General features: G+C 71.4%; 211 protein-coding genes, 2 tRNA genes and 1 pseudogene (1 of these 214 only partly in view). 92 read left to right on the forward strand and 122 right to left on the reverse strand.

Annotated elements, in window-relative coordinates; all coding sequences use genetic code 11:
* Positions 1-314 precede the first annotated feature (314 nt).
* Positions 315-1,592: a CdaR family transcriptional regulator gene (locus tag MUY14_RS27635; RefSeq protein ID WP_247013334.1), complete on the reverse strand. Its 1,278-nt coding sequence runs from the start codon at positions 1,590-1,592 to the stop codon at positions 315-317.
* A 306-nt stretch (positions 1,593-1,898) separates the two neighbouring features.
* Between MUY14_RS27635 and MUY14_RS27640 the strand changes: the two genes are divergently transcribed.
* Together MUY14_RS27640 and MUY14_RS27645 are read left to right on the forward strand one after the other, a co-directional pair.
* The gene (locus tag MUY14_RS27640; protein WP_247013336.1) at positions 1,899-2,594 is read left to right on the forward strand and encodes a hypothetical protein; all 696 of its coding nucleotides are present in this window, start codon (positions 1,899-1,901) and stop codon (positions 2,592-2,594) included.
* Positions 2,591-2,950, forward strand: a complete 360-nt coding sequence (locus MUY14_RS27645) for a GntR family transcriptional regulator (RefSeq protein WP_247013338.1) — start codon at positions 2,591-2,593, stop codon at positions 2,948-2,950. Before MUY14_RS27640 ends, MUY14_RS27645 begins: the two co-directional genes overlap by 4 nt.
* Before the next feature lie 24 nt (positions 2,951-2,974).
* Here MUY14_RS27645 and MUY14_RS27650 read toward each other — a convergent pair whose 3' ends face one another.
* The 5 genes from MUY14_RS27650 to MUY14_RS27670 all read right to left on the reverse strand — a co-directional run bounded on the left by MUY14_RS27650 (position 2,975) and on the right by MUY14_RS27670 (position 12,093).
* Positions 2,975-3,766 carry an arginase family protein gene (locus tag MUY14_RS27650; protein ID WP_247013339.1) on the reverse strand — a complete coding sequence of 264 codons (792 nt, stop codon included), beginning with the start codon at positions 3,764-3,766 and terminating at the stop codon, positions 2,975-2,977.
* Positions 3,763-7,140, reverse strand: a complete 3,378-nt coding sequence (locus MUY14_RS27655; protein WP_247013341.1) for a pyruvate carboxylase — start codon at positions 7,138-7,140, stop codon at positions 3,763-3,765. The genes MUY14_RS27650 and MUY14_RS27655 overlap by 4 nt, the downstream gene beginning before the upstream one ends.
* A gap of 133 nt (positions 7,141-7,273) precedes the next feature.
* Positions 7,274-8,170 carry a S8 family peptidase gene (locus MUY14_RS27660; RefSeq protein ID WP_247025266.1) on the reverse strand — a complete coding sequence of 299 codons (897 nt, stop codon included), beginning with the start codon at positions 8,168-8,170 and terminating at the stop codon, positions 7,274-7,276.
* 43 nt (positions 8,171-8,213) lie between these two features.
* Positions 8,214-10,898, reverse strand: a complete 2,685-nt coding sequence (locus tag MUY14_RS27665) for a caspase, EACC1-associated type (protein ID WP_247013343.1) — start codon at positions 10,896-10,898, stop codon at positions 8,214-8,216.
* A gap of 55 nt (positions 10,899-10,953) precedes the next feature.
* Entirely contained in the window at positions 10,954-12,093 is a 1,140-nt protein-coding gene (locus MUY14_RS27670; protein ID WP_247013345.1) for an erythromycin esterase family protein, read from the reverse strand.
* Positions 12,094-12,124: 31 nt separating this feature from the next.
* Here MUY14_RS27670 and MUY14_RS27675 point away from each other — a divergent pair, with 31 nt between their 5' ends.
* Positions 12,125-12,736, forward strand: a complete 612-nt coding sequence (locus tag MUY14_RS27675; RefSeq protein ID WP_247013347.1) for a TetR/AcrR family transcriptional regulator — start codon at positions 12,125-12,127, stop codon at positions 12,734-12,736.
* 4 nt (positions 12,737-12,740) lie between these two features.
* Here the strand turns inward: MUY14_RS27675 and recG are convergent, their stop codons facing one another.
* Positions 12,741-14,894: an ATP-dependent DNA helicase RecG gene (gene recG, locus MUY14_RS27680; RefSeq protein ID WP_247013349.1), complete on the reverse strand. Its 2,154-nt coding sequence runs from the start codon at positions 14,892-14,894 to the stop codon at positions 12,741-12,743.
* A 4-nt stretch (positions 14,895-14,898) separates the two neighbouring features.
* Complete coding sequence (locus tag MUY14_RS27685) at positions 14,899-16,476, reverse strand: DAK2 domain-containing protein (protein ID WP_247013351.1); 1,578 nt, start codon at positions 16,474-16,476, stop codon at positions 14,899-14,901.
* Positions 16,477-16,610: 134 nt separating this feature from the next.
* Here MUY14_RS27685 and rpmB point away from each other — a divergent pair, with 134 nt between their 5' ends.
* Entirely contained in the window at positions 16,611-16,802 is a 192-nt protein-coding gene (gene rpmB, locus MUY14_RS27690; protein WP_003091970.1) for a 50S ribosomal protein L28, read from the forward strand.
* 49 nt (positions 16,803-16,851) lie between these two features.
* On the opposite strand, the gene MUY14_RS27695 is transcribed toward rpmB, so the two are convergent.
* From MUY14_RS27695 to MUY14_RS27705, 3 genes are all read right to left on the reverse strand, one after another.
* Entirely contained in the window at positions 16,852-17,622 is a 771-nt protein-coding gene (locus tag MUY14_RS27695) for an alpha/beta fold hydrolase (protein WP_247013353.1), read from the reverse strand.
* Positions 17,623-17,683: 61 nt separating this feature from the next.
* Entirely contained in the window at positions 17,684-18,361 is a 678-nt protein-coding gene (locus tag MUY14_RS27700) for a uracil-DNA glycosylase (RefSeq protein ID WP_247013355.1), read from the reverse strand.
* A 30-nt stretch (positions 18,362-18,391) separates the two neighbouring features.
* Positions 18,392-18,922, reverse strand: a complete 531-nt coding sequence (locus MUY14_RS27705; RefSeq protein WP_247013357.1) for a gamma carbonic anhydrase family protein — start codon at positions 18,920-18,922, stop codon at positions 18,392-18,394.
* A gap of 91 nt (positions 18,923-19,013) precedes the next feature.
* Here MUY14_RS27705 and MUY14_RS27710 point away from each other — a divergent pair, with 91 nt between their 5' ends.
* Positions 19,014-20,168, forward strand: coding sequence for a glycoside hydrolase family 27 protein (locus MUY14_RS27710; protein ID WP_247013360.1), 1,155 nt, complete (start codon positions 19,014-19,016; stop codon positions 20,166-20,168).
* Here the strand turns inward: MUY14_RS27710 and MUY14_RS27715 are convergent.
* Together MUY14_RS27715 and MUY14_RS27720 are read right to left on the reverse strand one after the other, a co-directional pair.
* Complete coding sequence (locus MUY14_RS27715; RefSeq protein WP_247013362.1) at positions 20,155-20,634, reverse strand: GNAT family N-acetyltransferase; 480 nt, start codon at positions 20,632-20,634, stop codon at positions 20,155-20,157. The two genes, MUY14_RS27710 and MUY14_RS27715, sit on opposite strands and share 14 nt — an antisense overlap.
* Before the next feature lie 16 nt (positions 20,635-20,650).
* Complete coding sequence (locus MUY14_RS27720; RefSeq protein WP_247013364.1) at positions 20,651-21,607, reverse strand: thiamine-phosphate kinase; 957 nt, start codon at positions 21,605-21,607, stop codon at positions 20,651-20,653.
* Positions 21,608-21,732: 125 nt separating this feature from the next.
* Here MUY14_RS27720 and MUY14_RS27725 point away from each other — a divergent pair, with 125 nt between their 5' ends.
* Positions 21,733-21,966 carry an Lrp/AsnC family transcriptional regulator gene (locus tag MUY14_RS27725; RefSeq protein WP_247013365.1) on the forward strand — a complete coding sequence of 78 codons (234 nt, stop codon included), beginning with the start codon at positions 21,733-21,735 and terminating at the stop codon, positions 21,964-21,966.
* Positions 21,967-22,033: 67 nt separating this feature from the next.
* Positions 22,034-22,570 (forward strand): DUF3515 domain-containing protein, encoded by a 537-nt coding sequence (locus MUY14_RS27730; RefSeq protein ID WP_247013367.1) that lies wholly within the window; start codon positions 22,034-22,036, stop codon positions 22,568-22,570.
* Here the strand turns inward: MUY14_RS27730 and MUY14_RS27735 are convergent.
* Positions 22,567-23,661, reverse strand: coding sequence for a D-alanine--D-alanine ligase family protein (locus MUY14_RS27735; RefSeq protein ID WP_247013369.1), 1,095 nt, complete (start codon positions 23,659-23,661; stop codon positions 22,567-22,569). The genes MUY14_RS27730 and MUY14_RS27735 overlap by 4 nt on opposite strands.
* Positions 23,662-24,188: 527 nt before the next feature.
* Positions 24,189-25,559: a PLP-dependent aminotransferase family protein gene (locus MUY14_RS27740; RefSeq protein WP_247013371.1), complete on the reverse strand. Its 1,371-nt coding sequence runs from the start codon at positions 25,557-25,559 to the stop codon at positions 24,189-24,191.
* A gap of 80 nt (positions 25,560-25,639) precedes the next feature.
* Between MUY14_RS27740 and MUY14_RS27745 the strand changes: the two genes are divergently transcribed.
* Positions 25,640-26,281 carry a pyridoxamine 5'-phosphate oxidase family protein gene (locus MUY14_RS27745; protein WP_247013373.1) on the forward strand — a complete coding sequence of 214 codons (642 nt, stop codon included), beginning with the start codon at positions 25,640-25,642 and terminating at the stop codon, positions 26,279-26,281.
* Positions 26,282-26,352: 71 nt separating this feature from the next.
* Complete coding sequence (locus tag MUY14_RS27750; RefSeq protein ID WP_247013375.1) at positions 26,353-26,946, forward strand: dihydrofolate reductase family protein; 594 nt, start codon at positions 26,353-26,355, stop codon at positions 26,944-26,946.
* On the opposite strand, the gene MUY14_RS27755 is transcribed toward MUY14_RS27750, so the two are convergent.
* Positions 26,912-28,345 carry a cell wall metabolism sensor histidine kinase WalK gene (locus MUY14_RS27755; RefSeq protein ID WP_247013377.1) on the reverse strand — a complete coding sequence of 478 codons (1,434 nt, stop codon included), beginning with the start codon at positions 28,343-28,345 and terminating at the stop codon, positions 26,912-26,914. The genes MUY14_RS27750 and MUY14_RS27755 overlap by 35 nt on opposite strands.
* Positions 28,342-29,052 carry a response regulator transcription factor gene (locus tag MUY14_RS27760; RefSeq protein ID WP_247013379.1) on the reverse strand — a complete coding sequence of 237 codons (711 nt, stop codon included), beginning with the start codon at positions 29,050-29,052 and terminating at the stop codon, positions 28,342-28,344. Before MUY14_RS27760 ends, MUY14_RS27755 begins: the two co-directional genes overlap by 4 nt.
* 147 nt (positions 29,053-29,199) lie before the next feature.
* Here MUY14_RS27760 and MUY14_RS27765 point away from each other — a divergent pair, with 147 nt between their 5' ends.
* From MUY14_RS27765 to MUY14_RS27790, 6 genes are all read left to right on the forward strand, one after another.
* Positions 29,200-30,546, forward strand: coding sequence for a ferric reductase-like transmembrane domain-containing protein (locus MUY14_RS27765; protein ID WP_247025268.1), 1,347 nt, complete (start codon positions 29,200-29,202; stop codon positions 30,544-30,546).
* A gap of 13 nt (positions 30,547-30,559) precedes the next feature.
* Positions 30,560-31,003: an FMN-binding protein gene (locus MUY14_RS27770; RefSeq protein WP_247013381.1), complete on the forward strand. Its 444-nt coding sequence runs from the start codon at positions 30,560-30,562 to the stop codon at positions 31,001-31,003.
* Positions 31,000-31,740, forward strand: a complete 741-nt coding sequence (locus MUY14_RS27775) for an FAD:protein FMN transferase (RefSeq protein WP_247013383.1) — start codon at positions 31,000-31,002, stop codon at positions 31,738-31,740. The genes MUY14_RS27770 and MUY14_RS27775 overlap by 4 nt, the downstream gene beginning before the upstream one ends.
* A gap of 63 nt (positions 31,741-31,803) precedes the next feature.
* The gene (locus MUY14_RS27780; protein ID WP_247013386.1) at positions 31,804-32,184 is read left to right on the forward strand and encodes a VOC family protein; all 381 of its coding nucleotides are present in this window, start codon (positions 31,804-31,806) and stop codon (positions 32,182-32,184) included.
* Positions 32,181-33,002 (forward strand): bifunctional 2-polyprenyl-6-hydroxyphenol methylase/3-demethylubiquinol 3-O-methyltransferase UbiG, encoded by an 822-nt coding sequence (locus tag MUY14_RS27785; RefSeq protein WP_247013388.1) that lies wholly within the window; start codon positions 32,181-32,183, stop codon positions 33,000-33,002. The genes MUY14_RS27780 and MUY14_RS27785 overlap by 4 nt, the downstream gene beginning before the upstream one ends.
* Before the next feature lie 13 nt (positions 33,003-33,015).
* Complete coding sequence (locus tag MUY14_RS27790; protein WP_247013390.1) at positions 33,016-33,990, forward strand: asparaginase; 975 nt, start codon at positions 33,016-33,018, stop codon at positions 33,988-33,990.
* A gap of 5 nt (positions 33,991-33,995) precedes the next feature.
* Here the strand turns inward: MUY14_RS27790 and MUY14_RS27795 are convergent, their stop codons facing one another.
* The 3 genes from MUY14_RS27795 to MUY14_RS27805 all read right to left on the reverse strand — a co-directional run bounded on the left by MUY14_RS27795 (position 33,996) and on the right by MUY14_RS27805 (position 36,374).
* Positions 33,996-34,475: a cysteine dioxygenase family protein gene (locus tag MUY14_RS27795; RefSeq protein ID WP_247013392.1), complete on the reverse strand. Its 480-nt coding sequence runs from the start codon at positions 34,473-34,475 to the stop codon at positions 33,996-33,998.
* Positions 34,476-34,653: 178 nt separating this feature from the next.
* Positions 34,654-35,670 carry an NAD(P)H-dependent glycerol-3-phosphate dehydrogenase gene (locus tag MUY14_RS27800; RefSeq protein WP_247013394.1) on the reverse strand — a complete coding sequence of 339 codons (1,017 nt, stop codon included), beginning with the start codon at positions 35,668-35,670 and terminating at the stop codon, positions 34,654-34,656.
* Positions 35,670-36,374 carry a 1-acyl-sn-glycerol-3-phosphate acyltransferase gene (locus MUY14_RS27805; RefSeq protein ID WP_247013396.1) on the reverse strand — a complete coding sequence of 235 codons (705 nt, stop codon included), beginning with the start codon at positions 36,372-36,374 and terminating at the stop codon, positions 35,670-35,672. The genes MUY14_RS27800 and MUY14_RS27805 overlap by 1 nt, the downstream gene beginning before the upstream one ends.
* A 404-nt stretch (positions 36,375-36,778) precedes the next feature.
* Here MUY14_RS27805 and cofC point away from each other — a divergent pair, with 404 nt between their 5' ends.
* From cofC to MUY14_RS27820, 3 genes are read left to right on the forward strand one after another with little or no spacing between them, the layout of a single operon-like run.
* Complete coding sequence (gene cofC, locus MUY14_RS27810) at positions 36,779-37,399, forward strand: 2-phospho-L-lactate guanylyltransferase (RefSeq protein WP_247013400.1); 621 nt, start codon at positions 36,779-36,781, stop codon at positions 37,397-37,399.
* A 55-nt stretch (positions 37,400-37,454) separates the two neighbouring features.
* Entirely contained in the window at positions 37,455-39,821 is a 2,367-nt protein-coding gene (locus MUY14_RS27815) for an RNA degradosome polyphosphate kinase (RefSeq protein WP_247013402.1), read from the forward strand.
* Positions 39,818-40,771, forward strand: a complete 954-nt coding sequence (locus MUY14_RS27820; RefSeq protein ID WP_247013404.1) for an NUDIX hydrolase — start codon at positions 39,818-39,820, stop codon at positions 40,769-40,771. The genes MUY14_RS27815 and MUY14_RS27820 overlap by 4 nt, the downstream gene beginning before the upstream one ends.
* A gap of 77 nt (positions 40,772-40,848) precedes the next feature.
* Here MUY14_RS27820 and MUY14_RS27825 read toward each other — a convergent pair whose 3' ends face one another.
* From MUY14_RS27825 to leuC, 4 genes are all read right to left on the reverse strand, one after another.
* Positions 40,849-43,641, reverse strand: a complete 2,793-nt coding sequence (locus MUY14_RS27825) for a BTAD domain-containing putative transcriptional regulator (protein WP_247013407.1) — start codon at positions 43,639-43,641, stop codon at positions 40,849-40,851.
* A gap of 1,335 nt (positions 43,642-44,976) precedes the next feature.
* Positions 44,977-45,684 carry an HU family DNA-binding protein gene (locus tag MUY14_RS27830; RefSeq protein ID WP_247013409.1) on the reverse strand — a complete coding sequence of 236 codons (708 nt, stop codon included), beginning with the start codon at positions 45,682-45,684 and terminating at the stop codon, positions 44,977-44,979.
* A gap of 227 nt (positions 45,685-45,911) precedes the next feature.
* Positions 45,912-46,514 carry a 3-isopropylmalate dehydratase small subunit gene (leuD, locus tag MUY14_RS27835; protein ID WP_247013411.1) on the reverse strand — a complete coding sequence of 201 codons (603 nt, stop codon included), beginning with the start codon at positions 46,512-46,514 and terminating at the stop codon, positions 45,912-45,914.
* Positions 46,515-46,535: 21 nt separating this feature from the next.
* Positions 46,536-47,969, reverse strand: coding sequence for a 3-isopropylmalate dehydratase large subunit (gene leuC, locus MUY14_RS27840; RefSeq protein ID WP_247013413.1), 1,434 nt, complete (start codon positions 47,967-47,969; stop codon positions 46,536-46,538).
* Between the two features lie 143 nt (positions 47,970-48,112).
* Here leuC and MUY14_RS27845 point away from each other — a divergent pair, with 143 nt between their 5' ends.
* The 3 genes from MUY14_RS27845 (at position 48,113) to MUY14_RS27855 (ending at position 49,821) form a co-directional block, all read left to right on the forward strand.
* Entirely contained in the window at positions 48,113-48,814 is a 702-nt protein-coding gene (locus tag MUY14_RS27845; RefSeq protein WP_163046815.1) for an IclR family transcriptional regulator, read from the forward strand.
* A gap of 128 nt (positions 48,815-48,942) precedes the next feature.
* On the forward strand, positions 48,943-49,188 hold the full coding sequence (locus MUY14_RS27850) for a hypothetical protein (RefSeq protein ID WP_396126593.1): 246 nt from the start codon (positions 48,943-48,945) through the stop codon (positions 49,186-49,188).
* Positions 49,189-49,245: 57 nt separating this feature from the next.
* The gene (locus MUY14_RS27855; protein WP_247013417.1) at positions 49,246-49,821 is read left to right on the forward strand and encodes a hypothetical protein; all 576 of its coding nucleotides are present in this window, start codon (positions 49,246-49,248) and stop codon (positions 49,819-49,821) included.
* Here the strand turns inward: MUY14_RS27855 and MUY14_RS27860 are convergent.
* Positions 49,818-50,339, reverse strand: a complete 522-nt coding sequence (locus MUY14_RS27860; protein ID WP_247013419.1) for a hypothetical protein — start codon at positions 50,337-50,339, stop codon at positions 49,818-49,820. The genes MUY14_RS27855 and MUY14_RS27860 overlap by 4 nt on opposite strands.
* Positions 50,340-50,346: 7 nt before the next feature.
* Positions 50,347-52,401, reverse strand: coding sequence for a glycoside hydrolase family 3 C-terminal domain-containing protein (locus tag MUY14_RS27865; protein ID WP_247013421.1), 2,055 nt, complete (start codon positions 52,399-52,401; stop codon positions 50,347-50,349).
* 130 nt (positions 52,402-52,531) lie between these two features.
* Here MUY14_RS27865 and MUY14_RS27870 point away from each other — a divergent pair, with 130 nt between their 5' ends.
* Positions 52,532-53,017: a hypothetical protein gene (locus MUY14_RS27870; protein ID WP_247013426.1), complete on the forward strand. Its 486-nt coding sequence runs from the start codon at positions 52,532-52,534 to the stop codon at positions 53,015-53,017.
* Between the two features lie 64 nt (positions 53,018-53,081).
* Here the strand turns inward: MUY14_RS27870 and MUY14_RS27875 are convergent, their stop codons facing one another.
* The 4 genes from MUY14_RS27875 to MUY14_RS27890 are packed head-to-tail and all read right to left on the reverse strand — an operon-like array spanning position 53,082 to position 60,391.
* Entirely contained in the window at positions 53,082-54,053 is a 972-nt protein-coding gene (locus MUY14_RS27875) for a hypothetical protein (RefSeq protein WP_247013428.1), read from the reverse strand.
* A complete protein-coding gene (locus MUY14_RS27880) occupies positions 54,050-57,451 on the reverse strand; it encodes an AAA family ATPase (RefSeq protein ID WP_247013430.1) in 3,402 nt (1,133 codons plus the stop codon). The genes MUY14_RS27875 and MUY14_RS27880 overlap by 4 nt, the downstream gene beginning before the upstream one ends.
* Position 57,452: 1 nt before the next feature.
* Positions 57,453-58,613, reverse strand: coding sequence for an exonuclease SbcCD subunit D (locus tag MUY14_RS27885; RefSeq protein WP_247013432.1), 1,161 nt, complete (start codon positions 58,611-58,613; stop codon positions 57,453-57,455).
* Between the two features lie 35 nt (positions 58,614-58,648).
* Complete coding sequence (locus MUY14_RS27890; RefSeq protein ID WP_247013433.1) at positions 58,649-60,391, reverse strand: ATP-binding protein; 1,743 nt, start codon at positions 60,389-60,391, stop codon at positions 58,649-58,651.
* 638 nt (positions 60,392-61,029) lie between these two features.
* Here MUY14_RS27890 and MUY14_RS27895 point away from each other — a divergent pair.
* The 3 genes from MUY14_RS27895 to MUY14_RS27905 all read left to right on the forward strand — a co-directional run bounded on the left by MUY14_RS27895 (position 61,030) and on the right by MUY14_RS27905 (position 62,578).
* Entirely contained in the window at positions 61,030-61,692 is a 663-nt protein-coding gene (locus MUY14_RS27895) for an HU family DNA-binding protein (RefSeq protein ID WP_247013435.1), read from the forward strand.
* Between the two features lie 163 nt (positions 61,693-61,855).
* Positions 61,856-62,023: a hypothetical protein gene (locus MUY14_RS27900; protein WP_247013437.1), complete on the forward strand. Its 168-nt coding sequence runs from the start codon at positions 61,856-61,858 to the stop codon at positions 62,021-62,023.
* 141 nt (positions 62,024-62,164) lie between these two features.
* Entirely contained in the window at positions 62,165-62,578 is a 414-nt protein-coding gene (locus MUY14_RS27905) for an Lsr2 family protein (protein WP_247013439.1), read from the forward strand.
* A gap of 172 nt (positions 62,579-62,750) precedes the next feature.
* Here MUY14_RS27905 and MUY14_RS27910 read toward each other — a convergent pair whose 3' ends face one another.
* Complete coding sequence (locus MUY14_RS27910; protein WP_247013441.1) at positions 62,751-63,881, reverse strand: iron-containing alcohol dehydrogenase family protein; 1,131 nt, start codon at positions 63,879-63,881, stop codon at positions 62,751-62,753.
* Positions 63,882-63,989: 108 nt separating this feature from the next.
* A complete protein-coding gene (locus MUY14_RS27915) occupies positions 63,990-65,099 on the reverse strand; it encodes a mandelate racemase/muconate lactonizing enzyme family protein (RefSeq protein WP_247013443.1) in 1,110 nt (369 codons plus the stop codon).
* Positions 65,100-65,282: 183 nt separating this feature from the next.
* Here MUY14_RS27915 and MUY14_RS27920 point away from each other — a divergent pair, with 183 nt between their 5' ends.
* The 4 genes from MUY14_RS27920 to MUY14_RS27935 all read left to right on the forward strand — a co-directional run bounded on the left by MUY14_RS27920 (position 65,283) and on the right by MUY14_RS27935 (position 70,042).
* A complete protein-coding gene (locus MUY14_RS27920; RefSeq protein WP_247013445.1) occupies positions 65,283-66,062 on the forward strand; it encodes an IclR family transcriptional regulator in 780 nt (259 codons plus the stop codon).
* Positions 66,063-66,321: 259 nt separating this feature from the next.
* Entirely contained in the window at positions 66,322-67,071 is a 750-nt protein-coding gene (locus MUY14_RS27925) for an alpha/beta fold hydrolase (protein WP_247013447.1), read from the forward strand.
* 188 nt (positions 67,072-67,259) lie between these two features.
* The gene (locus tag MUY14_RS27930) at positions 67,260-69,167 is read left to right on the forward strand and encodes an FAD-dependent oxidoreductase (RefSeq protein WP_247013449.1); all 1,908 of its coding nucleotides are present in this window, start codon (positions 67,260-67,262) and stop codon (positions 69,165-69,167) included.
* Positions 69,164-70,042 carry a patatin-like phospholipase family protein gene (locus MUY14_RS27935; RefSeq protein ID WP_281506186.1) on the forward strand — a complete coding sequence of 293 codons (879 nt, stop codon included), beginning with the start codon at positions 69,164-69,166 and terminating at the stop codon, positions 70,040-70,042. Before MUY14_RS27930 ends, MUY14_RS27935 begins: the two co-directional genes overlap by 4 nt.
* Before the next feature lies 1 nt (position 70,043).
* Here the strand turns inward: MUY14_RS27935 and MUY14_RS27940 are convergent, their stop codons facing one another.
* Together MUY14_RS27940 and MUY14_RS27945 are read right to left on the reverse strand one after the other, a co-directional pair.
* The gene (locus MUY14_RS27940; protein WP_247013453.1) at positions 70,044-71,252 is read right to left on the reverse strand and encodes an FAD-dependent oxidoreductase; all 1,209 of its coding nucleotides are present in this window, start codon (positions 71,250-71,252) and stop codon (positions 70,044-70,046) included.
* 557 nt (positions 71,253-71,809) lie between these two features.
* Complete coding sequence (locus MUY14_RS27945) at positions 71,810-71,962, reverse strand: hypothetical protein (protein ID WP_247013455.1); 153 nt, start codon at positions 71,960-71,962, stop codon at positions 71,810-71,812.
* 95 nt (positions 71,963-72,057) lie between these two features.
* Between MUY14_RS27945 and MUY14_RS27950 the strand changes: the two genes are divergently transcribed.
* A complete protein-coding gene (locus MUY14_RS27950) occupies positions 72,058-72,672 on the forward strand; it encodes an RNA polymerase sigma factor (protein ID WP_247013457.1) in 615 nt (204 codons plus the stop codon).
* 516 nt (positions 72,673-73,188) lie between these two features.
* On the opposite strand, the gene MUY14_RS27955 is transcribed toward MUY14_RS27950, so the two are convergent.
* The 3 genes from MUY14_RS27955 to MUY14_RS27965 all read right to left on the reverse strand — a co-directional run bounded on the left by MUY14_RS27955 (position 73,189) and on the right by MUY14_RS27965 (position 74,312).
* Positions 73,189-73,264 (reverse strand) — tRNA-Glu (locus MUY14_RS27955).
* Positions 73,265-73,363: 99 nt separating this feature from the next.
* Positions 73,364-73,435: transfer RNA gene (locus MUY14_RS27960), tRNA-Gln, on the reverse strand.
* Between the two features lie 49 nt (positions 73,436-73,484).
* A complete protein-coding gene (locus MUY14_RS27965; protein ID WP_247013459.1) occupies positions 73,485-74,312 on the reverse strand; it encodes an HAD family hydrolase in 828 nt (275 codons plus the stop codon).
* Between the two features lie 399 nt (positions 74,313-74,711).
* Here MUY14_RS27965 and MUY14_RS27970 point away from each other — a divergent pair, with 399 nt between their 5' ends.
* Complete coding sequence (locus MUY14_RS27970; protein WP_247013461.1) at positions 74,712-75,950, forward strand: FAD-dependent oxidoreductase; 1,239 nt, start codon at positions 74,712-74,714, stop codon at positions 75,948-75,950.
* A 15-nt stretch (positions 75,951-75,965) separates the two neighbouring features.
* Here the strand turns inward: MUY14_RS27970 and MUY14_RS27975 are convergent, their stop codons facing one another.
* The 6 genes from MUY14_RS27975 to MUY14_RS28000 all read right to left on the reverse strand — a co-directional run bounded on the left by MUY14_RS27975 (position 75,966) and on the right by MUY14_RS28000 (position 86,494).
* Positions 75,966-76,736, reverse strand: coding sequence for a fumarylacetoacetate hydrolase family protein (locus MUY14_RS27975; RefSeq protein WP_247013462.1), 771 nt, complete (start codon positions 76,734-76,736; stop codon positions 75,966-75,968).
* A 9-nt stretch (positions 76,737-76,745) separates the two neighbouring features.
* A complete protein-coding gene (cimA, locus tag MUY14_RS27980) occupies positions 76,746-78,434 on the reverse strand; it encodes a citramalate synthase (protein ID WP_247013464.1) in 1,689 nt (562 codons plus the stop codon).
* Between the two features lie 910 nt (positions 78,435-79,344).
* Positions 79,345-80,385, reverse strand: coding sequence for a 3-isopropylmalate dehydrogenase (locus MUY14_RS27985; protein WP_247013466.1), 1,041 nt, complete (start codon positions 80,383-80,385; stop codon positions 79,345-79,347).
* 228 nt (positions 80,386-80,613) lie between these two features.
* Complete coding sequence (locus MUY14_RS27990) at positions 80,614-83,976, reverse strand: S8 family serine peptidase (protein WP_247013468.1); 3,363 nt, start codon at positions 83,974-83,976, stop codon at positions 80,614-80,616.
* A 230-nt stretch (positions 83,977-84,206) separates the two neighbouring features.
* Complete coding sequence (gene serA / locus MUY14_RS27995) at positions 84,207-85,805, reverse strand: phosphoglycerate dehydrogenase (protein WP_247013470.1); 1,599 nt, start codon at positions 85,803-85,805, stop codon at positions 84,207-84,209.
* 125 nt (positions 85,806-85,930) lie between these two features.
* The gene (locus tag MUY14_RS28000) at positions 85,931-86,494 is read right to left on the reverse strand and encodes a TetR/AcrR family transcriptional regulator (protein ID WP_247013471.1); all 564 of its coding nucleotides are present in this window, start codon (positions 86,492-86,494) and stop codon (positions 85,931-85,933) included.
* Between the two features lie 90 nt (positions 86,495-86,584).
* On the opposite strand from MUY14_RS28000, the gene MUY14_RS28005 reads away from it, so the two are divergent.
* The 4 genes from MUY14_RS28005 (at position 86,585) to MUY14_RS28020 (ending at position 90,697) form a co-directional block, all read left to right on the forward strand.
* Positions 86,585-87,484 (forward strand): TIGR03620 family F420-dependent LLM class oxidoreductase, encoded by a 900-nt coding sequence (locus tag MUY14_RS28005; RefSeq protein WP_247013473.1) that lies wholly within the window; start codon positions 86,585-86,587, stop codon positions 87,482-87,484.
* Positions 87,481-88,293 (forward strand): TIGR03620 family F420-dependent LLM class oxidoreductase, encoded by an 813-nt coding sequence (locus MUY14_RS28010; protein ID WP_247013475.1) that lies wholly within the window; start codon positions 87,481-87,483, stop codon positions 88,291-88,293. Before MUY14_RS28005 ends, MUY14_RS28010 begins: the two co-directional genes overlap by 4 nt.
* 147 nt (positions 88,294-88,440) lie before the next feature.
* On the forward strand, positions 88,441-89,757 hold the full coding sequence (locus MUY14_RS28015; protein ID WP_247013477.1) for an ankyrin repeat domain-containing protein: 1,317 nt from the start codon (positions 88,441-88,443) through the stop codon (positions 89,755-89,757).
* Positions 89,758-89,827: 70 nt separating this feature from the next.
* Complete coding sequence (locus MUY14_RS28020) at positions 89,828-90,697, forward strand: nuclear transport factor 2 family protein (RefSeq protein WP_247013479.1); 870 nt, start codon at positions 89,828-89,830, stop codon at positions 90,695-90,697.
* On the opposite strand, the gene MUY14_RS28025 is transcribed toward MUY14_RS28020, so the two are convergent.
* From MUY14_RS28025 to MUY14_RS28040, 4 genes are all read right to left on the reverse strand, one after another.
* Positions 90,694-90,951: a DUF397 domain-containing protein gene (locus MUY14_RS28025; protein ID WP_247013481.1), complete on the reverse strand. Its 258-nt coding sequence runs from the start codon at positions 90,949-90,951 to the stop codon at positions 90,694-90,696. The two genes, MUY14_RS28020 and MUY14_RS28025, sit on opposite strands and share 4 nt — an antisense overlap.
* 74 nt (positions 90,952-91,025) lie before the next feature.
* Positions 91,026-92,039, reverse strand: a complete 1,014-nt coding sequence (gene ilvC, locus MUY14_RS28030; protein ID WP_247013483.1) for a ketol-acid reductoisomerase — start codon at positions 92,037-92,039, stop codon at positions 91,026-91,028.
* A gap of 33 nt (positions 92,040-92,072) precedes the next feature.
* Complete coding sequence (gene ilvN, locus MUY14_RS28035) at positions 92,073-92,579, reverse strand: acetolactate synthase small subunit (protein WP_003080760.1); 507 nt, start codon at positions 92,577-92,579, stop codon at positions 92,073-92,075.
* A gap of 2 nt (positions 92,580-92,581) precedes the next feature.
* Positions 92,582-94,474: an acetolactate synthase large subunit gene (locus MUY14_RS28040; RefSeq protein WP_247013486.1), complete on the reverse strand. Its 1,893-nt coding sequence runs from the start codon at positions 94,472-94,474 to the stop codon at positions 92,582-92,584.
* A 336-nt stretch (positions 94,475-94,810) separates the two neighbouring features.
* Between MUY14_RS28040 and MUY14_RS28045 the strand changes: the two genes are divergently transcribed.
* From MUY14_RS28045 to MUY14_RS28055, 3 genes are all read left to right on the forward strand, one after another.
* On the forward strand, positions 94,811-95,242 hold the full coding sequence (locus MUY14_RS28045; RefSeq protein WP_247013488.1) for a PH domain-containing protein: 432 nt from the start codon (positions 94,811-94,813) through the stop codon (positions 95,240-95,242).
* Between the two features lie 196 nt (positions 95,243-95,438).
* The gene (gene ilvD / locus MUY14_RS28050) at positions 95,439-97,283 is read left to right on the forward strand and encodes a dihydroxy-acid dehydratase (protein ID WP_247013490.1); all 1,845 of its coding nucleotides are present in this window, start codon (positions 95,439-95,441) and stop codon (positions 97,281-97,283) included.
* Positions 97,284-97,468: 185 nt separating this feature from the next.
* A complete protein-coding gene (locus MUY14_RS28055; RefSeq protein WP_247013492.1) occupies positions 97,469-97,711 on the forward strand; it encodes a hypothetical protein in 243 nt (80 codons plus the stop codon).
* Here the strand turns inward: MUY14_RS28055 and MUY14_RS28060 are convergent.
* A complete protein-coding gene (locus MUY14_RS28060) occupies positions 97,692-98,267 on the reverse strand; it encodes a DoxX family membrane protein (RefSeq protein ID WP_247013495.1) in 576 nt (191 codons plus the stop codon). The two genes, MUY14_RS28055 and MUY14_RS28060, sit on opposite strands and share 20 nt — an antisense overlap.
* Positions 98,268-98,312: 45 nt before the next feature.
* Positions 98,313-99,221, reverse strand: coding sequence for a 2-hydroxyacid dehydrogenase (locus tag MUY14_RS28065; RefSeq protein WP_247013496.1), 909 nt, complete (start codon positions 99,219-99,221; stop codon positions 98,313-98,315).
* Between the two features lie 64 nt (positions 99,222-99,285).
* Here MUY14_RS28065 and MUY14_RS28070 point away from each other — a divergent pair, with 64 nt between their 5' ends.
* Entirely contained in the window at positions 99,286-100,494 is a 1,209-nt protein-coding gene (locus tag MUY14_RS28070; protein WP_247013498.1) for a sorbosone dehydrogenase family protein, read from the forward strand.
* A gap of 296 nt (positions 100,495-100,790) precedes the next feature.
* Here the strand turns inward: MUY14_RS28070 and MUY14_RS28075 are convergent, their stop codons facing one another.
* The 8 genes from MUY14_RS28075 to gatC form a co-directional block, all read right to left on the reverse strand.
* Positions 100,791-101,933: a Gfo/Idh/MocA family protein gene (locus MUY14_RS28075; RefSeq protein ID WP_247013500.1), complete on the reverse strand. Its 1,143-nt coding sequence runs from the start codon at positions 101,931-101,933 to the stop codon at positions 100,791-100,793.
* Positions 101,933-102,646 (reverse strand): cupin domain-containing protein, encoded by a 714-nt coding sequence (locus MUY14_RS28080; RefSeq protein ID WP_247013502.1) that lies wholly within the window; start codon positions 102,644-102,646, stop codon positions 101,933-101,935. The genes MUY14_RS28075 and MUY14_RS28080 overlap by 1 nt, the downstream gene beginning before the upstream one ends.
* The gene (locus MUY14_RS28085; RefSeq protein ID WP_247013504.1) at positions 102,643-103,563 is read right to left on the reverse strand and encodes a PmoA family protein; all 921 of its coding nucleotides are present in this window, start codon (positions 103,561-103,563) and stop codon (positions 102,643-102,645) included. Before MUY14_RS28085 ends, MUY14_RS28080 begins: the two co-directional genes overlap by 4 nt.
* Positions 103,560-104,639: a Gfo/Idh/MocA family protein gene (locus tag MUY14_RS28090; protein ID WP_247013506.1), complete on the reverse strand. Its 1,080-nt coding sequence runs from the start codon at positions 104,637-104,639 to the stop codon at positions 103,560-103,562. The genes MUY14_RS28085 and MUY14_RS28090 overlap by 4 nt, the downstream gene beginning before the upstream one ends.
* 299 nt (positions 104,640-104,938) lie before the next feature.
* Positions 104,939-105,475 carry a hypothetical protein gene (locus tag MUY14_RS28095; RefSeq protein ID WP_247013508.1) on the reverse strand — a complete coding sequence of 179 codons (537 nt, stop codon included), beginning with the start codon at positions 105,473-105,475 and terminating at the stop codon, positions 104,939-104,941.
* A gap of 7 nt (positions 105,476-105,482) precedes the next feature.
* Positions 105,483-106,988 carry an Asp-tRNA(Asn)/Glu-tRNA(Gln) amidotransferase subunit GatB gene (gene gatB / locus MUY14_RS28100; RefSeq protein WP_247013510.1) on the reverse strand — a complete coding sequence of 502 codons (1,506 nt, stop codon included), beginning with the start codon at positions 106,986-106,988 and terminating at the stop codon, positions 105,483-105,485.
* Positions 106,985-108,502 carry an Asp-tRNA(Asn)/Glu-tRNA(Gln) amidotransferase subunit GatA gene (gene gatA / locus MUY14_RS28105; RefSeq protein WP_247013512.1) on the reverse strand — a complete coding sequence of 506 codons (1,518 nt, stop codon included), beginning with the start codon at positions 108,500-108,502 and terminating at the stop codon, positions 106,985-106,987. The genes gatB and gatA overlap by 4 nt, the downstream gene beginning before the upstream one ends.
* The gene (gene gatC / locus MUY14_RS28110) at positions 108,499-108,798 is read right to left on the reverse strand and encodes an Asp-tRNA(Asn)/Glu-tRNA(Gln) amidotransferase subunit GatC (protein ID WP_247013514.1); all 300 of its coding nucleotides are present in this window, start codon (positions 108,796-108,798) and stop codon (positions 108,499-108,501) included. Before gatC ends, gatA begins: the two co-directional genes overlap by 4 nt.
* A 236-nt stretch (positions 108,799-109,034) precedes the next feature.
* Here gatC and MUY14_RS28115 point away from each other — a divergent pair, with 236 nt between their 5' ends.
* Positions 109,035-109,688, forward strand: a complete 654-nt coding sequence (locus MUY14_RS28115) for an amino acid-binding protein (RefSeq protein ID WP_247013516.1) — start codon at positions 109,035-109,037, stop codon at positions 109,686-109,688.
* A gap of 66 nt (positions 109,689-109,754) precedes the next feature.
* Here the strand turns inward: MUY14_RS28115 and MUY14_RS28120 are convergent, their stop codons facing one another.
* From MUY14_RS28120 to MUY14_RS28135, 4 genes are all read right to left on the reverse strand, one after another.
* Positions 109,755-110,249, reverse strand: coding sequence for a GNAT family N-acetyltransferase (locus MUY14_RS28120; protein ID WP_247013518.1), 495 nt, complete (start codon positions 110,247-110,249; stop codon positions 109,755-109,757).
* Positions 110,242-112,425: an NAD-dependent DNA ligase LigA gene (gene ligA / locus MUY14_RS28125; RefSeq protein WP_247013520.1), complete on the reverse strand. Its 2,184-nt coding sequence runs from the start codon at positions 112,423-112,425 to the stop codon at positions 110,242-110,244. Before ligA ends, MUY14_RS28120 begins: the two co-directional genes overlap by 8 nt.
* 11 nt (positions 112,426-112,436) lie before the next feature.
* The gene (locus tag MUY14_RS28130) at positions 112,437-113,141 is read right to left on the reverse strand and encodes a hypothetical protein (RefSeq protein WP_247013522.1); all 705 of its coding nucleotides are present in this window, start codon (positions 113,139-113,141) and stop codon (positions 112,437-112,439) included.
* A 77-nt stretch (positions 113,142-113,218) separates the two neighbouring features.
* A complete protein-coding gene (locus MUY14_RS28135) occupies positions 113,219-114,256 on the reverse strand; it encodes a methionine synthase (RefSeq protein ID WP_247013524.1) in 1,038 nt (345 codons plus the stop codon).
* A gap of 134 nt (positions 114,257-114,390) precedes the next feature.
* On the opposite strand from MUY14_RS28135, the gene MUY14_RS28140 reads away from it, so the two are divergent.
* From MUY14_RS28140 to MUY14_RS28160, 5 genes are all read left to right on the forward strand, one after another.
* Positions 114,391-115,218, forward strand: coding sequence for a phospholipid scramblase-related protein (locus tag MUY14_RS28140; protein WP_247013545.1), 828 nt, complete (start codon positions 114,391-114,393; stop codon positions 115,216-115,218).
* 105 nt (positions 115,219-115,323) lie between these two features.
* The gene (locus MUY14_RS28145; protein ID WP_247013547.1) at positions 115,324-116,367 is read left to right on the forward strand and encodes an MBL fold metallo-hydrolase; all 1,044 of its coding nucleotides are present in this window, start codon (positions 115,324-115,326) and stop codon (positions 116,365-116,367) included.
* A 79-nt stretch (positions 116,368-116,446) separates the two neighbouring features.
* The gene (locus tag MUY14_RS28150) at positions 116,447-116,848 is read left to right on the forward strand and encodes a GNAT family N-acetyltransferase (protein WP_247013549.1); all 402 of its coding nucleotides are present in this window, start codon (positions 116,447-116,449) and stop codon (positions 116,846-116,848) included.
* A 10-nt stretch (positions 116,849-116,858) separates the two neighbouring features.
* Entirely contained in the window at positions 116,859-117,311 is a 453-nt protein-coding gene (locus tag MUY14_RS28155; protein ID WP_247013551.1) for a GNAT family N-acetyltransferase, read from the forward strand.
* 216 nt (positions 117,312-117,527) lie between these two features.
* The gene (locus tag MUY14_RS28160; protein WP_396126594.1) at positions 117,528-118,802 is read left to right on the forward strand and encodes a DUF222 domain-containing protein; all 1,275 of its coding nucleotides are present in this window, start codon (positions 117,528-117,530) and stop codon (positions 118,800-118,802) included.
* 7 nt (positions 118,803-118,809) lie between these two features.
* Here the strand turns inward: MUY14_RS28160 and mnmA are convergent, their stop codons facing one another.
* The 4 genes from mnmA to MUY14_RS28180 form a co-directional block, all read right to left on the reverse strand.
* Positions 118,810-119,901, reverse strand: a complete 1,092-nt coding sequence (gene mnmA / locus MUY14_RS28165; RefSeq protein ID WP_247013554.1) for a tRNA 2-thiouridine(34) synthase MnmA — start codon at positions 119,899-119,901, stop codon at positions 118,810-118,812.
* 4 nt (positions 119,902-119,905) lie between these two features.
* Positions 119,906-121,102, reverse strand: coding sequence for a cysteine desulfurase family protein (locus MUY14_RS28170; RefSeq protein ID WP_247013556.1), 1,197 nt, complete (start codon positions 121,100-121,102; stop codon positions 119,906-119,908).
* A gap of 64 nt (positions 121,103-121,166) precedes the next feature.
* Positions 121,167-122,531 (reverse strand): MFS transporter, encoded by a 1,365-nt coding sequence (locus tag MUY14_RS28175; protein ID WP_247013559.1) that lies wholly within the window; start codon positions 122,529-122,531, stop codon positions 121,167-121,169.
* A 34-nt stretch (positions 122,532-122,565) separates the two neighbouring features.
* A complete protein-coding gene (locus tag MUY14_RS28180; protein ID WP_247013561.1) occupies positions 122,566-123,849 on the reverse strand; it encodes a LuxR C-terminal-related transcriptional regulator in 1,284 nt (427 codons plus the stop codon).
* Between the two features lie 150 nt (positions 123,850-123,999).
* Here MUY14_RS28180 and MUY14_RS28185 point away from each other — a divergent pair, with 150 nt between their 5' ends.
* Positions 124,000-124,902, forward strand: a complete 903-nt coding sequence (locus tag MUY14_RS28185) for an NADP-dependent oxidoreductase (protein ID WP_247013563.1) — start codon at positions 124,000-124,002, stop codon at positions 124,900-124,902.
* Between the two features lie 50 nt (positions 124,903-124,952).
* Here the strand turns inward: MUY14_RS28185 and MUY14_RS28190 are convergent, their stop codons facing one another.
* The 4 genes from MUY14_RS28190 to MUY14_RS28205 all read right to left on the reverse strand — a co-directional run bounded on the left by MUY14_RS28190 (position 124,953) and on the right by MUY14_RS28205 (position 128,550).
* A complete protein-coding gene (locus tag MUY14_RS28190; RefSeq protein ID WP_247013565.1) occupies positions 124,953-125,837 on the reverse strand; it encodes a 1-acyl-sn-glycerol-3-phosphate acyltransferase in 885 nt (294 codons plus the stop codon).
* Complete coding sequence (locus MUY14_RS28195; protein WP_247013568.1) at positions 125,834-126,616, reverse strand: GNAT family N-acetyltransferase; 783 nt, start codon at positions 126,614-126,616, stop codon at positions 125,834-125,836. The genes MUY14_RS28190 and MUY14_RS28195 overlap by 4 nt, the downstream gene beginning before the upstream one ends.
* Positions 126,617-126,776: 160 nt before the next feature.
* Positions 126,777-127,736, reverse strand: coding sequence for an electron transfer flavoprotein subunit alpha/FixB family protein (locus MUY14_RS28200; RefSeq protein ID WP_247013570.1), 960 nt, complete (start codon positions 127,734-127,736; stop codon positions 126,777-126,779).
* Positions 127,737-127,764: 28 nt separating this feature from the next.
* Positions 127,765-128,550, reverse strand: a complete 786-nt coding sequence (locus MUY14_RS28205) for an electron transfer flavoprotein subunit beta/FixA family protein (RefSeq protein WP_247013572.1) — start codon at positions 128,548-128,550, stop codon at positions 127,765-127,767.
* 242 nt (positions 128,551-128,792) lie between these two features.
* Between MUY14_RS28205 and MUY14_RS28210 the strand changes: the two genes are divergently transcribed.
* A complete protein-coding gene (locus tag MUY14_RS28210) occupies positions 128,793-129,638 on the forward strand; it encodes a DegV family protein (protein ID WP_247013574.1) in 846 nt (281 codons plus the stop codon).
* On the opposite strand, the gene MUY14_RS28215 is transcribed toward MUY14_RS28210, so the two are convergent.
* Positions 129,616-130,041, reverse strand: a complete 426-nt coding sequence (locus MUY14_RS28215; RefSeq protein WP_247013576.1) for a hypothetical protein — start codon at positions 130,039-130,041, stop codon at positions 129,616-129,618. The genes MUY14_RS28210 and MUY14_RS28215 overlap by 23 nt on opposite strands.
* Before the next feature lie 53 nt (positions 130,042-130,094).
* Here MUY14_RS28215 and MUY14_RS28220 point away from each other — a divergent pair, with 53 nt between their 5' ends.
* Genes MUY14_RS28220 through MUY14_RS28230 form a run of 3 tightly spaced genes read left to right on the forward strand, consistent with a single transcriptional unit; the run spans position 130,095 to position 132,868 of the window.
* The gene (locus MUY14_RS28220) at positions 130,095-130,868 is read left to right on the forward strand and encodes a class I SAM-dependent methyltransferase (protein ID WP_247013578.1); all 774 of its coding nucleotides are present in this window, start codon (positions 130,095-130,097) and stop codon (positions 130,866-130,868) included.
* On the forward strand, positions 130,865-132,370 hold the full coding sequence (locus tag MUY14_RS28225) for a glycoside hydrolase family 57 protein (protein WP_247013580.1): 1,506 nt from the start codon (positions 130,865-130,867) through the stop codon (positions 132,368-132,370). The genes MUY14_RS28220 and MUY14_RS28225 overlap by 4 nt, the downstream gene beginning before the upstream one ends.
* Before the next feature lie 9 nt (positions 132,371-132,379).
* Positions 132,380-132,868: a glutathione peroxidase gene (locus tag MUY14_RS28230; protein ID WP_247013582.1), complete on the forward strand. Its 489-nt coding sequence runs from the start codon at positions 132,380-132,382 to the stop codon at positions 132,866-132,868.
* A 190-nt stretch (positions 132,869-133,058) separates the two neighbouring features.
* Here the strand turns inward: MUY14_RS28230 and MUY14_RS28235 are convergent, their stop codons facing one another.
* The gene (locus tag MUY14_RS28235) at positions 133,059-134,288 is read right to left on the reverse strand and encodes a YbiU family protein (protein ID WP_247013584.1); all 1,230 of its coding nucleotides are present in this window, start codon (positions 134,286-134,288) and stop codon (positions 133,059-133,061) included.
* Between the two features lie 86 nt (positions 134,289-134,374).
* On the opposite strand from MUY14_RS28235, the gene MUY14_RS28240 reads away from it, so the two are divergent.
* On the forward strand, positions 134,375-135,490 hold the full coding sequence (locus MUY14_RS28240) for an ROK family transcriptional regulator (RefSeq protein ID WP_247013586.1): 1,116 nt from the start codon (positions 134,375-134,377) through the stop codon (positions 135,488-135,490).
* 82 nt (positions 135,491-135,572) lie between these two features.
* Here MUY14_RS28240 and MUY14_RS28245 read toward each other — a convergent pair whose 3' ends face one another.
* Positions 135,573-137,336 carry a glycoside hydrolase family 2 protein gene (locus tag MUY14_RS28245; RefSeq protein WP_247013588.1) on the reverse strand — a complete coding sequence of 588 codons (1,764 nt, stop codon included), beginning with the start codon at positions 137,334-137,336 and terminating at the stop codon, positions 135,573-135,575.
* Positions 137,337-137,447: 111 nt separating this feature from the next.
* Here MUY14_RS28245 and MUY14_RS28250 point away from each other — a divergent pair, with 111 nt between their 5' ends.
* Positions 137,448-138,725 (forward strand): glycosyltransferase family 4 protein, encoded by a 1,278-nt coding sequence (locus tag MUY14_RS28250; RefSeq protein WP_247013591.1) that lies wholly within the window; start codon positions 137,448-137,450, stop codon positions 138,723-138,725.
* Between the two features lie 12 nt (positions 138,726-138,737).
* Here the strand turns inward: MUY14_RS28250 and MUY14_RS47000 are convergent, their stop codons facing one another.
* The 3 genes from MUY14_RS47000 to MUY14_RS28260 all read right to left on the reverse strand — a co-directional run bounded on the left by MUY14_RS47000 (position 138,738) and on the right by MUY14_RS28260 (position 140,277).
* A complete protein-coding gene (locus tag MUY14_RS47000) occupies positions 138,738-138,866 on the reverse strand; it encodes a hypothetical protein (protein WP_281506188.1) in 129 nt (42 codons plus the stop codon).
* Between the two features lie 117 nt (positions 138,867-138,983).
* Positions 138,984-139,763 carry a trans-aconitate 2-methyltransferase gene (locus tag MUY14_RS28255; protein WP_247013593.1) on the reverse strand — a complete coding sequence of 260 codons (780 nt, stop codon included), beginning with the start codon at positions 139,761-139,763 and terminating at the stop codon, positions 138,984-138,986.
* Positions 139,764-139,818: 55 nt separating this feature from the next.
* Positions 139,819-140,277, reverse strand: coding sequence for a nuclear transport factor 2 family protein (locus MUY14_RS28260; protein WP_247013595.1), 459 nt, complete (start codon positions 140,275-140,277; stop codon positions 139,819-139,821).
* A 90-nt stretch (positions 140,278-140,367) separates the two neighbouring features.
* On the opposite strand from MUY14_RS28260, the gene MUY14_RS28265 reads away from it, so the two are divergent.
* Positions 140,368-140,901: a TetR/AcrR family transcriptional regulator gene (locus MUY14_RS28265; protein ID WP_247013597.1), complete on the forward strand. Its 534-nt coding sequence runs from the start codon at positions 140,368-140,370 to the stop codon at positions 140,899-140,901.
* Here the strand turns inward: MUY14_RS28265 and MUY14_RS28270 are convergent.
* Together MUY14_RS28270 and MUY14_RS28275 are read right to left on the reverse strand one after the other, a co-directional pair.
* Positions 140,892-141,752 carry a hypothetical protein gene (locus MUY14_RS28270; protein WP_247013599.1) on the reverse strand — a complete coding sequence of 287 codons (861 nt, stop codon included), beginning with the start codon at positions 141,750-141,752 and terminating at the stop codon, positions 140,892-140,894. The two genes, MUY14_RS28265 and MUY14_RS28270, sit on opposite strands and share 10 nt — an antisense overlap.
* Positions 141,753-141,762: 10 nt before the next feature.
* On the reverse strand, positions 141,763-142,254 hold the full coding sequence (locus MUY14_RS28275; RefSeq protein ID WP_247013601.1) for a SigE family RNA polymerase sigma factor: 492 nt from the start codon (positions 142,252-142,254) through the stop codon (positions 141,763-141,765).
* Positions 142,255-142,395: 141 nt separating this feature from the next.
* Here MUY14_RS28275 and MUY14_RS28280 point away from each other — a divergent pair, with 141 nt between their 5' ends.
* A complete protein-coding gene (locus MUY14_RS28280) occupies positions 142,396-145,974 on the forward strand; it encodes a S8 family serine peptidase (RefSeq protein ID WP_247013603.1) in 3,579 nt (1,192 codons plus the stop codon).
* 114 nt (positions 145,975-146,088) lie between these two features.
* Here MUY14_RS28280 and aceB read toward each other — a convergent pair whose 3' ends face one another.
* Together aceB and aceA are read right to left on the reverse strand one after the other, a co-directional pair.
* Positions 146,089-147,696: a malate synthase A gene (aceB, locus tag MUY14_RS28285; RefSeq protein ID WP_247013605.1), complete on the reverse strand. Its 1,608-nt coding sequence runs from the start codon at positions 147,694-147,696 to the stop codon at positions 146,089-146,091.
* Positions 147,697-147,788: 92 nt separating this feature from the next.
* The gene (aceA, locus tag MUY14_RS28290; RefSeq protein WP_247013608.1) at positions 147,789-149,069 is read right to left on the reverse strand and encodes an isocitrate lyase; all 1,281 of its coding nucleotides are present in this window, start codon (positions 149,067-149,069) and stop codon (positions 147,789-147,791) included.
* A gap of 228 nt (positions 149,070-149,297) precedes the next feature.
* Between aceA and MUY14_RS28295 the strand changes: the two genes are divergently transcribed.
* A complete protein-coding gene (locus tag MUY14_RS28295) occupies positions 149,298-150,722 on the forward strand; it encodes a short-chain fatty acyl-CoA regulator family protein (protein WP_247013610.1) in 1,425 nt (474 codons plus the stop codon).
* Between the two features lie 7 nt (positions 150,723-150,729).
* Here the strand turns inward: MUY14_RS28295 and MUY14_RS47005 are convergent, their stop codons facing one another.
* From MUY14_RS47005 to MUY14_RS28315, 4 genes are read right to left on the reverse strand one after another with little or no spacing between them, the layout of a single operon-like run.
* Positions 150,730-152,004: a sodium:proton antiporter gene (locus MUY14_RS47005; RefSeq protein ID WP_281506189.1), complete on the reverse strand. Its 1,275-nt coding sequence runs from the start codon at positions 152,002-152,004 to the stop codon at positions 150,730-150,732.
* Positions 152,005-152,015: 11 nt separating this feature from the next.
* Positions 152,016-152,399 (reverse strand): cation:proton antiporter, encoded by a 384-nt coding sequence (locus MUY14_RS47010; protein ID WP_281506190.1) that lies wholly within the window; start codon positions 152,397-152,399, stop codon positions 152,016-152,018.
* 49 nt (positions 152,400-152,448) lie between these two features.
* A complete protein-coding gene (locus tag MUY14_RS28310) occupies positions 152,449-153,423 on the reverse strand; it encodes a hypothetical protein (protein WP_247013612.1) in 975 nt (324 codons plus the stop codon).
* A complete protein-coding gene (locus MUY14_RS28315; protein WP_247013614.1) occupies positions 153,420-153,908 on the reverse strand; it encodes a SigE family RNA polymerase sigma factor in 489 nt (162 codons plus the stop codon). The genes MUY14_RS28310 and MUY14_RS28315 overlap by 4 nt, the downstream gene beginning before the upstream one ends.
* An 88-nt stretch (positions 153,909-153,996) precedes the next feature.
* Here MUY14_RS28315 and ilvA point away from each other — a divergent pair, with 88 nt between their 5' ends.
* The gene (ilvA, locus tag MUY14_RS28320) at positions 153,997-155,253 is read left to right on the forward strand and encodes a threonine ammonia-lyase IlvA (protein ID WP_247013616.1); all 1,257 of its coding nucleotides are present in this window, start codon (positions 153,997-153,999) and stop codon (positions 155,251-155,253) included.
* A 21-nt stretch (positions 155,254-155,274) separates the two neighbouring features.
* Positions 155,275-155,844, forward strand: coding sequence for an NADAR family protein (locus tag MUY14_RS28325; protein WP_247013618.1), 570 nt, complete (start codon positions 155,275-155,277; stop codon positions 155,842-155,844).
* Between the two features lies 1 nt (position 155,845).
* On the opposite strand, the gene MUY14_RS28330 is transcribed toward MUY14_RS28325, so the two are convergent.
* Both MUY14_RS28330 and MUY14_RS28335 read right to left on the reverse strand, forming a co-directional pair.
* Positions 155,846-157,276 (reverse strand): alpha/beta fold hydrolase, encoded by a 1,431-nt coding sequence (locus tag MUY14_RS28330; RefSeq protein WP_247013620.1) that lies wholly within the window; start codon positions 157,274-157,276, stop codon positions 155,846-155,848.
* Between the two features lie 438 nt (positions 157,277-157,714).
* Positions 157,715-158,419: a FadR/GntR family transcriptional regulator gene (locus MUY14_RS28335; RefSeq protein WP_247013622.1), complete on the reverse strand. Its 705-nt coding sequence runs from the start codon at positions 158,417-158,419 to the stop codon at positions 157,715-157,717.
* Positions 158,420-158,494: 75 nt separating this feature from the next.
* On the opposite strand from MUY14_RS28335, the gene MUY14_RS28340 reads away from it, so the two are divergent.
* Positions 158,495-159,370 carry a carbon-nitrogen hydrolase family protein gene (locus MUY14_RS28340; protein WP_247013625.1) on the forward strand — a complete coding sequence of 292 codons (876 nt, stop codon included), beginning with the start codon at positions 158,495-158,497 and terminating at the stop codon, positions 159,368-159,370.
* On the forward strand, positions 159,367-160,692 hold the full coding sequence (locus MUY14_RS28345; RefSeq protein WP_247013627.1) for an APC family permease: 1,326 nt from the start codon (positions 159,367-159,369) through the stop codon (positions 160,690-160,692). The genes MUY14_RS28340 and MUY14_RS28345 overlap by 4 nt, the downstream gene beginning before the upstream one ends.
* A 1-nt stretch (position 160,693) precedes the next feature.
* On the opposite strand, the gene MUY14_RS28350 is transcribed toward MUY14_RS28345, so the two are convergent.
* Entirely contained in the window at positions 160,694-161,071 is a 378-nt protein-coding gene (locus MUY14_RS28350; protein WP_247013629.1) for a hypothetical protein, read from the reverse strand.
* A gap of 44 nt (positions 161,072-161,115) precedes the next feature.
* Positions 161,116-161,868, reverse strand: a complete 753-nt coding sequence (locus MUY14_RS28355; RefSeq protein WP_247013631.1) for an acyltransferase — start codon at positions 161,866-161,868, stop codon at positions 161,116-161,118.
* A 53-nt stretch (positions 161,869-161,921) separates the two neighbouring features.
* Between MUY14_RS28355 and MUY14_RS28360 the strand changes: the two genes are divergently transcribed.
* From MUY14_RS28360 to MUY14_RS28370, 3 genes are read left to right on the forward strand one after another with little or no spacing between them, the layout of a single operon-like run.
* Positions 161,922-162,884, forward strand: a complete 963-nt coding sequence (locus tag MUY14_RS28360; protein ID WP_247013633.1) for a nucleoside hydrolase — start codon at positions 161,922-161,924, stop codon at positions 162,882-162,884.
* A 17-nt stretch (positions 162,885-162,901) separates the two neighbouring features.
* Positions 162,902-164,020, forward strand: a complete 1,119-nt coding sequence (locus MUY14_RS28365) for a bifunctional lysozyme/C40 family peptidase (RefSeq protein ID WP_247025272.1) — start codon at positions 162,902-162,904, stop codon at positions 164,018-164,020.
* A 12-nt stretch (positions 164,021-164,032) separates the two neighbouring features.
* Complete coding sequence (locus tag MUY14_RS28370; protein ID WP_247013635.1) at positions 164,033-164,875, forward strand: alpha/beta fold hydrolase; 843 nt, start codon at positions 164,033-164,035, stop codon at positions 164,873-164,875.
* A 113-nt stretch (positions 164,876-164,988) separates the two neighbouring features.
* Here the strand turns inward: MUY14_RS28370 and MUY14_RS28375 are convergent, their stop codons facing one another.
* Positions 164,989-165,354 (reverse strand): VOC family protein, encoded by a 366-nt coding sequence (locus tag MUY14_RS28375; protein WP_247013637.1) that lies wholly within the window; start codon positions 165,352-165,354, stop codon positions 164,989-164,991.
* Between the two features lie 59 nt (positions 165,355-165,413).
* Here MUY14_RS28375 and MUY14_RS28380 point away from each other — a divergent pair, with 59 nt between their 5' ends.
* Positions 165,414-166,043, forward strand: coding sequence for a winged helix-turn-helix transcriptional regulator (locus MUY14_RS28380; protein ID WP_247013639.1), 630 nt, complete (start codon positions 165,414-165,416; stop codon positions 166,041-166,043).
* On the opposite strand, the gene MUY14_RS28385 is transcribed toward MUY14_RS28380, so the two are convergent.
* A complete protein-coding gene (locus MUY14_RS28385) occupies positions 166,020-167,177 on the reverse strand; it encodes an MFS transporter (protein ID WP_247013641.1) in 1,158 nt (385 codons plus the stop codon). The two genes, MUY14_RS28380 and MUY14_RS28385, sit on opposite strands and share 24 nt — an antisense overlap.
* A 40-nt stretch (positions 167,178-167,217) precedes the next feature.
* On the opposite strand from MUY14_RS28385, the gene MUY14_RS28390 reads away from it, so the two are divergent.
* Genes MUY14_RS28390 through MUY14_RS28400 form a run of 3 tightly spaced genes read left to right on the forward strand, consistent with a single transcriptional unit; the run spans position 167,218 to position 169,696 of the window.
* The gene (locus MUY14_RS28390; RefSeq protein WP_247013643.1) at positions 167,218-167,646 is read left to right on the forward strand and encodes a MarR family winged helix-turn-helix transcriptional regulator; all 429 of its coding nucleotides are present in this window, start codon (positions 167,218-167,220) and stop codon (positions 167,644-167,646) included.
* 41 nt (positions 167,647-167,687) lie between these two features.
* Positions 167,688-168,260, forward strand: a complete 573-nt coding sequence (locus tag MUY14_RS28395) for a PadR family transcriptional regulator (RefSeq protein ID WP_247013645.1) — start codon at positions 167,688-167,690, stop codon at positions 168,258-168,260.
* A gap of 11 nt (positions 168,261-168,271) precedes the next feature.
* The gene (locus tag MUY14_RS28400) at positions 168,272-169,696 is read left to right on the forward strand and encodes an FAD-dependent monooxygenase (RefSeq protein WP_247013647.1); all 1,425 of its coding nucleotides are present in this window, start codon (positions 168,272-168,274) and stop codon (positions 169,694-169,696) included.
* An 8-nt stretch (positions 169,697-169,704) separates the two neighbouring features.
* Here MUY14_RS28400 and MUY14_RS28405 read toward each other — a convergent pair whose 3' ends face one another.
* Both MUY14_RS28405 and MUY14_RS28410 read right to left on the reverse strand, forming a co-directional pair.
* Complete coding sequence (locus MUY14_RS28405; protein ID WP_247013649.1) at positions 169,705-170,223, reverse strand: GNAT family N-acetyltransferase; 519 nt, start codon at positions 170,221-170,223, stop codon at positions 169,705-169,707.
* Positions 170,224-170,232: 9 nt separating this feature from the next.
* A complete protein-coding gene (locus MUY14_RS28410; RefSeq protein ID WP_247025273.1) occupies positions 170,233-171,162 on the reverse strand; it encodes a TetR/AcrR family transcriptional regulator C-terminal domain-containing protein in 930 nt (309 codons plus the stop codon).
* Between the two features lie 110 nt (positions 171,163-171,272).
* Between MUY14_RS28410 and MUY14_RS28415 the strand changes: the two genes are divergently transcribed.
* Positions 171,273-171,983, forward strand: a complete 711-nt coding sequence (locus tag MUY14_RS28415) for a DUF2306 domain-containing protein (protein ID WP_247013651.1) — start codon at positions 171,273-171,275, stop codon at positions 171,981-171,983.
* A 281-nt stretch (positions 171,984-172,264) separates the two neighbouring features.
* Here the strand turns inward: MUY14_RS28415 and MUY14_RS28420 are convergent, their stop codons facing one another.
* The 7 genes from MUY14_RS28420 to MUY14_RS28450 form a co-directional block, all read right to left on the reverse strand.
* Positions 172,265-173,107, reverse strand: coding sequence for a LysR family transcriptional regulator (locus tag MUY14_RS28420; protein WP_247025275.1), 843 nt, complete (start codon positions 173,105-173,107; stop codon positions 172,265-172,267).
* Between the two features lies 1 nt (position 173,108).
* Positions 173,109-173,489: a DUF427 domain-containing protein gene (locus tag MUY14_RS28425; RefSeq protein WP_247013653.1), complete on the reverse strand. Its 381-nt coding sequence runs from the start codon at positions 173,487-173,489 to the stop codon at positions 173,109-173,111.
* A 62-nt stretch (positions 173,490-173,551) separates the two neighbouring features.
* Positions 173,552-174,316, reverse strand: a complete 765-nt coding sequence (locus tag MUY14_RS28430) for an HAD family acid phosphatase (RefSeq protein ID WP_247013655.1) — start codon at positions 174,314-174,316, stop codon at positions 173,552-173,554.
* 37 nt (positions 174,317-174,353) lie between these two features.
* Positions 174,354-175,520 carry a THUMP-like domain-containing protein gene (locus tag MUY14_RS28435; protein WP_247013656.1) on the reverse strand — a complete coding sequence of 389 codons (1,167 nt, stop codon included), beginning with the start codon at positions 175,518-175,520 and terminating at the stop codon, positions 174,354-174,356.
* Between the two features lies 1 nt (position 175,521).
* Positions 175,522-176,487: a class I SAM-dependent methyltransferase gene (locus tag MUY14_RS28440; protein ID WP_247013658.1), complete on the reverse strand. Its 966-nt coding sequence runs from the start codon at positions 176,485-176,487 to the stop codon at positions 175,522-175,524.
* 4 nt (positions 176,488-176,491) lie between these two features.
* Positions 176,492-177,271, reverse strand: a complete 780-nt coding sequence (locus MUY14_RS28445) for an enoyl-CoA hydratase/isomerase family protein (protein WP_247013660.1) — start codon at positions 177,269-177,271, stop codon at positions 176,492-176,494.
* 55 nt (positions 177,272-177,326) lie between these two features.
* Entirely contained in the window at positions 177,327-178,148 is an 822-nt protein-coding gene (locus MUY14_RS28450; RefSeq protein WP_247013662.1) for an ABC transporter ATP-binding protein, read from the reverse strand.
* 341 nt (positions 178,149-178,489) lie between these two features.
* On the opposite strand from MUY14_RS28450, the gene MUY14_RS28455 reads away from it, so the two are divergent.
* Together MUY14_RS28455 and MUY14_RS28460 are read left to right on the forward strand one after the other, a co-directional pair.
* Positions 178,490-179,035: a cysteine dioxygenase family protein gene (locus MUY14_RS28455; protein ID WP_247013664.1), complete on the forward strand. Its 546-nt coding sequence runs from the start codon at positions 178,490-178,492 to the stop codon at positions 179,033-179,035.
* Positions 179,032-179,427, forward strand: coding sequence for a rhodanese-like domain-containing protein (locus MUY14_RS28460; protein ID WP_247013665.1), 396 nt, complete (start codon positions 179,032-179,034; stop codon positions 179,425-179,427). Before MUY14_RS28455 ends, MUY14_RS28460 begins: the two co-directional genes overlap by 4 nt.
* On the opposite strand, the gene MUY14_RS28465 is transcribed toward MUY14_RS28460, so the two are convergent.
* The 4 genes from MUY14_RS28465 to MUY14_RS28480 form a co-directional block, all read right to left on the reverse strand.
* Positions 179,424-180,410, reverse strand: coding sequence for an LLM class F420-dependent oxidoreductase (locus MUY14_RS28465; protein WP_247013668.1), 987 nt, complete (start codon positions 180,408-180,410; stop codon positions 179,424-179,426). The genes MUY14_RS28460 and MUY14_RS28465 overlap by 4 nt on opposite strands.
* 63 nt (positions 180,411-180,473) lie before the next feature.
* A complete protein-coding gene (locus tag MUY14_RS28470; protein WP_247013670.1) occupies positions 180,474-181,070 on the reverse strand; it encodes a putative T7SS-secreted protein in 597 nt (198 codons plus the stop codon).
* 19 nt (positions 181,071-181,089) lie between these two features.
* A complete protein-coding gene (locus MUY14_RS28475; protein WP_247013672.1) occupies positions 181,090-181,395 on the reverse strand; it encodes a hypothetical protein in 306 nt (101 codons plus the stop codon).
* Positions 181,396-181,412: 17 nt separating this feature from the next.
* Complete coding sequence (locus MUY14_RS28480; protein WP_247013674.1) at positions 181,413-182,240, reverse strand: hypothetical protein; 828 nt, start codon at positions 182,238-182,240, stop codon at positions 181,413-181,415.
* 337 nt (positions 182,241-182,577) lie between these two features.
* On the opposite strand from MUY14_RS28480, the gene MUY14_RS28485 reads away from it, so the two are divergent.
* Positions 182,578-182,814 (forward strand): hypothetical protein, encoded by a 237-nt coding sequence (locus MUY14_RS28485; protein WP_247013676.1) that lies wholly within the window; start codon positions 182,578-182,580, stop codon positions 182,812-182,814.
* A 1-nt stretch (position 182,815) separates the two neighbouring features.
* On the opposite strand, the gene glgP is transcribed toward MUY14_RS28485, so the two are convergent.
* On the reverse strand, positions 182,816-185,344 hold the full coding sequence (gene glgP / locus MUY14_RS28490) for an alpha-glucan family phosphorylase (protein ID WP_247013678.1): 2,529 nt from the start codon (positions 185,342-185,344) through the stop codon (positions 182,816-182,818).
* Between the two features lie 131 nt (positions 185,345-185,475).
* Here glgP and MUY14_RS28495 point away from each other — a divergent pair, with 131 nt between their 5' ends.
* The gene (locus MUY14_RS28495; RefSeq protein ID WP_247013680.1) at positions 185,476-186,909 is read left to right on the forward strand and encodes a neutral zinc metallopeptidase; all 1,434 of its coding nucleotides are present in this window, start codon (positions 185,476-185,478) and stop codon (positions 186,907-186,909) included.
* Positions 186,910-187,154: 245 nt separating this feature from the next.
* Here MUY14_RS28495 and MUY14_RS28500 read toward each other — a convergent pair whose 3' ends face one another.
* Complete coding sequence (locus MUY14_RS28500; protein ID WP_247013682.1) at positions 187,155-188,129, reverse strand: tetratricopeptide repeat protein; 975 nt, start codon at positions 188,127-188,129, stop codon at positions 187,155-187,157.
* Positions 188,130-188,223: 94 nt separating this feature from the next.
* On the opposite strand from MUY14_RS28500, the gene MUY14_RS28505 reads away from it, so the two are divergent.
* Positions 188,224-188,631, forward strand: a complete 408-nt coding sequence (locus MUY14_RS28505) for a hypothetical protein (protein ID WP_247013684.1) — start codon at positions 188,224-188,226, stop codon at positions 188,629-188,631.
* Here MUY14_RS28505 and MUY14_RS28510 read toward each other — a convergent pair.
* Positions 188,628-188,933 carry a thiamine-binding protein gene (locus MUY14_RS28510; RefSeq protein ID WP_247013686.1) on the reverse strand — a complete coding sequence of 102 codons (306 nt, stop codon included), beginning with the start codon at positions 188,931-188,933 and terminating at the stop codon, positions 188,628-188,630. The two genes, MUY14_RS28505 and MUY14_RS28510, sit on opposite strands and share 4 nt — an antisense overlap.
* Positions 188,934-189,011: 78 nt before the next feature.
* Between MUY14_RS28510 and MUY14_RS28515 the strand changes: the two genes are divergently transcribed.
* On the forward strand, positions 189,012-189,512 hold the full coding sequence (locus MUY14_RS28515; RefSeq protein WP_247013688.1) for a MarR family winged helix-turn-helix transcriptional regulator: 501 nt from the start codon (positions 189,012-189,014) through the stop codon (positions 189,510-189,512).
* Between the two features lie 48 nt (positions 189,513-189,560).
* On the opposite strand, the gene MUY14_RS28520 is transcribed toward MUY14_RS28515, so the two are convergent.
* The 3 genes from MUY14_RS28520 to MUY14_RS28530 all read right to left on the reverse strand — a co-directional run bounded on the left by MUY14_RS28520 (position 189,561) and on the right by MUY14_RS28530 (position 195,835).
* On the reverse strand, positions 189,561-189,926 hold the full coding sequence (locus MUY14_RS28520) for a DUF3817 domain-containing protein (protein ID WP_086673082.1): 366 nt from the start codon (positions 189,924-189,926) through the stop codon (positions 189,561-189,563).
* Between the two features lie 229 nt (positions 189,927-190,155).
* On the reverse strand, positions 190,156-192,543 hold the full coding sequence (locus MUY14_RS28525; RefSeq protein ID WP_247013690.1) for a GH92 family glycosyl hydrolase: 2,388 nt from the start codon (positions 192,541-192,543) through the stop codon (positions 190,156-190,158).
* 67 nt (positions 192,544-192,610) lie between these two features.
* Complete coding sequence (locus tag MUY14_RS28530; protein ID WP_247013692.1) at positions 192,611-195,835, reverse strand: GH92 family glycosyl hydrolase; 3,225 nt, start codon at positions 195,833-195,835, stop codon at positions 192,611-192,613.
* Between the two features lie 304 nt (positions 195,836-196,139).
* Between MUY14_RS28530 and MUY14_RS28535 the strand changes: the two genes are divergently transcribed.
* From MUY14_RS28535 to MUY14_RS28590, 12 genes are all read left to right on the forward strand, one after another.
* On the forward strand, positions 196,140-197,123 hold the full coding sequence (locus MUY14_RS28535; RefSeq protein WP_247013694.1) for a LacI family DNA-binding transcriptional regulator: 984 nt from the start codon (positions 196,140-196,142) through the stop codon (positions 197,121-197,123).
* The gene (locus tag MUY14_RS28540; protein ID WP_247013696.1) at positions 197,120-198,157 is read left to right on the forward strand and encodes a class I mannose-6-phosphate isomerase; all 1,038 of its coding nucleotides are present in this window, start codon (positions 197,120-197,122) and stop codon (positions 198,155-198,157) included. The genes MUY14_RS28535 and MUY14_RS28540 overlap by 4 nt, the downstream gene beginning before the upstream one ends.
* The gene (locus MUY14_RS28545) at positions 198,154-198,918 is read left to right on the forward strand and encodes an ATP-binding cassette domain-containing protein (RefSeq protein WP_247013698.1); all 765 of its coding nucleotides are present in this window, start codon (positions 198,154-198,156) and stop codon (positions 198,916-198,918) included. The genes MUY14_RS28540 and MUY14_RS28545 overlap by 4 nt, the downstream gene beginning before the upstream one ends.
* Positions 198,915-199,958 carry an ABC transporter permease gene (locus MUY14_RS28550; RefSeq protein ID WP_247013700.1) on the forward strand — a complete coding sequence of 348 codons (1,044 nt, stop codon included), beginning with the start codon at positions 198,915-198,917 and terminating at the stop codon, positions 199,956-199,958. Before MUY14_RS28545 ends, MUY14_RS28550 begins: the two co-directional genes overlap by 4 nt.
* A 30-nt stretch (positions 199,959-199,988) precedes the next feature.
* Positions 199,989-200,984, forward strand: a complete 996-nt coding sequence (locus MUY14_RS28555) for an ABC transporter substrate-binding protein (RefSeq protein ID WP_247013702.1) — start codon at positions 199,989-199,991, stop codon at positions 200,982-200,984.
* 199 nt (positions 200,985-201,183) lie between these two features.
* Complete coding sequence (locus tag MUY14_RS28560; protein ID WP_247013704.1) at positions 201,184-201,897, forward strand: hypothetical protein; 714 nt, start codon at positions 201,184-201,186, stop codon at positions 201,895-201,897.
* A 45-nt stretch (positions 201,898-201,942) separates the two neighbouring features.
* Positions 201,943-202,995, forward strand: coding sequence for a sensor histidine kinase (locus tag MUY14_RS28565; RefSeq protein ID WP_247013706.1), 1,053 nt, complete (start codon positions 201,943-201,945; stop codon positions 202,993-202,995).
* Positions 202,992-203,747, forward strand: a complete 756-nt coding sequence (locus tag MUY14_RS28570; RefSeq protein ID WP_247013708.1) for a LytTR family DNA-binding domain-containing protein — start codon at positions 202,992-202,994, stop codon at positions 203,745-203,747. Before MUY14_RS28565 ends, MUY14_RS28570 begins: the two co-directional genes overlap by 4 nt.
* Before the next feature lie 37 nt (positions 203,748-203,784).
* The gene (locus MUY14_RS28575) at positions 203,785-204,135 is read left to right on the forward strand and encodes a hypothetical protein (RefSeq protein ID WP_247013710.1); all 351 of its coding nucleotides are present in this window, start codon (positions 203,785-203,787) and stop codon (positions 204,133-204,135) included.
* Between the two features lie 100 nt (positions 204,136-204,235).
* A complete protein-coding gene (locus MUY14_RS28580) occupies positions 204,236-205,960 on the forward strand; it encodes a cation acetate symporter (RefSeq protein ID WP_247013711.1) in 1,725 nt (574 codons plus the stop codon).
* 73 nt (positions 205,961-206,033) lie between these two features.
* The gene (locus tag MUY14_RS28585) at positions 206,034-206,381 is read left to right on the forward strand and encodes a DUF485 domain-containing protein (RefSeq protein WP_247013713.1); all 348 of its coding nucleotides are present in this window, start codon (positions 206,034-206,036) and stop codon (positions 206,379-206,381) included.
* On the forward strand, positions 206,378-207,988 hold the full coding sequence (locus MUY14_RS28590; protein ID WP_247013715.1) for a cation acetate symporter: 1,611 nt from the start codon (positions 206,378-206,380) through the stop codon (positions 207,986-207,988). Before MUY14_RS28585 ends, MUY14_RS28590 begins: the two co-directional genes overlap by 4 nt.
* Positions 207,989-208,045: 57 nt before the next feature.
* Here the strand turns inward: MUY14_RS28590 and MUY14_RS28595 are convergent, their stop codons facing one another.
* Positions 208,046-208,783 (reverse strand): isocitrate lyase/phosphoenolpyruvate mutase family protein, encoded by a 738-nt coding sequence (locus MUY14_RS28595; RefSeq protein ID WP_247013717.1) that lies wholly within the window; start codon positions 208,781-208,783, stop codon positions 208,046-208,048.
* Positions 208,780-209,241: a carboxymuconolactone decarboxylase family protein gene (locus tag MUY14_RS28600; protein WP_247013719.1), complete on the reverse strand. Its 462-nt coding sequence runs from the start codon at positions 209,239-209,241 to the stop codon at positions 208,780-208,782. The genes MUY14_RS28595 and MUY14_RS28600 overlap by 4 nt, the downstream gene beginning before the upstream one ends.
* A gap of 46 nt (positions 209,242-209,287) precedes the next feature.
* Here MUY14_RS28600 and MUY14_RS28605 point away from each other — a divergent pair, with 46 nt between their 5' ends.
* Positions 209,288-210,682, forward strand: a complete 1,395-nt coding sequence (locus tag MUY14_RS28605; RefSeq protein WP_247013721.1) for a PLP-dependent aminotransferase family protein — start codon at positions 209,288-209,290, stop codon at positions 210,680-210,682.
* A gap of 58 nt (positions 210,683-210,740) precedes the next feature.
* On the opposite strand, the gene MUY14_RS28610 is transcribed toward MUY14_RS28605, so the two are convergent.
* Together MUY14_RS28610 and MUY14_RS28620 are read right to left on the reverse strand one after the other, a co-directional pair.
* Complete coding sequence (locus MUY14_RS28610; RefSeq protein ID WP_247013723.1) at positions 210,741-211,466, reverse strand: peptidylprolyl isomerase; 726 nt, start codon at positions 211,464-211,466, stop codon at positions 210,741-210,743.
* 234 nt (positions 211,467-211,700) lie between these two features.
* Positions 211,701-213,254: pseudogene (locus MUY14_RS28620) on the reverse strand (MFS transporter).
* Positions 213,255-213,375: 121 nt separating this feature from the next.
* Between MUY14_RS28620 and MUY14_RS28625 the strand changes: the two are divergent.
* Positions 213,376-214,047, forward strand: coding sequence for a TetR/AcrR family transcriptional regulator (locus MUY14_RS28625; protein ID WP_247013724.1), 672 nt, complete (start codon positions 213,376-213,378; stop codon positions 214,045-214,047).
* Here MUY14_RS28625 and meaB read toward each other — a convergent pair.
* Positions 214,044-215,009 (reverse strand): methylmalonyl Co-A mutase-associated GTPase MeaB, encoded by a 966-nt coding sequence (gene meaB / locus MUY14_RS28630; protein ID WP_247013725.1) that lies wholly within the window; start codon positions 215,007-215,009, stop codon positions 214,044-214,046. The genes MUY14_RS28625 and meaB overlap by 4 nt on opposite strands.
* Positions 215,010-216,197, reverse strand: a complete 1,188-nt coding sequence (locus MUY14_RS28635) for an acetyl-CoA C-acetyltransferase (protein WP_247013726.1) — start codon at positions 216,195-216,197, stop codon at positions 215,010-215,012.
* Between the two features lie 137 nt (positions 216,198-216,334).
* On the opposite strand from MUY14_RS28635, the gene mce reads away from it, so the two are divergent.
* Complete coding sequence (mce, locus tag MUY14_RS28640) at positions 216,335-216,790, forward strand: methylmalonyl-CoA epimerase (RefSeq protein ID WP_247013727.1); 456 nt, start codon at positions 216,335-216,337, stop codon at positions 216,788-216,790.
* Positions 216,791-217,485: 695 nt separating this feature from the next.
* Here the strand turns inward: mce and MUY14_RS28645 are convergent.
* Complete coding sequence (locus MUY14_RS28645; RefSeq protein ID WP_247013728.1) at positions 217,486-218,058, reverse strand: TetR/AcrR family transcriptional regulator; 573 nt, start codon at positions 218,056-218,058, stop codon at positions 217,486-217,488.
* Between the two features lie 19 nt (positions 218,059-218,077).
* On the reverse strand, positions 218,078-218,446 hold the full coding sequence (locus tag MUY14_RS28650) for an SPW repeat protein (protein ID WP_247013729.1): 369 nt from the start codon (positions 218,444-218,446) through the stop codon (positions 218,078-218,080).
* A 205-nt stretch (positions 218,447-218,651) separates the two neighbouring features.
* Between MUY14_RS28650 and ccrA the strand changes: the two genes are divergently transcribed.
* From ccrA to MUY14_RS28670, 4 genes are all read left to right on the forward strand, one after another.
* Positions 218,652-219,992: a crotonyl-CoA carboxylase/reductase gene (gene ccrA / locus MUY14_RS28655; RefSeq protein WP_247013730.1), complete on the forward strand. Its 1,341-nt coding sequence runs from the start codon at positions 218,652-218,654 to the stop codon at positions 219,990-219,992.
* A 164-nt stretch (positions 219,993-220,156) separates the two neighbouring features.
* On the forward strand, positions 220,157-221,359 hold the full coding sequence (locus MUY14_RS28660) for a chromosome segregation protein (protein WP_396126870.1): 1,203 nt from the start codon (positions 220,157-220,159) through the stop codon (positions 221,357-221,359).
* A gap of 93 nt (positions 221,360-221,452) precedes the next feature.
* Positions 221,453-221,905, forward strand: a complete 453-nt coding sequence (locus MUY14_RS28665; RefSeq protein ID WP_247013732.1) for a universal stress protein — start codon at positions 221,453-221,455, stop codon at positions 221,903-221,905.
* Positions 221,906-221,908: 3 nt separating this feature from the next.
* Positions 221,909-223,048 carry an adenylate/guanylate cyclase domain-containing protein gene (locus tag MUY14_RS28670; protein ID WP_247013733.1) on the forward strand — a complete coding sequence of 380 codons (1,140 nt, stop codon included), beginning with the start codon at positions 221,909-221,911 and terminating at the stop codon, positions 223,046-223,048.
* A gap of 373 nt (positions 223,049-223,421) precedes the next feature.
* On the opposite strand, the gene paaE is transcribed toward MUY14_RS28670, so the two are convergent.
* From paaE to paaZ, 6 genes are all read right to left on the reverse strand, one after another.
* Entirely contained in the window at positions 223,422-224,471 is a 1,050-nt protein-coding gene (gene paaE / locus MUY14_RS28675; protein WP_247013734.1) for a 1,2-phenylacetyl-CoA epoxidase subunit PaaE, read from the reverse strand.
* Between the two features lies 1 nt (position 224,472).
* Positions 224,473-224,961, reverse strand: coding sequence for a 1,2-phenylacetyl-CoA epoxidase subunit PaaD (gene paaD / locus MUY14_RS28680; protein ID WP_247013735.1), 489 nt, complete (start codon positions 224,959-224,961; stop codon positions 224,473-224,475).
* Positions 224,955-225,812, reverse strand: coding sequence for a 1,2-phenylacetyl-CoA epoxidase subunit PaaC (paaC, locus tag MUY14_RS28685; RefSeq protein ID WP_247013736.1), 858 nt, complete (start codon positions 225,810-225,812; stop codon positions 224,955-224,957). The genes paaD and paaC overlap by 7 nt, the downstream gene beginning before the upstream one ends.
* On the reverse strand, positions 225,809-226,093 hold the full coding sequence (paaB, locus tag MUY14_RS28690) for a 1,2-phenylacetyl-CoA epoxidase subunit PaaB (protein ID WP_247025279.1): 285 nt from the start codon (positions 226,091-226,093) through the stop codon (positions 225,809-225,811). The genes paaC and paaB overlap by 4 nt, the downstream gene beginning before the upstream one ends.
* Positions 226,094-226,161: 68 nt before the next feature.
* Entirely contained in the window at positions 226,162-227,094 is a 933-nt protein-coding gene (gene paaA, locus MUY14_RS28695) for a 1,2-phenylacetyl-CoA epoxidase subunit PaaA (protein ID WP_247013737.1), read from the reverse strand.
* On the reverse strand, positions 227,091-227,226 hold the 3' end of the coding sequence (gene paaZ, locus MUY14_RS28700; RefSeq protein ID WP_247013738.1) for a phenylacetic acid degradation bifunctional protein PaaZ. Its footprint extends 1,895 nt past the window's final position; only the last 136 of its 2,031 coding nucleotides appear in the window; its start codon lies off the right edge, out of view — the gene reads right to left on this strand; the stop codon is at positions 227,091-227,093. The genes paaA and paaZ overlap by 4 nt, the downstream gene beginning before the upstream one ends.

Below are 227,226 nucleotides of genomic sequence, written 5' to 3' on the forward strand. Positions count from 1 at the left end.
ACGCTGCCCCTGGCCGTCGCGACGGCCGCCGTCCTGGCCTGGTTCACCGGTCCGGTGGCAGCGGGACCCTCGTGATCACCGCGACGAACACCCTCCCCGCCACCGCGAATGTCGGCGTCGTGATCCCGCAGGTGTTCTGGGACCCGCTCAACCGGGCCTTCTGCTTCCGGGCACCGGCCCGGCGGCGTTCACCGCGGGCTCGCCGGGGTCCGCTACGCCCCCCAAGCCACGCCGTTCTCACTTGCGATCGAGCTTCACCGCCAACCCGGTGCAGAACCGCTGCTTCAGCCCCACCGTGGTGGTGACGAGACCACTCAGTTGGGCGTCCACTGTGGACGCCCGGCCCCGGTGCGCGGCGACGGCAGCAGGTCGCTCACCGGGTACCGCAGCGGGAGCGGGGCCGCGCCCGCGCGCAACGCCAGCTCCATCTCGAAGCGGGCCGCCGGGTCGCGGAGGCTGTCGCCGAACGTCGCCTGGAGCTGGCGCATCCGGTAGCGGACCGTCTGGGGGTGGACGCCGAGGCGTTCCGCGATCTCCACCACGTTGCCCTGGCTGTCCAGCCACGCCCGCAGCGTCTCCAGGAGGCGCTCCTGCTGCTTGCCCGTCATGTCCGCCAGCGGCGCGAACAACCGGTGCCGCAGCGTGCCGACCAGGCCGGCGTCGGAGTTGACCAGCAGCGTCGCCAGGTGCTCTTCCGCGCGCAGCACCGGCCGCGGGGCCAGCACGCCGCGTTCGGTCAGCTGGAGCGCGTTCCGGGCCCACCGCAGGGAATCCGCCACCGACGTGAGCGGGACGCACGGTCCGATCGAGAGGCGGCAGTCCGGCAGGGCCACCTGCAGGGCCGCCAGGCGCGGGGCGCTCAGCTCGCCCGGCACCACCAGTTTCGGGTCCGCGGTGTCGAGTTCGGCGAGGACGTCCGCGTCCAGCCCGGCGTGGCGGCGGGCCGGGGCGACGCCGCCCGCGGGGCAGACCGCCACCGGGGTCGCGTCGGCCGGGACCGGCCAGCCGATCAGCTGGGCCAGCTCGGCGATCGCCTTGGGCGACGCGGGCGGGGTCTCGAGGATCAGGTGGAGCAGCTTGCGGCGCCACGTTTCCAGCGCACCCGCCGTGCGCGCCTTCGCCTCCAGGTAGCCGTCGAGCGCGACGGAGGCGAGTTCGTCCATGAACGCCAGCATCGCGTCGGCCAGCTGGGACATCACCGCCGACGAGAGCCCGCTTCGCCGTCCCACGCGCATGATCCGCCGCCACGACACGCGCGCGCCGACCCGGTACGCCGACTGCAGCGTGTCGAGGCTGCGGCCCTCGCGCATTTCGTTCTGCCCCAGCCGGTGGTGCACCTCGTGGGACTGCTCCTTCGACACCGTCGGATCGGCGATCTGCGCGACGAACAACGTGATCGCGTACTCGACGCCGGCGCGGATCGACTTGCCGTAGGGCCCGTCGAGCGGGCGGGCGTAGGCGGGGATGGTCGCGCGGATCTCGTCGACGATCTCCGCGGCGAGGCTGCCCAGCTCCGGGCGCAGGATGTCCGCGAGCTTGCGGGGCAGTGCGGCCGGTGGCGCAGCGTGTTCGAATCCGCGCTCCACCGTCATCGCAGCTCCTTCGCTCCGCCCCCGGACTCCGGCGCGCGCACGCGCGACCGGGTACCCCGCACCTGAAGCGGGGTGACAACGGACACATCGAAAAACTAACGCCGAACGTGTCACTCGAATGAGAGGAAACCGATTTCTTGTCATTTTTGTGACAAGTTCACGAGACCTGCCTGCGAAACGCTGACAAGTACCCCGCCGACTGCACCTTCACGTGCATACGAACGGCCGTACCCGCGACGGGCGGCTCGCGCTGCGGCCACCCGGCGTGCTTGTATCGTGTGGTTGATACAAGCGAGGAGGTTCGGCATGCCGTGGGACAACGTGCTGGCGGTCGCGCTCTTGGGCGGGCTGATCGGGCTGGCGATCCTGATCGTGCTCTGGCCGGGCGAGAAGCACGGCAAGCGCTTGCTCGAACGCTGGGGCGTCCCCGGCCCGGACGCCGAGGAGGTCGCGCTGGCCGTCCGGTACCTGAAACGGCGCCGGCTCTGGTACCCGTGGCTCTTCCTGGCGCTGCCGCCGCTGTTCGACGACACGACGACGGGCTCGCTCGTGGCCACGCTGCTGCTCGGCGGCCTGATCGCCGAGCTGCTGGCCCAGCGGCCCGCCCGCGGCCCGCGGCGGGAAGCCGACCTGGCCCCGCGCACGCTGACGGCGATCGCCCCGGCCTGGGTGCTCGTGCTCGGCGCGCTGGCGGCCGCCGGGTCGGTCGTGCACCTCGCCGTGACGGCCCAGTGGAAGTTCCTCGCGCTCGCGGTGGGCACGGTGGTGCTCTGCGCGGCGATCACGGCGCTGGCCGTCCGCCGTCCGTCGGCCGGCGCGGCGCGGGCCGACCTGGCGCTGCGCTGCCGCAGCGCGCGGGTGGCGATCGGACTGGGCATCGGCGGGGTGACGGCGCTCGGCTGGCCGGGCGGCGACCTGGCGTCGTTCCTGGTGGTCGTGGCGGGCCTGGCCGCGTTCCTGGCGGTGACGGCCCCGCTGAAACGGCTCCCGGCGGCGGCGTGAAGATCGTCGTCGACACCGAAAACGGGCTGGCTCCCTGGCGGCAGGTGCACGACCAGGTGGTCCACGCGGTGACGACGGGGGCGCTGGCGGAGGGCACGCGGCTGCCGCCGATCCGCCAGCTGGCGCGGGACCTCGGGCTGGCGTCGGGCACGGTGGCGCGCGCGTACCGCGAGCTGGAGGCGGCGGGCTGGGTGACGACGGCCCGCGCCCGCGGCACGGTGGTCACCGTCCCGCCCGGCCGCCCGGCCCCGGCGGAGCTGCTCCTCGCCGCGGCCACGGCGTACCTGACCCAGGCCCGCGACCTCGGCGCCGACCTGGACACCGCGATCAACGCCCTCCGCGCGGCCTGGTCGTGAGTGTTCAGGGCGGTCAGGACCGCTCTAAACACTCACGAGAAGGCGACCCACCGCGGCCAGGACGGGCTCCAGCACCTCGACCTCGCGAGGCGTGCCCACGCACTCCGTGATCCCGGCGCCGACGATCTCGTACCCGGCCAGCGCGTCGAGCTCGGAGACCAGGCGGCCGATCGTCCAGCCGTCCGGCTCCGGGTGGTTGAGACCGGGGAACTCCGCCGGATCGAGCACATCCAGGTCCACGTGGACGTACAGCTTCTCCACGCCCGTCAACGCCGCCACCGAAGTGACGGCGAGACCACGGGAGACCGCCGCGCGCTCCTCCGGGTCGAACACCCGCGTCCCCAGCAAAGCGACGCTGCCCGGCGCCAAAGCCGGGTCGGCCGCGAACTCGGCGTCGCCCTCACCGAACAGCGAGCGCAGCACCATTCCGTGGAACGCGCCCGACGGGGACGTCGAAGCCGTGTTCAGGTCCGGGTGGGCGTCGAACCACGCGACGCCGAGGCCCGGCCCGTGCCGGAACCGCGCGACGCCGATCGGGACCAGCTCGGCCCCGCAGTCGCCGCCGATCGTCAGCACCGGGCCGCCCGGGGCTTCCAGTGCGGCCAGCTGGGCCGCGCGGTTCGGGCCCGTCAGCTCCGCGCGGGACGCGATCCCCCGGTCCACTTCGGACACTTCACGCGTCTGCCGGACGTGGTGGACGGGCCGGCCGAGCACGTGCCCGGCCAGCTCCGCCAGTGCCAGGCAGCCGTCCGGCAGCTCCGCGGAACGCGGTCCCACCGCGCCTTGGCGCTGCGGGACCGCGTTGATCAGCGTCATTCCAGGACGAGCAGGAGATCGCCGCCCTCGACCTGCTGGACGGAGTTGATCGCCAGCCGGCCCACCTTGCCGCCCGCGGACGCGGTGATCGACGCCTCCATCTTCATGGCCTCGATCGTCGCGACCGTGGCACCGGCCTCGACCGTGTCGCCCTCGGAAACCTGCAGCGTGACCACGCCGGCGAACGGCGCCGCGACCTGCTTCGGGTTGCCCTTCTCCGCCTTCTCGGTCGCCGGGATGTCCGAGGCGATCGAGCGGTCGCGGATCTGGATCGGCCGCAGCTGGCCGTTCAGCGTCGACATCACCGTGCGGACACCGCGCTCGTCGGCCTCGCCGATCGCTTCCAGCTCGATGAGCAGCCGGACGCCCGGCTCGAGGTCGACCGGGTACTCCTCGCCCGGGCGCAGGCCGTAGAAGAAGTCCTTGCTGGGCAGCACGGACGTGTCGCCGTAGGCCTCGCGGTGCGCCTCGAACTCCTTCGTCGGGCCGGGGAACAGCAGCCGGTTGAGCGTCCGGCGGGGCTGCTCGGCCAGCGCCGTGCGGTCCTCTTCGGACAGTTCGGCGACCGGCTTCGCCGCCGCGCGGCCTTCGAGGGCCTTGGTGCGGAACGGTTCCGGCCAGCCACCGGGCGGGTCGCCCAGCTCGCCGCGCAGGAAGCCGATCACCGAGTCGGGGATGTCGAACTTGTTCGGCTCCGCCTCGAAGTCGGCCGGCGAGACGCCCGCGCCGACCAGGTGCAGCGCGAGGTCGCCGACGACCTTGGACGACGGCGTCACCTTCACCAGGTGCCCGAGGATCTTGTCGGCGGCGGCGTACATCGCCTCGATGTCCTCGAACCGGTCGCCCAGGCCCAGCGCGATGGCCTGCGTGCGCAGGTTCGACAGCTGCCCGCCGGGGATCTCGTGGTCGTAGACGCGCCCGGTCGGCGAAGCCAGCCCGGCCTCGAACGGTGCGTAGATCTTGCGCACGCTCTCCCAGTACGGCTCCAGGTCCCCGATCGCCCGCAGGTCCAGCCCGGTGGTCCGGGCCGAGTGGTCGGTGGCCGCCACGATCGACGACAGCGACGGCTGCGACGTCGTGCCCGCCATCGACGACACCGCGCCGTCGACGGCGTCCGCGCCCGCGTTGATCGCCGCGAGGTAGGTGGCCAGCTGGCCGCCCGCGGTGTCGTGGGTGTGGATGTGCACCGGCAGGTCGAACTCCTTGCGCAGCGCGGTGACCAGCTTGGTCGCCGCGGGCGCGCGCAGCAGCCCGGCCATGTCCTTGATCGCCAGGACGTGCGCCCCGGCGCCGACGATCTGCTCGGCCAGCTTCAGGTAGTAGTCGAGCGTGTAGAGCTTCTCGCCCGGGTCGGACAGGTCCGAGGTGTAGCAGAGCGCCACCTCGGCGACCGCGGACCCGGTCTCGCGCACGGCTTCGATCGCCGGGCGCATCTGCTCGACGTCGTTGAGCGCGTCGAAGATCCGGAAGATGTCGATGCCGGTCTTCGTCGCTTCCCGGACGAACGCGGTGGTCACCTCGGTCGGGTACGGCGTGTACCCGACGGTGTTGCGCCCGCGCAGCAGCATCTGGAGGCAGATGTTCGGCACGGCTTCCCGCAGTGCGGCGAGGCGCTCCCACGGGTCCTCGGCGAGGAACCGCAGCGCGACGTCGTAGGTCGCGCCGCCCCAGCACTCCAGCGAAAGCAGCTCCGGCAACGTGTTCGCGACGACCGGTGCCACGGCGAGGAGGTCCTTCGACCGGACGCGGGTGGCGAGCAGCGACTGGTGCGCGTCGCGGAACGTCGTGTCGGTGACGCCGATGTGCGGCGACTTCCGCAGCCACTCCGCGAACCCGCCCGGGCCCAGCTCGACGAGCTTCTGCTTCGACCCCGGGGCCGGCTGGGCGTCCTTCGGCAGCTTCGGCAGCTTGACCGTGGCGTCCGGCGTCTTCGGGCGCTCGCCGTGCGGCTTGTTGACCGTCTGGTCGGCCAGGTAGGTCAGCAGCCGCGTGCCGCGGTCGGCGGACTGGCGCGCGGTGAGCAGCTCCGGGCGTTCCTCGATGAACGACGTCGTGACGCGCCCGGCGCGGAAGTCGTCGTCGTCCAGGACCGCCTGCAGGAACGGGATGTTCGTGGCGACACCGCGGATCCGGAACTCGGCGACGGCGCGGCGCGCGCGCCCGACGGCGGTCTTGAAGTCGCGGCCGCGGCAGGTGAGCTTCACCAGCAGCGAGTCGAAGTGGGCGCTGATCTCGGTGCCGGAGAAGGCGGTGCCGCCGTCGAGCCGGATGCCCGAGCCGCCCGGCGAGCGGTAGGCGGAGATCATCCCGGTGTCCGGGCGGAAGCCGTTGGCCGGGTCTTCGGTGGTGATGCGGCACTGCAGGGCGGCGCCGCGCAGGTAGATCTTGTCCTGGGAGAGGCCCAGGTCGTCCAGGGTCTCGCCGGACGCGATCCGCAGCTGCGACTGCACGAGGTCGACGTCGGTGACCTCTTCGGTGACCGTGTGCTCGACCTGGATGCGCGGGTTCATCTCGATGAAGACGTGGTTGCCCTGCTTGTCGAGCAGGAACTCGACGGTGCCGGCGTTGCGGTAGCCGATCTGCTTCGCGAACTTGACGGCGTCCGCGCAGATGCGGTCACGCAGCTCCGGGTCGAGGTTCGGCGCCGGGGCCAGCTCGACCACCTTCTGGTGGCGCCGCTGCACCGAGCAGTCGCGCTCGTAGAGGTGGATGATGTTGCCCGCGCCGTCGGCAAGGATCTGCACCTCGATGTGCCGCGGCTCGACCACGGCCTTCTCCAGGAAGACGGTCGGGTCGCCGAAGGCGGACTCGGCCTCGCGCGCGGCGGCCTCGATGGACTCGCGCAGCACGGCGGGGTCCTCGACGCGGCGCATGCCGCGCCCGCCACCGCCGGCGACGGCCTTGACGAACACCGGGAAGCCCAGCTCCTCGGCCGCGGCGACCAGCGCGTCGACGTCGCTCGACGGCTCGGACGACCCGAGCACGGGCACGCCGGCCTCGCGCGCGGCCTTGACCGCGCGGGCCTTGTTCCCGGTCAGTTCGAGGATCTCGGCGCTCGGCCCGACGAAGGTGATGCCCGCTTCTTCGCACGCGCGCGCGAGGTCGGGGTTCTCCGAGAGGAAGCCGTAACCGGGGTAGACGGCGTCGGCGCCGGCCTTCTTGGCCGCGGCGACGATCTCGTCGACCGAGAGGTAGGCGCGCACGGGGTGCCCGGGTTCGCCGATCTCGTACGCCTCGTCGGCCTTCAGCCGGTGCAGCGAGTTGCGGTCTTCGTGCGGAAACACGGCGACCGTCCCCGCGCCCAGTTCGTAGCCGGCGCGGAACGCTCGGATCGCGATCTCCCCGCGGTTGGCCACCAGCACCTTGCGGAACATTGCCCGGTCCTTCCCGTATGGATCGGTAAGTCAACGCACGTTACCCGGTTCTTCCCGCTCTGCGGGAGTTCCATACCAGGTGATGGACATCATGCGCGTGGAAGATTCGCCGGGCCGCCGGTGGGGCAGCTTCTCAGGTTCCCGGCGGCGCGTAAAGGAGCCGGTTGGCGGTGCCGTCCGGGACGCCCTTGAGGACGTCCGTCGTCGCGGCCTGAACAAGCGCTTGGTCCACCTGCGCGGGGCCCGTTTCCGGGTGCTGGGCGCGGTAGAGCGCGGCCACGCCGGCGGCGAACGCGGCCGCCATCGACGTCCCCGATTCGGGTCCGGCGCCGGTGCCGCCGGCGATCGGACCGGGAATGTCGACGCCCGGGGCGTACAGGTCGACGTCCTGGCCGAAGTTGGACGCCTTGTCGGGGTGGTCCTGGGCGTCGGTCGCCCCGACGGTGAGCGCCTCGGCGACGCGGCCCGGGGAGAACCCGCTCGCGTCGGCCGTCTCGCTGCCCGCCGGGACGGCGACCGGCACGACCGCGGCGAGCCGCTTCACCGCGGCGTCGAGCTGGTCGTTCGGCACCCCGCCGATCCCGAGGACGGCGACGGCGGGCTGCTGGGCGTTCTGCGCGACCCAGTCGAGGCCGGCGATGATGGCGTCGGTGGCGCCGCCGCCGTCCTTGTCGAGCACGCGCACGGGGACGATCTGCGCGCCCTTCGCGACGCCGTGGTCCTTGCCGGCGGCGATCCCGGCGAGACGGGTGCCGTGGCCGTTGGTGTCGGTGGTGTCGGAGCCGCCGTTGAGGAAGTCCCGCCCGGGCGCGACGCGGCCCTGGAAGTCGGGGTGGTTCGCGTCGACGCCGCTGTCGATCACGTAGATCGTGACGCCCGAGGCGTCGGTCGCGTAGTGGTAGGCGTGGTCGAGGCCGGTGCGCTGGTCGATCCGGTCCAGCCCCCAGCCGGGCGGGTCGGGCTGCACCCCACCGGCCCCACCGGCCGCGGCCGGCCCGGCGAGCACGGTGGCCACGGCCGCGAGAAGCATCTTCATGATCGTCGTGGTACCCCGGCGGTGCGGGGGCGACAACTCAGGGCTGTCCCTCGATCGGCTGATTCCGCCGGGCCAGGACCACGGTGTCGACGACGAGCAGCAGGATCGCGCTCGAGGCGATCACCTGCCCGGCGACGGTCGAGTGGCCGGCGACGGCCACGAAGGTGGGCACCAGGACACCCGCGAGCCCGGCGGTCCCGGTGGCGAGCACGGCCCACCCGCTCCGCAGGGAGATCGCGACGGCGGGGATCAGGACGGCGAGGATGGCGCCGACCAGGAAGTAGGCGGCGGCGCGCCCGGCCTCGCTGTCACTGTGCCGTGAGAGCTCCCCCAGCTGCGTGAGCCAGGCGGCGGCGAGGAGGACCCCGAGCCCGACCGCGGCCCAGTCCGGCCGGCCGCGTGCCCGTCCGGCGTCTTTCCGCAGGATCACCGCCGCGCAGACCGCGGCGATCGTCCAGGCGACGTGCGCGAGGAGCAGGAAGGTGTAGCCGGCCCCGAGTTCGGCGTCGCTGTCGGCGGTGTAGGTGATGGCGTCGCCGAGGAAGCGGAGGAGCCCGAAGAGGCCGGCGAGCCCGGTCCCGAGCAGGAGAGCGGGGCCGGTGCGGGTTCTGGTGCGCGGCGCGAGGGCCAGGATCCCGGCGAGAGTGGCGCAGGCGGCGACGATCCCGACGTAGGTCTCCATGCCGGGCCGGAAGTAGGTGAGGGGTTCGCCGTACCGGTAGTGGAGGCCGAGCCCGACGACGGCGAAGACGGCCCCGGTGATGGCGGCGATCCCGGCGAACCCCCCGACCGGATCGACGGCCCCGGCTGCGGCTGCGGCTGTCTGCCCGGGCGGGGTCGCGAGCTTCGCCGCTTCGGCTGCCGCCGCCGGCGCTGGTTCCGGAGCCTGCTTGGCCTCGACCGCTGGTTCCGGCAGGTTCGCCGCTTTCGGAGCCGGCTTCGCTGCCACAGCCGGCGCCGTTTCCGGCGAGGTGGCCGGCTTCGCCGCTTCGGCTGCTTCGGTCTCGCGTCCGGGTCCGGCGCCGACCTCCGGCGTGGCTTCCGGCTCGGGAACGCGTCCCCATGTGGCGTTGGTTGCGTCCAACGCACCCAATGTGGCGTTCGGTGCGTCAGACGCACCGAACGCCACGTTGGGGCGCTTGGTGGCCTCCGCCGCGGCCGTGGGTACCGGCGCGGCTGGTGATGCGGGCGGGAGTGCGGGCTCCGATGCGGCCTGCCGTGCGGCCGCGGGGCCGGGTGCGGAACCCGCTGCGGGGCCGGACGTGATGTCGGGTGCTGCGGGGCCGGGCGCGAGGTCGGGTGCCGGGCCAGGCGCGGGGTTCGGAACGGGCGTGGGTGCCGACGCAACCTGTGGCGTGGGCGCCGGTGCGGGGACGGGTTCGGAACCCCCTGCGGTACCCGGCGCCGGGTCAGGCGCGGGGTTCGTAGCGCGCGTGGGTTCGGGAGCGGGGGTGTAAGCGGGTGCAGGCGTGGGAGCGGGGGCGGGCTCAGGGGCGGGGATCGCGTCGATCTCCACCTCCACCACCACGTCGCCGGTCGGGCCGGTCACCACCAGCTTGCCCCGGCGCGTTCCCTTCTCCCCCGCCGTCGCCATCAGGTTTGCGCCGCCGTCGACCTCCGTCACCGCTATCCACGGGTGGGACGGCTCGAAGCGCACCTCCCGCGCCACCGGTGGGCCCAACGCCCGCACGGTCGCCGTACCCGGCTCTCCCGCCGGGGCCGAAAGGTGGATCGCCGGCGAGTCCACCCGCACCGCCACGTCACCCAGCGCGTCCGAAGCCGCCGCTGCGATGTGCTCGATGTCCGTCGATGCCATCACCTTCAGCGCCTCGAACGCGCCCATCGCCACCGGCAGGTTGTCGCTCGACAGGCGGCGCCGCAACTCCGCCACCGCGCCCAGTCTGGTGAACGGGTTCTCCGCCGTGATCGCCGCCGACAGGTCCGCCGGGATCGGGGACGGCTTGATCCGGCGGCGTCTGCTCTTCGCCAGGTACAGCTCGCCCTGCATCTCGATGTCGCGGCTGGGCGTCTGCTTCGGGTTGCGCTCGCGGACGCGGTCGAACAGGTACTCGTACAGCTCGCCCAGCGCGATCCAGCCGTCCTCGTCGCGGTCGGCCTCGCCCGTGCGCAACCCCTCCACCAGCGCCGACGTGAAAACCGACGGTCGCGCGGGCTGGCCTTCCGCCAGGTGGGCGCCCTCGAAGGCGTACTCGATCGAGTTCGACGCCGTGATCACCGCCCGGCCGCGGCCGCCGCGGAAGCTGTCCAGCACGTTCGCGTCGCCCGACGAACGGACCGCCACGCCCTGGCCGAACGCGCCGCCGTAACAACAGTCCAGCAGCAGGACGATGCTGCGCGAGCGGCTCTGGCTGACGCACTGCTGGACGAACTGCGCGGGCACCGCCGTCGAGCGCAGGCGGTCCGGGCGGGTGTTGCGGGCCGCGAAGTACAGGCCGCCCGAGTCGTCTTTCAAGCCGTGGCAGGAAAAGTGCAGCAGCAGGACGTCGTCCGGGCGGCCCTCCGCGCACAGGTCCTCGATCTCCGCCTGGACCACGTGCGCGGTTTCGTTGCGGACCACCTGGACGTCGAAGTCGCTGATGGCCCGGTCGGCCAGCACCCCGGCGAGGGCGTCGGCGTCCGCCGCGGGTGAGCCCAGCCGCTGCAAACCCGCGTTGTCGTATTCGCCGTTCGCGACGATGAGCGCGCGCCTCCGCCCCGCCATACCGAACAGGGAACGCCTGCCGCACCCGTTGCGGCAAGCAGCCGAACGGGCACACCTATTCGGCGCCGGACCGGAAAATCGTTTCCTGCCCTTTCAGGCAGACGACGGCGTCGAACGCGGCCGCCACGTCGACCGGCACGGAAGCGTGCGCGTGGCGGATGCCCGAACCCGCCGGCCGCGCGACCACGCACGGCGCCCGGTCCGCCAGCACCGCTTCGACGCTGCCTTCCGCGGGCTCGCCCATTTCCTGCTCGAACATCCGGAACCCGAGCGGCGCGGTTTCCTCGGGCGCCAACCCGGTCGTCGTTCCGGAAACGGCCGTGATCGCCAGCGCGAAATAGCGGTCGCCCAGTTCCCCGGCGAGGTGGGTGCCCGCCGACGGCGCCGTCATGCCGGGCATCGGCGAGAACGGCACGCGCTGGAGGTGTCCGTTGTGGAGCATCAGGACGATCTTCTCGCCCGGGTGCAGCCGCCGCAGCAGCCGCACCGTGGCCGCCATGTAGGTGTCCCGCGACGAACTCTGCGGTTCGGGCGCCCGGCCCGCCATCAGCGCGTCCAGCTCACGCAGGTAGAGGTCCACGCGCAACGCGCCCTCGGCGTGGTGCACGGCGACTTCGTCGTAGCCGAGCGCCACCGCGTGTCCACAAAGGACGGTAAGGGCCGCGGTCGCCGCGTCCCGGGCCTCGACGCTCATCTCCTTGTACCGCGCGGGAGCGATCGCGCTGCTGACCGACGCGTACGGTTCGCACGCCGCCAGCGCCGTGTCCACAAGGGACACGTTGGCCGGGTCCACCCGCAGGACGTGCTCGCGGAGCGCGTTCAGCGCGGGCACCGGCGACCCCGCGGAACCCGGGACGTCCAGCCCGGCGAACCGCACCCCGCGGCCGCGCAGCCAGGTCAGCATCGCGTGCACTTCCGCCGAATCACCCAGGCCGAAGGTGAAGCCCGCACGCGCGACATCGGCGACGTCGCCGGGCCCGCCCCGCAGCCACGAGTCGACCAGGTGCCCTTCCGGAAAGCCGCCCTCGAACCCGAGCACGGTGAACCCGCGCTCCTCGACGAGGTGGCGCAGCAGGCGGTCGCGCAGCGCCCCGAACTCCCGGATGTGATGGTTGTTCTCACCGATCGCGACGACCTCGGCGTCACCGATCAGGTCGGCGACGGACGCGACGGCGACGGACTCGGTTTCTGGCATACTGGGCACACTAACGCAACAGGAGTAGCAGTTGGCAACCGAGATTTCCGGCACGCGCCGACCGGGCGGCCGCACCGAGCGGACCCGCCTCGCCGCGCTGAACGCCACCCTGGAACTGCTCGGGGAACGCGGGTACGCCGAGCTGACCGTCGAGGCGGTCGCCGAGCGCTCCGGCGTGCACAAGACGACGCTGTACCGCCGGTGGGAGTCCGCCGAAGGCCTGGTCGCGGCGGCCCTGCTGATGGGCACCGAGCAGCCGTGGACCGCGCCGGACACCGGTTCGCTCGAGGGCGACCTGCGCGAGGTCAACCTGGAGCTCGTCCACTACTTCACCTCGCCGGGCGAGCGCGAGCTCCCGACCGCGTCGATCTCGGCCGCGTTCCTCTCCCCGCGCGCCGCGGACGCCCTGCGCGAGTTCTACGTCGACCGCCACGCCCGCTCCGCCCCCATCGTCGAGCGCGCCGTCGAGCGCGGAGAAGTCCCGGCCGGCACCGACCCGGTCGAGGTCGTGCGCGTGGCCTGCGGGCCGGTCTTCTACCGCCTGTTCGTCTCCCGGGAAGGCGTGACACCGCGGGACGCCGGAGTGGCGGCCGCCGCGGCCGCAGCCGCCGCGAAAGCCGGGGTGTTCACGAAGACAGACTGACCCGTCAGCTCTTCTCCAGGTACTCCGCCCGGTCGACGTCGACGACGTCGTCGACCATCTGGGCCAGGCCGCGGTACTTCTTCAGCTCCGGGTCCTGCTCCACGATCTCCTGCGCGCTCTGCCGGGACGCCGCGATGACGTCCTCGTCGCGCAGCAGCGACAGCAGCTTGAGCGTGGACCGCTTCCCCGACTGCGCCGCGCCGAGGATGTCGCCTTCGCGCCGCAGTTCCAGGTCCAGCCGGGACAGCTCGAAGCCGTCGGTGGTGGACTCGACCGCCGCCAGCCGTTCGCGGGTCGCCGTGCCGTCGAGGGCCTCGGTGACCAGCAGGCACAGCCCCGGCACGCTGCCCCGGCCGACGCGGCCGCGCAGCTGGTGCAGCTGGCTGACGCCGAAGCGGTCGGCGTCCATGATCACCATCGCCGTGGCGTTCGGCACGTTCACGCCGACCTCGATGACGGTGGTCGCCACGAGAACGTCCAGCTTCGCCGCCGAGAACGCGCGCATCACCGCGTCCTTGTCGTCCGGGGGCATCCGGCCGTGCAGCACGCCGATCTTCAGGCCCTGCAGCGGACCGTGCTCCAGCTCGGGAGCGACTTCGAGGACCGCGAGCGGCGGCCGCTTGTCGCTCTTGTCCGACGGCGGCTCGTCGCCGATCCGCGGGCAGACGACGTAGGCCTGGTGCCCCTTGCCGACCTCTTCGCGCACGCGCTGCCAGATCCGCTCGAACCAGGCGGGCTTCTCGGCGACCGGCACGACCGTGGTGGCGATCGGCGAGCGCCCGACCGGCATCTCGCGCAGCGCGGAGACCTCCAGGTCGCCGTACACGGTCATCGCGACCGTGCGCGGGATCGGCGTCGCCGTCATGACGAGCACGTGCGGGCTGGTGTCGCCGGCGCCGCGGGTGCGCAGCGCGTCACGCTGCTCGACGCCGAAGCGGTGCTGCTCGTCGACGACGGCGAGGCCGAGGTCGGCGAACTCGACGTGGTCCTGGATCAGCGCGTGCGTACCGACGACGATCCCGGCTTCGCCGCTGACGATCTCCAGCAGCGACTTCTTGCGTTCCTTCGCCCCCATCGACCCGGTGAGCAGCGTCACGCGCGTGGCGTTCTCCGCCGCGCCCAGCTCGCCGGCCTGCCCGAGGTCGCCGAGCATCTCCCGCAGCGACCGCGCGTGCTGCGCGGCCAGGACCTCGGTCGGCGCCAGCATCGCGGTCTGCCGCCCGTTGTCGACGACCTGCAGCATCGCCCGCAGCGCCACGACCGTCTTGCCGGAGCCGACCTCGCCCTGCAGCAGCCGGTTCATCGGGTGCTCGGTCGCGAGGTCCGCGGCGATCTCGTCGCCGATCCCCCGCTGGCCCGCGGTCAGGTCGAAGGGCAGCCGCTTGTCGAAGGCGTCCATCAGGCCGCCGCTGACGTGCGGGTTCGCCTTCGCCGGGCGCGAGATCGCCGAGTGGCGCCGCTGCGCGAAGATCAGCTGGACGGCCATGGCCTCGTCCCACTTCAGCCGCTTCTTCGACGCCTCCAGGTGCGCCCAGTTCTCCGGGCGGTGGATGCCGCGCAGCGCGTTCTCGAGGTCGGCGAGGCGGTGCAGCCGCCGAAGGTCCGCGGGCATCGGGTCGTCGTCGACCTCGAGGACGTCGAGCACCTGCCGCACGCACTTGGCGATCGACCACGTCGGCATCCCTTGCGCCGCCGGGTATACCGGGATGATCGCGGCGAGGAAGTTGTCCATCGCCTCGGCTTCGCGCTCGGCGTCGAACAGCTCGTACTCGGGGTTGGTCAGCTGCAGGGTGTCGCGGAAGGCGGACACCTTGCCGGCGAACAGGCCGGTCTTGCCGGGGACGAGGTCCTTCTCCCGCCAGGCCTGGTTGAAGAAGGCGCAGGTGAGCCGGCGCTTCCCGTCGGTGATCACCATGTCGAGGATGGTGCCGTTGCGCGCCTTCATCCGGCGCTTGCTCACCTTTTCGACGCGCGCCAGCACGGTGGCGTGCTCGCCGAGCTCCAGCCCGGCGATGTCGGTGAGCTCGCCGCGCTCGGCGTAGCGACGGGGGTAGTGGCGCAGCAGGTCGCTGACCGTCTCGATGTCCAACGACGTGGCGAGCGCCTTCGCCGTCTTGGCGCCCAGCAGCAACGGCAGCTTGTCGCGCAGTCCGGCCATCTCGCTATTCGACTCCCATCAGCAGCACCGTGCCCACCTGGCCGCTGGCGTAGCTGGTCAGCTCCACCTCGGGGTGCTCCACCCGCAGCTGCTCCGCGAGCTCCCCGGCCACCCCGGGCGGCGCGGCGGCCCCGCTCAGCACCGTCACCAGCTCGCCGCCGAGCGCCAGCATGCGGTTCAGCACGTTCATCGCGGCGGCGACCAGGTTCGTCTCCGACGCGGGCGCCGGCTCGATCAGGACCACCTCGTCGTCGACCAGGCCCACGACGTCACCGGACTGGGCCCGGCCCACCCAGGTTAGCGACTCCTCCTGGGCGATCCGCAGTTCGCCACGCCTGGTCGCGGCGGCGGCTTCGGCCATCGCGACGACGTCGTCGTTGGTGCGGCGGCCGGCGTCGTGCACGGCCAGGGCGGCCAGCACCTGCACCGGCGACACGCACGGGATGACCACGACGTCCCGGTCGGCGGCCATCGCGTGCCCGGCCGCGGTGTCGACCGCCGCGGTCAGCGCGACGCTGCCCGGCAGCACCGTCACGTGCCGCCCGGCGGCCTCGTTGAGCAGGCTGATCACGTCCTCGACGCTCGGCGTCCGCCCCTCCGGCACGGCGAGCACCGGGATGCTTTCGGCGCGCAGCAGCTCGGCCAGCTCCCCGCCGTGGACGACGGCGACGACCGTGCGGTCGATCCCGCCGCCGGGTTCGATCGGCGTCGGCGTGAGCAGCGGCTCGACCCGGATCCGGCGCGGGCGGCCGAGGGCCAGGCCGGCCTCGATGGCGCCCCCGATGTCGGCGCAGTGGACGTGCACGGCGTGGCTGCCCGAGCCGTCGCCGGCCACCGTGACGCTGTCGCCGAGGCCGCTGAGCTCCTTGCGCAGGGTCGGCAGGCTCGCCTCGTCGACGCTGTCGAGCAGGTACATGACCTCCCACGCGTAGACCTCGCTGTGCGGGGCGGCGTGGACTTCGAGGGCGTGCTCCTGCTCGACGGGCGCGCCGGTGAGCACCCCGACCAGGGCGTCGAGCACCGCCACGAGCCCGCGGGCACCGGCGTCGACGACCCCGGCCCTGGCCAGCGCGGGCAGCTGCTCGGGTGTCTTCTCCAGGGCGTACGCGGCCTCTTTCGCGGCTTTCGCGGCGATTTCCGCCAGGGGGCTCGTGTCGCCGCGCACGGCGAGCGCGACGGCGTGCAGCACGGTGAGGATGGTCCCGGCGACCGGGCGGCTGACGGCGCCGGTGGCGACCTCGTCGGCGTGGCCCAGCGCCTCCGCCAGCCACGCGCCGTCCAGCTCCCCCTCGGCGCGGTCCGCGAGGCCGCGCACGACCTGGGACAGGATCACGCCGGAGTTGCCCTTGGCGGCGGCCACCGCGCCCCGCGCGAGGGTCTTCAGCGCTTCGGCGGCGTCCGCCGGCTGCGTGGCGGCCAGTTCTCCGGCCGCGCCGGTCATCGTGAAGAGCATGTTGGAGCCGGTGTCGGAGTCGGCGACGGGGTAGACGTTGATCCCGTCGATGGCCGGGCGCAGGGTCGCCAGGCTGTGCACACAACCCGCAGCCCAGGCCGACACCGCCGCCGCGTCCAGCACCCGCACCCCGTAACCTCCTGACCGGTCTCCGGGCAGCGTATCGACCCGGTGCCGGGGGCCGCGAAAGCAGTAGTTACTATGGTCGAGTTGCCCAGTGCATCTGGGCTCATCTCTATGACCCAGATCCAAAGGAGTTCGACGTGGCTGCCGTGTGCGACGTCTGTGGCAAGGGACCCGGCTTCGGCAAGTCGGTCTCGCACTCCCACCGCCGTACCAACCGCCGGTGGAACCCGAACATCCAGACCGTCCACGCCAAGGTGGGTGTGTCCCAGCGCAAGCGCTTGAACGTGTGCACCTCGTGCATCAAGGCGGGCAAGGTCGTTCGCGGCTGAGGCGAGAAGAGTTTGGGTGGCGGGTGCTCCTCGGAGCACCCGCCATTTTTTATTTCAGGAAGTCCGTCAGCAGCGGCTTGAGCGTCTCCGGGTACTGGAGCACGCCGTGGTCCTGCCCCGCCAGGGTTTCGTGCCGCGCCCCCGGCACCGCCTCGGCGGCCACGCGCGCGCCCGCCTGGAGCCCCTCGGGGCTCGCGCCGCCGCCGATCACCAGCGCCGGGACCGCGATCTTCGCCAGGTGGTCCAGCCGCGGGCGGGCGCCCGGGCCGCAGATCGTCAGGTCGTACGGGAGCGTGTGCGCCAGGCCGGTGAACCAGCCCCACACCGGGGCCTGCTTCATCCCTTCGACCATCTCTTCCGGCGTGCCCGCCACCATCAGGAACGTCTTCACGGCGCCGTCGCGGTCACCCGCCGCGAGCTGGGCCCGCACCTGCCCGAGGACGTCGCCCCGGTCCTGGTCCGGGGTCGCGTACGGCGGTTCGTAGGCCACCAGCCGGTCGATGCCGATGCCCGCCGCGGCCGCCTCCAGGGCGAGGACCGCGCCCGACGAGTGGCCGAACACCGACGCCGTCCCGCCGGCGTGGGCGATCAGCGCCGCGATGTCCTCGATCTCCCGCTCGACCGCGTAGTCCGGCGAGTCGCCGGAGTCGCCGCGCCCGCGCCGGTCGTAGGCGATCGTCGTGAAGTCCGCGGCCAGGACTTCCGCCAGGCCCGCGACGGTCGTGCGGTCGTTGAACGCGCCGCCCACGAGGATCACCGGCGCGCCGGAACCGCGCTGCTCGAAGAAGATCGGCGTGCCGTCGGCCGAAGTGACGTTCATGGTGCCCTCCAAGGTCCGTTTCCCCTTGGTCGGAGCCGACACTCCGATCCGGACACCGAACCTACGGGAGTTTCCAGTCGACCGGGGCCGCGCCCTGCTTCTCCAGCATTTCGTTCGCGCGGCTGAACGGCCGCGACCCGAAGAAGCCGTTGTGCGCCGAGAGCGGGCTGGGGTGCGCCGACTCGATGCACGGGACCTCGCCCAGCAGCGGGCGCAGGTTGCGGGCGTTGCGGCCCCAGAGGATCGCGACCATCGGCTCCGACCGGGCCGCGAGGGCCTTGATCGCCTGCTCGGTGACCTCTTCCCAGCCCTTGCCCTGGTGCGAGTTCGACTTGCCGGGCTGCACGGTCAGCGCCCTGTTGAGCAGCAGCACGCCCTGGTCGGCCCACGGCGTCAGGTCGCCGTTGGCCGGCAGCGGGTGGCCGAGGTCGTCGGCGTACTCCTTGTAGATGTTGACCAGGCTCTTCGGGATCGGCCGGACGTCCGGCGCCACCGAGAAGCTCAGGCCGACGGCGTGCCCGGGCGTCGGGTACGGGTCCTGGCCCACGATGAGCACGCGCACGTCGTGGAACGGCTGCTTGAACGCCCGCAGCACGTGTTCACCTGCCGGCAGGTACGTCCGGCCCGCGGCGATCTCCGCGCGGAGGAACTCCCCCATCGCGGCGACCTGCGGCGCCACCGGTTCCAGGGCCTCGGCCCAGCCTGCCTCGACGATGTCCTGCAGCGGTCGTGCGGTCACGGCGCGCAAGCCTACCGGGCGTGGGCGAGGTCACCCGAGCGGGTCGAGCCGCCGCAGCTCGGTCCGGAACCGCTGCCCGCGCCCGACGTAGGAATCCACCACCATGGCGATGCTCTCCGGGCCGAACGACTTGTTCTCCCGCACCTTCGCGGGCACGCCGAGCGCGATCTCCCCGGTCTTGACGTACGAGCCGTACGAGAGCACCGCGCCCGCGCCGACCATGCCGCCGTCCTCGATCACCGAGCCGTTGAGCACCACCGAACCGGACGCGATCAGGCAGCCGGTGCCGATCGTCGCGCCCTCGACGTGCACCGCGTGCCCGATCGCCGACGACGGCCCGAGGATCGTCGGGTGCCGCTCGGTGCAGTGCAGGACGCAGCCGTCCTGGACGTTCGAGCGCTCGCCGATCTCGATGTAGCCGTGGTCTCCGCGCAGCACGGTCTGCGGCCAGACGGACGCGAACGCGCCGATCCGGACGTCGCCGATCACCGTGGCGTCCGGGTGGACGTAGGCGTCGGGGTGGATCGTCGGCTCGAGCGAACCGAGTGCGTAGATCGGCATGCCGCCTCCGGTGACTGCGGTTTCACGTGCCGTGCGATTGGATCACGGCATCGCCTCGAACCGGAACGCCAGTACCGGGAGCACGGCCCTCGTGCTCCTCCTCATCGTGCTGACCTGGCTGCTCAGCCTGACCGCCCCGCCGCCATCGCGGGCGAACGACCTGGCCGCCACGCCGCCGATGGGCTGGAACAGCTGGAACCAGGTCCGCTGCTACGACCTCACCGAGGACGTCGTCAAGCGGGCGGCCGACGCCCTCGCCGACACCGGTCTGCGTGACGCGGGTTACCAGTACGTCGTCGTAGACGACTGCTGGCAGGCCCCCGCCCGGGCCGCGGACGGCTCGCTGCAGGCGGATCCGAAGCGGTTCCCGCACGGCATCGCCGAGCTCGCCGACTACGTGCACTCGCGCGGCCTGTTCTTCGGCATCTACGCGGTGCCCGGCAGCCGGACGTGCGCGATGGCCAACGACGCCTACCCCGCGTCCGGCATCGGCTCGCTCGGCCACGAACGCCAGGACGCCGAGACGTTCGACCGCTGGGGCGTCGACTACCTCAAGTACGACTGGTGCAACGCCGACACCGTCGACGGCCTCGACCGGAAGGCCGCGTTCGCGAAGATGCGCGACGAGCTCGCCGCGCTGCCCCGCCCGATCGTCTACGCGATCTCCGAATACGGCGTCTCGAGCCCGTGGACCTGGGCGCGGCCGGTGGCGAACCTCTGGCGCACGACCGACGACCTCGTCCCGACCTGGGACTCGGTGCTCGCGACGATCGACCAGCAGGCCGGCGTCGCCGTCCACAGCGGCGCTCCCGGCGGCTGGAACGACCCGGACATGCTGCAGGTCGGCAACGGCACGCTGACCGCCGACGAGTCCCGCGCGCACTTCAGCGTCTGGGCCGTGCTGAACGCGCCGCTGTTCGCCGGCACCGACCCGGCGAAGCTGGGTGACGCGGATCTCACGACGCTCGCCAACCCCGAGGCGATCGCCGTCGACCAGGACTTCGCGGGCGGACAGGGACGGCGGCTCGACGCGGGCCCCGGCTACCAGGTGTGGGGAAAACCGTTGACCGGCGGCGGTTTCGCGGTGGTGCTGCTCAACACCGGCAGCACCACCGCGACCGTCTCCGCGTCGATCCCCGGCTCGTGGACCGTCCGGGACGTGTGGGCGCACCAAGAGGTCGGCACCGGCGTCTCGGCGTCCCTGCGGCCGCACGCGGCGGCCCTGCTGAAGCTCACTCCGAGGTGAGGTCCTTGCCGAAGCAGCGGCTTTCCGGCTCGTTCTTGTAGACGCCGAAGTTCGGGATCTCGGCGTAGCCGGACGACGTGTAGAGCGCGATGGCCTCGGGCTGCTTGGTGCCGGTCTCCAGGACCGCGCGCTTGCGGCCGCACAGCGCCGCCGTGCGTTCCAGCTCGGACAGGATCATCCGCGCGAACCCGCGGCCGCGGGCGGAATCGGCGACGTACATCCGCTTGAACTCGGCGTCGCCGTCCCGGAAGTCCGGCGCGGGGCCGTCGTGGGCGCGCCACGCACCGCACGCGACGGCTTCCCCGCCCTGGTAGCCGATGAGGAACAGGCCCTCCGGCGGGTCGAAGTCCGCCGGGCTCATCGGGGTGGCGTCCTCACTGCCGTAGCGCTCGACGTACACCTGCTGCACCGCGGCCATGAGCTTGGCCGCGTCGGGGTGGTCGTAGGGGACCGGAACGATTCTCACGCTTCCCGAGCCTAGATCAGCGCCAGTGCGTCCAGCCCGCTTCTCGCGAAAACGGTTTCCCGTCCACGGTGATCCCGGAGTCGGCCATCGTGACGACGCCGATCGTGCGCCAGCCCTCGGGCAGCTCGGCGAAGGGCGGGAACGTGGCCACGAGGGCGTGGTCCTCCCCGCCGGTCAGCACCCAGTCCAGGGGGTCCGCGCCCAGCGCGGCGCCGACTTCGGTGAGCCGCGCGGGGACGTCGAGGTCGGCGGTGCGGACGTCGATGCCGACGCCGGAGGCCTCACCGATGTGGGCCAGGTCGGCGAGGAGGCCGTCGGAGACGTCGATCATCGCGGTGGCCCCGGCGAGCGCGGCGCGCGGACCGGCCTCGTACGGCGGTTCCGGGCAGCGCTGGGCGTTGACGACGCCGACCGGGGAGCGGAACCCGCGCCCGAGCACGGCCAGCCCGGCGGCGGCCCAGCCGAGCCGCCCGCAGACCGCGAGGAGGTCGCCGGGCCGGGCGCCCGAGCGCGTCACCGGTTCGCGGTCGCCCAGGTCGCCGAGCGCGGTGACGCTGATCACGAGCTGGTCGGCGCGCACCATGTCGCCGCCGGAAACGCCGACGCCGGCGCGCTCGGCCTCGGCCCACATGCCGTCGGCGAGGCCGGTGACGACCTCGCGGGGGGTGTCGGGCGGGCAGGCGATCCCGACCAGGACGGTGGTCGGCGTGGCGCCCATGGCGGCGATGTCGGCCAGGTTGACCGCGACGGCCTTGCGCCCGACGTGCTCGGGCGGCGACCAGTCGAGCCGGAAGTGCACGCCCTGCACGAGCACGTCGGTGCTGGCGACCACGCGGCCGTCGGGCGCGGCGACGACGGCGGCGTCGTCACCCGGGCCGAGCAGCGTGCCCGGCGGCTGGCGCCGTCCTTCGGTGACGGCGCGGATGAGCGCGAACTCCCCGGTCTCGGCGACCGTTCCGTCGTTCGGTGACACCGGTCACCTCTGCTTTCTCTACCGGGACAAAGAGTCGATCACCGATAGTCGGATGCCCTATGTTTTTCGATGAGCTGGCGATACGTTCCTACCTGAGCTGACCGATCCCGACGAAAGGGCGCGCCGTGGTCCACGCATACATCCTCATCCAGACCGAGGTCGGCAAGGCAGCCGCGGTGGCGGCCGAGATCTCGAGCATCCCGGGCGTGACCAGCTCGGAGGATGTCACCGGACCGTACGACGTCATCGTCCGGGCGACCGCCGACAGTGTCGACCAGCTGGGCCAGCTCGTGGTCGCGAAGGTGCAGAACGTGGAAGGCATCACGCGGACGCTGACCTGCCCGGTCGTGCACCTCTGAGCAGTGCGGCCCCTGGGGGGACGACCCCCCGGACCCCCCGAAAAGACTTCGGTGGTGTAGTGGTCCGGTGCCTGATTCCGACACCGGAGCCCCTCCCCGCGTGGTGCTCGTCACCGCGACCGCGCTCGCCGTGGCCCTGGCGGTCGCCGTCGCCGTCTTCGCGCTGACCCAGCGCTCCTCCTCGGACACCGCGGGACCGCTGCCCTTGGTCCCGGTGCCGGCGCCCTTCGCGGGTTCACCCGGCTGCACGACGCTGCTGGGCGCGGTGCCGACGGAACTGACGTCCAACGGGGCTTCTCTGAAGGTGCGCGCCTTGGCCGACCCGGCCCCGCCGGCGACGGTCGCGTGGGGCACGGACGACCCGCTGGTGCTGCGCTGCGGCCTGAACCGGCCCCCGGAGCTGACCCCGACGGCGGCGCTGCGGCTGGTGAACAAGGTGCAGTGGCTGCAGGTGCCGGGCGAAGGCGCGTCGACGTGGTACGTCGTGGACCGCGAGGTCTACGCGGCGCTCACGGTGCCGGACAGCGCCGGGACCGGGCCGTTGCAGCAGATCTCGGACACGGTGGCCGCGAAGCTCGCGCCGCAGCCGCTGCGGTTCTCCTAGCGCAGACCCGTCCCGCGGGCGATCGCGGTGTCGACGAGGGTGCTCAGCAGCGTCGGGTAGTCCACGCCGGTGACCTCCCACATCTTCGGGTAGGCGGACTTCGTCGTGAAGCCGGGCATGGTGTTGACCTCGTTGATGGTCAGCTCGCCGTCTTCGCCGACGAAGAAGTCGACGCGGGCCAGGCCCTGGCAGTCGAGCGCCTTGAAGGCTTCCACGGCCATGGCGCGGAGCTTTTCGGTGAGGGCGTCGTCGAGCTTGGCCGGGATGTCCAGCTCGGCGTCGTCCCCGAGGTACTTGGTTTCGAAGTCGTACCAAGCGTTTTCGTCTTCGGACAGCACGCGGATCTCGGCGGGCAGCGACGCCTCGACGCGGCCGTCCGGGAATTCCAGCACGCCGCATTCGACCTCGCGGCCCACGACGGCGGCCTCCACGAGCACCTTCGGATCGGTGGCGCGGGCCAGCTCGATGGCGGCGTCGAGGTCGTCCCACGCGGTCACCCGGCTGATCCCGACCGACGACCCGGCGCGCGACGGCTTGACGAAGACGGGCAGGCCGAGCCTGCTCTTGGCCTGCTCGTCCAAAGTGGACTGGTCACGGCGGAGCGCGGTGTAGGTCCCGACCGGAAGCCCTTCGGCGGCAAGGAGTTTCTTCGCCGTCTCCTTGTCCATGGCGGCCGCACTGGCGAGGACGCCGGGCCCGACGTACGGGATGCCGGCGAGTTCGAGGAGGCCCTGGATGGTGCCGTCCTCGCCGAAGGCGCCGTGCAGCACCGGGAAGACGACGTCCACTTGGGAAAGGAGCTCGCTTTCCCGCCCGGCCTCGACGGCGACGAGCCCCTGGCTGGAGGGGTCACCGGCGAGGACGAGGCCCTTGCCGTCGTCGACGGAGGGGAGTTCCCGGCCGCGGATGGCGAGCTGCGCGGAGTCGCCGGTGCCGAGCACCCAGCGGCCTTCGCGGGTGATCCCGACCGGCACGGCCTCGAACCGCGCGGGGTCCAGGTGGCCCAGCACACTGCCCGCGGACAGGCAGGAAATGGTGTGCTCGCTGCTGCGCCCACCGAACACGACGGCCACCCGGATCTTCTCGCTCATGGTGAGCCACCGTACCCGGTGACCTCGCGGAACAGCCCAGCCCCGTGCGACGGGCGGCGGCCGGTGAGCGGCGAACGCAACCGGCGAGGGGCGTGGCACGTCCGGAACGTCGAGGCACCGCTGGGCCTGCCGGCTCCCGGCTCCGGCTCGCGACGGCGCGCCGGGCACCAGCCGGTGCCGGCACGAGCCTCAGCGCAGCAAGGACACCAGCGCCGGCAGCGCGGCGACTCCTGGTTCCCGGCGGCACGGCGGGCGCCAGCCGGTGCCGCGAAGTCTTGAACGAGTCATTCAGGACCTCCCACGTCCGGGCTCCGGCAAAGTCGGATCGGCCGCCCCAGGTCCGGCGGCCCGTACTGTCATGAAAGACCCTTTCACCTCGCCGGACGCGGTGAAAGGGTCTTTCATGACGTCCGGCTTCGGGAATCATGGCCGGGTGCCCTGGCCTGTCCGGCGACTTTGCCGGAGCCCCGACCTCCCCGTCCTGAATGACTCATTCAAGACTTCTGGACCGGGCAGCGGCACGCTCCTCAGCGCAGCAAGGACACCAGCGTCGGCAAAGCGGCCGCCAGCGCGTCCCGCGAACACCCCGCGTACCCGATCGCCACGCCGTGCGCGGACGGCGTGTCCGCGAAGTGCCGCGCCAGTCCGTCCAGCCGGATCCCGCGCCGCTCGGCCGAAGCGATCACGCCGGCTTCCACCGCGGCCGAGGAGAACGGCACCACCAGGTGCGCGCCCGCGTCGTCGCCGCGGACCGGGATGTCCGCCGCCGCCAGCGCGCCCGCCAGCAACGTCCGCCGCTCGGCCATCTCCCGGCGCAGCTTCCGCAGGTGCCGCCCCAGATCGCCGTTGCGGGCGAACTCGTACAACACCCGCTGCCCCGCCGGCGACGGCCGCGTTCCGGTCAGGTCCCGGTACGCCAGCACCGCCGACGTGATCGCCTCCGGCGCCACCATCCACCCGGCGCCCAGCGTCGGCGTGAGGATCTTCGACGTCGTCCCCAGGTGCACCACGACGTCCGGGGCCAGCGCCGCCAGCATCGGCAGCGGGGCGACGTCGAAGCGCAGTTCGCCGTCGTAGTCGTCCTCGATGACCAGCATCCCGGCCGACCTGGCCAGCTCCACCAGCGACACCCGCCGCGCCGCGCTCAGCCGGCTGCCCATCGGGTACTGGTGCGCCGGCGAGCAGTACACCGCCCGCGCGCCCGGCGGGATCGCGTCCGGGCGCAGGCCCTCCTCGTCCACCGGCACTCCCACGACCCGCATGCCCGCGCGGCGGAACGCCTGCACCGCGCGCTGGTAGCCGGGTTCTTCGACGGCGACGACGTCCCCGCGTTCCAGCACCGCCGCGGCCAGCTCGACCACCGCCGCCGTCGTGCCGCCGGTCGCGAGCACCGAGCCCGCGGCGAGACCGCGGTGGCGCAGCAGGTGTTCCGACACCGCCGCGCGGTACTCGGGCAGGCCCGCGCGGTGGGCGCGGCTCAGCGGCTCGGGGTCGGCCGCCGCCCGCCAGGCGCGGCGCCAGGCCGCGCGGTCGAGGCCCTCCGCCCACGGCGTGCCGGGGCCCAGGTCGAGCAGCGAAGGCGTCACGGCCTCGGGCGCCGGGACGGCGGGCGCCGGCACCTGCGAAGCCGAAAACGACGGCGGCGTCGTCACGTACGTCCCGGACCCGTGCCGCCCGGCGATCCAGCCCTCGGCGTGCAGCTGCTCGTACGCCGCCGACGTCACGGTGCGGCTGACGCCGAGCCGGCCGGCCAGCGCCCGCGTCGACGGGAGCCGGTCACCGCCGCGGAGGTGACCGGAAGCGGCGGCCTCGCGCAGCGCGTCGGCCAGCTGGACGGCCAGCGGCGTGACGGCGGCGCGGTCGAGGCTGACCGGGAGCGCGGTGTCGGCGTGGGACACGGGACCTCCTCGAGTGGACTTCCCAAGTGTACGAGAAGTGGACGTTTTCCGATGCCACTGCGCCGGGAGACGCTGATCGCATGCTTTCCCCCACCCCCCGCACCACGCTCGGCCGGAAGAAGCACCGCGCGGCGACCGACCGTTCGGCGCTGCACGCGGTCCTCGACGAAGGGCTCATCTGCCACCTCGGCGTCGTCCGCGACGGCGTCCCACTGGTCCTCCCGACCGGCTACGGCCGCGACGGCGACACGCTCTACCTGCACGGATCGACCGGCGCGGCCAGCCTCCGCACGGCGTCGCGGGACCTCGAGGTGTGCGTCACGGTGACGCTCCTGGACGGGATCGTGTACTCGCGCTCGGTGAACAACCACTCGATGAACTACCGCAGCGCGGTCATCCTCGGGCAGGCGAAGCCGGTCGAGGAGGCCGAAGCGAAGATGCACGGCCTGAAGGTGCTCACCGACCACCTGGCGCCGGGCTCGTGGGACCACGCGCGCGAGGTCAACGCGAAGGAGTTCGCCGCGGTGAGCGTGCTCGCCCTCGACCTCACCGAGGCGTCGGTGAAGATGCGCGCGGAGGGCCCGGGCGACGAGCCGGAGGACGTCGAGGCGGACGCGGCGTGGGCCGGGGTGCTGCCGGTGCGGACCGTGTTCGGGGCGCCGGAGCCGTCCGAGGACCTCTCCCCCGGCTGGGCGGTGCCGGAGCACGTCGCCGGCCGCTGAGCGGGTGTCGATCCGCGCGGGTGCCGTTCGTGTAGCGGGTGGCAGCTCCCCCGCAGCGGAAGGACACGGAAATGCGCGCGCTCGGCGTCACCATGAACGTCACCCTCGACGGCGTCGTCCAGGGCCCCGGAAGGCCCGGCGAGGATACCCGCGGCGGCTTCCGCCACGGCGGCTGGGGCACCCGGTACCAGGATCACGTCCTGGCCGAAGAGATGGGCCGCGGCATGAGCCGGGCCGGCGACATGCTCTTCGGCCGCCGGACGTGGGAGGACTTCACGGCGGCGTGGAGCGGGCGCGAGGACGGCAACCCGTTCACCACGCACCTGAACGCCGTCACCAAGTACGTCGCCTCGGCCACCCTCGACGACGCGGGCGCGTGGCAGAACTCGGTGCTGCTGCGCGGGGACGCGACGCGGACCGTCGCCGAGCTGAAGGCCGGTCCCGGCGCCGATCTCTCGGTCGTCGGGAGCGCGTCGCTCGTGCGGGCGCTGCACGCGGCCGGCCTGGTCGACCGCTACACGCTGCTGATCCACCCACTGACGCTGGGCACCGGCGCGCGGCTCTTCGACGAAGCCGCGCCGCTCACCGAGTTCACGCTCACCCGCAGCGTCACGACCACCAAGGGCGTGCTCATCGCCCACTACGACCGGCGAGCGGCAGCCTGACCGTGAACTCCGTGCGGCCCGGCTCCGAAGCGACCGAAACCGTGCCGCCGTGGGCCGTCACCAGGGACTGGACCACCGAAAGCCCCAGGCCGGTGCCGCCGTTGCCGCGGGTGCGGGAGTCGTCCACGCGGAAGAAGCGGTCGAAGATCCGCTCCTGGTCGGCCGGCGCGATCCCCGGCCCGGCGTCGGTGACCGCCACGACGGCCTCGCCGGGGGAAGAGCTCACCGAGACGTGCACCGGCGTCCCCGGCGGGGTGTGCACGGCGGCGTTGGCCAGCAGGTTGTCGAGCACCTGCCGCAGCCGCAGCGGGTCCGCGGAAACGAAAGCCGGTGCGAGCGAAGAAGAAACCGGGTGGTCCGGCCGGCCGGCGGCGAACGCGTCCGCCGCGTCGCCGGCCAGCTCGGCCAGGTCGACGCGCTCGGGCCGCAACGGCGTCTCGGCCGCTCGCGCGTCGAGGCGGGCCAGCAGCAGGAGGTCGTCGACGAGCACCGTCATCCGCGCGGTCTCCTCGCGGATCTTGGCCAGGTGCGCCTCCCGTTCCGCCGGCTCGTTCGCCGCCGCGTAGCGGAAGAGGTCCGCGTAACCGCGGATCGACGTCAGCGGCGTGCGCAGCTCGTGCGACGCGTCCGCGACGAACCGGCGCAGGCGCTCGTTCGCCTCGGTCTTCGCCGCCAGCGACGTGTCGATGTGCGCCAGCATCACGTTGAACGCCGTCCGCAGCTCGTCGACCTCCGCGCCGCCGCCGGTGCCCGACGCGCGCGCCGGCAGGGCCGGGCTCGCCGTGAGGTCGTGGGACGCGATGTCGTGCGCAGTCCCGGCCATATCGGCCAGCGGGCGCAGGCCGCGGCGCAGCACCAGCCGTCCGACGACCACCAGGACGCCGAGGGCGAGCGAAAACGCGGCCACCTCGACCCAGATCAGCTGCTGCACGGTGCCGTCGAGGTCCTTCTGCGGGGCGGCCGAGAGCAGCACCGAGCCGTTGTCGACCGGGCAGGCGCGCACCCGGTACGGGCCGTCGTCGGACAGGAAGATGTTACGGGTGACGTCGCCGTTCACCGCTTCGGCGGCGATCTTCGCCAGCTGCTTGGCGTTGCCCGGCAGCCGGCCGCCGGGCTCGGGTGTCGCGACGCCGTCGCGCACCTTGTACAGCGCCGAATACCAGGAGTACACCGACTGCGGCGAGCCGTGCGTCTCGCGCAGCAGCGGCAGCTGGGTGTTCTGGCTCTTCGACAGCTGCTCGTCGAGCCGCCGGTCGAGGTAGCCGTGCATGATCCCGACCATCGTGACGCCGACGGCCGCGAACACGACCAGCGCGAGCGCCCCGAGGCCGAGTGTGATCCGGGTGCCCAGCCGCGTGCGCTGCCAGGCCCTGTACCACTTCGCGAAGAAGCGCTTCACCGGTTGGCCTGGCGCACGACGTACCCGACGCCGCGCACGGTGTGGATCAGCGGTTCGCCCCCGCCCGCGTCGACCTTGCGCCGCAGGTGCGAGATGACCAGTTCGACCACATTGGACCGGCCGCCGAAGTCGTACTCCCAGACGTGGTCGAGGATCTGCGCCTTGGTGAGCACCGACGGCGACCGGCGCATGAGGTAGCGCAGCAGTTCGTACTCGGTCGGGGTCAGCTCGGCGGCGCGCTCGCCGCGGCGGACCTCGCGGCTGTCCTCGTCCAGCGTGAGGTCCCCGACCCGCAGCACCGCGCCGCGCGCGGCGGACTGCGCACCGCCGTGGCTGCGCCGCAGCACCGCCCGCAGCCGCGCCATCAGCTCCTCGACGGAAAACGGTTTCACGAGGTAGTCGTCACCTCCGCGGGTGAGCCCGGCGATCCGGTCGGCCGTCGCGTCCTTGGCCGTGAGGAACACCACGGGGACCGCGTTGCCGTTCTCGCGCAGGCGGTCGAGCACGGTGAAGCCGTCGAGGTCGGGCAGCATCAGGTCGAGCACGACGATGTCCGGGGCGAACGCCGCCGCCTCGGTCAGCGCGGCCTTGCCGGACCCCGCCGTGACCGCCTGCCAGCCCTCGTACCGGGCGACGGTGGCGACGAGGTCGGCGATGTGCGGCTCGTCGTCGACGACGAGCAGGCGCACGGTCTCGGAGGTCTGCACCTCCCCATCTTCTCCCGGCGCGCGCGGAGCGGGCGAGCCGTGGCGCGGGCCGACAGGAATCCGACAGGCCGCACCCAGCCGCGCCACAGGCTGCGTGGCGAGGCTGGCCCTCGTGAACCGAAACCGAAGGGGATCCGTGTGACCACCATGACGCAGACCGCCGAGGCCGCGCGCCCGGCGATCCGCCCCCGGATCGCCGCGAAATCCGGCCTCTTCACCTTCCTGGGCGCCAACGTGGCGGCCGTCACCGCGCTGTTCGCGCAGGCCGGCCTGTCGCAGAACGTGCTCATCAGCATCGGGCGGCTCGCCGGGATGTACGGCGCGCTGGCGATGGCCTTCCAGCTGCTGCTCGTGGCCCGGCTGCCCTGGCTGGACCGGCGGATCGGGATGGACCGGCTCACCACCTGGCACCGCTGGACCGGCTTCACGATCCTGTGGACCCTGCTCGCGCACCTGGTGTTCATCGCCTTCGGCTACGCGGAGGTGTCCGACAAGGGCGTCGTCGACGAGCTGGTCGAGATGGCGAACACCCTCGAAGGCATCCTGCGCGCGCTGGTCGCGTTCGCCGTGATCCTGATCGTGGGCGCGGCCTCGGCGAAGTTCGCGCGCAAGCGGCTGGCCTACGAGACCTGGCACTTCATCCACCTCTACACCTACGCCGCGGTGCTGCTGGCGTTCACCCACCAGATCGCGCTGGGCCAGTCGTTCGCCGGTTCCGAGCAGGCGAAGGCGTACTGGTGGACGCTCTGGCTGGGCGCGGGCGCCGCGGTGCTCGCCGGGCGCGTCGTGCTCCCGCTGTGGCGCAACGTGCGCCACCAGCTGCGGGTCACCGCGGTGGTTTCCGAGGCCCCGGACGTCGTTTCGGTGTACATGACCGGCAAGCACCTGGACAAGATGCCGGCGCGGGCGGGCCAGTTCTTCCTGTGGCGGTTCCTCACGAAGGACCGCTGGTGGCAGGCCAATCCCTTCTCGCTGTCCGCCGCGCCCGACGGCCGCACGCTGCGGCTGACCGCGAAGGCGCTCGGCGGTTCCAGTGCGTCGCTGCGGAACCTGCGCGTCGGGACGCGGGTGTTCGCCGAAGGCCCGTACGGCGCCTTCACGACCATCCACCAGCGGCGGCCCAACGCGCTGCTCGTCGCCGGCGGCGTCGGCATCACGCCGATCCGCGCGCTGCTGGAGGACATCGACGGGCACGTCGTCGTGCTGTACCGGGTCCGCAACCAGGCCGACGCGGTGCTGCTGCCGGAGCTGAACGGGCTGGCCAAGGCCCGGGGCGCCGACATCAGCGTCCTCACCGGACCGGACCAGGCGGTCGGCCCGCGCGGGGCGATGCTCGGACCGGCGAACCTGCACATGATGGTGCCGGACGTGCACGACCGGGACGTGTTCGTCTGCGGCCCGCCGGGGATGACGGCGGCCGTGCTGCGCAGCCTGCGCGAGCTGAAGGTGCCGAAGACCCAGGTCCACGCCGAACGCTTCAGCCTCGCGGCCTAGGGGGATTTCCACCATGAAGAAGACCATTTTCGTCGTCGCGCTCTCGATCGCCGGGTTCATCTCGGTCTGGCGGTTCGAGCCGGGGCCGGTGCACAACACCGCCGCCGTCGTGCAGGCGCCGCCCAGCACGAGCGCCCCCGCCCCCTCGGCGGCACCGTCGACCGCACCCTCCACTTCGGACAGTTCGAACGCGACGGTGACGACGCAGGGCTCGGCCGAGTCCAGCACCTACGGGACCGTGCAGGTGCAGGTGACGTTCACCGGTTCGCGGCTCACCGCGATCACGCTGTTGCAGGCGCCGAACGAAGGCCGCGCGCTCACCGCGTTGCCGCGGCTGCAGGACGAGGCGATGCAGGCGCAGAGCGCGGACATCGACACGATCACCGGCGCGACCGAGACGAGCGAGTCGTACAAGACGTCGCTGCAGGCCGCGATCGACGCGCGGGGGAACAGATGACCACCCGCGTCGAACAGGTGATGGGCCTGCCGATCTCGCTCGACCTGCGCGACGACGGGGATTTCGCCGAGGCCGTCGGCGACGTCTTCGGCTGGTTCCACGACGTCGACGCCCGGTTCAGCCCGTTCAAGGCGGACAGCGAAGTCAGCCGGTACGACCGCGGCGAGCTCGCGGCCGCCGAACTGAGCGACGACCTCCTGGAGGTCCTGGAACTCTGCGCGTACTACGAGCAGCTTTCCGGCGGTGCGTTCCGCGCGCGGCTGCCCGGGCGCGGCCTCGACCCGTGCGCGGTGGTGAAGGGCTGGGCGGTGCAGCGCGCCGCCGACATGCTGAAAGCCGAAGGCGCGACGACGTTCTGCCTCAACGCGGGCGGCGACGTCGTCACCGCGGGCGAGCCGGAGCCGGGCCGCCCGTGGCGCGTCGGCGTCCGCCACCCCGAGCAGCCGCTGGCGGTGTGCGCGGTGCTGGAGTCGCGCAACGGCGCGATCGCGACGTCGGCGGCGTACGAACGCGGCTCCCACATCGTCGACGGCCGCTCGGGAACGCCCGCGACGGGACTGATGAGCGTCACGGTCGTGGCGTCCGACCTGGTCACCGCGGACGCGCTGGCCACGGCGGCGTTCGCGATGGGCGAGGAGGGCATCACGTGGGCGGCCGACCGGCCGGACTGCGAGATCCTCATCGTCGACGACAGCCGCCGCGTCCACCGGACGGCGGGGCTCTCGCTGGCGTCTTAAATCGGTTCGCCCCGGCGCTCCGGCTGAGCCAGACTCGGCGGCACCCGTCTGCCGAGGAGTGCCATGCCTTCGTCCGTCCTGCACGTGTCCGTCGACTGCGCCGATCCGTACCGGCTCTGCCAGTTCTGGAGCGAGGTCACCGGAAAGCCGGTCCCCGAGGAGGACCAGCCCGGCGACGACGAGTGCGGCATCGCGCTCGAGGGCGGCATCGACCTGCTGTTCCTGCGGGTCCCCGAGCCGAAGACGGTGAAGAACCGGCTCCACGTCTGCCTGCAACCGGACGTCGCCCGCGACGACGAGGTCGAGCGCATCCTCGGCCTGGGCGCGACGCTGGTCGACGACCTCCGCAAGCCCGACGGCACCGGCTGGGCGGTGCTCGCCGACCCCGAAGGCAACGAGTTCTGCGTCCTGCGCAGCGCGGCCGAGCGCGCGGCGACGTCGTGACGGACTCGTTCGCCGTCAACAAGGCCAACTGGGACGAGCGCGCGCAGCTGCACGCGGCTTCGCCGGACTACAACTTCGCCGGCTTCGCCGCGGATCCCGCGTACCTGAGCGCCGTCGTGCGGTTCGACCGGCCGCGCCTCGGCGACATCGGCGGCCTGCGCACGGTGCACCTGCAGTGCCACATCGGCACGGACACGGTGTCGCTCGCGCGGCTCGGCGCTCGGGTGACCGGCTTGGACTTCTCGGGCGCGGCGCTGGCGGAAGCACGGAAGCTGGCCGAGGCGGCGGGCGCGGCGATCGACTTCCACGAAGCCGACGTCCACGACGCCGTCGAAGTGCTGGGCGCCGGCGAGTTCGACCTGGTCTACACCGGGATCGGGGCGCTGTGCTGGCTGCCGTCGGCGGCACGCTGGGCGTCGGTGGTCGCCGGCCTGCTGCGCCCGGGCGGGCGGCTCTTCATCCGGGAGGGTCACCCGATGCTGGGGACGCTGGACGAGAACGACCCGGCGGCGCCGCGCTACCCGTACTTCGAGCACGCCGAGCCGCTGGTGTTCGACGAGCCCGGGACCTACGTCGCCACCGACCGGCCGCTCACCCACAGCGTCAGCCACTCGTGGAACCACTCGCTGGGCGAGATCATCACCGCGCTGCTGGACAACGGCCTGACGCTGACCGCGTTCACCGAGCACGACAGCGTCCCGTGGAACGCGATCCCCGGCCAGATGACGCACGACGAAGCCGCCGACGAGTGGCGGCTGAAGGACACACCCTCGCGGCTCGCGGCGAGCTACACGCTCCAGGCCGTCAAGAACGGCTGAATAGGGTGACCGCATGACCTTGATCGCGGTCGCCACCCTCGGCGGAACCATCTCGATGGCCCCGGTCGCCGACGCCGGTGCCGTTCCCCGGCTGGGCGCCGCCGAGCTGCTCGGCGGGCTCGGTGACCTGCCGGTGGACGTTCTCGCCGAAACCCTCGCGGGAATCGGCAGCGCGTCGATGGACTTCGCGACGCTGCTGCGCTGCCGCGACTGGGGCCTGCGGCAGGACGCCGACGGGTTCGTCGTCGTGCAGGGCACCGACACCCTCGAAGAGACCGCGTACTTCCTCGACCTCTGCTGGCCGTCGGAGATCCCCGTGGTCGTCACCGGCGCGATGCGCAACGCGGGCCTGCTCAGCCCGGACGGCCCGGCGAACCTGCGCAACGCGCTGACCGTGGCCGCCGATCCCCGCAGCCGCGGGCGGGGCGCGCTGGTGACGCTGAACGACGACGTCCACGCGGCGCGGTGGGTGCGGAAAGCGCATTCGAGCCGGCTCGACGCGTTCACGTCGGCGCCCGCGGGGCCGCTGGGGATGGTCGTGGAGCACGCGGTGCACTACTTCCACCCCTCGCCGCCGCGGCCGCCGGCACTCACCGGCGAGGACTTCGGCGGGCTGGTCCCGGTGGTCGAAACGGGTCTCGACGACCCGGGCGAGGTCCTCGCGCACGCGGCCGCGCAGCCGGGGGTGCGCGGGATCGTGCTGGCGGCGACGGGCGCGGGCCACGTCTCGTCCGGCACGGCCGACGTCGTCGCGCGGCTGGTGGATTCCTTGCCCGTGGTGGTCGCTTCGCGGACCGGCGCGGGACCGACGCTGCGCTCGACGTACGGCTTCCACGGCTCGGAGTCGAGCCTGATCGCGATGGGCGCCACGATGGCGGGCTGGCTGGACGCGCGCAAGGCGCGGATCCTGCTGCGCACGCTGCTGGCGTCCGGCGCGGACCGGGACGCGATCGAGCGCGGGTTCCGCCTGCGCGGCGACCTGGACTGAGTGCTTCAGTCCAGGACCGGGCCGCCCAGCGGGTCGAGGTGGTAGGAGCGCATCTCGCGCTCGGCGTCGCGGTAGACGTGGACCGACACCGCCGGGTCCGGGCCGTCGTTGCGCACCTCGTGCACGTACCCCGGGCCGAACACCCGCGACTGCCCCACCGCGAGGGCGTGCAGCTCGGTGACCGCGCGCCCGCCCGGGGCCCGGCGCGCCACGGCCTCCGTCAGGTGCCCGCCGACCACGGTGAACGCACCGCTGGCGAACGCGTGGTCGTGCAGGTCGGTGTGCTGGCCGGGCAGCCAGCTCAGCAGCCAGACCTCCTGCTGCTCGTCCTTCTCGACGAGCGCCGCGAAACGCTGGTCGGGGTCGTAGCGCAGGAGGTGCTTCCAGCGGTCGCGGTCGGCGGCGACCTCGAGCGCGACGCGCACCGGGTGGCGCAGCGCGGGGTTTTCGGGACGCAGCAGGGTGTTGTCCGGAACGGCGAACATGGGGGTCCTCACGGAAGTGTCGGGCTGGGCCGGGGCTGGGTTCACCGACAACAGCGACACGCGCGCACGACGGCGCGGCGACCCGTGGGGCCCCGCAGCTCGGTCATCTCGTGCGCGAACATGCGACCAGAGTCGCAGCCGCTCCCCGCCCGGTCAAGACGTCCCACCTGCCGGGAGATCAGGACCACTCGTGCTTTTGCGACCGCCCGAGCAGCTCCGCGCCCGCCCGCCGCGGGTCGACGCCTTCGTGGCAGACGCGGTGCATCGCGTCGGTGATCGGCATGTCGACCCCGACACTCCGCGCGAGCGCCCTGATCGAAGAGCACGACATGACGCCCTCGGCGACCTGCCCGCCGCCCGCCGCCTGCGCCTGTTCGAGCGTCTCGCCGCGGCCGAGGCGCTCGCCGAACGTCCGGTTGCGAGAAAGCGGCGACGAGCAGGTCGCGACCAGGTCGCCGACCCCGGCGAGCCCGGCGAACGTCAGCGGGTCGGCGCCCAGCTTCGCGCCGAGCCGGGCCATCTCGGCCAGGCCGCGGGTGATGAGCGTCGCCATCGTGTTGGTGCCGAGCCCGAGGCCGGCGGCCATGCCGGTGCTGAGCGCGATGACGTTCTTGCAGGCGCCGCCGAGCTCGCAGCCGACGACGTCGGTGTTGGTGTAGGGCCGGAAGTAGGAGTTGGCGCAGGCGCGCTGGATCGCGACGGCGCGCTCGTGGTCGGCGCAGGCCAGCACGGAGGCGGACGGCTGCCCGGCGGCGATCTCCTTGGCCAGGTTCGGCCCGGTGACGACGACGACGTCGCCGGCGTCGATCCCGACGATCTCGCCGATCACCTCGCTCATCCGCTTGAGCGTGCCGAGCTCGACGCCCTTGGCGAGGCTGACGAGGATCGCCTCCGGCGGCAGCAGACCGCGCCACGACGTCAGGTTGGCGCGCAAGCTCTGGCTGGGCACGGCGAGCACGACAGCTTCGGCGCCTTCGAGCGCTTTCGCCGCGTCGCTGGTCGCGGTGATGTTCTCCGGCAGGGCGACGCCGGGCAGGTACGCGCTGTTGGCGTGCCGCTCGCGGATGTCTTCGGCGACCTCGTCGCGGCGCGCCCAGAGCGTGACGTCGCGCCCGGCGTCCCCGAGGACCTTCGCGAACGCGGTGCCCCACGACCCGGCCCCGAGCACGGTGACCCGCTGCACGTCGGCGCGCATCAGGCCGGCTCCCCCGGCTTCTCCGACGGCGGTTCCTCGTCGCGGATCTCGCCGAGCAGCCGGGTCACCTCGTCCATCATGACCTTGGTGACCTCACGCAGCTTCGACGCGCTGCGGACGCTGCCTTCGCGGTAGGCCGACAGGTCGAGCGGGTCGCCGACGCGGTGGGTGATGGTCTTGCGCGGGAACGGCTTGAACTTCTTGGTGTAGCCGTTGAAGAGCTCGCTGGTGCCCCAGCGGGCGATGGGGATCACGGGGACGTCGTTCTGGATCGCGAGCCGCGCGGCGCCGGTGAAGGACTCCTTCGGCCAGCCGGCCGGGTCCTTGGTGATGGTGCCTTCGGGGTAGATCACGACGACCTTGCCCGCCTGCAGCGCCTCGTGCGCGGCCTTGAGGCTGTCCCCGGCGGCGGCCGACCCGCGCGAGACGGGGATCTGCCCGGAGCCGACGAAGATCTTCCCGAAGATCGGGGTCCGGGTCAGGCTTTCCTTGCCGAGGAACCGCGGCACCCGCTTCGCCCGGTGCACGAAGACGGCGTCGACGACGGGGTCGAGGTGCGAGATGTGGTTCAGCACGAGCAGCGCGGGCCCCTGCCGCGGCACCTTCTCGTCCCCGACGTAGACCCGCCGCGCGATCCCGGTGACCGGGTAGAACAGTACGGCGGCGAGCCCCACCCAGAAGCCACCCTTTTCACGCCGGGCCACGATCTCCTCCTCAACCTACGAAGTCCGGGGTTGATCCTGCCGCGCCGGGGTCGGAGCAGTCCAGGGAGGGTGCGTTCGGGTGCCGCCGAGGTGTTCGGAGGCGGCCGGGCGCCCTGGTGGAGGCCCGGTTGCGTGGCCCGGCGCCGGCCACGAACACCGGCACGGCCCCGCCCCCGCACGGCATGAACGACCCGTTCACCTCGCCAGAGACGGTGAAAGGGTCTTTCATGACGTCCGGTCGGGTGCCCGGCCCGTCCGGCGACTTTGCCGGAGCCCTGTCGTCCGACGCCGTGAACGACCCGTTCACGACCTCCGCCCCCCAGGTTGTCCACAAGTGCTCTCACCTGTGGACAACCCACCCCGCACCCCGGCACGGGCCCGGCCTTTCCGGTAAAGATGGACACGTGGACGTTGACCTGGTCGTGCCGATGAAACACCCCCGCGACGGCAAGTCGCGGCTGCGTGGCGCGGTCGAACCGGACCACCACCCGGCACTGGTACTCGCGCTGGCCGCCGACACGCTCGCCGCCGTCGTCTCGGCCGGGCAGGTCCGGCGCGTCCTGCTCGTCGCGGCCGACCCGCGAGCCGTCGCCGAACTCGCCGAGCTCGGCGTCGAAATCATCCCCGAACCACCCCGAGGAGGTCTCAACGAAGCTTTCCGCCACGGCGAAGCAAGGCTGCGCGCGGACGACCCGGCGGCCGTCGTCGGCGCCCTCCAAGCCGACCTCCCGGCCCTGCGGGCAGGCGACCTGACGGCGGCGATCGCGGAATCGGCGAACCGGCGCGCCTTCGTGGCCGATCGCCAGGGCACCGGCACCACGCTCCTGCTCTCCGCCCCCGGCGCCCCCCTCGACCCGCGTTTCGGGGTCGGCTCGGCCGAAGCGCACCGCCGCTCCGGAGCCGTCGCGCTGCAAGCGGCGCTCGCCACCCTCCGCAGCGACGTCGACACCCCGGACGATCTCGCCCACGTACGCGCGCTGGGTGTCGGAAAACACACGGCGGAAGCCTGTGCGGTACCGCGCTGAGCTGTTCACCTGACCTTCACCGCGCCCTGCGCAATTCCGCGTGGCTTGGTGAAGAATGGGGTCCGTGAGCACAGACGACGGCGGCACGCCCGCACCGCGGAGGCGACGGAACCCGGCCAGCGGATCTTCGGAGACCGCGAAGAAGAGCACCACCGGCCGGGCGAGCACAGCCAAGAAGGTCCCGTCGAAAGCCACCGCACGCGACACCGCCGCCCGGGCCACCGCCGGGAAGCCCCGAGCGCGCAAGGCCACCCCGGCGACCACCCGCCGCCGCAGCTCCGCGCACGGCAACGGGCGCAACGCCGAGGAGTTCCGCGCGGTGCCGTCGGCGCCGCCCGCGGTCACCACCGCGCCCGCCGCCGTCGAGACGCTGCCGGACGACCGGTACTTCAACCGCGAGCTGTCGTGGCAGGACTTCAACGCGCGCGTGCTCGCGCTGGCCGAGGACGAGTCGCAGCCGCTGCTGGAGCGGACGAAGTTCCTCGCCATCTTCGCGTCCAATCTGGACGAGTTCTACATGGTCCGCGTCGCCGGCCTGAAGCGCCGCGACGAGACCGGCCTGCTGGTGCGCAGCGCGGACGGGCTCACCCCGCGCGAGCAGCTGGGCTACATCGCCAAGCGCAACCAGGACCTGGTCGAGCGCCAGACCGGCGCGTTCGAGAAGCACCTGCGCCCGCAGCTGGCCGAGCACGACATCCACATCGTCGGCTGGGCCGACCTGTCCGGCGCCGACCAGCTGCGGCTGTCGAGCTACTTCTCCGAGCAGATCTTCCCGGTGCTGACGCCGCTGGCCGTCGACCCCGCGCACCCGTTCCCGTACATCTCGGGCCTCTCGCTCAACCTCGCGGTGACGGTCCGCGACCCGGAGGGCGGCACCGAGCGGTTCGCCAGGGTGAAGGTGCCGAGCAACGTGCCGCGGCTGATGCGCGTCGAGACCGACCGCGCCAGCCGCACCGCGACCTTCCTGCCGCTCGAAGAGCTGATCGCCGCACACCTCGGCGAGCTGTTCACCGGCATGGACGTCACCGAGCACCACGTCTTCCGCGTCACCCGCAACGCCGACTTCGAGGTCGACGAGGACCGCGACGAGGACCTCCTGCAGGCCCTCGAGCGCGAGCTGGCGCAGCGCCGGTTCGGCCCGCCGGTGCGCCTCGAGGTCGCGCAGGACATGAGCGAGCACATGCTCGAGCTGCTGCTGCGCGAGCTGGACGTCGACCCGGCCGACGTCGTCGAGGTGCCCGGCCTGCTGGACCTGACCTGCCTGCACCAGCTGTCCGGGGTGGACCGCAAGGAGCTCAAGGACCGGCCGTTCGTCCCGGCGACGCACCCGGCGTTCGGCGAGCGCGAGACGCCGAAGAGCGTCTTCGCCACGCTGCGCGAGGGCGACGTGCTGGTGCACCACCCGTACGACTCGTTCTCCACCAGCGTCCAGCGGTTCATCGAGCAGGCGGCGGCCGACTCGAAGGTCCTCGCGATCAAGCAGACGCTGTACCGGACCTCGGGCGACTCCCCGATCGTCGACGCGCTGATCGACGCCGCGGAGGCGGGCAAGCAGGTCGTCGCGCTGGTCGAGATCAAGGCGCGGTTCGACGAGCAGGCCAACATCACGTGGGCGCGGACACTGGAGCGCGCGGGCGTGCACGTCGTCTACGGCCTGGTCGGGCTGAAGACGCACTGCAAGGTGTCGATGATCGTGCGCCAGGAGGGCTCGACCATCCGCCGCTACTGCCACATCGGCACCGGCAACTACAACCCGAAGACCGCGCGGCTCTACGAGGACATCGGCCTGTTCACCGCCGACCCGAGCATCGGCGCGGACGTCACCGACCTGTTCAACGTGCTCACCGGCTACTCCCGCCAGGACACCTACCGGACGATCCTCACGTCGCCGCACGGCATCCGCCGCGGCATCGTCCGCGCGATCGGCGAAGAGATCGAGCTGGCGCGGGCCGGGCAGCAGGCCGGGATCCGGATCAAGTGCAACTCGCTGGTCGACGAGCAGGTCATCGACGCGCTCTACCACGCGTCGCAGGCCGGGGTGCCGGTCGAGATCGTGGTGCGCGGCATCTGCACGCTGAAGCCCGGCGTCGAAGGGCTGTCGGAGAACATCCACGTCCGGTCGATCCTGGGCCGGTTCCTGGAGCACTCGCGGGTCTTCCACTTCCGCGCGGGCGGCACGCACTGGATCGGCAGCGCCGACATGATGCACCGGAACCTGGACCGGCGGATCGAAGCGCTGGTGCGGGTGAAGGACCCGAAGCTGACGCGGCAGCTCGACGACATCTTCGACTCGGCGCTCGACCCGGCGACGCGTTGCTGGGTGCTGACCGAAAGCGGCGAGTGGGCACCGTTCCCGGCCGACGGCTCGCGGGTGCGCGACCACCAGCTGGAGCTGGCGAAGCTGCACGGGGCCGCCGGATGACCCACGAGGTACGGGCGGCCGGCGCGGTGCTGTGGCGCGTCGCCGGCGGGGTGACCGAGGTCGCCCTGGTCCACCGCCCGCGGTACGACGACTGGTCGATGCCGAAGGGGAAGCTCGACGCGGGCGAGACGAGCGCCGAAGCCGCCGTCCGCGAAGTGCGTGAGGAGACCGGGTTCGCCGCGGTCCTGGGGCGCTACGTGGCGCAGACGACGTACGCGGTGCCGTCGCGCGGCGGCTCCGGGACGGTGCCGAAGACGGTCGACTACTTCGCCGCGGAAGCGGTTTCCGGCGAGTTCGCCGAAAACGACGAGGTCGACGAACTGCGCTGGCTGGCGCCGACGGCGGCGGAGAAGCTGCTGACGCGGCCGGGCGACGTGCGCGTGCTGCGGGCGTTCTGCGAGCTGCCCGTCGGCCTGTCGAAGGTGCTGCTGGTGCGGCACGCGAAAGCGGGTAAGCGCGACGAGTGGACCGGCGACGACGACCTGCGGCCGCTCTCGGAAGCGGGCCTGCGGCAGGCGGCCGCGGTGCGGCGCGTGGTCGCGCTGTTCGGGCCGGACCGGGTGCTGTCGGCGCCGCGGCTGCGGTGCGTGCAGACGGTGCACGGCATCGCGGACGACCTCGGCACCGAAGTCCGCCACGAACCGCTGTTCTCGGAAGAGGGCTACTGGCCGGACCCGGTCCTCGGCGTGGCGCGGCTGCTGGCCGTGGCCGGCGACGGCGGGACACCGGTGGTGTCCAGCCAGGGCGGCGTGATCCCGGACCTGGTGAGCGCACTGGCCGACCGCGACGGCGTCGAGCTTTCCGCCGCGCGAGGCGGGGTCGTGCCCAGCAAGAAGGGCTCGTTCTGGGTCCTGTCGTTCCGCCCGCCGACGGCCGAGGAGGGCCCGCTGCTGCTGGCGGCGGACTACTACCCGAGCGCCCTCCCGGCCCCCGCGCCCACCCGCTCCTGAGTACTCCCCGCCACGAGACAGCGTCCTGACAGTAGATCTTGGTGTACTGGTCCCGGGTCCCGCTGGGCTGCGCCGGGCTAGGGGTACGGCGCATCCCCGGGCGAGGGCCCTTCTGTCGGCACTGTCGCCAGCAGGGCTTGGATCTCCGTGACCCGGGGGTCGCCGAGGCGCTGGCTGACGGTCAGCGCCTCGGCCCAATGGCCGCTCGCTTCGCGGTCGCGGCCGGTGCGCTGCTTGAGACGGCCCAAGGTGATCTGGACGTCGATGGTCCCGTAGTCGGCGTTCAGCTCCTTGAGCTCGGCCAACGCGTCGAGGCCCGCCTTCTCCGCTTCGTCGTGCCGTCCCGCTCCGGCGAGCGCCTCGGCGACGTTCCCCAGCGCCAGCGCCGCGTGGTAGCGGTCCCCCAGTTCGGCGAAGGCTTCGTGCGCGGCCTCGGCGGCTTCGGCCGCGTGGTCGTAGTCGTGCAGGCCGATGCGGCTGGCGCTGACGTTGAGCAGCGCGTGCGGGACGAACGTGCGCTGCCCGTGGTCTCGCGCGAGGTGGACGGCCTGGAGGGCGTAGCGCTCGGCTTCGGCGTACTCCGCGCGGACGTAATAGGCACCGGCGAGGTTCGACAGGATCGCCACGGCCAGCGCGGTCCCGCCGCCCGACTCCGTGGCGGCGCGGGCTTCCTCCAGCGCTTCCAGCGCTTTGTCGGGCTGCAGCGTGCGCAGGTAGGCCGAGCCGAGGTTGTTGGCGCTGTACTGGAGGCCGGTGTTGTCGCCGGCCTCGCGGGTCACGGCGACGGCCGCGCGCGCGGTGGTGATCCAGTCGTCGCGGTCGTGGCGCTCGGCGAAGAAGCCGCGCAGCAGCCACGCGAGTTTCCAGGCGTGCGCGGTCCAGCCGCGGCCGGCGGCGATGCCGACCAGCGCGGTGAGGGCCTGGCGTTCCGTGGCGTACCAGGCGATCGTCTGCTCGTGCTGGGTGAAGCGGACGGCGGGCAGCGGCGGCGGGCCGAGGGTGATGTCCTCGGTGAGCAGGTCCGGGCGAACCAGCTTGTTGGCCTCCGCGACCGTGGCGAGGTACCAGTCGAGGAGCCGGCGCAACGCGGCCGCGCGGTCTTCCGCCGTCGTCTCGGTTTCGACGAGTTCGCCGGCGTAGACGCGCAGGAGGTCGTGGAACTGGTAGCGGTCGGTGCCGGGCTGGTTGAGCAGGTGCGCGGCGGCGAGCTGGTCGGCGAGTTCGCGGGCTTCGCGCAGGTCGGCGCCCGCGAGCGCGGCGGCCGAGGACAGGCTGAACCCGTGGCCCGGGTGCAGGCCGAGCAGCCGGAAGAACCGCGCGGCGGCCGGGCGGAGGGCCTTGTAGGACCAGGAGAACGCGGCGCGCAGGTCGGTGCCGGCGTCCTGCGGGTCGCGCAGGGTGTCCAGGCGCAGCCGCTGGTCGCGGAGTTCTTCGACGATGCCGGCGAGCGAAACGCCGGGGAAGCGGGAAGCGCGTTCTCCGGCCAGCGCCAGCGCGAGCGGCAGGCGCCCGCAGAGCTGGAGGAGTTCGGCGACGGCACCGGGTTCGGCGGCCAGGCGCCGCGGGCCGACGCTGCCGGCGAGCAGCGCGGCGGCGTCGCCGTCGTCGAAGGACCGCAACGCGATGCGGCGGGCGCCGTCGCGCGCGACGAGGCCCCGCAACTGGTTTCGGCTGGTCACGACGACGAGGTTGCCGGACCCGGGCAGCAGCGGGCGGACCTGGTCGGCGTCGCGGGCGTTGTCGAGCAGCATGAGCGTGCGGCTGCCGTCGAGCCGGCTGCGCAGCAGCGCCGAACGTTCCTCCACTGTGGAAGGCACGGACTCGGGCGGGACGCCGAGCGCGCGGAGGAAGCCGGCGAGCGCGGCTTCCGGCGTCACGGGGGTGGCCGCGGAGTGGCCGCGCAGGTCGAGGAACAGCTGGCCGCCGGGGAACCGGTCGCGGACGCGGTGCGACCAGTGCACGGCCAGCGACGTCTTCCCGACGCCGGCGGTGCCTTCGATGACGACGATGCCGGACGCGCCGCCGGGCGGGAGCCGGTCGAGCTCGGCGATTTCGGGACCGCGGCCGGTGAAGCCGGCGACGTCGAAGGGCAGCTGCCGCGGAACGGTGTGCCCGGCGGGTCCGGCGTCGGCGGCGAGCAGTTCGGCGTGCAGCCGCCGCAGGTCTTCGCCCGGCTCGACGCCGAGTTCGTCGGCCAGCAGGGCCCGCAGCCCGGCGTAGCGCGCGAGTGCTTCGGCCCGGCGCCCGGACCGCGCGAGGGCGCGGACCAGCCGTTCCCACAACGACTCCCGCAGCGGGTGCTGGGCGACGAGGTCGGTGAGCTCGGCGACGAGCCGCGCGTCGGGCACGAGCCCGGTGTCGAGGTCGATGCGCTGCTCGACGGCGAAGAGGTGCCGTTCGGTGAGCAACGGCCCCCATTCCGCGGCGAGCGCGGGCGACCCGACGCCTTCGAGGGGAGCCCCGCCCCAGGTGGCGAGCGCGGCGGTGAGCAGCGCCCGCCGCTGCGCGGGTTCGGTGGTGGCGGCGGCCTGGTCGAGGGCGCGCAGGAAGCGCAGCGCGTCCACCCGGGACGGGTCGACGACCAGCCGGTACCCGTCCGGCTCGGTGACGACGGTGTCCTCACCGCAAAGCCGGCGCAGGCGCATGACGTAGGTCTGCAGGCTCCCCCGGATGTGCGCGGGCGGCGTCTCGCCCCAAACCCCGCGCGCGAGCGCATCGATCGACACCAGCCGGCCCGCGGCGAGGGCGAGGGTCGCGAGCAGCGCGCGCTGGCGGGAGCTCGTCAGCACGACCGGGGAACCGCCGACGAGCACCTGGAACGGGCCGAGCAGCCGGATGTCGATGGTGGTCGCCCCCAGGTGAGCCGTCACGCGCCGCCGGACCCGCACGCGGGCCCCGAGGAACGCAGCGTGGCATCACTCGGCCGGGCGCTCAAGCAACTTTGCGAAATTGGGCGGAACCGGTCCCGGGGCGGGGGTTGGGCCGAGCGGGTGGCGTGCGGTTCCGTTCGGGATAGCGGAGTTGGCGGTGAGTGACTTTCGTGAGCGGGCGGTTCGCCGGCTGGGCTTTCGGTTCGCTTTGGGGGCTCGGGGATCGCTTTCGCCGCGGCGGCCCGGTGCGAGCAGCCGGCCCGCAGCGTGGCGCCGAACGACCCACCCGGTCCGGGCTTCGCGGGTGGGGATCGCTTCCGCCGTACCGGCCCAGCGAAACTGTGTGACCTGCGACCGGGCCTACCCGGCCCGGCCTTAGTCCGGAACTCCGCGGGCGCGGATCGCTTCCGCCGCACCGGCCCGGGCGAGAGCAGCCGGAACCCGCCGCGTGGCACCAACCGGCCGGTCCGCAACTCCGCACGCGGACCGCTTCCACCGCACCCACCCGGCGAAACCAGCCAAACCACGTAACCCCCGACCAGGCCTACCCGGCCCGGTCCGGAACTCCGCACGCGGACCACTTCCACCGCACCCACCCGGCGAAACCAGCCAAACCACGTAACCCCCGACCAGGCCTACCCGGCCCGGTCCGGAACTCCGCACGCGGACCACTTCCACCGCACCCACCCGGCAAGACCAGCCGAAACCCGCCGCGTGGCACCAACCGGCCGGTCCGCAACTCCGCACGCGGACCACTTCCACCGCACCCACCCGGCGAAACCAGCCAAACCACGTAACCCCCGACCAGGCCTACCCGGCCCGGTCCGGAACTCCGCACGCGGACCACTTCCACCGCACCCACCCGGCAAGACCAGCCGAAACCCGCCGCGTGGCACCAACCGGCCGGTCCGGAACTCCGCACGCGGACCGCTTCCACCGCACCCACCCGGCGAAACCAGCCAAACCACGTAACCCCCGACCAGGCCTACCCGGCCCGGTCCGGAACTCCGCACGCGGACCACTTCCACCGCACCCACCCGGCGAAACCAGCCAAACCACGTAACCCCCGACCAGGCCTACCCGGCCCGGTCCGCAACTCCGCACGCGGACCACTTCCACCGCACCCACCCGGCAAGACCAGCCGGAACCCGCCGCGTGGCACCAGCCGCCCCCGGTCCGGAACTCCGTGCGCGGGGATCGCTTTCGCCGCGGCGGCCCCGGACATGCGGCGGGGCCCCGCGCACTTCGCACGGGGCCCCGCCGGAAAGTCGATCGCCTGAGCAGGGGTCGCCCCCTGATTTCACGTTACCGCAGGGGTCCGACAGTTTTCGGTGGTCAGCTCTTCTTCGCCGCGGTCGAGGTTCGCTTGGCCGGTGCCTTGGCCGCGGTGGTCTTCCGGGCCGTGGTCGTCCTGGCAGCCGGCTTCGCCGCAGTCGTCTTCGCCGCAGCAGGCTTCGCCGCCGTCGTCTTGGCAGCCGTGGTCTTCGCCGCAGCAGGCTTCGCCGCGGTCGCCTTCGGAGCCGCCTTCGCCCGCGTGGTCGTCTTGGCCGCGGCCGCCTTCGGGGCCGCTGCCGCGCGAGTCCGCGTGGTCGCCGGCTTCGCCGTCGTCGCGGCCGGCTTCGCCGCCGCTGCCCGGGTCCGCGTCGCCGTCGCCCGGGCCGCCGCCGGCTTCGCTGCCGCTGCGCGCGGTGTCGTCGCCCGAGTCGTCGTGGACGCGCGGTTCCCCGCGGCCGCCCGCTTCGCCGGCGTCGCCTTCGGCAGCTTCTTCGCCCCGGAAACGACGTCCTTGAAAGTCGTCCCGGCCCGGAACGCGGGCACGTTCGTCTTCTTGACCCGCACGGCTTCACCGGTACGCGGGTTCCGGGCCGTCCGGGCCGCGCGGGCGCGCTTCTCGAACACGCCGAAGCCGGTGATGTTGACCTTTTCGCCCTTGTTGACCGTCCGGATGATGATGTCGACCAGACCGTCGACCGCCTCGGAAGCGGCCTTCTTGTCGCCCAGGCGCTCCGTCAGCGCCTCGATCAGCTGGGCCTTGTTGGCCATTCCAGTCCTCCAAGAAGGGAGTACCCGTCCTCGGCCCGGTCGGCCGACCAGCACACGGTATTACCAAGGCAGCACAAATTCCAAACGGCACGCGGACCCTTTCCCTTGCCCCGGGGCGGGTTCCGCCTCGCGAAGAACGCCTCGCGAGGGCCGTTCGGCATCGACTGGACGCAGCCATGAAAACGGCGGGATCCCTTGAACCACAAGGGATCCCGCCGAAAAGTGGACTAGCCCGCCGCGATCGGCGTCGTCGTCGGCTTCCAGGACGGGCGGCCGCCCTCGAAGGCGTCGATCTCACCGGCATGGCGCAACGTGAGAGCGATGTCGTCCAGGCCCTCCAGCAGGCGCCAGCGGACGTAGTCGTCGATCTGGAAGGGCGCGGTGAAGTCCTTGGCCCGCACGGTCTTGGTCTCGAGGTCGACCGTGACCTCCGTGCCGGGCTCGTTCTCGAGCAGCTTCCAGAGCAGTTCGACGTCGTGCTGCTCGCACTGCGCGGCCACCAGGCCGCCCTTGCCGGAGTTGCCGCGGAAGATGTCGGCGAAGCGGGCCGAGATGACGGCCCGGAAGCCGTAGTCCATCAGCGCCCAGACGGCGTGCTCGCGGGAGGAACCGGTTCCGAAGTCCGGTCCCGCGACCAGCACGCTGCCGGCCTTGAACGGCTCGGAGTTGAGGATGAAGTCCTCGTCACCGCGCCAGGCGGCGAACAGGCCGTCCTCGAAGCCGGTCCGGGTGACCCGCTTGAGGTAGACCGCCGGGATGATCTGGTCGGTGTCCACGTTGGACCGGCGCAGCGGGACGCCGACGCCGGTGTGCTGGGTGAACGGTTCCATGGTGGGAGCTCCTCGGGTGGGTCAGCGGGCGGCGGTCAGCAGGTCTTCCGGCGACGAAAGCGTCCCCCGGACGGCCGTCGCGGCGGCCACCAGCGGCGACACCAGGTGCGTCCGGCCACCCTTGCCCTGCCTGCCCTCGAAGTTGCGGTTCGACGTCGACGCGCTGCGCTCGCCCGGCTTCAGCTGGTCCGGGTTCATGCCGAGGCACATGGAGCAGCCCGCCTGGCGCCACTCGGCGCCGGCCTCGGTGAAGACGGCGTCGAGCCCCTCGGCTTCGGCGGCCTTGCGGACCCGCATCGAGCCGGGGACCACCAGCATCCGGACCGACTCCGCCACCTTGCGCCCGCGCAGCACCTCGGCCGCGGCCCGCAGGTCCTCGATCCGGCCGTTGGTGCAGGAGCCGAGGAACACGGTGTCCACCGCGATCTCCCGCAGCGGCGTACCGGGCTTGAGATCCATGTAGGACAGGGCCTTCTCGGCCGCGACGCGGTCGTTCTCGTCCGGGATCCGCTCCGGGTCGGGCACCTCGGCGCCCAGCGGCAGGCCCTGGCCGGGGTTGGTGCCCCAGGTCACGAACGGCGTCAGCGCACTCGCGTCCAGGTGCACCTCGGCGTCGAACTCGGCGCCGTCGTCGGTGCGCAGCTGCCGCCAGTTTTCGACCGCCGCGTCCCAGTCGGCGCCGCTCGGCGCGTGCGGGCGGCCCTTCAGGTACTCGAACGTCGTCTCGTCCGGGGCGATCATCCCGGCGCGGGCGCCGGCCTCGATCGACATGTTGCAGACGGTCATCCGGGCTTCCATCGAGAGCGCCTCGATGGCCGAGCCGCGGTACTCCAGGATGTAGCCCTGGCCGCCGCCGGTGCCGATCTTGGCGATCACCGCGAGGATGACGTCCTTCGCCGTGACGCCGGGGCGCAGCTCGCCGTCGACCGTGATCGCCATCGTCTTGAAAGGACGGAGCGGCAGCGTCTGGGTGGCCATGACGTGCTCGACCTCGGACGTGCCGATGCCGAAGGCGATGGCGCCGAACGCGCCGTGCGTGGAGGTGTGGCTGTCGCCGCAGACAACGGTCATGCCGGGCTGGGTCAGGCCGAGCTGCGGGCCGATGACGTGCACGATGCCCTGCTCGGCGTCACCCATCGGGTGCAGCCGGACACCGAACTCCTTGCAGTTGCGCCGAAGGGTGTCGACCTGGGTGCGCGAGACCGGATCGGCGATGGGGAGCTCGATGTCGACGGTCGGGACGTTGTGGTCCTCGGTCGCGATGGTCAGGTCGGGGCGGCGCAGCGGCCGCCCGGCCAGCCGGAGGCCGTCGAAGGCCTGCGGGCTGGTCACTTCGTGCAGCAGGTGGAGGTCGATGTAGAGCAGATCCGGTTCGGCGCCTTCCCCTCGGCGCACGAGGTGGCTTTCCCACACCTTCTCCGCCAGTGTGCGGGCCTTGCCGGTCGGGCTGGTCATCTCCGGCTCCTTCCACGGTTCGACGTCGGAACTCGGGCGCGCACCGCGGGGGCGAATGCGAGCCGCGAAGGAGGGGCGCAGCTCGAGTTCAGGGTTTTCCCAGATGCTGGACTTCCCAAAGTGCGGGACGCTAGTATCGGGTCGTGGGACAGCATAGCGGTATCGGAGTACTGGACAAAGCAGTGGCCGTGCTGCAGGCGGTCGCGGACGACCCCTGCGGCCTCGCGGAACTCTGCACGCGAACCGGTCTGCCGCGGGCCACCGCGCACCGGCTCGCGGTCGGGCTCGAGGTGCACCGGTTGCTGCGCCGCGGTCCGGACGGGCGCTGGCGCCCCGGTACGGCACTGGCCGAACTGGCGGGCGGCTCGACGGATCCCCTGCTCGACGCGGCGGGCGTGGTGCTGCCGAAGCTGCGGGACGTCACCGGCGAAAGCGTGCAGCTCTACCGGCGCGACGGCGTCCAGCGCGTGTGCGTCGCGACGGCGGAACCGCCCAGCGGCCTGCGCGACACCGTCCCGATCGGTTCGCGGCTGCCGATGACGGCCGGTTCGGGCGCGAAGGTGCTCGCGGCTTGGGCGGACCCGCACACGCAGCGCACGATCCTGGCCGACGCGGTCTTCGGCGAGCGCACGCTCCTCGAGGTGCGCCGGCGCGGGTGGGCCCAGAGCGTGGCCGAGCGCGAGCCCGGCGTGGCGAGCATCTCGGCACCGGTGCGCGATTCGGCGGGCACGGTCGTGGCGGCGGTGTCGGTGTCCGGCCCGATCGAGCGGATCGGCCGCAAGCCGGGCGCCCGCTGGGCGGCCGACCTCCTCGCGGCGGCGGACGCCTTGCAGGAACGGCTTTAGGGAACCGCGCCGGCACTCGGGCTTGACCGGTTTCGAGGTGCACCGTTCGGGGGAACCTCGCGAAAACCGCGTATTCGGTGACGGCGGTCACGTCTCTTCAGGGTCGGAACCACCTGAGGGGGATGGCCATGCTGAACAGACGGGCACTGGCGATGTTGCGGGCGGTCGGCGCCGGCCGCGCCGAGCTGACCTGCAGTTGCGAACCGGACCTGCGGGTCGACGGCCTGCCGTGCTGCGACCAGTCCACCGCGCACGAGCTGGCGCGGGCGGGGCTGATCCGGGCGGCGCGGGTCGTGGCCGTCGGGCAGTGGGCGCGGGCGGAGCTCACCGACGACGGGCAGCGGGCGCTGGGTGGCACCCTCGCCGCGGCCTGAAGCAACCTTCGGGCAGGCTCGCGCGTGTACCCGCCGAGGACACCGCGAGGGGGACCCATGAAGTTCGTTCCGGGACTGCTCGGCGCCTGCCTGCTGCTGACGGCGTGTTCGGGCTCGCCACCGGCCGCGCCGCCGACCGTGACGGTGACGGCACCCGCGACCCCGTCGGCGGCCACCGCCGACCCGGCCGTGCTCAGCTGGATGGACGGCTTCTGCTCCGCGATCCACGGCTACCGCGACCGCACCAACGACGAGGCCGCTCCCGGCAAGCCCGAGCCGGGCTCGGTGGCCGAAGCGCAGAAGGTGCTGAGCGAGACGCTGGGCGGCATCGCGGCCCGCACCGGCGAGGTGGTCGACAAGCTCACGGCCCTGCCCCCGGGCCCGGTCCCGACCGCCGAGAAGGTCCGGCAGGCGTTCGTGAAGAAGTACACGACGGCCCGCGACCACGCGGCCGAGGCGAAGAAGGCCCTCGACAGCGCCCGGCCCGGCGACGGCGCGTCCCAGCTCCCCGCGGCGGACGCCGTCAAGCGCGCGCAGCAGGACCTCGACGGGGCGTACGACCCGATCGCGCCGATGGTGGACTCCCCGGACCTGATACAGGCCGCCGCGACCGTGCCGGGCTGCAAGGGCTAGAGCGGATGGGCGCGGTACGCCGGATCCGGCGCTCCGAACTCGAGCGCGTTCTCGTCCAGCCCGTTGGACACCGCCACGGAGTCCCCGCCCGCGAAGACGAACCTCGGCGCGACCATGCCGTGCGCCAGGTCCGCACCCGCCCAGGCGAGCAGCTCCACCGACGCCAGGTCCCGCCCCCGCAGCCCGGCCGGCCCGGCCCGCGCGTCGTCCCGCCAGGCCAGGCGGAACGGGGGCTCGCCGCCGTCGGTCCACGTCGGGGTGGCGGCCGGCCGGATCGTGTTCCAGGTGATCGACAGCTCGTCGAACTTCCAGTGGCACAGCTCGACCTGCTCCCCCGAGAAGTCGAGCAGCACCGGGCAGTCCGCGAACCACGAATCGTCGTCGAGGTCCCACGCCAGCCACGCGTGGCTGAGCCGCCGTCCCGCCAAGGCCGCCAGGCGGGCACCGTGGGCCGCCGTGATCGCCCCGCGGCCGCTCAGCCACCGCGGCTCGTACCCCTCGATCCCGAAGAACGTCACCCCACCATCATCGCGGCAGCGACGCCCGCAGCGGCAAGGACCGCGAAGAGTCGCCGACCGAGACCGTGAAGCCGCCGTGCGCCGGCTGCCACGCGTGGCCGGCCGTGTCCCACACCGAGAAGTCGCGCGCGGCCAGCCGGATCGTCACGCGCTGGGACTCCCCGGGCGCCAGTGAAACCCGCGAGAACCCCTTCAGCTGCCGAGGCGGTTCCCCGGCCGCCGCCGGGAAGCCCAGGTACAGCTGGGCGACCTCCGCGCCCGCCCGCCGTCCGGTGTTGCGGACCGTGAACGTCGCCGTGGCGCCGTCGCCCGTGGTGCGCACCGACAACCCGGAGAACGCGAACTTCGTGTACGACAGCCCGTACCCGAACGGGAACAGCGGCACCCGGTCCTGCGCGTCGAACCAGCGGTAGCCGACCTGCAGCCCCTCCGAATAGGTCGCGACACCACCGACACCCGGGAACTGCGCGGGCGTGTTCGCCGGGGTGTCCGCGTCCGCCGCCGGGAACGTGATCGGCAGCTTGGCCGAAGGGTCGACGTCGCCGAACAGCACGCCCGCCACCGCGGCGCCGTCCTGCTGGCCGGGGTACCACGCCTGCAGGATCGCGGGCACCGAAGCCGCCCACGGCATCAGCACCGGGCCGCCGCTCTTCACCACGACCACCGTGCTCGGGTTCGCCGCGGCGACCGCGGCCACCAGCGCGTCCTGGTTGCCCGCCAGCGCCAGGCTCGGCCGGTCCTTGCCCTCGGTCTCGTCGTCCCCGACCATCACCACGCTGACGTCCGCCGTGCGCGCCAGCTCCGCCGCCCTCGTGACGTCGCTGCCGTCGTCGAGCGTCACGGCAGCACCGGGAACGCGCTGCCGGAGCCCGGGCAACGGGTCCACTGTGGACGTCGGGATGACCGCCGAGCTGCCACCGCCACCGGTCTTGGCCTTGGTCGCGTACGGGCCGATCAGCGCGATCGACTTCACCGCACGGTCGTCGAGCGGGAGCTGGGCGTGCTCGTTGCGCAGCAGCACCATGCCGCGTTCGGCGAACTCCTTCGCGGCGGCGTCGTGCTGCGCGGTCGGCAACGGCGAGAGCACCGGCGGGTGGTCGAACTGCCCGAAGGCGAACATCGTGCGAAACCGCGGCAGCAGCAGCTCGTCGACGCGCTGTTCGGTGACCTGCCCGGCGAGCACGGCCTGCTTCATCCTGTCGCCGTACCAGGTGCCGTCGATCATCTCGAGGTTCATGCCCGCGGCCGCCGACCCGAGGGTGCTGTGCGCGGCGCCCCAGTCCGACTGGACGAACCCCGTGAACCCCCAGTCGTCGCGCAGCTTGCCCTGCAGCAGCGCCGGGTTCTCGCACGTGAAGATGCCGTTGATCTTCGGGTACGCGCACATCACCGAGCCGGCGTGGCCTTCGACGACCGACTGCTCGAAGTGCGGCAGGTAGATCTCGTTGAGCGTGCGCTCGTCGATGTGCTCGTCGACGCTCTGCCGCTGCGTCTCCTGGTTGTTCGCCGCGTAGTGCTTGACCTCGGCGATCGTGCCGTTCTCCTGGATGCCGCGGATGTCGGCGGCGGCCAGCGCGCCGGCGAGCACGGGGTCCTCCCCCATGCCCTCGAACGTCCGGCCGTTGCGCGGGACGCGGGCGATGTTGATGTCCGGCGCCTCGGACACGTTGTGCGCGAGCGCGCGGGTTTCGCTGCCGATCAGCCGGCCGTACCGGCGTGCGACGCCGGTGTCGAACGTCGACGCCAGGGCCATGGTCGCGGGCAGCGCGGTCGCCGGCTTCTGCGGCTTGTCGTCGGCCGGGCCCATGCCCGCCGGGCCGTTGGCGATGCGGAACCCGGGTACGCCGAGGCGCGGGATCGGCGGCACGTACCGCTGGTGCTCGGCGTCGGGCTGCAGGTGCAGCTGGGAGATCTTCTCGTCGAGGGTCATCGCGGCGATCAGCTCGGCGGCCCGGCGATCGGGCGGCTGCCCGGCTTCGCGCCAGGGTTGGGCAGCCGCCGCGGCGGGCGTCGCCAGCGACAAACCCAGGACGACAGCGAGAACGAGCCGGCCGTTGCGCATCGGCCAAGCTAACCCCATACATGAGCGGGAAACATAGACGCGACGATGTTCACGTACATGAAATTTCCCGCGGGCTCAACCGTTTCCCCGGCTCAAGCGTGGGAGGAGCACGAAGGAGAGGGGACGAACCATGGTCAAGAAAACCCTGATCGGCCTAATGGCGGCGAGCGCGGCGACGGTCGCGCTCGCGGCTCCGGCGAGCGCGGCCGGCGTCAGCTGGGGACTGACCCAGCAGGTGGAGCCGGGCGGCCGGGTCGACGCGGAAACCCACGCGGCGCTGGGCGGCTGCTCGCCGAAGACGGCGGTCACGTCGAAGGGGTTCGCGGCGCCGCTGGTGTTCACCGAGGGCGGCAACTTCGGCCGCGCCGGCGGCCACACCACGGCGATCACGACGCCGGGCAAGTACACCGCGCAGTTCACCTGCTCGGACGGCCGCGTGGCCACCGGCAGCTTCACCATCCTCGGCACGCCGCCGCCGAGCAGCTCGGCGCACCCGAAACCGCCCACGACCAAGCCGAAGCCACCGGCGACGTCGAAGGCACCCAAGCCGGCGAAACCCCAGGTCGCGGTCAAGCCGGCCGGTGCGCCGCAGACGGGGGACGGCTCGCTGAGCTGATCCGCCACCCCGGACACCCCGGGACGGCGCGCGCTCCCAGGCCCACCGTCCCGGGGCCCCGGCGTCAGCGAGCGGCCGCCAGGCGCAGCGCGCGGTAGACGAACTGCTGGTCCCCCAGCCGGTGCCGCAGGTCGCGCTCCAGCCCGGCGATCGGGTACAGGTTCTGCGGCGCGCGCGAGTCCTTGTAGGCCACCGACGCGAACCGCCCCAGCACCGACTGCGTGAGGTTCGCCAGCCCGGCCACCTCCGCGCGCCCGAGGTGCGGCGCCGCCTCCACCCGCACGACCCCCGACCACGGCGGGCCGCCGACGGACGGCAGGCGCAGGTACCAGGAGTGCCGGACCCAGCTCGTCCCCATCAGGAACACCGGTGTCCGCTGGTGCGGCCCGAGCGCGCCGACCATCGCGTTGAGCTCGCCGGGCAGGTAGGTCGTCTGGTGGCTCTTGATGAACCCGACCGCCCGCTCGAGGTGCGCGCGCCCGCGCAACGGCCCGTCCACGACCAGCAGATCGCTGCGCACGTGGCTCGCCGTGCGCGCCCGGACCGCCGTTTCCAGCTCGGCTTCGGCCAGCTGCTCCTGCAACGCCGAGGACAGCACCACCGGCAGCGGCTTGTCTTCCTTGGGCGCCGCGCGGTGCGCCGTGTAGACGCCCGCCGGGGTCGCGATGTCGTCCGCCTGCGGCGCCACCGTGAACAACCCGCGCCGGACGTCGGTGCCGACGACGTGCGCCTGCCCCTCGCAGCAGCACACCACGCCGGCCGCGTAGGACGCGCAGATCCCGATCGACGCCGAGTTCGTGCCCGCCGGGTCGTCGATCCAGACGCGCGCGTCGATCCGCCGGACGCCGTCGACGAACAGCACGGCCTCGGGCGGCGTCACCGGGGACGGGTCGATCGGCGCCCACTCGTCTTCCGGGACTTCGACGTCGAGCTCGACCTCGGCCTGGGACCGGCCCAGCTCCTCGGCCTCCATCGAGCTGCCGTAGCCCGGGTCCCAGGTGTCGATGCTGAAGTTCATGCCTGCCACGGCGGTCATGCGCCCTCCCTGCCGATGTGCGAGCCGGACCCGTCGCGGGTGACCAGGAACCGCACCGGGACGCGCTCGGCCAGCGCCGGCACGTGCGTGATCACCCCGACCATCCGGGAGCCGGTGGCGGCGAGGTTCTCCAGCGTGGACGCCACGACGTCGAGGGTGGCTTCGTCCAGCGTCCCGAAACCTTCGTCGAGGAAGATGGACTCGAGCCGGGTCGCGCCCTCCGCGGCCATCGCGCCGAGCTGCGACGACAACGCCAGCGCCAGCGAAAGCGACGCCTGGAACGTCTCCCCGCCGGACAGCGTCTTGACCGGGCGCCGCGCGTCGGCCTCGTTGTGGTCCACCACCAGGAAATCGCCCTTGTCGTGGGTGAGCTCGAACTGGCCGCCGGAGAGTTCGAGCAGCGACGCCGACGCCTCGGCGACCAGCGTGTCGAGCGCACCCGCGATGAGCCAGCGCGGGAACTTGTCCGAGCGCAGCAGATCCGCGAGCAGCCGCGCGACCTGCGACTCCGCCTCCGCGGCCGCGATGTCGGCCTGCAGCCCCGCCACGTGCGCCACGCGCCGCTTCATTTCCGTGTGGTCGGCTTCGGCGCGGGCCCGCGCGGTCGCGAGGGCCACCGGCGCCCGGTCCCGCACCGATCCTTCGGGCAGCTCGACCTCGAGCGCGGTGATGTCGCCCGCGACCGCGCGTTCGGCCGCCCGCAACGCTTCGGCGGCCTCGCGCTCGGCGGTGCCGGCGGCGGCCAGCCGGTCGCGGTGCTCGCTCGCCTGCCCGGCCGCCCAGTCCGTCAACGCGGTCCAGGCGGCGAGCAGGCTTTCGCCGTCGATCGGCGGCGCACCCAGACCGACGAGGGGATCGCGTGCGCGGGACAGCCGCTGCCGTTCCGCCGCCACCTGCTCGGCGACGCGGGCCTGGGCTTCCGCCGCTTGTTTCGCGGCCGCGCGGGCGGTCCGCAGGCCGGCGTCGGCGGCTTTCGCGGCTCGTTCCAGTTCGGCGACCCGCGCGAGCTGCTCGGTGACGGCTTCGGCCGACGGCGCGTCCTTCAGCGTTTCGACCAGTTCACCGTGCCGGCGCCGGGTCGTGGTCACCGCGGTGCTCGCCGACTGCTCGGCCAGCGCCGCTTCCTCCGCTTGCTTCCGCCGCTGCTCGGCGGCCCGTTCGGCGGAGGCGAGGTCGTCCGCCGCGACGACGGCTTCCTTGCCCGCGGCTTCGGCGGCCGCTTCGAGCGCGGCCAGCGCGGTCCGCCGGTCCTCGACCGCCGACGCCGCCCACGACGTCAGCAGCCGCCAGCCCGCCGGGACGTCCCCGGTGTCGACCGCGGGCGCGCCCAGCTCCACCAGGGGATCGCGGGCCGCCCGCAGTGCTTCCTTGGCCGCGGCGAACGACTTTTCGACGACGTCGGCCTCGCGCTGTGCGGCCGCGCGGCCGGTGCGGGCCGCCGCCAGCTCCCGGTCGGCGGCGGTCGCGGCCTCGGCGACGCGGGTGCGGGCGTCGATCGTCGCCGACAGCCACTCGCCCCGCTCCCGCACGGCCGTGACGAGATCCGCGTAGTCCTGCTCGGAAAACGCCGCCTCGACGGGGCGGCGCAGGACCACCGACTCCGGTGGTCCGGCCACTCCCGCGAGCACCTCGCGCAGTTCTTCCGCCTGCGCGGCCGCCGACGCGGCGGAGTCGGCGTCGCGGTCCACGGCCCGTTCCAGCTTGCGCAGCGCGGACTCGGCGGCGGCGCGGGCGGCTTCGGCCCGCTCCAGGCGTTCCCGCGCCTCGGCGAGGTGGGCGTGCCCGCCGGCGTCGGGCAGCGCCGCGACTTCCTGCTCGCACACCGGGCACGGGTGCCCGACGGCGAGCCCGGCCCGCAGGCCCAGCGCCTGCCCGGCCCGGTCGGCTTCGGTCACCGCCGCCTTCGCCGCGGTGACTTCGGCGTCGGCATCGGCGAAGGCGCTTCGCGCCGCTTCGAGTTCCGTCCGGCGCGCGGCCTGCTCGGGCGCGGCCTTGCGCTGGGCTTCGGCGACCGCGTAGAGCGTCCGGGCGTCGGAGCGCGCGGCGGCCAGCGGGGCGACGTCGGGCTGCGCGGCCAGCGCCGCGCGGGCTTCGGCGTCGGCGGTCTCGGCGGCGCGCAGGCGGGCGTCGGCCTCGGCCGTGCGCTTCGCCACCCGCGCCGCCTCTTCCGACAGGTCGCCGAGATCCGCGGGCGGCCGCACCCCGCTCAGCCGGTCGCGTTCCCGGCGGGACGCCTCCGCCCGCGCGGCCGCGTCCTCGGCGGCGCGGGCGGTGGTGTCCCGGGTCTTGCGGGCCGACTCGACCGCGGCCACGGCTTCGGCGACCGCCGCCGACGCGGCCGTCTTCGCCGCCGTTGCCGATTTCGCCGCTTCTTCCAGGCCCGGGAGTGCCTTCTCGGCTTCGGCGAGTTCCGCGCGGGCGGCGCGGATCCGTTCCAGCTCGCCGCGGTCCGGCGCGGCGGCCAGCGCGGCACGAGCCGCTTCGTCCGCCGCCTCACCGGCTTCCAGCCCGGCCCGCGCGGCCGTCGTCGCGTCGACCGCCGCCCGGCGCCGGGTTTCGAGGTCTTCGACGCCGTCCGGGCGTTCCAGCGCGTCGAGGACGCTCAGTTCCTTCGTCAGCGCGGCGACGCGTTGCCGCGCTTCGTCGTGCGCGCGGGTCGCGTCGTTCAGCCCGGGCAGGGCCGCGGTCACGCGCGCGTCCAGCTCGGCGAGGGCGGTCATCCGCGCGGCGAGCGCGTCGACGGCCTCCGCGGTCGCGTCGGCGTAGCTGCCCAGCTGTTCGGTGAGGACGGCCGCCCGCTGCTTCTGCTGCTCCGCCGTCACACCGGCGCGGCGGCCGATCCGCTCGTAGACCTCCAGGCCCAGCAGCTTGATGAGGATCTTCTGCCGGTCGGCGGCCTTGGCGTGCAGGAACTCCGCGAAGTCGCCCTGCGGCAGCGCCACGCAGGTGCAGAAGTGCTTGAACGTCAACCCGAGCAGGCGTTCGACCGCCGGGGTGACCTCGGAGTCCGCGGCGACCGGGTCGGCGTCGTCCTCCGGCCCGCCGAGCGCGGTGGGGTCGACCAGCCGTTCCAGGCGGACGTTCTTGACGCTGACCGTGGGTTTCTTCCCGCCGCTGCGCCGGACTTCCCGCACGACGTGGTAGCGCGTGCCGCCCGCGTCGAACACCAGCCGCACGGTGGCCCGGTTCGCCGTCGGCGCGAGCGCGGGCGCGACCAGGCCTTCGTGGTCCCAGCGGGCGACGGAGCCGTAGAGGGCGAAGGTGAGCGCGTCGATCACGGTGCTCTTGCCCGCGCCGGTCGGCCCGACGAGGGCGAAGTAGTCGGTGTCCGCGAAGCTGACTTCGGTCTTCTCGCGGAAGGACGCGAAGCCGGTCATCTCCAGCAGCACTGGCCGCATGTCACACCCCGCTCGTCTCTTCGTCGTGCAGCCGCGCGAAGAGCGACTGGACGCGCTTGTCGTCGACGGTCCGTTCTTCGCAGTAGGACGCGAACAGCTCCCCCGGTGAGCGGTCCGCGATCGCGCGGTCGCCCGCCGACGTCGTGATCGGCGCGGCGAACTCCGGGTCGATGCGGATTTCCAGGGCGTTGGGCAGGGCCTCCTGGATTTCCTCGCGCAGCCCGGCCCTGGTCGCCTCGCGGACGTAGACGCGCAGGTAGTCCTCGCCGAACTCCGCCGCGCGGCCGGTCAGCTCGGCCACCGTGCCGTGGACGGTCCGCAGCCGCCGCCCCGCGGTCATCGGCAGGTCCGTGATCTTCGCCGGCGTCGTCGGCGAAACCTCGACGGCGAGCACCACGCTCTTGTTGTCCTGCTCGCCGAAGTCGACGGCGAACGGCGAACCGCTGTAGTGCACCGGGCACGCGGCGGGCAGCGACTGGCGGCGGTGCAGGTGACCGAGCGCGACGTAGTGCGGGTCGGCGCCGAACGCCGTGGCGGGCACGTGGTACTCGAAGATGGACTGCGCCGCGCGCTCGCCGCCGCCCAGCGCGCCGCCGGTCACCGTCAGGTGCGCCATGACGAGGTTGACCGCGCCGGGTGTGAAGCCTTCCTTGAGGCGTTCCACAATGTCGCGCACGCGCTGGTCGTACTCGCCGACGTTGTCCGCCGGGGTCCCGGTGATCAGCTCGGCGGCGCGGACCGCGTAGCGCTGGGAAAGGAAGGGCAGCACGGCGACGTTGACGCGCTCGCCGGTCGACCGCGCGTCGAACGACACGACCCCGCCGTCGGCGGCCGGGCGCGGGTTCCCGGTGAGGTGGATGCCCGCTTTGCGCAGCAGCGGCCGGTACGCCTCGAACGTCGCGGCGTGGTCGTGGTTCCCGGCGATGGCCAGCACCTCGGCACCGGTCTCGCGCAGCGCCATCAGCGCCTGCACCACGAGCTCCTGCGCGGCGGCCGAAGGCGCCGACGTCTCGTACAGGTCACCCGCGACGAGGACCGCGTCGAACTCCTCCTTCCGCGCGATCCGGACGATTTCGCCGAGCACCGCGCGCTGCTCGTCGAGCCGGTTGCGGCCCTTGAGCGTCTTGCCGACGTGCCAATCGGAGGTGTGCAGGAACTTCACACTTCGTCCTTCCGTTCGGATAGCGGGCAGCGGGCTCAGAAGGGCGGCGGGTCGTCACCGAAGGGGTCGGCGCTGCCCGAGGGCAGGCCGGCGAAGGGATCGGCCTTCTTCGCCGACGCCGTCTTCACCGGCACCTGACCGGCCTCGGAAAGCCGCGTGGCCCAGGCCGGGAACGGGAAGCCGACGGCGATCGGCACCGGGATCTCCGGCTGGCTCACGAACATCGTGCCCGGCGTGGCGAGCGTCGCGCGGACCCGCTGGCTCTGCGGCAGGAAGCCGTACTCGGGCCGCGAAGCCTCGGCGGCGTCGAGGCGCCCGACGATCCGCACCGAGCTGTTGCTGACGATCCGGCGCTCGACCTCGCTGGCGGTCTGCTGCGCGCCGATCAGGATGACGCCGAGGGAGCGGCCGCGCTCGGCGATGTCCAGCAGCACCTCCTTGATGGGGCTGCTGCCTTCCCGCGGCGCGTACTTGTTGAGCTCGTCCAGCATGGTGAACAGCAACCCGCCCGGGCCGGCGGCTTCCTTGCGCGCGGTCTCCGCCGCCAGCGTCACCCCGACCACGAACCGCTGCGCGCGTTCGACGAGGTTGTGGATGTCCACCACGGTCACCTGCTGGTTCTCCGTGGACAACGAGCGCGCGGGGTGGTCCGCGAGGTCGCCGCGGATGAGGCCGGACAGCGCGCGCTGGCTGGAGCGCAGGCGGCGGATGAACGCGTTGACCGTGCCCGCACCGGTGACCGCACCCGCCCAGCTCGCGCGGGTTTCCTCGTCGGTGACGCGTTCGCAGACGACGTCGACGAGTTCCGCGTAGGTGCGGCAGAGCACGCCGTCGACGTTGGCCGCGCCGTCCTTGCCGGCCGGGGTGCTGTCCAGCCGCAACCGGTTCGCGACCTGGTGGATGACCATCGTGTACTGGTTGCGCTCGTCCTCGGCGTCGGCGAAGACGTAGGGCAGCAGGTCCTTCGCGCAGAACTCCGCGATGGTCCACCAGAACGCGCCGACCCCCGAGGTCCGCCCGGTGACGTAAGGCTTCCCCGTGGTGTCCGACGGCGTCGGCGGCGCGTAGAACCCGACGGAGGCGAACGGCTCCGCGGGCAGGCCGAGCTTGGCGTACCCGGCCTTGAGCTTCTCGTCGAGGTGGACGTTCGGGGTGTCGAGGAACAGCAGGTCCTCGCCCTTCACGGAGAAGACGAGGGCCTTGGCGTTGTGGGCGTTGGGCAGGGCGCCGCCGCGGAAGATCGAGTGCAGCAGGAACAACGCGAACGACGTCTTGGTGGCCACGCCGGAGACCCCGCTGATGCTGACGTGCGCACCCCGCGTGCCGTCGAGGAAGTCCATGTTGAGGAAGACGGGTTCGCCGTCGCGGCCGAGGCCGACCGCCACCTGGCGGGTCATGTTGTCGAAGTACAGCGCCTGCGCGCGATCTTCCCCCACGGCGCGCGAGACGACGGCGCCCGGCTTGGGCGGCACGTAGCACTCGGGTTCGACGCGGGTGGTGGCGATCTCGGCGATCTCCTGCACCTGCGCGGGCAGGACACCGTCGGAGATCAGGAAGACGTCGCTGCCGAAGCTGGCGCCTTCGTGCCGCGCGCTCACCTGCGTGACCACGCCGTAAGAGGTGACTTCCCCGAGCCCCGGCAGATCCCGCCGGGTCACGACGACGTCGTCGAGCTGCAGATAGGCTTCCGGATCGATGGCCACGCTGAACTGCAGCGGCGTCGAGTCCTCGGTGCCTGCCACCCGTCCGACCACGGTGGTGAGCGTCTCCTGGTCCACGGTTCTCCCTGTCCGCGCGGGTGTTCCTCCCGCGGCAGACTAGCCCGCCTGCGGTTTCGCCCCGCGTCCAACACGGTGTTGTCCCCGGGTTGCCCGCGCGGGCCAAGACTGCGCCGAACGAGTGAGTTCACCCTTCGGGGAAGATCCTTTCGCCGCCGCAGGCCGGTTTCCGGCGGGCGCCGGCGTCCCGCTCGCCAAGCCCCGCAGCGGGTCCGGCGCCGCCCGCGTCCCGCTTCCCCTGGCTCCACGGCGAAGCGGCGCCGGACGGCCCTCGGACGGCCTCCGGGCGGGGCCCCGAACCCCGGCCGCTGCGCGGGATCGGGGCCCGGTGGCCCCCGCCACACGGCGGGAGGGGCCGCTCCGGGCGTGTCGCGGGGAAAGTTCTCCAAAAGGCCCTCGGGTCCTATATGGACGACCACTGTGGACGGCACCGGGTTGGCATTTTGCCTGCTCAGAGCCGTGGCCGGACACCGGGGCGCGGTCCGGGAACTCTCCGGGGGAGGCCGCCGGAGAGGCGGAACCCGCCCCCGTACAAGGAAAAATTTCGACCCCCGGTTGGATTTTGTGCGGTATTGGTAATACCGTGTGCAGTGTCGGCCGAGATGGGCCGTGACTAAGTTCCACTATGGAGGACTGGAATGACGAACAAGGCCCAGCTGATCGAGGCGCTGTCGGAGCGTCTGGGCGACAAGAAGGTGGCTTCGCAGGCCGTTGACGGTCTGGTGGACATCATCATCCGGACGGTCAACAAGGGCGAGAAGGTCAACATCACCGGCTTCGGTGTGTTCGAGAAGCGCGCCCGCGCCGCTCGTACCGCGCGCAACCCGCGCACCGGTGAGGCCGTGCGCGTCAAGAAGACCAACGTGCCCGCCTTCCGCGCCGGCACGACCTTCAAGGACGTCATCTCCGGCACCAAGAAGCTGCCGAAGGCCACCCCGGTCAAGCGCGCCGCCGCGGCGACGACGACCCGCGCGACCGCCACCAAGGCCGCCGCCGCGGCCCCGGCCAAGGCCACCACCACCCGCACCACGCGGGCGGCCGCCGCCAAGCCGGCCACCACGCGGGCGACCACCACGCGCACCCGCGCCGCCGCCGCCAAGCCGGCCGCCAAGGCCACCGCCACCAAGGCGGCCCCGAAGACCGCGGCGAAGACCACCGCGGCCAAGGCCACCACGGCGAAGGCCACCACCACCCGCGCCAAGGCCGCCGCCAAGCCGGCCGCGACCAAGACCGCCGCGGCGAAGAAGCCCGCCGCCGCCAAGGCTCCGGCCAAGCGCACCTCCGCCGCCAAGAAGAAGTAGTTCCACCCCCTGGCGACATCGGAAGGGCCCCGCACCGAACTGGTGCGGGGCCCTTCCGCGTTCCCGGTACCGGTCCCGGCCCACCCGTTGGGGTGAACGCTCGTGGTTGCCGGTCCCGGTTCCGGGGTAGCCGCCGGGAATCACACCCGGCAAAGGAGTCGAGATGACGGAGAACGAGAACCGGCCGCAGGACCCCGAAGCGGACCTGGCCCACAGCCGTCAGTCCATCAAGGAGGCCAAGGAGGCCGCCGAACAGGCCCACCTGGCCGACGCGGACGACGCCGACGCCCCGGGCGAGTCGGGCTTCGATCCGGGAATGCGAGCCGATTAACCCACCGCACGTCGGCCGAGTGGACGGGAAATTGCCGTACCTATCCTCGACTGGATACACTCCACCGAAGGACGTCGACCATTGTGCAACTTGTCACACGTCACGTTCCCCCGGACGCACATCCAGCTGAGGAGCATTCCCGTGGCCCAGAAAGTCCTCGTCGAGATCCTGGACGACATCGACGGCAGCAAAGCCGCCCAGACCGTTCAGTTCGGCCTCGACGGCGTCACCTACGAAATCGACCTGTCGGACGACAACGCCGCCAGCCTGCGCGACGAACTGGCCCGCTACGTCTCGGCCGGCCGTCGCATCGGTGGCCGCAAGGTCCGCGTGGCCACCGGCCAGTCGACGACGACCAGCACGACCGACCGCGAGCGCAACCAGCAGATCCGCGCCTGGGCCAACGCGAACGGCTACGAGGTCTCCGAGCGCGGCCGCCTTTCTTCCGAGGTGATCGCGGCTTACGAGCAGGCCCAGGTCGAGGAAGCGGAAACCCCCGCGGCCGCCCCGCGCAAGCGTGCCCCGCGCAAGAAGGTCGCCGCCGCGAAGAAGTAAGGCGGTGGCCGGCAGATCACTGGGGACCCGGCCCGTTGGCGGCAAGGACTGAACACCCTCGCCGCCGACGGAGGCCATTTCCCCACCCGGCCCGGCAACGGCCAGCGATCAACCCGTCACTTTTGGCAGTAACCCGAATTCCGGGCCGGCATTCTTTTCCTCGCGAAGCTCGTCAGTAAACCGACTCGAGCAGCGAGACGACCTCGGCTTCCGCAGGCAGCCTCGGCGCGTTCTTCGTCACAGCGTCAGCCACCGCGTCCGCCGCGATGACCGCGATCCTCGCCCGGTCCACCCCCAGCTCCCGCACCGGCCGTTTGATGCCGAGCACGCCGGAAACCTCCCGCACCGCCCCGATCGCCGCCTCCGCCGTAGCCGGCGTCACCCGCAGCGCCCACGCCGTGCTCTCGTAAGCCGAAGCGGCCGCCTCCACGCTGAACTCCATGACCTCCTCCAGCACGGCGGCCAGCGCGACACCGTGCGGCGTCCCGGTGTGTGCGGTCAGCGCGTGCCCGATGCCGTGGACCAGCCCGAGTCCCGACAGCGTCAACGCGTGCCCCGCCAGGTGCGCCCCCAGCATGACCTGAGCACGCGCCTGGAGATCCCCGCCGTCCCGGAACGCGACCGGCAACCAGCGGCCGACGAGGCTGATCGCCTGCGTGGCGTACGCGGCCGAGATCGGGCTGGACCCGCGTGAAGACAGCGACTCGATGCCGTGGACCAGGGCATCCAGCCCCGAAGCGGCCGTGACCGGCGCAGGCAACCCCACCGTCAGCTCGGGATCCAGCACGGCGATCCGCGGCTTCACCGACGGGTGTCCGATGTAGACCTTGCGGCAGGCGCGGACGTCCTCGGTGACGCCGAAGCCGTTGGTCTCCGCACCGGTCCCCGACGTCGTCGGGACCGCGATCAGCGGCAGCCCGCCGGCGGCGTCCCACAGGCGGTCGGCGTCCGCGGCGGCGGCCGCCGGGTTGCCCGCGAGCAGGGAAATCCCCTTCGCCGCGTCCAGCGCGGAACCCCCGCCGAGCGCGAGCACGGCCGCGTCGCCGAACGCGCGCAAGCGGGCGGCACCGCGGTCCAGCTCGGCCGTCGACGGGTTCGGCCCCACGTCTTCGTGCACGACGTACTCGATCCCGGCCCGCGCCAGGATCTTCTCGACGCGGCCGACGATCCCGGTGGCCCGCAGGCCGCGGTCGGTGACCACGAACACCCGGGCGTGCCCCACCACCTCGACGAAAGCGGGCAGTTCGGCGACGACGCCGGGGCCGTATTCAGTGCGGCCGCCCGGCTCCACGGACAAGCGCATGCTGCCTCCTTCAGACCACGGGGACGGTGGGCATCGCGCCCGGGAAAGTCTCGTCCGAAGTGGACGCGACGAACGGCCGGGTCTCGGGCGCGCGCCGGGCGTCTCGGGTCAGATCCGCCACCGTCGCACCGCCTCTTCGTCCAGTTCGACGCCGAGCCCGGGCCGCCGCGGCACCTCGACCTCGCCGGCGGCGTTGATCAGCACCGGTTCGGCGAGCATGAAGTCGCGGCGTTCGGGCGTCCACCCGGGCGGGTCCCAGGGGAACTCGAAGTACGGCCCGCCGCCGACGCCGGCCGAGACGTGCAGGTTGGCCAGCACGCCGATGCCGTTGGTCCAGCTGTGCGGCGTGAACGCGCGGTGCTTGAGCTGCGCCAGCTCGGCCAGCGTGCGCGCGCGGAGCATGCCGACCGCGAGCACGACGTCCATCTGGTAGACGTCCAGGACGTCCTCTTCCAGGTAGCGCAGCAGCTCCGGCACCGAGTGCTGCATCTCTCCCGCGGCGATCCGCACGCCCGGGTTCTCGGCACGGAGGGTCCTGAACCCGGCGAGGTCGTGGTAGGGCAACGGTTCCTCGACCCAGAGCACGTCCAGCTCGGCGAGCCGGCGCACGAGCTTCCGCGTCCCGGCCAGGTCGGCCGCGGCGCCGGTGTCCCCGGCCATCCGCCAGGACTGGTTGAGGTCGACCATGATCCCGAAGTCCGGGCCGAGCGCCTCCCGCACGGCGGCGACGGCGGCGACACCTTCGGCCACGCGGTCCCGGTCGATCCGGATCTTCATCGCCCGGAACCCGGCTTCCCGGGCCCGCAGTGCGGTTTCGGCCCGCTCCCCCGGCGGCTTCAGCTCGGCCGAGGAGGCGTACGCGGGCAGCGCGCGGGCGGCGTTCCCGAAGAGCGCCGCCACGGGCAGGCCGGCGACCTGGCCGATGACGTCCCAGAGCGCGGCCTCCAGCGGCCAGAAGCGGCCGCCGTGGAAGTTGGCGGTCTCGATCGCCTTGACGTGCCGGACGATGTCGAGGGGATCTTCACCGAGGAACAGGTGCTCGACGGCCTCGAAGCCGGCCATGGTGTCACCGGAGCCGACGCCGGTGACACCTTGGTCGGTGTGCACGCGCACGACGGTGGCGTCGAAGTACCGGCGCGGATCCGGATCCCAGGCCGCGCACAACGGCGGATCGAGCTCGAGCCGCAGCCGATCGAGAGTGACGGCGGTGATCTTCACCCGGCCACCGCCCCGCCGCCGAAGGCTTCACCGATGAGCGCGGTGGACGCGAAAGTCATGGGAGCTCCAGCTCATGGGGACTGCGGCCGATCCGACGGTAGGTTCGCCGGAAATCGCCGGGCAAGACTCACCCGCCGATTGCAATCCCCGTTGCGCTGACGCCAACCCGGTACGTTCCGTGCCATGCCCACCCCCGCCCGGCACCAGGGTCACGGCCTGCGCCGCGACCTGGACCTGCTGGAGGCACTGGCCTCCCCCGAGGCGCAGCGAGCGGGTGAGCTGGGCGTGGTCCGCCTCGCCCAGCTCACCGGCCGCGAGAAGAGCCAGGTGTCCCGCGCTTTGAAGGCCCTGGCCGAGGAGGGAGTGGTCGAGCGCGACCCGGACACCCTCGGCTACCGCCTGGGCTGGCGCCTGTTTTCGCTGGTCGCCCGAACGGTCGAAGACCGCCTGGTGCGCACCGCCGAACCGGTGATGCGCGAACTGTCGGCCGAGCTCGAGGAGACGAGCCACCTCTGCGTGCTGCGCGACCAGGAGGTGTTGACGCTGCTGTCGGTGTCGGGCCATTCGTTCCGAGTCCACGACTGGGAAGGCCGAGGCGTCCCGGCCCACCGCACCTCGGCGGGCCGGGTGCTGCTGTCCGACGCCACCCCGGACGAGCTGTACGTCCGCTTCGCCGCTGCTCCCGAGGCGCCTGCACTGCCGGAGCTGTGGCTACGCATCCAGGAAGCCCGCCGGGCCGGTTACGCCCAGGTCCGAGAGGAGTTCGAGCCGGGGCTGGCAGGGGTCTCAGCCCCGATCCGAGACTTCCGCGGCCGCGTGGTGGCGGCGTTGAACGTCTCGGCACCGGCTTGCCGCTTGAGCGAGCGTCTGGAGGCCGCCGGCGAGGAGACAGCAAAGGCAGCGGCAACGATTTCCGCCCACCTGGGCTGGGAGTCCCGCCCGCAACCGGCCCGCCTCACCTGAGCCCCACGGATCAAGATGTCGTGATCAGGTTCGAGTCACAAAGCACTTCGGCGTGCTGGCTGACCGCGTCCGACGTCGGTGGAACCCCGCTCCGAGCATCGAACTCCGTCACCTGACCGACGGTCGAAGGGCGTACCGCACCCGTGTGGGCAGATACTGGACGGCATGCGAAGGTCCACGCAGCTGGTGCCGGAGCGGGTCAGGGCCGGATCCCTTACGGCGAACCGGTCGACGGCGACGGCACTGTTCGGAGGCGCGGGTGCACCCTGAAGCCCGGTGGCACCAGCCACTGTTCGCCGAAGTGAACGGCGGTCGAGTCGCGTATCGGATGCTGGGGCCGAGGTCGGGACCGCCGGTCGTGTTGCTCCACGGTCTGGCAAGCAGTGCTGTCACTTGGCAGTCGTTCGCCGCCGCGTTGGCCACGGCAGGCCGTTGGGTCATCGCACCTGATCTACGCGGCCACGGCCTCAGCGCAAACCGGGACAGCTACGCGTTCGACGAATTCCGGCTCGACGTCGAAGCCCTGCTGGCGGAACTGGATGTCGGCCAGGCGGACCTGGTAGGGCACTCGCTCGGGGGCCGCTTCGCGACCATGATCGCGCAATGCCGTCCCGCGCTCGTCCGCCGCTTGGTGCTCGAGGAGATGCGACCGCCGATCCAGGAGGTGACGGCACTCAGCCGGGTCGGGTTGCTGGCGGGCTCTTCTCGCATGGCTCGGCACCTCGGGCTGGTGTCTCGCTTGTGGACGTTCGACCGCTCGATGGCCCGCTCGGTGGTCCAGCAGTTCAGCAAGCCCGCTCCCGAGTGGTGGTCCGCTTTGCCGGCCGTGACAGCACGGACTCTGGTCCTCCACGGCGGACCCCGCGGCTACGCGCCACTCGACCGGCTGCTACGCGTCGCAGCGCTGATTCCGGATTGTCGCCTGACAACCGTCGATGCCGGCCATCGCATACACAGCTCGCGTCCCGACGAATTCAATGCCGCGGTACTGCCCTTCCTCCGGGACTGAGCCGTCGGCGGCCACCGCGGTAATTCCCTTTCTCGCTCTATTCTTCGAATAACATCAACCACTAGTGCATTGGAGTGACCACCCGATGACGCCGTAACAAGGCCAAGCCGCCCCTCGACTGGGTTTGCATCGAAGACTCCCCCAAGACAATTCTTGTGTCACAACCGACACGCGACGGAGAGTGGCTGATGAAGATCTGCGTTGTCGGATCAGGAATTTCCGGGCTTTCCACGGCACACTACCTCACCGACCGATCCGATGTTTCGGTCACCGTACTGGAAGGCGAGGCGCAATTCGGCGGACGCGCCAACGTCACGGATTCGGGCGAGCACTGCACCCGCTTGTTCCTGGCCGACTACCGATACCTGCTGGGCTTGTTCCAGGAGATCCCCGGCGCCGAAGGGGGAACCGTGCTCGACTCACTGCAGCGCTGCCACCGCTTCGCCAACCGCAGTGACGGGACCTGGGTCGAGATCGATCACATCTACGCATTCCTGGCCAAGACTCCCGGCTTGTCGATGCGAGACAAGGTGGCCATCGCGCGTTCCAACTGGCAGGCCATTCTCGTCGCCCGGCGAAGCGTACAGTCTTCGAACATATTCGGCTCCGTCTGGAACTGGTCAGCGCATTCCCTGACCCGGGCGATGGCCAGTTCACGAAGCGAATCGACCACCTACGCCCTGCCCGGATCGACAGATCGTTGGCTCATCGATCCGTGGCTGGCTTTCCTCCGCGACCGCGGGGTCGAGTTCAGAGCCGACAGCCGCGTCGAGCGGATATCGCGGACGCCCGGCGGCGTCGAAGTCAGGACGACCGGCGGAGAGGAACACTACGACGCGGTCGTCTTCACAGGGTTCGTACACGACGCCTATGCCCTCCTCGACAGGTCGAGTGTCGCGCGCCCGATGGACTGTCGTCGGCACACCCATTGCAAGGCCTTCACGATCGACCTCGATCCGCGCGAAGAAGTCCTCGAAGCCGATTCGGTCCGGATCTACGCCGGCGCCGGCATCACCACCGTCGTGCAACCCGCAGAAGGCCGCTGTGTCACTCTAGCGGCCTTTCCCAAGTCGACCGAAGATCAGTACATCGTCGACCACGTCACGGCCCAGTTGAACCTGGCCCATCCGCCGCTCCGGGTGCGGACCAGAACGAATCTCTCGCCCTCGGAGGCCGTGTTCGTCGGTGAGTACGTCGACCCCCGCCCGCTCGAGCAGGCGTTCGGTGATCGCGTCTTCTTCGCGGGAAGCTACACCCGGAACAGCTATCCGCTGGATTCCGCCGAAGGCGCCTGCCGATCCGCGTTCAACGCGGTCAGCAGGCTGGCACGCACCGATCCGGAAGTCACACCCCGGTCGGTCTTGGGATTGCCGGCCGCGGAACCGCCGCCACGCCAGGTGACTCGGACCCATCCCAACGCGCCCGCGCTCACCCGGGTGGATCGGGCACTGCGGAAAGCCGCGACGACGATCACCGCGGGCTGGGTGCCGCTGCTGGCCGACGTCGTGTTCGACGATGTCAGCGGACGCTCCTGGCCGCTTGCGGGGCCGGCCGTCTACGTCGCCAACCACCGATCGATCTTCGACGTGTTCGCAGGAGTGCTGGCGTTCCGGCACCTCGGTGTTTCACCGCGCCTGGTCATCGCCGAGAAGTACTTCCACCTCGGAGCCTTCGGCAAGGTCCTGCACGCGACCGGGGCGTTGCCCGCACTGCGCGGGTCCGACGCCACGGTCACCGCCGGAGCGGCAGCGATCCGCGCCGGCGAGTCCGTCGCGATCATGCCGGAGGGGAGGATCACGACGCCGGACGAAGCCGAGACAGCCGAGTACGGCCGAGGCGCCGCGGCGATCGCGCTCTCGACGGGCGTCCCGATAGTCCCGATCGGGGCGATCGGTGCTCACCGGGTGTGGGCCGGTTCCCGTCCGTGGCCGCTGGTCAAATTGCGCCGACCGGAGGTCTTGATCAGGATCGGTGCGCCGATCGACCCGGCCGGCCACGACTGCCGGCAGCTGACCGACCGCGTCCGCGAAGCGGTTCGTGCACTGGAAACCGGAGGCAACTCGGAGCCCCGCGCAGAGCGGAGGGCGGCCGCGTGACCGGTACTTCTCGGACGCACCGGTTGGCGACGCCGATCGCGTTCGTCTTCGGAGGCGGTGCCGCCTCGACAGCGTCACAAGTCGGCATGCTGGCAGCGGTCCTCGGCGCGGGTGTCCGCCCGGATCTCATCGTCGGGACGTCGGCAGGGGCGCTCAACGGCGTCGTCCTGGCCGACGACCCACGGAACGCGGTCGCACGGCTCACCGCCGTGTGGAGCAGTTGTGACCGCTCCCGGGTGATCGGGGATTCCCGGCTCAGGCAGGTGCGCAACCTCCTGGGCGGGCACTACATGTTCCGCAACAAGAGGCTGGCCGGACTGTTCACGGCCGAGGTGACCGCTCGGTCCTTCGCCGAGTTGACCATCCCGTTCGCCTGCGTGGCGACGGACCTCGCGACCGGAGAACCAGCCCTTCTCGAGCAGGGCGACCTGGTCGACGCGCTGCTGGCGACTTGCGCGATTCCCGGCGTCTTCCCCCTGATCCGGCGTGACGGCAAACTGCTCGCCGACGGCGGCTACGTCGCCAACGTCCCGATCCGGCAGGCGATCGATCTCGGCGCCGCCTCGCTCGTCGTGTTCGACGGCCGTCCTCGTCTGGCGACCCGTGGCGAGCCGAAGGACGTCCGGGACTCGACGACGGCGGCGTTCGCGGCCGCCCTCAACCGCCAGTACGTCAACGACATCGAGTTCGCCAGGGAGACCATGCCGGTACTCTGCCTTCCCGGTCAGCCCACGGGACACGTCAAGGGCTTCGACTTCGGAAATTCCGCCAAGATGATCTCCGACGCGCAGGATGCTTCCCGGCATTTCCTGCGCCAGGACCTCCTCAGACCGCCCGCCACCAGTCCCAGGAACAACACCGACGTCGTGGCCTAGCTCAAGGTGTGGTGAGGCGATTCCGCACCGCTCGGTTCAGCTCTTCGACCGCCAGCTGGGCGGAGCGGATCGCCGACTCCGCCGAGTCGTAGGGATACCCCGAAGCCAGCCACGAACCGGCGAGCGACACACCGGCCGGCCCGCCGGCCAGGACCTTCGCGGCTTTCGGCATCGTGGCGGACCACACCGCCGCCCCCGGCGCCAGGTTGTCCCGGACCCGGACCCGTCCGAAACCGTGCTGAAGCAGCAGGAACAACCGCACCAGCTCGAGCACGTAAGCGTCATCGGTGGACACCGACTTGGTGCACAGGACGACGCACCGGGAGGCGGCAGGCTGAACGAGGATCGCAATCCCCGCCCGGCAGTACAACTGGGGAAGGGAGTCAGCGAGCACCTGTTCGCGTCCGTCCAGTTCGACGGTCAGGACTTTGCAGTGCGAATGGCGCAAGGACGCCGGCAACCGGTGGGCGATGCGGCTCGAATCGAGCACAACGCCGAGATCACTGGGGAAGAGAGCCAGGACGACGGCGTCGTAGACATCGTCGCCCTGGTCGGTGAACGACAGCCGGGTGATCTCGTGGTTCGTGTTGAGGCGGACGTTCTGCTCCTGCAGATGCCTGCGTAGTGGAGCAACGAGAAAGTGGTCTGTCGAACCGGGAAACGCGTAGACCCGGTCGGTTCGCCACGCCTGCCGGATCATCGTGGCGGCGCTCGCTATCGAATACTGCCGCCAGCTCCCGAACACGTTGAGGTTCGGTCCGTGAGCCGCCGCCACCAACGGCTTCTCCTTACCGCGTCGGTACATCGTCCAGCGATCGCGCAGGGAGAGCCCGGACGCCCGGAACCGGTTGAGGTGATCGATCTCGATCCACTCGCCCCGCGGTCCCCATTCCATCCGCCGAACCGGCGTGATCGAGTCGGCCACGGTCGTGTGCCCGCGAGCCCCCGGTACCCGAGCCAGCAACTGGCGGGTCGCGTCGTAGTCGGGAAGCAGCAGCCGGGTGCAGTGCTCGCCTTCACCGGGGCCCTCCGCGGCCCGGCCGCCGAACACTTCGTTCTTTTCGAAGACCGTGACCTCCCATCGCCGTTCTGCGGCGAGCAGCGTGGCCGCGGCCAACCCGGCCAGACCACCGCCGACCACCGCCACTTTGTTCCCGGCAGCCGGCCCGGCCGGCCCACCGTTGCGGATGTACAGCGTCGAACGGTTCATCACTGCCCTCGGTTCGGGTTCGGTGCTGCTCCTGGCCGGACCGTCTCGTCCGCACGGATCAGGAGTCGCTGCCGGCACCTCGGACTGCTACGGCGGGAAGACGACAAAGAGGTCACGATCGATGTGACTCACCGTGCTCCGGCACTTCGCTACCGGACGCTCCTGCGTCATCCCCGTTGGCCGGCCCACGAGTTCGACCCGCTCTACGGACGGGCACTCACCCTGCGGTACTCCGAACTTGGCAACGAGCTCGGCGGCGAGCAGCACATCAGTCCGTACGCAGTGCGCGTGCCGGCCGACCATCGGCGCGAAGCAACCGTGCGGATCACCGCCGCTGTGAAGGATGTCCTGTTCAGACCTCCGATCACGGCCACGTCCGAACGCGCAGCATGGGAGCAGTTGCGCGAGAAGCGGCGCCGCGCCACCGAAAGATGATGGCAGCTTCGATATCTCGACCTGGTTCTCAGGACTCCAGCACACGTTCGTCCGCGCGAGGCCGGCTCCCCGTCGATGTCACAGTTCACGCCTCCGGCCGCTCTAGGTGACGTACCAGCTCATCACACCGAGGGAAGGTGATCAGTCGTCGTGACTTCTCTGTTGGTGGTCGCCGCGACCGCCGTCGCCAGTACGGCCGTGGCGATGGCCAGGATCTGCGCGAAAGCTCGAAGCCGGACCTCCGGGATCCGGCGGTCGATCGTCCGGGACTTCACCCGTGGCGCTCCGCCCGGCAGTACGCTCACCACGTTCGGGCAAGGAAGCCGAACCTGGGTCACCATCGGAGGGCCCGGGGAGGAGCCGGGTATTCATGGCCGACGATGACGGAGCTCGTACCGAAGCGCAACACCACGCACGGCGGCAGTTGTTCACGCCGTCTTCGCTCGATCGGCAGCCCGTCACCACCCGGAGCCGCGCGGATCGTCTGCGTGCCGACTACTCGCGGTTCTACCGCGCCGAGTCGGCTCCTCTCACAGGATTCCTGATCATGGCTTTCGGAGCGTCCGTCGAGGATGCCTGGGATGCGGCACAAACGGCCTTCACGAGCGCGTGGGTCAAATGGGCCACCCTGTCCGACAATCGCATGGCGAGAAAAGCCTGGCTCCGGACGACCGCTACTCGGGCGTACTGGCGCCTCAGCCCGGACCGGACGCACCGGTCGCACCACGATGTACCCGATCACCCGGATACCGGCCTGATGCCCGATGACGTCGTCGCTCTCGCGAACAGCACGACCGACGCCCGCCTCGTGCTCGACACACTCCCACCGACCCAGCGACTGCACCTGACCTGGCACCTGGACGGCTACACCAACGCGGAAATCGCTGCACAGACGGGCAAGAACGAAGCTGCCGTCCGCAAGAACATCTCCCGCGCGCTGACCACGCTCAGCCTCAGGCTCAAGGCGGTGTCCCATGACCAGTGATCCACATCCGGAAAGTGGCGCGACGCCCGATGCCGACGACGTCGCCGCGGTCTACGCCTTCTTGGGCCGCGCATCCGACGAGTTGCTCGGAGGCCTGGACCGGGTTCTGCCCGTCGAAGCCGCCATCTCCGCCACGATCGGCCCTGATTCCCCGATTCCCAAAGCTCCGCCTCGGAGCCGCAAGGAACGACGGGCCCGTCGGATCCGGCGGTGGGAACGGCGACCGACCACCGGATAGCAGTGGCCTGGTATGGCCCGCGGCCTCACTCACGCTGGCGTCCGGCGTGAGTGAGTCCCCGTGCCATCACCTGCATCTGCAGGTCCGTGATCGGGAAGAACGTCACCCGACTCAGCGTCCACGTACACGGTCCGGGTGATGAGGCAACGATCATGGTCGAACTACCTGCCAAGCACTTACCCAGGTCGGCGCAAGCTGCGGAAAGAATCTCCGACGCCCTGGCATAAACACAGCAAAAGCCGCACCGACCTGAGTCGACGCGGCTTCTTCGATACTGCTGGTACCCCCGATGGGATTCGAACCCACGCTACCGGCGTGAGAGGCCGGCGTCCTAGGCCGCTAGACGACGGGGGCTAGGAACTTCCTGGTTTCCCAGGGCTTTTCGGTTTTTCTTGCTGGAGAGAACTTACCAGAGGCGATTTCTCGCTCTGCAGGGGGGGTCACTCTCCGCAGCTGGGGTACCAGGACTCGAACCTAGACTAACTGGACCAGAACCAGTCGTGCTGCCAATTACACCATACCCCAGTGAGGTACTTTCCCGGCTTGCCGGTCCAGCACCGCACGAGGAGAAATACTAGAGCACGCCGTTCCCGACCGTGAAAGCGGGGGTCTCGGCTCGGCGCTGGGCGGGGACGCCGATCGTCGCGTACTCGGAAACCAGCAGCTCAGGGAGCTCGGCGAGGCCGGCCAGCGTGTGGACGCCCGCCGGGGCGCGCTCGCCGATGCCGTCGCGATCGAGCCAGATCGCGCCGAGGCCCGCGTCGCGGGCGCCGATCGCGTCCGTGTCCAGTTTGTCGCCGATGTGGACCGCCTGGTCCGGGGCGCAGTCCATGCCCAGGCACACCGTGTGGAACATCACCGGGTCGGGCTTCGCCACGCCCAGTTCGCCCGCGATGGCCACGTGGTCGAAGAACGGGGCCAGGCCGAGGTCGGCGATCTTGCGCCGCTGGTGGACGCCCGAGGCGTTCGTCACCGCCGCCAGGGCCAGGCCGGCCGCGCGGAGCCACTCCAGGCACGGGAGGACGTCGTCGAACAGCTGCCACGAATGATCGAGCAGTTCTCTTCGGCGGCGCTCGAACGAGCTCACCTGCTCGGCGTCGGCGAAGATGCCGAGCTCGGCCAGGAAACAGTCCGTGCGCCGCTGGTGCATGGTCGCGTAGTCGAGTTCGCCGGCGACGACCAAGGCGACGTGCTCTTCGGTGATCAAGTCCCACAGCGGCCACAGGTCGCCCCGGCCGGTGAGGATGTGGAGGGTGCGGCGGATCGCGGCGGTGCAGTCGATCAGGGTGTCGTCGATGTCCAGGCACACCAGCCGCAACTCGGGCGGCGCCCAGGGCTCGGACGCTCCCGCGGCGGGCGAGGCGGTTCGCGAAGGGGTCCGGGGTGCCAAGGCGAAATCCACCCAGTGAGGCTAGGGCAACCGCCGCGTTCGCGACGCTGCCAAAGAGGTGATTGGCGCACGCCCGTTCCGGCGCAGCCGCTCTACTCCCAGTTGGCGAACCGTCTTCTGCCGGTTACCCGACACCGATCGCGGGCGACGTCGACTCCTCCGGTGCGGACCGTTCCCACTCCGCGAAAACCCTTGCGGTGCTTGGAGATCCGTTCCGTCCACAAGCGCGGACCGGCCATCCCGCGGCGTGGCCGGGCAAAGTCGACCAACAGTCGCGTTTGGACGGTTTCCGGCAACCACCGGGCCGTAGCCCGATCAGCGTATCCCCGGTCACAGCCCTTGACGCCGAGGTTCGGCGGGTGCATCCTCACCTTATTCAACAAGTGATGAATAGATGGGGAGATGGTCGAGATGACCGAACGCACGGGCTGCGTCGTCATCGGTGGCGGGCCGGCCGGGATGGTCACGGGGCTTTTGCTGGCCCGGGCCGGCGTCGAGGTGACGGTGCTGGAGAAGCACGCGGACTTCCTGCGCGACTTCCGCGGCGACACGGTGCACCCGTCCACGCTGACACTGCTGGACGAGCTGGGCCTCGGCGAGAAGTTCCACGCGCTGCCGCACAGCGAACTGACGTCCGCCGGGTTCCCGCAGGAGAACGGCGAGGTGATGAAGCTGGCCGACTTCACCCGGTTGAAGGTCGCCCACCGGTACATCGCGATGGTGCCGCAGTGGGACTTCCTCGACCTGCTCGCCGAGAGCGCCCGCAAGGAGCCGACGTTCGTCCAGCGGATGGAGACCGAGTGCACCGGCCTGGTCCGGGAGCACGGCCGCGTCGCCGGCGTCACCTACCGCACGAAGGACGGCGAGACCGGGGAAATCCGAGCCGACCTGGTGATCGCGGCCGACGGACGCTGGTCGCTGGCGCGCCGCGAAGCCGATCTGGTGCCGCGGGAGTACGACTGCCCGTTCGACGTCTGGTGGTTCCGGCTCTCGCGCAAGGACGGCGACGTGGGCGGCATGCTCATGCCGAGGATGCGCGACCGCCGTTTCGCCGTGCCGCTCCCCCGGCCCGACTTCTTCCAGGTCGCCTACCTCGGCCCGAAGGGCGACGATCTGCGCGAGCAGGGCATCGAGGTGTTCCGCGACAACGTCACGCAGATCTGCCCGGAGTTCGCCGACCGGGTGCACGAGCTGGAGACGATGGACGACGTCAAGTTCCTCGACGTGCGGCTCAACCTGCTGCGCAGGTGGCACGTCGACGGGCTGCTCTGCATCGGCGACGCGGCGCACGCGATGTCGCCCATCGGCGGCGTCGGGATCAACCTCGCGGTGCAGGACGCGGTCGCGGCGGCGACGCTGCTGGCCGAGCCGCTGCGCCGGGGCCGCCCGTCGCCGGCGGACCTGGCGAAGGTGCGCGGACGGCGGCTGGCACCGACACTGCTGGTGCAGGGGCTGCAGCGGCTGCTGCACCGGACCGTGATGCGCGCGGTGATGGCGGGCAAGCGCAACGGCCCGCCGGCGCCGATGATCAAGCTGTTCGCGCGGTTCCCGCGGCTGTCGTACTTCCCGGCCCGGCTCCTCGGCCTCGGGCTGCGGCCGGAGCACGCTCCGGCGTTCGCCCGGCGGCCGATGGAGCCGGCCCGGCGCTGAATCGAAAAGCGGGGACTAGACGTTCTCGACCGGGTTGGTCAGGGTGCCGATGCCTTCGATGGTGATCGAGACGCTCTGGCCGCCCTCGATCGGGCCGACCCCCTCCGGGGTGCCGGTCAGGATGACGTCGCCGGGCAGCAGCGTCATCACGCCGGAGACGAACTCGACCAGCTCGGGGATCTTGTGGACCAGGTCGGACGTGCGGCCGTCCTGCTTGAGCTCGCCGTCCACCTCGGCCTTCAAGGACAGGTCGGACGCGTCGAGCGACGTCTCGATCCACGGGCCGAGCGGGCAGAACGTGTCGAAGCCCTTGGCGCGGCCCCACTGGCCGTCGGACTTCTGCAGGTCGCGCGCGCTGACGTCGTTCGCGACCGTGTAGCCGAGGATCGCGCTCGCGGCGCGGGCGGCCGGCACGTTCTTCACCGGCTGCCCGATCACGATGGCCAGCTCGCCCTCGAAGTCGACGCGGCCGACACCGGACGGGCGCCGGATCGGCGCGTTCGGGCCCACGACCGTGGTCGACGGCTTGAGGAACAGCATCGGGGCGCTGGGCACCTCGTTGCCGAACTCGGCCGCGTGCTTGGCGTAGTTCCGGCCGACGGCGATCACCTTCGACGGCAGGATCGGCGCGAGCAGCCGGACGTCGGCCAGCGGCCACCGCTTGCCGGTGAAGTTGGGGTTGCCGAAGGGGTGTTCGGCGATTTCCAGGACCTGGGCGTCGTCGCCGTCCCCTTCGACCGAAGCGAACGCGACACCACCGGGATGAGCAATACGGGCTAGGCGCACTTCGTCAGTCTACGTCCGCCCACCCAACGGCTTTCGGGGGTTCCGGGTGGCGGAGCCCCCGGCCCGGGCCGGGGGCCCGGATGTCACAGTGACCGGGGCCACGGTCGAGCTCTTGTGGACCAGCGCGTCGCACAGCGCCAGCCAGCTGGCCTCGACGATGTTCCCGTGCACGCCCACGGTGGTCCACTCGCGTTCGCCGTCGGTGCTTTCGACCAGCACGCGCGTGACGGCGTCGGTGCCCGGGTGGCCCTGCAGGATGCGGACCTTGTAGTCGGCGAGCTCCACACTGTCCAACCAGGACAGGTGCGGCGACAGCGCCTTCCGCAGGGCCGCGTCGAGCGCGTGCACCGGGCCGATGCCCTCGGCGGTGGCGATGACGCGCTGGCCGCCGACGTGCACCTTGACCGTCGCCTCGGACACGACTTCGGCGTCGGCGCGGTGGTCCAGCACCACGCGGTAGGACTCGAGCTCGAACGGCGCCTCGGCGGGGACGTCGGCCTCCTGGCGCAGCAGCAGTTCCAGGGAGGCGTCGGCGGCCTCGAAGGACCAGCCTTCGGATTCTAGGCGCTTGACCTTGGTGATGGCGCTCGTCAGCGCTTCGGGCCGGCCGGCAAGGTCGACCCCGAGCTCACGTCCCTTGAGCTCGAGGCTGGCCCTGCCGGCCATCTCGGTGACCAGCACCCGCATGTCGTTGCCGACGGAAGACGGATCGATGTGGTTGTACAGCAACGGATCCACCTTGATCGCGCTCGCGTGCAGTCCTGCCTTGTGGGCAAAAGCCGACGCCCCTACGTAAGCCTGGTGGGTGTAGGGGGCGAGGTTCGCGATTTCGGCAAGGGCATGGGAGACCCGGGTCAGCTCGGCCGCTCCTCCGGTCGGGAGGACGTCCATGCCGAGCTTGGTCACGAGGTTCCCTGTCACGGCGAAGAGGTCGGCGTTGCCGGCCCGTTCCCCGTAACCGTTGGCGGTGCACTGGACGTGCGTCACGCCGGCCTGCACCGCGGCGACGGAGTTCGCCACGGCGCAGGAAGTGTCGTCCTGACAGTGGATCCCGAGGCGGAATCCGGTCTTTTCCTTGATCTCCCGGACGGTTCCGGCGAGGTCGAGCGGCAGCTGCCCGCCGTTGGTGTCGCAGAGCACGAGGACGTCGGCGCCCGCGTGGGCGGCGGCGTCGAGGACCCGCAGCGAGGTCTCGGGCGAGTGGGCGTAGCCGTCGAAGAAGTGCTCGGCGTCGAGGAAAACGCGGCGGCCTTCCTGCACGAGGAATTCGACGGTGTCCCTGACCATCGCGCAGGCTTCGTCGATGTCGACGCGCAGGGCGCGTTCGATGTGGCGCAGATCGGACTTCGCGACGAGCGTGATGACCGGCGCTTCGCTGTCGAGCAGGGCCCGGACCTGCGGATCGGCGTCGGCGGTGGTGTCGGCCTTGCGGGTGGCGCCGAACGCCACGAGGGCCGCGTGGTTCAGCTTGAGCTCGCCCTTCGCGGCGCGGGCGAAGAATTCGGTGTCCTTGGGGAGCGCACCGGGCCAGCCGCCTTCGATGAACCCGACGCCCAGCTCGTCCAGCAGCCGCGCGACGGCGAGCTTGTCCTGGACCGAGTAGGTGATGCCTTCGCGCTGCGCCCCGTCGCGAAGCGTCGTGTCGTAGAGGTGGAAGGCGTCACCCAGCGGCGTATCGGCGGGCTCCTGGCGGGTCACGGTCATCTCCTAGCGTTTCGAGGCAACAAAAAAACCTCCCGCAAGGGTGCGAGAGGTTGCGCGCCGGGTGCTCTTGTGGAGCTACCGTCCGGCGCGCTCGTCGATAATGATCGCGAAGCTGGTCACGGTCGCATCATGCCACAGGGTTTCGCGCGGAGTCCACAAACTGGGTCAAGCTCCCACGATCCGGGAACACCCCCACCGGACAGGCCCCACCGCTCCCTGGGGGCTGACCCCGGTCCAGTCTATCGGCGGCCCCCGACAGAACCGGCCGGAAAGCCGTTGGGCGGGCGGCTTGTCCACATCACGGCGGCCATGTGGACAAGCGGGCCCGCACCGTCGGACGGGACCGGCCCGCACCGCCGGACAGGACCGGCCCGCACCATCGAACAGGACCGGCCCGCACCGCCGGACAGGACCGGCCCGCACCGCCGGACAGGACCGGCCCGCACCGCCGGACAGGACCGGCCCGCACCGTCGAGCAGGACCGGCCCGCACCGTCGAGCGAGACTGACCCGCACCATCGGACAGGACCGGCCCACACCGTCGAGCGAGACTGACCCGCACCATCGGACAGGACCGGCCCACACCGTCGAGCGAGACTGACCCGCACCATCGGACAGGACCGACCCCCACCATCGAACAGGACCGACCCGCGTCATCGGACCGATCCGGCCCGAGCCGCCGGACGAGACTGGCCGCCCGTCGGCGAAGCTCCCCTGAAAGGTCTTGAACGAGTCGTTCAGGACCTCCGGCGACCTCAACGACTCATTCAAGACCGCTACGCGTCCAGGCGCCCGAACGGACGGGGAACGACTTCACCGGCCCCCAAAGCGCGTAGCACAAAGCCCACCCGAAGGCACGAAAAAGGCCCCGCGCCGAAACGCGGGGCCTTCCCGGAGAACGAAACTCAGCCCGCCGTCCGGACATTGGACGAAACCAACGCCGCCAGCCGGTCGCCGATCGCGGTGGTCGCGCCCGGTGAAGCCTGGTCCCGTGTGGCCAGGTCGAACGCCACCGAAGCCTCGATCCGCCGCGCCGCTTCCTTCTGGCCCAGGTGGTCCAGCAGCAGCGACACCGACAGCACCGCCGCCGTCGGGTCCGCCAGGCCCTGGCCGGCGATGTCCGGTGCCGAACCGTGGACCGGCTCGAACATGCTCGGGTTGCGGCGGGTCATGTCCAGGTTGCCGCTCGCCGCCAGCCCGATTCCGCCCGTCACCGCCGCCGCGAGGTCGGTGATGATGTCGCCGAACAGGTTGTCCGTCACGATCACGTCGAACCGGGACGGGTCCGTCACCAGGTGGATGGTCGCCGCGTCCACGTGGGAGTAGGCGACCGTCACCTCCGGGTGCTCCAGCGAAACCTCTTCGACGATCCGCGACCAGAGCGAACCGGCGAACGAGAGCACGTTGGTCTTGTGCACGAGCGTCAGGTGCTTGCGCGGCCGGGCCTCGGCCCGGTTGAACGCGTCCGCCACCACGCGCCGGATGCCGAACGCCGTGTTGACGCTGACCTCCGTCGCGATCTCGTGCTCGGTGTCCTTGCGGATCAGGCCGCCAGTGCCCGCGTACGGGCCTTCGGTGCCTTCACGCACGACCACCATGTCGACGTCGCCCGCGTCGGCCAGCGGTCCCCGGACACCCGGGTACAGCCGCGCCGGGCGCAGGTTGACGTGGTGGTCCATCTCGAACCGCAGGCGCAGCAGGAGCCCGCGCTCGAGGATGCCGCTCGGCACCGTCGGGTCGCCGACCGCGCCCAGCAGGATCGCGTCGTGCTGGCGGAGCTCGCCGAGGACCGACTCCGGGAGCAGCTCCCCCGTCGAGTGCCACCGGGCGGCGCCGAGGTCGTAGTTCGTGATCTCCGCCGTCGGTGCCACTTCGCCGAGCACCTTGAGCGCCTCGGCGACCACCTCGGGCCCGATCCCGTCACCTGGGATCACCGCGAGCCGCATCCACACACCTCCGTCGACCGGACCACCGGCCGCACCGATGGCCCACCGCAACAAAACGCCAGCAGCCGGAAGGTTACCGGCCGTAGACAAATGGCCGTAGCCGCACCACCCTTATGCCGCATCCTCCCGCAGGGTGAGACACCCAATCGGGTGAATACGGGCAAGGGCGCCCCCGGCGGAAAACCACCGGAGACGCCCCTGTCCTGCACAGATCGATCTTGCCGGGGACTAGTGGTGACCAGCCCCGATCGGCTGACGGCCGTGCGCCGCCTGCCCGCCCTGCGCGGCGTCCACCTTGACCACGTTCGCCCGGTTCCCCGCGGCGTTGTGGTGCTCGATGGCGAGCAGCCCGAGCGCGTTGTCCGCCGCGGCCGAGGCCGCGTTGCGGGTGACGACCAGCGCCGTGCCCGGCTTCGCGACGTAGCCCAGCGCCGCGTCGCCGCCGCCCTGGACGGAGTAGCCCGGGGCGAGCGCGTCGAACGAAAGCGGCGTGCCGGCGTAGTCGATCAGCCCGTTCGTCGTGCCCGGCGCGACGTAGAACCCGCTGACGCCCACCGTGTAGGAGATGCGGTGGCTGTCGGCGTTCGCGTCGATGCCCAGCGCGGACAGCGAGACCGGCAACGTGATCACGTTCGTGTCGAACACGTTGGTGTCGACGTCGCCGAGCTGGCCGTTGACCGCCTGGACGTCCACGGTCGGGAAGCCCGCGCCCAGCGAGACCGTGACGGCCAGCAGGGCGTCCGTGGCGGTCGCCTTCGTCACGTAGGTCTCGAAGTCCGGCTGCCCGTCCCCGGTGGTGTCGATGTCGACGAACGGCGAGGTGTTGCTGCCGATGTTCGCCCAGTCGCCCCACGTGGAGAGGCCGAACGCGAGGAGCGCGTTCTCCGGCTCGCCCTGCGCCTTCGCCAGCGGAGCGGTCGAAGCCGCGCCGATGTAGCGGAGGTCGCCGCCCTTGGCCGTCTTGTTCAGCGTGCAGTCGGTGACCACGTCCGCGTCGCACTCGGCCAGCTGCGGGGACTCCGCCTGCAGCTCGAGCACGCTGATCAGCGAGCGGTACCGCTGCGCGCCGGAGCCCTGGTCGACGCCCTTGCCGCCCAGGTTCAGCACGGCCTGGGTGGCGTCGGCGCCGAACTTCACCGACTGCGGCGTGGAAATCGTCGAAACCGGCTTCGGCGCGGAGTAGACCGACACCCGCAGCGGCACCTTGGCGCCGCTGGTGGGCGTGAAGGCGACGCGGCCGGAGGCGTCCGCGACGAACTGCCGGGCCAGGCCGGCCTGGGTGGCCTGCATGGTCGGGTCCATGACCTTGCGCAGCGCCTTCGGGTCGGTGATCTTCAGCGTCACCTTGACCTTGGCGGTGCCGCGCGGGGTCAGCTTCACCGTCTGCTTGTCCACTGTGTACTCGACGCCCGGCAGCGCGGTGACCGCCTGGTAGGCGACGGTGTACTCGGCCGGCGTGACGCCCTTGTTGACCAGCTTGATCGTCTTCGACAGCGTCACCGGCCCGGACGCCTCGACCGTGCCGAAGCTGACGCTGACCGCGCCCGGGTCGTCCTGGACGTAGGCGAGCACCTGGTTGTCCAGCGCCGCCTTGGCGTCGATCCGGCCGCTGCCGACGCGCTGCGGCGCGTAGGTGTGGCCGGCGCTGTCGGAGACGTCGTGGCCGGCGGTGTCGATGACCGACGCCTTGACCTCTTCGACCGACCAGTCCGGGTGGGACTGGCGGACCAGCGCGGTGATGCCCGCGGTGTGCGGGGCCGCCATCGACGTGCCGCTCAGGACCGTCCGGCCGTTGCCGCTGCCGCGGAACGCCGAGGTGATCGTGTCACCCGGCGCGGCGACGTCCGGCTTGACGGCCGGGCCGCGGGTGCCGCGCGAGGTGAACGAGCTCGGGGTGTCCACGATCGTCTTGTCGTAGGTCTGGACCGAGGCGCGCCCGGTGCCGTAGAGCCGGATCTGCAGCGTGCCCGCGGTCAGCGCCGCGCGCAGCGTCTTCGTGGCGGAGCCGGTGAATTGGAACATCGGGATCGCCGCGTTGCCCGCGATGCCGGCGCTGAAGTGCTCCAAAGTGGACGAAAGCAGGGCGCCCTTCGCTCCGGCCGCCTGAGCGTTGTTGGCACGCGCGGCCGAACCGCAGGCGCGGGTCGAGTCGTTGTCGTCCCACTCCAGCCAGACGAACTTGCCGGCCGCCTTCGCCTTGTCATCGGCGGAGTACGGCGCGCAGCCCGCGCTGTTCGCCGCCGACAGGGCGACGACCGGCGCGGTCAGGTTCAGCGTGTCGTAGCCGGTGTAGTTCTGGCTGTACTGCCCGGTCTTCTGACCCTTGGCCGCGGTCGGCGCGGTGGCCTCGGCGGCGTCGCGCAGGATGCCCGCGTCACGCGTGCTGGCGACGGTGAGCGCTTCGGGGGTGTTGCCCGGCGAACCGGCGATGTCGTTGATGTCGCCGCCGTTGCCCGCCGAGATCACCGGCAGCACGTTGTTCGCGGCGAGCTTGCGCACGAACAGCGAGTCCGGGTCGTCCGGGGCGCCGAAGTCGGAGCCCAGCGACAGGTTGACGACGTCGAGGTGGTCGGTGAAGTCGCCGTCGCCGTCCGGGTCGAGCGCCCAGTCCAGCGCCTGCGAGGTGACGTTCGTCGAGCCCGCGCAGCCGAACACCTTGATGGCGTAGAGGAGCGACTTCGGCGCCGTGCCCGGGCCGATCTGCATCGCGTCGACCTTCTTGGCGTCCAGCTTCTTGTAGTCGCCCTTGAAGGTCTTGCCGTCGGCGGTGACACCGAAGCCGCCGATGGTGCCGGCGACGTGCGTGCCGTGCTCACCGCAGGCGAGCGGGTTCGGGTCCGGCTTCGGGGTGGTCTTCCCTGCCGTCGCGGCGTCGTAGTCGTCGCCGACGAGGTCCGTGCCGCCGACGACCTTCGCGCTGGGGAACAGCGGGGTCGCCTTCGTGCTGTCGACGCTCTTGTACGCGGCCGGCGTGCCGGGGCCGCCGAAGTCGGCGTGGGTGTAGTCGATGCCGTCGTCGATGACGCCGACGCGGACGCCGTCGCCGAACTTGCCGGTCTGCTGCCACGCCGCGAGGGTGTTGGTCAGCTGCTCGGCGCTGGCGTTGGTGCGGGTCTTCGGCACGACCGTGCGGATCGCGACGACGTCCGCCCGCTTCGCGACTTCGCGCAGCTTCGCGGCGTCCGCGGTGACGACCACGCCGGGGACGGCGTTGGCGGTCTGGGTGACGACCTGCGGCTGGGCGTTGCCCGAGCGCAGCTGGTTCACGACCGAGTCCACGGCGGCGGCGGTGTCCGCCTTGGCGGCGCGAGCGGCTCGCTTGGCCTGCTCCTTGCCCTGCGGCTGCGTGGCGGTGAACGCGTCGACGGCGGGCTTCTTGGCCAGCTCGACGAACGCGGTGACGCGGCCCTGCGCGGCGCCGAGCCGGGGCGAGAGCTTGCCCTGCAGCTTCGCGTCGTCGATCTTCGCCGGCGAGACGCCGTCGGCGAGCGGAGCGTCCGCCGCGCCCGCGACCGGCGCGCCCAGCGCGGCCGCCAGCACGACGGCGAAGAACGCCGTCGTGGCGCGAGCGGGTAAGCGGGATCTGCTCATGAGTCGGCCCCTTACTCGAGGTCTGGACCCGAACCTGCCTGCCGCTCCTGACACCCCCGACGGTGAAGCGCGGCAAAGCGCCGTGCCCTCGACGGCGCGTGGTTCAACCTCGCGGGGAGAACCTAATGCCCCAAAACACCTACTTACGTAGGCAAAGGACTCCGTTATGTAGTTGTGATTGCGCACGAAGGCCCCCTGCCGGGTGACAGGGGGCCTTCGAAAGGGTTACGTCAGCTGAAGTCGACGGCGCGGATCGTGTGCGCCCCGACAGCGGCGCCGATCGGGTCGAGCAGGTGCGCGTCGATGTGGCGGTCGACGCGCAGCAGCATGACCGCGTCGGAGCCGTCGGTGGTCTGGCTGATCTGCGCGGCCTCGATGTTGATGCCGGCCTCGCCGAGCAGCGTGCCGACGCGGCCCATCACGCCCGGGCGGTCCGGGTACTCGACCAGCAGGACCGTGCCCTCGGCACGCAGGTCGAACCCGCGGCCGTTGACCTCGACCAGCTTCTCGACCTCGTCCTTGCCGGTGACCGAACCGGACACGGTCAGCGCCTGCCCGTCCGAGTGCACCGCGCGGACCGTGACGAGGCTGCGGAACTTCGGGCTCTCCGGCTCGGTGGTCAGCTCGACCTGCACGCCCAGCTTCTCCGCCAGCTGCGGCGCGTTGACGAACGTGACCTGGTCCTCGACCACGCCGGTGAACACCCCGCGCAGGGCCGCCAGCTGCAGCACCGCGGTGTCCTCGTTGGAGATCTCGCCCTTGACCTGCACGGTCACCGACGTCGGCGCCTTCGGGTTCAGCGCGGTCAGCAGCGTGCCCAGCTTCTGGGTCAGCGACAGGTACGGGCGGACGTGCTCGCCGACCGCGCCGCCGCCGGAAACGTTGACCGCGTCCGGCACGAAGTCGCCGCGCAGCGCCAGCAGCACGGACTTCGCGACGTCGGTGCCCGCGCGGTCCTGCGCCTCCGCCGTCGAAGCGCCCAGGTGCGGCGTCACGACGACGTTCTCCAGGGCGAACAGCGGGCTCGACGTGGTCGGCTCGGTGACGAAGACGTCGATGCCGGCGCCGCCGACGTGGCCCGAGCGCAGCGCGTCGGCGAGGTCTTCCTCGACGATCAGCCCGCCGCGGGCGGCGTTGACGATGATGACGCCCGGTTTGGTCTTCTTCAGCGCCTCGGCGTCGATGAGGCCCTTGGTCTCCGGCGTCTTCGGCAGGTGGATGGAGATCGCGTCGGCGCGCGTGAGCAGCTCGTCGAGGGTGACGAGCTCGATGCCGAGCTGCGCGGCGCGCGCGGCCGAGACGTAGGGGTCGTAGGCGATCAGCTTGGTGTCGAAGGCGGCCAGGCGCTGGGCGAACAGCTGCCCGATCTTGCCGAGGCCGACCACGCCGACGGTCTTGCCCTGCAGTTCCACACCGGAGAACGAGCTGCGCTTCCACTCGCCGGCGCGCAGGCTCTGGCTGGCGGCCGGGACCCGGCGCGCGACGGCCAGCAGCAGCGCCACGGCGTGCTCGGCGGCGGAGACGATGTTGGACGTCGGGGCGTTGACGACCAGGACACCGCGTTCGGTGGCCGCGGGGACCTCGACGTTGTCCAGGCCGACACCGGCGCGGGCGACAACCTTCAGCTGCGAGGTGGCGCCGAAGACCTCGGCGTCGACCTTGGTGGCGGAGCGGACCAGGAGCGCGTCGGCGCTCTTCACCGCCTCGAGCAGCGCGGATCGGTCCGTGCCGTCGACGTGCCGGACCTCCACCTCGTCACCGAAGACGCTCAGCACGGAGGGAGCGAGCTTCTCCGCGATGAGGACGACGGGCTTGCTGGGCTTGCTCACGATGCGGCTCCCACTATCTGGTCACTTCCAGGACGCTTGGGTCGACAAACGGTCATAAGCACGTCGTTGTGCCCCGGTCGTGGCGGAGTTTAACCCGCTGGGCCGCCCCCTGGCTTCCCATGGTGTTAACTCGCTCGTAATCCCTCGAAAACAAGAGCCAGCAGGCGCTGCATGCCCCCCGGGCCGGGCAGGTGCCCGCCCGCCCAGGATGCCGCGTGCAGCAACAGAAGGAGCTCGTGCGTGGTGACGTCCGCGCGGAGTTCGCCCGCTTCCTTCGCGCGTTCCACCAGCTGGGAACCGGCGTCCCGCATCGCGTGGCAGGACGCGTACAACCGGGATGTTTCGTCGCTGAGCGCGTCGGCGGTCAGCTCCACGAGCCCGCGGAAGGTGCCCATGGCTTCGCCGAGCCCGGCGAGCCAGGTCTGCAGCGCGGTCAGCGGCTCGGGGTGGGTCAGCAGTTCGCGGGCGCGGCCGGCCTGGCCGTCGAACCGGGCGCGCAGCAGCGTTTCGAGCAGCGCCTCCCGGGTCGGGAAGTGCCGGTAGAGCGTGCCGATGCCGACCCCGGCGCGGCGCGCGATGTCTTCCAGCGACGCCTCGACGCCGTGTTCGGCGAAGGCGCGCTGGGCCTGCGCGAGCAGGGCTTCGTAGTTGCGGCGGGCGTCCGCGCGCATCGGTTTCACGTCGGTCATCGCCCTCCCGACCTTACCCGGTAGCCAATCGGAGGCCACCTCCGTATATTAACCGGAGGCAGCCTCATCTTACTGGGAGGAATTTCGAGGATGACTCTGATCGAAGACACCCGCGCCCGGCTCGGCGCGATCGGCGCCTGGCTGCCGAGCGCACCGCTGGCCCCGCCCCCGGCCGTCGAACGCGCGGCGACGCGCCGGCTCGCCGAGGCCGGCTACGGCTCGGTCTGGAGCGGCGAAGGCCCCGGCGGCCGCGAGTTGTTCGCCGCCTTCGGCGACCTGCTCGCGTCGGTGCCGGACGTCGTGCTCGGCGCCGGCATCGCCAGCACCTGGGCGCGGCCCGGGCGGACCGCCGAAAAGGGCGGGGCGACGCTCGCGCACGCCCACCCGGGCCGGCTGGTGCTCGGCATCGGCATCGGGCACGCGTTCCAGGCGGCGAAGTACGGCGAGGAGTACCGGCCGCTGGACCGGATGCGCGCCTACCTGTCCGAAATGGACGCCGCGGCCGCGGAAAACCCCGCCCCGGTGGCGTTTCCCCGCGTGCTCGCCGCGGTCGGGCCCCGCATGCTGGAGCTCGCCCGCGACCACGCCGACGGCGCGCACCCGTTCGCCCAGCCGGTCTCGCACACGCCGTACGCACGCGAAATCCTCGGGCCGGACAAGCTGCTCATCCCCCACCAGACCGTCCTGCTCGGCAGCCGCGAGGACGCCCGGGCGAGCGTCCGGCGCAGCGTGGCGCAATCACGGGAGTTCCAGGTGAAGGCCTACCTCGCGGGCTGGAAACGGCTCGGCTACACCGAAGCCGACATCGACGGCCCGAGCGACCGGTTCGTCGACGACCTCGTCCTCTGGGGCGACGCGCAGACCATCGCGAAACGCGTGCGGGAAGTGCTCGACGCGGGCGCGGACCACGTCCTGCTGACGCCATCCGCGTCGTCGTTCGAGTCCACTGTGGACACCCTGGTCGAGCTGGCCCCGGCGGTGCTCCGGTGAGCGTCGGCGTCTGGCAGTTCTTCGACGGCGTCCCGGTCGGCGAGCTCCGCGAAACGGCCGCCGAGGTGGAGGAACTCGGCTTCGCCGCGCTCTGGTTCGGCGAGTACGCCGGCCGGGAAGCGTTCACGCAGGCGGCGTTGCTGCTCGCGGCGACGTCGAAGCTGACCGTCGCCACCGGGGTCGCGCGCTTCGACCAGCGTTCGCCGCTCGCCGCGGAAGGCGCGATCCGGGCGCTGGGCGAGGCCTACCCGGGCCGGTTCGTCGCGGGGCTCGGCGGGCACCGGCCCGGTGCCCGCCCGCTGACGGCGTTGCGCGAATACCTGGCCGGGATGGACGCGGCCGGACTGCCGGGCCTGCCCCAGCCGTCACCCCGGCCGAGGCGGGTTCTCGCCGCGCTGGGCCCGAAACTCCTGGACCTGGCGGCCGACCGAGCCGACGGCGCCCACCCGTACTTCGTCCCGCCGGAGCACACGGCGATGGCGCGCGAACGGCTCGGCCCGGGCAAGTACCTCGCCGTCGAGCAGGCGGTGGTGCTCGACGCGGCCCCGGAGGTGGCCCGCGAGCACGCCGGTCTCTACGTGCGGCAGGCACCGCACCACCGGACGAACCTGCGGCGGCTCGGCTTCACCGACGACGACCTCGCCGACGGGGGCAGCGACCGCCTGGTCGACGCCATCGTCGTCACGGGCGAACAGCGGATCGCCGACCGGATCCGGGCGCACCTCGACGCGGGCGCCGACCACGTCTGCGTCCAGGTCCTCGCCCGGACGAAGGACTCCTACCGCCGCTTGGCGGACCTGCTGCCCTGACCGGGGGTACGCTGGCGGGACGCGGTGAGGGCCGCGTCCCGTCCGCGGAAAGGGCCGAGCCCACCCCCGCAGCACCGCACCACCAGCTCCGCACCTTCTTTCCTGCCCGGTGCCGGCGGACCACGGGCGACGAGGGAAGGAGGCACCATGGGCGTGCTGCCCGCCAAACCCAGCCTGGACCAGCTGCGCAACCGCGCGAAAGACCTCGCGCGCGCCGAAGGCGTCAAGCTGTCCGAAGCGCAGTTCCGCATCGCCCGGGACCACGGGTTCCCGAGCTGGCCGAAGCTGCGCGCCTACGTCCGGCGCGTCACCGAGCACGGCGAAACCCTGCAGCACCCGTACCATCAGGACGTCGAATACTACGCCGGGCGCGCGCTCGGCATGCTCGCCTCGGCCGAGGACGAGACGCCCGGCGCCCGCGAGCCGTTCGCCCGCTGGGGCCAGCCGCCGACCCGCGACGGCGCCCGCGTGGTCGTCGCCCGTGAGCACGGTTTCGGCTCCTGGCAGGGACTTCTCACCCACGTCCGGTCACTTGTGGACAGTGGTGAGCCGTTCGCCCGCGCGTACCGGGCCGTCGAAGACCGGGACGTCGACCGGCTCGAAACGCTCCTCGCCGAGTTCCCCGGGCTCGTCACCGCCCGCGGCACCAACGGCAACGACCTGCTCGGCATGGCCGGCGCGACCTGCGACGAGCGGCTCAGCCGCGTCCTGCTCGCCCACGGCGCCGACCCCGCGCGCGGCAACGTCCACGGCTGGACGCCGTTGCACCAAGCCGCGTACAGCAACCTCCCGCTGCTGCTCGGCCTGCTGCTCGAAGCGGGCGCCCCGATCGGGGTCTCCGCCCGCGGCGACGGCGGCACCCCCCTGGTCGTCGCCCTGTTCTGGGGCCACCGCGAAGCGGCGGAAACCCTGGCCGCGCACAGCCGGGCGCCGGCCAACCTGCGCGTGGCGGCCGGGCTCGGCGACACCGGGCTCCTGGACGAACTCCTGACGTCGGGCCGCGGCGGTGAGCACCGCGGTTTTTACCGGCCCCACAGCGGTTTCCCGGCCTGGCACCCGGGCGATGACCCGGCCGAAGCCCGCGACGAAGCCCTCGCCTGGGCCGCCCGCAACGACCGCACCGAAGCCCTGTGCACCCTCGTCTCGCGCGGAGCCGGCGTGGACGCCGATGTCTACCGCGGCACGGCGCTGGCGTGGGCGGCGGCGAAGGGCAGGCTCGCCGCCGTCCGGACGCTGCTGGAGCTCGGCGCCGACGTGAACCACCCGGGCACGTTCGGCGGCCCGAAGCACGGCGAAGGCGTCACGGCCCTGCACTTGGCCGCGGAGTCCGGGCACCTCGACGTCATCCGGGTCCTCCTGGAAAACGGCGCCGACCGCGGTGCGCAGGATGCGAACTTCGGCAGCACGCCCGGGACGTGGGCGGAGGTGTGCGGGCAGCCGGCCGCCCGGGAGCTGCTCCGCTAGACAACCGGAGTCTGTAGTCCGTATCTTCAAAGGCGGACTACAGACTCCGTTTTGCCTTCCGGGAGGAACCGTGACCACACCCCGCGACGTCTTCACCGCGTTGTCCGACGGGATCGGCGAAGGCCGCTTCGGCGAGCTTTCCGCGCTCTACGCCGAAGACACCGTCGTCGAACACCCCCAGGCCGTCCCCCGGCCGACGCGCCTGACCGGCCGCGCCGCGGTCCACGAGCGGTTCGCGAGCCCGCTCGTCGGGGCGCTGCGGCTCAAGCGCAAGAACGTCGTGGTGCACGAGACGACGGACCCCGAAGTGATCGTCGCCGAATACGACTACGACGCCGAGTCCGTCGAGACCGGCCGGACGATCGAGGCGGCCAACGTCCACGTGCTGCGCGTCCGCGACGGCCTGATCGTCCATTCCCGCGACTACCACGACTACCTGAAGCTCGCCGCCGTCCGCGACGGCGTCGACCAGCTGGTGAAGGCGTACGAGCAGGCGCCGCCGCGCGAGCTTTCGCCGGTCACCCCGGAGAGCGCGGGCACGGTGTTCGAGCGGCTCGTGCACGGCGTGGCGGGCGGGCGCTGGGACGAGCTGCCGGAGCTGTACGCGGCGGAAACCCACGTCACGCACCCGTTCCTGCCGGGCTCGGAGGTGCTGCGCACGCGCGACGAGCTGCGGGCGCACTTCGCGGCGGGCAAGGCGCTGAACCCGGGTTTCACCGTCGCGGACCTGGTCACCTACCAGGGCACCGACCCCGAGGTGCTGATCGGCGAATTCGCCTACCAGGGCGAGTACGGCGGGCGCCCGGTGCGGATCGCGAACATCTTCGTCCTGCGGGTCCGCGACGGGCTGATCGTCGAGTCCCGCGACTACGGCGACCACCTCGCCGTCGCGGGCGACCTCGGCCGGATCCCCGAACTGGCCGCGAAACTGACGTTCTAGGCCTCGCCGAGGTCGTTGAATTCGCCGTCTTCGACGCCCTTCGTGAACGCGTCCCACTCCGCCATCGTGAAGACCATGACCGTGCCGTCGACGTCCGGCGAGCGCCGCATCGCGACGTAGGTGGCACCGTCGGTGTGCTCGACGAACGCGTACTCGACGACCTCGTCGAGGGTGACGCCCGCGGGCTCGCCCCGGATCCACTCGGCCCCGGAAAGGTCGAGGTGGTGCCGGATGTGCGCCTTGTCGTCGGTCATGCGGTAAGCGTAGCCAAAACGCGCCGGAGGGGACGCCGCGACGGCGTCCCCTCCGGTGTCCTGCGGGTGAAAGATCAGGCGGTCTCGGTGATCGGCCGGTCCACCCACGACATCAGGTCGCGCAGCTTCTTGCCGGTCTCCTCGATCGGGTGCTTGTTGCCCTGCTCCTCGAGCTTGGTGAAGTTCGGCCGGCCGGCCTCGTCCTCGGCGACCCATTCGCGGGCGAACGTGCCGTCCTGGATCTCGCCGAGGATCTTCTTCATCTCTTCCTTGACCGCCGGCGAGATGACGCGCGGGCCGCGGGTCAGGTCGCCGTACTCGGCGGTGTCGGAGATCGAGTAGCGCTGGCGCGCGATGCCGCCCTCGTACATGAGGTCGACGATCAGCTTCAGCTCGTGCAGCACCTCGAAGTAGGCGATCTCCGGGGCGTAGCCGGCCTCGGTGAGCACCTCGAAGCCGGTCTGCACCAGCGCGGACGCGCCACCGCAGAGCACGGCCTGCTCGCCGAAGAGGTCGGTCTCGGTCTCTTCCTTGAACGTCGTCTTGATGACGCCGGCGCGGGCGCCACCGATGGCGGCGGCGTAGGAGAGGGCGAGCGCCTGGGCGTTGCCGGACGCGTCCTGCTCCACGGCGATGAGCGCCGGGACGCCCTTGCCGTCCACGAACTGGCGGCGCACGAGGTGACCCGGGCCCTTCGGGGCGACCATGGCGACGTCCACGTTGGACGGCGGCTTGATCAGGTCGTAGCGGATGTTGAAGCCGTGCCCGAAGAAGATCGCGTCGCCGTCCTTGAGGTTCGGCGCGATGTCCTGCTCGTAGATGAAGCGCTGCTTCGTGTCCGGCGCCAGGATCATGATCAGGTCGGCCTCGGCCGACGCCTCGGCCGGGGTGAGCACGCGCAGGCCCTGCTCCTCGGCCTTCGCCCGCGACTTGGACCCCTCGGGCAGGCCGATGCGGACGTCGACGCCGGAGTCGCGCAGGCTCAGCGAGTGGGCGTGGCCCTGGCTGCCGTAGCCGATGACAGCGACCTTGCGCCCCTGGATGATCGAGAGGTCGGCGTCGTCGTCGTAGAAGATTTCCACTGCCATGGGGGTTACTGCTTCCTTTCCTGACTTACATTCTCAACGCGGTGAGGTGGCGGTGATCGAGCGGGCGCCCCGCCCGACCGCGACCATGCCGGACTGCACGAGCTCGCGGATGCCATACGGCTCCAGCATCCGCAGCAGCGCACCGATCTTGTCGGACGTCCCGGTGGCCTCGACGGTGAGCGCCTCCGGGGAGACGTCCACCACCTTGGCGCGGAAGAGCTGGACGGTTTCGAGGACCTGGCTGCGCACGGTGTTGTCGGCGCGCACCTTCACGAGCAGCAGTTCGCGCTGCACGGCGGTCGACTGCTCCAGCTCGACGATCTTGATCACGTTGACCAGCTTGTTGAGCTGTTTCGTCACCTGTTCGAGCGGTAGCTCTTCCACGGCGACCACGATCGTCATCCGGGACACCTCGGGGTTCTCCGTGGGCCCGACGGCAAGGGACTCGATGTTGAATCCGCGGCGGGAGAACAGGCCCGAGACGCGCGCGAGCACACCGGGCTTGTTCTCGACCAGGACACTCAGCGTGTGGACGCTCATGATCAGCGCTCACCTTCCGCGGCAGCTTCGACGGCTTCGGTCGTCTCGACCGAAACCTCGTCGTCGTCGAACAGCGGCCGGATGCCCCGGACCGCCATGATCTCGTCGTTGCCGGTGCCCGCGGCGACCATCGGCCACACCTGGGCATCCTTCCCGACCACGAAGTCGATCACGACGGGGCGGTCGTTGATCTCCATCGCGCGGCGGATGGTGGCGTCGACGTCTTCCTTGGTCTCGCAGCGCAGGCCGGCGCACCCCAGCGCTTCGGCCAGCAGCACGAAGTCGGGGATGCGGTGCTTGTGCGTGCCGAGGTCGGTGTTGGAGTACCGCTCCGAGTAGAAGAGGTTCTGCCACTGCCGGACCATGCCGAGGTTGCCGTTGTTGATGACGGCGACCTTGATCGGCGCGCCCTCGATGGCGCAGGTGGCCAGCTCCTGGTTCGTCATCTGGAAGCAGCCGTCGCCGTCGATCGCCCAGACCTGCGTGCCCGGGACGCCGAACTGCGCGCCCATCGCGGCGGGCACCGCGTAGCCCATGGTGCCGAGGCCGCCGGAGTTGATCCAGGTGCGCGGGTTCTCGTACTTGACGAACTGCGCGGCCCACATCTGGTGCTGGCCGACGCCGGCGGCGTACACCGCGTCCGGGCCGACGATCTGGCCGATCCGCTCGATGACGTACTGCGGCGACAGCGAACCGTCGTCCGGCCACTCGTAGCCGGCCGGGTAGTTCTCGCGCCAGTCGTCGGCCTGGGTCCACCAGTCGGTGAGGTCGGGCTTGCCGCCGTGCTCGAACTCCGTCGTGACGGCGGTGATCAGCTCGCCGATGATCTCCTTGCAGTCACCCACGATCGGCACGTCGGCCTTGCGGTTCTTGGAGATCTCGGCCGGGTCGATGTCGGCGTGCACGACCGCGGCGTCCGGCGCGAACGACGAGAGCTGGCCGGTGACGCGGTCGTCGAAGCGGGCGCCGAGCGCGATCAGCAGGTCGGCGCGCTGCATCGCGGCGACGGCGGCGACCGTGCCGTGCATGCCCGGCATGCCGAGGTGCTGCGGGTGCGAGTCGGGGAACGCGCCGCGCGCCATCAGCGTGGTGACGACGGGGATGTTCGTCAGCTCGGCGAGCTGCTTGAGCTGCTCGTGCGCTTCGGCCTTGATCACGCCGCCGCCGACGTAGAGCACCGGGCGGCGCGACTTCGCGATCAGCTTCGCGGCTTCGCGGACCTGCTTGCCGTGCGGGCGCAGCGTCGGGCGGTAACCCGGGAGGCGCAGCTCGGTCGGCCAGGAGAACGAGGTCATCTCCTGCAGCACGTCCTTGGGGATGTCCACCAGGACGGGGCCGGGCCGGCCCGTGGCGGCCAGGTGGAACGCCTCGGCGATGGTCCGCGGGATCTCCGCCGGGTCCGTCACGAGGAAGTTGTGCTTGGTGATCGGCATGGTGATGCCGCAGATGTCGGCTTCCTGGAACGCGTCGGTGCCGATCAGCGCCCGGGACTGCTGGCCGGTGATGGCCACGACCGGGACGGAGTCCATGTTGGCGTCGGCGAGCGGGGTGACCAGGTTGGTCGCGCCGGGGCCCGACGTGGCCATGCACACGCCGACCTTGCCGGTGGCCTGGGCGTAGCCGGTCGCCGCGTGCCCCGCGCCCTGTTCGTGGCGGACCAGGACGTGGCGGACCTTCGTCGAGTCGAGCAACGGGTCGTAGGCGGGCAGGATGGTGCCGCCCGGGATGCCGAAGACCACTTCGGCGCCGACGGCCTCGAGCGAGCGCACGAGTGACTGGGCGCCGGTGACGCGCACCGGCGTTCCCGCCGGGGGCGCCGGCTTCGGACGAGCTCCGGACGTACCGGGCGTCGGCCCGGGTTTCGCGTCGCTGCTGCGCGACGTGGCACTGGTCATCGGTTCTGCCTCGTGGGTCTCGGTGTCACTCGTTCGGGTCAGTTTGATGCGGTCGGGCGAAGGAGCTCTTCTCCTTGGGCAACAAAAAACCCTCGCCGACCGTAAGGTCGCACGAGGGTCGCGCGTCGACGCAGCGGAAGGACTTCCCTAAGCGTCGACGCGCTTGGGAAGTACGAGGCCGGTCAGCGGTGTCACGGCGACGACGCTAGCCGCAACGCCGCGCGGGTGTCAACTCTGCGGGACGGTGTGTCCGGATGCTGGACACCCCGAGGGTCGTGCGTCACGCCTGCGCGACCCGGGTCCGGGCCGGTCGGGGCGGCGGTGCACCATTTCGGGGTGGCCGAAAAAGCTCAGCAGGACGAGGGCCGGAAAGCCGTCTTCCGCGTCCCCCGCACGTCGTTCATGGCGATCGCGCTCCTGACCGTCTGCGTGACGCCGATCGCACTCGGGGAAATCCCGTACCTGCAGTGGCTCTACGTCTTCCCGATCGCGCTCGCGGTCTTCGTGGTCCGCCACCGCACCATCGCCACGCGCGAGGGTCTGGCGATCCGGACGGTGTTCGGCAAGCGGGACGTGCCGTGGTCGGCGCTGAAGGGCCTCGCGATCACCAAGAAGTCCCGCATCCAGGCGGTGCTGAAGGACGACACGAAGGTGCCGCTGCCGACGGTCCGGACCCGGCACCTGCCGGTGCTCTCGCTGGTGAGCGAAGGACTCGTCGCCGACCCGAGCGGCCTGCTCGAAGAGGAAGACCTCAAGCCCGGCTCGTAGCACCCTCGATGGACGGCTCCCCACGACTGGCCTGCTGTGCCCATCGTTCACCAATCCGACCGCAGCCACGGCGGAAACCGTCGCCTCGTGCGGATCGGCTGCGGCCCGTGTCCGCCTACTTCGGTCGAATTGGTAAATTGGTAGGACCAGTTTTGGCGGAGTGTTCCCGCCGACCATCCGACCTGGGAGTTTCGCCGTGCCGCCTCTCCGTTCCCGGACCACCACCCACGGCCGCAACGCGGCGGGCGCGCGCTCGCTCTGGCGCGCCACCGGCATGACCGACAGCGACTTCGGCAAGCCGATCGTGGCGATCGCCAACTCCTACACGCAGTTCGTGCCCGGCCACGTGCACCTCAAGGACCTCGGCGAGATCGTCGCCGGCGCGGTCAAGGAAGCCGGCGGCGTCGCGCGCGAGTTCCACACCATCGCCGTCGACGACGGCATCGCGATGGGCCACTCCGGCATGCTCTACTCGCTGCCTTCGCGCGAGATCATCGCCGACTCGGTCGAGTACATGGTCAACGCGCACCAGGCCGACGCGCTGGTGTGCATCTCCAACTGCGACAAGATCACCCCGGGCATGCTCAACGCCGCCATGCGGCTGAACATCCCGGTGGTGTTCGTCTCCGGCGGGCCGATGGAGGCGGGCAAGGCGGTCGTCGTCGGCGGCGTCGCCCAGGCCCCGACCGACCTGATCACCGCGATCGCCGCGTCCGCGAGCCCGGACGTCGACGAGGATGGGCTGTCCATCGTCGAGCGCTCGGCCTGCCCGACGTGCGGTTCGTGTTCCGGCATGTTCACCGCGAACTCGATGAACTGCCTCACCGAGGCGCTGGGGCTTTCCCTGCCGGGCAACGGCTCGACGCTGGCGACCCACGCGGCGCGGCGCGCGCTGTTCGAGCAGGCCGGGCGCACGATCGTCGAGCTGTGCAAGCGCTGGTACGAAAACGACGACGAGTCGGCGCTGCCGCGGTCGATCGCCTCGAAGGCGGCGTTCGAGAACGCGATGGCCCTCGACATGGCGATGGGCGGCTCGACGAACACGGTGCTGCACATCCTCGCCGCCGCGCAGGAAGGCGAGGTCGACTTCACGATCGCCGACATCGACGCGATCGGCCGCCGCGTGCCGTGCCTGTCGAAGGTGGCGCCGAACTCCGACTACCACATGGAAGACGTCCACCGCGCTGGCGGCATCCCGGCGATCCTCGGCGAGCTGTACCGCGGCGGCCTGCTGAACACCGACGTCTGGTCGGTCCACTCCCCCGACATCGACTCCTGGCTCTCGACCTGGGACATCCGCGCCTCGTCGCCTTCTCCGGTCGCGCTCGAGCTGTTCCACGCGGCCCCGGGCGGCGTCCGCACGACGCAGGCGTTCTCGACGGAGAACCGCTGGTCGTCCCTGGACACGGACTCGGCGGGCGGCTGCATCCGCGACGTCGAGCACGCGTACACGAAGGACGGCGGCCTGGCCATCCTGCGCGGCAACCTGGCGGAGAACGGCGCGGTGATCAAGGCCGCGGGCATCGACGAGGACCTCTGGCACTTCGAGGGCCCGGCGCGGGTCCTGGAGAGCCAGGAGGAAGCGGTCTCGGCGATCCTCAAGAAGGAGATCCAGCCGGGCGAGGTCCTGGTGATCCGCTACGAAGGCCCGGCGGGCGGCCCGGGCATGCAGGAGATGCTGCACCCGACGGCGTTCCTGAAGGGTTCGGGCCTCGGCAAGAAGTGCGCGTTGATCACGGACGGCCGCTTCTCGGGCGGCTCGTCGGGCATCTCGGTCGGCCACATCTCCCCGGAGGCGGCGGCGGGCGGCCTGATCGGCCTGGTGGAGAACGGCGACCGGATCCTGCTGGACATCCACGAGCGCCGGCTGGAGCTGCTGGTGGACGCGGAGATCCTGGCGGAGCGCCGCTCGAAGATGGAGGCGTCCGAGCGGCCGTGGCAGCCGAAGGACCGCCAGCGCCCGGTGACGGCGGCGTTGCGCGCGTACGCCCGGATGGCGACGTCGGCGGACACGGGCGCGGTCCGCGACGTGAACAAGTAGGTCCAGCCGATGGCCGCCTCACCCGCTGAGGCGGCCATCGTGGCATTCGCTTCGCCGAGCCACGCGCCAAGCGAGCAGCGCGTGACGAACTCGCCGGTCCCGAGTTCGAACTGGAACCGAGACGTCGACAGGACCTGGTACACCGGGTCCTCGTCAGGCGAACCACGGGGCCAGAGGAACTGTGGGTGGACGCGATCTGGTCCGGCGCCTCGAAACCGGATGACACGGATCTGCGGCAACGGCCGTTCGCAGGCGGCTTGCGGGCCGGAAAGTCCGGCCCGCACCACATGGTCCGCGATTCGACATTCGAAATTCCGGTCGTGGCGCAAAACGACACCACGGTGACCGTTCACCTCGCCCTCACGTGCCGCGAAGGCACCGAAGACGGACGAACGCGTTCCGAGACGCCTACCGCGTCAGGACGATGACCACCACGGCCGCCGCGGCGGCCAGCAGCAGCGACACCAGCCCCAGCGGCAGCGGCCGCTTCCGCCACGGCGTGTTCCGCTCCAGCGAAATCGGCCCGGACCCGGTGAACAGCAGGCTCAGCGCGGCCGCCCCCAGCAGCAGCTCGAACTCGAAACCCTGCCCCTGCTGCTCGAAGAACCCGCCGTGGAACTTCGCGTACACCGCGTTCGCCGCCACCCCGAGCAGCGCCGCCGCCGCGAGCGGCGTGAACAGCCCGACGACCACCAGCACCCCGCCGCCGAGCTCGGCGATGCCCGTGATCCACGACAGCAGCGTCGTCTGCTTGTGGTAGCCGAACGTCTCCAGCACCCGCGCGAACCCGCCGATGCCCGGCCCGCCGAACAGGCCGAACAGGTGCTGCAGGCCGTGCGCGCCCATGGTCACGCCGAGCGCCAGCCGCAGGATCAGCAGGCCGAGACCGAGCCCGCCCTGGCGCGGGGTGTCGTCACCCCCGTCGTCCTCGACGCCGGACAGGAGGCTGGTGGGCTGCTGCGAAAAATCGTCTCCACTGCTCACGCGCGAAGGGTAGGGGATCCACCGGGGCCTGGCGAGCCGCCGCGCTCAGTACTCGCCGTGCACGAGGTTGTCCGGCAGCTCGCCACCGGCGTACCGGGCGATTTCCGCCGCCGCGACCGCGTACGACCGCCCCCGCACCCCGCGCACCGACCCGCCGATGTGCGGCGTGAGCAGCAGCCCCGGCACCGTCCACAGCGGGTGCCCGGACGGCGGCGGCTCGGGATCGGTGACGTCGAGCGCGGCGCGCAGCCGTCCCGTGGTCAATTCGGCGACCAGGGCACCGGTGTCCACGACGGCGCCGCGCGAGACGTTGACCAGCACGGCCCCGTCGCGCATCTCGGCCAGGAACTCCGCGTCGACCATCCCGCGGGTGCGCGAGGTCAGCGGCACCATCAGCACCACGGCGTCGTGCATGGGGAGCAACGCGGGCAGCTCGTGCACCCCGTGCACGCCCTCCCGCGCGGTCATCCCGACCATCGTGCACCGCGCGTCGAACGGCTCGAGCCGGCGCCGCAGGTGCCGTCCGAGGTCGCCGGCGCCGATGACGAGCACGCGCTTGCCCTGCAGCGTGTCGGCCGTCTGCCGCTCCCAGCGGCCTTCGCGCTGCGCCGTCGCGAAGACGTCCAGCTTCCGGTACATCGACAGCAGCACCGCGACGACCCACTCGGCGGTGCTCCCGCCGTGCGCGCCGCGGCAGGTGGAGAGCAGGACGCCGTCGGGCACCTTCCCGACCCAGTCCTCGGCCCCGGCGGACAGCAGCTGGATCAGCTTGAGGTTCGGCAGCGTGCGCCACAGCTCCTCGCCCGGCGGGTGCTTGCCCGGGATCAGCACTTCGGCCTTCGCGGCCTCCGGCGGCACGGGCTCGCCCCACTGGTAGCGCACGGGCAGGACCCGCGGGACCTCGGCGAGCACGGACATGCCCTCGTCGTCGGGCACCAGCACGGTCAGCGTCATGATCCCAACGTAATCCAGGAGTACTCACCCATGGTTCACGCGGCGGCCCCTAGGCTGGGGGATCATGCGCACTCGGTACCGGTCGGCCCTGCTGGCGATCCTGGCCTGCGGCGTCTTGCTGCCCGCCGGCTGCGCGCGGTTCGACGACACCGCGGCCGGTCAGTCGTTCAGCCCCGCGCCCGTCCCGAGCCCCGAATCGCCGCCCCAGGTCCAGGGCCCCGGCGCGGACTCCGGCGGCGACGGCAAGCAGGCGCGTCCCGGCCAGTCCGCCACGCCGGTGCCGCCGCCCCAGGGCTGCAAGGACTTCGACCCGTCGGTCATCTCGACGTGCCTGGACACCGTCGCGGCGGTCGCCGGCCTGCCGGGCGACGGCTCGACGCCGAGCGCGCTCGCGGGCGAACGCAAGAGCGGCCGCGTGCAGCTCGCGACCGCGGGCAAGGACGCGACGGACTTCGCGAAGCTCGACGTCCAGGCGGCCGGCGACGGCGGCCTGACCGGGCTCGCGCTCTCGCCGTCGTACGTCGAAGACCAGCTGGTGTTCGCTTACGTGACCACGGCGACGGACAACCGCGTCGTGCGCTTCGCGAAGGGCCAGGCCGCGAAGCCGGTGCTCACCGGCATCCCGAAGGGCGCGTCCGGCAACCGCGGCGCTATCGCGACCGACAACCGCGGCGCGCTGCTGGTCGCGACGGGCGACGCGGGCAACCCGAACGCCGCCGCCGACCCGAACTCCCTCGCCGGGAAGGTGCTGCGCATCGACACGTCGGGCAAGGCCGCGGCGGGCAACCCGAACGGCGCCCTGACCGTGGCGACCGGCCTGCACGCCCCGGGCGGCCTGTGCGCCTCGGCCGACGGCGGCCGCGTCTGGGTCACCGACCGGCTCGCCGACAAGGACGCCCTCTACCGGCTGCAGGCCGGGCAGCCGCTGACGGCGCCGGCGTGGACGTGGCCGGACAAGCCGGGCGTCGCGGGCTGCGCCGACTTCGTCGACGCCAACGGCTCGATCTCGGTCGGCACGTCCCTGGCCGGCAACCTGCAGAACCTCCCGGTGACCCCGGAGGGAGCGGTCAGCGGCAAGCCGACGATCAGCCTCGACGGCAAGACCGGCAAACCGCCGGTGACGTACGGGCGCCTCGCCGGGATGAGCATGATCAACCCCCAGCTCGCGGTGGCCGGCACGGTCAACAAGGACGGCGGCGCCCCGGTCTCGAGCGACGACCGCGTCGTCCTGATCACCCCGGCGACCTCCGGCGGCGGCAACGGCAAAGACTGACCGGCTGCACCTGCACGACGGCCCGCTTCACCGGGTCCCGCCGGACGTGGTCGCCGAATGGCGAGAGCCGGCCGAGCCGGATGGCTTCACGGCGTCCGTCGTGCCGGAGTCCGGTGACCCGTCCGGGCTGCCGCACGGCGCGTCCGCGCGCTGAGCAGCGTCCTGCACGAGGCGGGCTTCCGCGTGCTGGTCGACCACACCGGCGGCAACTCCTCCCTCCACCGCGTCCTCGAAGCGCCCCGGGTTCGCCGGGTCCAGGGCTTCAGCTCCGCCCCGCCGCCCCTCGGCCGACGACGTCAGCTCAACGACTTCAGCGCCACCCGCCGTCCCTCCGCCGACGACGTCAACCCGGCTTCGGCGAGCTGGAGCCCGCGGGCCGCGGAGAAGAAGTCGTAGCGGTGTTGCCGCCCGGCGACCACGTCCCGGACGAACTCCTCCCACTGCGCCTTGAAGCCGTTGTCGAACTCGGTGTTGTCCGGGACCTCCTGCCACTGGTCGCGGAACGCCTCGGTCGCCGGCAGGTCGGGGTTCCACACCGGCTTCGGCGTCGCGGACCGGTGCTGCACCCGGCACCGCCGCAGCCCGGCGACGGCACTGCCCTCGGTGCCGTCGACCTGGAACTCGACGAGCTCGTCCCGGAACACCCGCGTCGACCACGACGAGTTGATCTGCGCGACGACCCCGGACTCCAGCTCGAAGATCCCGTACGCGGCGTCGTCGGCCGTCGCCGCGTAGGCGTCGCCCTGCTCGTCCCACCTGCGCGGGATGTGCGTTGTCGCTTTCGCGGTCACGGCCTCGACGCGGCCGAAGAGGTTCTCGAGGACGTAGTTCCAGTGGCAGAACATGTCGAGCACGATCCCGCCGCCGTCCTCGGCGCGGTAGTTCCAGCTCGGGCGCTGCGCCTCCTGCCAGTCGCCCTCGAACACCCAGTAGCCGAACTCGCCGCGCACCGACAGGATCCGCCCGAAGAACCCGCCGTCGACCAGCCGCCGCAGCTTCCGCAGCCCGGGCAGGAACAGCTTGTCGTGCACGACGCCGTGGCAGATCCCGGCGTCCCGCGCGAGCCCGGCCAGCTCCAGCGCCGATGTCAGTTTTTCGGCAAGGGGCTTTTCGGCGTAGACGTGCTTGCCCGCGGCGATCGCCGCCCGCACCGACGGCTCCCGCGCCGACGTCAGCTGCGCGTCGAAGTAGATGCCGACGTCGGCCAGCGCGGAGTCCGGATCGGTGGTCCACGCGCTCAGCCCGTGCCGGTCGGCGATGTCCTTCAGCTTCGCGGCGTTGCGGCCGGCGAGGATCGGCTCGAGCTGCACGCGGCTGCCGTCCGGCAGCGCGACGCCGCCCTGGTCGCGAATCGACAACACCGACCGGAGCAGGTGCTGCCGGTAGCCCATCCGGCCGGTGACCCCGTTGAGCAGCACTCCGATACTGGGCTGGTTCATCACTGCCGGCCTTCCTGGTCGATGTCGTATTCCGCGCGACGTCCGCACATGCCGTAGCCGTCCGGGTTCGAAGGGACCGCGACCCGGACCCCGGACTGCTCGAGGTGGCTCCCGTCGCCGCGGGCGAGCGCCTCCAGGTGCGCCCCGGTCAGCTCGGCGGCCCGCAACGCCCCGGCCCGCCAGCGCGGAACCCAGTCGCCGATTTTCGGCGAAACGAGCGCGACGGCCGCCCGGTGGAACTCCCGCAGCGGCTCCGCGTCGCCGTCCCGCAGGGCCGCCCGCAACGGCAGGTAGCCGCGAATCGCCAGGTCACGGCGTTGCCGAGCGGCCTGGTCGGTTTTCGGCAACGCTGCCGCGCCGGCGTAGGCGGCCGGATCGGCGAGCACGTCGGGCGGGAAGGTGAAGACCGCGTCCCCCGCCTCGGGCAGCCCGCTGTTCTGCATCAGCACCGTGACGCGCAGCCCGTCTTCCTGGACCATCCGGTGCACGGTTCCCGGCGCGAACCACGCGATCACCCCGGGCTCCAGCGGTGTCTCGTCGTAGCCGCCGGCGCTCAACGTCTGGACCGCCCCGCACCCGCCCGTGACGACGTACGCCTCGGTGCAGGCGAGGTGCAGGTGCGGGCTCCCGCCGCACACCCCATCCTCCGCCGCCCAGTCGTAGGCGCGCAGGTGTGAGACCCCGATTCCACCTGGAAGTGGGAACGCGTTCATGACCACCCGTGCCGATCGAGGTAGTGAGTCACCCGATCGCGGTCCCACGCCCCATCCGCGACGACGATCCGGTAGCGGTAGGTGAAGCTCTCCCCCGGCTCCAGCGCGAACTCGTCGAAAAACGCCCACGAGAACGCGACCATCGGCGTCTCCTGAGAGCGGACGAACCAGTGCGACTCGTGGATCGCCTGGTCGTTTTCCGGCGAATGCGCGAAGACCAGCGTCGAATGCGCGTCGACGTCGTCGTGCTCGCCGACGAACGCCAGCCACGGCGCCTGCGCGCCCATCATGTCGTCGCCGCCGAGCTCCCCGGGCCCGAGGACTCGCCCACCGCTGAAGTCGCGCGGCCCCCGCCAGTGCAGCCCGGTGTACCCGGCCAGCTCACGGCCGGCGGTCGTCGGGCTGCCGAACTCGAGCGGGGTGTCGCGGATGTTGGTCAGCTCGATCCCCCAGTCGAGTGCCCAGGCCCCTTCGTCCGGCTCGACCGAGTGGACGACGAGCTCGCGCCGCTCCCGCGCCCACTCGTCACCGCCGTTGGCGACCCAGGTGAGCCGTTCGGTGAACCCGAGCCGGTCGCGGCCGACGGCGAAGGCGGCGAAGTCGTCGTGCCGCATGGAGCCGATGCGGTCGGGCAGGTCCTGGTACCAATGGCCGGGAACGTAGGTGTGGCCGCCCCAGAAGTTCTGCCCGGACAGGTGGCTGGACGTCATCTGCAGACCCTTGTGCCACCGGTGGTCGGCGGGCCGGTATCCGCTGACGCCGCGGCCGCCGAGGGTCCGCAGCGGGTGGGTGTAGGGCTTGCGCGATTCGAAGGCCACCGGGTCGGGCTTGTACACATAGGACATCAGCTGGACCCCGCCGGCCTCGACGGTCACGCGCTCGCCGTGCCGGTGCGTGACGGTGATCGCCGCGCTCACGCCCTTGCTCCCGCCATGGACCGGTGGAAGGCATCACCGGCGACGATCTCCCCGCGCCGCACCCCGGCCCCGGTGGCCGCGGACTTGTACAAAGCCGCGACGAACTCCAGCACCCGCCGCCCGTCAGTCCCGCTGCACGGCGGCCGCCGCCCGGCCCGGTAGGCGGCGAGCACGGGCGCGAACGCGGCGGCGTGCGAGCTGGCCACGTCCTCGGACGGCGTCCAGCGCTTCGTCGCTTTTTCGGCAACGTGCGGGGCCGGCGTGTAGCGCCAGTCTTTGCCGCTGTGGCCGTAGAGGTGGGTGAGCTCGACGGTGGCGTTTTCGCAGTCGACCCTGATCCGGCTCACCTCGTCCGGTGAAAGGACGCTGTTGACGACGGTCGCGAGCGCCCCCGACTCGAACCGGGCGAGTGCGGTGGAGACATCCTCGGTCTCAACGTCGTGCACCAGCCGTGCGGTCATCGCGCGCACCTCGGCCCAGTCGCCGAGCAGGTGGAGCAGGAGGTCCATCTGGTGGATGCCGTGGCCCATGGCGGGCCCGCCGCCCTCGGATTCCCAGCGCCCGCGCCACGGCACCGCGTAGTAGGCGCCGTCGCGGTACCAGGTGGTCTGGCAGTGCGCGACGAGCGGCCGTCCGAGGTCCCCCGCGTCGAGCAGGTTCCGGAAGTGCGCGGCACCCGATCCGGACCGTTGCTGGTAAACGAACGAAACGTAAGGCCCGCCGTCCCGTTCGGCGGCGGCCATCTCGTCGTACTCGGCGAGCGACCGGCACGGCGGCTTCTCACACCAGACCCAGGCGCCGCCGGCAAGGGCTTTCACGGTCTGCTCGACGTGCAGCCCGGGCGGCGTGCAGATCGAGACGAGATCGGGCTCCTGCTCGGCGAGCAGGGTGTCGAGATCGCCGTAGGGCTTGGCGTCGCCGGCCGCGGCACAGAACGCGACGGCCCGGGCTTCATCGACATCGGCGGCTGCCACGATCTCGACGTCGTCGCGGTGCGCCTGGAAGGCGCTCCGATGGCTGTCCGCGATTCCCCCGGCGCCGACAACGGCGACCCGTAAGCGCTTTCCGTGAGTCAACCCAGGTCTCCCTCCTCGGTGACACGCCTCCCAGCGGGCCGTCCCCGCCCGGCCGGGCCGCTCCTGCCGACCGTTCCAGAAAGCGCTTTCTCACGCAACGGCCGACCAGGATGTCAACGTTGTCACGCAGGGTGGTCAACCGGAACGGACGACAGCTCTGACGGCCGCCGCTGACAGCACGACTTCAACGCCACTAAGGCTTCACACCGTCAGCGCCGAGGCCCAGCCACTTACCGGGGCTTCCATCGCGGAGCCCCGGGACGGTTCCACCGAGCGCCGACCCACTCCGGCGCCGTCGGTCAGCGAGACTTGCTCTTGGGTTCACGCTTCCGCGGCTGCCGGCTCTCGGCGCGCACCGCGCGGATGTCCAAGAAAGCGACAACGACCGAAACGAGCGCCGCGAACAGCCCGAGGAACCGCCCGAAGCCGGGTTCGATCGCGATCCCGGCGACGTCGAAGATGCCCCGCTGGTCGGCGTCGAACTCCCAGTCGAGCGTGAACCAGCCGAGCACCATCAGCAGCAGCGACGCCGCGGCGACCACCAGCCACAGGTGCGGCAGGCCGCCGACCCGCACTTTCCGGATTCGTCCGAAAACGACCACGACCAGCCCGGCCAGCAGCAACGGCAGCGGCGGGCACCAGGCGAAGAAGCTCGAGTTCCACGCGTTCCGGACGACGTCGCTGTGCGGCAGCTGCGCCAGCACGGCCTCGATGTCCGGCTTGTTGGTGTCCAGCGTGGTCCACGGCAGGAACGTCGACCCCAGCGCGAGCAGCCCGGCCGCCAGGCCGAGCCACTCGCGCCAGGTGACGCTTTTGACGGAAAACGTCGATGTCATGAAACGGTCAGGAGCCGACGCGCTCGATGATCAGTTCCCGGACCCGCTTCGCGTCGGCCTGCCCCTTGGTCGCCTTCATGACCGCACCGACGATCGCGCCGGCCGCGGCGACCTTGCCGCCGCGGATCTTCTCGGCGACGTCCGGCTGCGCCGCCAGGGCCTCGTCGATCGCCGCGAGCAGGGCCGAGTCGTCCGAAACGACCTTCAGCCCGCGCTTCTCGACGACCTCACGCGGCTCGCCCTCACCGGCGAGCACGCCCTGGACGACCTCCTTGGCGAGCTTGTTCGTCAGTTCACCGGACGAAACCAGCCCGATGACCTCTGCCAGCTGCTTCGGCGTGATCGGCAGGTCGGCCAGCTCGACCTCGCGGCTGTTCGCCTCCTGCGCCAGCGTGTTGACCCACCAGCCGCGCGCCTCGTCCGGCGACGTACCGGCCTCGACGGTGGCCGCGACGAGGTCGACCGCGCCGACGTTCAGCAGGTCACGCAGGGCTTCGTCGGAAAGTGACCATTCCTGCTGGATCCGCTTCCGCCGCTCCGAGGGCATCTCCGGCAGCGTGCCGCGCAGCTCCTCGACCCACTCGCGCGACGGCGCGATCGGGACCAGGTCGGGCTCCGGGAAGTACCGGTAGTCCTCCGCGGTCTCCTTCGTCCGGCCCGCCGACGTCGTGCCGTCGGCTTCCTGGAAGTGCCGCGTCTCCTGCTTGATCGAACCGCCCTCGGCGAGGATGGCCGCCTGCCGGGTCATCTCGTAGCGAACGGCCCTTTCGACGCTCCGCAGCGAGTTGACGTTCTTCGTCTCGGTGCGCGTACCGAACTCGGTCGCGTCCTTCGCCATGAGCGAAACGTTCGCGTCGCACCGCAGCGAGCCCTGGTCCATGCGGACGTCCGACACGTCGAGCGCGCGAAGCAGGTCACGCAACGCGCTCACGTACGCCCGCGCGACCTCGGGAGCCCGCTCGCCGGTGCCCTCGATCGGCTTCGTCACGATTTCGATCAGCGGAACGCCGGCCCGGTTGTAGTCGAGCAGCGAGTGCTCGGCACCGTGGATGCGACCGGTGGCCCCGCCGACGTGCAGCGACTTGCCGGTGTCCTCCTCCATGTGCGCGCGCTCGATCTCCACGCGCACGACCTCGCCGTCGTCGAGCGTGACGTCGAGGTAGCCGTTGAAGGCGATCGGCTCGTCGTACTGCGACGTCTGGAAGTTCTTCGGCATGTCCGGGTAGAAGTAGTTCTTCCGGGCGAACCGGCACCACTCGGCGATCTCGCAGTTCAGCGCGAGACCGATCCGGATCGCGCCCTCGACGGCCTTGCCGTTGACGACCGGCAGCGCGCCGGGCAGGCCCAGGCAGGTCGGGCACACCTTCGTGTTCGGCTCGCCGCCGAACTCGTTGGCGCAGCCGCAGAACATCTTCGTGTTCGTGTTGAGCTCGACGTGCACTTCGAGCCCGAGCACGGGGTTGAAGCGTTCGATGACGTCGGCGTAGTCCATCAGCTCGGCCACGGCAGTCACTTGGTTCCTCCCAGCTCCGGGACCTTGTGGATGAGCGCCCCGCCGGCGGCGGCGTCGCGAGCGGCCTCGTAGGCGGCGCCGACCCGGTAGAGCCGGTCATCGGCGAGCGCCGGGGCCATGATCTGCAGGCCGACCGGCAGGCCGTCCTCGTCGGACAGCCCGCTCGGCACACTCATCGCGGCGTTGCCGGCGAGGTTCGACGGGATCGTGCACAGGTCGGCGAGGTACATCGCCATCGGGTCGTCCACGCGCTCGCCGATCTTGAACGCCGTGGTCGGCGTCGTGGGCGAAACGAGGACATCGACCTTTTCGAAGGCGGCCGCGAAGTCACGCGTGATCAGCGTGCGCACCTTCTGGGCCGAACCGTAGTAGGCGTCGTAGTAGCCGGACGACAACGCGTAAGTGCCCAGCATGATCCGCCGCTTGACCTCGGCGCCGAAGCCCTTCTCGCGGGTGAGCGACATGACCTCTTCGGCGCTGTGCGTGCCGTCGTCGGCGACGCGCAGGCCGTAGCGCATGGCGTCGAACCGCGCGAGGTTCGACGAGCACTCGCTCGGCGCGATCAGGTAGTAAGCGGGCAGCGCGTAGACGAAATGCGGACAAGAGACCTCGACGACCTCGGCTCCCAGCGCCCGCAACTGTTCGACCGCAGCCTGGAACGACCGCTCGACGCCTGGCTGGTAGCCCTCGCCACCGAACTCCTTCACGACGCCGACCTTGACGCCCTTGAGGTCACCGGTCATGCCCTGCCGGGCCGCGGCGACGACCGGCGGCACCGGCGCGTCGATGGAGGTCGCGTCCAGCGGGTCGTGCCCGGCGATGACCTCGTGCAGCAGGGCGGCGTCGAGCACCGTCCGCGCGCAGGGCCCGGCCTGGTCGAGCGATGACGAAAAAGCGACCAGGCCGTAGCGCGACACGCCGCCGTAGGTCGGCTTGACCCCGACGGTGCCGGTCACGGACCCCGGCTGCCGGATCGAGCCACCCGTGTCGGTGCCGATCGCGATGGCCGCTTCGAAGGCCGCGATCGACGCCGACGAGCCACCGCCCGACCCGCCCGGGATGCGGGCGTGGTCCCACGGGTTGTGCGTCGGGCCGTAAGCCGAGTTCTCCGTCGACGACCCCATGGCGAACTCGTCCATGTTGGTCTTGCCGAGGATGACGACGCCGGCCTCGCGCAGCTTGCGCGTCACGGTCGCGTCGTACGGCGGGATCCAGCCTTCGAGCGTTTTCGAACCACAGGTGGTCGGGAGGCCCTCGGTGGTGAGGACGTCCTTCAGCGCGAGCGGCACGCCGGCCAGCGCCGACGCGGGCGCGTTGCCCCCGGCGATGCCCTCGTCGACGGCCTTGGCCGCGGCCAGCGCACCGTCGGTGTCGACGTGCAGGAACGCGTGGACGTGGTCGTCGACCTCGGCGATCCGGTCCAGGTGGGCCTGCGTGACCTCGACCGCGGACACCTCGCGCGTGTGGATCTTCTCCGCCAGCTCCGCGGCGGTCAGCTTGATGAGCTCGGTCACTGCTCTTCCCCCAGAATCCGCGGCACCCGGAAACGCCCGTCCTCGGCGGCCGGCGCACCGGCCAGCGCCTGCTGCTGCGTGAGCCCGGGACGGACGACGTCCTGCCGGAAGACGTTCGTCAGCGGCACGGCGTGCGACGTCGGCGGCACATCGGCGGCGGCGACCTCGCTCACCTTGGCCACCGAGTCCAGGATCTGGTCGAGCTGGCCGGCGAAGACGTCGATCTCGTCGTCGGTCACGGCCAGCCTGGCCAGCTTCGCGAGGTGCGCGACCTCGTCTCGGGAAATGTTGGGCACGCGGGTGACTCCCGGGTTGTGCTGTGCGGGTTGTCTCGGAAGCTGCAAGTCTATGGTGACGGCGTGGGCGGACTCGACTGGGTTACGCCCGGCGCAGGCCGGGTGCCGTCCGGCGACGCTCGCGTCCCGCCCGCCGGACAGCAGGTCCCGCGAGCCGGGCGGGTCTGTCACAATCGGCGACCGGCATCGAGCGTCCCACGGCAAGGCTGGGACGCCATAGGCGAGAGGGGCGCGTGGTGTCGTTCCTGATCCGGGTCCTCCTTCCGGACAGCCCCGGGACCCTCGGCGCGGTCGCCACGGCGCTCGGCACGGTAGGCGCCGACATCCTCAGCGTGGACGTCGTCGAGCGCGGCACCGGAGTGGCCGTGGACGACTTGGTCGTCGAGCTCCCGTCGGGCCGGTTGCCCGACGCGCTGATCACGGCGGCGGAAAGTGTCGAAGGCGTCGAGGTGGACGCGGTCCGGCCCTACGCGGGTGTCCTGGACACCCATCGTGAGCTCGAACTGGTCGAAGAGATCGCCGCGCAGCCGAAGTCGGGGCTGGACATCCTGGCCGAGGGCGTGCCCCGCATCGTGCGCGCGGGCTGGGCGATGATCGTCGAGCACGCCGAAACCGGCGCGGTCCGGCTGGCGTCGTCGAGCGCCGCCCCGGAGACGCCGATCACCGACCTGCCGTGGCTCCCGCTGGAGCGCGCGACGGTCCTCGACGGCGAAGAGGCCTGGATCCCGGAGACGTGGAAGGAGCTCGGCACCGAGCTGGCCGCCACGCCGCTAGGCAAGCCGGGCAAGGCGCTGCTGGTCGCCCGCCCGGGCGGCCCCGCCTTCCGCGCTGCCGAAGTCGCCCGGCTCGCCCACCTCGCGGGCATCGTCGCGGTCGTCCTCGACGGCTGACCCGCGGAGCGGATCGATCAGGGGACGAGCCCGCACCGGCTCGTCCCTTTTTCGACCAGCCCCAGGTCAGACGTCGATTTGGTAGGCGATCAGGCTGATGTGCGGAAACGGCCGCCAGTCCCGCTCCGGCAGGCGCGCGAACCCGAGCCGCTCGTAGAGCCGATGCGCGCTGCACATGCCCTCGAGGCTGCTCAGCACGACCCGCGGAACGCCCAGCGCCCGAGCGCGGTCGAGCACGGCCCTGGTCAACGCCTCGCCGATGCCCCGTCCCCGTGCCGACGGCGCCACCGCCAGCATCCGGAACTCCAGCTCGCCGGGACGTGAAATTTCGGCGAATCCCGATCCCGGCACCACGACGGTCACGGTCCCGAGCACCTCCCCCACGCCATCGACGGCGACGAGAACCTCGGCCTGCTCGGCCCGCCGCGCCACGTCACGCAACACGGCGTCGTACCCGACGTCACCGCCCAGGTGACCATCGACGTCGTACGCCAGCACCGTGACCTCCCCCGCCGCGGCGTACTCCCCGGGCCGCGGCGGCCGGATCTCGACGTCACCCATCCGTCTCCCCGGACTCGTCGGTCTCCTCGGTCTCGTCGCCGGCCGGCAGCGCCATCTCCTGCGCCGCTTCGGGCCCCCGCTCCAGAAGGACGCGGAAGCCGGCTTCGTCGAGCACCGGCACCTTGAGCTGCACGGCCTTGTCGTATTTCGAACCAGGCGCATCGCCGACGACGACGAACGCGGTCTTCTTCGAAACCGACCCGGCGGCCTTGCCACCACGCGCCATGATGACCTCTTTGGCTTCGTCGCGGGAGAAGCCGTCGAGCGAGCCCGTCACCACGATCGACAGCCCTTCGAGGTTGCGCGGGATCGACTCGTCGCGCTCCTCTTCCATCCGCACGCCGGCGCGTCGCCATTTTTCGACGATCTCGCAGTGCCAGCCCACCTCGAACCACTCCCGCGTCGCGCGGGCGATGGTCGGGCCCACGCCGTCGACGTCGGCGAGCTCTTCTTCGGTGGCATGCTCGATCCGCTCGATCGAGCCGAACTCGCGGGCCAGCGCCTGCGCCGCGGTCGGCCCGACGTGCCGGATCGACAACGCGACGAGCACCTTCCACAGCGGCCGGTCCTTCGCCGCGTCGAGGTTGGCGATCAGCTTTCGCGCGTTTGCCGACAAATCGCCGGCCTTCGTGCGGAACAGCTCCACCTCGGCGAGGCTCTCTTCGTTCAAATCGAAGACATCGCCTTCGTCGGCGACCACGCGCGCGTCGAGCAGCGCGACCGCCGCCTCGTACCCGAGGACCTCGATGTCGAACGCGCCGCGCCCGGCCAGGTGGAAGAGCCGCTCCCGCAGCTGCGCGGGACAGAACCGCGTGTTCGGGCAGCGGATGTCCTTGTCGCCTTCCTTCTGATAGGCGAGCTCGGTACCGCATTCGGGGCAGTGGGTGGGCATGACGAACTCGCGCTCGTCGCCCGTGCGCGCGTCCACCACCGGCCCGAGGACCTCGGGGATGACGTCGCCGGCCTTCCGGATGACGATCCGGTCGCCGATCAGCACGCCCTTGCGCTTGACCTCTTCGGCGTTGTGAAGCGTGGCCCGGGCCACGGTCGACCCGGCGACCTTGACCGGCTCGGTGACCGCGAACGGCGTCACCCGCCCGGTGCGCCCGACGCCGACCTGGATGTCCAGCAGCGTGGTGATGGCCTCTTCCGGCGGGTACTTGTAGGCGATCGCCCAGCGCGGCGCGCGCGACGTCGTGCCCAGCCGCCGCTGCAACGTCACCTGGTCGACTTTGATGACGACGCCGTCGATCTCGTGCTCGGCGTCGTGCCGGTGCTCGCCCCAGTAGACGATGTGCTCGGTGAGCTCCTCGGCCGTCGACAGGACCTTGCTGTGCGGAGACACCGGCAGCCCCCACGCCGCCAGCGCGTCGTACGCCTCCGACTGGCGCTGCGGCTCGAAGCCCTCGCGCTTGCCGAGCCCGTGGCAGATCAGCCGCAGCCGCCGCTCCCGGGTGATCTTGGGGTCCTTCTGCCGCAGCGAGCCGGCCGCGGTGTTGCGCGGATTCGCGTACGGCGGCTTCCCCGCTTCGACCATCTTCGCGTTCAGCTCGAGGAAGTCCTCGACGCGGAAGTAGACCTCGCCGCGCACCTCGACGAGCGCGGGCACCGGGAACTGGTCGGAGCCGGTCAGCGTCTCCGGTACCTGGTCGAGCGTGCGGACGTTGAGCGTGACGTCCTCGCCGGTCCGGCCGTCACCCCGGGTGAGCGCGCGGGTGAGGTGGCCGTTTTCGTACAAGAGGTTGATCGCCAAGCCGTCGATCTTCAGCTCGGCGAGGAACTCGGTGCGCCCGACCTCCTTCTCGACGCGCTCCACCCAGGCGAGGAACTCGTCCCGGTCGAACACGTTGTCCAGGCTGAGCATGCGTTCGAGGTGGTCGTACGCGGTGAATTCGGTCGAGAAAGTGCCTCCGACCCGCTGGCTCGGCGACTCGGGCGTGACCAGCGCCGGGTGCGCTTCCTCGAGCTGCTGGAGCTCGCCCAGGAGCTCGTCGAACTGCCCGTCGGAGATGATCGGCGAGTCCAGGACGTAGTAGCGGAACTGGTGGTTCCGCAGTTCCTCGGCAAGGGCGCTGTGCCGCTCACGCACGTCGGCCGGGACGTCGGTGACGTCCTCGGCGGCGACCGGAGCGTCGACCGCCGCGATCTGGTCCTGGGGGAGTTCGGTGCTGCTCACGGATGGTGAGCCTAGCCGGGGGTACCGACATTTTCGCCGGGCCCGCTGGCCAGCCCGCGGACCAGTTCACGGAGCTCCAGAAGGGTGATCGCACCGGCCGGCTCGACCTCCGCGGTCTCGACGCGCCGTAGTCGTTCGGCGGCGAGACGTTCACCCAATGTGGCGTCGAGGGGCAGGAAGGTCATGGTCCGCCGGGTGACGTCGTCGAGGTCGGAGAACCCCGGGTGGTAGACGGCGACGTCGACGACGCGCTCGCTCTCGTCCACCTGCGCGACGACCCGGACATCGGCCAGCGCGATCCGGCGCTCGCCGAGGTTGACCGTGACCTCGGTCGGATCGGGCACCGGCGGAACCGAATCGTGGTATTCCCAGATCGCGTCGTCCGGCGGCCCGGCGGCCCGCCACGCGTCGGTGAACGGCCGGATCTCCGGATCCTCCTGACCGGTCACGACCAGGGCGTAGATCGCCTGACGACCACGCTCGAGCGAGAAGTGCAGCCGCGGGTGCAGCGCCTCGACCAGCTGGCAGAGCTCGTGCTCCACGCGGTGCGGCTCACCCTCGCCGAGAGCGGCGCTGACCAGCGGGAGCAGCTCGAACCACCCCTCCCAGAACGCCTCCGCGGCGGCAGCCGGGTCCTCGGGCACGTGCTGCTCGGGCCACGCGGTACGGGGGTCGGGCGGGTCGGCGACGGCGTTCTTGCGGCGAAACAGGCGCATGGTTGCGGACGGTCCTCGTCAGGTCGGCTACCCCCGCCACGCTACTGGCCGGGCGAAGCGGACGTCAGCGGAATCCGTCACCAGCCCTCCGGCGGCTCCACGAAGGCCTTGCCGAGATCACGCGTGAGCGCGAGGGTCCGGCGCATCCAGTCCGGCGTCGCACCGGCGAGACCGCAGGCGGGGGTGGGAACGGCGCGTTCCGCGAGGACGCTGCGGTTGAAGCCGAGCCGGTCGGCCAGCCGGAACGCGGGCTCGCCGACGTCTTTGAGGCTGATCGGAGACGAAGGTGCCGTGGTGGGGACCGCTCCCATGAACAGCGTCGCCCCGCCGTCCCAGACCTCGCCGATCTCGTCCAGGAACGCGGCGGACGCACCATCGAGCGCGTTCAGGTCGAAGGCCAGCGCGTCCGCGCCGGCTTCGCGCAGCAGACCGAGCGGCGGCTTGCCGGCGCAACAGTGCAGGATCACCGGCCGGCCGGTGATCCGCCGGGCGCCCTCGATCACGGTGGCGAGCAGGTCACGGGCCTCGGGCTCCGGCACCGCGGAGACGTTCCCATAGCCGGACGGCGTCGACAGCCCGCCGGCGAGCACCGTCGGCAACGACGGCTCGTCGAACTGGACGACCACCGGCGCTCCCGTCCTGGCCTGCACCTCCGCGACGTGAACTGCGAGTCCGTCCAGCAGGGACGACGTGAAATCTCGTAAGGCACCGTGATCGGTGAGCACCCGGTGGCCCCTGGGCAGCTCGATCCCGGCACCGAGCGTCCACGGCCCGGCAAGCTGGACCTTGAAGACCGGCGGAGTGGCCCCGGTCTTCTCGCGCACCTCCTGGACCGCGTCGAGATCCCAGCGAAGCAGGTCGACCGCACGACGATGCTCGTGACCAGGCCGGGGCGCGACGCGATAGCCGCTCGGGACGACGTCGACGGCCAGGTCGACCAGCAGCGCAGCGGTTCGGCCCAGCATGTCCGCCCCGACACCGCGGGCCGGCAGCTCGGGTAGGTGCGGGAAGTCGGGCAGCTCACCGAACACGACCGCCGCCGCTTCCGCGGGATCGGTACCAGGCATCGAACCGATCGCTGTCGCGGCACCCAGGGGCCAAAGTCGCTCACTCACGACCGCTCATTCTGGTCGACCACCAGCCGACGACACCGACCGGGCCACCTCGCCCGCCGTCGTCGATGCGGACATTCGCCGCATTTCCGTTTACCGCCGCCACAAGCGGGTCCGCGCGGATAGGCTGACCGGCCATGACGAGTACGCCACCGCAGCCGGGCTGGTACCCCGACGCGCGGGACCCCCGTCTGCACCGATGGTGGGACGGCCGGGCCTGGACCGCCAACACCCGGCCCGCTCACCAGGCGCCCCCACCACCGAGCGACTCGACGCCGATCGAGCTGGACATCGAACGCGGCCACGACCCCGGTCGGATCCAGAACCAGGTCGCCCGCGCGACACGCGGCCGCGGCGCGGCGCACAACGGCGGCGGGACCCTGTTCACCGAGCCGGTGCTGGTGGTCAACCAGCGCGCCAAGCTGATCGAGATGGCCAACGAGTTCGGCGTCTTCGACCAGCAAGGCAACCGCCTCGGCGGCGTCGTCGAAGTCGGCCAGAGCACGCTGAAGAAGGCCATCCGGCTCCTGACCAAGTACGACCAGTTCCTGACCCACAAGTTCGAGGTCCGCGACGCCAACCACAGCACCGTGCTGAAGGTGACCCGCCCCGCGAAGGTGTTCAAGTCACGCTTCCTGGTCACGCGGGCCGACGAGACCCCGATCGGCGAGATCGTCCAGGAGAACGTCTTCGGGAAGATCCGGTTCGGCTTCGTCGTGGACGGCCGCTCCGTCGGCGGAATCTTCGCCGAAAACTGGCGAGCCTGGAACTTCTCGATCCGCGACCACGCCGGCACCGAAGTCGCCCGGGTGACCAAGACGTGGGGCGGATTCATCAAGGCCGCCTTCACGACAGCCGACAACTATGTCGTGGAGATCCCCCACCCGCTGCCGGATCCGCTGGCCAGCATGGTCGTCGCCGCGGCCCTCACGATCGACACCGCACTGAAGCAAGACACCGACTGATCGAGTGACCGGTGTCTCATCTTCTCCAGGTGGACAGCGGGCCCGGCACGGCTCAATGTGAAGAAAGGCCGGGACACCGCAGTCTCGCCGGGACGGGAGGTCACCGTGGAACCGTTGCCGGAAAACAGCGACAGGAACTGGACCGAGCCCGGGATCTACGAGGTCTCGGCCGGTGTCTACCGGATCCCCCTGCCGCTGCCGAACGACGGTCTGCGCGCGGTCAACGTCTACGCGGTCACCGATGGCGAGAAGCTGGTCCTGGTCGACTCGGGCTGGGCGCTGACCGTGGCCCGGCAACAGCTTGCGGACGCCCTCGGCGGCATCGGCGCGGAACTCGGTGACGTAAGCGAATTCCTGGTGACCCACGTGCACCGGGACCACTATTCGCAGGCGGTGGTCCTCCGCCGTGAGTTCGGCTCGAAGATCGCCCTCGGCCAGGACGAGGAGCCCTCGCTCAAGGCATCGGGCAATCCCGACCGCCTGCCCATGGAGGCCCAGGTCGACCTCTTGTTCCAGGCCGGGGCAGGCGAAGTCGTCGAAGCGCTCGCCCGGGAATTCGGCACCGACCGGCGCCACACGGAAGCCGATCTCTGGGAAGCGCCCGACGAATGGCTGACACCGGGCCGCCGGCCGATCCTGCCCGGTCGCGACTTCGACGTCGTCGCCACTCCCGGACACACGGCCGGGCACGTGGTCTTCATCGACGACACCGCCGAACTGTTGTTCTCCGGCGACCACGTGCTACCGCACATCACGCCCTCGATCGGGTTTCAGCCCGTACCCGCCGAGTTGCCGCTCAACGACTTCATCGAATCCCTCCGCTTGGTTCGCGCGATGCCGGACCGCCGGCTGCTTCCCTCGCATGGCCCTGTGTCCGACAGTGTGCACACACGAGTCGACGAACTGCTGGAACATCATCGGCAGCGCCTCGAGACGATGGGCTCGCAGATCGCCGCCGGAGCCACGACCGCCAACGAAGCCGCACACCGGGTCGGCTGGACCCGCCGGAACCGCAAGCTGTCCGAAATGGACTCGTTCAACCAGATGCTCGCGGTGCTGGAAACAGCGGCTCACCTCGACCTGCTGGCATCGCAAGGAAAACTGAACACGCAGATCGTCGACGGCGTTCGGCACTACACGGTGGCTTGATGATCGCGTAGGGCAGCACCGGGAGTAGCTGCCTCGTAACAGCGTCAGCTGTCGCCTGGTGTCCTGCATACTGGGTGAAATGGATGTCATCAGACGCGCCCGCACCACGGACATCGAGGCGCTCGTGCGCCTGTTCGGTACACCGGGCGAGCAGCTGACAGCCACACTCCGTGAGCTCATGAACACCCCTCATGTCACACTGGTCGTGGCCGAGGACGACAACGGCATCGTCGGCACCGCCCAGCTGACGGTCCTTCGAGGGCTCTCGTGGGACGGAGCAGCCCGCGGCCTGCTCGAGGGCATCCGCGCTTCCCGGCGCGGCGTGACGAGCGCACTTCTGTCCTGGGGCATCAACGAGGCCCGCCGACGAAGCTGCACGCGCGTCCATCTGGATTCCGGCCTCACCCGGGGCGATCTACGAGAGTTCTACGCACGCTTCGGTTTCGAGCACAGCTATGACGGGTTCACCCGCGCGCTGTGATACTGGCGCCGTGACCGAATACGTGATCCGCAAAGCAAGACGTGAGGACATCGGTGCGATCGTGCGCATGCTGGCGGACGACCAGTTAGGTGCTACCCGAGACGATCCCACCGACCTCGATCCCTACCTGCGTGCCTTCGATGAAATCGTCAAGGACCCCAACCAATTGCTGGTCGTCGTCACGCACAACGACCAACCGGTCGGGACACTGCAACTGACGATCATTCCCGGACTGGCCCGGCGAGGGGCGCTTCGCGGTCAGATCGAGGCCGTACGGATCCACGCCGACCACCGCGGCTCCGGACTCGGCGCCGACCTCGTGCATTGGGCGATCACCGAGTCACGGCGTCGCGAGTGCGCACTCGTGCAGCTCACGTCGGATACCTCCAGAACCGACGCACATCGCTTCTACGAGCGCCTTGGTTTCACACCGAGCCACACGGGATTCAAACTCAAGCTCTAAACCCACCCACCAACCTCGATTCAGTCCACTTCGGACTCTCAACCGCTCAATTCGCCTCGTGTACGCCCAGACACGGACGCCCACGCACGCGACGATTCCGAATGAATCTTATTACGTCAAGCCGCGAACGGCGCGAACGGACCGTTCGCGCCCTTTCACCACCCTTTCCCGCGAATCTCGATGACTTTCGTTGCGAGCCGTCGTACGGTCGGACTCATGGCACCTTCACAACCAGTCCACAAGCTCGTCCCTGCAACCGACCCCTCGGGCAGTGACGACAGACTCCCCATGATGCTGCGATCGGTCCGATGTGATCCGGAATCGTTGCAGCGTATGAAAGACGACCAAGTCGTCGACCTCATCCGCGACACCGACGCGGAGATCTCCAAGCTGCAAGCTGTTCAGCTGAGAGCGATCGCAAATTTGAGCGTGCGGCGGAGACGGGCGCCCAGCGCGGCTTCGGAAGTAGCACTCGCCCTGTCCATAACGGAACACCGCGCCAGAGCCATCGTTTCCGCGGCCAGCGCACTGATCGTCCGGCTCCCCCGCATGTTGAACCTCATGGACGACGGCAGACTCGACCTGTACCGCGCCATGAAGGTCACCGACGCGACGGCCTGGCTGTCCCAAGAACACGTAGGCGCCGTCGACGCGACGCTCGAAGACCGAGTGCAGGGAAGGAACGCCACGCAGGTTCGCCGCGCAGCGACCTACGCGGCCGCGCAAGCCGATCCGGAAGGGGCCGCGCTCCGCACCGAGCAGAAACTGGTCGAGCGGCGATTCGTGCTGCATCACCAGGACACCGGCGTGACCCACCTTTCGGTCAACAACGCACCCACCGAGAAGGCGACCGCCGCCTATGCCCGCATCGATCGGGCCGCTCGGGCGTTAAAGACTCCGGAGGAGGCGCGCACCCTCGATCAGCTCCGCGCGGATGTGGCCATGGATTTGCTGCTCAGCGGCACAGGCGGTCCGAGCGAGCGCACCGAGGTCTTCCTGCACATCGACCTGGACACCTACCTCGGCATCAGCGAAACGCCGGCGGCGTTGGCCGGTCGCGGGCCTATCGCCGCCGCGGTGGCCCGCCACATCATCGGCGGGCCCGACACGGCACTGCGACGGGTTCTCACCGACCCGCGTACCGGCCAGGCACTCGAACTCTCGCCGACGCGCTATCCCCTCCACCAGGACGAGTTCATCCGGGTCCGGGACCAGGAATGCCGGCAGCCGGGATGCACACGTCCCGCACAGAATTGCGGGGTCGAAGCGACGCGTCCCGAGGGCGGCCCCGAAGGGACGCCGGATCAGCCCGTCACCTACTGCTCACGACATCGCAACCTGAAGAGGCAGCCCGGCTGGGACTACGAAGTCAGCTCGGACGGCACCGTGAACGTCGCGACGCCGGCGGGGCAGGTGCATTCGACGACACCACCGTCGATCCAGCCGGATCGACGTCGAGGCAACCGAAGCCGGAAGAAAGCGCGGAAGTGATGGGTGATCAGCGCGTACCCGAGATCTTCGCGCTGCCCAAAACGAGATCACCGTCTTCGGAGTCCGGCCGGTAGAGAACGACGACCTGGCCCGGAGCGACTCCGCGCAGCGGCTCACGCAGGTGCACTGTCATGGTGTCGGAATCCACGTCGGCGACCGCGTCGACGATGCCTCCGTGGGCCCGGACCTGAACCACGCACTCGGTCGGTTCGGTCAGCGGCCTGCCGCTAGGCCAAATCGCCCGATCGGCCTCGATCACATCAACGCCGAGCTCGGCTACCGGGCCGACCTTGACGGAGCCGGACACCGGCTCGAGCGACAGGACGTACCGCGGGCGGCCGTCCGGCGCCGGAGCATCGATCCCGAGGCCCTTGCGCTGACCGATGGTGAATCCGTGCACTCCGGTGTGCCGGCCGAGGACCGCACCCGTCTCCGCGTCGACGAGCTCACCGGGACGCTGACCCAGACGGTTCTCGAGGAACTTCTTGGTGTCACCGTCCGGGATGAAGCAGATGTCGTGGCTGTCGGGCTTGTTGGCAACGGACAGGCCACGCCGCTCCGCCTCGGCCCGGACATCTGACTTCCAGGAATCGCCGAGAGGAAACATGGCGTGGCTGAGCTGTTCAGCTGTGAGGGAGGCGAGCACGTAGGACTGGTCCTTGCCGCTGTCCGCGCTACGACGCAACTCAGGCACGCCGTCGACGACAGAAAGACGCGCGTAGTGGCCGGTAGCGACAGCGTCGAACCCGAGCGCCATCGCCTTCTCGAGAAGAGCCTCGAACTTGATCTTCTCGTTGCAGGTCACGCATGGGTTAGGAGTGCGTCCGGCAGCGTATTCACCGACAAAGGTCTCGACGACCTCCTCGGTGAAGCGCTCAGCGAAATCCCAAATGTAGAAAGGAATGCCGAGAATATCCGCAGCTCGCCGAGCATCGTGCGAATCTTCGATCGTGCAGCACCCGCGCGAGCCGGTCCGCAACGTTCCCGGTTTGGCCGACAGCGCCAGGTGCACGCCGACGACGTCATGCCCGGCGTCCACCGCGCGCGCCGCGGCGACCGCCGAGTCCACTCCTCCGCTCATCGCGGCCAAAACCCGCATTGCCTTACACCTCTTGCTTCTGGGTCTGCTTGCGCATTCCGGCGAGACCGGCCTGCCGTGCGCGCAGGACGACTCCACCGATCTCGCTAGCCACTGCCTCGACATCCGCGGCAGTGGATGTGTGGCCAAGGGAAAAACGAAGGGAACCACGGGCCGCCGCCGGATCTGCTCCCATGGCGAGCAACACGTGGCTCGGCTGGGCGACGCCTGCAGTGCACGCCGATCCCGTCGAGCATTCAATGCCCTTGGCGTCGAGCAGCATCAGCAGGCTGTCGCCGGCACATCCTGGAAAGGTGAAATGAGCGTGGCTGGGCAGCCTTTCACCGTCTCCCCCGTTGAGGACAGCGTCAGGTACTTCGCGTTGGACGGCCTCGACGAGTTCGTCCCGCAGCCCCTCGACGCGCTTGGCGTACTCAGATCGGGTGGTGACACTGGTTCGGACCGCGGCCGCGAAACCCACGATCGCCGGAACGTCCAAGGTGCCTGAGCGGACGTTGCGTTCCTGACCGCCGCCGTGCAGCAGGGGCGCGCAAGTCACATCCCGCCCGAGAAGGAGTGCTCCCACACCGAGCGGACCACCGAGCTTGTGCCCGGTCAGCGTCAGGGCCGACGCACCGCTGGCGGCGAAATCGACCGGAACAGCGCCGACAGCCTGAACCGCATCAGTGTGGAACGGGATTTCGAACTCGGCGCAAATCGCCGCCAGCTCGGCGATCGGGTTGATCGTGCCGACCTCGTTGTTCGCCCACATCGCGGTGGCAAGGGCCACGGATTCGGGGTCCGCGGCGATGGCAGCGCGGAGGACGTCGGGCGAGACGCGTCCCTGGCTGTCCACGTCGAGCAAGACGACCTCGGCGCCGCAGTGGTCTTCGAGCCATTCGACGGTGTCGAGCACTGCGTGGTGCTCCGCGGCACCGCACAGGACCCGACGGCGCTGCTCTCGTTCCTCGCTACGGGCCCAGTAGATGCCCTTGATCGCGAGGTTGTCGCTCTCGGTGCCTCCGCCGGTGAAAATCACCTCGGAGGGGCGAGCGCCCAGCGCGTCAGCGATCGTTTCGCGGGCTTCCTCGACCATTCGCCGAGCCCGGCGGCCCGAAGAATGCAGCGCGGAGGCGTTGCCCACGGTGGACAGCGCCTCGGTCATCGCCGCTACGGCTTCGGGCAACATCGGAGTGGTCGCCGCGTGGTCGAGATAGGTCATCGCTCCATCAGGGTAGTCCGCTCCGGCGCGTGACCAAGCCCACCCTGGTCCTGTAAGTGGGCTGTCACACCTTCGACGGCCACCGCCCGGTCAACCGGACCCCCAGTAGCGCGAGTGCCACCAATGCCACTGTGAGCAGGGCCATCGCCGGGGAGGGGTCGAGGACCGAGCCGACCACGCCGAGCAGGACGCCGCCGAGGCCGATCAGCAAGGCCGAGCCCACCCAGTCGGCGAGCTGCATCGCCGAGGTGTTGAACCCGCGTTCACCTTCGGGTGAGTAGCGCAGCAGGAGAACGGATATCGCGGGCATCGCGATGCCCATGCCGGCGCCACCGACTGCGCAGGCCACGAATGCGAGCCAGCCGGGGCACCAAGGCTGGGAGACCAGGCCGAAGCCGACGAGTCCGGCCGCGACCAGCCAAAACCCCGTGCGCAGCGAGGCCTCTCTCGACCAGTTGAGGTATCGGCCCTGGGCTGCCGAGGCTGCGGACCAGCCCAGAGCCGTGATCGTCAGGGGTAGGCCGGCGAGAGCCGGGCTGTAGCCGTGGACCGCGCTCATCGTCAGCGGTAGGTAGGCCTCCATCCCGGCGTACGCGCCCGCGATCAAGGCGCGGGAGGCGACGACTGTCGGCAGGCCGGGACGGGCGGTCAGCGTTCCGATCGGTAGGAGGGTTCGGAGGGCGTAGGCCAGGGACAGGAGGCCCACCGTGCCGTAGCCGAGGGCGAGGAGGGAGTGGTGCTGGGCCGCCCACGTCAGCGCTGCGACGCCGAGGGCGGCGATTATTGCCTGGAGCACGCTTGCGCGGCGGCCGTCGACCGCGGGCGTGTGCGTGGGTAGCCGTCGGACGACCACGGTCAGCATGGTCGCTCCGATGACCACGAGCGGGACAAGGCCGAGGAAGACCCAGCGCCAGCCGATGGTCACCGTCAGGAGGCCGGCCACCGATGGGCCGACGACCGCCGGCAGGACCCATGCGGCCGCGTTGGCGGCGTAGATCACCGGGCGTTCGTGGTCGGTGAACGTCAGGGCGATCAGGAGTGAGACCGAAACCAGGAGCAGCCCCGAGCCGAAGCCCTGCAGGGCGCGGCCGAGGAGGAAGACCGGCATGCCGGTTGCCGCTCCTGCGACGACGAGGCCGGCCGCGAACAGTGCTGGGCCGGCGAGCAGCGCCGGGGCGGGGCCGCGGCGGTCGCCGATGCGGCCTGACAGCACCGTGGCGACCACGCTGGAGATCAGGAAGGTCGTGAACGGCCACGAGTACAGCGCCAGGCCGTGGAGGTCGGCTACCAGGGTCGGCATCGCCGTTGCCACGCCCATGTTCTCGAAAGCGACCAACGTGACCACCAACAACAGAGCGACCGTGGTCAGCCGGTGTTCCGCACTCCAAAGCACGCTGCGGCGGGGTGCGGAGCCGATCGTCGAGGCCATGATCGGCAGCGTGCAACCTCCAGTCCGCTGGAGGTCAAGCCGTGCGGTGGGCCGCCGGTTCCAGAGGCAGGTCGCGGGCCAACGCGGCTGCCTCGCCGCGGGAGGTGACGTTCAGCTTGTCGAGGATGTTGCGGACGTGGAACTTGACCGTGTGCTCGCTGAGCTGCAGCTGTTCGGCGATCTGCCGGTTGCGTGAACCTTGGGAGATCCCGGACAAGACCTCGAGCTCGCGCGGGTTGAGGCGGTCCAGCGGGCGCAGCTCCGGCGGTTCGGCCACGCCGAGCGGGAGGACCGCCGTGACCGTCGTGCCCCAGCCGGGAACCGCGTCGAGCTCCCAGTGGCCCCCCAGGGCGGTGAGGCGGTCGGTCAGGCCGCGGGCCGGGATCGCGTCCGCGACCTCCGGGCAATCGTCACGGACCGTGATGCGGAGCAGGGTTCCGTCCAGGCGCCAGGACGCTCGCAGGCGGGTGGTCGTCGGGCGGTCCAACGCGGCGAGCACCAGGCCGCGGGTCAGGGTGCGGGCCGTGTGGGCGATGTCCTGCGGGAGGGATGCGTCGCCGATCGGGTCGGCGAGGTCGACGTCGACCTCCGTGTGGCGGACCAGGTCGGCGAGCTGCGTCTTCAGCACCGCGAAGGCCGCGTCGGCCTGCTCCGCCGACAGGGCCTGGTCGCGGTCGACCACGCCCTTGAGGGCGAGCAGGGCGTCGGCGGCCACGTCGACCGCGGTGCGGCGGGCGACGGAGTCGGAGAGGCGGCCGGATCGGAGCACCGCCAGGAGGGTGGCCAACGTCGCCGCGTGGGTCTGGCCGAGGTCGGTGATCGCCTGGGCTCGGGCGGAGGCCGCCGCGAGGCTGCTGGCCAGGACGTCGGGGCCCGGGTCCGTCGCGCGCTGGGCCGCGTCCGTGCTGACGATGTGCCACAGCTGCGCGGCCAGCTCCAGGTTGGCGGACCGCAGCTCCCCGGCTTCCGGCACCACGGCGAGCACGGAGCCCTTGCCGATCGCCGGCGTCGAGGCGAGCAGGACGATGCGACGTTCGGTTCCACCGAGGTCGCCGTCGATGACCAGGGCCTTGCCCGGCTCGCTGCGGTCGACCAGGCGCTGGAGCTCGGCGCTGGTCACGGCCGCGGTGATCGTCTCGTCGCCGATGACCTTGAGCGGGCTGCGCGGGCAGTCACCGGTCTGCATCGCGGCGGCGCGGTGCGGGACGAGCCGCCCCAGCTCCGTGGAGAACCGGCCGAAGAACTGGGGCCGCGGGGCCGACAGCAGCCGATCGACGACCTCGAGCACGTGCCGCGGATCCGACCAGGAAGCGTCCATGGCCCCAAGGTAGGCGCGTCCGGCGGCGGGCGGCCTGCTCGTCCGGCTAGTGAACACTGCTCGTCCGGGTGGTTCGGTAGAGCAGGCAGGGCGAGTTGACTGAGTGCCGAGGACATTCGAAGACTCACCAACCGAGGAGTGCCGAACACCATGCGAGCGATCACCTTCTCCGCTTACGGCGGACCGGACGTCCTGCAGCTGTCCGAGGTGCCGGTGCCGGAGCCCGGACCGGGGCAGGTGCGGCTGGCCGTGCGGGCCGCCGGTGTCAACCCGATCGACTGGAAGATCCGCAACGGCTTCATGCAGCAGAACTTCCAGGTGCCCTTCCCGCACACTCCCGGGCTCGAGGTCGCCGGGGTCGTCGACGCCGTCGGTGCGGGCGCGGACTTCGCCGTCGGCGACGAGGTGTTCGGCTGGTCCGAGACCGGCGCTTACGCCGAGTACGCGCTGGCCAAGACGCTCGCGCCGAAGCCCGCGAGCCTTTCGTGGGCGGACGCCGCCGCGTTGCCGGTCGCCGGGGAGACCGCGCTGCGCGTCCTCGGGCTGCTCGGCGTCCGCGAAGGCGAGACGCTTTTGCTCCACGGCGCCAGCGGCACGGTCGGGCGGTTCGCCGCGCAGGTCGCTGTCGCGCAGGGCGTGACCGTCATCGGGACCGGGGGGAGCCGGAGCCTCGACGACCTGAAGTCGCTGGGTGTCGTTCCGGTGCTCTACGGCGACGGCTGGCAGGAGCGGGTCCGCGAGGCCGCGTCCGGGCCGATCGACGCCGTGTTCGACGCCGCCGGGCACGGGGTGCTGCCCGGGTCCGTCGAGCTGCGTGGCTCGCAGGAGCGCGTCATCACGATCGCCGACGCGGCCGCCTTCGAGCTGGGGATCCCGTTCTCCAGCGGGGGCGAGCAGACCCGCGAGGTCCTGACCGGGATCGCCGGCTGGGTGACCGAGCGCGGGGTCGGCCTCGCGCACGGCAAGAGCTACCCGCTCGCCGAAGCGGCCGCCGCGCAGGTCGAAAGCGAGGGTGGGCACCCCGGCGGAAAGCTCACGATCACCGTCGGCTGAGGACGCCGGCCGACCCGGGCCCGTCGCAGGATCGCGGCGACAGGCCCGGATCACTTCGCGGGAGGCGAAGCCAGGGGCGCCGGCTGACGGCGCGGCGTACGGCGGCGCTGCTGGGCCGGGATCCGGACCGTGCCCAGCGCGGAGTGGACCGCCGCCTCGGCGAGGGCCGCCAGCTCGCGGCGGTCCTCCGCGCGGCCGGGGGCGATCTCCGGGCAGATGTGGACTTCCAGGACCAGGCCACGCAGCGAGGCGACCCGGCGCAGCGAGGCGATCAGCGACTCCGGGCCGATGAACGCCGGGCGGCTGGTCTCGCGGCCGTCGGCGAGGCGGTAACGGAGCGCGATCGGGCGCACCGGGACACCGCCGTCGATGGCCGCCTGGAACGTCGCCGTCGTGAAGCGGCCCGAGGCCAGGCCGCACCACGTCGTGCCCTCCGGGGTGACACTGACCAGCGAACCCGTCCGGAGCGCGTCGGCGAGCGACGCCATCGTGGCGGGCAACGTCTTCAGCCGCTCGCGGTCGAGGAAGATGCTGCCGCCGCGGCGGACCAGGCCGCCGAGCACCGGCCAGCCCGCGATCTCCTTCTTGGCCAGCGCGCGCATCGGGCGCAGCGCATTGATCGCGACGATGTCCAGCCACGAGATGTGGTTGTTGACGACCAGCGCGCCGCGGCCGGCGGGCGCGGTCAGGAAGTCGGCGCCGCCGTGGACGTCCAGGCGGACGCCGAACGCCCGCAGCACGCCGCGGAAGATCAGCCGGATGCGGCGTTCGCGGCCCCACGGCACCAGCAGCAGCGGCGCCGACAGCAGCGCCGCGAGCACGGCGGTGATCGCCGCCGTGAAGCGCAGGATCCGGCGTGGGAGGCCGACGACCGCGTCGCCGTCGGTCAGGCAGCCGTCGCCGCAGGGGGACGTCGGCATCCAGGCGTGGCTCATCCCTGGGTCCCGAGGAAGAACTTCAGGTACCGCTCGTCGACGTTGTGCAGGTCCAGCAGGACGAAGAAGTCCGCGACACCGAAGTCGGCGTCGAGGGCGGGCGGCCCGCAGACCTTGGCGCCGAGCCGGACGTAGCCCTTGATCAGCGGCGGCAGCGTCGCGCGCGCCGGGCGTTCGATCGCCGACGCGTCCCACGGGGTCAGCGGCGAGACGCGGGTGGCCTCGTCCGAGTAGTGCTTGGCCTGCAGGAGGTCCCACACGCCAGCGGCGAAGGACCCGTCGCCGGCCAGCGGGACGGACGCGCAGCCGGCGAGGTACCGGTGGCCGGAAAGGAGCATGTAGCGGGCGATGCCGGCCCAGACCAGGCTGACGACGGCGCCGCTGCGGTGGTCGGGGTGCACGCACGAGCGGCCGGTTTCGACCAGGTGCGGCCGGATCCCGTCGAGCGCGCCCAGGTCGAACTCGCTGTCGGCGTAGAGCTTCCCGGCCCGCGCGGCGCGCTCCGGCGGCAGCATCCGGTAGCAGCCGACGATCTCGCCCGTGTTGTCGTCGCGGACCACCAGGTGGTCGCAGAACTCGTCGAACTCGTCCACGTCGAGACCGGGCCGGAGCGAGTGCAGGCGCGCCCCCATTTCCTCGGCGAAAACGCGGTACCGCAGCCTTTGCGCGGCGACCACTTCATCGTTCGCGTGAGCGACGAGGAGGGAGTACCGGGGAGCGTCCGCGGGGAGCTGGGCACCCGCCTGATCAGTGCTGACGAGGAGCTGTGACGTCGTCATGGTCAAGGTGTACCCGCGCGTCGGAAGCCGCGGAGAGTGCCATCCGATGACCGATTGGTGCACGTTCAGTTAATGGCGGGTTCTCAGGCTTCTCTCAGGTCCCGGAAACGCGAAAAGGGCCTCCCGGGGACGTCCCGGGAGGCCCTTCCGACGTGCTGGATCAGCCCTTGCGCTTCTCGACCGCTTCGGTCAGCTGCGGCGCGACGTTGAACAGGTCGCCGACGATGCCGAAGTCGGCGATCTCGAAGATCGGCGCCTCCGGGTCCTTGTTGACGGCGATGATCGTCTTCGACGTCTGCATGCCGGCGCGGTGCTGGATCGCGCCGGAGATGCCGAGCGCGATGTACAGCTGCGGCGACACGGTCTTGCCGGTCTGGCCCACCTGGAACTGCGCCGGGTAGTAGCCGGAGTCGACCGCGGCACGCGAGGCGCCGACAGCCGCGCCGAGCGAGTCGGCCAGCTTCTCGACGACGTCGAACTTCTCCGCCGAGCCGACACCACGGCCACCGGAGACCACGATCGAGGCCTCGGTGAGCTCCGGACGGTCACCACCGGTCACCGGCTCGATGCCGGTGATCTTGGTGGCCTTCGCCGCGTCGACCGCAGGGATCTCGACGGTCTCTTCGGCCGCCGCGCCCTCGGCCGGCTCGGCCTCGACCGCGCCCGGGCGGATGGAGACGACCGGCGCGCCCTTCGCGGACTTGGACTTCACCGAGAACGCGCCACCGAAGATGGACTGGTCGATGACGCCGTCGCCGTTGACGCCCACCGCGTCGTAGATCAGGCCGGAGCCCAGGCGCACGGCCAGGCGGGCAGCGACCTCCTTGCCCTCACCGCTGGCGGTGACGAGCACGGCGGCCGGGGACGCCTGCTGCGCGAGCGCGGCGAGCACGTCCACCTTCGGCGTGACCAGGTAGTTCGCAGCGTCGTCACCTTCGGCGACATACACCTTGGCGGCGCCGTGCGAGGCCAGCGCCTGCTTCGCCTTTGCGGCGGTCCCGGTCGGGCCGACGACGACGGCCGACGGCTCACCGAGCGCGCGGGCGGCGGTCAGCAGCTCGAGCGTGACCTTCTTGACCTCACCGTCGACGTGGTCGACGAGGACGAGTACTTCAGCCATGTTCTTGTTCCTCCTCGAAGAGCCGTTGTCAGATGAGCTTCTGGCCGACCAGGTACTCGGCGACCTTGGTGCCGCCGTCACCTTCGTCCTCGGCCTTCTCACCCGCGGTGCGCGGCGGCTTCGGAGCGGACTCGGTCACGGCGGACCACGCGTTGCCGAGACCGACCTCGCCCGCGTCGACACCCAGGTCGGCGATGGTGAACGTCTCGACCGGCTTCTTCTTCGCGGCCATGATGCCCTTGAAGGACGGGTAGCGCGGCTCGTTGATCTTCTCGCCGACGCTCACGATCGCGGGCAGGCTCGCCTCGAGGTGTGTGAGGCCGTCCTCGGTCTCGCGGGTCGCCTTGATCGTCGACCCGTCGACGCTCAGCTCGCGCACGTAGGTGACCTGCGGCAGGCCGAGCAGCTCGGCGAGGATCGCCGGGACGGCGCCGCCGCGGCCGTCGGAGGACTCGTTGCCGGCGATGACCAGGTCGAAGCCCTCGACCTTGCCGATCGCGGCGGCGAGCACCTTGGCGGTGGCGATCGCGTCGGAGCCGTGCAGCGCCTCGTCCGAGACGTGGATGGCCTTGTCGGCGCCCATGGACAGCGCCTTGCGGATGGCGTCGGTCGCGCGGTCCGGGCCCACCGAGATCACGGTGACCTCGCCCTCGCCGGCTTCCTTGATCTTCAACGCCTCTTCGACGGCCTTCTCGTTGATCTCGTCGAGCACGGCGTCGGCGGATTCACGGTCAAGGGTGTGGTCGGTCCCGTTGAGCTTCCGCTCCGAGTAGGTGTCCGGTACCTGCTTGACCAGGACAACGATGTTCGTCATGGGTCTGCTTCGACCTCCCGGTTGTGCCCCGCGGACGACCACGGGTCAGTGCTCTACTGGCCGGTAGATTAGGGCCATTCCGCCCTGGATACCCGCCGAGGTGACGCCATTCACCTGGATGAGCAATTTAATGGGACTATCGTCCCGGTAGTCGACCGGTTACCCCGCTTGAACTGCCGTTCGTCCGATCGGACCAACCACGGCCTACTCGCGGTGGGTGTCAGGCATTAACCTCCCCCACCATGCCCGCGCGCATCGCCGTCATCACCGACTCGAGTTCCTGCCTGCCCGACATCGTCGCGTCCCGCTGGGCCATCGGGGTCGTCCAGATCCAGCTGAACCTGGGTGGTCACCTCGACGACGAAAACCGCTACGACCGCGGCGAGGTCATCGACGCGATGAGATCGGGACAGATGATCACCACCGCGCCCCCGGATGCGGGGGCGTTCTTCTGGACCTACCAGGAAGCGGCCGCCGCCGGCGCGACGGCCATCGTCAGCATCCACATCTCCGGCCGCATGTCCGACACGGTCCGCGCGGCCCGGGACGCCGCGCAGCAGGTCCGCGTCCCGGTGCACGTCCTCGACAGCCGCACCACCGGGATGAGCCTGGGCTTCGCGGTGGTGTCGGCGGCCCGGGCGGCCGCGGCCGGCGCCGACGCCGCGCGCGTCATCGAAGCCGCCGAACGCCGGTGCCTCACCAGCACCGAGTTCATCTACGTCGACACGCTGGAGTACCTCCGCCGGGGCGGGCGGATCGGCGCCGCACAGGCGATGCTCGGCACCGCGTTCTCGATCAAGCCGCTGCTCACGGTCAAGGACGGCGAGGTCGCGCCGCTGGCCAGGGTCCCCGGCACGCGACGGGCGCTGGCCAAGATGGTCGACCTCGCGGTGAAGAAGTCCGGCGGGTTCCGCGCCGACATCGCCGTGACCCGGTTCGGGGCCAGCGACCACGAGCTGGAGATCTGCAGGCAGATCGAACGCCGGGTGCCCGCGATGGCCGAGAGCATGGTCGTCGAGGCGAGCACGGTCATCGGCGCGCACCTCGGCCCCGGCGCGCTCGGCATCACGGTGTCGCCGGTGGGCTGACGCGCCGGCCCGGGACCAGCAGGACCACGAGCGGCACGACGACGCCGAGCCCGGTCGTCGCGATGATCAGCACCTGGTCGATCCGCTCGAAGTGCGCGACGTGGCCGAGGTGGTAGAGGAAGTGCGGCAGGCCGAACAGCAGCCCCGCTACGCCGGCGAGCCGCGCCACCGCTGTGGTGCCGATCACGGCGGCTCCGACCAGCAGCGCGGCGAGGGTCAGGGTGAGGCCGCCGAAGTCGCGCAGGAGGTGCTCGTTGAAGGCGCCGTCCATGGCGACCCAGCCAGTGCGGAAGCCGGGAAAGTCCTGGTAGAAGCCCATGGGCGACACCAGTGGCCATATTCCGACCACGGCCTCGACGAGGCCGGAGAAGACGAGCAGAACGCGGGTGATGGTCCGTTGCATGACCAAGGAACGAGCCGGCCGGGCCGGACGTGACACCAGCTATGGTCGCGCAGGTGACCACCCCAGCCACCCGGTCCGAGGCGCTGCACCTGACCGGGGAACGGACCGTCCCCGGCATCGCCGAGGAAAATTACTGGTTCCGGCGCCACGAAGCCGCGTACGCCGCCCTGCTCCCCCACTGCGCGGACGCGACGGTGCTCGAAGCCGGCTGCGGTGAGGGTTACGGCGCCAGTCTCCTCGCGACCGAAGCCCGCCGGGTGCTCGCGCTCGACTACGACGTCCTGACCACCGAGCACGTCGCCCGCCGCTACCCCGAGCTCGCCGTCGCGCGGGCGAATCTGGCGTTCCTGCCGGTGCGGGACGGCGCGGTCGACGTCGTGGCCAACTTCCAGGTCATCGAGCACCTGTGGGACCAGGCGGGGTTCCTCGCCGAGTGCCGGCGGGTGTTGCCGAAAAACGGCAAACTGCTGGTCACGACGCCGAACCGGCTGACGTTCACCCCGGACAGCGACACGCCGCTGAACCCGTTCCACACCCGCGAGCTGGCGCCGTCCGAGCTGGCCGGACTGCTCGAAGACGCCGGTTTCGACGTCGAGACGCTGCACGGGCTGCACCACGGCGAGGCCGTGCGCGCGCTCGACGAGCGCTACGGCGGTTCGATCATCGACGCCCAGCTCGACGTGGTCATGGGCGAGCTGCCCGGCCAGGCCGTCTGGCCCGCGGCGCTGCTCGCCGACGTCGCCGCGATCGAAGCGTCCGGGTTCGACGTCCACGGGGACGACCTCGACGCGAGCCTCGACCTGATCGCCGTGGCGGTACGCCGATGAGCGAAGGAACTTTCTGCCTCGTCGTGCACAGCCACCTGCCGTGGCTGCCGCACCACGGGACCTGGCCGGTCGGCGAGGAATGGCTGTACCAGGCGTGGGCGCATTCGTACCTGCCGATGGTCGACCTGCTCGAGCGCTTCGCCGCCGAAGGGCGCCGGGACGTGCTGACGCTGGGCGTGACGCCGGTGCTCGCCGCGCAGCTCGACGACCCGTACAGCATCCGCGCGTTCCACGACTGGCTCGGCCACTGGCAGCTGCGCGCCCAGCACGCGGCGACGTTGTGGGGCGGCGACCCGCTGCTGCGCGAGCTCGCGGCGGCCGAGCACCGGACGGCGGTCCGCGCCGCCGAGGAGCTGGGCACTCGCTGGCGGCACGGCTTCTCCCCCATCCTGCGGTCCTTGGTCGAAAACTCGACCATCGAGCTGCTCGGGGGCCCGCTGGCCCACCCGTTCCAGCCGCTGCTCGACCCGCGGGTGCGCGAGTTCGCGCTGAACGCCGGGCTCGACGACACGGCGCTGCGGCTCGGGGCGCGACCGGAGGGGATCTGGGCGCCGGAGTGCGGCTACGCGCCCGGGATGGAAAACGACTACGCCGCCGCCGGCGTCCGGCGGTTCATGGTCGACGGCCCGTCGCTGCGCGGCGAGACCTGGGCCGCGCGCCCGGTCGGCACGAGCGACGTGGTCAGTTTCGGACGAGACCTCGAAGTCACCTACCGCGTCTGGTCGCCGAAGGCCGGCTACCCCGGGCACGCCGCGTACCGCGACTTCCACACCTGGCAGCACGAGGTCGGGCTGAAGGCGGCGCGGGTCACCGGTAAGACGGTCGAGCCGCAGGACAAGGCGCCGTACGACCCCGCGCTCGCCGCGGACGTCCTGCAGCTGCACGTCAAGGACTTCGTCGAAACCGTCGTGGCGCGGCTGCGTTCGCTGAAGAAGCAGCACGGGCGTGAAGCGCTCGTGGTCGCCGCGTACGACACGGAGCTGTTCGGGCACTGGTGGCACGAGGGACCGGCGTGGCTGGAAGGCGTGCTGCGGGCGCTGCCCGAGGCCGGCGTCCGGGTGACGACGTTGAAGGGCGCGATCGAGGCAGGCCACGTCGGCGAGCCGATCGACCTGCCGGTGTCGTCGTGGGGCTCGGGCAAGGACTGGCGCGTCTGGGACGGCGAGCAGGTCAAGGACATGGTCGAGGCGAACGCGGCGCTGCAGCGGCGGCTGCTCGACCTCGTGGCCGATTTGGGGACGACGGCCCGGGACACCGTCGCCGACCAGGCCGTCGCCGAGGCGATGCTGGCGCTGGAGAGCGACTGGGCGTTCATGGTCACCAAGGACTCCGCCGCCGACTACGCCCGGCGCCGCGCGGCGGTGCACACCGAGCGCTTCGACGCGCTGGCCGGGCTGCTGCGCCGCGGTGACCGCGCGCGGGCCGCGGAACTCGCCGCTGCCTACCGCGCCGACGACGGACCGTTCGGGCACCTCGACGCCCGGGCGCTGAAACACGACTGAAAGGGATCCATGGGAATCCACGAAATTCCGGTCAAGACCCTCGACGGGCAGGACAGCTCGCTGGGCTCCCTGGCCGGCAAGGCGCTGCTGGTGGTCAACGTCGCGTCGAAGTGCGGCCTGACCCCGCAGTACTCCGGTCTCGAGCGGCTGCAGGAACGCTTCGGCGGCCAGGGCTTTTCCGTGGTCGGTTTTCCGTGCAACCAGTTCGCGGGGCAGGAGCCGGGCAGCGCGGACGAGATCCAGACGTTCTGCTCGACTACCTACGGCGTCACGTTCCCGCTGTTCGAGAAGATCGACGTCAACGGCGACGGGCAGCACCCGCTGTACGCGGAACTGACCAAGACCGCCGACGCCGAGGGTGCCGCGGGCGACGTCCAGTGGAACTTCGAGAAGTTCCTGGTCGGTGCGGACGGCGAGGTCCTGGCGCGGTTCCGGCCGCGCACCGAGCCCGAGGACGAGACGGTCGTCAAGGCCATCGAAGCGGCGCTTCCGGCCTGACACCGCGGCGGGGGACGCCGGTCCCCCGCCGTCGCCGGAATTCACCGGATCGGGTCAGGCCCGCCACTGCCCTCTGCGGTGCGGCGGGCACCACCATCACCACGGCACATCCAGGGGCTGGGGCTCTGGCTGCACCTATAGCGGGCCCGCCGCGCCGGGGCGATGGCCTCCGCGCCGGCGCGGCTCCCGTTCACAGCCCGAGCTGGTCGCGTCCGACGGCGCTGAGGTCGTCGATCGTGGCCCGGCCGCTCCAGTTCTTTTCGTAGTCTTCGGGGGCGAAATCGTCCGGGCTCGCGCCGGTCAGGAACGCGCGGCCGCATTTTTCCGCGTACGCGGCGTTCTTCGCGCAATGCGGGCTCGCGGGGATGTACATGACGTTTCCCCAGCGGTCCGGATTGGTGCCGTCGGCGACCGCGTGGACGACGTCGCCGTGCCACCAGACCGTGTCGCCCGGCTCGACGTCGGGGATCGACGTCAACGCCGGCAGCAGGTCGTCGTGGTACTTGTCGTTGACGGGCAGCGCCTGGCCGTTGGCCGCGCCGCAGAGGTCGTCGTCGGGGATGTCGTCCTGGAGCGCGCGGAGCAGGACGTAGGCGATCGCCGACGGGATCGGCACCACGTGCAGCACGCCGTCGCCTTGGCGCATTTCCGACAACGCGGTCCAGCCCTGGAAGGTGCGGAAGGCCGAGCACATCACCGTGGACGGGTACTCGTCGACTTCGGTGCGGTGGGCGCCGTCCCACGGGTCGTACGCGCGCCAGTCGCCGTCGAAGACGTGGCGGAAGACCTGCTGGTAGGCGGGCAGCAGCCAGCGTTCGACCGAGCCGGAGTCGGTGTGGGCGGACAGGCCGAGCGACGCCGAGCCGGGTGCGCGGCGGCGGATGCGGTCGGGGTAGGCCGTGTCGCGATCCGGGTCGAACCAGACGCGGCCCTCGGACTCGTGCCGCCAGAAGGAGTTCAGGAACCGCCGGACGGCGACCATGTGCTCGTGCTGGCGCGCCTGGATCTGCGGCTTCGACCAGTAGACGGGGTAGATCTGCGGCTGGCCGGAGGCGAGGCCGGCGAAGACGTCGTCGGCCGGGCCCTGGTAGGTGCCGCCGAAGTCGTTGTCCGCGAGGTAGGCGGCGAGCTCGGCGTCCCAGGTTTCGGCCGTTTCGCGCGCGAAGGTGCCCTTGACGACGGCGCAGCCGCGGCGCCGGATCGCGTCGGACGTCCGCCGCGGCACGGTTCCGTCGGCGATGTCGCGAAAACGGACCACGGGGAAGGCGTCCGGATCGGCGGCGACGGCGTCCACCTCCCGCCGCATCCAGTCCCGGACCCCGGCGAACGCGCCGGCGACGTCGCCGATCCGGGCGCGCAGCTCCTGCTTGGTCCGCGTGACGGCCTCGGCCATGTTCGCGGGCAGTTCGGTGGTGGTCATCGGCGTCCTCCGCTTTAAGTTAGGACTCCTTACTAGAATGTCCCCGCTACGGTAACCCCAGTTCCTTCCCCGCCACAAGAGGTGCGATGTCCGACCCCGACCGGCCGCTCCCGCGCCTGGCGATGCTGCGGGCCATGACCGACCGCGCGGTGCTCGACCAGGTCTTCGTCCACGGCCGGACCACGCGCGCCGAGCTCGCCGCGGCCACCGGGATCTCGAAGCCGACGATCTCCGAGTCGGTCCGGCGGCTGGAGACGGCGGGCGCGCTGCGGGCCACCGGCACCGACCAGACCGGCCGCCGCGGCCGGATCGCCACGTTCTACGAGCTGGCCGCGGACGCCGGGCGCGTCGTCGCCGCGGAGGTGAATCAGCAGGGCATCCGCACGGTGACGACCGATCTGACCGGGGCCGTCCTGGCCACCGAGCGGCACGCGCCGGACGGACGGCCGATCACCGACGCCGTCCGCGCGGCCGTCGCCACGGCGAGCGCCGCGGGAACCGGGCCGGTGCGGGCGACCGCGGTCTCGGTGGCCAACCCGGTGGACCCGGTCACGCACGAGGTGGTCGCGCTGCCGGGGTCGCCGTTCCCCGAGGGCAGGCTCCGGGCCGGGGAGGTCGGGGCCGACGTGCTGCTCGACAACGACGTCAACTTTTCGGCCCTTGCGGAACGTCGGGAGGGCGCCGCGCGGGAGGTCACGAGCTTCGTTTACGTCTACGTCGGTGCCGGGCTCGGCGTGAGTCTGTACGTCGGCGACCAGCTCGTCCGGGGCGCGCACGGGCTGGCGGGTGAGATCGGGTACCTGGACAGCTCGGGGTCGACGTTGGCTTCGGCGCTCGCTGACCAGGGGTTCGGCCGGCCGGACGCGCCTTCGCTGGACGTCGGCGAAATTTTGACCACGCTCGACCGGGCCGCCGGGGACGCCGTCGCCGCGGAACGGCTGCGGCTGCTCGGCGCGACGCTCGGGCGGGCCGTGGCCGCGATCTGCACCATCGTCGACCCGGACCTCGTGCTGCTGGGCGGACCGGCCGGGAGCCGGGCGGACCTCGTTGCCGAAATCCGGCGAACGGTCAGTTCGATGACGCCCGGCCCGGTCCGGGTCGAGGCCGGCGAGGTGACCGACTCGGCGGCGCTGCGCGGGGCGCTCTTGTCGGCGCTCGACCACGGGCGCGACGGGCTGCTCCGGGCGGTTGCCGAAAGTTGACCACGGGCCTGAGCAGGGTCGCCTCCGGGATGAAAGCGCTGGTCAGCGACGTCGTCGAAAATCGACGAGGGTCCGGCGTGGCTCAGGCCGAGCCAGCCTCGATCACCGCCTTCGCGCACTTCGCGATCACGGCCGGGTCCACCTTCACCACCCGGCGGTCGTACGTCAGGAGGCCGTTGACCTCGTTCTCGACATCGGTCGTTTGGGTGTACACGGCACCGGACAGCCCGCGCTCCGCCACCACGCGCTCGAGAGCCGCACTCACCTCCGCGTAGCGCTCGGTGAGCCGCTCGCGCGTCGGCGTCATTTCGTACGCGTTCGGTGCGCCCGGCCAGCGGTGGTCGTCGAGGACCAGGCCGAGGCCGCCGTACTCACCGTCGACGATCGCGCGGGCGTCTTGGACCGTGGGAGCACCCGGGCCGACGTACGTGTGGTCGTCGTAGACGTCACCCGCGCCGGTGTCCGGGCGGGAGAAGCAGCAGTTGACGCCGCTGTTCGCGATCACCAGCCGGGTCGGGTCGGGGGATTTGACCAGTTCCGCGACACGGGCCGTGTCGAACTCGCCCCAGCCCTCGTTGAAGGGCACCCAGCCGACGATCGACGGGACCGCCTTCAGCTGGGTGATCATTTTGATCAGTTCAGCCTCGAACCGCTCGCGCGCCAGCGGGACCGGGTCGGGCGCGATCCCGGGTGGGCCGTCGAAGGACACCGTCAAGGACGGCATGTCCTGCCAGACGACCAAGCCCAGCGTGTCGGCCCAGAAGTACCAGCGGGCCGGCTCCACCTTGACGTGCTTGCGGACGAAGGTGAAGCCCAGTTCCTTCGTCTTCTCGAGGTCGAAGCGGAGGGCTTCGTCGGTGGGCGCGGTGGAGATGCCGTCCGGCCAATAGCCCTGGTCGAGCGGTCCGTGCAAAAAAGTGACACGGCCGTTGAGGGCGATCCGCGGGCGGCCTTGCTCGTCCGGGACCAGGCCGATCGTCCGCAGGCCCGCGTAGCCGCCGACCTCGTCGAGGAGGGCGCCCTGCCGGTCCTGGAGCTCGACGCGCAGGTCGTAGAGGTGCGGGTCGTCGGGGGCCCAGAGGCGCGGTGAGGGGACGTCCACGCGGACCGACGTACCGGCCGGGCCTGATGCGCGTGCCACCTCCGTGCCGTTTGCCGAAAGAACGACAACGACCTCGGCGCCGCCGGTGACCTGGGGGAACACCGTCACTCCGGTCAGGTCCGGGGTCAGGTCGAGCCGGTCGACGCGGTGCGTGGGGACCGGCTCCAGCCAGACCGTTTGCCAGATTCCGGACGACGCCGTGTAGCAGATGCCGCCGGGGGTGTTGCGCTGCTTGCCGACCGGGAAGGGCTCGATGTCGGTGCGATCTTCAGCGCGCACAGTCAGCTCCTGCGGGCCCGACGCGCGCAGGACGTCGGTGATGTCCGCACTGAACGCCGTGTAGCCGCCTTCGTGCGTCGCGACGAGCTGGTTGTTGACCCACACCTTCGCCGTCTGGTCGACCGCGCCGAAGTGCAGGAGGACCCGCGACCCCGTCCAGTCGGGCGGGACCTCGAAGAGCCGGCGGTACCAGAGGACTTCGTCACGTCGTCCGATTCCGGACAACGCCGACTCCGGCGGGAACGGCACCAGGATCCGCTCCGCATAACCCGACGGCCGTGGTTCGTCCGGCGACGAAGGCCAGCCCGCGTACTCCCAGACGCCGTTGAGGTTCAGCCAGCGGGGCCGGGTCAGCTGGGGACGCGGGTACTCGGGCAGCGCGTTGCCCGGAGCGACCTCGCCGCTCCAGGGAGTCGGCAGGGGCGGGTCGAGCCGGCGCCAGCCGGGGTCCTCGGGAGAAGTCATCCCGGCCGATGGTGGCAGAGTTCGGCGGGCTCGCCAGTGATCGGGATCACATGTGAACACTTCGCCAGCACGGGCGCGCCGGGCGTCCTGACTCGCGAGTAACCTCTGCGCATGCGTGTGCTGATGCTGTCGTGGGAGTACCCGCCAGTGGCCATCGGAGGCCTGGCCCGGCACGTGCACGCGCTCGCCACCCACCTGGTGCGCCAGGGCCACGAGGTCGTCGTGCTCTGCCGGCACGCCGCCGGCACCGATGCCGGGACGCACCCGCGCACCGACCGCGTCGTCGAAGGCGTGCGGATCGTGCGGGTCGCCGAAGACCCGATGCACGTGACGTTCGAGCGGGACCTCGTCGCCTGGACGCTGGCCATGGGGCACGCCATGATCCGCGCCGCGCAGGACCTGCTGCGGACGTGGCAGCCCGATGTCGTCCACGCGCACGACTGGCTGGTCGCGCACCCGGCGATCGCGATCGCCGAGGCCGCGCGGGTGCCGCTGGTCGGCACGATCCACGCGACCGAGGCCGGCCGGCACTCGGGCTGGCTTTCGCACCCGCTGAACCAGCAGGTGCACTCCGTCGAGTGGTGGCTGGCGAACCGCGCCGACGCGCTGATCACCTGCTCGCAGGCCATGCGCCGCGAGGTCTCCTACCTCTTCGAGGTCGAGGCCGCCGACGTCACGGTGATCCACAACGGCATCGAGGAGCGCGGCTGGCAGGTGCCGGCGAAGGAGATCGCCCGGGCGCGGGAGGTCTACAGCCCGGCCGGGGCGCCGCTGTTGCTCTATTTCGGACGACTCGAGTGGGAGAAGGGCGTGCAGGACCTGCTCGCCGCCCTCCCCCGCATCCGGCGGCGCCACCCGGGCACCCGCGTGGTCGTGGCCGGAAAAGGACGACACTTCGACGAGCTGGTCGAACAGTCGCGGAAGCTGCGGGTGCGGCGGGCGGTCGACTTCGTCGGGCACCTCTCCGACCGCGATCTGCGGGCGGCGCTGGCCGCCGCCGACGCCGTCGTGCTGCCGAGCCGGTACGAGCCGTTCGGGATCGTCGCGCTCGAGGCCGCGGCCGCGAAGGCGCCGCTCGTGGCGTCGACCGCCGGGGGGCTCGGCGAGGTCGTCGTGCACGGGGAGACCGGGCTCGCGTTCAGCCCCGGCGATGTCGCGGAATTGACCACTGCCGTGACGGCGGTGCTCAGCGACGCGCCGGCCGCGGCGAAGCGGGCGAAGGCGGCGCAGTCCCGGCTGGCCGCGGACTTCGACTGGGGCCGGATCGCCGAGGCGACCGCCGACGTCTACCGGCGGGCGAAGCCGGCCGAACCGGTGGAGCTGCCGCGGCCGAAGATCGCCACGGGCAACGCGTTCGAGCCGGTCGCGGCCGGGATACCGGAACTGTAGGTAGCGGACGGCTCAGAAGCGGCAGGGCCGGACGCAGTCGGGCCGCGCCGTGGAGGGGGCGGCCGTGATCACCACGGCGCCGGACGAAAACGACAACACGACGAAGAGGACGGCGACGGCCGTTCTCCACTTGCTGGTCATGGGGACTCCTCGGGGTGACGGCGCGACGGGCGCCTCGCAGCGAGCATCCGCGCCGCTCCCCGGCGAAACAATAAGCGGAACAGTAGGGGTGCCTACGCATTCGCCATGAGTGACCGTTCACCGGGTTCCGGTGAGGAGCCGCACCCGGACCGCCTCGCGGAGCGGTGCGTGCGGGGCCACCGCCGCCCGGACGCGGTCGGTGAACGCCGGTCGCGCGTCGAGGGCCGGCAGCCGGCCGGGGCTCATGGCCGAAAAAACGCCACCGACGATTTCCTCGACGGTCAGCGTCGTCGCGTATTCGACAACCCGCTGGTCGACGGCGTATCCGGCGGCCGAGAGCGCGGCCGCGTACCGTTCCTGGCTCGCCGTGTCGGTGCCGCACGTGCTGCGCAACGGGGTCCCCAGATACGCCGAAACGACGTCCCGGAGGGCGGCCGGCCACGCGGTGTCCTGGAGCCACAGCGGCTCGCCGTTGGTCACCACCGCGATCCCGCCGCCGGGGCGCAGCAGCGGGCGGACGGCCGAAAACAGCCGTTCGTGGTCCATCCAGTGCAGGGCCCGGGCGACCGTCACCGCGGCCAGGCGGCCGTGGCCGAAAAGCGGCGACAACGCGCTGACGTCGGTGTCCGCGCCGAGCAGCCGGCCGACGTTCGGCGCCGACGTCGCTTGCCGGGCCCGCGCGAGCATCGCCGGCTCCGGGTCCATGCCGAGCACCGCGCCCGTCCGGGCGGTCAGGACCCGGGTGAGCTGGCCGGTGCCGCAGCCGAGGTCGAGGACGACGTCGTCGCGGGTCAGCGTGAACGCCGCGGCCAGCTCGTCCACCGCTTCGGGCGGGTAGCCGCGGCGGAACCGCTGGTAGAACTCGCTCACTTCGCCGCCGAACGCCGGTGTCGTCACTTTTCGACCATGCCCCCGGCGCTGGGCGGACGGGCCCGTTCCGCTCGAGGCGGACTCAGAACACCGGCAGCAGGAGGCCGTGCTCGGACTCCGGACGAGGACCGAAGATGCGGCGGTCCGCCGCCGCGATCGGGACGTCGTTGATGCTCGCCTCGCGCCGTCGCATCAGGCCCTCGTCGCTGAACTCCCACAGCTCGTTGCCGTAGCTGCGGAACCACCGGCCCTCGGCGTTCCGCGATTCGTACTGGAACCGGACGCCGATGCGGTTGCCGCGGAAGCCCCACAGCTCCTTGCGCAGCGCGTACTCCAGCTCGCGCTCCCACTTCGCGGTCAGGAACTCGACGATCCGGGCGCGCCCGACGACGTGCTGGTCGCGATTTCGCCAGACCGAGTCCTCGGTGTAGGCGAGCGAGACCTTCTCCGGGTCGCGGGTGTTCCACGCGTCTTCCGCGGCCTGGACCTTCTGCCGGGCGGTGTCTTCGTCGAAGGGCGGGAACGGGGGTCGCGGGGTCATGGCAGCTCCTTCCGGACGCGGAGAACGTGCGTTCTCCACTACGTCCGCTACCCTAGAGAACGCTCATTCTCCGCGCCAGGGGCAGGTGCCATGAATTCCACGGAAGCGACCGACCGGCTGCTCGAAGCCGCCGAAGACCTCTTCTACGCGCACGGCGTGCAAGCGGTCGGGATGGACGCCGTCCGCGAGCGCTCCGGCGTCTCGCTCAAGCGGCTCTACCAGTGCTTCCCGGCGAAGAACGACCTGGTCGAGGCCTACCTGCGACGCCGGGACGAGCGCTGGCGGAAGTCGTTGCGCGAATTCGTCCACGCCCGCGGCGACGACCCCCTCGCCGTCTTCGGCTGGCTCGCGAACTGGTTCGCCGAGCCCGGCTTCCGCGGCTGCGCGTTCATCAACTCCTTCGGCGAGTTCGGCGAACCGGCGCCGGGCATCGCCGCCGCGATCCGCCTGCACAAGGACGAAGTCCGCGCGTACCTGCGTGGTCTCGTTTCCGGCCAGAGGCTCGCCGACCAGCTGTTCGCGCTGGTCGAGGGTGCGACCGTGCTCGCCGCGATCACCGGTGACCCGGGCGAGGCGAACACGGCCCGCGAAGCCGCGAAGGTGCTGCTGGCCGCTCAGGGGTAGAGCGTCAGCCCCGGGTCGAGCGCGATCTCCGTCAGCTGGGCGAGGCTCAGCGGCGGCGACGGCATGTCGGGCGCGCCACCCCGCTTGGCGTCGCCGGCGACGTTCTCCGCCTCGAGGATGATGCCGGTGCCGTCGGGCTTGGTGACGTTCGATTCGTTCACCGTCGGCCCGCCGCCGCGCAGGGTGAACGTGATCTCGACGATCGTTTCGCCGTGCGGCCCGATCCGCCGTTGGCACGAGCCCTCGGTGCGCTCGGGCGGCGGACCGCACTGGGTGGTGGGCGTCGCGTTGCCGCCCAGCCGGGTGACGATCGCCAGCAGGTTGCCCTTGCGATTCCCCTTCGCCGTCGTGGCCGTCGAAGTGAAGTAGTCCTCGCCGCCGCTGCAGGTGCTTTCGTAAGGCACCGGCGCCGAAAACACGTGGTAGAAGGTCAGCGGCCCGTGCTCGACCCCCTTCGGGAAGTCACTGCCGTCGTGGGTGCTGAGCGTGGTGCCCGCGGCCAGCCGCTGCTGGGCAGCGGCGGTCAGCACGGTCGTGAGCCGGCTCGACGCGGCCGCTGACGTCTCCGGGATCGGCGCGCCGGTCTGCGGCGGGTACGGCAGCACCGCGCAGGGATCTTCCGACGGCGGCTTGCTCGCCGCCGGCGGTACGAGCACCGGCGCGGGATCCCCGGGCACGAACGCCACCGCCACCCCGGCCGCGATCGCCGTCACCCCCGCCCCCGCGGCGGTCCACGGGTTCGCCACGCGGCGCACCCGCGCCCGGCGGCGTTCGCGGTCCAGCACCGCCTCGACGTCCACTGTGGACGGTGGCACGACGCCGATCGCCGCGTCGAACTGGTCCTTGCTCATGGCGCCTCCTTCAGCTCTGGCTCGCGGCGACGAGCGCGCGCAGCGAGTCGAGCCCGCGCGCGGTCTGGCTCTTCACGGTTCCGGGTGAACAGTCGAGGACCTCGGCGGTCTCCTCGACGGAAAGGTCGCAGTAGTACCGCAGCACGACCGCGGCCCGGCGCCGCGGCGGCAGCGCGTCGAGCAGCTCCAGCAGGCCGAGCCGCTCGACGACGTCGTCGGTCGGCAGCACCGCCGGCTCCGGCAGCGTGTCCGCCGGTTCCTCGCGCCGCCACGCCCTGGCCTTCTCGTCCAGCCACGTCCGCACGAGGATGCGGCGCACGTACGCGTCGAGGTGCTCGACATGCCGGGCCCGCGGCCAGTGCCGGTACAGCTTGCCGATCGTGATCGACACCAGGTCGTCGGCGAGGTGCCAGTCCCGGCACAGCAGGTAGGCCGTGCGGCGCATGACCTCCATCCGCGCCGTCACGTAGTCGCGGTACCCCGCTTCTTCGGACCGTTTCACCGATTCCTCCTCGTCGCCCCCACATCCGGTGGAACGGGGTGCGCGGCCTCCCGGGTTGCTCCGGGATCGAAATCCGGGCAACCCGCGGGCGCGCCGGGGCCGTTCCACGAGCCGAGGACCCCGACAGTGAGGAACCATCCCATGAGGAAACCGATCATCGCGCTCGTCGCGGTGGCATTGGGCGCGGGCGTGCTGACCGCACCCGCCGCGGCAGCCGCCCCGACCGGCGGTCCACCCGTTGCGCCGACGAAGATCACGCTGGTCACCGGCGACCAGGTGCTGGCCGGAGGCGCGGACGTCCGCGTGCTGCCGGCCCGCCGCGACCGGCCGGTGCCGTTCCGCCAGTACGTCCGCGGCGGCGACCAGTACGTCCTGCCCGGCGACGCCGCCGAGCTGGTGCGCGCCGGGCGGCTCGACGAGCAGCTGTTCAACGTCACCGGCCTGCTGCGCCAGGGCTACGACGACGCGCACACCCCGCACGTGCCGCTGCTGGTCCGCCAGGCGGGGCCGGCGCTCGCCGCGCGGACCGGCGTCGCCGCCCACGCTTCCGCACTCGGCTACACCGCGCTCGACGAGCCGAAGTCCGGCGCCGCGGCGTTCTGGAACCGGCTCGCCACCGAACCCGCCACGCTCGCCGCGGGCGGCGCGAAGGTGTGGCTGAACGCGAAGGTGCGCGCGAGCCTCGACCAGAGCGTGCCGCAGATCGGCGCGCCCGCGGCGTGGCAGGCGGGCCTGACCGGCCGCGGCGTGCCGGTCGCGGTGCTCGACACCGGCATCGCCGCCGCGCACCCGGACCTGGCCGGGCGGGTCTCGCTGGGCAAGGACTTCACCGGCAAGGGCAGCTTCGAGGACGGCCAAGGGCACGGCACGCACGTCGCGTCGACGATCGCCGGCTCCGGCGCGGCTTCCGGCGGGAAGTACAAGGGCGTGGCGCCCGACGCGTCGCTGGCCGTCGGCAAGGTCCTCGACGACTCCGGCGACGGCACGCTCGCCACGGTCCTGGCCGGCATGCAGTGGGCGGTGACCGAAGCGCACGCCCGCGTCGTGAACATGAGCCTCGGTGGCGGCCCGTCCGACGGGACCGATCCGGTGTCCGAAGCCCTGAACGCCCTGACCCGGCAGTACGGCACGCTCTTCGTCGTCGCCGCGGGCAACTTCGGCGCGGACGAATCCGTGGCGAGCCCGGCCGCAGCCGACACGGCGCTCGCCGTCGCCAGTGTGTCCAAAAAGGACGTCCTCAGCCCGTTCTCCAGCCGGGGCCCGCGGGTCGGTGACGGCGCCGCGAAGCCGGACGTCGCGGCGCCCGGCGAGTCGATCACCGCGGCCTGGCCCGGTGGCGGTTACCAGGAGCTGAGCGGGACGTCGATGGCGACGCCGCACGTCGCGGGCTCGGCCGCGATCCTCGCCCAGCAGCACCCCGACTGGCGCGCGGACCGGCTCAAAGCGGCCCTCACCAGCACCGCGGCCCCGGTCGACGCCGGGCCGGCCGCGGTCGGCACCGGCCGCGTCGACGTCGCCCGCGCGACGGCCACCGCGGTCACCGCCACCGGCGGCGCGTCGGCCTACCTCCCGTGGCCGAACCGCGGAGCGACCGGCAAAGCCACCGTCACCTGGTACAACTCCGGCGCCACGCCGGTCACGCTGACGCTCGGTGCGTCCGTCGACGGCGTGAGCTTTCCCGCCAGCGTCACCGTTCCCGCCGGCGGAAGCACTCCCGTCGAGCTGACCTTCACCGCGCAGGACGGCCACCCGGGCACCCGCTCCGGCGTCCTGACGGCGAGCGGCGACGGCGTCACCACGCGGACCGCGTTGTCGCTGCGGCAGGAAGCCGAGACCTACGACCTGACCGTCGGCCTCGTCGACCGCGACGGCAAGCCGTGGGCGCCGGCGGGCTACCCGCCGGTGACGATCGTCGACCTGGACACCGGCACGCTCACCCACGGCGAGCCGGGCACGTTCCGGCTGCCGCGCGGCCGTTACGTCGTCAACGGCGTCATCGAGACGCCGCGGCCGGGACAGGAACCCTCGTACAGCTTCCTCACCCGGCCCGAACTGGTCCTGGACCGCTCGGTCACGCAGACGCTGGACGCGCGGGACGGCAAGCCGGTGTCGCTGGAGCCGGACAACCCGGCCGCGCGCGGGGGCACGCAGAGCGTCGAACGGCTGAGCCGGATCACGAGCTGCTCGTGCGTGTTCGCCGACGGCTTCGACCTCGACCCGCGGTTCCAGGAGGTGTTCGCCGCGACCGTCCCGGGTACGTCGTCGGCGACCTTCGCCTTCAGCCAGGAACGCCGCGCCACCGAGCCGGACCTGGAACTGACCGCGGACGACGGGCAGCCGTTCGCCGTCCGCGGCAGCTGGCTGAATTCGGCCGCCCCGGCCGGGACCAGCACGCTCCCGGTGGTGTCCGGCGGCGCGGGCACACCCGGGGACCTGGCCGGGATCGACGCGCGCGGCAAGCTCGTGGTCGTCCGGCTGCCGCCCGGCATCCGGATCGACGAGGCGTACCAGCGGCTGGTGAACGTCGAGAACGCCGGCGCGAAGCTCGGCTTGGTCACACTCGACGGCGGCGCGGCCGGGACCACGATTCTCGGCGGCGGGCTGCCCACGCTGCACCTGCCGGTCGTCTGGGGCGGGCAGAACGTCACCGCGCAGCGGTTCGCGGAGCTGGCGAAGACCGGCCACGCCTCGGCGACGGTCGTCAGCCGTCCGTTCCCGCGCTTCCGCTACGAACTGGGCGACGGCGTCGAGGGGCAGGTGACGGCTCCGCGCGTGCAGCGGCCGAAGACCCGCGACCTCGCCGAAGTGCGCACCGCCTACCACGACAACGCACCCGGCGAGGTCCGGTACGTCGCCGGGCGCGAGTTCTTCGGCCGCATGGTCGGCTACGGCTACACCCAACCCGTTGCCGCGCAACAGGAACGCGTCGAGTACTACTCCCCCGGCAAGTGGGATTCACTGTGGACGGGCGGCTTCCGCGGCGAGCTGGGCGAACAGCTCGACCTGGCCGCGAGACGCAAGTACCGGCTGAGCTGGAACGAAGCGGTCGCCGGGCCGTCGCTGCGCGGGCTGACCGTGACGCACACGGGTGAGCAGCCGCGGCCGTGGGCGTGGCGCGAGGACGGCGTCTTCGACGTGTGGCTGCCGCTGTTCGGCGACGCCGCCGGCCGCCCGCGCAAGCCCGAATCCGTGGCCGGCGACACGGGTTCGGTGACCCTCGCGAAGGACGGCGTCGAGATTCCGGTGGAGCCGTCGGGAGAACCGACACTGGCGCGGATCCCGGTGCCGGACGCCGGCGGCGCGTACCGGCTCACCGCCGAGGCGCACCGGCACACCGACTGGTGGCCACTGTGGACGGACGTCTCCGCGGAATGGGGTTTCCGTTCCTCGGCCGCCGCGGACGGTCAGCCGCTGCCCCTGCTGACGGCCCGGTTCGCACCGGCGGTCGACCTGCGCAACAGCGCGCCGGCCGACCGGGTCGTCACGTTCCCGGCCTTCGTCGAGCGGCAAGGCGGTGGCAGCGGGACGGAACTGGCCGTCGAGACGTCCACCGACGACGGACGCAGCTGGCAGCCCGCTCCGGCCGTCAAGACCGGCGACCACTGGACGGTCGTGGTCCGGAACCCGGCGAGCGGGTTCGTCTCGCTGCGGGCGAGTGCGGCCGACGACCGCGGGAACACCGTGCGGCAGACGGTGGTCCGGGCGTACGCGGTGGGCTGAAAATGAACTGGTCCGGCGACGGGGAGCCACCGTCGCCGGACCAGTTCGACCACACCATCCCAACAGTGTGGAATCCACCCGCCCCTCGTCAGGTAGGGGCGGGCGGGGCCCCTGCTACCGGGCGTCCGTGAGGTACCGCGCGTAGGCACCCGTGGTGAGGAAGCTCGGCAGCTTCTCGCCCAGCGCGGTTTCGGTGAAGATCTCGTACGCGTCGGCGAGGCGGTTGCCCGCACCCAGCTCGGCGCGCACCGACGCGAGTTCGTCGTCCAGGAATTCGACCGCCAGCTCGCGGGTCAGCGCGGTGCCGTCCTCGAGCTTCGTGCCGTTGCGGATCCACTGCCAGACCTGGCAGCGCGCGATCTCCGCGGTGGCCGCGTCCTCCATCAGGTTGTGGATCGCGGCGGCGCCGGTGCCGCGCAGCCACGCGTCGACGTACCGCAGCGCCACGTTGATGTTCGCGCGCACGCCCGCTTCGGTGACCTCGCCACCGGCGCTGGCCACGTCGAGCAGGTCCTCGGCGGTGACGTGGACGTCCTCGCGCAGCTTGCCGAGCTGGTTCGGCCAACCGCCGAGCACGGCGTCGAAGACCTCGCGGCAGATCGGGACCAGGCCGGGGTGCGCGACCCACGAGCCGTCGAACCCGTCGCCCGCCTCGCGTTCCTTGTCGGCGCGGACCTTCTCGGCGGCCGTCGCGTTGACCTCCGGGTCCTTGCTCGGGATGAACGCGGCCATGCCGCCGATGGCGTGCGCGCCGCGCTTGTGGCAGGTGCGCACCAGCAGCTCGGTGTAGGCCCGCATGAACGGCACGGTCATGGTGACCTGCGCGCGGTCCGGCAGCACGAAGTCGGCGCCGTGCGCGGCGAAGTTCTTGATCATGCTGAAGATGTAGTCCCAGCGGCCGGCGTTCAGGCCCGCCGCGTGCTCGCGCAGCTCGTAGAGGATCTCGTCCATCTCGAACGCGGCGGTGATCGTCTCGATCAGCACGGTGGCGCGGATGGTGCCGCGCGTGACGCCCAGCTCGCGCTGCGCCATCAGGAAGACGTCGTTCCACAGCCGCGCTTCGAGGTGGTTCTCCAGCTTCGGCAGGTAGAAGTACGGGCCGGCGCCGCGGGCGAGCAGCTGGCGCGCGTTGTGGAAGAAGTACAGGCCGAAGTCGACCAGGCTCGCCGAAACCGGGCGGCCGTCGATGCGGATGTGCTTCTCCACCAGGTGCCAGCCGCGGGGCCGCGCGACGATCGTCGCCGGGTCGTCGCCGATCGTGTAGTGCTTGCCGGCCTCGGTGGTGAAGTCGATGTTGCGGCGGATCGCGTCGAAGAGGTTGAGCTGACCGTCGATGACGTTGTGCCACGTCGGCGACGTCGCGTCCTCGAAGTCCGCGAGCCACACCTTCGCCCCGGAGTTCAGCGCGTTGACCGTCATCTTGCGGTCGGTCGGCCCGGTGATCTCGACGCGGCGGTCCTCCAGGCCCGGCGCCGTCGGGGCGACCTGCCACGACTCGTCCTCGCGGATCCCGCGGGTCTCCGGCAGGAAGCCGAGCGGCTTCTCGCCGGACTGCAGTTCCTCGCGCCGCACGCGGCGGGCGTCGAGCAGCTCGCGCCGGCGACCGGCGAACGTGTTGTCCAGCTTGGCCAGGAAGTCGAGTGCCGCCGGGGTCAGGATCTCCGCGAACCGGCCCTCGACCGGCCCGGTGACCTCGATGCGGTAGTTCAGCCGATCAACCATGGGGTGCCTCCACGAGCTGTGCAGGGAAGGGAAGAAGGGGAGGGACGCGGCCTGACGGCGGAGGGGGTGCCGTCGTCAGGCCGCGACCGGGATCAGTGGAACTGCGCTTCTTCGGTCGAGCCCTTGAGCGCGGTGGTCGAGCTCTCCGGGTTCAACGCCGTCGCGACGTTGTCGAAGTAGCCGGTGCCGACCTCGCGCTGGTGCTTGGTGGCGGTGTAGCCGCGGCTCTCCGAAGCGAACTCGCGCTCCTGCAGGTCGACGTAGGCGGTCATGCCCTCGCGGGCGTAGCCGTGCGCCAGGTCGAACATCGAGTAGTTCAGCGCGTGGAAGCCGGCCAGCGTGATGAACTGGAACTTGTAGCCCATGTGGCCGAGCTCGCGCTGGAACTTCGCGATCGTCGCGTCGTCCAGGTGCTTCTTCCAGTTGAACGACGGCGAGCAGTTGTAGGCCAGCATCTGGTCCGGGAACTTCGCCTTGATCGCCTCGGCGTACTTGCGCGCCACCTCGAGGTCCGGCTCCGAGGTCTCCATCCAGAGCAGGTCGGCGTACTGGGCGTAGGCCAGGCCGCGCTCGATGCACGGGTCGATGCCGTTGGTGACCTCGTAGAAGCCCTCGGCGGTGCGGCCGCCGGTGAGGAACTGCTGGTCGCGCTCGTCGACGTCGCTGGTCAGCAGCGTCGCGGCCTGCGCGTCGGTGCGGGCGACGATCAGCGACGGCACGTTCAGCACGTCCGCGGCGAGGCGGGCGGCGTTCAGCGTGCGCTCGTGCTGCTTGGTCGGGATCAGCACCTTGCCGCCGAGGTGGCCGCACTTCTTCTCGGACGCGAGCTGGTCTTCCCAGTGCACGCCCGCGGCGCCGGCGGCGATCATGCCCTTCATCAGCTCGAACGCGTTGAGCGGGCCACCGAAGCCAGCCTCGGCGTCGGCGACGATCGGCGCGTACCAGTCGATGTCGGTGTTGCCCTCGGCCCAGTTGATCTGGTCGGCGCGGCCCAGCGCGTTGTTGATGCGGCGGACCACGGCCGGCACGGAGTTGGCCGGGTAGAGGCTCTGGTCGGGGTAGGTCTGGCCGGAGAGGTTGGCGTCGGCCGCGACCTGCCAGCCGGACAGGTAGATGGCCTGCAGGCCCGCGCGAACCTGCTGGACGGCCTGGTTGCCGGTCAGGGCGCCGAGCGCGTGGACGTAGTCCTCGGTGTGCAGCAGGTCCCACAGCTTCTCCGCGCCGCGGCGCGCCAGGGTGTGCTCCTCGACCACGCTGCCGCGCAGCTTGACGACGTCCTCAGCCGAGTAGGAGCGCTGCACGCCCGCCCAGCGGGGGTCGTTCGCCCACTGCGCCGCCAGCTCCGCGGCCGCCTGCTTGGCCTGTTCCGTCATCGGTACTCCCGGTGTTGCGAAGTTTGCGATTGCTCGCCTTGCCTGGAACGACCCTCGCACGCCAGGGAAAACTCGGTCCAGTTGGCCAAGTTGCCAATTTGTGCGAAGGGTACGTACGCTCTTTGCAAAGGTTGCGAATCGCCCGGTTCGCAACTGATCGAAAATCCGCGTTCTTGACCGTTCACGTAACCGTTCAGGGCCGGAAACCTTCCGGGAAGGAGGGCTCGAATGGAGAAGACTTTCGCCGGCGCGCGGTTGCGGCACCTCCGCGAAAGCCGCTCGATGAGCCAGGCGGACCTCGCTCGTGTGCTGGAGATCTCACCGAGCTACCTCAACCAGATCGAGCACAACACGCGGCCGCTGACCGTCCCCGTGCTGCTGCGGATCACGCAGGCGTTCGGCGTCGACACCGAGTTCTTCGCCAACAACGACACGTCCCGGCTGGTCGCCGACGTCAAGGAAGCGCTGCTCGACGAGGTGCTCGGCGTCGACGTCACCACCGGCGAGCTCAACGACCTGGCCACGAACCTGCCGGCGATCGCGCAGGCGCTGGTCAAGCTGCACCGCAGCTACCGCAACGCCGTCGAGAGCACCGCCGCGCTGACCACGGAAAACGGCCTGGGCCTGCACGGCAGCGCCGCCGCGCCGCTGCCGCACGAGGAGGTCCGCGACTTCTTCTACGAGCGCGAAAACCACGTCGCCGAGCTGGACGACCGCGCGGAGAAGATGGCCGCGGAGATCCCGCTGCAGCGCGGCCAGGTGCTGGGCGCGCTGAAGGAACGGCTTTGGCAGCGCTACGGCGTCGAGGTGACCAGCGACGGCATCGACGAATCCGCCGGTCAGCAGCACCGCTACGAGCCGGTGACGCGGGTGCTGCGGCTGGCGCCGAGCCTGCGCGTCGGGCAGCAGGCGTTTCGCATGGCTTCGCAGATCGCGCTGCTCGAGTACGACGACCTGATCACCGAGCTGGCCGACTCGTGGGCGTTCTCCGGTCCGGCCGCCCGCTCGCTCGCGCGCGTCGGCCTGGCGAACTACTTCGCGGGGGCGCTGATCCTCCCTTATGGACCGTTCCTGGCGACGGCGGAACGGTTCCGCTACGACATCGAGCGGCTGTGCGACCACTTCGGCGTCGGCTTCGAGACCGTGTGCCACCGGCTGTCCACACTGCAACGGCCGAAGCAGCGTGGTGTGCCGTTTTCGTTCGTGCGGGTGGACCGGGCCGGGAACATGTCGAAGCGGCAGTCCGCGGCCGGGTTCCACTTCTCCCGCGTCGGCGGCGCGTGCCCGCTGTGGAACATCTACGAGGCGTTCACCCAGCCGGGCAAGATCCTCACGCAGATCGCGACGCTGCCCGACGGCAAGAGCTACTTCTGGATCGCGCGCACGATCTCGCGCAACATCGGCGGCTACGGCAGCCCCGGCAAGACGTTCACCGTCGGCTTGGGCTGCGAACTGCGGCACGCCGGCCGGCTCGTCTATTCGACCGGCCTGGACCTGGACGAACCCGCCGCGGCGACGCCGATCGGGATGGGCTGCAAAGTCTGCGAACGCCCGGCGTGCTCGCAGCGCGCGTTCCCGACGATCGGCAAGCAGCTCACCGTGGACGAGAACACCAGCACCTTCGTCCCCTACCCGGCGGTGCCGAAGGGCTGATCCCCGCTCAGCCGGCCGGCTTGCCGCGCATCTCCAGGGCGATCTGCGACGCGTCGAGGTTGACCAGCGCGTTCGCGAGGACGTCGGCGTCGAACGTGCCGTTGTCGCGGGCGTCGAGCAGAGCGGTGCGCTGCTTGTCCAGGACGGTCAGCTGGTAGCGCATCGCCGCGTCGAAGTCCGCCTGGACCGGATCGCCTTCGCGTTCCGGCGGCTTCGGGACGTCGTCCACGCTCGAACGCAGCAGCTCGAAGATCTGGGTCCGTTCGGCTTCCGCCTGTTTGGCGGCCTGCTCCGGATCGGTTTCCGGGGAGAGCCGGCGCAGCAACGGGCCGATCGTGCCGCCCTGCAGCAGCAGCGACAGGATCGCCACGGCGAACGCGATGAGCACGAGCGCCGAGCGCTGCGGGGTGTCCTCGGGCAGGGTCTGCGCCGCGGCCACCGTCACCGCGCCGCGCATGCCCGCCCACACGACGACGACGCCCTCGCGCCAGCCGAGCGGCTCGCGCAGGAAGTAGTCGATGGTGGCCAGTCCCCGGGTGACCCTGGCCGAAAAGCGGTCGAGGTCCCGCTCCGACACCTTGCGCCCGTGCGAGTTGGCCGCTTCGAACGCCCGCTGCTTGCCTTCGGGCGTACCCATCCGCTCCGACATGTCCCGCAGCCGGGCCTGCATGCGCTCGCCGTGGCGGACGCGCGCGATGAGGTACCTGAGCAGCGGAGCGACGTAGAGGGCACGCACGAGCACCGTCACCGCGAGCGCGACGGCCGCGATGACCACGGCCGTCCCGACTCCGCCGTGGTCGTGCTGGACGTTCGACACGATGGCCTTGATCTGCAGGCCCATCGTCAGGAAGACCGCGCCCTCGAGGACGAGCTCGACCGTCCGCCAGTTCTGCGCGTCGGAGAGGCGGTTGCGCGGCGACAGCTCCCGCGGCGCGCGGATGCCCGTCACGAGCCCCGCGACCACCGCCGCCACCAGGCCGGACGCCCCGAGCAGCGTGGCGGGCACGGAGGCGACGAACGGCACCGCGAACGAGATGACCGTGTTGACGGTCGAGTCGGTCACCCGGCGGCGGATCAGCAGGTTGAGCCGTCCCACGGCCCAGCCGAGCACGGCCGCGACGGCGACCGAGTAGGCGAAGGTGCCGAGCGCGCCCCAGAAGGAGAAGGACGCGGCCGTCGCGACGATCGCCGTCCGCAGCACGACCAGCGCGGTGGCGTCGTTGAGGAGGCTCTCGCCGTCGAGCAGCGCCACGACGCGCTGGGACGGCGAGGTCTGCTTCACGATCGACGTCGCTACGGCGTCGGTCGGCTGACGATCGCGCCGAGCGCGACGCCCCACGCGAACCCGAGCCCGGGCAGGACCAGCGCGAAGAACAGGCCGAGCACCAGCGAGCTGCCCACGACGAGCAGCACCGAAAGCCCGCTGATCGCGCCGAACTCGCGCCGGAAGTTCATCGCGGGCATCGACACCGCGGCCGAGTAGAGCAGCGGCGGCAGGACGCCTTCGAGGATCCACTCGGGTTCGATGTGCGCCGAAGCGAACATCGGCAGCAGGCTCGCGGCGACGCCGAGCACGACCAGCACTAGCGGGGCGGCGACCCCCAGGCGCGGGCCGACGACGGTGGCCGCGGCGATCACGAGGAAGCCGGTCACGAGCACGACGAGCAGTTCCGTCACGCCACAACCCTCGCAGATCGCCGCCCACCGTCCACTCGGGACCGGCCGGTCAGCCGAGCACGTGCGGGGTCCACGCCTTTTCGTCGGGACCCAGCAGGGTGATCCGGCTCAGGAGCTCCTGCGCCGTCACGCCCGCGGCCTTCTCCTTATCGATCCCGACGCACGCCTCCAGCCCGTTCTTCTGCACGCACCGGGGCACGCCGAGACCGTCCTTGCCGGTGGACCCCGGCGGGGCGACGTTGATCGTCACCAGCGCCCCGTTCGCGGAGTACTGCAGCACCAGCTTCCAGGGGACGCCGTCCTGGTCCGGCCGCCGCGACGTGTAGGCGTCGGACAGGTGGAACGACGGCGGCAGGCTCGTGATGCGCAGCGGCAGCGGCACTCCCCGGTTCGCGAACGTCGCTCCTTCGGCGACCCGCAGCAGCGCTTGCTGCAGGTCGGGCCGCGCGAGGTAGTAGGTGTGCAGCTGGGCCCAGCGGCCGTCGGCGGTCGGCCAGCGCAGGTAGCTGTCGCCGTGGTTGAGCGGGTCGGTCGCGTCGGCCGTCACCCAGTGGCCGTCGCGGTCGCCCACGCGCTGCGGGACCTTCTTGGGCTCGCCGCTCAGATCGCGCGGCGGGGCCGGTTCCCGGTCCGAGACCGTGAGCCAGAGCATCGGGGGCAGCTCACCCCGGCCGATGGCCAGCGCGGTGTCGCCGTGTCCGCCGGCGGCGTACTCGACGCCCGTGACCTCCTCCGGGAGCCAGCCGAAACTCGCCTTCGCCACCAGCGGGTTGTCGGTGGGCGCGGGCGCGACGGGCTGGGGCTGGACAGCGGGCGGCGCGGGTGCGGGCTGGGGCCGGAACACCGACACCGCCGTCAGCCCGCCGGCCGTCACGACCGCGGCGCAGCCCACGACCAGCGCGGTGGTCCGCAGGCGCCGGCGACGTCCCCCCTCCCGGCGCGCGCCGTCGATGTCGAGCCGGAGCGGCGGGGCGGGCACGTCGGCAAGTTCCTTCAGCTTGGTGGCCAGCTCGTGGTCGGTCATGCCCGTCCCTCCCGGATCGGTGTGCCCAGCAGCTCGCGAAGCGTTTCCACGGCCTTCGACGTCTGGCTCTTGACGGTTCCTTCGGAGCAGCCCAGCGCTTGCGCGGTCTCCGAGACCGGCAGGTCGCTGAAGTAGCGGAGGACGACGGTCGCGCGCTGCCGGGCGGGCAGCCGGGCGAGTGCGGCCCGCAGGTCGAGCGCCGCGTCGACGTCCTCGCCGGGCTCGGGCCGCTCGTGCTCGGTGCCGCGCAGGTCCACCCGCCGCCACCACGACGTCCGCTGCTCGGCGAGGAACGTGTTGACCAGCGTGCGGCGCGCGTAACCGTCGAGGTTGTCCGCGCGGGACGCCCGTGCCCAGTTCGCGTAGAGCCGCGTGATCGCCGACTGGACCAGGTCGTCGGCCCGATGCCAGTCGCCGCAGAGCAGGTACGCGACCTTGCGCAGCCAGCCCGCGCGAGCGGTCACGTACTCGGTGAAGTCGTCCACCGGCGTCCCCCATCCTGTTCGTCACCCCTTTGATGCGCCCGGGAGCCCGGCAGGTTGCCCGGGACGCGCGAGTCGTAGATTCAGCGGGGTGCACGACATCGACACGGTGACCGCGGCGACCATCGAGAAGGCCGCCGAGCGGCTGGCCGGGGTGGTGACCCGGACGCCGCTGGAACCGAGCGCGCGGCTGTCGTCCCGGGTGGACGCCCAGGTCTGGGTGAAGCGCGAGGACCTGCAGACCGTCCGGTCTTACAAGATCCGCGGCGCCTACAACTTCATCGTCCAGCTCGACGAAGCGACCCGCGCCCTCGGGGTCGTCTGCGCGAGCGCCGGCAACCACGCCCAGGGCGTCGCGTACGCGTGCCGCCGGCTCGGCGCGAACGGCCGCGTCTACGTCCCGGGCACGACGCCGCGGCAGAAGCGCGAACGCATCGCGACGCTCGGCGGCGCGCACATCGAGGTCATCGTCGTCGGCGAAACGTACGAAGACGCCTTCGCCGCGGCCAACGAAGACGCCCAGCGCACCGGCGCCACGCTGGTGCCGGCGTTCGACGACATCCGCACGGTCGCCGGCCAGGGCACGGTCGCGTCCGAGGTGATCGAGCAGCTCGGCTTCGTCCCCGACGTCGTGGTCGTCCCGGTCGGCGGCGGCGGGCTGCTCGCCGGCGTCGGCAGCTGGCTGCGCGAACGGCACCCGGACGTCCGGGTCGTCGGCGTCGAACCGGCGGGCGCGGCGTGCATGGCGGCGGCGCTGGCGGCCGGCCACCCGGTGCGGCTGCCGGAGCTCGACTCGTTCGTCGACGGCGCCGCGGTGCGCGAAGCCGGCGCGGTCACCTACCCGCTGATCCGCGACAGCGGCGCCGAGCTGACCGCGGTCGCCGAGGGCGCCATCTGCACCGAGATGCTCGCGATGTACCAGTCCGACGGCATCATTGCCGAGCCCGCGGGCGCGCTGGCCGCCGCTTCGCTCGGCTCGGTCGTCCAGGTGGAACCGGGGCAGACCGTCGTCGTCGTGGTCTCCGGCGGCAACAACGACGTCAGCCGCTACGGCGAGATCCTCGAACGCTCACTGATGCACGAAGGGCTGAAGCACTACTTCCTGGTCGGCTTCCCGCAGGAGCCGGGCGCGCTGCGGCGGTTCCTCGAGCAGGTCCTCGGGCCGGAGGACGACATCACGCGCTTCGAGTACGTCAAGCGCACCAACCGCGAGCTGGGCCCGGCGCTGGTCGGCGTCGAGATCGCCCGGCCGTCCGACCTGCCCGGACTGCTGGCACGGATGGCCGCGAGCCCGCTTCAGGTGGAGCGGATCGAGCCGGGCAGCCCCCTGTTCCACTTCCTGCTGTGAGGGTTGTGGTCCACTAGGCGGATGGTGAAGGTCGACGGGATCCGCAGTGTCGAGGCGTTGCGAGAAAAGGTCCACGAGGGTGCGGAGCCCGAATACCTGCTGTTCTACGGGCACGCGCCCTCGACGTCCGGGCGGGTGACCGCGAGCTGCCTGAGCCAGTGGTGGCTCGACCCGTTCGAGGACAACGGCGTCGTCTACCCGACCGCCGAGCACTACATGATGGCCGGCAAGGCCGAGCTGTTCGGCGACCACGAGAAGGCGGCGCTGATCCGCTCGGCGCCCGACCCGAAGACGGCGAAGGTGCTCGGCCGCGAGGTCGCCGACTTCGACTCCGCGGTCTGGGAGCGCCACCGGTTCGACATCGCCGTCGACGGCAACCTGGCCAAGTTCCGGCAACACCGGGACCTGCGGCGCTTCCTGCTCGGCACCGGCGACGCGGTCATCGTCGAGGCGTCGAAGAAGGACCTCGTGTGGGGTTCGGGGCTGGCCCGCGAGGAGAAGAACGCGACCAAGCCGGACTACTGGCGCGGGCTGAACCTGCTCGGCTTCGCGCTGATGGAGGTCCGCGAGCAGCTGCGCGCCCGCATCTGAGTCACGGGGCCGGGATCGGCGCGCCGGGGCACGACTCCGACGTCGTCTTGCCCGTGTCGAAAAAAGTGACAGCGGCGGTGGCGCAGGTCAGCGAGCTCAGGGAGCCGTGGGCGTCGCCCTCGACGGTCATGAGCGCACCGCCGACCCGCTGCTCCATCGCGAGCGCCCAGCCGATCGGCGTGACGGGCTCGTAGGCGTGGCCGACGAGCTGCAGCGGGCTCCGGCCGGCGGCGAGCGCCCACGGCCGCGCGGGCAGGGGCCAGCCGACGCAGAGCTGTTCGTAGAGGCCGTAGCCGCCCGCGACCGGCAGCCGCTTCATCCGCTCGAGCCGGTGCTGCCAGACGGTCTCGAAGTCCCGCGGGCTCGGCGACTCGTTGCAGAGCAGCGCGGTCTGCTGGAAGTGGTTGAAGGCGTGCGGTTCGCCGTCCCAGCCGAGCTGCCCGGGCTGTTTCGCACTTTCGGGTGAAGTCGTGCCGCCGTCGCGGATCTGGGCGAGCTGCCGCGCCAGCCCCGCCCATTCGCGGCGCGGGTTGGCGAGCATGCCGTTGACCGTCGCGCCGTTCACGTCCCCACGCGGGTGCGCGGTGAGTTCGGCCCGCAGGTCGAGCAGCGCTTTCGCGACGGCCGGCTCCGTGGTCCCGAATCGGTAAACGGCGTCGTACCTGGCGATCCAGGAGGCGAAGTCGTGGAAGGTGTTCTCGCCCGCGGTCGCCTGACCGTCGTCCATGGCGGTGACGTTCAGGTCGGGCGCCATGACGGAGTCGAGCAGCATCTTGTCGACGTGCTCGTCGAAGAGCGTCCGGTACTGCGCGCCGAGCGCGGTGCCCCACGAGACGCCGTAGTAGCCGATCTTGTCGTCGCCCAGCGCGACGCGGATCCGGTCGAGGTCCCGGGCGATGGTGGGCGTGGTCAGGTTCCGGACGAACTCCGGGTGCGCGGCGACGCAGCGCCAGTTGGCCCGGGCCGCCCGCTCCGCGGCTTCGCGGGCCTTCGCCTTGTCGGGGACGCCCTGGTCCGGCTCCTGGACGTCGACGGAACACGGCACGTCGGCGCTGTAGCCGACCCCGCGGGGATCGAACCCGACGAGATCGTGGTGCACGCCGATGCCCCCGGCGTGGCTGTCGGCGATGCTGCGCGGCATGTCGAGCCCGGACTGCCCGGGGCCCCCGGGGTTCAGCAGCACGGCCCCGGTCCGCACCCCGGTCGCCCGGATCCGGCTGACGGCGATGTCGATTTCCGGACCACCGGGATCGGCGTAGTCGAGCGGAACCGGCACGAGCGCGCACTCGGTCCGGTGGTCCTCGGGATCCCAGCCTTTCGCGACGGCGGCACAGGGCTGCCAGGAGACCCCGTCGGCGGCGGCGACCGCGGGCACGACGGGAAGCAGCGCCACGGCGGCGAGCAGCGGGACGGCGAACCGGGTGATCGACATGCGGCTCAGGCTGCCGGGCCGGGGGCGGTGGGGAGATCGGCCGATCAGCCGATGCTGCCCGCCGAACGGCCGGGATGAGAGCGGTGGTCAATTTACGACCAGGGCTCGCGCGGGCAGCGTCGTGGGCGAATTCCGCCGTCCCGGAGTACAGCCGGGGAGTGGGCGAATTCCGACCACGGCTCGCGCGGGCCGGCCCAACCGGCGAAGTCCGACCGGGCCGGAGGCACAGCCGACTCGACCCGGCCGGGAACACCACCCGGCCGTGGGCGAATTTCGACCGAGCCGGGGCACAGCCGGGTCGTGGACGATTCCTGACCATCGTCCAGCGCGAAGCGGAGCCGCCGCCGGATCCCTCCGGCGGGCAGCCGGGCCGTGGGCGGAATTCGACCAAGCCGCGTGGCACCGAAGCCGTGGTCGATTCGTGGCGACGGCCGCAGGTCAGCCGAGGCCGACGAACATCGTGCGGTGGAGGCCGCCCACGTGCTTCCTCGTCACTCGGGCCGCCGCGTTCGGGTCGCCCGCCGAAAGGGCCTTCACCAGGCTCGCGTGCTCGCGGTTCGACTCGCGCAGCTTCTCCATCGGGTACGGCAGGTAAAAGCGGTACAGCTCCGCCAGCACCGTCTCGTACTGAACGACCGCCGCGGCCGGGCCGGGGGCGGCCACCGTTCGGTGGAACTCCGCGTCCAGCTCGTGGAACTCCGCCCAGTCCGGCACCGTGTCCATCCGGGCGACCAACGCACGGAGGCGCACCAGGTCCGGCGGGCGTTTCGCCGCGAATTGGACCAGGCCCGACTCCAGCACCAGGCGGTGGTCGATCAGCTCCCGGACCTCGCCCGCCGACTCGCGGTAGGCGCCGACCTCGCTCACCCGGGACGCCGGTGGGTGCTCGGCGACCAGCGTTCCGCCGGCTCGGCCGCGGCGGCGTTCGATCAGGCCGTCCTCGGCCAGGGACTCCAGGGCCCGGCGGACGGTGATCTCCGCGACCCCGAGGGCTCGCGCGATTTCGCCGTTCGGCGGCAACCGCTCCCCCGGCTTCAGCAAGCCGAGTTCTACGGCGAGGGCGATCCGGGCGCGGACCGTGTCGAGGGCGGACAGCCGCCGGATTCCGGTCAGCGCGGGGGCGCTCAGGTCTGCCGTCGCCATGAAACGACCGTACCGCACAAACTGCTCATCTTGAGCACTCTTGTTTAACTGTTCAAGATGGACTATTTTTCGTCCATGCCGCGACCACTGCCGATCGCCCTGGTGCAAGCGCCGCCCCGGCCGGCCGGGGGCGCCGGGTTCGCCGGTGAGGTCGAGGACGTCGTTCGCCGATTTCCGGACACGCGCCTGGCCGCTTTCCCCGAGCTGCACCTCTGCGGCGTCGACGGCGAGGGCGACGACCGCACGGCCCAGCTGCGGGCCGCCGCCGAGCCGCTGCGGGGACGACGAACCCAAGAGCTCGCCGAACTGGCTGGTGACCTGGGGATCTGGCTCGCGCCGGGCACCGTTTGCGAAAAAGGTGACCACGGCGAGCTCTTCAACACCGCCCTCGTCTTCTCCCCGCGAGGCGAGCTGGCCGGCTGGTACCGCAAGGTCTTCCCGTGGCGGCCGTACGAGCCGTACGACCCCGGCGACCGGTTCGTCGTCGCCGATCTGGCCGACGCCGGCCGCGTCGGGTTCTCCATCTGCTACGACGCCTGGTTCCCCGAAGTGACCCGGCACCTCGCCTGGATGGGCGCCGAGGTCGTGCTCAACCCGGTGCAGACGACGACCCGGGATCGCGCGCAGGAGCTCGTGCTGGCCCGGGCGAACGCCATCGTCAACCAGGTCTTCGTCGCCAGCGTGAACACGGCCGGCCCGATCGGGATGGGCGAGAGCCTGCTCGTCGGGCCCGAAGGGGACGTCCTCGCCGCGTTGCCGGGAAACGACCACGGCGTCCTCGCCCACACGATCGACCTCGACGAGGTGGCGCGCGTTCGCCGGGAAGGCACCGCGGGCACCAACCGCGTGTGGGCGCAGTTCACGCCGGACGACGCGCCCCTGGACCTGCCGCTCTACCGGGGCCGGATCGAGCCGGACCGCTGGCGCCCACGAGAAGGAGACGACCGATGACCTCCACGGCCGCGGCCCCCGCCGCGCTGCAGCGCCGGCTCGGGCTGCCCGGTGTCGTCCTGTTCGGGCTCGCCTACATGGCGCCGCTGATCGTGCTCGGCACCTTCGGGATCGTCGCGACGACGACCGAGGGCACCGTCCCCTCCGCGTACCTGCTGGCGCTGGTCGCCATGCTGTTCACGGCCGCGAGCTACGGGAAGATGGCCGCCACGCACCCGGTCGCCGGGTCCGCCTACACCTATGTCCGGAAATCGGTCGACGCGCGCGCCGGCTTCCTGGTCGGGTGGGCGGTGCTGCTCGACTACTTCTTCCTGCCGATGGTGATCTGGCTGATCGGCGGCGCCTACCTCTCCGCCGAGTTCCCCTCGGTGCCGAATTGGCTCTGGTTGATCACATTTATCGCGTTGACGACCATCCTCAACGTCCTGGGCATCCAGATCGCGGAGAAGGCCAACTTCGTCCTCATGGCCTTCCAGCTGCTGGTGATCGGGTTCTTCGTCGTTCTTTCGGTCAAACAGGTCCTGCACGTCGACGGCTCGCTCGCGAGCACGCAGCCGTTCTTCCACCCCGGCGCCACGCTGGGCACGATCTCCGGCGGCGCCGCGCTCGCGACGTACTCGTTCCTCGGGTTCGACGCCGTGACGACGTTGACCGAAGAGACCACCGAGCCGCGCAAGACGATTCCGCGGGCCATCCTGCTGACCGCGCTGATCGGCGGCGGCATCTTCATCGTGCTGGCCTACTTCACCCAGCTCGCGCACCCGGGCAGCACGTTCACCGACGAGTCGTCCGCCGCGTTCGAAATCGCGACGACCATCGGCGGCAACCTGTTCGCGTCGTTCTTCCTCGCCGGACTCGTCGTGGCCCAGTTCGCCTCCGGCATCGCCGCGCAGGCGAGCGCGTCGCGGCTGATGTTCGCCATGGGGCGGGACGGCGTGCTGCCGCGGGTCTTCGGGAAGCTGCAGCCGCGGTTCGCGACGCCGGTGTTCGGGATCGTCCTCACCGGACTGGTCGGGCTGGTCGCGCTGTCGCTGGACGTCAGCACGTCGACGTCGTTCATCAACTTCGGCGCGTTCACCGCGTTCACGTTCGTCAACGTCAGCGTGCTGGCGACGTGGCTGCGCGACCGCGCCGGGAAACGCGTGCTGACCTGGGTGGTCTTCCCGGTGATCGGCGCCGTGGTCGATTTGTGGCTACTGGTCAACCTCGACGGCATCGCGCTGGTCTTCGGCCTGGTCTGGCTGGCGATCGGCATCGTCGTCCTGGCCGCGATCACCCGCGGCTTCCGGCGGCCGCCGCCGGAGATGACGTTCGAGGAGTGACTCAGCCGCCCGGGCAGTCGTTGCCGCCGCCGCTGCGCTCGACGCAGTGGCGCGGTCCCGGCGGTGGCGGCGGGGCGTGCCGGACGTCGTCGGCCCAGGCGAGCACCGCGACCGCTGCCGCCACGGTCAGGCAGATGCCGAAGAACCACGTCCAGCCGCGGCGGCGCGTGGTCGCGGACACGACCACGCCCACGAGCGGCAGCCCGGCGCCGAGCACCGCCGCCCAGGTCAGGTAGCCGCCGGCGCCGTGGCCCGCCTCGCCGAACACCGGGATGCTCGCCAGGAAGCCCAGCAGCACCAGGAACGGGACGACGAGCAGCAGCCCCACGGCACACAACGCCAGCACGACCGTGGCCCACGCGGTCCGGATCTCTCCCACCGGACCAGTCTGTCCGGAAAAGCGACGAACCCGCTTGAGTAGATCTACTGCTCGAGAGTCTTCTGCAGGGCCTTGTTCGCCTTCCGCGCCATGTCGGCGACGGCCTCACGACGAGCCGCGTCGGCCGTGTAGTCCTCTTCGCGGTTACGCACCACACGCGCCGGCGCGCCGACCGCGATCGAGTAGTCCGGGATGTCGCCGCGGACGACCGCGTGCGCGCCCAAGACGCTGCCGCGGCCGATGCGGGTGCCCTTCAGGACGCTGACCTTCGTGCCGAGCCACGTGTCCGGGCCGATGCGCACCGGCGACTTCACGATGCCCTGGTCCTTGATCGGGACGTGGATGTCCGAGATGACGTGGTCGAAGTCACAGATGTACACCCAGTCGGCGACCAGCGTGGCCGCGCCGAGCTCGATGTCGAGGTAGCAGTTGATGACGTTCTGGCGGCCGAACACCGACTTGTCGCCGATCCGCAGCGAACCCTCGTGGCAGCGGATGGCGTTGCCGTCGCCGATGTGGACCCAGCGTCCGATCTCCAGGCGCCCGTAGCCGGGGCGGCAGTGGATCTCGACGTTCTTCCCGAGGAAGAGCATCCCGCGCAGGATGATGTGCGGGTTGGCGACCCGGAACTTGAGCAGCCGGTAGTACCGGACGAGGTACCAAGGCGTGTACGCGCGGTTGCGCAGCACCCAGCGCAGCGAGTCGGCGGTCAGGAACTTCGCCTGCCGCGGGTCCTGCCGGGCGCGGCGCCAGGCCCGCACCCGCGACAGCGCGGGTGCACCCCACATCGACGTCATGCCCGTGACCGTAACCTGTGTACGGGACGGGTTCACAGGCAAGGGGAGCGTGGATGGGCACGAAGCTGATCATCGACACCGACCCGGGCGTCGACGACGCGCTGGCGATCGCGCTGGCGGCGCTGTCACCGGACGTCGACCTGCTGGGCGTGACGTCGGTGTTCGGCAACGTCCCCCTGGACCGCACGACGTCGAACGCGCGCCGGCTGCTGGAGCTGTTCGGCCGCGCGGACGTGCCCGTGGCCGCCGGGTCGGCGCGCCCGCTCGTGTACTCCAAGCCGCGCGACGCGAAGGAAGTCCACGGCGGCGACGGCCTGTCGGGCCACTCCTACACGCTGCCCGAGGCGAGCCGTCCGCTCGAAGAGCGCGACGCCGTCAGCCTGATGCTCGACCTGCTCGAAGCCGCCGGCGAGCCGGTGACCATCGCCCCGATCGGGCCGCTGACGAACATCGCCGCGCTGCTCGCGGCCCACCCGGGCGCGGCGGCGAAGATCGCGCGGCTGGTGATCATGGGCGGCGGGGTGACGTTCGGCAACAGCACGACCGCCGCCGAGTTCAACATCTGGAGCGACCCGGAATCGGCGCGGCGGGTGCTCGTCGAGGAGGACGTGCCGGTGGTGCTGGTCCCGCTCGACCTGACCCACCGCTGCGCCGTCGACGCCGAATGGCTGGCGAAGCTCGCGGCGTCGGGCCCGGTCGGCGCCACCCTCGAAGGCCTCACCTCGACCTACCGGCAGCACTACACGCGCGTGTTCGGCGAGGACCGGATGGTCATGCACGACGCCGTCGCGGTCGCCGAAGCGATCTCGCGGGGGATCCTGCGCACCGAGACCTACCGCGTCGACGTCGACTGCGGGCTCGGCCCGGCGCGCGGACAGACCCTCGTCGACCGGCGGCGGCTCGGCGAAGACGACCCGCAGTTCTCCCCCGGCCGCCCGATCGAGGTCGCGGTGGACACCGACCTCGACGGCCTGCGCGGCTTCGTCCTCGACCGGCTGACCGGGGCCGCGCGGTGAGCGACGAGCCCGAGATCGTGCCCGAGGAGACGCCCGAGCCCCGTCGCCGGAAGACCGCGGTCGTGGTCGCCGCGGTGGTCGTGGTCGCCGCCGCGCTGGTGGTCGGCGTGCAGTTCGCGCCGAAGCAGCAGGAGACGACGAACGCGGCCGCGACGGTCACGCCCCCGCCGTCTGTCGTGAAAACGACCACGCCGCCGCGGACGTCCGCGCCGCCGAAGGTGCCGGAGGCGAGCGAGTTCGACGCGTGGGCGTCCAAGACCAGCCAATGGCTCGACATCCCGCTGCGCGCGATGGTCGGCTACGCGAAGGCGACGACGAAGCTCGCCAAGGACGTCCCCGGCTGCCACCTGTCCTGGGTGACGCTGGCCGCGGTCGGAAAAGTGACCACGGACCACGGCCGGGCGCAGGGCGGGCAGTTCGGCACCACCGGCGTGCTGGACAAGGCGCTCGGCACCATCGAGGTGCGCGACTTCTACAACAAGGTCGTCTCGACGGCGAACGCCGCCGGGCCGCTGCAGCTGGCGCCGTCGATCTGGGGCAAGTACCAGGCGAGCTACGCGGGCGGGAAGCCCGATGTCCAGAACATCGACGACGCCGCGTTGACCACCGGGCGCGCGCTCTGCGCCGACGGCCACGACCTGTCCCAGGGCCAGGTGTGGTGGGACTCGGTCAGCACGCTGCAGGCGGCGCCGCTGTTCCTGCACCGCACGCTGGCCACGGTCAACGTCTACGGCACGGTCGGCCAGGGCGCGTCGGCGCCGAACGCGGCGGTGCTGAGCGCGGTGAACTTCGCCATCGACAAGATCGGCCTCCCCTACATCTGGGGCGGCAACGGCACCGGCGGCAACGACCCGGGCTTCGACTGCTCGGGCCTGACGACGGCGGCGTACGCGAGCGCGGGGGTCAAGCTGATGCGCACGGCCGACACGCAGTTCCGCAGCGTGCCGCACGTGACCGACCCGCAGCTGGGCGACCTGATCTTCTACGGCGAGCCGGCGACGAAGATCCACCACGTCGGGCTCTACATCGGCAACCAGCAGATGATCGACGCCCCGCAGACGGGCCAGGCGGTCCAGGTCCACTCGTACCGCAAGGACGGCGACGACTACGCGGGAGCCGGCCGCCCGACGGCCTGACGGGTGGTGGCGATGCAGTCGTTCCGGACTCCCGAGGGCGTCACGCTCGGGGTCGAGCACTTCGGCGACGCGGCGGCGCCCCTCGTGCTGCTCGCGGGCGGCACGACGATGTTGTCCTGGCCCGACGCGCTGTGCGAGGCGCTCGCTCGGGGTGGACGCCATGTCGTCCGCTACGACCTGCGTGACTCGGGCGGGTCGACCACTGCCGATCCCGAAGCACCGGCGTACACGCTGCGTGACCTGGCCGCGGACGCCGCCGCGCTCGCCCGTGGGCTCGACGGACGGCCTGCGCACCTGGCGGGCTTCGGCGTCGGCGGGATGGTCGCCCAGGTCGCCGCGCTCGACCACCCGGACGCGTTCTCGGCGCTGACTCTCATCGGGACGCGGCCGGTCGCGCCGGGCCCGGTCGACGACGATCTTCCCGACCACGACGGGCCGACGATGAAGCGGCGGTTCGCGCTTCCGATGCCCGACTGGTCCGACCGTGCGGCGGTGGCGGAGTTCGCCGCCGCCGGGGCGGCAGTGCTCGGCGACGACCCCGGTGTCGCGCGGGCGACCGCCGAGCGGATCTTCGACCGGACGCCGGGGACGGCGGCTGCCGTCCAGGCGGCCAACCAGCTGGGCATGGTGTTCTCCCGGCTGGACTGCACGCCGCGCTGGCGGGAGCGGCTGCCGGGGCTCGCGGTGCCGACGCTCGTGGTGCACGGACGGCACGACCGGTTCTTCCCGGTCGGCAACGGCGAGGCGCTCGCGCGCGAGATTCCCGACGCGCGGTTGCTGGTGCTCGAGGAGGCCGCGATCGCGATCCCGGACGCGGCTGCCGACGAGGTGGCCGCGGCGATGCTCGCGCTCTGAGCGCCGGGCACGGTCAGCCCAGGCGGCCACGATGCGTCAGCCCCGCCGACAACGGGATTCGGTGGGGGTAGCCAGGCATGGACGTCACCCACCCTGCGGCTGGGCTTTGAAGCTCAAGCCGGGCCGGCCAAGCCCACCAAGTTGCCCTGCGGGTCGGTGAACTGGGCGACCACCAGGTCGCGGCCCGGCGCGCGGGCCGGGCCCAGGCGGCGGGTGCCGCCGAGGCGCTCGGCTTCCGCCAGTGCCGCCGCGACATCCGGGACGCCCACGTAGAACACCACGTGGCTTTCGTACCCCGCGCCGCCGCCGACGCCGCCCGGGATGGTTCCGGATTCCACGAAGCCGTAGCCGGGTTCCGATACCTCGGCGGACACCGGGGCCGAGGTGTCGAATTCCCAGCCGAACAGCTCGCCGTAGTACCCGCGCAGGGTTGCCGGGTCGGTTCCGATGATCTCGAAGTGCACGACAGGTCGGCTCATACCGGCACCGTACGCCGCGATAGTTGTTAAAAACAACCTCAGAGTTGTAGTTTGAAAGCATGCCGACGAGCCGGAGCTATGGGGACGCCTGCACGATCGCCCGCGCGCTGGACGTCGTCGGGGAACGGTGGGCGCTGCTCGTCGTTCGCGAGCTTCTCTTCGGGCCGCAACGGTTTTCCGACGTCCGGCGCGCGCTGCCGGGTGCCAGCTCCAACCTCGTCACCGACCGGCTGCGGGAACTCGAAGCTCACGGCGTCGTCGCGCGGCGGAAACTGCCGCCGCCGGCCGGGTCCACCGTCTACGAGCTCACCGGCTGGGGTCGCGAGCTGGAGCCCGTCGTGCTCGCTCTCGGGGCTTGGGGCGGCGGTCTTCCGCGGCCGCCGGACGCGCACCTCGGCACGACGTCCGTGCTGCTGTTCCTCCGCGGTGGCGCGCGTCCCCGCCGCGCTGCCTGCTACCGCGTCGAACTCGACGCTCGCGTGTGGACGGTCCGCACCGAGCCGGGCCGGCTCACGGTCGAGCCCGGCGCGCCCGAAGCGCCGGACGCCACGATCCGCACCGATCCGCCGACGCTCAACGCACTGCTCGAGAATCCGTCGGACCTCGACGCCGCGATCGCGGGCGGTCTCGTGGAGGCGAGCGGCGACCGCAAAGCCGTCCGGCGGCTACTGCGCGAGCGGCTGGTGTGACCGGACCCGCAACGACGGGGCGAGGAAGACGATCCCGAACGTGACCACGACCGCCGACGACAGCGCCCAGTGCAGGCCGACGCGGGTCGCCAGTGCGCCCACCAGCACCGGCTCCACCAGGAAGCCCAGGTAGCCGCAGGCCGCGACCGCGGCGACCGCGCGGCCCGGCGCGTCCGCCTGCTTGCGGCTCGCCGCGCTCCACGCGATCGGCACGATCCCCGCCACGCCGAGCCCCACCACCGCGAAGCCGAAGACGCCCGCGACCGGCCACGGCACGGCGAGGACCACCGCGAACCCGAGCACCGCGACCGCGGCCGCCACGCGGACGAACCGGACCGGCCCCGTCCGCGCCACGACGCGGTCGGTGACCAGGCGGACGGCGATCATCGTGGCCGAGAAGGCGAAGTAGCCCAGCGAGGCCAAGGCGGGCGCCGCGCCGGTGACGTCGGCGAGGTACACCGCGCTCCAGCTGTTGACCGCGCCTTCGGCGACGAACCCGCAGAACGCGATCACCCCCAGCGGCACCAGCGCGCGGCTCGGCCACGCGAACGCCGCCTCACCCTGGCCGCGGTCGGCGCCGGCCAGGAAGCGGGTGCGGGAGGCCCACAGCGCGAGCGCGAGCAGCACCGCGCCGGCGAGCGGGAAGTGCACCGACACCGGGACATGCGCGGCCTCCATCAGTGCGTCGACGCCGGAACCGGCGAGGCCGCCGATGTTCCAGAACGCGTGGAAGCCGGCGAAGATCGGACGCCCGTAGCCCTCCTCGACGCGGGCGGCGTGCGCGTTCATCGCGACGTCTAGCAGGCTGTTGCCGACGCCGAGCACGACGAGCGCCGCGACGAACACCGGCGCCGACCAGGCGAACGCGACCAGCGGCAGCCCCGCGCACAGCACGACCGCGCCCAGCCCGACGGCCGCGCGGCTGCCGATCCGGGTCAGCAGCGCACCCGCACCCACCAGCGCGACGACCGACCCCAAGGCGAGGCCGAAGAGCCCCGTCGCGAGCGCCCCCGTGCTCAGTCCCAGCTGCTCCTGCACCGCCGGCACCCGGGCCAGCCAGGTCGCGAACGCGGCGCCGCAGACCGCGAACACGACCGAGACCCCCAGGCGGGCGCGCTTCATCTCCCCCGTCACCCCGCCACCTTACGAACGGCGGGTGTGTAAGGTCCCTGACATGACTCACCCCCAGACCGGTGACCGGCCCGGTTACCTGCTGAAACGCGCCCAGCAGGCGTTGCACCAGGTGTGCACCGACCGCTTGCGGCCGCTGGGCCTGTCGATGTCGCAGTACGCCGTGCTGCGCGCGCTCTACGACCACCCCGGCGCGTCGTCGGCCGATCTCGCGCGGATCACCTTCGTCACCCGGCAGTCGCTACGGGACGTCCTGGTCGGCCTGCGGTCGGCGGGGCTGGTGACCGTGGCCGAACAGGCGTCGACGGGCCGCGCCCGGCCGGTGGCGCTGACCGATCGGGGACGCACTCAGATGGGGGTCGCCGAAGAGGTGGTCGCGCAGGTCGAAGCCCAGATGCTCGGCGACCTGCCGTCCGATCAGCGACACCAGCTGGCCGAGCTGCTGCGGGCTTGCGTCGACAACCTGGCTTGACGAACGCCGTATAGTCGGTTCCGACTGATAGGGAGCGACTAGTGGCGCGCAAGATCCGCAACACCCTCGCCCTCGCGCTGCTCGGCCTGCTGCTGGAACGCCCGATGCACCCGTACGAAATGGCGTCCACGCTGCGCGAGCGGTACAAGGACACGAGTTTCAAGATCAACCCCGGTTCGCTCTACGACACCGTGGAGTCGCTGGCGAAGCACCGCTGGATCGAGCCGGTCGAGACGGTCCGCGAGGGCAACCGGCCCGAGCGGACCGTCTACGCGCACACCGAGCTCGGCCGCCAGGAGTTCGTCGCGTGGCTCGACGAACTCGTCCGCGAGCCGGTCGCGGAGTACCCGAAGTTCGTCGCGGCGGTGAGCTACCTCGGCGCGCTGGGCCCGGACCGCGCCGCCGACGCACTGGAGGAACGGGCGCGCCACCTGGCCGACCGCATCGAGGGCGCCGACACCGCGCTGGCCGACACGGTCGGCAAGGGCGCGCCGCGGCTGTTCATGATCGAGGTCGAGTTCGTGCGGCACGCGTGGCAGGCGGAGCTCGACTGGGCCCGCGCCACGGCCGCCGAAATCCGCGCCGGCTCGCTGCCCTGGCCCGACCACTTCTGAGGGGAAGCCCCGTGCTCGAAACCGAAGTCCTCATCGGCGGCGCCGGCCCGGCCGGCCTGCTGCTCGGCGCGGAACTCGCGCTGGCGGGCGTCCGGACCACGATCGTCGAACGCCACCCGCAACGCCCGCCGTACTGCCGCGGCTTCAACCTGAACTCGCGCTCGCTCGACCTGCTGGCCCGGCGCGGGCTGGCCGACGGGCTGGTCGCCGAAGGCCACCAGGTGCCGCACGCCCCGGTCACCGGCCTGCCCGGCCCGCTGCTGCTCGACGGCGCCGCGACCGACCACCCGTTCTCGCTGGGCATCCCGCAGACCCGCGTCGAGGAGGTCCTGGAAGCGCGGGCGCTCGAACTCGGCGCCGAGATCCTGCGCGGCCACGAGCTGCTTTCCTTCACCCAGGACGAGTCCGGCGTGACGACCGAACTCCACAATGGACTACCCGTCCGGGCGCGGTACCTGGTCGGCTGCGACGGCGGGCGCAGCACCGTGCGCAAGCAGGCCGGAATCGGCTTCCCCGGCGTGGCCGCCCGGTGGTTCGCGCTGCTCGGCGACGTCGAATGCGAGCTGCCGTACGGACCTTCCGCCGGTCCGGACGGCCGGACGGTGTTCGTCATCCCGCGGCCCGGATACGTCCGGATCATCGTCCGGGAGGACGAGCCGCCCGCGGACAAGGACACGCCGGTCACGCTGGAGTCGTTGCAGGCCCAGGTGGACGCGGTGCTCGGGCGGCACGTTCCGCTGCGCAACCCGCGCTGGCTGAGCCGGTTCGGCGACGCGGCACGGCTGGCGTCGCGCTATCGCGAAGGCCGGGTTCTGCTGGCCGGCGACGCGGCGCACATCCACCCGCCGGCGGGCGCGATCGGGGTGAACGTGGCGCTGGACGACGCGTTCAACCTCGGCTGGAAGCTGGCGGCGACGGTGCGCGGGACGGCGCCCGAGGGGCTGCTCGACACCTACCACGCCGAGCGACACGCCGCGGGGGAACGGATTCTGGCCAACACCCGGGCCCAGGTCGCGTTGGAAGAAGCGGCCGGAGAGCCGTGGGCGGACCTGATGCGCCGCGTCGCCGCGCACCCCGACGGCAACCGGGCGCTGGCCGAAATCATCACCGGGCTGGACGCACGTTACGCCGACGGCGGGCACCCGTGGCTCGGGCGGCTGGCACCGGACATCGCGTTGACGGTCTCGGGCCGACCGACGCACTTGGCGGAGTTGCTGCATTCCGGCCGGCCGGTGCTGGTGGACCTGGCCGGGGCCTTCGGCGGCTGGGCACCGGGCCTCGACGTGGTCGCGGCTTCGTCCACTTCGGACATCGGAGCGGTGCTCCTGCGGCCGGACGGGCACGTGGCCTGGGTGACGACGGGCACGGACGACACCGGGCTCGCGGAAGCCGTGCGGCAGTGGATCGGCGACGTGCCGATTCCGGCGTCGGCGTAGCACCGGGGTCAGCGCGGGCGGTCCAGCACCGCCCGCTGCTCGACCCGGCCGTCCAGGGTGAACTTGCTGTGCGGCGTGAACCCCAGCTTCGCCACCACCCGGGCCGACGCCGTGTTCACCGGTTCGTACACCGCCAGCAGCCGATCCGCCCAGCCGGCCGCGAAAGCCTTGTCCCGCACCGCCGACGTCGCTTCGGTCGCGTAACCCCGGCCCCAGCCCGAGGGGGCGATCCACCAGCCCATCTCCACCGCCGGCGCGGCCAAGCCCGACTCCGCGGCGCTGCGGCGGACCAGCGAAACCACGCCGTCGAACGAACCCGGGGACGCCGACACCGCGAACCAGCCGAAGCCGTGGGACGCCCAGTGCGCGAGCGTCGCCTGGTGCTTGCCCAGGGTGTACTCGTGGCTCCACGGCTCGCCGGTGCCGACGTACCGGACCGTCTCCGGAAGCTGGGCCAGCGCGAACAAGCCGTCGAAGCAGTCTTCGGACCACGCGCGCAGCGTGAGGCGTTCCGTGGTGATCAGCACCGGCCCACTCTAGGCGTGCTGTTCGCCCAGCAGCACGGCGATTCCGTCGAGCTGGCGGCGCAGCCCGAACTCGAACGCCTCGTCGAGGTCGACGTCCTCGACGCCGGTCATCACCTCGGCGAGCACCGGGAAGCGGCCCGAGCCCAGGTAGTCCGCGAGCAGCGTCATGTCCGCCGCGAGCCGCTGGTCGCCGGTGATGCCCGTGTCGTGCTCGGCCTGGACCTCGAACGCGTTGCTCACCGCCAGGCCGCCGACCCAGCCGTTGAGCGTCATGACGACCTGCAGCTTCACCCGCCGCCGCAGGCCGGTGCCGGCCAGCGCGCGCAGCGACCAGTCGAGCAGCCGCAGCCCCGCCGCCAGGACCGGCGGCCGGACCAGCGAATTCAGCAGGATCGGCGCGAGCCACGGGTGCCGCCGGTAGGCGCGCCACTGCGAACGGGCGGCCAGCTCGAGACGCGGCCGCCACGGCACCGGGCCCGGCTCCGGCAGCTCCGCCTCGCCGAGCGCGACGTCGGCCATCAGCCGGAGCAGCTCGTCCTTGTCGGGCACGTGCCGGTACAGCGCCATCGGCCCGACGTCCAGCTCCGCGGCCAGCCGCCGCATCGACAGCGCGGCGATCCCCTCGGCGTCGGCGAGCGCGATCGCCGCGCGCATCAGGCCGTCCCGGCCCAGCGGCGGTCTCACGGGCGTCCGGTCGGCGACGACAGTCCCGCTGCCCGGCACCGCGCGCACCCAGCCCTGCTCCCCCAGCGCGGACAGCGCTTTCGCGGCCGTCGCCATCGCGACACCCCACTCACGGACCAGCGTGCGCGTCGACGGGACGCGGTCGCCGGGCCGCAGCTCACCGGCGGAGATCCGGCGACGCAGGTCGGCCGCGATCCGCAGGTACGGCGCCGTCTCGGCCACGAACACCCCGATCCGTACTAGAACACTTGCCATCGTCACCTAGAACGGTTTCAGGGTACTCCCCCAATGTCCCCAAGAAGGATTGCCGCTTCCTGGCCCTGTTCATACGGTGCGGATACAGCGTCAAGAAACAGGGGGATCCCATGAGCACGACTCAGACCGCGACGAGCATCGGTGGAGCCAAGCGGGCGACGCCGTGGTGGCGCCGCCCGTGGGTGTTCCCGCTGGGGCTGCTCGTCACGGTGTTCCTGGTGTACTCGCTGCCGCCGTACCTGGGGCTGAACCCCGCGGAGTCCCGGATCCCGGCGCCGACCGGCTGGTACTACCCGGTGCTGGTGACGCACATCGGGTTCGCGACGATCGCGATGGTGACGTGCGCGCTGCAGATCTGGCCGTGGCTGCGGCAGAAGCACCCGGTGGTGCACCGCCGCACCGGCCGCGTGTACGTGTTCGCCGGCGCGATCCCGGCGTCGATCGCGGGGCTCGCGATCGCGCTCGCGGCCCCGTTCGGCCCGGTCGGCGCCGTGTCGAACGTCCTGCTCGCGACACTCTGGTTCACCTGCACGGTGCAGGGTTACCGCAGCGCGCGAGCCCGCCGGTTCGGCGACCACCGCCGGTGGATGATCCGCAGCTTCGCGCTGTGCATGTCGATCATCAGCAACCGCGTGTGGGCGATCGTCTGGGCTTCGGTGCTGCCCGGGCAGCTGGACACGACGTTCGGCGGCAGCGAACTCGCGATGGGCCAGGCGATCGCGGGCCTGACGACGTGGACCGGCTGGGTGCTCCCGCTGCTGGCGGCCGAGTGGTGGCTGGGCCGGAGCCGGGGACGCCGCCGCGCGCCGTCCCCGGCCTGAGCCCTCTTCGGAGACGAGGTTCAGCGCACGGCACCGTTGAAGTCGAAGCGCGTCGGCGCGGCAGCGTTTTCGACGGCCGCCGTTCGCCCACAGTCGCATAGCGCCCGAACTCTCCCTCCCGCATGCACCGGTAGCCGGCGATACGCGCACCCGTCGACCGCATGAGCCGGCAGCATTTTGCGGAGTTACCGCAACCTCGGTCGCGTTTCGCCGGTGTCCAGCTCCGCATTCCCCGAGAAGGCCGTTGTTCGGCAGGATCTTCGGCGGCTACCTGGGCTGGGTCACCAGCGGGCGGCGTCCGCGAGCAGTGCGTCGCGCACCGCCGCGGGCCCTGCTCGGCAGGGCTCGGCGCGCGTGACCGCGAAGAGCGTGTTGATCGGGGGTTCCTCCGGGTCGAGCAACGCGATCAGCGAGCCCGCGGCCAGCTCCTCCGCGCACAGGTACCGCGGCAGCACGCTCACGCCGAAGCCGGCGAGCACGCACGTCAGGACGCCGCGCAGGTCCGGTACGACGACCGCGGGGCCGGGCGGTGGGCGGACGCCCAGCACCGACCGCCAGTAGCGGCGGATGATCGGGAGGTCCTCGGCGTAGGCCACCAGCGGCGCCGTGCGCGGGTCGCCCTTGAAATCGCGGGGGCCGACCAGAACGAACTCCTCGTCGGTCAGCGGGGTTGCCGCCAGGCCTCGGCGGCGGGGGCGGATCGTGGAGACGACGAGGTCGAACCGGCGTTGCGCGAGACCCGCGAGGAGGTCGTCGGCCAGGCCGAACGTCACGCGCAAGCGAAGTCCGGACGCGACCAGGCCGGTCAGCGCCGGGAGGACCCGGGTGGTGGTCAGCTCGGCGGGTCCGGCCAGGTGCACCGGGGCCGCGAACGGGTCGTCGCCGACCGCCACCGTCGCCAGTGCGTCCACGTGCGGGGTGATGCGGGCGGCCAGCTCGTCGGCGGCCGACGTCGGGGTCACGCCCCGGGCCCGGCGGACGAACAGCTGCTGCCCGAGCTCTTCCTCCAGGGCTCTGACCTGCGCGGTCACCGTCGGCTGGGACAAACCCAGCGACGGTGCCGCACCGGTCAGCGAGCCCGCGCGGTGAACCGCGAGGAAGGTGCGAAGCAGGTCGAGGTCCAGCTCAGTCCTCGACCAGCTCGATGGAGTCCACGACGTTCGGGTAGAACGCCACGTGGTCCTTGATCGCCGCGACCGCGTCGTACGGCTTCTCGTACGTCCAGATCGCGTTCTCGGCCCGCACGTCACCGACGTTCAGGCTGTAGTAGTTGCTGTCGCCCTTGTACGGGCAGTACGTCTCGTGGTCGGTCCGCTCCAGCACGCTGAAATCGACGTCCGCCCGCGGGATGTACTGCGCCGCCGGATACGTGGATTCCTGCAGCGTCAGCGCGTTGCGGCTGTCCGCAACGACGCGCCCGCCCGCCTTGACCACCACGCGGGCCCGGGTCGGCTCGACGGTGATCGGGTGGTCCGGGCCCGGGACCAGTACCTTCTTCTCCGGCATGTCCGCTCCTCGAAAAGGTCGTGTACCAGGAGCAGCACCCCGGGCCCGGCGGTTATTCCGCGTCAGGGCAGGTAGTACATCGGGTTCGGCAGCTTGACCGGGCGCAGCGCGTAGCCGCCTTCGAGGTCGCTGAACTGGTCACCGACGTTCAGCACGATCTTCGCGCCGGTCGCCTCGATGTGCGCCCGCGTGCCCGACTTGTACTGGACGGTGGTGCAGGTCAGCCCGCACGGCAGGTAGTCCGGCGCGGTCACCTTCGGCTTGAAGAACGCGCCGGCCGGGGCCGGGTAGCCCTCGTCGGCCAGGTTCTTCAGCGACTGCGGGCCCTGCAGCTCGTTGCGGCCGGTCAGGAAGTACACCTTGACGCCGTGCTGCGCGGCCCAGTTGGCCAGCTCCAGCACCGGCCGGTTGGCGACGAACGTGCCGTTGTCGATCGCCTGCTGCTGCTTGACCGGGTCGAAGCCGAAGTCGTTGTCGGCCTCCCAGCCGAAGGTGACCTCGGCGGTGTCGTCGACGTCGAGCACCACCGCCGGGTTCTTCACGCGGCCCAGCTGCTGCTGGAGAAAGCGCTTCGCGTCGGAGACGACCCGGCCGGTGTCCTTCACGAACCGGCTCGTGTCCGAGTAGTGGTGCTTGCCCGCGGCGTCGAGGTAGTCGCCGTAGTACGCCTTGACGTCGTTCTTGACCTGGCCGATGTTGGCCGGTTCCTTGGCGCGGGCGGCGGTCGCGTCGTCCGAGCCGGCGAGCGCGGTGGCTCCCGAAGCGACGGTGGCGCCGATGGCCGCGGCGGCGGCGAGCTTGACGAGACCTGACCAGTTCCGGAGCACGGGAACCTCCCACGAAGATGCGAACGACCCGGGAAACCTACGTCACGCGTTCGGCTCGGCAGACGAAAGCCGTCGGCGCGCGGCCGATCCGCGTCAAAACCACCGAAGCTTCCGCTTCGCCGCGCGGCTTCAGCCGGCGGCGCAACGCGTCCGGGTCGACGTCCAGGCCGCGGATCAGGATCTCCAGCCGCCCGACGTCGTGTCGCTTGAGGACGGCTTTGAGCGCCTTCTCGCTGTAGGGCCCCTGTTCCAGCACCCGGAACGCCCGCACGCCCGGCGGCGGGGTGTCGCCGGTGAGGTAGGCGATGCGCTCGTCCAGCTGCCACAACCCGTACCGTGCCGCGTAGTGGCGGACCAGCCCGGCCCGGACCACGGCGCCGTCGGGGTCGACGATCCACTCCCCCGGTGCCCGCGTGGGCAGTTCGTCCGGTTCGGCGTCGGTGACCGTCCACTGTGTCCCGTCCGAGCGCAGCACGGTCGCCCGGCGGGTGACGCCCTCGCCGAGTCCGCGCCAGAGGCAGGACTCGCGGACCTGGCCGTCCAGGGAGACCAGCTCGACCTCGTCGGCCCACGGCGTCAGCGCGAAGTCCAGGCCGGGCGCGCACTTGAGCGCCAGCGGACGGCCCGGGTAGGCCTCGACCAGCCCGTCGAGCGGCGGGGCGAAGTCGGCGGGCTTCCACGCGCGGCGTCCGGCGGAGTCGCGGCGGGCGGGGTCGGCGACGACGACGCCGGAGCGACTCACCGGCGCCAGCGCGTCGGCGCGCGCGAGTCCGAACGGGACACCGGCCGTCGTTCCGTTGTGCCGGGCCATTTCCAGGCGCACCGGGTCCACATCGGACCCGAGCGCGCGCCGGGCCACCCGCGCGATTTCGACAAGGTCGGCACCCACCGAGCACGTGACGTCGTGGACATCGAGGCCCGCCAGCCGCGCGGCCCGGTGCCGGGCGACCGGGGTGGCGCTCGCCTGCTGGAGCGCGTCCGAGGTGAACAGCCAGCCGTCAGCGTCCACTTTGGACACGGATTTACGCCGCAGCAGCACCGTTTCCAGGACGGCGGCCGCGTGCTCCTCGCCGACGACGCGGCGCACCTGCGCGACGGACGCGATCCGGTCGGTCAGCGGCAGCGACGAAACCTCGGCGAGCGCCGCCGTCCCCGCGCCGGAGCGCAGGTAGGCGACGTCGCCGAGGCTGAACGAATATCCCAATTCAGGACGGCCGCTTGGTCCCGGTGATCATGACGTTGTAGAACAGCTCGCGCGGCAGGACCTTCGCGAGCACCTTCTTGTCCACAGCGGACAGCCGCAGCCACAGCTTGTAGGCGAACAGCCGCCAGCGCACGGTCAGCTTCTCCGGCGGCACCGCGGCTTCGAACGTCCGGATCGGCCAGCCGGCGAGCGCCGCGGCGAACTCCTCGGTGACCGCGTGGACGTCCTGCGCGCCGGCCCCGCGGGCCCACGACTCCAGCTCCGACGGGTCGAACGTGTGGATGTCGACCACGGCTTCCAGCGCGGCCGCGCGCGAGGACTCGTCGAGCTCCTCCTGCGGGCGCCGCCAGCCGCTCAGCACCGGCAGCTTCGTCACGCGGGTGGTCAGGAACCAGGTGAACTGGCCGAGCTTGCGCGCGTAGAAGTCGCCGATCTTGGTCGGCTCGCCGGCGAAGACGAACCGGCCGCCCGGCTTGAGCACGCGCAGCACCTCGCGGAACGCCGCCTGGACGTCCGGGATGTGGTGCAGCACCGCGTGCCCGACGACGAGGTCGAACGTGTTGTCGTCGTACGGGATGCGCTCGGCGTCGGCGACCCGGCCGTCGACGTCGAGGCCGAGCTTCTCGGCGTTGCGCAGCGCGACCTGGACCATGCCGGGCGAGAGGTCGGTGACCGAGCCCTTCTTGGCCACGCCGCCCTGCATCAGGTTCAGCAGGAAGAAACCGGTGCCGCTGCCCAGTTCCATCGCGTGCTGGTAGGGCTGGCCGTCGTCGCCCGCGACGGCGTTGAACACGTCGGTGGCGTAGGAGATGCAGCGCTCGTCGTACGAGATCGACCACTTCTCGTCGTAGGTGCCGGCTTCCCAGTCGTGGTACAGCACGTTCGCGAGCTTGGGGTCGGCGTAGGCCGCCTGAACCTCTTCCGCGGTGGCGTGCGGGTTCGGGGCCGGGTCGTTCACGTCGGTCAAGGCGTCATTTCCCTTCGAAAGTGGCCTTGCCGGGCCCGTTTTCGATGAACGACTTCATGCCGTTCCGCTGGTCTTCGGTCGCCCAGAGCGCGGCGAACAGGTGCGATTCGAGCTTGAGCCCGTTCGCGAGGTCGGTGTCGAGACCGCCGTCGATGGCCGCCTTCGCCGCGCGCAGCGCCACGGCGGGGCCGCTCGCGAACTGGGCCGCCCACTTGTGCGCGGCGGCGTAGACGTCGTCGGGGGCGACGGCCTGGTCCACGATCCCCAGCCGCAGCGCCTCTTCGGCCTTGACGAACCGTCCGGTGTAGACGATGTCCTTGGTCTTGCTCGGACCGATCAGGCGCGCCAGGCGCTGGGTGCCGCCCGCGCCGGGGATGACGCCGAGCTGGATCTCCGGCTGGCCGACCTTGACGTTGTCGCCGGCGACCCGCCAGTCCGCCGTCAGCGCCAGTTCGAGGCCGCCGCCGAGGGCGTAGCCGGTGATGGCCGCGACGACCGGCTTCGGGATGTTCGCGATGAGCGCGAGGGTGCCGGTGAGGGTGGCGCCGAACTTCGCGATCTCGGGGTACGTGCGGGTGGCCATCTCCTTGATGTCCGCGCCGCCCGCGAAGGTCTTCTCGCCGCCGTAGAGGATCACCGCGCGGACGTCGTCGCGCTCGGTGGCCTCCTTCGCCAGCTCCGCGAGCTCGGCGGTGACCTGGGCGTTCAGGGCGTTGACCGGCGGCCGGTCGAGCCGGATCGTGCCGACCCCGTCCTTGACCTCCAGGGTTACGAACTCTCCCACGCCCATCCTCCTCGTTGACGAAGTGCCAGCAGGCTACCCGCCGGTAAGCGTCAGCTTAGCGACGGCGGGCGAAGAAGCGATCCCCGGAGCGCTCCAGCACGAGGTCCTGGTCGAACGTCTTCGACAGGTTTTCGCTGGTGATGACGTCGTCGACGAGGCCGGAGACCACCGCGCCGCCGTCGCGGAGGAGCAGCGCGTGGGTGAACCCCGGCGGGATCTCCTCGACGTGGTGGGTGACCAGCACGAGCGCCGGCGCGTCCGGGTCGAGGGCCAGCGTCGAGAGCCGCGCGACCAGGTCTTCGCGGCCGCCGAGGTCGAGGCCCGCCGCCGGCTCGTCGAGCAGCAGCATCTCCGGGTCGGTCATCAGCGAGCGCGCGATCAGGGCCCGCTTGCGCTCGCCCTCGGACAGCGTCCCGAAAGTGCGCTCGGCCAGGTTGCCGATGCCCATCGCTTCGAGCAGCTCGGTCGCGCGGGCGGTGTCGAGGGTGTCGTATTCCTCACGCCAGCGGCCGAGCACCGCGTAGCCGGCGCTGACCACGACGTCCTTGACCAGCTCGTCACCCGGGACGCGCTGCGCGATCGCCGCCGACGTGAAACCGATGCGCGGGCGCAGGTCGAAGATGTTGACCCGGCCGATGCGCTCGCCGAGCAGGTCGACCTCGCCGGTCGTCGGGTGCAGCTCGGCCGCGGCGAGGCGCAGGAGGGTGGTCTTGCCCGCCCCGTTCGGCCCGAGCACCACCCAGCGCTCGTCCAGTTCCACGGACCAGTCGAGGCCCTTGAGGAGGTCGTTGGTCCCCCGGCGGACGCCGACACCGGCCATCCGGACCACGAGGTCGTCAAGTTCGCTGGGCTGGATCGGCTCGCTCACGAGCCCCATTCTGTCTGTCGTCGCGCGCGCGTGCGCACCCGCCCGGGTGAGTGGGCGATCCGGCAGGTCGGAGCGTGCCCACTTCGTGGAACGCAGCATCGCGGGAGAGCAGCTCGCGCCGGAGTTGTGGCACGATCACTGGCATGTCAGCCGACGCGCCCGCCACCGGAGTCACCCGGGGTTCGTTCTGGCGCCGTCGCACCATCGACCTGCTCCTCGTCGCCTCGGCCGGGTGTACGCGGGCGCGGCTCCGCTGATCCCACGCGTCCTCTTCACGGCTTCTCGACGCGTGCGCGTGCCGCGCTGCCCCCGTGTCCCGAATCACCTTTCGCGTCCGAGGAGCACCCGCGTTGACCACTTCGATCGTCCGCCCGCCCGTCGAGATCCACCCGCAGCTGACCGACCCGCTGCTGCCCGAGCTGCTGCACCCGTCGCGGCTGCTCTGGACCCCGCGTGAGCTGGCCGACCTGACCGCCACCGTCACCACCGAGCTGACCGCGAACCTGCGGAGCATCTTGCGCTTCGACGAAGACCGGCGGTGGTGGGCCCGGCTGGCCCTCACCGACGGCGTCGAGCTGTGGCTGCTGTCGTGGCTGCCCGGCCAGCACACGAAGCCGCACGACCACGGCGGCGCGTCCGGCTCGTTCACCGTCCTGCAGGGCGAGATCGGCGAGGAGTACCGCTACCCCGGCGGCCCGATCCGGCGCCGCACGCACGTCGCGGGCCAGGGTCTCGGCTTCGGCGCCGGCCGCGCCCACCAGGTCACCGGCGCCGGCGACCAGCCCGCGGCGAGCGTCCACGCGTACTCGCCGCCGCTGGTCGCGACGCGCGAGTACACGACGCTCGCCGACGTCCCGGCGGAAATCCCGCCGCTGCCCGCTATCGTCCGGCCATGAGCGCTGTCGATTCGTTCCTCGCCGCGGCCCGGTCCGGACTGGACCGGGTGAGTCCCGCGTCCGCGCGGGAACTGCAGGAAGCAGGTGCCCTGCTGGTCGACATCCGGCCGTTCGAAAACCGCCAGGCCGAGGGCGAAATCCCGGGCGCGGTGATCGTCGAGCGGATCCACCTGGAGTGGCGCCTGGCCCCGGACAGCGAGTGGCGGCTGCCGTCGGTGACGGCGGACTCGACGGTGATCGTGCTGTGCAACGAGGGCTATTCGTCGAGTCTCGCGGCGGCCGACCTCCAGCGGCTGGGCCTGCCGAACGCGACGGACCTCGAAGGCGGTTTCCGCGCGTGGGCCGCCGCCGGCCTGCCCGTGCAGACCGGCGGCAGTCCCGCGGTGCCCTAGGCGAGCGCGGGTGCGACCTTCTCGGTGAACAGGTCGATGCCGGAGCGGTCGTACGCGGCTTCGGGGAAGTTGAAGATCGCGTAGGACATGCCGAGTTCGCCCATCGCGGCGAGCTTTTCGGTGACCTGCTCGGGCGTGCCGGTGGTCGGGCTGTTCACGAAGTTGCCGTGCCAGCGCTCGGCGGCTTCGGCCGGGGCGTACTTGTCGAGGTGCGACTTCAGCCAGGCCAGCCTGTCCTGGACGTCCTTCTCGGTCTCCCCGAGCACGACGTTGTGGTTGGCCGAGCGCACGATGGCGTCGTAGTCGGTGCCGACGTCCTTGCAGTGCTGCGCGAGGATTTCCGACTTGCGGGTGAACGTCTCCGGGTCGGCGGCGAAGTTCGTGTACTTCGCGTACTTCGCGGCGATCTTGAGCGTCTTCTTCTCGCCGCCGCCGGCGATCCACAACGGGATCCCGCCTTCCTGCGGCGGCAGCGGACGCAGGATGGCACCGTCGGTCCGGTAGTGCTTGCCGTCCAGTGTGGACGTTCCGGTCGTCCAGAGGTCGCGCATGATCTGCACGCCCTCGTCGAGCTGCCCGAGCCGCTCACCGGCGCCGGGGAAGCCGTAGCCGTAGGCCCGCCACTCGTGCTCGTACCACCCGGCGCCGATCCCCATTTCGACGCGCCCGCCGGCGATGGTGTCCGCGGTGGCGGCGACCTTCGCGAGGTACGCGGGGTTGCGGTACCCCATGCAGGTGCACATCTGCCCGAGCCGCACGGTCTCCGTCGCGGCGGCGAAGGCCGAGATCAGCGACCAGGCCTCGTGCGTGGCCTCCTCGGTGGGGACGGGCACGGTGTGGAAGTGGTCGTAGACCCAGATCGATTCGAAGGGCCCGGCCTCCGCGTGCTTCGCGAGGCCGAGCATGGTCTTCCAGTGGTCCGCGGGATCGATGCCGGCGAGGTCGAGCCGCCAGCCCTGCGGGACGAAGATTCCGAAGCGCATGCAGCCAACCTAACGCCGGGGGAAGCGGAGCGCGCAACGATTTCGGGCTGGAGCAGCTCCAGGTCAGGCCGCCGAAAGGTGGTCGAGCACGGCGTCGCAGAGCTCCTGCAGCGCGCAGCGGTACCCGGCCCGGTCGACGTCGCCGAGACGCGGGTCTTCGCGCTCGCGCTCGGCACCGGCCGGCCGCCTCTCCTGGAGGAACGGCGGCCCGCCCCGGTCACCCGCCGGTCCGGGCGGGGCCGGTACCGCGGCCGCGGCGGGTTCGGGCAGCGCCGGGCGCACCCCGTCGAGCTCTTCGGCGGCTTTCCGGCAGGCCTTCTCCGCCTGCGCGGCCGCTTCGACCCGCTGCACCTCCAGCCGGGCGAGGCCGTCGGAAGCCTGCTCGTACCGGCGCCGCTCGGCCAGCTCGGCCAGGGTGTCGGCGTAGTCCTCCAGCGCCCGCGACGCCGTCTCGTGCGCATCGGCGACCGAGCGCGCGTGCTTGGCCAGCCGGCCGCGCGTGTCCGAGAAGGTGTCGTACGCGCGGCCCGCCCAGCCTTCGGGCAGGAGGAGCCGCAGCTCGGCGTCGAGGGCGTCGAACGCGCGCGCCAGCTCCCCCAGCCGCGTGGCTTCGCCCCGGACCAGCTTGATCGTGCCCGGCGACCAGCCGGCGTCCCCCATCACGGTGCTCGCCCGCCGCTCAGCCGAGCTCGGTGCCGGTAGCGGAGCGGCCGAGGATGTCGCGGACGTTCTCGTCCTGGTGGGCGTACTGGCCCGCCGCCCGCTCCAGCCGCGCACCGAGCTCGCGCGCCTCGCCCAAGACGAGCTTCGCCGCGCGCGCGGACGCCTCCTGCAGGTCGGCGAGCGCGCGGCCGAGCAGGACGTCGCCGGCCTGCTCCGGTTTGGCCTTGTACCCCAGCTCGGACCGGCCGGTGCCGGCCGCCTGGGCGCCGATCCGGAGGCCGGCGGCCCGCAGCAGCGCGGGGTCGGCTTCGAAGCCGTTCATTCAGGTCGTCCTTCGGGTCAGCCCGGGGAACCGGGGCTCAGCTCGGCGATCAGCGACGGGGGCAGCGAAAACGACCGCTCGGCGCCGGTGCCGCGGCGGGCGCTCGGGTCGACGAGCAGCCCGGTGGGCGTGGCGCGCCGGGCGGCGCGGCCGACGAACTCGCGGCCGGTCGCCTGGAGCCCGCCGGGCCAGCGGCACCCGACGGCGTCGCGGTAGCCGGCCAGGGTGTGCTCGTCGCGGAAGACGCAGAGCCAGGCCCCGCGCGGGCCGAGGTCGACGATGATCGGTTCCCGCGCCAGGTCCGCCGGCGCGCACCAGGACTGGTCGAGGAACCACCGGACGACGTCGTCCGCGTTGGCGTGGAAGCCTTCGATGGGGCTGGGCGGCGGCACGGTCCGGCCGGCCAGCCGCTGCTGCGCCCGGATGATCTCCCGCTCACCGAACCGGGACTTGGGCGTCCGCAGGCTCAGGTACAAGGCCTCCTGGAAGTGCTCGAGGTCGCGGGTGTGGCTCCGGGCCGAGCGGCCCGGGAGGCTCTCGAGCCGCGTGCCCAAGTTCGCCGACAGCGGCTCCGGCCCGATGTTGTAGGCGGCGTGCACCAGTTCGGGCTTCGGCTCGACCATCGAGTCGAGCACCTCCAGCAACCGCAGGCACACGATCGCGCAGACCCGCACGGGCGACGCCTCGGTTTCGATCGCCCAAATCCGGCGCAGATCGGCACCGAGTTTCCCCGGCAGGCCCGCACCCCGGACACCGGCGTTTTTGTGCAACCGGCTGGCGGCGTTTTCCGCGCGCAGGAGTCCGGGGTCCTTGCCCCCATCCGCAGTCGGGTGTCGCCCGGCCATCGTCACTCCCCAGCATCCAGAACGGAGTCCGCATCATAAAGGTCGTACAAACCGCGCGCACAACTCCATTACCCACGCGTGTCGTCGCTCAAAACCCGGCACCACCAGGGTTTCCGCCAAGTTCTTGACAGATCTTGGACAACTTCCCGGCACCACTCTCGCCAAAAACTCGTCAAGCGGAATAGCGCAAGAGTCCAAACCGTACGGTCGTCCTTGACTTGTTTCTGGCGAAAGCGCAGATCAGCGGCCCGACAATGGATCACCGCACGTACGTTGGTTTCGACGGCCCGTTCTCCGGCGGCCGCGAGACAACGGGAGCACCACAGTGGAATTGATCTTGATCGCGATTCTCTCGTGCTTGGTCGGCAGCCTGGTCACCGCCCGCGTGTCGGCGTGGCTGCCGCGGCCGAAGGAGCACGAAAGCGACCGCAAGGTCGCCGAACTCGAAGCCCGGCTCCAGGCCGTCGAGTACGCCTACCGCACGGGCCGGCCCGTGCTTCCCCCGCCGCCGTCGGGGCCGCACCGGATTCCGCCGCCCTTCGCCGGGCCCGTGGTGCCGCCGCCGTACTGGTGACTCAGGCCAGCACGACCCGCGCCAGTTCCGCCGGGGTCGCCAGCAACCCGTGCTTCGGCAGCACCCGCACGGTGTACCCGATCGACCCCGGCCTCGGCAGCTTCAAGCGGGCCGCGAACGCGCCGATGCCGTCCTCCGTCATCGGGACCGTCACCGCGTCGCGGAGTTCGTCGTCGTCGGCCACCTGGCCGACCACCGCTTGGATGTCCACTTCGGACGGGTTCAGGCCGGCCAGGTCGATGCGGGCGCGGATCGTCACCTCCGTGCCGACCACCAGCGGCTCGGTCTGCTCCACCAGCAGTTCCGAGTCGAAGATGCGCAGGCGGGGCCAGGAGACCTCGAGCTTCGTGCGGTAGTCCGCCAGGGACAGCGCGCCGCGGTAGCCGTCGCCCGTTGCCTCGGCCACCATGCGGGAAGCCGGGAGGTAGCCGTTGTCCACGTACTCGCGGACCATCCTGGACGCCTGGACGCGCGGGCCGAGCGTCTCCAGCGTGTGCCACACCATCGACAGCCAGCCGGTCGGGACGCCGTCGGCCGAGCGGTCGTAGAACAGCGGGGCGATCTGCTGGCCGAGCAGCTCGTACAGCGCCGCCGCCTCGAGGTCGTCGCGGCGCAGGGGGTCGGTGACGCCGTCCGCGGTCGGGATCGCCCAGCCGTTGCTGCCGTCGTAGCACTCGTCCCACCAGCCGTCGCGGATCGACAGGTTGAGGCCGCCGTTCAGCGCCGACTTCATGCCCGACGTCCCGCACGCCTCCAGGGGGCGCACCGGGTTGTTCAGCCAGACGTCGCAGCCGCGGTAGAGGTAGCGCGCCATCGACATGTCGTAGTCCGGCAGGAAGACGATCCGGTGCCGGACGTCCGCGCCGTCGACGAAGCGGACGATCTGCTGGATCAGCTGCTTGCCGTTCTCGTCGGCCGGGTGCGACTTGCCGGCCACGACGACCTGCAGCGGCCGCTCCTCGTTGAGCAGCAGCGTGCGCAGGCGCTCGGGGTCGCGCAGCATCAGCGTCAGCCGCTTGTACGTCGGGACGCGGCGGGCGAACCCGACCGTCAGCACGTCCGGGTCGAAGACCGAGTCCACCCAGCCCAGCTCCAGCGGGGACGCGCCGCGCTGCAGCCACGCCGCACGCACCCGGCGCCGGACCTCGTGCACGAGCTTCTCGCGCAGCTCGCGCCGCAGCCCCCACAGCTGGGCGTCCGAGACGCCGTCGCGCAGCGGCCCTTCGCCGACGTCGAGGCCCCACTCGCGGCCGAGCAGCGTGCTCAGCTCGCGCGCCACCCACGTCGGGCCGTGGACGCCGTTGGTCACCGACGAGATCGGCACCTCGTCGTGGTCGAAACCGGGCCACAGCCGGGAGAACATCCGCCGCGTGACGCGCCCGTGCAGCTGGGAGACGCCGTTCGCGCGCTGCGCCAGCCGCAGGCCCATGTGCGCCATGTTGAACAGGCCGGGGTTGTCCTCGGCGCCGAGCGCGAGCACCCGTCTCGGGTCGATGTCCGGCACCAGCCTGCCGTCGTTGAAGTAACGCTGCACCAGGTCCACCGGGAACCGGTCGATGCCCGCGCTGACCGGGGTGTGCGTGGTGAACAGCGTCCCGGCGCGGACGGCGGGCATGGCTTCGTCGAACGCGAGGCCGTCGGCCTGCACGATCTCGCGGGCGCGCTCCAGCCCCAGGAAACCCGCGTGGCCTTCGTTCGTGTGGAACACCATCGGCTGCGGGTGGCCGGTCAGCTCGCAGTACTTGCGCACCGCGCGGAAACCGCCGATGCCGGCCAGGATCTCCTGCCGCAGCCGGTGGTCGGCGTCGCCGCCGTAGAGGCGGTCGGTGACGCCGCGCAGGTCTTCGTCGTTGGCCTCGACGTCGGTGTCGAGCAGCAGCAGCGGCACGCGCCCGACGCGGGCCTGCCAGATCTGGGCGCACAGCTCGCGCCCGCCCGGCATCGCGACGCCGATCAGCACCGGCCGCCCGCCCGCGGTCAGCAGCTCCAGGGGGAACGCGTTCGGGTCGATCACCGGGTAGTGCTCGACCTGCCAGCCGTCCAGCGAGAGCGACTGCCGGAAGTAGCCGTTGCGGTAGAGCAGCCCGACGCCGACCATCGGCACGCCCAGGTCGGACGCGGCCTTGAGGTGGTCGCCGGCCAGCACGCCGAGGCCGCCGGAGTAGTTCGGCAGGGCTTCGGTGACGCCGAACTCCATCGAGAAGTAGGCGACCGCGGGCGGCAGGTCCGCGTCGCCGCGCTGCTGGTACCAGCGCGGCTCGTCGAGGTACCGCTGCAGGTCCTCGGCCGCGGCGCGGGCGCGCGCGAGGAAGCCGTCGTCGACGGCCAGCTCGTCGAGCCGGGCCGGCGGCAGCGCGGTGAGCATCCGCAGCGGATCGCGCACGGCGTTGAACAGCTCGGCGTCCATCGACGCGAACAGGTCGCGCGTGGGCGGGTGCCAGGTCCAGCGCAGGTTGGTGGCCAGCGCGCCGAGGCCGGACAAGGACTCCGGGAGACTGGCGCGGACGGTGAACCGGCGGACTGCACGCATGGGAAGCGACGATATCGGGCCGCGGCCCGATGTGCGCAGGCAGTAGTTCGGGGATAACGTGCACGCTCCGCGTAAGCCCTGGGTATGGTCCTGCCCGTCGGGTCCGGGTGGGTACGAGAGCGAGTGAACAGATGATCCATGGGGGAGGACGGCGCGCGCTGGTCGCGTTGCTCGCCGTCGCGGCCGTGGCCGTGAGCGGGTGCAACGACAAGGGCGGTTCGGGGAGCGGTCCGGTCCGGGACAACGGCGCCGGTTCGGTGTCCGGGCTGCCGGTGACGCACTTCGAGAGCGGCCTCAAGCCGGACGCGCCGTCGCCGGATCTCGACGTCCGCAACGCCGACGGCGGCGAGGACGACAAGCTCGCCACGGCCGCCATCGCCGACGTCCAGACGTACTGGGGCGAGCACCTGAAGGCCGACTTCGGGCAGCAGTTCGAGCCGGTGAAGTCGCTGCTGTCCTACGACGCGCAGACCGACACCGAGAAGACCGGCTGCGGCAGCGTGAAGAAGCTCGTGAACGCGTTCTACTGCCCGGTCGACGACTCGGTGGCGTGGGACCGCGGCGTGCTGCTGCCGATGCTGCGCCAGCGGTTCGGCCCGATGTCGGTGGTCGTCGTGCTCGCGCACGAGTTCGGCCACGCCGTCCAGTACCGGCTCGGCGACAAGGCCGGGATCACCAAGAGCACCCCGACCGTGGTCAAGGAGCAGCAGGCCGACTGCTTCGCCGGCGGCTACTTCCGCTGGGTCGCCGAGGACAAGAGCAAGTTCTACCGGGTGTCGACGTCCGAGGGCCTGAACCAGGTGATGGCGTCGATGTTCCTGATCCGCGACCAGGCGGGCACCAGCGCCGCCGACAAGGGCGCGCACGGCACGGCGTTCGACCGCACGTACGCGTTCCAGGCCGGGTTCGAGAAGGGCCCGAAGGAGTGCGCGGCGATGAACGCCGACAACGTGAAGGCCCGGCTCACCGAGCGCCCGTTCGACAAGGGCGACACCGGCAAGGGCGACGCGAAGTTCACCGACCAGGCCGTCGAGCTGCTGAAGAAGAGCCTCGACGAGGCCTTCAAGGGCGCCGGCGTCGCCGGCCCGGAGATCACCGACGGCGGCAGCTGCCAGACCACCCCGCCGGCGTCGTACTGCCCGGGCGACAACACGGTGAGCATCGACCTGGCGAAGCTGTCGCAGCTGGCCCAGCCGATCGACCGCGAGGCCGAGATGAAGGGCGAGGACCCGGGCGGCATGGGCGACTTCGCGGCGTTCTCGGAGGTCGCTTCGCGGTACGCGCTCGGTATCCAGAAGGGCGTCGGCGCGTCGATCGACAACGCGAACGCGGGCCTGCGCACGGCGTGCCTGGTCGGCGCTTGGGCGGCGTTCACGAACCGGCCGGGCGACCTGCGGCTGTCGGCTGGTGACCTCGATGAGGCCATCGCGGATCTGCTGCAGCCGGAGAGCCTGGTGTCGGCGGACGTGAACGGGAAGCGCCCGGACAGTGGTTTCGACCGGGTCGAGTCGCTCCGGAAGGGTTATCTCGAGGGCTCGTCGGTCTGCTCGAAGCAGTACGGCTGAGCGGAAGCGTGAAGAAGGCCCCCACCGCGCGGTGGGGGCCTTCTTCGTGCGCTGGGGTGGGGCGCGGCGCGAGTGGACCGTTCGTGCGGCCCGCGCGGCGCGAACGGACCTTTCGCGCGGCCCCCACCGGTGCGAGTGGACCGCTCGCGCCCGCCCGCACGGCGCGAGTGGACCGTTCGTGCGGCCCCGGCGCGAAAAGGCCCTCACCCGAGTCGCTCAGGTGAGAGCCGCCACGCAAGCCGTTCTCAGAAGAGGGCGCTCGCCAGGTCTCGGCGGGCCTTCATCACGCGGTCGTCGGCCGGGTCGAAGAGGTCGAACAACGCCACCAAGTGCTCGCGGACCCGGTTGCGGTCCTCCCCCGCCGTGCGGCGGACCGCGTCAATGAGGCGCTTGAAGCCCGCCTCGACGTCGTTCGCCGCGATCTCCAGGTCGGCCGCGTCGAGCTGGGCCGTCAGGTCGGTCGGGTCGGCGTCGGCCTTGGCGAGGGCCTCCGGGTCAGCGCTCTCCGCGCGGGCGGTGAACTTGACCTGGGCCAGGGCGTTCTTCGCCAGCTCGTTGGCCGGCTCGACGTCGAGGATGCGCTCGTACGCCGCCTGGGCCGCGGCGAAGTCGCCGCGCTCGAAGGCCTCTTCCGCTTCGGTGAAGCGCGGGTCCTCGGGCTCCTCGACCGGGCCGCCGCCGTTGGCCTCCGCCTCGCGGATCGACGGGAGCTTGTCGCGCAGGGCGTCCAGGAGCGCGTTGATCCACTTGCGGATCTCCGGCTCGGGCAGCGCGCCGGAGAACGCGTCGACCGGCTGGCCGCCGCCGATGGCGACGATCGTCGGGATGGACTGGGCGCCGAACAGCTGCGCGATGCGCGGGTTGGCGTCGACGTCGACCTTGGCCACGACCCACGCGCCGGCGGACTCGGCGGCGAGCCGCTCCAGCACCGGGGACAGCTGCTTGCACGGGCCGCACCACTCGGCCCACAGGTCGACGATCACCAGCTGGCGCAGGGACCGCTCGACGACCTCGGTCTGGAAGGTCGCCTCGGTGACATCGATCACGGCGTCGGTCGAGACGGGCGGCGGCGGCCCGTCGCCGCCGGGCGGGCCGGCCTGCGGGGCCGGCTGGCGCTGCGCCGAGTCGGCGCGGGCCTTGAGCGCGGACAGGTCGACCGCGCCGGAGAGGGCGGCCGACAAGGCCGCTGACTTCGCTGCAGATCCGCGTGGCTGTGTCACGCCCTCCATCCTGGCACGCGCGCCGGAGGAGTTTCACCGGGTGCCCCGGCCGGTCCGCTTGGCAGGACGGCCCCCGCTGGGGCAGGCTCGGCCGGTGCACATCCGGCGTGACGTGAAGGTGGGGCTGTCGATCGCCGCCGCCGTCGCGTGGATCGGCGCGGTGACGCTGCTCATCGTGCACGAGCCGGACCCGGGCGCCGCGTCCCCGGCCGAGCTGCGCGATCGCCTGGCCACGGCGCTTTCCGGGCACGACGCGGACGCGCTGGGCGGCCTGCTCGACTACCCCGGCTCCGGCGGCGGCGACTTCGCGAAGGACTACGTCGCGGTGCTCGCCGACCACGGCGCCCACGACGTGCGGGTGGCGCTCGGGCCGGACGCCGCCGCGCCTTCGCGTGCCACGGTGACGGGCACGCTCGGAGACGGGCAGCCGTTCAGCTACCCGCTGACGGTGACGAGCGAAGACGGCCGCTGGACGGTCGCCTTCACCCCGCCACTCCCCTAGTCCGCGTCGCGGAGGTGCGCTTCGATCCGGTCCACCTTGGCTTCCAGCTGGCCCTCGAAGCCCGGCCGGATGTCCGCCTTGAGGACCAGCCCGACGCGCGCCGAGCCTTCGCCCGCGGCCTCGACCGCGCGCTTGACGACGTCCATCACCTCGTCCCACTCGCCCTCGATGTTCGTGAACATCGCGTTGGTCGAGTTGGGCAGCCCGGAGTCGCGGACCACCTTGACGGCCTTGGCGACGGCTTCGCTCACCCCGCCGTCGGGCTCCCCGCCGGACGGGCTCACGCTGAACGCGACGATCATGGTCGGAAGTCCCTTCTTCGGTGCTCTTTCCGCCGGTCGGGCGACACGCGCCGGTACCCGCTGGTAACTTCGCGTGTCATGAACCGTCCGCTGCCGTTCGACCCGATCGCCCGCGCGGCCGCGCTCTGGGAGGACCGGATCGGCCCCTCCGGGACCATGGCCGCGGTGACCGGGGTGATGCGGGTCCAGCAGATCATCCAGTCCGCGGTGGACGGCGCGCTCAAGCCGCACGGCCTGACCTTCGCCCGGTACGAAGCACTGGTGCTGCTCACCTTCGCCCGCAGCGACAGCCTGCCGATGCGGGTGATGGGCGAGCGGCTCCAGCTGCACCCCACCAGTGTCACCAACATAGTCGACCGGCTGGAGCGCGACGGGCTCGTCAAACGCGTCCCGCACCCGACGGACCGCCGCACCACGCTCGTCGAGATCACCGACGAAGGCCGCAAGCGCCGCGAGACCGCGACCGAGGCCGTGACGACCATCGACTTCGGACTGTCCGGGCTCACCGAGCGGCAGACCGAGCAGCTGACCGACCTGCTGACGAAGGTCCGCCGGGCGGCGGGCGACTTCACGGAATGACGAAAAAGGCCCGCACCGGGCGGTGCGGGCCTTTCTCACGTCTTGGGATCAGGCGGCGACGGGTTCGCGCACCTGGAACAGGCCGACACCGCCGTGGGACAGCCGCTGCGGGCCGTCGAGCTTGCCGTTGCGCAGCGCCCACTTCTCGAACAGCCACGTGAACAGCGGCGGGATGCTCGCGAGCAGGGCGAGGACCAGCGTCTTCGGGCGCCAGCCGAGCGGCTTCGCCACGGACAGGGAGACGACCACGTAGAGGACGAAGATCACGCCGTGCACCATGCCGATGACGGGCACGCCGCCCTCGCCGGAGGAGTGGACGACGTACTTGAGGAACATCCCGACAAGCAGCGCCGCCCAGGAAAGGGCTTCGGCTACTGCGGCCACGCGGAATACTAGAGCGGCCTTGCTGGACACGTCTTCCTCCTGTGGGGTCTCACCACGTTGGTCACTACACACGAGCTGTGTTCACAAAAAAACGCCCGACACACCGTCCAAGGCGGACTTGCCTTGTACGTCAACGGCGTCGTCGGACGTGCTGATACCAGTGTGAGGCGTGACGGCCCTCACCGGAACACCGGGTCCCGTGACGATGCTCACGAACGTGGTCCATTGTGGTCAAGACCACGTTCGTGAGCGCCGCTGTCTAGTCAGAACACGGGGAAACCGGTGCTGCGGACGGCGAAGTCCCCCACGTCGCCTTCGCGACGTCAGCAGTCAGGGAGAAGTCCAGCGTCGCGCCGCGCTTGAGTTGGTCGAAGCCGACGTACACCTTGTCGCTCGGCTTCGAACCGACCTTCAGCCCCGCGACGTACTGCAGCTTCGCACCGTCCGCGCCGGGCGCCTTGATCGTGATGTCGCGCCCGTTCTCCAGGTGCAGCACGGACTTGGCGAACCGCGGCGTGTTGAGCACGAAGTTCCCAGTCCCTGGGACGGCCGGGTAGAGACCGAGGGCGCTGAAGACGTACCAGGCCGACATGGTGCCGAGGTCGTCGTTCCCGGTGACACCGTTGGGCGCGTTCGTGAACAGCGTGTGCGCGGCCCGCACGACCGTCGACGTCTTCGCCGGCTGCCCGGTGAGCGCGTACATCCACGGCGAGTGCAGGTCCGGCTCGTTGTTCGGGTTGTAGCGGAACTGGTCGTAGTAGTCGTACGGGCCGACGACCCAGTTCTCGCGCACCGCGGTCGCCGGGTTCTTCACCAGTTCGTCGTAGGCGAAGAAGTCGTCGAGGCGCTTCCCGGTGGCCGCCGGGCCGCCCATCCGCTGCTCCAGGCCGGGGACGTCCTGCTGGACCAGCCACTGGTACTGCCAGGCCGTGCCCTCGTGGAAGCCGTCCTGGCTCTGCGGGCTGTACGGCTTGTCGGCCGGGCTGAACCAGGCACCGCCGGCCACCTTCGGCCGGAAGAAGCCGGTGAAGCCGCGGTCGGTCTGCGTTTCGTCCCACAGCGTCCGGTAGGTCCGGCCCTTCGCGGCCAGCGCCGCGGCGTCGTCCTTTTTGCCGAGCGCGGCCGCCATGACCGACAGTGAACAGTCACCGAGTGCGTACTCCAGCGTCGCCGACGCGCCGTGGTTCGGGTCGGTGTCCTGACCCTTCTTCGGGAAGTCCGGGTCGTACTGCACGAACCCGTCGGCTTGGTAGCTCGCGTTGCCCGAGCGGCCCTGGAACGGCGACGACGCGGGCGGGATCTGCGTCGAGTTCTGCAGCAACGCCTGGTAGGCGCGCGTTTCCTCGCCCGAGAGCGCCCCGAAGCGCCAGAGGTCGACCAGGAACGGCGTGACCGGGTCGCCGGTCATCGTGTTCGTCTCCTGGCTCGCGTACGCCCACCGCGGCAGCCAGCCGCCCTGGTCGTGGATGGCGAGGATGCTCTTGGCGATGTCCTTCGCCCGGCTCGGCCGCAGCAGCGCGAGGAGCTGGTTCTGGGAGCGGTAGGTGTCCCACAGCGAGAAGAAGTCGTAGTAGGTCCAGCCGACCGCGCGGTGGATCTTCTTGTCGAAGCCGTAGTAGCGGCCGTCGGCGTCGTTGGCCGTCAGCGGCTGCAGCAAGGCGTGGTAGAGCGAGGTGTAGAACACCGTGCGGTCGTCGGTCGTGCCGCCCTTGATGTCCACGGTGGACAGCTCGTGCCGCCAGGTGCGCTGGACGTCGGCCTTGGCCGCGTCGAACGACCGGATGCGCTCCGACGCCAGGTTGACCCGCGCGCCTTGGGCGTCCACCTGGGAGATGGCGGTGGTGGCGGTGACCTGGCCGCCGCCCGCGAACGTCAGCCACGCGCCGCGCAGGCCGGCCCCGCCCGCGGAGGAGCGGGAGCCCGGCGTGCCACCGGTCGGCGACCACGTGCCCGAGGACTTGAAGGGCTTGTCGAACTTCGTCGTGAAGTAGGTCGTGTAGGGCTTGCCGCCGCAGAAGGCCTGCGACTCCACGGTTCCTTCGACGGTCCGGTCGTCGACGACGCGGATGCTGCTGCCCGTCACCGGTTCCTTGTCGTCGGCCTGCCCCACGTTGACGAAGACGTTGGCATCACCGGGCTTCGCGAAGGTGTACCGCTCGACGCCCGCCCGGGTCGCCGCGGTCGTCTCGACCTCGACGCCGCCGTAGCCGGTCAGGTGGACCTTGTAGTAGCCGGGCTTGCCGACCTCGCCGTCGTGGGTGAACGGCGCCGCGTACTGCTTCTGGTCGAATGTTTCGGGCGCACTCGTGTCGAACGCCTTGCCGGGGCCGACTTCGCCGGTGGTCGGCAGCGTCGAGACGAGGCCCCCCTGCTCCCAGCAGCCCGCGCCGGACAGGAAGAAGTGCCCGAACCCGCGGATCGCGGTGTCGGTGTAGCGGTAGCCGGCGTAGTGCGAGGTGATCGGGCTGACCTGCGTCATCCCGAACGGCGCCGAGGCACCCGGGAAGGTGTTCCCCTCGTCCTGCGTGCCGATGAACGTGTTCACGGCGTCGAGAGCGTCCCCGCCGGACGCCGAAGCGACCGCGGGACTCACCCCCGTCGCCACCACGGCGAGCGTCAACGCGCCCGCCAGGACCTTGCTCTTCACTGAGCTTTCCTCTCGATGCCAGGAAAGGCCGCCCGCGCGAGGCGGGCGGCCTTTCACAGGGGGATCACTACGCGCCGATGCCGATGGCGAACACGTGCAGGGCGCCGCCGCTCACGTTCGAAGGCAGCGTCACGCTCGCCACGGTCTTGCCCGCGTCGAGGGTGATCGGGTTGGTGCCGAACACCATCGTGCGGATCTGCTGCGGGTCGCTGCCCGAAGCGTTGCGGTACGGCGTGGACAGCACGATCCGGTTGCCGAACGCCGGCTGCGCGCCGCCGCCACCGAGGGTCCAGTCGGAGAACCCGATGGTCGCGGTGGAGGTGGTGCCGTCGGTGTAGGTCACCGTCAGCGTGCCGGACGCGTTGCCGTTGGACGCCGAGCCGAGCAGCGCGAGCCGCCCGGACCCGGTCACGTTCACCTTCTGGCCGCCGGCGACGACGTTGTCCGGGTCGCCCACCGGGAACGACGGCCAGGTGAACTTGATGCCGTCACTGGTCACCGTGCCGCCCGGGGTGGCGCCGGCCGCGGCCAGCGCGTCGGCCGAGTAGCTCCAGCCGCCGCCGTCGAAGTTGGCCGCGCCCGAGTTCGAATCCGGGGAGATGCCGGCGTTGTTCACCGTGGCGAGCCAGCTGTTCGGCTGGGCCACCAGCACCGTCAGCACGGCCTGCGTGCTCGCGAGTCCCGGGGACGAGAACGTCACCGGGATGCGGCGGGCGCCGTCGGCCAGTCCCGCCGGCACCGAAACCGTCAGATCGGCCTTCCCCTTGCCACCGGCCGGGACCGCGATGCTGCCCGACGCCGGGGTCAGCGTGATCCCGTCGACGCTGCCGGCGCTGTAGGTCCAGGTCCGGGCGGTGCCGGAAAGGTCCTGGACACCCACGGACGCCTTCGACGTCGACCCCGCGGGCGTCACCGCGCGGGCCGGGTCCACAAAGGACAAGCTCGGCTTCTCCTGCTCGCGGAACGAAGGCGGGGCGTCGGCCGCCGCGCTGCCCCACGCGGTCGCCGTGGCGGACCGCGTGTAGTCGAGCGTACCGCCACCGGAGATCAGCGCCTCCGGCAGCCACGCCTTCGCGGCCGCGCCACCGTTGACCTTCAGGCTGCCCACGTAGTCGCCGGTTCCCGGCGCATTGATGGTGACCTTCTTGCCCGCGCCGGTGGTGAGCACGGCGTGCTCGAAGCGCGGGGTGACCAGCAGCGTCTCGGCGCGGCCCGGGATCTCCGGGTAGATGCCGAGCGCGGACCAGACGTACCAGGCCGACATCTGGCCGAGGTCGTCGTTGCCGATCAGGCCTTCCGGACGCGGGTTGTACAGCTCGTCCATCGAGCGGTGCACGATCGACTGGGTCTTGGCCGGGGCGCCCGCGTACGAATACACGTACGGCGCGTTGGAGTTCGGCTCGTTGCCCATGAAGGCGTACGGCTCCTGCGTGCCCGCGTTCAGGTCGGTGAAGAAGGTGTCCAGCCGGGACTGGGTCGCGGTGTTCCCGCCGAACGCCGTCACGACGCCGCCGAGGTCGTAGGGCACCATCCACTCGTACTGCGCGCCGTTGCCCTCGACCCAGCCCTGCGAGCTGGCGGGGTCGTAGGTGCCGGCGAACGAACCGTCCGCGTTGCGCGGCTGGAGGTGGCCGGTCCCGGGGTTGTAGAGGTTCTGCCAGTTCTGCGCGCGCTTCATGAACGTCGTGTACGTCGCGCTGTCGCCGAGCCGCTTCGCGAACTGGGCGATGGAGAAGTCGGCGCTGGTGTATTCGAGCGTGTCCGCGCCGGCGCCCGGCACGTACCCGAGCTTCTGGTAGTCCTCCAGGCCCGGCCGCTCGGTGTAGCCCTGCGTCGGCTGGGTGGCGCCCTTGATCATGAGCAGCAACGCCTTCTGGGCGTCGAAGTCACGCGCCCCGAACGCGTACGCGCTGGACACGATGATGTGGTACGGGTCGCCGTTCATCACGCCGGTGTAGTCGTTGGCGACCGTCCAGCGGTCCCACGAGCCGCCCTGCTCGGCGTAGGCCATCATGGACCGGACGATGTCCGACGTCTCCTTCGGGTCGATCGTCGCCAGGAGGGGGACCTCCGAGCGGTAGATGTCCCAGCCGGAGAAGTTCGTGTACATCGCGTGGCCCTTGTCGGCCTTGTGGATCCGCCCGTCGAAGCCGATGTACTGACCGTCCACATCGGAGAAGACGTTCGGCTGGATCAGCGAGTGGTACAGCGAGGTGTAGAACGTCGTCAGGTCGGCGTCCGAGCCACCGGTGACGGCGATCTTGCCGAGCTGGTCGTTCCACGCCTTCCGCGCGCCCGCGGCCACCTTGTCGAACGACTTCCCGGTGTTCTCCGCCTTCAGGTTCGCCTTGGCGCCGTCCACGGACACGAAGGACAGTCCGACCTGGACGTTCACCTGGGCGCCGTTGAGGTTGGCGAAGGTGACGTACCCGCCGCTGCCCGGGCCGGACACGGTGGTGTTCTGCTGCTTGGCGGTGGTGGTGCGCGCGATCGAGGCGTTCACGCCGTTGGGCTGCGCGACCTTCGCCTTGGCACCACCGGTTTCCGCGGCCTTGCCCGGCGTCACGGCGCCGTTCTTCCAGGTGCCGATCGAGGCGAACGGCGTGTCGAACTTGGCCGAGAAGTAGACGCGGTAGCTGTTCTGCGCGCCGCAGAAGCGGCCGCTCGTGGCCCAGCCGCTGATGGTGTCCTTGCCGATGGTGATCGACGCGTCGTCGGTGCCGTTGACCGAGCCGGAGGTGTTGACCAGTAACGTCGAGGACGCGCCCGCCGGGTAGGTCAGCCGCGCGGAGCCGGTGCGCTGGGTCGCGCTCAGCTCGACCTTCGCGCCGCTGTCGAGGGTGACGTCGTAGGCGCCCGCGGTCGCGTGTTCGTTGGTGTGCGAAAACTTCGAAGTGTAGTGGGACGGGTCGGTCGCCGGGGACGTCGTCACTTCGCCGACATAAGGGATGAACGGGATGTCCTCATAGGTCGAACAGCCCGCGCCCGAAAGGTGCGTCAGGCTGAACCCGGTGAGGGCGTTGTCGTCGTAGAAGTACCCGCCCGGCTGGGATTTCACCGTGTCCGGGCTCCACTGGACCATGCCGAACGGCGCCACCGCGCCCGGGAACGTGTTGCCGGCGCCGCCGCCGGTGCCGTGGTCGGCGCCGCCGGGGCGGGTGCCGACGAAGGGGTTGACCCACTTCGCGAAATCGGTGCTCGTGGCTGCCGCGGCGGGCAAAGCGGGAGCCACCGCTGCCGTCACCGCCAAGGTCAAAAAGGTCAAACCGGCTCTTAAGCGCAATCGCGCCATGGCCATCGCCTCTCACGTCGTCAGCGCGACCGAAATGACAACCTTGTCGCGCAGTCGGTCGAACCGGGTCACCTTGGGCAGCGGCCCACCGGACAGTCAAGGTTCTCGTCAAGACCTGTCCACTTAAGGACACCATGATCAGCCGTCTGACCTACGACGTCGGTAGCCGAATCGGCACAATCCACGCAGCAGGCGTTGACAAGCCACGGGCGGGTGGCGTTCAATCCCGGTCACTATGACAACGTTGTCTCCACCCGGCCGCGACCGGGACGGCGCCGCGCGCACCGCGAGCAGGCGCGCCACCATGAGTGACGTGGCCCGGCTGGCGGGCGTCAGCATCAAGACCGTCTCACGTGTGGTCAACGACGAGCCGGCGGTGCACCCGGACACCGCCGAGCGGGTCATGGCGGCCATCGAGCAGCTGGGCTTCCGGCGCAACCTGGGCGCGCGCAACCTGCGCCGCGGGTCGACCACCGGCACCATCGGGCTGATCGTCGAGGACGTCGGCAACCCCTTCTACTCCGAGCTGAACCGCGCGGTCGAGCGCATCGCGACGTCGTTCGGGCGCCAGGTGCTCACCGGCTCGTCCGAGGAGAACTCCGACCGCGAGCGCGAACTCGTCCTCGAGTTCTGCGCGCGGCGGGTGGACGGCATCCTCGTCGTCCCGGCCGGTCTGCAGCACGGCTACCTGGTGCCGGAGATGCGCGCGGGCACGCCGGTGGTGTTCATCGACCGCCCGGCCGGCGACATCGTCGCCGACACGGTGCTGGTCGACAACCTCGGCGGCACCATCGAAGCCGTCACGCACCTGGCGAAGCACGGCCACCGGCGGATCGCGTTCCTCGGCGACAGCCCGGACATCTTCACCGCGGCCGAGCGCCTTCGCGGCTTCCGCGAAGGCTGCGTCCGCAACGGGATCTCCTACGACGAGTCGCTCGTCTCCATGCGCACGCCGACGCCGGAGTACATCGGTGACGTGGTGAAGCGCCTGCTGCACGGCCCGGACGCGGCCACCGCGGTGATCGCGGGCAACAACCGGATCGCCGTGCACGTGCTGCGCGCGCTGGCCCACGCCGAGCAGCGGCCGGCGATGGTCGGCTTCGACGACTTCGAGCTGGCGGACCTGCTCGACCCGCCGGTCACCGTGATCGCGCACGACGTGAGCGCCCTCGGCCACGCCGCGGCCGAGCTGCTCTTCGCCCGCGTCCAAGGAGACCAGTCCCCGCCCAGAAAGGTAGTCCTGCCCGTGCATCTCGTCGCCCGTGGTTCCGGTGAGGTCGCCCCGTGACCCTCGAACCGATCCGCCTCCCGGCCAACCAGCCACCGCAGTTCTACCGCGGCGGCGACGCCATCGCGGCGCTGCGCGGGGCGTCGTCCGACAAGAAGTTCGGCCCGGAGGACTGGGTCGCGTCGGTGAGCACCATGTTCGGGCAGGACACCAACGGCCTCACCCGGCTCCCGGACGGCGCCTGGCTGCGCGACGCCGTCGAGCGCGACGCCCCGGCGTGGCTCGGCGCCAAGCACGTCGAAGCGCTCGGGACGTCGACCGGCCTGCTGGTGAAGCTGCTCGACGCGGGCCAGCGGCTGCCCGTGCACTTCCACCCGGACGACACGTTCGCGAAGCGGCACTTCGACTCGCACTTCGGCAAGACCGAAGCGTGGATCGTGGTCGGGACCTACGGCGACGACCCGCGCGTCTACCCCGGGTTCAAGGAAACGCTGTCGAAGGCCACGGTGTCCGAGTGGACGCGCGAGCAGGACGTGCCGTCGATGCTGGGCGCGCTGAACAGCGTGCCGGTCAGCGCGGGCGACACTGTCTACATCCCGGCGGGCTTGCCGCACGCCATCGGCGAAGGCGTGTTCGTCGTCGAACTGCAGCAGCCGACGGACTTCTCGCTCACCATCGAATGGCGGGACTTCCTCGCCTCGCCCGAAAAAGGCCACCTCGGCCTGGGCTTCGACACCGCGATCGAGGCGCTGGACACCTCGGGCTGGGACACCGGGCGGCTGGACACGATCATCAAGCGGACCGCCGGCGACAGCGGTTCGACGGTCGACCTGCTGGCCACCGGTTCGGAGCGGTTCTTCCGGGCCGAGCAACTGCGCACCGACAAGACGACAACGTTGTCATTGGACCCCTCCTTCGCGGTTCTGGTCGTGCTCGACGGCGAAGGCACCCTGCGCACCGAGCACGGCGGCGAGTACGCGCTGGCCAAGGGCGACACCTACGTCGTGCCGTTCGACGCCGGTCAGACCGAGCTGTCCGGCACGGCGACGGCCATCCGCTGCCGCCCGCCGGCGCCGGAAGAGAGGAACGGATGAGCGAATTCCTCCTGGAAGCGGTCGGCCTGACCAAGCACTACGGCTCCGTCGAAGCCCTGCGCGGCGCGTCCTTCCAGGCCCGCGCGGGCGAAGTGACCGCGCTGATCGGCGACAACGGCGCCGGCAAGTCCACGTTGGTCAAGTGTCTCTCCGGCGCGGAGCAGCCGACGTCGGGCAAGATCCTCCTCGACGGCGCCGAAGCGCACTTCGACTCGCCGACCACCGCGCGGCGCCTGGGCATCGAGACCGTCTACCAGGACCTCGCCGTCGCCCCCGAGCTCGACCCGGCCGCGAACCTGTTCCTGGGCCGCGAAATCCACCGCAAGGGCATCCTCGGCAAGCTCGGCATGCTCGACAAGGCGGAGATGCGGCGGCGGGCCGTCGAGGAGTTCCAGCGCCTCGGCGTGACGCTGCAGAGCACCGACGTCCCGATCGGCTCGCTGTCGGGCGGGCAGCGCCAGAGCGTCGCGGTGGCGCGCTCGGTCGTGTGGGCGTCGAAGGTCGTGTTCATGGACGAGCCGACCGCGGCGCTGGGCGTCGTGCAGCGCGAACGCGTCCTCGACGTCATCAAGAAGGTGCGCGACAAGGGCATCGCCGTGGTGCTGATCAGCCACAACATGCCCGAGGTGCTGTCGGTCGCCGACCGCGTCGAGGTGCTGCGGCTCGGCAAGCGCGTCGCCCGGTTCACCGGGGCGGACACGAAGCTCGAAGACCTCGTCGCCGCGATGACCGGGGCGCTCGTGCAGGAGGAGGCCGCGTGAGCGCGCCCACGAAGGACATCCAGGAGTCGCCCGAAGCGGGCTTCGGCAAGCGGCCGCTGGGCAAGCGCCTGGTCGAGGCCAACACGTTCTGGATCGGGCTGGTCCTGCTGGGCCTGGTCGTGTTGTTCAGCGTGATCGCGCCGGACACCTTCCCGACGCTGTTCACCTTCCAGACGCTGTTCATCGAATCCTCGGTCCTGCTGATCCTTTCGGTCGGCATGACCTTCGTGATCATCACCTCGGGCATCGACCTCTCGGTCGGCTCGGTGCTGATCCTCTCCGGCATGGTCGGCGGCAAGACGATGGAGGCGCTCTCCGGCGGCGACGCGTCGAAGGCGGGCTGGGGGGTGATCGCCGTCGGGTTCGTCGTCGCCGTGGTCACCGGCACGATCTGGGGGCTGATCAACGGCGCCCTCGTCGCGCTGGCGAAGCTCCCGCCGCTGATCGTCACGCTCGGCACCATGGGCGCGGCGCTGGCCACCGCCTACCTGCTCAACGGCGGCTCGGACCTGCGGACCGTGCCGGCCGCCCTCACCCAGACCCTCGGCTACGGCACCTCGTTCGGCATCGTGCCGAACCTGGTGATCGTGGCGATCGTGATCACCGTGCTCGGGGCGTGGCTGCTGCGGACGACGAAGTTCGGGCGGTACACGTTCGCGGTCGGCTCCAACGCCGAGGGCGCGCGCCGGGTGGGCATCGGCGTCACCGCCCACCTGCTGAAGGTCTACACGCTCACGGGTGTCCTGGCCGGGATCGCCGGGTTCCTGTCGCTGGCCTACTACAACTCGACCACCATCTCCGGGCACACCACTGACAACCTCAACGCCATCGCCGCGGTCGTGATGGGCGGCACGAGCCTCTTCGGCGGCGTCGGCACGATCCTCGGCACGGTGATCGGGGTGTTCATCCCCGCGGTGCTGCGCAAGGGCTTCACCATCATCCACGTCCAGGACTTCTGGCAGATGTTCATCGTCAGCTGGGTCCTGATCGCCGCGGTCTGGTTCGACCAGCGCCGCCGCCGTCGCCGCAACTCCCGCTGAGTCCCCCCGAGTACAAAGAGGTGCTTACGCATGAAGCTGACCAAGTCTCTCACCGCCATGGGTGCCGTGGTCTCCGCCGCGGCCCTGCTCACCGCGTGCGGGTCCGGCACGGTCGGGCAAACCGGGTCCGGTGACTCGGCCCAGCCGGTCGGGGGCAAGAAGCTGGCACTGATCCCCGGTGTGCAGGCGGAGCCGTTCTACATCTCGCTGCAGTGCGGCGCGGAGGCCGAAGCGAAGAAGCTCGGCTACGAGCTGACGACGCAGGCGCCGCAGAAGTTCGACGCTCCCCTGCAGACCCAGCTGGTCAACGCCCTCGGCTCGAACCCGCCGGCGGCGCTGCTCATCGCCCCGACCGACGACACGGCGATGCTCGCGCCGATCCAGCAGGTCAAGGCCCGCGGCAGCAAGATCGTCGAGGTCGACACCGCGCTCAAGGACACCGGCGTGGCCGCGTCGTCCGTCTCGTCCGACAACGCCGCGGGCGGCAAGCTGGCCGCCCAGACGATGGCGAAGCTCGCGAACGGCAAGAGCGGCTCGGTGCTGGTGCTCGACACGATCGCCGGCACGTCCACGACGGCGGCGCGCGCGAAGGGCTTCGAGGACGAGCTGAAGAACACCCCGAACCTGAAGTCGATCGGCGTCCAGTTCACCCAGAACGAGCCGGAGCAGGCCGCGGCGAAGGTGACGGCGGCCCTGTCGTCGACGCCGGACCTGATCGGCGTCTTCGCGACCAACCTCAACACCGGCGAGGGCGCGGCGACCGGCCTGCGCAACGCGGGCAAGGTCGGCGCGGTGAACCTGATCGGCTTCGACGCCAGCCCGTCCGAGGTCGAGGGCCTGAAGAGCGGCCAGTACCAGGCCCTGATCGCCCAGGACCCGGCGTCGATCGGCACCCAGGGCGTCGACCAGGCCGTCGCCGCGATCGAGGGCAAGCCGGTGACGCGGAACCTGACCGCGCAGCTGCACTCGATCACCAAGGCGGACATGGAAGCCAACTCCCAGTACTTCTACAAGCAGTCCTGCTGATCGGTCCGTCAGGTCCCTGCGAGGGGTGCGCGCACCTCCCGCAGGGGCTTTGACCAGCGGTTTCACCGCCGGTGATCGGTCACCGCCGGTCACCGCGGCGAGGCAACCGCTCACCGCACGGCCCGTTTCACGGACGGGTGCCGCCCGTCACACTCATCTGCACATGCATTTACACATGCATGATCGCAGGGAGGGTGCGATGAACTACGAACGATCGGCCGTGCACCGGACGATCTTCGCCGTGGACGTCGAGGGCTACGGCGATCGGTGCCGGACCACACCACACCGCTTGGCGCTGCGCGACGGGCTGTACCGCGCGCTGTGCCGGGCGTTCGACGACGTGGGCGTCCCCTGGACGGCCTGCCGGAGCGAGGACTGCGGCGACGGTGTCTTCGTCCTGGCCCCGCCGCAGATCCCGAAGCGGCTCTTCGTCGAGTTCTTGCCCAACGCGCTCGCCGTGGCGCTGCACCGGCACAACCTGAACCACCACGCCGGTGCCCGGATCCGGCTCCGGATGGCGCTGCACGCGGGTGAGGTGGCCTACGACGACCACGGCGTCACCGCGCCGGCGATCAACCACGCGTTCCGGCTCCTGGACGCGGCACCGCTGAAGGAGGCGCTCAAGGCGTCGCCCGGCGTGCTCGGGCTGATCACGTCGGCGTGGTTCTTCGAGGAGGTCGTCCGGCACAGCGAGGGGCTGGACCCGACGACGTTCCGGCCGGTGCGGGTGGCGGTGAAGGAGACCCGCACGACGGGCTGGATCTCGCTGCCCGACCGGCCCTACCCGGCCGACGCGAGCCTGCTGGTGCGGGTGCCTGAACCGGCCAAAGTCACCGGCCTCGACGACTACCGGACCTGGCGCCGCTTCCGCCGCCACGCCCAGGTGCTGGCCGATCGCGGGGAACCGGGGTAGCCGTAGGATCTGTTCCCCTGGACACCGCCGCCGAGGGGAGGCCCGATGACCGTGCACCTGCGCCCGGCGTCGCGCGCCGACCCGCTGCCGGTGCTCGCCGCCGCCCGCCGGATCACCGACGACCTGCGCGACGGCCTCTCCGGCACCCGCGCGCGCCGCGCCGCGCACGGCCTGCGCCGGCTGTTCGGCTTCCCCGGGCTCGGCCTCACCGACCTGTCCGGTTCGCTGCTCTGGTCGGGACGGCCCGGGCCGGACGCGGTCGTCGCGACGGTGCTCGACGGCGTGCTGCACACCGAGGAACCCGGTTCCGCACCGGACGTCCTGGTGCTGCCGCTGCACGTCCGAGACGAACTGGCCGGGGCGCTGCTGGTGGTCGGCGACGTCCGCGAGGCGGTCGCGGCCCAGGCGGCGGACCTGGTCGTGCAGGCGCTGGAGCGCGGGCGGCTGGAGGCGTCGGCGGAACAGGCGGCGCAGGCCGAACTGCGGGCGCTGCGGGCGGAGATGTCCCCGCACTTCGTCTACAACGCGCTGACGGTGATCGCGTCGCTGGTGCGCTCGGACCCCGACCGCGCCCGCGACCTCATGCTCGACTTCGCCGACTACACCCGCTACAGCCTGGCGCGCCACGGCGAGTACACGGTGGTGGCGGAGGAGTTCCGCGCGATCGAGACGTACCTGGCGCTGCAGCGCGCGGTGCTCGGCGAACGGCTGCGCGTCCAGGTGCGGGTGGCGCCGGAGATCCTCGCCGTCGCCGTGCCGTACCTGGTGCTGGAACCGTTGGTGGAGAACGCGATCCGGCACGGCATCGAGTCGCGCTCGGGCACCGGCTTCGTCCAGGTGCACGGCCAGGCGGAAGGGAACGACTGCGTGATCTTCGTCGAGGACGACGGCGTCGGCATGGACCCGAAGCGCGCGGCGGACCTCCTCGCCGGCCGCACCGGCGACGACGACCCGGCCGGCCTCGGACTGGCCAATGTGGACAGACGGCTGCGGGACGTCTACGGCGCCTGGTACGGGCTGACGGTGGAGACCGAGGTCGGCGCGGGCACCCGCGTGGTCGTGCGGGTCCCGCGGTTCCAGCCGGGGGTGCTGCCGTGACGTCGCTTCGCGTACTCGCCGTGGACGACCTGCCGCCCGCGTTGGACGAGCTGTGCCGCATGCTGCGTGAGGCGCCCGAAGTCGGCGAAGTCGTCGGCGCGGGCGACGCGCTGAAGGCGTTGAAGCTGCTTCAGGCAGATCGGTTCGACGCGGTGTTCCTCGACATCTCGATGCCGGGCCTCGACGGTTTGGAACTGGCTTCCCTGCTGGCCCGCTTGAGCGAGCCCCCGGTGATCGTGTTCGTCACCGCCCACGACGGCCACGCGGTGGCGGCGTACGGCATCGGAGCCGTGGACTACCTGTTGAAGCCGGTCCGCGCGGAACGCCTTTCGGCGGCGCTGGCGAAGGTGCTGCGGATGGCGACACCGGCTTCGCGAGCGACCCCGGACGCGATGGCCGCGCTGCCGGTGGAGTCCGGCGGGCGCACGAGGTACGTCCGCCGCGACGACGTCCTGTTCGTGGAGGCCCACGGCGACTACGTCCGCCTGCACACCCGCGGCGGCGTGCACCTGGTGCGGATGCCGATTTCGCGGCTCGAGGAGTACTGGGAGGGAACGGGGTTCAGCCGGGTGCACCGCGGGTTCCTGCTGGCGGTGCGCGCGGTGCTGGAGCTGCGCAGCGACAGCGCGGGCGGGTTGCTGGCCCACACGGAGGCCGGCGACGTACCGGTGAGCCGACGGCACGCACGGGACTTGCGGGACCGGCTGCTGGAGGCGGCCCAGCGCGGCCAGCTCGGACCGGGCCCGCGATGAACCGCGCAGCCGCCTCCTACCTCCGGCCGGGCCCGCGATGAGCAAGATCCGCCGCGTCGCCGTCACCAGCCCGCAGACCCGCCTCGCCCACGCGCGCCGCCGCTCCCGCCACCGCTGGCGCCAATCCCGCCTCCCCGTCGGCGACACCCAGCGCGCCACCACCCTCTACCGCGCCCAGCGCCGCCGCGGCATCCCCGCCCTCGTCCTGATGTTCGCCCTGCTGCTCGGCCTCCCCGGCGTCTTCGCGCTCTTCCCCGCCCTGGACACCGTGCGCCTCCTCGGCATCCCCCTCTCCTGGCTGATGCTCGCTGTCCTCCCGTACCCCGCGATGGCCCTCCTCGCCCGCTGGCAGCTCCGCCGCGCCGAGCGCCTCGAGGACGACCGGTGACCCGCCTCCCCCTCCGGCCCCGAGCGCCCCAATGTGGCGTTCGGCGCGTTGAACGCCCCGAACGCCACATTGGGGCGCATGAAACCGGCGGAGCACGCTAGTGGGCATCGCGCTCGCCGTCGCCCCCGTCGTCCTCGTGACGCTGCTCATCGGCGTCCGCGGAGTCGCGGCGATGCGCACGACGTCCGACTTCCTGGTCGCCTCCCGCCGGATCTCGCCGCTGGTCAACTCGGCCGCCGTCTCCGGCGAATACCTGTCCGCGGCGAGCTTCCTCGGCGTCGCGGGCCTCGTCGTCAAGGACGGCATCGGTGCCCTCTGGTACCCGGTCGGCTTCACCGCAGGCTACATCGCGATGCTCGTCCTCGTCGCCGCCCCGATGCGGCGCTCGGGCGCGCTGACCGTCCCGGACTTCGCCGAAGCCCGGCTCAACTCCCCCGCGCTGCGCCGCCTCACCGCCGTCGTGGTCCTGGTGATCGGCACCATCTACGTCGTCCCGCAGTTCCGCACCGCCGGGCTGGTGCTCACCGCGGTCGGCGGCACGCCGTACTGGGTCGGCGTGGTCCTGGCGGGCGCCGCGGTCAGCGTCACGCTCGCGCTCGGCGGGATGCGCGCGGCGACCTACGTCCAGGCGTTCCAGTTCGTGCTCAAGCTGCTGCTGTTCCTCATCCCGGCGATCTGGCTCGTCCTCCAGGCGGGCGCGGTCAACCGGACCGACGCGCTCAACCCCGTCGAGTTCACCCACTTCGCCCGCGAAACCCCGGTGCGCTTCGAAGTCGACGTCACCATGGAGATCCGCGAGCCGACCCCGGTGCGGCGCAACGGCATCGGGGAAACTCTGCCGCCGGGTGAATTCACCACGCACAGCCAGGACGAGGTCGTGTTCGGCGCGGGCGCGGCGGTCCCGGCGGTCCGCGGCGGCGCCCCGCTCGGCGGCGCCGACTGGCAGCGGCCGCTGCTCGACCTCGGCGACCAGGGCTACCCGCTGCTCGGCACCTGGTCCGTGCTCATCGCGACCATGCTCGGCACGATGGGCCTGCCGCACGTGCTCATGCGCTTCCACACGAGCCCGGACGGCCGCGCCGCGCGCCGCACCGCCGCGATCACCGTGGCGCTGCTGGGGATCTTCTACCTCTTCCCCGGCATCTACGGCGTGCTCGGCCGGGTCCTCGTGCCCGGGCTGTACCTCTCCGGCGCGACGGACACGGTGGTCGTCGCGCTGCCGTACCAAGTGGACAGTGGCTGGGCCGGCGGTCTCTTCACGGCGTTGCTGACCGCGGGCGCGTTCGCCGCGTTCCTGGCGACGTCGCTCGGCCTGCTGCTGGTGATGTCCGGCGCCATCGCGCACGACCTCGTGCCCGGCGGGCTGCGCCGGCTGCGGATCGCGGTGTTCGGCGTCGCCGCGATCATGGTGCTGCTGGCGCTGCGCTCGGCCGAGCTCGACGCGGGGGTGCTCGTCACGTGGGGCTTCACCGTGGCCGCGTCGACGTTCTGCCCGCTGCTCGTGCTCGGCATCTGGTGGCCGCGGCTGACCGCGGCGGGCGGGATCGCCGGGGTGCTGACCGGGCTCGTCGCGTCGTCGGGCTCGATCCTGTTCGCCCTCGCCGGGCCGGACCTGCACGGCTGGGTGGCGATCTTGGTGCAGCAACCGGCACCCTGGTCGGTACCGCTGGCATTCGGCGCAATGGTGCTGGTCTCCCTGCGGGGCAGGCCACCCACCTGGTCGACGGCGGCGATGCTCCGGTTGCACCTGGACGAACCCCGTTCGACGGAACCGCGTGACCGTTCGTCAACCGTTCGTCGTCTGGCCCGGCTGTTGAGCCGCTGAATCTTCACGCGAGACTCACACGTCCCTACGGTGTCGCACGTCACTTTCCGCAGCGTCGCAGGGAGCAGCAGCGATGAGCACTACGGACACCGGCGGGCCCCCGGAAACGTCTGAGACGGTCTGGGAACACGCACACGACAGCACCGAGTTCCGGGAGCTGCGCAGCCGCCTGCGCCGGTTCGTCTTCCCCATGACGGCGTTGTTCCTGGTCTGGTACCTGCTGTACGTGCTGCTCGCGGACTACGCGCACGGCTTCATGAGCACCAAGCTCTTCGGGAACATCAACGTCGGGCTGGTCTTCGGCCTGCTGCAGTTCGTTTCGACGTTCGTCATCACCGGGTTGTACGTCCGCTACGCGAACCGGAAGCTCGACCCCGTGGCCGAGAAGATCCGGGAAGACATCGAGAAGGAGCAGGCATGACCGCGACCCTTGCCGCGAGCGTCGAGGGCAGCAACCCGCTCCTCAACATCGGCATCTTCGCCCTCTTCGTGCTCATCACGCTGGTGATCGTGTTCCGCGCCAGCCGCAACTCCAAGACGGCATCGGACTACTACGCCGCCGGCCGCGCCTTCACCGGCCCGCAGAACGGCGTCGCGATCTCGGGTGACTACCTTTCGGCGGCGTCGTTCCTCGGCATCGCCGGTGCCATCGCGATCAACGGCTACGACGGCTTCCTCTACTCCATCGGCTTCCTGGTCGCGTGGCTCGTCGCGCTGCTGCTGGTCGCGGAACTGCTGCGCAACACCGGCAAGTTCACGATGGGCGACGTGCTCGCGTTCCGCATGAAGCAGCGCCCGGTGCGGGCCGCGGCCGCGACGTCGACGCTGATCGTGTCGTTCTTCTACCTGCTGGCGCAGATGGCGGGCGCCGGCGGTCTCGTCGCGCTGCTGCTCGGCGTCGAAGGCTCCGGCGCGCAGGCGCTGGTCATCGCCGTGGTCGGCATCATCATGATCGCCTACGTGCTGATCGGCGGCATGAAGGGCACCACCTGGGTCCAGATCATCAAGGCCGCGCTGCTGATCGTCGGCGCGCTCGCGATGACGCTGTGGGTGCTGGGCAAGTACGGCTTCAACTTCTCCAGCCTGCTGCAGGCCGCCGTCGACAAGGCGGGGAAGGCCGGCGAGACGCTACTCGGCCCGGGCAAGCAGTACGGCGCCACCGGAACGTCCAAACTGGACTTCCTGTCCCTCGGCATCGCCCTGGTGCTGGGCACCGCCGGCCTGCCGCACGTCCTGATGCGCTTCTACACCGTGCCGACCGCCCGCGACGCGCGCCGCTCGGTCGTCTGGGCGATCGTGCTGATCGGCGTGTTCTACCTGTTCACGCTGGTGCTCGGCTACGGCGCCGGTGCGCTGGTCGGGCCGGACACGATCAAGAAGGCGCCCGGCGGGGTCAACTCCGCGGCGCCGCTGCTCGCGCTCGAACTGGGCGGGCCGGTGCTGCTGGGCCTGATCTCCGCGGTCGCGTTCGCCACGATCCTCGCGGTGGTCGCCGGCCTGACGATCACGGCGTCGGCGTCCTTCGCGCACGACGTCTACGCGAACGTCGTCAAGCGGGGCAAGACGTCGCCGGACGCCGAGGTCAAGGTCGCCCGGATCACCGCGCTGGTGATCGGCGCCCTCGCGATCGGCGGCGGCATCCTGGCCAACGGGCAGAACGTCGCCTTCCTGGTGGCGCTCGCCTTCGCGGTCGCGGCGTCGGCGAACCTGCCGACGATCCTGTACTCGCTGTTCTGGAAGCGGTTCAACACCCAGGGCGCGCTGTGGTCGATCTACGGTGGCCTGGCCATCACGATCGTGCTGATCGTCTTCTCGCCGGCGGTTTCCGGCAAGAGCACGTCGATGTTCAAGAACGCCGACTTCGCCTGGTTCCCGCTGAGCAACCCGGGCATCGTCTCGATCCCGGCCGCGTTCGTCCTGGGCTGGCTGGGCACGGTCCTGTCCAAGGAGCACGACGAGAAGAAGTACGCCGAGATGGAGGTCCGGTCGCTGACCGGCGCGGGTGCCGAGAAGGCCGTCGCGCACTGACCCCCCGAAACACCGAAGGCCGTCGTGAGTCACCCTCGCGGCGGCCTTCGGCCATTCTCAGTAGGGCAACTTGCCTTCGGCGACCCCGGAAAGGGCCGCTTCGAGCTGCTTGCGGGCGTACTGCCACAGCCCCCCGCCGAGCGAAATCCTCGCCACCCCCAGTCCGGCGAGGCCTTCGAGGTCCGGGCTGCCCGGCCACGCGGGCGCGTTGACGGCGCCGCCGACCCCCTGCACGAACTCCGCGATCAGCTCCGGCGTGCGCAGGTGGATCGGGTAGACGCAGTCGGCGCCCGCTTCGAGGTAGGCCTTCGCCCGGGCGACGCCGTCGGCCAGCGCTTCCTTCGCGTCGACGCCGCGGAAGGAGTCGACGCGGGCGTTGATCACCAGGCCGTCGCCCGCCGCCTCGCGCAGGGCGGCGATCCGCGCGGCCTGCTCGGCGACCGGCCGCACCCCGCCGGTGGCGTGGTCGGTGTCCTCGAAGTTGCAGCCGGCCGCGCCCGCGTCGGCCAGCCGTCCGGCGAGCTCGGCGCCGGACAGGCCGTAGCCCGACTCGGCGTCGACGGTCACCGGCACGCCGACCGCCTTGGCGATCCGCGCGGCGGCGGCGAACATCTCGTCCGCCGGCGCCTGCTCCCCGTCGGCGAACCCGAGCGCGGCCGCTGCGGCGACCGAACTGGTCGCGACGGCCGCGAACCCGGCGGCTTCGACGAGCTTGGCGGTATCGGCGTCCCAGGCGTTCGGCAGCACGAGCGGCTTGCCGGGAACGTGCAGCGCCTTGAGCGCGGCGGCGGTCACGAGTCCCGCTTCGGCAGTGGCGTGTGGCTGGTGATGGTCATCCGGTTCCAGCTGTTGATCGCGATGATCTCCCACGCCACCGCGCGGTACTGGTCTTCGGTGAACACCTGCGCGGCCTGCTCGTAGACGTCGTCGGGGACGGTCTGGGTCGCGGCCAGCTTGGTCATCGCTTCGGTGAGGGCGAGGGCGGCCTGCTCCTGCTCGGTGAACAGGTCCGTCTCGCGCCAGCCGTCGAGGACGAACAGCCGCCGCGGCGACTCGCCCAGCTCCAGGGCGTCGCGGGAGTGCATGTCGAGGCAGAACGCGCAGCCGTTGATCTGCGACGCGCGGGTCTTGACGAGTTCGAGGAGTTTCGGGTCGAGCCCGGCGTTGGCCCCGGCCTTGTTCACTTCGGCCTGCAGGTTCGCCATCGCCTGGTAGAGCTCGGGGGCGCCCCCGAGTCCGATTCGCTTGGTCATGACGTTCACGCTAGCCCGAACTGGTCCACGGGTATGGTCCAGTGACATGGCAGATATGTGGTCCAGTTCCGGCGTCGACGGCGGCCCGTCGAGCGGCCTGGACGTCCACCTCGATTGGCAGCCCGCCACCGGCCGGAGCGGCCTCGCGGCGGCGATCCGCGCGGCCATCCGCGAGGGCCGCTGGCAACCGGACGCGGCGGTGCCCTCGACCCGCGCGCTGGCCCAGGACCTGGGCGTCGCCCGCGGCACGGTCACGCGCGTGTACGCCGACCTGGCCGCCGAGGGCTACCTGCGCACGGCCCAGGGCGCACCGACCCGCGTCGCGACGGCCGGTTCGCTCCCCCAGTCCGCTCCGCGCCAAGCGCCCCGCGATCCCGCGCCCCGCTGGGACCTGCGGCCGGGCCGCCCGGACCTGACGGCGTTCCCGCGTCAGGCGTGGCTCAGCGCGACCCGCCGCGCCCTGCTGCGCACCCCGGCGTCGGCGTTCGGCTACGAGTCGGAGCTGGGCGCGCCGGAGCTGCGGGACACCCTCGCGGGCTACCTCGCCCGCGCCCGCGGGGTGGTGGCCGACCCGGCGCGAATCGTCGTCTGCCACGGGTATTCGCACGCCATCGCGGTGCTGTCCCGTGCTTTGTTCGGCTTGGGCGTCGGCGAAGTGGCGTTCGAAAACCCGTCACTGGGCATGTACCGCTCGATCGCGGCGGCCCAGGGCCCGCGGGTGGTCGGCGTGCCGGTCGACGAGCACGGCCTCGACGTGTCCGCTTTGGACAGTCCGGCCGTCGTCGTGACGGCGGCGCACCAGTACCCCACCGGCGTCACGCTCGCCCCGCACCGCCGGGCCGCGCTGACGCGCTCCGGCGCGTACGTGCTGGAGGACGACTACGACGGCGAGTTCCGGTTCGACCACCAGCAGGTCGGCGCGCTGCAGGCGCTGGCCCCGGAGCGGGTCGTCTACGCGGGAACGGCGAGCAAGACGCTCGCCCCGGCCCTGCGCCTGGCCTGGCTGGTGCTGCCGAGGTCACTGGTGGAACCGGTCCGCGCGGCGATGGCCGACAGCGGCTCCCGCCCGGCGGTGCTGAACCAGCTGGCCTTGGCGGAGCTGATCGACTCGGGCGCATACGACCGGCACGTCCGCCGCAGCCGCGCGGAGTACCGCTCGCGCCGCACCCGCCTGCTGGCCGCGTTGCCGGATTCGGTCCGCCCTGAGGGCATTTCGGCGGGGCTGCACCTGCTGCTGGTGCTGCCACCGGGCGGCCCGACGGAGACGCAGGCCCTCGCGGCCTGCCGCCGCCGAGCGATCGGCATCGAAGGCTTGGGCAGCCACTGGATGGACGCGAACCGCCCGGGCGGCCTGATCGTCGGCTACGCGGCCCCGGCGAAGCACGCTTTCGCCGGCGCGGCCCAGACGTTGATCGAGGCCCTGCACGAGATCACCAGCTGAGCTCTCCCTTCTCCGGTGAAGCCGCGGGCCACCCGGTCCGGATGGCCCGCGGACGTCATCAGAACCAGCAGTCCGGCCGGACCCGCAGCAGTTCGGTCCGCAGCACGGGCGTCCCGTCGACGGGCGCGGGATCCTCCGCCGTCGGCTCGATGCCACCGGCGGCGACCTTGTCGAGGGTCTTCAGCCCCTCGGCCCCGACGGTCCCGAACACGGTGTAGTTCGGCCGCAGCGCGGAATCGCCGTAGACGACGAAGAACTGCGAACCGTTGGTGTCCGGCCCCGCGTTGGCCATCGCCAGCAACCCGCGCGCGTACACCCGCCGCGCCCCGGTCGGGTCGGTCGGCGCCGGCGGCAGGTCCACCGGGAGCTCGTCCTTGTACTTGTAGCCCGGCCCGCCTTCCCCGGTCGCGCTCGGGTCGCCGCACTGCAGCACCTTCAGCGTCGGGTAGGCGGTGAGCCGGTGGCAGACGGTGTGGTCGTAGAACCGGTGCCGCGCGAGGTGCAGGAAGCTCTGCACGGTGCACGGCGCCTTCGCCCGGTCGAGCTTGAGCGGCAACGAACCCTGGCTGGTCGGGATCGCCACGCCGACCTTGCCGTGGTCCGGCGTCCACCGCGGATCGGGCGGCAGGGGCACCGGCCGCGACGCCGGTTCATCCGGCGTCTCGGTGTACTGACAAGGCCCATGCGTCGTCTTCGGCGGCGGCGCATCGGCCGCGGAGGCGACGCTGGTGCCCGCCGCGAACAACGCACCCACCGTCAGCGCGGTGACGAGTGTCTTCTTCATCCTGCACGCCCTCCCAGTGATCGCCCGTTTCCGGAGCGTCCCGCAGTCTAGGGCCCACCCCCGACAGGAATAACCGGCGAAAGTCGCCCGTGTCAGCCCATCGGGTGAACTCGCGGCGGGCACCCCCGGAAATTGTCGGACCCCCGGCGCACGATGGTGATCACGCGGCAGAGCGCCGCCCGGCGAAAGGGGCACGACGTGACCGGAACAGTTGGTGCAGCAGGGATTCGGCAGCTAGCGCAGGCAGTCGCCGGGTTCCTGCGCGCCGTGCGGGGACTCGCCCTGAGGACGCTGGCCGACGCGTTCGCCATTACGCGACAAGGGAAAGCGGCGAGTGGACGGCCCGGCCGCGGCCGGGCGAGAGCCGCGCCGGAAAGACCCCAGCACGATCAGGAAGGTGAGCACGATTCCCGCGGCGATGACGAACACCGCCGCCCGGATCCCTTCGCCGGTCGCGATCCTCAGCGCTTCGCCGTCCGGCCGCCGGGCGCCGGTGGTGGTGGCGATCAGGACGAGCACCGCGAGCCCGGCCGCCGCACCCACGCCGGAACCGGTGGTGACGATCCCCGAGGCGACACCCTGCCGGTGGCCGGGCACGCCCGTCGCCGCGGCGATGTACATGGCCGTGAAGACCATCCCGTCACCGACGCTGACCACGATCAAACCGGGCACCAGCCAGGCGTAGGAGCCGTCCGGCGTCAGCGCGAAGCCGAGCAGGCACGTGCCCACGGCGCCGGTGGCGAGCGCGCCGAGCAGGGTGCGCCGCACCCCGATCCGCGTCACGACCGGACCGGCCAGCACCGAGCCGGCGACCACGATCGCGGTCGGCAGCAGGAACCCGAGCCCGGTGGCCAGCGCGTCGTACCCCCACACGTCCTGGAAGTGGAGGGAGAGGAAGTACAGCAGCGATCCGAACGTGGCCGTGAACATGAACGCGACCACCAGGGCCAGGGCGAGACTCGGGGTGCGCAGCAGGCCGCGGGGCAGCAGCGGGTCCGCGCCGCGCCGCTCGATCACCGCGAAGGCCCCGAGCAGCAGGGCTCCCGCGACCAGGGAGGCCACGATCCCGGGCGAACCCCACCCCGCGTCCGGCCCCCGGACCAGCGCGAACGCCAGCAGGGTCACCGCACCGGTGACGCTCAGCGTGCCGGCCAGGTCGAATCGCCGGCTCCCCGCACGCGGCCGGTCGGCCGCGATGAGCACGAACGCCGGCACGATCGCGCAGCCGGCCAGCGGAACGTTGACGAAGAACACCGCCTGCCACCCGAAAGCCTGGGTGAGCACGCCCCCGAGCAGCACCCCGATGACCAGGCCGGCGGCCCCGGCTCCGCCCCACACGCTCAGCGCGCGATTGCGGTCGCGTCCCTCGGCGAAGGTCGTGTTGATGATCGCCAGGGTGGTGGGAAAGACCAGCGCGCCGCCCAGGCCTTGCAGCGCGCGGCCGGCGAGCTGCCACAGCGGCACCGTGGCCAGGCCCCCGAGCACCGAAGCGACCGCCTAAAGCGCCAGGCCGGCCACCAGCACCCGGCGCCGGCCGAGCAGGTCCGCGGCCCGCCCGCCGAACAGCAGGAAACCGCTGGAGGCGATCGCGTACGTGCTGATCACCGCTTGGAGCGTCTGGGCCGAGTACCCCAGATCCCGGCCGATCGCGGGCAGCGCGACCACGACGATGTACTGATCGAGCGAAACGATCAGCATCGCGAACGCCAGCAGCGCCAGCAGCGCACCGCGGTCCTCGTGGCGCGCCACCGCGGGGTGCACGGCGGTCAGCTCCGGCTCGAACAGCATGTGTGCCTCCCGATGGTCACGACTGGACGCTGCCGAACTGTACGCTTCAGTACATATGAACTCAACTGTTCAGTTCAGATGAACTGGACTGAGCAGTTCAGGAGGTCGCTATGCTGAGCGCATGACTGACACGCGACGGCGCACACCCACCGGCGAGCGCGCCGACCTCAAGCGGCGGGCGATCGTGGACGCCGCTCGCGAGGTCTTCCTCGCTCGCGGCTTCGAAGCCGGCATCGACGTCATCGCGCACCGGGCCGACGTCTCGAAGGTGACGATCTACAACCACTTCGGCAGCAAGAACGAGCTGTTCCACGCGGTCATCCACGACGCTCTCAAGGAGGCACTCCAGCAGTCGACGTCGGCGCTCGAGAAGAGCCTGGCCGAATCGGAGGACATCCGGGAGATCCTCGTGCGGACGGCGCGGGGGTGGGTGGCCGGGATGGCGCAGCCCCAGGTGCTCGCGCTGCGCGCGCTCGTCGCGAGCGAAGCACAGCGGTTCCCCGAACTCGGCCAGGCGTGGAAGGCCAACGGCCCCGACCTGACGTCGGCCATCCTCACCGAGGAGTTCCGCAGGCGCATCGACGCCGGCGAGCTCGAGATCCCCGACATCGAGCTGGCCCTGGTCCAGCTCTACGCCCTCGTCCTCTACCCGCACTTCACCCACGCCGCCTACGGCGAACGGATCGGAAAGGAGCGCACCCACGACCTGATCGACCGCGGCGTGGACATGTTCCTCGCCTACTACTCGGCCGGAGAGCGGAAAGCACAGTCCCCCGCCGGGCGACGGCGCTAGCTCCGCAGTTCCGCGATCAGCTCGTCCGCGGCGGCGAACGGATCCAGCTCCCGCGCCACGACCCGCTCGGCGACCTCGGTGAGCCGTCCCCCGCCGCGCAGGTCCACGAGCTCGGCTCGCACCTGCCGGAGTGCGATGGCTTCGACCTCGTCGCGTGCCCGGGCCGCCCGGCGCCGGGCCAGCTCGTCGTGGGCGACCAGCCACTCGTGGTGCGAAGCCAGCGCCTGCACCACTTCGTCGACACCCTCGCTCTTCGCCGCGACGGTCCGCACGATCGGCTGGCGCCAGCTCGCGCCCCGGATCTCCCGGCGCGCCAGGGAAATCATCTGCTTGAGGTCGTGCACCGTCGCGTCCGCGCCCTCGCGGTCGGCCTTGTTCACGACGAAGACGTCGGCGATCTCGAGCACCCCGGCCTTCGCGGCCTGGATCCCGTCACCCATCCCCGGGGCGAGCAGCACCACGGTGGTGTCGGCCAGCTTCACGACGTCCACTTCGGACTGTCCGACGCCGACGGTCTCGATCAGCACCACGTCGAACCCGGCGGCGTCGAGCACGCGCACGGCCTGCGGGGTCGCCCACGAGAGCCCGCCGAGGTGGCCGCGCGTGGCCATCGAGCGGATGAAGACGCCCGGGTCGGTGGCGTGCTCGGTCATCCGGATCCGGTCGCCGAGGAGTGCGCCGCCCGAAAACGGCGAAGACGGGTCGATCGCGAGCACCCCGACCCGCTTGCCCTCCGCGCGCAACGCGGTGAGCAGCGCCGAAGTCGAAGTCGACTTGCCGACGCCGGGCGGACCGGTGAGCCCGACGACCCGGGCCCGCCCGGCGTGCGGGGTCAGCGCCCGCGCGATTTCGGCGACGCGGGGGTGGGCGTCCTCGACGAGCGACAGCAGCCGCGCGACGGCACGGGGCTGCCCGTCCCGCGCGCGGCCGACCAGGTCGTCGAGGTCGAGGGAACCGGCCACTTACGCGGACGGCACCCGCAGCAGCAGGGCGTCGCCCTGGCCACCGCCACCGCACAGCGCGGCCGCGCCGAGGCCGCCACCGCGGCGGCGCAGCTCGTGGATCAGGTGCACGGCGAGCCGGGCCCCGGAGGCGCCGATCGGGTGGCCGAGCGCGATCGCGCCGCCGTTGACGTTGACCTTGTCCGCGTCGAGGCCGAGCTTCTCGGTCGAAACGAGTCCGACGGCGGCGAAGGCCTCGTTGATCTCGACGAGGTCGAGCGCGTCGGCGGTCAGCTTCTCCTTGGCCAGCGCGGCGAGGATGGCGTTCGACGGCTGCTCGTGCAGGCTCGCGTCCGGCCCGGCGACGACGCCGTGCGCGCCGATCTCGGCGAGCGGCGTGAGGCCGAGTTCCTCGGCCTTCGCCTTGCTGGCCACGATGACGGCGGCGGCGCCGTCGGAGATCTGCGAAGCCGAGCCCGCGGTGATGGTGCCGTCGGAAGCGAAGGCCGGGCGCAGCTTGGCGAGGCCCTCGGCGGTGGTGTCGGCGCGGACGCCCTCGTCGGTGTCGAAGACGACCGGGTCGCCCTTGCGCTGCGGGATGGCGACCGGCGCGATCTCGTCGGCGAAGTAGCCGTTCTTGATCGCCTCGGCGGCGCGCTGGTGGGAGCGGGCGGAGAACGCGTCCTGCTGCTCGCGGGTGACGCCGTAGCGGGAGTTGTACTTCTCCGTCGAGGAACCCATGGCGACCTGGTCGAAGGCGCAGAACAGGCCGTCGTAGGCCATGTGGTCGACGAGCGTGGTGTCGCCGTACTTGAACCCGGAGCGGGACTTCGGCAGCAGGTGCGGCGCCTGGGTCATCGACTCCTGGCCGCCCGCGACGACGAGGTCGAACTCGCCGGCCCGGATCAGCTGGTCGGCGAGCGCGATGGCGTCGAGGCCGGAGAGGCAGACCTTGTTGATCGTCAGCGCGGGCACGCTCATCGGGATGCCCGCGGCGACCGCGGCCTGGCGGGCGGGGATCTGGCCGGCGCCGGCGGTCAGCACCTGGCCCATGATCGTGTACTGGACCGCGTCCGGGGAGACCCCGGCGCGTTCGAGGGCCGCCTTGATCGCGAACCCGCCCAGCTGGGCTCCCGTGAAGTCCTTGAGGGAGCCGAGCAGGCGCCCGATCGGCGTACGGGCGGCACCCAGGATCACGGAACCGGACACGGCGTCCTCCAAGCATCGGCGCATGGGCAGTTTTGCCGACCATACCCGGGAGGCGGCCTTCTTGATGGAGCCAGTGTGAGGCGGGGCACGCGACGATTCCGCCTCGACGCCGCCCCGCGGCCCCCTATCCTGCCTCCATGAATGACGCCCTGCGGCCGTTCGTGACGGCCATCGACCACGTCGGCATCGCGGTCCCGGACCTGGACGCGGCCATCGAGTTCCATTGCGCGCACTTCGGCCTGGAGGTCGCGCACGAGGAGGTGAACGAGGAGCAGGGAGTACGCGAGGCGATGCTGCGCGCCCCCGGCACGGCGGGCACGGAGACCCAGATCCAGCTCCTGGCCCCCCTGCGCGACGACTCGGCGATCGGCAAGTTCCTGACCAAGAGCGGCCCGGGCCTGCAGCAGCTGGCGTACCGCGTGTCCGATGTGGACGCAGCGGCGGCGGTCCTGCGCGAGCAGGGTCTGCGCCTGCTGTACGAGGAGGCGAAGCGAGGCACGTCCAACAGCCGGGTGAACTTCGTCCACCCGAAGGACGCGGGCGGCGTCCTGGTGGAACTGGTGGAGCCGGCAAAGAACGGCGACGCACACTGAACCCCGAACCCGTTCCGGCATAACAACTCCGCCCGGCCCGGACCGCACCCGCCTGACACCCGGCCGGTCCCGGCGCCGGTCCGCGCACCGGGACCCGCCGGCGCCGGGCAGGTCTGCAGACCCACACCAGGATCCGCCGGAGCTGGGGCCGGTCCGCACGGGCGCGCCGAGATCTGCCGGCGCTGGGCCGGGCCGCACGGGTCTGGCCGGAACAGCGGGCGCCGACGGGCCGCGCCGGTACCTGCGGGCGCCCGCCCACCGCCCCATCGATGGTCGGGCCGGCACTGGTCCGCACGTCCGCGCCGGGATCCGCTGACGCCGACCCGTTCCGCGCGACCGCCCGGGATCCGCCGGTGCTGGGCCGGTCCGCGCGCCCTGGCAGGCATCCGGGGGCGCCGGCGGTCTGACCGGACCGGCACCGGGCCGCACAGCCGCGCCGGAACCCCGCCGCGCCGAGCTCGCCCGCACGTCCGCCCCGGAACCCTGCGCCGCCGAGCCCGCCCGCATGTCCGCGCCAGAACCCGCCGTACCAAGCCCGCCCGCACATCCGCGCCGGCACCCCGCCGCGCCGAGCCCGCCCGCACGTCCGCGCCGGAACCCCGCCGCGCCAAGGCCGCCCGCACACCCGCGGCGGAACCCGCCAGCGCCAAGCTCGCCCACACACCTGCGCCGGAACTCGCGCAGGCGCGGGGCCGCTAAGCCGGGGCCGCCTTCGAGGCGAGGGCGTCGGCGATGAACGTCAGCTCGCCGTCGAACTCGGCCGGCAGGTCGTCGTCCGAGTGGCGGGCTGTCGCGTGGCGGTGGCTGACCGCGCGGGCCAGCAAGCCCGATGCGCGCTCCACGTCCGCCGATGGGAGGCCGCCGCCGGTCGCCGCCAAGATCACCGCGCGGACCTGGCGGACCAGGAGCTGGAAGCGCTCGTGGAGGGCGTCGCGGACGACGTGGTGCGTGTCCGCCTCGCGCCACAACAGGTGTGACAAGCCCAACGACCGGCTGAAGCGGTGGTCGAGTTCGCGGACGAGCTTGCGCAGGCTGCCCGCCAGGTCGCCGGGGACGACGACCACCGCCGGCTCGATGCGCTCGTCCGGCAGGCGCTCGACGAGCGCCGTGAGCAGGTCCGGCTTGTGGCGGAAGTAGTAGTGCACCAGCCCCTTCGGCACTCCTGCCCGCTCCGCGATGCGGGACGTCGGGGTGGCGTCGAAGCCGGACTCGGCGAAGAGCGCCTCGGCGGCGCACAAGATGCGCTCCTTCGCCGAATCCTCGGTCATTCCGGTGCCTCCTACAGCGTCAGTGCTGGCCTGCCGTGCGGTGCGCGGCGGTCGCGACCGGCATCGCCGCCGCGCCGGCGATGACCACCAGCACCCCGGCGATCCAGGACGTCCAGGAAGCGCCGTTGAACTCGGTGTACCCCATCACCCACGGCGCGATGAACAGCAGCACGCCGAGCGCGATCTGGATGCCTTCGCCGTAGACCATGCCCGGCATGGCCAGCGAGACCAAGCCGTCGAGTGCGATCAAGGCGCCCAGGACGACCATCGTCCACATCGCGGTCGAGTCCGTGCTCAGCCAAAGGGGTGAAAGAGCGGCGACCACCCCGATGACGACCTCGGCCCAGTCGTGCGGCCGGGCCCAGGCGCGCGTAGAGACTTCACTCATTCGTGCTCACCTCCGTCGGTGAAACTGCTGGTCGGGTGGGTGTACCCAGCGCCGATGATCCGCTTGACTGGCCAGCCGGTCAAGATAGTCCGGTCACAGTTCGACGTGTAATGGTGCTGTCCGTCTCGTACAGTTGTGGACGCGAGTTACCGGCGAGTAATTTCTGCCGCCAACGCCGTTGACCCCCATCTCCGCGGAGGAACCGATGACGCAGCTCGGCGAGATCCAGCAGGCCATCCTGAACGGCGAGTCCGCCGCCCTCGGCTCGTTGCCCGTGCCCGAGAGCTACCGCGGGGTGACCGTCCACGCCGACGAGGTCGACATGTTCGAAGGCCTCGAAAGCCGGGACAAGGACCCGCGCAAGTCGCTGCACGTCGACGAGGTCGCCGTCCCCGAACTCGGGCCCGGCGAAGCACTGGTCGCGGTGATGGCGAGCGCGATCAACTACAACACCGTGTGGACGTCGATCTTCGAGCCGATCCCCACGTTCAAGTTCCTCAAGAAGTACGGCAAGCTCTCGCCGCTGGCCAAGCGGCACGACCTGCCCTACCACGTCGTCGGGTCCGACCTCTCCGGCGTCGTCCTGCGCACCGGCGTCGGCGTGCACAACTGGAAGCCCGGCGACGAGGTCGTCGCGCACTGCCTCAACGTCGAGCTCGAGAGCCCCGACGGGCACAACGACACGATGCTCGACACCGAGCAGCGGATCTGGGGCTTCGAGACCAACTTCGGCGGCCTCGCCGAGATCGCCCTGGTCAAGGCCAACCAGCTGATGCCGAAGCCGGACCACCTCACCTGGGAAGAGGCCGCTTCACCCGGACTGGTGAACTCCACCGCCTACCGGCAGCTGGTCTCGCGCAACGGCGCCGACATGAAGCAGGGCGACGTCGTCCTGATCTGGGGTGCCTCGGGCGGCCTCGGCTCCTACGCGACGCAGTACGCGCTCAACGGCGGCGCCATCCCCGTCTGCGTCGTCTCCAGCCCGGAAAAGGCCGCGATCTGCCGCAAGCTCGGCGCCGAGCTGATCATCGACCGCAGTGCCGAGGACTACAAGTTCTGGAAGTCCGACACCGAGCAGGACCCGAAGGAGTGGCAGCGCTTCGGCGCCAAGATCCGCGAGCTGACCGGCGGCGACGACCCCGACATCGTGTTCGAGCACCCGGGCCGGGAAACCTTCGGCGCGTCGGTCTACGCCGCGCGCAAGGGCGGCACGATCGTCACCTGCGCGTCGACCTCGGGCTACATGCACCAGTACGACAACCGCTACCTGTGGATGAACCTGAAGCGGATCATCGGCTCCCACTTCGCGAACTACCGCGAGTCCTGGGAAGCGAACCGGCTGATTGCGAAGGGGCTGATCCACCCGACGCTGTCCAAGACCTACTCCCTGGAAGAGACCGGGCAGGCCGCGCTGGACGTGCACCGCAACGCCCACCAGGGCAAGGTCGGCGTGCTCGCGCTCGCCCCGCAGGAGGGCCTCGGCGTCCGCGACGAAGAGAAGCGGGCGAAGCACATCGACGGGATCAACGCCTTCCGCGGCGCCTGAAACCGGCCGCACGCAGGCGATCCCGGCCGCCGGGTCGCCCGCGTGCGGCAAGATCCTCTCGCCGCGCCACGCGGCTCGTTCGGCGCACCGCACGGGTGCTCACCCTTCCGTGACCCGGCTGCGACTACGGTAGGCGCATGAGCCTTGGCGATGAACGGGAGCTTGTGCCGCTGGGAGCCGGCTTCGACGTGGCGAAGCGCGGGTACAGCCGAGCACAGGTCGACGAGCACCTCGAACGGCTGGACGCCGACCTGAAGATGCTCACCGCGGACCGGGACGCCGCCATCGCGCAGGCCGGCGACCTGGCTCGCCAGCTGGAGATCGCGCGCGGCGAGATCGCGGACCTGCGCGGGCAGGTCGACCGGCTCGCCCAGCCGCCGACGAGCGTCGAAGGCCTGTCCGAGCGGCTGCAACGGATGCTGCGCCTCGCGCAGGACGAGTCCGCCGACACGCGCGCCCGCGCCGAAGCCGAGGCCGGGCACATCCGGGCCAAGGCCGAGACGGACGCCAGCGCCATGCGCGCCCGCTACGAGCAGCTGCTCACCGAGCTCGACCTGCGGCGCAAGGAGATGGAAGCCGAGCACCGCAAGGTCCTCGAAGACGCCCGCGCGCAGGCCAAGGAGATCACCGACAAGGCCGAGGCGGAGCGCAAGCGCCTCGACACCGAGTCGCAGGACCGCCGCACCAAGGTCGAAGAAGACTTCGAGATCGCGATGGCCTCGCGCCGCACCGAGGCGATGCGCGTGCTGGCCGAGCAGGAGGCGGCGAGCAAGGCCGAGGCCGCGCGGCGCGTCCAGGAAGCCACGCAGGACGCCGCCGACATCCGCGCGAAGATCATCGAAGAGGAGAAGTCGGCGAAGGCCGACATCGACCGCCGCCAGCGGGAGTCGGTCGCGGACGCGAACAAGCGCCGCCAGGACTCGATCACCGAGGCGAACGCCCGGCTCGCGGAGGCCGCCGACGAGGCGCGCCGCCGCGTGACGACGGCGACCGACGAGTCGAACCGGCGGATCACCCAGGCCAACGAGCGGGTCGACGCGCTGCGCAAGGTCCGCGGCGGGCTGGCCGAGCAGGTCCGCGCGGCACGGGCGGTGCTGGCCGAGGCGCACACCGTCCTCGGCGACGAGGTCAAGGTGCCCGCGGACGTCACGGCCGACCTCAAGGCGTCCGACCTCAAGGTCGAGAAGCCGGCGGCCGGCACCGGGAAGACGGCGCCGGTGGGCGACGTCGAGGAAACCATCCGGATCAAGGCGTCGGACGTGCCGAAGCCGCAACCGGCGCCCAAGCAGGCTCCCAAACAGGCCCCCAAGCCGGCGCCGAAGCCGACTCCGCGGGCAAGCGGAGCGCAGAAAGCGACTGGCGAGTAACCTTCCACCCGACACGGGCGCGGACGAGCCGGCACGGTCGGTACCGACCGGCTATCGTCCCTGCTCACGCGGGATCACCTGGAGGTTTTGCGCATGGGTGCGGCATATCGGACCGTGGTGGTGGGCACGGACGGCTCGGAGTCTTCGTTCGCGGCGGTGGACCGCGCGGCGGCGGTGGCCGGCGACGCGGGCGCCACGCTCGTCATCGCGTGTGCGTTCTACCCGGCCAGTCAGTCCGACGTCGACAAGGCCCAGGACGCCCTCGGTGACGAGGCGTACCAGGTCGTCGGCTCGGCTCCGGCCGAGGACACCCTGCAGTCGGCGCGGGACCGCGCGACGAAGGCCGGGGCGGAGAAGATCGACACGGTCGCGGTGAAGGGCGACCCGGTCGACTCGCTGCGCAAGGTGGTCAAGGAGCGCGAGGCCGACCTGCTGGTCGTCGGCAACCGCGGCCTCAACACGATCGCCGGCCGGATCCTGGGCTCGGTGCCGTCCGAGGTGGCGCGCAAGTCCGGCGTGGACGTGCTGATCGTCCACACGACCTGAGCCGTGACCGATCCGAGCGAGGAGCTTCAGCAGCGGCTCGAACGCGTCCTGCTCGGCGGCAGGCGGAAGTACACCCGGCTCGAAGTGGCCGAGAAGGCCGGCGTGCCCGACGAACGGTCACGCCGGCTCTGGCGCGCGCTGGGTTTCGCGACGGTGCGCGACGACGAGGTGGTCTTCACCGACGCCGACGTCGAAGCCATGCGGACGGCCGACCAGCTGGTCCAGTCGGGCCTGATCGACCCGAGCATCGAGGTCTCGGTGACGCGCGCGCTCGGCCAGCACCTGTCGCGGCTGGCCGAGTGGCAGGTCGACATGCTGTGGGAGCTGATCCGGGAGCAGCCGGAGCTGGGCCGCAGCGAACGCCAGGTGACCCGCCTGGTCGACCGGCTGCTGCCGGAGCTGGAGCGGGTCCAGAACTTCGTCTGGCGCCGCCACCTGGCGGCCTACGCCGGCCGCGCGTTCGCGGCCTCGGGCGACAACGTCGAGGCGCGCACCCAGGTCGTGGGGTTCGTGGACATGGTCGGCTACACGCGGCTGACCCGCCAGATCGACGAGGAAGAGCTGAGCCGGGTCCTCGACGCGTTCGAGACGCTGGCCACCGAGGTGATCGCCGAGCACCACGGCCGCGTGGTGAAGATGATCGGCGACGAAGTCCTGTTCGTCGCGGACTCGGCACCCGACGCGGCGGAGATCGCACTGGCCCTGACCGAGCGCACGTCGGCGGACGACAGCCTCCCGGCGGTCCGCGCGGGCATGGCGTCGGGCCGCATCCTGTCCCGCTTCGGCGACGTCTACGGCTCGGTGGTCAACCTGGCCGCCCGCCTGACGTCGGTGGCCCGCCCGGGCACGATCCTGGTCGACCGCGAACTGGCCGCGGAGCTCGCGGACGAGAAGGCGTACGAACTCCGCCTCCGCCGTCCGGTGACGGTCCGCGGCTACAACCGCCTCCGCCCGGCAGCGCTGCGGCGATCGAGCGAGGCCCCGACGGGGATGTTCGCGAGTTCGCAGCAGCTGGCGGCGGAGATGCTGGGCCTGACGGACCCGCTCGCCCGGGAAGCGGCGCCGGAGGAGCGAGCGGACCCGCCACCCGAGGACCAGGTGACGGACCCGAAGCCACGCCGCCGCCGTCGCCGCGGCCGCTGACTCCTGGCTGATTCCATGGGAGTGATCTGCCGGATTCGGCAGCTCGGACGCGGCTCACGACGCAGTACGGAGAGCCGCTACGGGCAAGCCCGAGGAGGAACTGCTCGAGCGGTATTCGAGCGAGCAGGGCCACCGCCGGGAGCGTGAACCGATCCGCCCCGGCCTCAGCCGACGACCCGGGCACGCCACCCGAGGACCAGGTGACGGGCCCGAAGCCACGCCGCCACCGCTGACCGGCCGGCGCAGGCCCCCGCCGCTCCCTTGGGGGGCGTCCCCAGATCCACTCTATCGGCGGCAGCCGACAAAACCCGCCGGCAGACCGTTTGCCGGCCTGGTTGACCACAAGTGGCCGCGCCTGTGGACGACCGAAGTCTCAGGCGTCGAAGTCGACCGTGATCTCCTCCGAGACCGGGTACGACTGGCACGTCAGCACGAAGCCCGCCTCGACCTCCGCCTCCTCCAGCGCGAAGTTGCGGCGCAGATCCACCTTGCCGTCCGTCACCCGGGCCCGGCAGGTGCCGCACACGCCGCCCTTGCAGGCGAACGGCAGATCCGGGCGGAACTTCTGGGCGCCGTCCAGGACCGACGTCGTCCGGGGCAGGGTCATCGTCGACGAACGGCCGTCCAGGACCACGCGGACCTCGGAGGACTCGCCCGCCACGTCCGGGTCGAGGTGCGTCACCGGCTCCGGTGGGGTGTCGACGTAGAACAGCTCCTGGTGGATCCGCGACCGCGGCACGTCCAGCGACGTCAGCAGCTCCTGCGCGCCCGTCACCATCTCGAACGGGCCGCACAGCCACCAGTGGTCCACCGACGACACCGGAACCAGCGACGAGAACAGCGCACGCAGCTTCGGCACGTCCAGGCGCCCGGTGAACAGCTCCGCCTCGCGCGGTTCGCGCGAGAGCACGTGGATCAGCTCCAGGCGCGCGGGTGCGCGGTCCTTCAGGTCCGCCAGCTCGTCGGCGAACATCACCGTGTCCGTGCGGCGGTTGCCGTACAGGACCGTCACCGTCGCGTCCGGGGTGTCCAGCAACGACGCCACGATCGACAGCACCGGGGTGATGCCCGAGCCCGCCGCGATCAGGACGTGGTGGCCGCCCGCCGACAGGTCCGGGGTGAACGATCCGGTGGGGGTGGCCACGTCGATCGTGTCGCCCGCGCGGACCTCGTTCACCAGCCAGGACGAGAACAGGCCGTCCGGGACCAGGCGGACGCCCACCCGGGGTGCCGTGCCCGCCTCCGCGCAGATCGAGTACGACCGGCGCTCGTCGCGGCCGTCGACCGACCGGCGCAGGGTCAGGGACTGGCCCGGTTTGAACGCGAACTCGGCGGACAACGCGGGGGGCACGTCGAACGTCACGGCGACCGCGTCGTCGCACAACCGCGTGACGCCCGCGACCTTCAGGGGATGAAACGCCACCTCAGATCTCCTTGACGTGTTCGAACGGCTCGGCGCACGAACGGCAGCGCCGCAGCGCCTTGCACGCCGTCGCGCCGAAGCGGGATTGCTCCTCCGTGTCCGCCGACCCGCACAACGGGCAACGAACGGAAGACACCGGCGCCGACAGCGTCAGCGGGATCGGGCCGGTCCGCCGGGGCGCCGCACCCGGTGGGGCGATCCCCGCCGAGGCCAGCTTTTCCCGGCCGGCGGCCGAAATCCAGTCCGACGTCCACGCCGGCGCCAGCTGCGTCCGGATCTCGACGTCCGCGAAGCCCGCCGAAAGCAGCGCGTGCTCCAGGTCGTCGCGCATGGTGTCCATCGCCGGGCAGCCGGTGTAGGTCGGCGTGATCGCCACGACCACGCGGCCCTCGTCCTCGGACACCGAGCGCAGCACGCCCAGGTCCGCGAGCGTCAGCATCGGCAGCTCGGGGTCGGTCACCGTGGCCGCGACGGCCGCCGCGGTCACCACTTCGCGTCCGGCATCGCGCGGGCGACGCTCTGCAGCTCCGCCAGCAGGAACCCCATCTGCTCGGTGTGGACGCCGTCGCGGCCCGTGCGGCCCGAGACGCCGGCCAGCTCACCGGCGGCAGGCCGGGAAAGCGTTGCCGCCGTGAGGGCCTGGTCCAGCACCGCGTCGAACTCGGGCCGCAGCGAAGCCGCGTCCACCAGCTCGTCCGGGTGCGTGCGGAACAGTTCCCCGACGTACGGCCAGACCGCGTCGAGGCCTTCCTGCATCCGCTCGTGCGACAACGGCGTGCCGTCGCCGAGGCGGACGAGCCACTGCGCCGCGTAGTCGCGGTGGTAGGTCAGCTCCTTGACGCCCTTGTCCGCGATCGCGGCCAGCACCGGGTCCACCGACGTCACCAGCCGCTGCAGCAGCGCCAGCCGCCACGTCGAGAACACGAACAGCCGCGCGATCAGGTGCCCGAAGTGGCCGCCGCCGAGCTCCGCGAGCCGGACGTTGCGGAACTCGTTTTCCGCGCGCAGGAAAGCGAACGAGTCTTCGGTGCGCGACGAGCCGTCGGCCTTGCCGGCGCGGGCGAGCAGCAGCCGCGCCTGGCCCAGCAGGTCGAGGCCGATGTTGGCGATCGCGACCTCGTCCTCCAGCTCGGGCGCGTTCGTGCACCACTCCTGCAGCCGGTGGGAAAAGATCAGCGCGTCGTCACCGAGCATCAGGCAGTAGGCGGCCAGCCGCGCACCGTCCACTCCGGACGGCACCGAGGTGTCCACTCCGGACAGCGGGTCCTCGAAGCCGGTGCCGAACGCCCAGCGGGCGTCGTTCTCCTCGGTCAGCGACTCGTACACGTTGTCGAAACTCATATGTGCGGCACCTCCTCGGGGATGTCGTAGAACGTCGGGTGCCGGTAGACCTTGTCGCCGCTGGGCGCGAAGAACGGGTCCTTCTCGTCCGGCGACGACGCCGTGATGTCCGCGGCACGCACGACCCAGATCGACACGCCTTCGTTGCGCCGCGTGTAGAGGTCACGCGCGTGGTGCAGCGCCATCTCGTCGTCGGCCGCGTGCAGCGAGCCGACGTGCACGTGGTTCAGGCCGCGCTTGCCGCGGACGAACACCTCGTACAGCGGCCAGTCGTGCTTCACCGGGCCCGGTGCGGCGGGCACGCCCTCCAGCGGGACGGCGCCGTGGCCGCCTTCGGCCGTCAGGTCGCTCACTTGCGCTCCTTCTTCTCCGCGTGCGCCACGGCGGCTTCCCGCACCCACGCACCGTCTTCGTGCGCGCGGCGCCGGTGCGCGATCCGCGACGCGTTGCACGGGCCGTTGCCCTTCAGCACGTTCTTGAACTCGTCCCAGTCGACCGCACCGAAGTCGTAGTGCCCGCGCTCGACGTTCCACTTCAGGTCGGGGTCCGGGAAGGTGACCCCCAACGCGGAAGCCTGCGGGACCGACATGTCGACGAAGCGCTGCCGCAGCTCGTCGTTGGTGTGCCGCTTGACCTTCCACGCCATCGACTGCGCGGTGTTCGGCGAGTCGGCGTCCGGCGGGCCGAACATCATCAGCGACGGCCACCACCAGCGGTTCACGGCCTCCTGGACCATCTCCCGCTGCTGGCCGGTGCCCTTCATCATCGTCATCAGCAGCTCGAAACCCTGCCGCTGGTGGAAGGACTCCTCCTTGCAGATCCGGATCATCGCCCGCGCGTAGGGCCCGTACGACGACCGGCACAGCGGCACCTGGTTGCAGATCGCCGCGCCGTCGACCAGCCAGCCGATCACGCCGACGTCGGCGAAGGTCAGCGTCGGGTAGTTGAAGATCGACGAGTACTTCTGCCGGCCGGTGATGAGCTTGTCGGTCAGGTCGGCGCGGTCCGCGCCCAGCGTCGCCGCCGCGGAGTACAGGTAGAGGCCGTGGCCGGCTTCGTCCTGCACCTTCGCCAGCAGGATCGCCTTGCGCCGCAACGACGGCGCCCGCGTGATCCAGTTGCCTTCGGGCTGCATGCCGATGATCTCCGAGTGCGCGTGCTGCGCGATCTGGCGGATCATCGTCTTGCGGTAGCCCTCGGGCACCCAGTCGCGCGGCTCGATGCGCTGGTCCCGCTCGATGACGGCCTCGAACTGCTCCTCGAGGGATGCGACAGCTGTCACGGCTGCTCCTTCGACACCAGGGTCAGGACGTCGTACTTCGCCACGGACTCGCCCTCGGCGTTGGTCACGTCGGCGTCCCAGCGGACCTCGCCGTACTCCTGGTCGATCCGCGGGGTGATCTGCTTGGCGGTG

Source organism: Amycolatopsis sp. FBCC-B4732, assembly GCF_023008405.1.
GTDB classification, from domain to species: domain Bacteria; phylum Actinomycetota; class Actinomycetes; order Mycobacteriales; family Pseudonocardiaceae; genus Amycolatopsis; species Amycolatopsis pretoriensis_A.

Bases quoted from the DNA above. Each gene is read 5' to 3' on its own strand.
- MUY14_RS28190 (WP_247013565.1), bottom strand. From the start codon at position 125,837: ATGAGCCACGCCTGGATGCCGACGTCCCCCTGCGGCGACGGCTGCCTG.
- leuC (WP_247013413.1), bottom strand. From the start codon at position 47,969: ATGACCAGCCCGACCGGCAAGGCCCGCACACTGGCGGAGAAGGTGTGG.
- MUY14_RS28425 (WP_247013653.1), bottom strand. From the start codon at position 173,489: ATGCCGGAGAAGAAGGTACTGGTCCCGGGCCCGGACCACCCGATCACC.
- MUY14_RS27880 (WP_247013430.1), bottom strand. From the start codon at position 57,451: ATGCGGCCAGTGCTGCTGGAGATGACCGGCTTCGCGTCCTTCCGCGAG.
- MUY14_RS28075 (WP_247013500.1), bottom strand. From the start codon at position 101,933: ATGAACCAGCCCAGTATCGGAGTGCTGCTCAACGGGGTCACCGGCCGG.
- MUY14_RS28250 (WP_247013591.1), top strand. From the start codon at position 137,448: ATGCGTGTGCTGATGCTGTCGTGGGAGTACCCGCCAGTGGCCATCGGA.
- MUY14_RS27970 (WP_247013461.1), top strand. From the start codon at position 74,712: ATGACCGAACGCACGGGCTGCGTCGTCATCGGTGGCGGGCCGGCCGGG.
- MUY14_RS28590 (WP_247013715.1), top strand. From the start codon at position 206,378: ATGACCGCGACCCTTGCCGCGAGCGTCGAGGGCAGCAACCCGCTCCTC.
- MUY14_RS28355 (WP_247013631.1), bottom strand. From the start codon at position 161,868: ATGACGTCGATGTGGGGTGCACCCGCGCTGTCGCGGGTGCGGGCCTGG.
- MUY14_RS28150 (WP_247013549.1), top strand. From the start codon at position 116,447: ATGGATGTCATCAGACGCGCCCGCACCACGGACATCGAGGCGCTCGTG.
- MUY14_RS27640 (WP_247013336.1), top strand. From the start codon at position 1,899: ATGCCGTGGGACAACGTGCTGGCGGTCGCGCTCTTGGGCGGGCTGATC.
- MUY14_RS28380 (WP_247013639.1), top strand. From the start codon at position 165,414: ATGCCGACGAGCCGGAGCTATGGGGACGCCTGCACGATCGCCCGCGCG.
- MUY14_RS27735 (WP_247013369.1), bottom strand. From the start codon at position 23,661: ATGAGCGAGAAGATCCGGGTGGCCGTCGTGTTCGGTGGGCGCAGCAGC.
- glgP (WP_247013678.1), bottom strand. From the start codon at position 185,344: ATGCGTGCAGTCCGCCGGTTCACCGTCCGCGCCAGTCTCCCGGAGTCC.
- MUY14_RS28095 (WP_247013508.1), bottom strand. From the start codon at position 105,475: ATGACATCGACGTTTTCCGTCAAAAGCGTCACCTGGCGCGAGTGGCTC.
- MUY14_RS27705 (WP_247013357.1), bottom strand. From the start codon at position 18,922: ATGCCGATCTACGCACTCGGTTCGCTCGAGCCGACGATCCACCCCGAC.
- MUY14_RS28175 (WP_247013559.1), bottom strand. From the start codon at position 122,531: ATGGCCTCGACGATCGGCTCCGCACCCCGCCGCAGCGTGCTTTGGAGT.
- MUY14_RS28665 (WP_247013732.1), top strand. From the start codon at position 221,453: ATGGGTGCGGCATATCGGACCGTGGTGGTGGGCACGGACGGCTCGGAG.
- paaC (WP_247013736.1), bottom strand. From the start codon at position 225,812: ATGAGTTTCGACAACGTGTACGAGTCGCTGACCGAGGAGAACGACGCC.
- MUY14_RS28360 (WP_247013633.1), top strand. From the start codon at position 161,922: ATGGGCACGAAGCTGATCATCGACACCGACCCGGGCGTCGACGACGCG.
- MUY14_RS27780 (WP_247013386.1), top strand. From the start codon at position 31,804: ATGCCTTCGTCCGTCCTGCACGTGTCCGTCGACTGCGCCGATCCGTAC.
- MUY14_RS28040 (WP_247013486.1), bottom strand. From the start codon at position 94,474: ATGACCAGTGCCACGTCGCGCAGCAGCGACGCGAAACCCGGGCCGACG.
- MUY14_RS28180 (WP_247013561.1), bottom strand. From the start codon at position 123,849: ATGGACGCTTCCTGGTCGGATCCGCGGCACGTGCTCGAGGTCGTCGAT.
- MUY14_RS28265 (WP_247013597.1), top strand. From the start codon at position 140,368: ATGAATTCCACGGAAGCGACCGACCGGCTGCTCGAAGCCGCCGAAGAC.
- MUY14_RS28370 (WP_247013635.1), top strand. From the start codon at position 164,033: ATGCAGTCGTTCCGGACTCCCGAGGGCGTCACGCTCGGGGTCGAGCAC.
- MUY14_RS27870 (WP_247013426.1), top strand. From the start codon at position 52,532: ATGGTCAAGAAAACCCTGATCGGCCTAATGGCGGCGAGCGCGGCGACG.
- MUY14_RS27895 (WP_247013435.1), top strand. From the start codon at position 61,030: ATGACGAACAAGGCCCAGCTGATCGAGGCGCTGTCGGAGCGTCTGGGC.
- MUY14_RS28245 (WP_247013588.1), bottom strand. From the start codon at position 137,336: ATGACTTCTCCCGAGGACCCCGGCTGGCGCCGGCTCGACCCGCCCCTG.
- MUY14_RS28015 (WP_247013477.1), top strand. From the start codon at position 88,441: ATGGGCGTGCTGCCCGCCAAACCCAGCCTGGACCAGCTGCGCAACCGC.
- MUY14_RS28555 (WP_247013702.1), top strand. From the start codon at position 199,989: ATGAAGCTGACCAAGTCTCTCACCGCCATGGGTGCCGTGGTCTCCGCC.
- MUY14_RS28230 (WP_247013582.1), top strand. From the start codon at position 132,380: ATGGGAATCCACGAAATTCCGGTCAAGACCCTCGACGGGCAGGACAGC.
- MUY14_RS28200 (WP_247013570.1), bottom strand. From the start codon at position 127,736: ATGGCTGAAGTACTCGTCCTCGTCGACCACGTCGACGGTGAGGTCAAG.
- MUY14_RS28650 (WP_247013729.1), bottom strand. From the start codon at position 218,446: ATGAGTGAAGTCTCTACGCGCGCCTGGGCCCGGCCGCACGACTGGGCC.
- MUY14_RS27745 (WP_247013373.1), top strand. From the start codon at position 25,640: ATGCTTTCCCCCACCCCCCGCACCACGCTCGGCCGGAAGAAGCACCGC.
- MUY14_RS27950 (WP_247013457.1), top strand. From the start codon at position 72,058: ATGGCCGACGATGACGGAGCTCGTACCGAAGCGCAACACCACGCACGG.
- MUY14_RS28325 (WP_247013618.1), top strand. From the start codon at position 155,275: ATGGTGAAGGTCGACGGGATCCGCAGTGTCGAGGCGTTGCGAGAAAAG.
- MUY14_RS28160 (WP_396126594.1), top strand. From the start codon at position 117,528: ATGGCACCTTCACAACCAGTCCACAAGCTCGTCCCTGCAACCGACCCC.
- MUY14_RS28495 (WP_247013680.1), top strand. From the start codon at position 185,476: ATGATCCATGGGGGAGGACGGCGCGCGCTGGTCGCGTTGCTCGCCGTC.
- MUY14_RS27790 (WP_247013390.1), top strand. From the start codon at position 33,016: ATGACCTTGATCGCGGTCGCCACCCTCGGCGGAACCATCTCGATGGCC.
- MUY14_RS27985 (WP_247013466.1), bottom strand. From the start codon at position 80,385: ATGCGGCTCGCGGTGATCCCAGGTGACGGGATCGGGCCCGAGGTGGTC.
- MUY14_RS28625 (WP_247013724.1), top strand. From the start codon at position 213,376: ATGACTGACACGCGACGGCGCACACCCACCGGCGAGCGCGCCGACCTC.
- mnmA (WP_247013554.1), bottom strand. From the start codon at position 119,901: ATGCGGGTTTTGGCCGCGATGAGCGGAGGAGTGGACTCGGCGGTCGCC.
- MUY14_RS28415 (WP_247013651.1), top strand. From the start codon at position 171,273: ATGAGCACGACTCAGACCGCGACGAGCATCGGTGGAGCCAAGCGGGCG.
- MUY14_RS28000 (WP_247013471.1), bottom strand. From the start codon at position 86,494: ATGACCGACGTGAAACCGATGCGCGCGGACGCCCGCCGCAACTACGAA.
- MUY14_RS28080 (WP_247013502.1), bottom strand. From the start codon at position 102,646: ATGAACGCGTTCCCACTTCCAGGTGGAATCGGGGTCTCACACCTGCGC.
- MUY14_RS27765 (WP_247025268.1), top strand. From the start codon at position 29,200: ATGACGCAGACCGCCGAGGCCGCGCGCCCGGCGATCCGCCCCCGGATC.
- MUY14_RS27910 (WP_247013441.1), bottom strand. From the start codon at position 63,881: ATGCGCTTGTCCGTGGAGCCGGGCGGCCGCACTGAATACGGCCCCGGC.
- MUY14_RS28605 (WP_247013721.1), top strand. From the start codon at position 209,288: ATGGCAGATATGTGGTCCAGTTCCGGCGTCGACGGCGGCCCGTCGAGC.
- MUY14_RS28465 (WP_247013668.1), bottom strand. From the start codon at position 180,410: ATGCGCTTCGGAATCTTCGTCCCGCAGGGCTGGCGGCTCGACCTCGCC.
- MUY14_RS28585 (WP_247013713.1), top strand. From the start codon at position 206,034: ATGAGCACTACGGACACCGGCGGGCCCCCGGAAACGTCTGAGACGGTC.
- MUY14_RS28510 (WP_247013686.1), bottom strand. From the start codon at position 188,933: ATGATCGTCGCGTTCAGCGTGAGCCCGTCCGGCGGGGAGCCCGACGGC.
- MUY14_RS27655 (WP_247013341.1), bottom strand. From the start codon at position 7,140: ATGTTCCGCAAGGTGCTGGTGGCCAACCGCGGGGAGATCGCGATCCGA.
- MUY14_RS28610 (WP_247013723.1), bottom strand. From the start codon at position 211,466: ATGAAGAAGACACTCGTCACCGCGCTGACGGTGGGTGCGTTGTTCGCG.
- MUY14_RS27900 (WP_247013437.1), top strand. From the start codon at position 61,856: ATGACGGAGAACGAGAACCGGCCGCAGGACCCCGAAGCGGACCTGGCC.
- MUY14_RS28185 (WP_247013563.1), top strand. From the start codon at position 124,000: ATGCGAGCGATCACCTTCTCCGCTTACGGCGGACCGGACGTCCTGCAG.
- aceB (WP_247013605.1), bottom strand. From the start codon at position 147,696: ATGGTTGATCGGCTGAACTACCGCATCGAGGTCACCGGGCCGGTCGAG.
- MUY14_RS27800 (WP_247013394.1), bottom strand. From the start codon at position 35,670: ATGCGCGCCGACGTGCAGCGGGTCACCGTGCTCGGGGCCGGGTCGTGG.
- MUY14_RS28280 (WP_247013603.1), top strand. From the start codon at position 142,396: ATGAGGAAACCGATCATCGCGCTCGTCGCGGTGGCATTGGGCGCGGGC.
- MUY14_RS27815 (WP_247013402.1), top strand. From the start codon at position 37,455: ATGGGGTCCGTGAGCACAGACGACGGCGGCACGCCCGCACCGCGGAGG.
- MUY14_RS28390 (WP_247013643.1), top strand. From the start codon at position 167,218: ATGACTCACCCCCAGACCGGTGACCGGCCCGGTTACCTGCTGAAACGC.
- MUY14_RS28225 (WP_247013580.1), top strand. From the start codon at position 130,865: ATGAGCGAAGGAACTTTCTGCCTCGTCGTGCACAGCCACCTGCCGTGG.
- MUY14_RS28560 (WP_247013704.1), top strand. From the start codon at position 201,184: ATGAACTACGAACGATCGGCCGTGCACCGGACGATCTTCGCCGTGGAC.
- MUY14_RS28195 (WP_247013568.1), bottom strand. From the start codon at position 126,616: ATGACGACGTCACAGCTCCTCGTCAGCACTGATCAGGCGGGTGCCCAG.
- leuD (WP_247013411.1), bottom strand. From the start codon at position 46,514: ATGGAACCGTTCACCCAGCACACCGGCGTCGGCGTCCCGCTGCGCCGG.
- MUY14_RS28460 (WP_247013665.1), top strand. From the start codon at position 179,032: ATGAGCGCTGTCGATTCGTTCCTCGCCGCGGCCCGGTCCGGACTGGAC.
- MUY14_RS28565 (WP_247013706.1), top strand. From the start codon at position 201,943: ATGACCGTGCACCTGCGCCCGGCGTCGCGCGCCGACCCGCTGCCGGTG.
- MUY14_RS28470 (WP_247013670.1), bottom strand. From the start codon at position 181,070: ATGGGGGACGCCGGCTGGTCGCCGGGCACGATCAAGCTGGTCCGGGGC.
- MUY14_RS28215 (WP_247013576.1), bottom strand. From the start codon at position 130,041: ATGCAACGGACCATCACCCGCGTTCTGCTCGTCTTCTCCGGCCTCGTC.
- MUY14_RS28375 (WP_247013637.1), bottom strand. From the start codon at position 165,354: ATGAGCCGACCTGTCGTGCACTTCGAGATCATCGGAACCGACCCGGCA.
- MUY14_RS28335 (WP_247013622.1), bottom strand. From the start codon at position 158,419: ATGGCGACGGCAGACCTGAGCGCCCCCGCGCTGACCGGAATCCGGCGG.
- MUY14_RS28260 (WP_247013595.1), bottom strand. From the start codon at position 140,277: ATGACCCCGCGACCCCCGTTCCCGCCCTTCGACGAAGACACCGCCCGG.
- MUY14_RS27930 (WP_247013449.1), top strand. From the start codon at position 67,260: ATGAAGATCTGCGTTGTCGGATCAGGAATTTCCGGGCTTTCCACGGCA.
- MUY14_RS27875 (WP_247013428.1), bottom strand. From the start codon at position 54,053: ATGACCGCCGTGGCAGGCATGAACTTCAGCATCGACACCTGGGACCCG.
- MUY14_RS28295 (WP_247013610.1), top strand. From the start codon at position 149,298: ATGGAGAAGACTTTCGCCGGCGCGCGGTTGCGGCACCTCCGCGAAAGC.
- MUY14_RS27855 (WP_247013417.1), top strand. From the start codon at position 49,246: ATGAAGTTCGTTCCGGGACTGCTCGGCGCCTGCCTGCTGCTGACGGCG.
- MUY14_RS28235 (WP_247013584.1), bottom strand. From the start codon at position 134,288: ATGACCACCACCGAACTGCCCGCGAACATGGCCGAGGCCGTCACGCGG.
- MUY14_RS28065 (WP_247013496.1), bottom strand. From the start codon at position 99,221: ATGACGCTGACCGTGCTGGTGCCCGACGACGAGGGCATGTCCGTGCTC.
- MUY14_RS28575 (WP_247013710.1), top strand. From the start codon at position 203,785: ATGAGCAAGATCCGCCGCGTCGCCGTCACCAGCCCGCAGACCCGCCTC.
- MUY14_RS28515 (WP_247013688.1), top strand. From the start codon at position 189,012: ATGAACCGTCCGCTGCCGTTCGACCCGATCGCCCGCGCGGCCGCGCTC.
- MUY14_RS28140 (WP_247013545.1), top strand. From the start codon at position 114,391: ATGACGAGTACGCCACCGCAGCCGGGCTGGTACCCCGACGCGCGGGAC.
- MUY14_RS27940 (WP_247013453.1), bottom strand. From the start codon at position 71,252: ATGAACCGTTCGACGCTGTACATCCGCAACGGTGGGCCGGCCGGGCCG.
- MUY14_RS27850 (WP_396126593.1), top strand. From the start codon at position 48,943: ATGCTGAACAGACGGGCACTGGCGATGTTGCGGGCGGTCGGCGCCGGC.
- MUY14_RS27795 (WP_247013392.1), bottom strand. From the start codon at position 34,475: ATGTTCGCCGTTCCGGACAACACCCTGCTGCGTCCCGAAAACCCCGCG.
- MUY14_RS28340 (WP_247013625.1), top strand. From the start codon at position 158,495: ATGCCGCGACCACTGCCGATCGCCCTGGTGCAAGCGCCGCCCCGGCCG.
- MUY14_RS28450 (WP_247013662.1), bottom strand. From the start codon at position 178,148: ATGGGGCTCGTGAGCGAGCCGATCCAGCCCAGCGAACTTGACGACCTC.
- MUY14_RS27820 (WP_247013404.1), top strand. From the start codon at position 39,818: ATGACCCACGAGGTACGGGCGGCCGGCGCGGTGCTGTGGCGCGTCGCC.
- MUY14_RS27670 (WP_247013345.1), bottom strand. From the start codon at position 12,093: ATGCCAGAAACCGAGTCCGTCGCCGTCGCGTCCGTCGCCGACCTGATC.
- MUY14_RS28205 (WP_247013572.1), bottom strand. From the start codon at position 128,550: ATGACGAACATCGTTGTCCTGGTCAAGCAGGTACCGGACACCTACTCG.
- MUY14_RS27665 (WP_247013343.1), bottom strand. From the start codon at position 10,898: ATGGCGGGGCGGAGGCGCGCGCTCATCGTCGCGAACGGCGAATACGAC.
- MUY14_RS28005 (WP_247013473.1), top strand. From the start codon at position 86,585: ATGACTCTGATCGAAGACACCCGCGCCCGGCTCGGCGCGATCGGCGCC.
- MUY14_RS27770 (WP_247013381.1), top strand. From the start codon at position 30,560: ATGAAGAAGACCATTTTCGTCGTCGCGCTCTCGATCGCCGGGTTCATC.
- MUY14_RS28475 (WP_247013672.1), bottom strand. From the start codon at position 181,395: ATGAACGGCTTCGAAGCCGACCCCGCGCTGCTGCGGGCCGCCGGCCTC.
- aceA (WP_247013608.1), bottom strand. From the start codon at position 149,069: ATGACGGAACAGGCCAAGCAGGCGGCCGCGGAGCTGGCGGCGCAGTGG.
- MUY14_RS28025 (WP_247013481.1), bottom strand. From the start codon at position 90,951: ATGACCGACGACAAGGCGCACATCCGGCACCACCTCGACCTTTCCGGG.
- MUY14_RS28600 (WP_247013719.1), bottom strand. From the start codon at position 209,241: ATGACCAAGCGAATCGGACTCGGGGGCGCCCCCGAGCTCTACCAGGCG.
- recG (WP_247013349.1), bottom strand. From the start codon at position 14,894: ATGGCCGGACTGCGCGACAAGCTGCCGTTGCTGCTGGGCGCCAAGACG.
- MUY14_RS28330 (WP_247013620.1), bottom strand. From the start codon at position 157,276: ATGTCGATCACCCGGTTCGCCGTCCCGCTGCTCGCCGCCGTGGCGCTG.
- MUY14_RS27750 (WP_247013375.1), top strand. From the start codon at position 26,353: ATGCGCGCGCTCGGCGTCACCATGAACGTCACCCTCGACGGCGTCGTC.
- MUY14_RS28535 (WP_247013694.1), top strand. From the start codon at position 196,140: ATGAGTGACGTGGCCCGGCTGGCGGGCGTCAGCATCAAGACCGTCTCA.
- MUY14_RS28240 (WP_247013586.1), top strand. From the start codon at position 134,375: ATGTCCGACCCCGACCGGCCGCTCCCGCGCCTGGCGATGCTGCGGGCC.
- MUY14_RS27990 (WP_247013468.1), bottom strand. From the start codon at position 83,976: ATGAGCAGATCCCGCTTACCCGCTCGCGCCACGACGGCGTTCTTCGCC.
- MUY14_RS28480 (WP_247013674.1), bottom strand. From the start codon at position 182,240: ATGGCCGGGCGACACCCGACTGCGGATGGGGGCAAGGACCCCGGACTC.
- MUY14_RS47000 (WP_281506188.1), bottom strand. From the start codon at position 138,866: ATGACCAGCAAGTGGAGAACGGCCGTCGCCGTCCTCTTCGTCGTGTTG.
- MUY14_RS28345 (WP_247013627.1), top strand. From the start codon at position 159,367: ATGACCTCCACGGCCGCGGCCCCCGCCGCGCTGCAGCGCCGGCTCGGG.
- MUY14_RS28170 (WP_247013556.1), bottom strand. From the start codon at position 121,102: ATGACCTATCTCGACCACGCGGCGACCACTCCGATGTTGCCCGAAGCC.
- MUY14_RS28070 (WP_247013498.1), top strand. From the start codon at position 99,286: ATGCGCACTCGGTACCGGTCGGCCCTGCTGGCGATCCTGGCCTGCGGC.
- MUY14_RS27635 (WP_247013334.1), bottom strand. From the start codon at position 1,592: ATGACGGTGGAGCGCGGATTCGAACACGCTGCGCCACCGGCCGCACTG.
- MUY14_RS27865 (WP_247013421.1), bottom strand. From the start codon at position 52,401: ATGCGCAACGGCCGGCTCGTTCTCGCTGTCGTCCTGGGTTTGTCGCTG.
- MUY14_RS28310 (WP_247013612.1), bottom strand. From the start codon at position 153,423: ATGACCGACCACGAGCTGGCCACCAAGCTGAAGGAACTTGCCGACGTG.
- ilvN (WP_003080760.1), bottom strand. From the start codon at position 92,579: ATGAGCGTCCACACGCTGAGTGTCCTGGTCGAGAACAAGCCCGGTGTG.
- MUY14_RS28545 (WP_247013698.1), top strand. From the start codon at position 198,154: ATGAGCGAATTCCTCCTGGAAGCGGTCGGCCTGACCAAGCACTACGGC.
- MUY14_RS27830 (WP_247013409.1), bottom strand. From the start codon at position 45,684: ATGGCCAACAAGGCCCAGCTGATCGAGGCGCTGACGGAGCGCCTGGGC.
- MUY14_RS28530 (WP_247013692.1), bottom strand. From the start codon at position 195,835: ATGGCGCGATTGCGCTTAAGAGCCGGTTTGACCTTTTTGACCTTGGCG.
- MUY14_RS27775 (WP_247013383.1), top strand. From the start codon at position 31,000: ATGACCACCCGCGTCGAACAGGTGATGGGCCTGCCGATCTCGCTCGAC.
- MUY14_RS28130 (WP_247013522.1), bottom strand. From the start codon at position 113,141: ATGCGCCTGTTTCGCCGCAAGAACGCCGTCGCCGACCCGCCCGACCCC.
- MUY14_RS27650 (WP_247013339.1), bottom strand. From the start codon at position 3,766: ATGACGCTGATCAACGCGGTCCCGCAGCGCCAAGGCGCGGTGGGACCG.
- ilvC (WP_247013483.1), bottom strand. From the start codon at position 92,039: ATGGCAGTGGAAATCTTCTACGACGACGACGCCGACCTCTCGATCATC.
- MUY14_RS28120 (WP_247013518.1), bottom strand. From the start codon at position 110,249: ATGGGTGACGTCGAGATCCGGCCGCCGCGGCCCGGGGAGTACGCCGCG.
- MUY14_RS27660 (WP_247025266.1), bottom strand. From the start codon at position 8,170: ATGCTTCTCGCGGCCGTGGCCACCGTGCTCGCCGGGCCGGCCGCGGCC.
- MUY14_RS28645 (WP_247013728.1), bottom strand. From the start codon at position 218,058: ATGACCGAGGATTCGGCGAAGGAGCGCATCTTGTGCGCCGCCGAGGCG.
- MUY14_RS28410 (WP_247025273.1), bottom strand. From the start codon at position 171,162: ATGGCAAGTGTTCTAGTACGGATCGGGGTGTTCGTGGCCGAGACGGCG.
- MUY14_RS27695 (WP_247013353.1), bottom strand. From the start codon at position 17,622: ATGAACGTCACTTCGGCCGACGGCACGCCGATCTTCTTCGAGCAGCGC.
- mce (WP_247013727.1), top strand. From the start codon at position 216,335: ATGAATGACGCCCTGCGGCCGTTCGTGACGGCCATCGACCACGTCGGC.
- ccrA (WP_247013730.1), top strand. From the start codon at position 218,652: ATGACGCAGCTCGGCGAGATCCAGCAGGCCATCCTGAACGGCGAGTCC.
- MUY14_RS27920 (WP_247013445.1), top strand. From the start codon at position 65,283: ATGCCCACCCCCGCCCGGCACCAGGGTCACGGCCTGCGCCGCGACCTG.
- MUY14_RS28210 (WP_247013574.1), top strand. From the start codon at position 128,793: ATGCCCGCGCGCATCGCCGTCATCACCGACTCGAGTTCCTGCCTGCCC.
- MUY14_RS28270 (WP_247013599.1), bottom strand. From the start codon at position 141,752: ATGAGCAAGGACCAGTTCGACGCGGCGATCGGCGTCGTGCCACCGTCC.